The organism is Nocardioides jishulii (assembly GCF_006007965.1).
Classification (GTDB): domain Bacteria; phylum Actinomycetota; class Actinomycetes; order Propionibacteriales; family Nocardioidaceae; genus Nocardioides; species Nocardioides jishulii.
In genome coordinates, this window is sequence record NZ_CP040748.1 from 2,610,401 (window position 1) to 2,835,579 (window position 225,179).

Here is a 225,179-nt window from a genome sequence, read left to right on the forward strand (position 1 = left end):
CGCAGGATCGGGCGGGTGAGCCACATGAAGGCACGCATCGGCAGGGCCAGCACGGTCGCCGACGTCTCCGGGTGGGCGATGGCCCACGACTTCGGAGCCATCTCGCCGACCACCAGGTGGAGGAAGGTGACGATGAGGAGCGCCAGGACGAAGCCCGCCGCGTCGGCGGCCCAGGCGACGACGCCCCAGGCCTCGAAGAGCGGCGTGAGCCAGTGGTGCACGGCCGGCTTGGTGATCGCACCCAGCGCCAGGGTGCAGATCGTGATGCCGAGCTGCGAGCCGGCCAGCAGGAGGGTCAGCTCACCCGAGCTGCGCAGGGCGGCCCGCGCGGATCGGCTGGTTGCTGCCTGCTCCTCGAGCCGGTTGCGGCGCGCGGAGATGAGGGCGAACTCGACGGCCACGAAGAAGGCGGACAGCCCGATGATCAGCACGGTGACGACTGCCACCATCCAGGGGTTCTCCATCAGGCCCCTCCTTCCTTGTCGTCGGCCGTGACCAGGGCGGCCTCGACCTGCCCGTCGATCGGCTGAGTCATGGACTGCTCGATCTCCTCCACCCGTGCGGAGGAGCGCTGGTAGGGGTCGCCGTCCTCGTCCAGGAGGGTGAGGCGGATGCGTCCGGGGACGTGGCCGTCGAGCTCGACGACCTCCATCTCGACCTGGCGCACGCTCGGGTCCTCACCGGGGAGGCGTCCCAGGTCCTCACCCAGGTCCAGGGCGACGGTGGTGCCGACCTCGGGCAGGCGCCCGTGGGTGGCGATGAAGAGCCCGGCGAGGGTCTCGTAGTCGCCCTCGGGGAGGTCACGGTCCATCGCGCGCTCGACCTCGTCGACGGGCGTCGAGCCGGAGACGATCCAGGTGCCGTCGGCGGCAGCGATCGCCTGCAGCTCGGCGGCGTCGCTGTCGTGCTCGTCGGTGATCTCACCCACGAGCTCCTCGGCCAGGTCCTCGATGGTGATGACGCCCGCGAAGCCGCCGTACTCGTCGAGCACGCAGGCCATCTGCTGCTTGGTGAGGGCGAACTCCTGCACGGCCTCCGGCAGCATCATCAGGGTCGGCATCAGGAGCGCCGGGCGTACGAGGTCGGCAGCGGTGAGCCGTTCGTCGCGCGCCGTCATCACGTCGATGAGGTCGACGACGCCCATCACCTGGTCCTCGTCGTCGATGACCGGGTAGCGCGAGTGTCCACCGCTCATCTCGATCCGGATCTCGGCCAGGGTCGCGTCGGGCGGAAGGTGGTCGACGTGGACGCGCGGGATCATCGCGTGCTCCACGGCCTCGTCGGGGAAGTCGAGGATCCGGTCGAGCAGCAGCGACAGCGCCGGGCTCAGGTCACCGGAGTCGCGCGAGCGCTCGACGATCGCCTCGAGGTCACGCGGCGTCGCCGAGTGCTCGACGTCGTGGACGGGCTCGATGCCCAACGCCTTGAGCAGCAGGTTGGAGGACTGGTCGAAGATCCAGATCAGCCAGCCGAAGAGCTTGAGGTAGAGCGTCGTCGACGTCGCGAGCCAGCGGGCCACCGGTTCGGGGCGGGCGATCGCGAGGTTCTTCGGGAAGAGCTCCCCGAAGACCATCTGCACGCCGGTGGAGAGCGCCAGCGCCAGGACGGTGCCGACACCGACGCCGACCGTGGTGGGTACGCCCACCCCGCCGAGCATCGTGCCGAGCGCCTGGCCGACGAGCGGCTCGGCGACGTAGCCGACGAGAAGGCCGGTCACGGTGATGCCGAGCTGGGCGCCCGACAACATGAAGGACGTACGCTGCGTGACCGCGAGCGCGCGCTTGGCGGCAGGGTCACCGGCGGCCGCTGCCGCGCCGAGGCGCGAGCGGTCGACCGCCATGTAGGCGAACTCCTGCGCGACGAAGTACGCCGTGAGGGCGGTGATCGCGACGATCACCAGAATTCCGAGGAGCAGGGAGAGGACTGTCATTGGCCCTCACCCGCTGCGAGCACGCCCGTGCCCGTCGTCAGGACATGTACATGTGCTGCCGCGGGCTCGGGCCCGGGACTATGGGGAGGTTCCATCTCTCATCTCTGTCAGAGGGGCGTCTGGTGACGCAACGCGCCAAGAATACGGGGAGTTCCCGACAGTCGGGAAATGTGGCACACGTCCTGTGGAGAGCCGGCTGGGACCAGCCCGGAGAGTGAAGGCCGCCCTCCGACCTCGTACCGCCGGCGGGGGTCCTCACCACGTGGGCCGGTCGGAGGTCTTCCCCTGGGTGGGCGCCGAGCTGTCCTGCTCGGACGACCGCCGTCGTGCTGCCCCGGACGTCCTCTCGGCCAGCTCGGAGGCCTTGTCCTCGGGAGAGTCCGCCTCCTGCGGCTGACCGTCGCGTGTCGGGGTCCCGTCCAGCTTCTGCTCCAACCGTCGGGCGGCCTCCTCGAGCTGGTCGGCCTGGGAGCCAGGCCCCTCGGCGGCGTCTCCCTGGCCCTCGCCCTCGCCGTCGCCCTCACTGCCTTCGCTGTCGCTGCCCTCCCCCTCCCCCGGTTCGCCATCCTCAGAGCCGTCGCCGTCCTCGCCGTCCTCCGCATCGGCGTCCGAGTCAGCGTCGGAGCCGGACTCGGAGTCCGAGTCGGAGTCGGAGGCGGAGTCGGACTCCTCCGCCTCGCCGTTTCCGGACTCCCCCTGTTCGGCGGAGCAGCCCTCGGCCTCGGCCAGCACCTGCTGGGCCTGCGACCAGCGGCTCCGGGCGCCGGCCTGGTCGTCGGCCTCCGCGAGCTCGTCCCCCAGGGTCTCCAGGGCCAACGACTCGTTGAGGGCCACCCGGCACAACGCGTACGCGGGCACCGTGCGGCGCGCCCGGGCGAAGAGATCCGCGGCCTCGAGCCAGCGACCCTGCGCCATCACCGCGACGCCCACGTCGTAGGGGGCCTTCCAGCGCTCCAGCACGTCGATGCGGTCGCTCACCCGGAACCACGACTCGGCCGCGGCGTGGTCGCCCTCGCGCCAGTGGCGTTCGCCGACGAAGGCGCTGCCCGTGAGGGCGGCGAGGTGGCCCAGCACGACGGTGGCAGCGGCGACGGTCGCGACCGCACCGCGTACGACGCGTCGACGTGTCCTGGCGCGCACCGGGTCGTCGAGCCGACGCGGTGTCCTGTCGGGTACGTCCGGACTCATCGTTCCTCCTCCATCTCACGCCAGCGCCGCACGGTCACCCAGAGGTGGATCCCCAGCAGCGGGGTCAGGCCCAGGGCCACGATCCAGTAGTACTCAGCACCGGGCACCACCTCACGGCCCCCGGTGGCGCTCGGTCCGACCAGGTCCGGCAGGTCGCCGGCACCGCTGCGGTGGACGTACGTGCCCTCGACCTCGCCCGCGATGGCCCGCAGCGCCTGCTCGTCGAGGACGGAGCGCTGCACGCTGCCGCGCAGCTTCACCCGCTCGGACGATCCCGGGGCCACCGGCATCTCACCGCCCGCCTGGGTGCCGTACCCGAGCACCCAGGCCTCGTCGACGAGTTCCGCGAGCGGTGCGAAGGAGGTGCGAGGGGTGCTCTGGGTCTGCTCGCCGTCCCCGGCGTACACCAGCACCCGCGTGTTCCGGGGCCGTTGGGACGCCACCTTCGCCAGGGTCTCGCGCGCCAGCTCGACGCCGACCGAGACGTCGGACCCCGTCGCCTTCGCCGACGGACGCCAGCCCACGGTGCCCAAGGTGGTCACGACGCTGCCCACGTCGGTCGTGGCAGGCACCAGCACGCGGGCCGAGTCGTCGAAGGCGATCACCGTGACGTGGGCCCCGGCGGCAGCCGCCACGCCCTGGATCAGGTCGGCGCTGGCTCCGTCCATCCGTGACCCGCCCAGGTGGTCCAGCGCCCCCATCGAGGCGGTCCTGTCGAGCATGATCACCACGTCCGTCGCGGCGACCACGGGGACGTCGCGCTCCTGCTCACCCGAGGGGCGCAACGCCACCACGACCAGCCCCAGCGCCGCCACGACCCGCACGACGTCGAGCGCACGCGACGTGGTGGACGCGGTGCTCCAGCGTCGAGATGCGGCCACGGCCAGCGCTGCTGCCACCGCACCGGCGAGGACGACGAGCCACCACTGCGGTTGCCAGGTCATGGACGCCTCCTCTCCACGGCCACGCCGAGCCCCAGGCCCAGCAGCGCCAGGAGGACTCCGGGGGCAGTGACGTCGAAGCTGCGTTCCTGGGCGGTGGCCAACAGCGCGACCCTCTCCTGCTTGGCCACGGCGCGGGAGATGACGGCCGTGTTGGTCGACGCCGACGGGTCGAGCGTGAGGACGTCACCGTGCGTCCGGGCAGTCTGCCCGCGCAGCTCGGCGACAGCACCCGCAGGCGTTCCTCGCGGCGTGACGGCGAAGACCATCACGTCACCGCCGACCGCCAGCTCGGTCGCCTCGGTGAGGCTGTAGATCGAGTTGCCGGAGACGAGGTTGTCGGTGGCCAGGACCAGGGTGCGGGCACGCTCCTCGTCCGGGCGGTCGAAGTGCTGGACGCAGCTCGCCAGGCCGTCACCCACCAAGGACGACCCCGAGGCGGGCGCCGTCGTCCCGGCGACCGGCTCCTCGGCCAGGAGCTCGTCACGAGCCGCCGCGAGTCGATTCGCCACCTCGTCGTGGTCGTCGGTCAGGGCGAACCCGGTGACGGCGTTGGCGTCGAACATCACGAACCCGATCCGCTCCTCGGTCAGCTCCCCCACCAGCGCCAGGTAGGTGTCGAGGACGTCCTCGACGACAGGAACCATCGAGCCCGAGACATCCATGCACAGCACCACGTCGCGCTGGCGCAGTGCCTCGGAGTCGTCGCTCACCATCACGAAGCGCGACGCCAGGATCGCCAGGCCAGTCAGGACCATCGCGACGGCAGCCACCCCGACGCGCCGCCGTCGTGCCTCCTCCCTCACGACCCGTTGCCACGAGGGCAGACGCCGCAGGCGCTGCGACGCTGCGACCGGGACCCCGGACGGACGGCCGCGACGCCGCCCGGGCAGCCACCAGGCAGCGGCCGCGAGGACGAGGCCGCAGGCAAGGACGAGGGCGCCCACCCACCACTGGATCAGCGCCACGACGACACCACCTCGACGGCGCGGCGGCCGAACCCAGCCACGTCGGCGTCCCCGCCGGCACGGAAGACAACGTCGGAGATCTCGAGGAGCAGGTCGACAGCCGCCCCCAGACGGGGGTCGCGGTCGGCGGCCACGAGCCACTGCATCCGCGTCGTGTAGTCGAGGTCGCTGCCGGTGGCCACCCCGAGGAAGGAGCGGACCTCCGCGCCCAGCCGTCCGACGAGGGCGCGCCGGGTGACGGCGTCTCCCCCGGAGGAGGCGGCGATGTCGCCCAGCCTCCGGAGGGTGGCGGCACGCAGCGCCTCGAGATCGTCTTCTGCAGGCTCGTCACGGGCCGCGAGCGCCCGACGGCACATCCAGGTCGCCAGGGCGGCGGCGACCACGGCCACCAGGGCAGGGACCCACCACCACGGGGAGTAGAGGACGGGTGGCTGGATGCGGTCGAGGTCGAGGTCGACCGTCAGGAGAGCCATCGCGGGTTCACCGGACACGACGCCTCCGTTCCATCAGGGTGAGCAGGTCGGGCACGGCCGTCTCGAGACGCTCCAGGTGCACGTGCGCGACCCCGATGCGGTCGAGGCCCGCGTCACGGCGTACGCGCCGGTCGCGGTCCGCGGCGGCCAACTCCTCCGCGAGGGCGGGGTTCGTGCGGAGGAAGTCGGGGACCTGGTGCCCGGAGACGACGTCGAGGGCCCGCGCGCCGTGCCGTACCGGCACCGTCGGGTCGACGTCGGCCACAGTGAGCACGATGAGCTCGTGCTGCGCGGCCAGTCGGAGCAGGCGCCGTTCCAGGAGGGCGTCCCACTCGGGATCGCCCAGAACGACGACCATCAGGGTGCGCCGACGTACGGCGTGGCTGGCGTGGTCGAGCAGGTCGAGCGTGCGCTGGGCCGGGGAATCGGGAGTGCACGCGTCCACGAGGGCCTCCAGCATCCGCTCCAGGTCGACCTCACGGGTGCTGGGCCGGGTCGCCACGGGGCCGTTCGGTCCTGAGTGGACGAGACCCACATGGTCGCCGGCCCGCGACGCGACCCACCCGAGCAGACCCGCGGCCGTCACGGCCACGTCGCGCTTGAGGTCGGTGCCGGTCGGCTCCCAGTGCGCGGCCGCGGAGAGCTCACGCCCCGTGTCCACGACCAGCAGGACCAGCGCACGCCGTTCCGCGACGTGCCGCTTGACCAGCAGGTCCCCGTGGCGCGCGGAGGCCTTCCAGTCGACGTCCGACACGTCGTCGCCGGCGACGTACGCCCTCAGGTCGGAGAAGTCGAGACTGCGCGCGTGGGTGGTGGACGCGTGGCGTCCGTCGAGCAGGGTCCGGACCCTGCGGTGCGCGACGAGCTCCGCCCTGGTGCGGATGCGGGTGAGCAGTGCCATCGCTCAGGGGGTGGGGACGGCGGCGAAGACGGCGTCCACCACGTCGTCGGGGCTGACCCGTGCGGCCATGGCCTCGAAGGTGAGGAGGATCCGGTGCCGCAGCACCTGGTGCCGCAGCTCGACGACGTCGTCGGGCAGGACGTGGTCACGACCCGCCAGCACGGCCAGGCCTCGGGCAGCCTGGAGAAAGGCGATGGCGCCACGAGGGCTGGCGCCGTGCTCGACGTAGCGCGCCACGTCGGCCGGCAGGTGGGCGTCGGGATAGCGGGTGACGTTGACGATCTCGACGATGTAGCGCAGCACCGACTCGTCCACGTGCACCCGGTCGGCCACCGACTGGAGGAACATGACGTCGTCGAGGGTGGCGACCGCATCGACGCTGGTGCCGCGCAGGCTGCCGTCGGCGACCCGCCGTAGCATCTCGGCCTCCTCGAAGGGGCTGGGGTGGCGCAGCACCTCCTTGAGGAGGAAGCGGTCCATCTGCGCCTGGGGGAGGACGTAGGTGCCCTCCTCGTCGATGGGGTTCTGCGTGGCGAGCACGAGGAAGGGGTCGGGGAGCCGGTGCGTCTCGCCACCGATGGTCGTCTGGCGCTCCTGCATCGCCTCCAACATCGCCGACTGGGTCTTGGCCGAGGAACGGTTGATCTCGTCGAGCAGCACGAAGTGCGCGTGGACCGGACCCAGCTGGGTCGAGAAGGTGGCGCTGCGAGGGTCGTAGACCTGGGTGCCGACGATGTCGGAGGGCAGCAGGTCAGGCGTGCACTGGACCCGCGAGAAGCTCGCCGCCACGGAGGAGGCGAGGACCGAGGCCGACAACGTCTTGGCCAGGCCCGGCACCGACTCCATCAGGACGTGGCCACGCGCCATCAACGTCACGAGCAGGCTGCGCAGCAGGGTCCGTTGCCCCACCACCTTGCTCGCGAAGGCGGTCTCCACGGCGGTGACGACCTCCGTGGCACGCGCGATCTCGTGGTTGGTCAACTGCGTCATTTCTTCTCCTGCTCCACGGGCTGGACGGCCCAGAGTCGTGCGATGGCGGAACTGTCCTCGCGGCGGCGGATCGCGGCCGCGAGGTCGTGGTCGGCGCGCGTGGGACGGTGTCCCGACGCCGTGTGGGAGGGGCCCCGGAGCATCCGGAGGACCGGCAGCCCCAGGACCGCGACCACGAGTGCCGTGGTGAGTCCACGGACGGTGTCGTAGGCGAGTGAGGTCTCCGCCGTGTAGGCCCACAGCCGAGCGAGGACCTCGGTGGGCGGAAGCCCGGGGACGAAGTGGGTGGTGGTGCCGCCGGTCTCCTGGCCCCATCCGATGAGGTTCAACCCCACGCCCGAGGCGATGCCCACGGCCACGGACGCGAGCACGGCCGCCAGCCAGGCCACGACTGTCGGGAGTCGGCGCAACAGCGCCCCCGACGCCCCGACGAGCGCCCACACCAGGCACTGGGCCGGCAGGGTCTCGGCCGGGGTGGCCACGAGGACCGTGGAGGCGATCGCCGCACCGGCACCGGTCAGCACTCCTGCGGCGAGCCCCAGGCCAGCACCGGCCAGCAGGGGCAGGGCGTGGACGACCTCGACGCCCGCGGTTCCCGGCGTCAGCACGGCGCGCAGCACGCAGTCGGCGACCACGAGGGAGGCGACCGCGGCCAGGGGTTCGATCCGTCGGCCCGCCTCGCGCCTCATGGTGACGGCGAGGAGGACCAGCCCCGAGATCTGGGCGGTCAACACCCACGGGGCCTCGAGACGCACCTGCTCGCGGTCGGGCACCCCGAGGGAGTCCCAGACCGGCCACGCTGCCCACAGGGCACTCCCGACCAGCCATGCCACGGCCACGGCCACCGAGCGGTGGCCGGTGGCGGCGATGCTCGACCATCCCTTCATCGGCGTACCTCCTCGAGGACGTCTCGGACCCGGAGTGCACGCGAGCCTGCACGGCGCAGCACCGGCGGGTGCGGCAGGTGGGCGGCGACCAGGGCAGGGTTGCCCAGCAGCGCGGGCGCCTCGGGGTCCGTCGGATCGGGCAGCACGAGGAGCCGGTGGCACGCCCGCACGAGGAACTCCGGGTCGTGGGAGACCACGATCGTGGCGGTGTCTCCCCCGGCACGCAGCGCGGCGGCCATCAGGCGTCGCGCGTGCGCGTCCAGCCCGGCCTCAGGACGGTCCAGCACCTCGGTGCGACCCGAGTGGACGCCCAGGGCCCAGACGAGGGCACGCTGCTCACCGGTGCTGTGCCGCGCCAGGCCGCGGGCGCCGTCCACGACGGCGAGCCGCGCCGCGGACCGGAGAGCTGCGTCGGCGTCACCGCCCCGCGCCCTCGTCCATGCCTGCGTCAGGCGCTGCACCGGCACGTGGCCGGGCCACTCGAGGGGTGGACGGGGGCGCGGCTCCTGGTCGACGCTCGCGGCGATGCGGCGGGCGATCCGCAGCGCCGGGCGGTGGTCCCGGCTGCCGGGCACGACGCCGAGCGTCTCCCCCACGGTCACGTCGACCCCGGCCAGCGCTCCCAGGTCGACCCCCGCACGCTCGGCCGGCACCGGGACGACCGCAAGGGTAGAGGAGCCGACCAGTCCGCTGGCCGTCGGCACCGCCGCCTGCACGAGAGGCACGGCGGCCAGGGCGTCGAGGTCCCACCACGACGACTCCGGCAAGCCAAGCGCCCGCGCCAGGGACGCCTGGGGAGGCAGGGGGAGCCTGCGCGGACGCCAGGCGGCGGCCGGGCGGACGACGACGTCGCCCTGGTCCACCAGCTCGACGACCCGGTCGGCCAGCGGCACACCGGTGCCGAGGTCGTGCTCGACCCAGCAGACGTCGATCCCGGCGTCCGCGGTGTCACGCAGGACCTGCCCTACCACCTCCCGAAGGTCGGGGGTGAGCAGCCTCAGCGGCTGGTCGACGACGAGGAGCACCGAAGGGTGGTCACGCCGAGAGGCCAGGGCCGCGAGGACGCCGCGCAGCACCGGAACGGCTGCGTACGTGGCCGGGTCGAGGTCGCGCAACGACCGTCCCCGATCGGCGTCGCTCCCGAGGCGCCCCCACAGGGCGGCGGCCTCCGGTCCGGGCTGGCCCAGCGCCCGGGACACCGGGACGTCCAACGGAGGGTCGAGACGGTCTGACCCGACGTGGTGGACCGACACCTCGGAGCCACCGGGCCGTCGGGCGAGACCGCCACGGACGAGGGCACCGCGCGGCAGGTCGCCACCCAGCGCAGCGGCCAGGGCGGTCGCGCCTGACCCGCTACGTCCGGTCAGGAGGGTGAGGCCCGAGATCTCGAAGGAGACCGGGCCCACCGCGATGCCGCGACCGGGCAGCCACACGGCCAGCGACTCCACGACCGCGCTCATCGGGTCTCCGCCGATTCGTGCGAGGCGACTCGGTCGCCTTCGGGCAGGGTGGCGCAGAGGACCGGCAGCACCAGGAGGCTGAGCGCGGCGAGCGTCCCGTCGACACCGGTGGTGAGGAGGACGCCGGTCAGCAGCGCGGACCCGGCAGGAGCCAGGTCGCTAGGGCTCCTCACGACGCAGCGCGCACGCGAGAGCAGGAGACCGCCGACCGCGCCGAGGGCGAGGGCACCCACGCTGGCGTGGGCCCCGCTGACCACGCGCGTCATGGCCAGCACGCTGGCGGCCACCGCCACGCCGGTCAGGACCACCAGACGGATCCGGGCCCGCACCCCCGAGTCGTCGAGGGTGGTCGTCGTACGCCAGTGGCGAGCCCGTTCGCCGGCGGAGGCAGCCGCGTGGCGCCAGCGAGGTGCGAGCCGCCCGAGGCCATGGGCCTCGAGGTCGGTGCGCGACCGTTCAGCGCGAGCCAGCGCGTCGGCAACGAAGCAGAGCGGGTGGACGAGCGGGGCCATCCGTCCCAGGACGGCGTCCGCCCCCTCGGCCAGACGCTCGGCCGGTACGCAGCGCAGCACGAGCGCGAGCAGCGCCAGGTGCGCCAGCGCCCGAGCGCCCAGGGCCAGACCACCGAGGAGGCGTCCGGTGGTGACCGGCCCTCCGACGGGTGTGCCCGACTCAGCGGACCACTCCGGCAGCACCCAGACCACGTCGCCCCCACTGCCCGGACCGACCGCCAGCGTCACCACGACCCACACCGCCACGATCGCCGCGGCGACGGTGAGCACGGGCGTCCCCCAGCCCTTGAGGGCCGAGCCCCGGGTCCACCACACCAGGAGGACGGCCACAAGGACGCAGACGGGTGCCCACCACGACGCGTGGGTGTTCAGGAGCACGTAGGCGCCAGCTGCCCAGAGGATCCAGCCTGCGTCGACGAGCCGCAGGGTCGGGCGTGGTCGGGTGGTCATCGTCGGCTCCCCGTACTGCTGGGACGCAGCCGCCCGGGACACAGCGCGAGCGCGAGCGCGGCCACGGTCGCCGCGACCGCCGCCCAGCGCACGGCGGCGACGGAGTGGGCGGTGTCGACCGAGGTCGCGCTGCTCCCGCCCGTCGGCAGCGGCACGTCGAGGTTGCGGCTGCGAGGCCTGACGACGGCGGCGGAGTCGACGCCCACGCCAGCAGCCACCGCCCCCTCCACGTCCTGTCCGAGAGGCTCGAAGACCTCGGCCCGCACGGCCTGGGCCTTCTGCCCCTCGGCCCCCGGGCGCACCTTCCAGGTGGCCACCGGCGCCCCCCGACGCACGTCCACCAGCCGGAAGGTGTGCACGCCCGCGTCCAAGCCGCGGGGTACGACGTACGTCAGGGTGCAGGTGGGGTGCTCGCACGTGGCCCGGGCCTCCGGCGCCCGGGCGCCGTCGTTGGACGCGACGGTGACCCACCCGGTCCCGTCCTGACGCTGGACTGCGTAGACGGTGCCGGGACTCACGTGGTCGAGTGCGAGTGTCAGGGGTACGCCCGCCGGCTTGCTCTCGGTCCAGCCGTCGCCCAGGACCTCGGGGGTCGCCGAGACGAGCGCACTCCACGCCCCCAGCACCTCACCCAACGGCTGGCCCTCGGACTCGGCCGGAGCCACCACGAGCGGCCCGCCGTGCCTCCCCGCAGCCAGCGCGGGCAGCGTGATCTCGACGCTTCCCCACCCCTGGTCGTCGGTGGTCACGTCGACCGCAGCCCCCACGGGTTCCCAGTCGACCTTCGTGCCGCGGGGGCTGGAGACCCGGAAGACCTGGAGCTCGACGGTGGAGTCCGGACGACCGGTGATCCCGACCTGGGCGGCGGTGCCGTCGACCCATCGGGGCGGGGCCTGCACGGAGCAGCGCACCCGGTCGTCACTGCACAGTTGGCCGGTCTGTGCCCCGGCAGCGTTCGCGGGGGACGCCACGCACAGGCAGGCCAGGGTGGCGGCGGCGAGGGCGGCGGGAGTCGCGAACGGTCGGCGGCGGTGTGGCCTCACCACGAGTCCCCTCCACGGGGCGAGAACCGGCGACGGGCCCACACCCACGCGGCGGGCGAGGCCAGGAGGGCCAGCAGGAGCGCGGCCAGCGCCCATCGCGTGGTCTCGTGCGTCTCCCCGATCCGCGGTGGGGGCACGGCACGAGCCTCCTCACCCCAGATCGGGTCGCTCGACGACGCCGGAGCGGACCCGCCGGGCGTGGAGGTGGGCGCGTCGGGCGCCGTGGTCGCGGACGGACTGGCTGAGGACGAGGGGCGGGGTGAGGACGACGGTCGGGGCGACCCGGCCGCCGTGGTCGGCTGCGGCGGCGGTGCGGCCGCAGGGGCCTGAGGATCTGCGTCGTCAGCCTCCGGCGCCGGGGGCGACGAGGGCTTGGGCGGGACTGTGCCACCGGGATCCCCGGGACTGCCGGGACCGGGCGGGCCCGAAGGCGCAGGGGCAGGGGCAGGGGAACCGTTCCCGCCGCCACCGGTGTCCCCCGGCCCCTGCGGGTCGGGCGTTCCTGGGCCCTTGGAGGGGTCGAGCTGCTCGCCACGCGCCCCCGCCTCGCCGTGCTCGGACGGGATCACGGTCCACTCGGCGTAGGCGGGCGCGGCGATCGGTCGGTCCTCGGCGCCGCCGTAGTTGAGGTGGTGGTTGATCCGGAAGCGGTACGCCTGGCCGGGGACGAGGTCGGTCGGCACCGTGTAGCTGAGGTGGGAGACCTCTCCCGGGCTGCTCAGGAGGCGCTGGGCGGCGCCGTAGCCCTGGCCCTCCACGGCCGTCCACGTCCCGTCGGCAGCGAGGTACTCCACCCAGTAGCCGACGCCCGGGACGTTGCCGATGACGTGCAGGTCGAGCGGGACCCCGACCGGCTTCTGGTCGGCGTAGCCGTCACCGAGGAGCTTGAGGGTGCGGCCGCCGAACTCGACGACGGCGCCCAGCCTGGACCTCAGGTCCAGCGACGTGTCGTCGGCCAGACCCACGAACCCCCATCCTCCTGGGACGTCCGGCACGGTCCGAGGCACCAGGCGAGCTTCGTCGAGCGTTCCACGTCCGCCAGAGAGGCTCCGCGTGACGCCCTCGACCGGGTCGCCACTGGGGACCAGCCCGGTGATCTGGCCGCGGGAGTTGAACTCGATCACGTAGAACTGGAGGGTCAGCGAGACGCCGGGATGCCCGACGGCCTGGACGCGCAGCAGCTGGTCCTGTGCGGCCACGCGGGAGTCGGTGGTGATGGCGCAGGTCCCGACGGTGTAGCCGTCGCAGAGCGCGGACTGGGGGGCGCCTGCAGCATGCGCGGACCCGGCGGCGAACGGCGCGGCCGCCACGAGGACCGTCGCCAGAAGGGAAGCGGCTGCGTGGCGCCGAGGACTGACGGCCTGCATCGGGAACCTCCGGGAAATGCGCAGGCAAGGCAACCCAGAGGTTTCCGAGCCCGCGCTTGTGCGACGACGGGTGACGGCTGCATCTCCGGAGTTCCCGACTCGCTGGAGGACCAGCTCACGGTTGCGCAACAGCGCCGGATTCTCACCGGCTTCCTCTGGTGGAGATGCGTCACGAGGTGACTCACGCATCGTGGCACATCACCGGACCCGGACCCGGAACGGGGTGTGTGTGACGACGAGCACGCAGCAACGGATTCGTCCGTCACATCAGCGGCGGGCGTACCCTCACCCACGAACGTCGAGGGGGAAGCCGGTGAGAGTCCGGCACTGACCCGCAGCCGTGACGACGAGCCCCGTGCCCGTCGGAGTCGGAATGCCCTCCCGTTCGTAGACCGTCCCCACTGTCGAGGAATGCAGTCGGTCGCCGACCCAGCCGTCGGCCTCCCCTGCTCCGGAATCGGAGTTCACGTGAAGCTCACGTCCACCGCGTTGGCGGCTGCCAGCGCACTCATCGTCGGTCCCCTGGTCGGCACCGCCCCAGCCCAGGCCGACTCGGACTCAGACTGGCGTACCGGATGGTGCACCCAGGGCGAGGGTCTCAGCGTCGTCGTCGACTTCGGCGCCCACGAGGACCCGTCGATCCCGGCCGAAGGATTCACCGTGCGCTGCCTCGTCGGCGGCGTGGTGGAGACGGGTGGCCGAGAGCCCCGCGTCGCCGCGTTGGAGGCCGTGGGACTGGAGGTCCGCGCCAGCGGCTCCTACATCGAGTCCATCGCCGGGGTCGAGGAGGAGCACACCGACGACGGCATGTCCTGGTGGTTCTTCTCAGGGGCGGCAGTGCCTGGCCCGTGGGACACCGCCAACTACGGCATCGTGACCGACGGCCCGAACATCGACCGGGCGTTCGGTGCCCGCTACGTGGGAACCGACGGGGTGAGCGTGCCGCGTCCGACGCCCCAGTTCTCCGACCCCGAGCCCGAGCCCGTCCCCGTGGTGACGGGAGCGGTGCCGACGGTGTTCGGGACGGCTCGTGTCGGCGCCACCCTCCGGGCCCTCCCGGGTTCCTGGAGCGACGGGGTCACCCTGACCTACCAGTGGGAGCGCAACGGTGCCCCCATCGCCGGTGCGCGCAGCGCCACCTACCGCGTGGCCCCCGCGGATCGTGGCGCCCGCCTCACCGTGACCGTCACCGGCTCCAAGCCCGGGCACACCCCCACGTCCCTGGAGTCGGCCCGGACGGGAACCGTGGCCCCCGGGCTCCTGACGGCCCGCAAGCCCGCAGTCACCGGCACGACCAAGGTCGGCAAGCGGCTGACCGCGCGCCCGGGCGCATGGAAGCCGGCGCAGGTCCGGTTGACGTACCAGTGGCTGCGCAACGGCAAGGTGATCAAGGGCGCGAAGGCGAAGAAGAAGACGTACGTCGTGACGAAGCGTGACCGCCGCGCTCGCCTCTCGGTGCGCGTCACCGGGACCGCCCCCGGCTACACCAAGGTCACGCGCACCTCGGCGCGGACCGCTCGCGTGACTCGCTGAGGGCACTGACGACAGAGCGGCCGACGACCGTGTGAGGACCCGGCCAGCTCCGCCCAAGGGTCGCCGTCGGTCGTGGCCGCCATCGCGGTCAAGGCCGTCGCGGTACCGCAGGACGAAGGCGACTTCGAGAACTGCCCGGACTACGTGGTCGGCGAAGGCTGACCCGCACGCGTCCCGCATTCGGACGCGACAGCGCCCCGACCCGCGGAAGGGTCGGGGCGCTGTGTCCGTCCGGGGTCAGGCGAAGGTCAGATCTCCGACTGCACGCCCGCCAGCAGCTGGCGCGCCATCACGATGCGCTGCACCTGGTTGGTGCCCTCGTAGATCTGGGTGATCTTGGCGTCGCGCATCATCCGCTCGACCGGGTAGTCGCGGGTGAAGCCGTAGCCACCGAGCACCTGCACGGCGTTGGTGGTGACCTCCATGGCGACGTCGGAGGCGAAGCACTTGGCCGCCGCACCGAAGAAGGTGAGGTCGGAGTCGCCGCGCTCGGAGCGACCGGCGGCGGCGTACGTCATCTGACGTGCGGCCTCCACCTTCATGCCCATGTCGGCGAGCATGAACTGCAGGCCCTGGAACTCGGCGATCGACTTGTTGAACTGCTTGCGCTCCTTGGCGTACTCGAGCGCGTAGTCGAGCGCGCCCTGCGCGACGCCGACGGCCTGGGCCGCGATCGTGACGCGGGTGTGGTCGAGGGTCTTCATCGCGGTGGCGAAGCCGGTGCCCTCGGCGCCGATCATGCGGTCGGCGGGGATGCGGACGTTGTCGAGGTAGACCTCGCGGGTCGGGGAGCCCTTGATGCCGAGCTTCTTCTCCGGGGCGCCGAAGGAGACACCGGCGTCGGACTTCTCGACGACGAACGCGGAGATGCCGCCGCGGGTCTTCTTCTCGGGGTCGGTGACGGCCAGGACCGTGTAGTACTCGGACTCACCGGCGTTGGTGATCCAGCGCTTCACGCCGTTGAGCACCCAGTGGTCGCCGTCGCGCACGGCGCGGGTCTTCATGCCACCCGCGTCGGAGCCGGCGTCGGGCTCGGAGAGACAGTAGGAGAAGCCGCCCTCGCCCTTGGCGAGCTTGCCGAGGTACTTGGCCTTGAGCTCCTCGGACCCGGCGATCTGCACCGGCAGCGAACCGAGCTTGTTCACCGCGGGGATGAGCGAGGAGGAGACGCAGGCGCGGGCGATCTCCTCGATGACGATGACGGTGGCGAGCGCGTCGGCGCCGGCGCCGCCGTAGACCTCGGGCACGTGCGGCGCGTGGAAGTCCGCGGCCAGCAGCGCCTCAGCTGCCTCGTGGGGGTAGCGCGCCTGCTCGTCGACGTCAGCAGCGTGGGGGGCGATCTTGGCGTCAGTGAGGCCGCGGATGGCCTCGCGGATCGCGCGGTGCTCCTCGGAGAGCTGGTACAGGTCGAAGTCAGGGTTGCTCATGCGCATCTCTCAGGGTCGAGGTTCAGGGGGGAGCGGAACTCAATACCGCATCTTACGGTACTCAGTACCGCTCGCCTCACCGAATGCCTCTCCCTGCTCCCTCGCCCCGATAGGTTGGCCACATGACCGCCACGTGGCTGGACCAGTCCGACGTCGACTTCATGCTCGACGACTGTGAGACGTGGGCCGTCGTCGGCCTCTCCGACAACGTCTCGCGCACGGCGTACTCGATCGCCGCCCTGCTGCAGCAGCGCGGCAAGCGCATCGTCCCCGTGCACCCCTCGGCCGCGACCGTCCACGGCGAGCAGGGCTACGCGACGTTGGCCGACATCCCCTTCCCGGTCGACGTCGTCGACGTCTTCGTACGCTCCGAGCTCGCCGGCGACGTCGCCGACCAGGCCGTGGAGATCGGCGCGAAGGCCGTCTGGTTCCAGCTCGGCGTGATCGACCGGGACGCCCACGAGCGGACGACCGCCGCGGGCCTGCGCATGGTCATGGACGCCTGCCCCGCCATCGAGTGGGGCCGGCGCTGAGCGCCGGGCGGCGTGGCCCTGCCCCCGTCGTGGCACTGCTCGCCGTCGCCCTCACGGCCTGGGCGCTGGATGCCTGAGAGGGGCCGAAGCCCTGGGACAGGGTCCTGGGTGACCGCGAGACCGCGGCCGACGCACCACTCGACGACCCGTGCTCCGACGTCCCGGCCTCGGCCTCACGCTGACCGGTCAGGACGGCCGTCAACCGGGCGGCGCCGGCGTCGGCAGCAAGGCCGTCGCCTCCTGCACGTGAGACCCTCCCCAGTCGGAGGGGATGGTCAACACACTCAACGGGCACTAGATTCGAACACATGTTCGAAGACGTGACGACTCCCGGCGACCTGGTCGCGTTGGCCCGAGCCAACGCCGCTGCGGTGCGTCGCGCGGAAGCGGACACGCTGCTCATTGCCTACGAGTGGGCGGTGACGCACCCCGCCTTGCCTGACGGGTCCGACGCGGCGGTCTTCCATTCGCCGTTCGGGACCGAGCCGATCTCCGGCGAGGGGACACCGGAGGTCGACGAGTACGCGGTCGCGGAGCTCGGCGGTGCGCTCGGGCTCACGACCGACGCAGCGAAGAAGCTGATCGGACACGCCCTCGAGCTGGCCCACCGGCTGCCCCGGCTGTGGGCGAGGGTGACCGCCGGGGGGGTGCCGGTGTGGCGGGCCCGGCTGGTCGCGGAAGCCACGATCCACGCCTGCCCCGCGCTGCCAGCGGAGGGTGTCGCCTGGATCGACACCCAGGTCGCGCCGTTCATCGAGAAGACCGGCCGGGCCCAGATCGACCGACTCGTCGAACGAGCGATGAAGCTCTACGGGCTCGCCACCGAGGACGACGACACCGAGCAGCCCGACCCCCGCCACGTGCGCATCGACACCGAGGCCGGGGCGTTCACGCAGACCATGCGCGTCGAGGCCGAGCTGGACATCGCCGATGCGTTGGACCTCGAACAGGCCGTCGCTGCCGGTGCCGCCGGACTCAAGGCTGGCGGCTCCGAGGAATCCCTTGACGTACGCCGCTCCCTCGCCCTGGGCGAGCTCGCGCGGCACCAGACCGCCCTCGACCTCGCAGGGGCTGGCGCATCGGACGAAGAGACCGAGCGGACCACCGCCCGCCGCGTGGACCTCCACCTGCACTTCACCGCTTCGGTCGAACCCGACGACTCCATCTCCTTCTCCGCGACCGGGCTCATGGAGAACCGGCAGCGACTGATCCTGCTCGACCAGGTCCGCCGCTGGGTCAACACCACCCACACCGACGTCCGGATCCTCCCGGTCGTCGATCTCAACCAGTCCCTGTCGACCGAGCGCTACGAGCCGACCGACCGACTCCGCCGTCAGGTACAACTGCGCGACGAGACCTGCGTCTTCCCCCACTGCACCCGACCGAGTCGCCGCTGCGACGTCGACCACGTGGTCCCCTTCGACCACGACGCTGCGACAGACGGCCGACCGCAACCAGGCCCGACGACCACAGCCAACCTCGCCACTCTTTGCCGCAGCCACCACCGGCTCAAGACCCACACCGGCTGGCAGCTCCACTCCCCCAGCAACGGCATCTTCGAATGGACCTCACCGCACGGGCAACGGTTCCGACGAGACCGACACGGCACCACGGATCTGTCGGCCGGTCTGGCCGGCGACCCCGCACCCGCCTGATCGCTGGTCGTACGAGTCTGAGTTCGCTCAGAAGCCGAGCTTCGGCCGCGGGTTCGCCGCGGCCTCACGCACCGAGGCGCCCTTGGCGTGCGCCGCGTCGCGCAGCGACACCTGGAAGTCGAGCATCTTCTGGGTCAGCTCGGCGTCACCCGTGGCGAGGATGCGCGCCGCCAGCAGCCCGGCGTTACGGGCGTTGCCGATCGACACCGTTGCCACCGGCACACCGGCGGGCATCTGCACGATCGAGAGCAGCGAGTCCATGCCGTCGAGGTACTTCAGCGACACGGGGACGCCGATGACCGGCAGCGGCGTGAGCGAGGCCAGCATGCCGGGCAGGTGGGCGGCGCCACCGGCTCCGGCGATGATCACCTCGAGGCCGCGGCCGTGGGCCTCACGCCCGTAGGCCACCATCTCCTCCGGCATCCGGTGGGCCGAGACCACGTCGGCCTCGTAGGCGATGCCGAACTCCTTGAGGGCCTCGGCGGCGGCCATCATGGTGGGCCAGTCGGAGTCCGACCCCATGACGATGCCGACGCGGGGCTGGCCGCCGGGCGTGCTGACGGGCGTGGCGTTCTCACTCACAACGGGCTCACTCACTGTGGTCTCCCAGGTCTCCGCGGAACCACGCCGCCGCGTGGCGGGCTCGTTCCAGCGTCTCGTCGAGGTCGTCGCCGAAGGCGTTGACGTGGCCGACCTTGCGGCCGGGCCTCCACTCCTTGCCGTAGAGGTGCACCTTGAGGTGCGGGTCGCGCGCCATGACGTGCGGGAAGCCGTCGTACAACCGTCCGGCGTCGTGGGGGCCACCGAGGATGTTGACCATCACGCTCCACCTTGCCCGCGGGGCGGGGGAACCCAGCGGCAGGTCCATCACGGCCCGCAGGTGGTTCTCGAACTGCGAGGTCACCGCCCCGTCCTGGGTCCAGTGGCCGGTGTTGTGCGGACGCATGGCCAGCTCGTTGACCAGCACGCGCCCGTCGGTGGTCTCGAAGAGCTCCACCGCGAGGATGCCGGTGACGCCGAGGGCACCCGCGACCGTGAGGGCGATCTGCTGCGCGCGCCCGGCGAGCTCGGGGTCGAGGTCGGGAGCCGGGGCGACCACTTCGGCGCAGACGCCGTCGACCTGCAGCGTGGCGACGACGGGGTACGCCGCAGCCTGGCCGCTGGGCGAACGCGCCACGATCGCCGACAGCTCACGTCGGAAGTCGACGAGCTCCTCGGCCAGCACCTCGACGCCACTCTCGGCGGCGACGGTGAAGGCCTCGGCGGCGTCGTCGGCGCTGCGTACGACCCAGACGCCCTTGCCGTCGTAGCCACCGCGCGTCGTCTTCAGCACGCACGGGAAGCCGAACGCCTCCACGTCGGCGACGTCAGCCACCAGCGCGTTGCGGGGGCAGGGGACGCCGAGCTCGGCGAGCCTGGCTCGCATGACGCCCTTGTCCTGGGCATGCACGAGAGCCTCGGGGCCAGGGCGTACGGCCACGCCCTCGGCCTCCAACGCGTGCAGGTGCGCGGTGGGCACGTGCTCGTGGTCGAAAGTCACGACCGCACAGCCCTCGGTGATCCGGCGCAGCACCTCGAGGTCGCGGTAGTCGCCCACCTCGTGGTCGACGATCACCTGGGCGGCGGAGACGCCTTCGCCCTCGGCGAGCAGGCGGAGCGGCAGACCCAGCGCGATGGCCGGCTGGGCCATCATCCGGGCCAGCTGGCCGCCACCGATGACGGCGAGGGTGGGAGCGAGCGGTTCGGGCACGGGAGAACCCTAGCCGCCCACCTCGAAGCGCAGGCCGCGACCACGGACGGTGCTGATCAGGCTGGGATTGCGGCTGTCGTCGCCGAGCTTGCGGCGCACCCAGCCGAGGTGGACGTCGATGGTCTTCGACGACGTGTAGAAGGTGGCGCCCCAGACCCCGCGCATCAACTCGTCGCGGGTGACGACCTGACCCGGGTTCTTGATGAGGGCGTGGAGGAGGTCGAACTCCATACGGGACAGCTGCACTTCTTCGCCCCGCCGCCACACCTTGCGGGCAACCGGGTCAACCGCTACGTCCTGTACCTCGATCACCCCCAGAAGGTAGGCAACCGTCGACGCGCACGGAGCGGAATGCCTCAACCGTGCCACGTGGTCCAGACCGCGTCAGCGGCGACTGACCGCCAGCGGCTCGATGACGCCGAAGCCGCGCACCGGGCGGGCAGGCAGGCGGCGGGTGATGAAGTTGTCCGGGAGCAGCTCGGCCGTCGGGGCGTCGACGATGATCCGGTTGCGACGAGCGACCGACGTCAGACGGGCCGCCATGTTGACCGGCGGGCCGAAGACGTCGCCCATGCGCGTGACGACCGAGCCCGAGGAGATCCCGACGCGTACGTCCGGCATCCGGGGGTCACGTCCGATCACGCGGATGATGCCCTCACCGATCTCGATCGCCGCGGCTGCGGTGGGCACCACGAAGAGCACGGCGTCACCGATGGACTTGATCACCCGGCCTCCAGCCGTGGAGACCACGTCGTGGCAGCGGGCCTCGAAGACCTCCACGAGGTCGCCGATCCCCTCGTCGTCCAGGGTGTTGCTCAGCGCGGTGAAGCTCACGATGTCGGCGAAGCCGACGCTCACGTGCGTGGTGTGCAGGTCCTCCTCGTTGGCCCCCAGCGCCTCCATCCGCGACACGGCTGCGGAGAGGTGGCGCCGCCACGCGTAGATGAGCAGCTCCTCGAAGGCGGGGTTGACCTCCTCGACCATGCGGTGGGCGGTGGTCATGCGCGAGCCCCCGTCCTCCTCGGCGGCCAGCTGCTCCACGCGGTTGACCAGGATCGCGACCTCCCAGTCGGCGAGCTTCGACATGGTCTGCCCCAGCGCCCGGGTCACGGCCACCGCCATGTCGAAGTCCAGCGTCCCGGAGTCGACCGTCGAGAAGATCTTGAGCACGGCGTCGATGTCACCACGGGTGAAGGCGTTCTCGCTGCCCACCTCGGGGAAGCCGAGCGCGCGCCACAGACGGCGGACCTGGGCGACGGTGACGCCGGCCTCGGAGGCGACCTCGAGGGCGGAGAGGTCCTGGTGTCCCCCGAGGATCGACTCAGCCAGCTCGTCGCGGCTCGGGCGACGATCAGGCACCGTCGCCGCCCTGGTGCAGCCGGTGCAGCTCGTCGGCGACCTTCAGCTGGACTCCCTCGACGTCGGGGATGTCGTGGACCCGGACGCTCCCGTCGGCACTGGCGTCACTGACGACCAGGGTGCCGCAGCCGAAGAGCCGGTCGATCACGCCGATCTCGAAGTCGACGCCGCTGATCCGGTTGAGCGGGATCGTGCGGCCCTCCTTCGCCACGAAGCCGGAGCGCGAGATGAACCGGCGGTTGGTGAAGGTGTAGGTGGTCGTCAGCCAGTCGATGAACGGCCGCACCACCCACCACACGACGATCACGGCGGCCACGACGCCCACGAGGATGCCGAGCACGGTGCCCGGGGTCCCGGTGGGAGCGATGAACCCGACCCCGATCACGGCGGCCACCACGACCACGAGCAGGAGCACCGGCCCGATCAGCGCCTTGGCGTGCGAGCGGGTGTGGACGACGACGTACTCGCCCTCGTTGAGGAGCTTTGCAGGGATGGCCACGGGGTGAATCCTCTCACTCTCCCCCCGTGCGACACGCGCTCACGTCGCTGGTCGGACGTGCACCACGTCACCCGCGTGCACGGTGAAGGTGCCTTCCCCGGTGCTGAGCACCAGCGCACCGTGCTGGTCGAGGTCGAGGACCTCCCCACGCACGGTCTCGCCACCGGGCAGGTGGACGTCGACCGTGCGGCCGACGGTGGAGCAGACGTCGACGTACGCAGCGCGCAGGACGTCCGGCTGGTCGAGCAGCGGCAGCAGCGCCCGGAAGGAGCCGAGGAACTGCACGAGCAGGTCACTGCGGTCGAAGGTCTCCCCCAGCTCCACGCGCAGCGACGTGGCGGTCTCGGTCGGGAGGTCGTCGACGCCCTGGTTGACGTTGAGGCCCACACCGATGACCGCGGCCGGCCCCTGCGGCGTCTCGATGCGCTCGACCAGGATGCCGGAGATCTTGTGCTCGCCCACGAGCACGTCGTTGGGCCACTTGAGCATCACCTCGGGGATGCGGTCGGCCAGGGCGGCGTGCAGGGCGTAGCCCGTGAGCAGCGGGATCCAGGTCCACGCGGCGACCGGCAGGTCGGGCCGGAGCACGATCGAGAAGGTGAGCCCCAGGCCGCGCTGTGTCTCCCAGGCCCGGTCGAGGCGGCCCCGGCCGGCGGTCTGGTGCTCGGCCACCACCACCAGCCCGTCCCGCGCCCCGGCCCGCGCGCGCTCGGCGGCCAGGGCGTTGGTGGACTCGGTCTCGTCGACGATCTCGACGTGCAGGGGCGCGGGCAGCGTGACGAACTGTTCAGGATCGAGGGCTGGGCGCGATGACGATGCGTCAGACATGGGCATTAGATTGTCCTAGTTGCGCGTCGGACACACCTCCGACCCGCGGCACGAGCGTCCGGGACATCCCGGAGCCCGTGCAGACCGCCCAGCACAGCCGAGGAGACCTGACCGGTGAGCGCCGAGAAGACCGAACAGCCCGAGATCGACATCCACACCACCGCGGGCAAGCTCGCGGACCTTGAGCGCCGCATCGACGAGGCCGTCCACGCGGGTTCGGCCAAGGCCGTGGAGAAGCAGCACGCCAAGGGGCGCAAGACCGCTCGCGAGCGCATCGAGATGCTCTTCGACGAGGGCTCCTTCGTCGAGATCGACGAGCTGGCCCGCCACCGCTCGACTGCCTTCGGCCTGGAGAAGACCCGCCCCTACGGCGACGGCGTCGTCACCGGCTACGGCACCGTCAACGGCCGCCAGGTCTGCGTCTTCTCCCAGGACTTCACCGTCTTCGGTGGCTCCCTGGGCGAGGTCTACGGCGAGAAGATCACCAAGATCATGGACCTGGCCACGAAGACCGGCTCCCCGATCATCGGCATCAACGAGGGTGCCGGCGCGCGCATCCAGGAGGGTGTCGTCTCGCTCGGTCTCTACGGTGAGATCTTCAAGCGCAACGTGCACAACTCCGGCGTCATCCCGCAGATCAGCCTGATCATGGGCAACTGCGCCGGTGGCCACGTCTACTCGCCGGCCGTCACCGACTTCACGATCATGGTCGACCAGACCTCCGCGATGTTCATCACCGGTCCCGACGTCATCAAGACCGTCACCGGCGAGGACGTCTCGATGGAGGACCTCGGCGGTGCACGTACGCACAACACCAAGTCGGGCAACGCCCACTACATGGCCTCCGACGAGGAGGACGCGATCGAGTACGTCAAGGCGCTGCTGAGCTACCTGCCGCAGAACAACCTCGACGAGCTGCCGGCGTACGACGAGGTCGCCGACCTGGAGTTCAGCGACCTCGACCGCTCGCTCGACACGATCATCCCGGACTCGCCGAACCAGCCCTACGACATGCACGAGGTCATCAGGGCCATCGTCGACGACGAGGACTTCCTCGAGGTCCAGGAGCTCTTCGCGCCCAACATCATCATCGGCTTCGGCCGGGTGGAGGGCTCCCCGGTCGGCGTCGTCGCCAACCAGCCGATGCAGTTCGCCGGCACGCTCGACATCGACGCCTCCGAGAAGGCCGCCCGCTTCGTGCGGTTCTGCGACGCCTTCAACATCCCCGTGCTGACCTTCGTCGACGTCCCCGGCTTCCTTCCCGGCACCGACCAGGAGTGGACCGGCATCATCCGCCGCGGGGCCAAGCTGATCTACGCCTACGCCGAGGCCACCGTGCCGCTGATCACCACGATCACCCGCAAGGCCTACGGCGGCGCCTACGACGTCATGGGCTCCAAGCACCTCGGTGCCGACATGAACATCGCCTGGCCCACCGCACAGATCGCCGTCATGGGCGCCCAGGGCGCGGCCAACATCGTCCACCGCAAGACGCTCGCGGCCGTGGAGGCCGAGGGCGGCGACGTGGAGGCGAAGCGCGCCGAGCTGATCGACGAGTACGAGACCACGCTGGCCAACCCGTACGTCGCCGCCGAGCGTGGCTACGTCGACGTCGTGATCCCGCCGCACGAGACCCGCTCGGAGATCGTCCGCGCGCTGCGCCTGCTCAAGTCGAAGCGGGAGTCCCTGCCGGCCAAGAAGCACGGAAACATCCCGCTCTGATGGCTGACGAGACGACCAACGACACCCCCGTCGCCGAGGCGCCCGCCGCCCCGGTGCTGCGGGTCGTCAACCCCGACGCCACGCCGGAGGAGATCGCCGCCCTGGTGGCCGTCTTCTCCGCCATGGGCGGTGGCCAGGCGCCCGCGCCGAAGCGCCCCCGCTCCCAGTGGTCCGCGCCCGAGCGCGGCGCCCGCCGCACCCTGCCCCACGGGCTGGGTGGGTGGCGCTCCAGCGGGATGCCCCGCTGAGGCACACGCCCACGCAAGCCCACTCCGGGCCCACTCCGACGTCGCCGGCCCGCTCCCCGCGGGCCGGCGACGCGGCATTTCACGGCTCCACGTCTCGCACTAGGCTCCCTCGGGTGACTGAGCAGACCTCGCGTCCGGTCGACGCCCTCGCCGACGCCTACGTGGACGACTACGCCGCCCTGGACCCCGTCGCCGCGACGTACTTCGGCGTCGAGGGCCACGACCATTCCCTGACGGACCTCTCCCCCGACGGGTTCGCTGCCCGCGAGGAGCTCGCCGACCGTGCCTTCGCCGCCGTCGAGTCCGCCACACCGTCGGACGCTCGCGAGGCCGTCGCCCGCGACGCCTTCCTCGAGCGCCTCGGCCTGCAGCGCGCGCTGAGCGCGGCCGGCTACGAGCGCAGCGACTTCTCGGTGATCAGCAGCGGCCTGCACAGCATCCGCGAGGTCTTCGACCTGATGCCGACCGAGGGCGAGGAGGCGTGGTCGACCATCGCCTCGCGTCTGGAGGCGATCCCGTCGACGCTGACCGGCTACCGCGTCACCCTGGCCGACGAGGCCGCCCGGGGCCGGGTCGCGGCGGCGCGTCAGTACACCGAGGTCGCGGCCCAGGTCGAGCGCTGGACGGGGCAGGTCGGCGCCGGCGGCGACTTCTTCGCCGGTCTCGTCGCCCGCAGCGACGCGTCGGGCACGCTGCGTACGCGCCTGGACGCGGCCGCGAGCCGGGCCTCACGCGCCTTCGCCGACTTCGGGCTCTTCCTCGACGACGAGATGGCCCCCCAGGGGCGGCGCAACGAGGCCGTCGGCCGGGAGCACTACGCGCTGGCCTCCCAGGCGTTCCTCGGCGCGACGATCGACCTCGAGGAGACGTACGCCTGGGGCTGGACGGAGCTGAAGCGGATCAGCGACGACATGGCGGCCACCGCCGACCGCATCCAGCCGGGCGCGACCCTGGCCGAGGCGGTCGCTGCGCTCGACGCCAACCCGGCCCGCCGCATCGAGGGACGCGAGCCGTTCCGCCAGTGGATGCAGGAGCTGGCCGACCGCACGGTGGCAGAGCTCGCCGACGTGCACTTCGACATCCCTGACCCGATCCGCCGCATCGAGTGCCGTCTGGCACCGACCAACGACGGCGGCATCTACTACACCGGCCCGTCGGAGGACTTCAGCCGACCGGGACGGATGTGGTGGTCGGTGCCCGACGGCATCGACTCCTTCACGCCGTGGCGCGAGGTCACGACGGTCTTCCACGAGGGCGTGCCGGGACACCACCTCCAGGTGGGTCAGGCCGCCTACCGCGCCGACAAGCTCAACCGCTGGCAGCGCACCATGTGCTGGGTCTCGGGCCACGGCGAGGGCTGGGCGCTGTACGCCGAGCGGCTGATGGACGACCTCGGCTACCTGGCCGACCCCGCCGACCGACTCGGGATGCTCGACGGCCAGGCGCTGCGTGCCGCACGCGTCATCGTCGACATCGGCATGCACCTGGAGCTGGAGATCCCCCGCGACAACCCCTTCGGCTTTCACCCGGGCGAGCGCTGGACGCCGGCGCTGGGCCTGGAGTTCATGCGCCAGCACTCCCAGATGGACGACCCGACGCTGGTCTTCGAGGTCAACCGCTACCTCGGCTGGCCCGGCCAGGCTCCCTCCTACAAGGTGGGCGAGCGCATCTGGCTGGAGGCGCGCGACGAGGCCCGCTCCCGTCGGGGCGACGCGTTCGACCTCAAGCAGTTCCACCGCGACGCCCTCGACCTGGGTTCGCTCGGCCTGGACCCGCTGCGTACGGCGCTGGGTGCCCTGTGACCGCGCCGACGCCTGCTCCGTTCGTCCTCGCGTCGGCGTCGGAGTCGCGCCTGAAGACACTGCGTACGGCCGGCATCGAGCCGATCGTCGTGGTGTCGGGCGTCGACGAGGACCAGCTGGTCGGGCTCCCGCCCGCCGCGTTGGCCCTGGCGCTGGCAGAGCTGAAGTGTCGCGCGGTCGCCGACCACCCCGACGTGCCGCGCGGCGCCCTGGTGCTGGGCTGCGACTCGGTGCTCGAGCTCGACGGCGAGGCGCTCGGCAAACCGGGTTCGCCCGAGGTCGCCCGTGAGCGGTGGCACGCGATGCGCGGACGCTCCGGCGTGCTGCACACCGGCCACGCGCTGGCCGACGCCGCCACCGGACGGGTGATCACCCGGGTCGCGAGCACGACCGTGCACTTCGCCGACGTCACGGACGCGGAGATCGACGCCTACGTCGCCACGGGCGAACCGATCTGGGTGGCCGGCGCCTTCACGCTGGAGGGCTACGGCGCAGCGTTCATCACCGGCATCGAGGGCGACCCGCACAACGTGGTCGGGGTGAGCGTCCCGGTGCTGCGCGAGATGGCCGCGGAGCTGGGGCACCGCTGGACCGACCTGTGGAGACGCGCCTGAGCGACGCCGGGAGGCGGCCGTACTGACGGATCAGTTCGCCGCAGACCCGCGCGACTCGGCGGGGTCGCTGGCCGGCTCGTCGGCCGCGGTGGCGGCGACCGTCGCCAACCGCGGGAAGACGTACTGCCTCAGGAGCAGGAACCGCACCGCGGTGCCCACCCCCAGGCCGAGCACGTTGGCGGCGATGTTGTCCGAGAGCGGGTCGTCGAGGTGGAAGACGTTGCGGCTGATCCACAGGAACGCCATCGGGATCACCATCGTGACGAGGTTGATGACGATGAAGGCCGTACGCCCCCCGTCCGGGTGCCGTACGCCCCGCGCCCCGAACGCCCAGTCGCGGGTGCCGCGGAAGCTGACCAGCATGCCCACGACGTTGGCCACCACGTAGGCGAGCTGCGGGCGGTCGTTCATCGGGGGGTCCACGTCGGGCCACAACCCGTGGACCAGGGCGTTGAAGAGCAGGAACGCCACCGCAGTGGCGACAGCGCCCACGGTCAGGAACTTGCTCAGCTCTGCCGCGAGGCGTCGACTGCGCATGGATCCAATCCTAGCCGGACCTACCGAGCCTTGCCGATTCGCCTATCGACCGTTAGGACGGTCACTCCACCGGAAGGCCGAGGCCGCGCGCGATGAGCATGCGCTGCACCTCGGAGGTGCCCTCGCCGATCTCGAGCACCTTCGCGTCGCGGTAGAAGCGCGCCACCGGGTACTCCTCCATGAAGCCGTAGCCGCCGAAGACCTGGGTGGCGATGCGCGTCGCGGTCACGGCGGACTCGGTCGCGTAGAGCTTGGCCACGGCCGCGGCCTGCTTGAACTCGGCGACCATGGCGTTGGAGAGCGAGCCCCCGCCGACGACGACGGCGTCCATCCGGTCCTTCAGCGAAGCCGCGCGGTAGGTCAGCAGGCGCGAGGCGTCGAGCATGACCTGGAGGTCGGAGATCTGGAAGGCGACGCCCTGCTTGCGACCGATCGGACCACCGAAGGTCTGTCGCTCACCGGCATAGGTGAGCGACAGGTCGAGGCAGGCCTGGATGCAGCCGACGGCCAGCGCGGCGATCGCCACCCGTCCGTCGTCGAGGGTGGCCAGGAACTGCGCGTAGCCGCGACCGCGCTCCCCGAGCAGGTGCGACTCCGGAACGCGCGCGTCCACGAACGTCAGCGGGTGGGTGTCGGAGGCGTGCCAGCCGAGCTTCTCGTAGCCCTTCTCCGCAGTGAAGCCGGGAGTACCGGACGGCAGCATGATCGTGGAGATCTCCGGGCGCCCGTCAGGCCGCTGCCCGGTGCGGGCGGTCACGGTGACCACGGAGGTGATCGCGGAGCCGGAGTTGGTGATGAACTGCTTCGCTCCGTTGACGACCCACTCGCCGTCGACCAGCTCGGCCTTCGTACGCGTGGCACCGGCGTCCGAGCCGGCCCCCGGCTCAGTGAGGCCGAAGCCCGCCAGCCGCTGACCGGCGACCAGGTCGGGCAGCCACGTCTTCTTCTGCTCGTCGGTGCCGTAGGTGAGGATCGGGTTGATGCCCAGGCCCACCGCCGCCTCGAGCGTGATGCCCATGGCCTGGTCGACGCGACCGATCTCCTCGATCGCCAGGCAGAGGCTGGTGAAGCCGCCGTCCTCGCCGGCCAGCCCGGCACCGCCGAACTCCTCAGGGGCAGTGAGACCCATCAGCCCGAGGGCGCCCATCTTCTGCACGACGTCCGTCGGGAAGTGGTGCTCGCGGTCCCACTGGGCGATGTGGGGAGCGATCTCGGCCTCGGCGAAGTCGCGGACGGTGCGGCGGAACTCTTCGTGCTCACGGGACAGCTCGTAGGTCATGGATCACACTGTAGCCGTTTGGTTAACGCTCGTTAACCCCCTTGGAGGAAGTTGCCGCAGCCGGCCGCGAAGACCGCGCCCGGAGCGCGCATCACCCGCTCACGTGTGCGCCCAGTGGCCGGTGGCGCACGACGAGCGGAGGGCGGTGAGTCATGTCACCGCCCACACCGCGAACCCGTATCACTCCTTGGGCTCGCGCAGTCCTAGACTCGCTCGGTGGCGGCTTACGCGCGCCATGCCCCAGATCGCAGTCGAGGAGAGTTCGTGCCCGAGATCAAGCCCTTGCAGAAGGTCCTCATCGCCAACCGTGGCGAGATTGCCGTCCGCGTCATCCGCGCGGCGAAGGACGCCGGGATCGCCTCCGTCGCGGTCTACGCCGAGCCGGACCGCGACGCGCTCTTCGTGCGCCTGGCCGACGAGGCCCACGCCCTCGGTGGCTCCACCCCCGCCGAGTCCTACCTCGACATCGAGAAGATCGTCGCGGTCGCCAAGAAGTCGGGCGCCGACTCGGTGCACCCCGGCTACGGCTTCCTCGCCGAGAACGCCCAGTTCGCCCAGGCAGTGCTCGACGCCGGGCTGATCTGGATCGGCCCCTCCCCCGAGGCCATCGACGCCCTGGGCGACAAGGCCAAGGCCAAGCACATCGCGCAGAAGGCGAACGCCCCGCTGGCCCCCGGCACCAAGGACCCCGTCAAGGACGCCGACGAGGTCGTCGCGCTCGCGAAGGAGTTCGGCCTCCCGATCGCCATCAAGGCCGTCTACGGCGGCGGCGGCCGCGGCCTCAAGGTCGCCCGCACCCTGGAGGAGATCCCCGAGCTCTTCGAGTCCGCCACCCGTGAGGCCGTCGGCGCCTTCGGTCGCGGCGAGTGCCTGGTCGAGAAGTTCCTCGACCGCCCCCGCCACGTCGAGACCCAGTGCCTGGCCGACCAGCACGGCAACGTGGTCGTCGTCTCCACCCGTGACTGCTCGCTGCAGCGCCGCCACCAGAAGGTCGTCGAGGAGGCCCCCGCGCCGTTCCTGACCGAGGAGCAGGTCGCTCGCCTCTACGAGTCGTCGAAGGCCATCCTCAAGGAGGCCGGCTACGTCGGCGCCGGCACCTGCGAGTTCCTCGTGGCTGCCGACGGCACCATCTCGTTCCTCGAGGTCAACACCCGCCTCCAGGTCGAGCACTGCGTCTCCGAGGAGGTCACCGGCATCGACCTCGTGCAGGAGATGTTCCGCATCGCCGCCGGCGAGGAGCTGGGCTACGACGACCCGGAGATCAAGGGTCACTCGATCGAGTTCCGCATCAACGCCGAGGACGCTGGCCGCAACTTCATGCCGGCCCCGGGCACCCTCACCGAGTGGGCCCCGCCGAGCGGCCCCGGCGTCCGCCTGGACTCCGGCTACGAGAAGGGCGAGACCATCCCGGGCGCCTTCGACTCGCTGGTCGCCAAGCTGATCGTCTCCGGCAAGGACCGCACCCAGGCGATCGCCCGCTCCAAGCGCGCCCTGAGCGAGTTCAAGGTCGACGGCATGCCGACGATCATTCCCTTCTTCGAGAAGGTCCTCGAGGAGCCGGCCTACGTCGGCGCTTCGAACAAGTCCGGTGAGGGCTCGTTCGACGTCTACACCACGTGGATCGAGACCGACTTCGTCAACGACATCGAGCCCTACGGTGGCGAGGCCGGCGAGGCCGAGGAGGCGGGCGAGCGCCAGAAGGTCACCGTCGAGGTCGACGGCCGTCGCCTCGAGGTCGTCCTCCCGGCCGGCCTGGGTGGCCTCGGGGGCGGTGCCACCTCCGGTGGCGCCAAGAAGCCGAAGCGTGCAGCGAAGAAGGCCGGCTCGGCCGCCACCGGCGATTCGGTGGCCTCCCCGATGCAGGGCACCATCGTGAAGATCGCCGTGGAGGAGGGCCAGGAGGTCGCCGAGGGCGAGGTCGTGGTCGTGCTCGAGGCGATGAAGATGGAGCAGCCCCTCAAGGCCCACAAGGCCGGCACCGTGCTCGGCCTCACGGCCGTGGTCGGCGCCACCGTCGGCAACGGCGAGGTCATCTGCGAGCTCAAGGACTGACGTACGCCAGTTTCCGCCAGGGCCGCCTCCTCATGGAGGCGGCCCTGTGCCGTTGGTGGGCCACGTGCGTGGGCCACGTGCCCCCTGCCCGCCCCGCGAGCAACATAGTGAGCACTCACTTTTTATGTTAGGTTCTCAGGCGTGCCAGCAACGCCCGCCCCGCGTCGTACGCAGGCCCAGCGACGCACGCAGGCAGAGCGCCGCGACGCCACGATCGGCCGGCTGCTCGCCGCGACCGTCGACTGCCTGAACGATCGCGGCTACGCGGGCACGACCACGGCGGCGATCTGTGCCGAGGCAGGCGTGAGCCAAGGTGCCCTCTTCCGCTACTTCCCCACCCGTCTCGCGCTCCTGGTCGCCACCGCCGAGCACGTCGCCGAGGCCAACGTCGAGGCCTTCCGCGACCTCGTCGACTCCCCGGTCGCCGACGTCGACCAGCTCACCCGACTTCTCGGCCACCTGCGCGAGATCGTCCTGTCGCGCTCGAACCAGACGTGGCGCGAGCTGCTGGTCGCGGCGCGGTCCGACGAGGCCCTGCGGGAGGCCATGCTGCCCGCCCGGCAGGCGTTCCAGACGCAGATGCTGACCACGGCGGCCGACCTGTGGGGCGACCTCCTGCCGGAGTCGGAGCGCGCTCCCCTGCTCAGCCTCGTCGTCAACTTCCTCGACGGCCTGGCCTTCTCCACGCTCGACCCCACCTCCGAGCCCGGGGCCCCCGGCCGCACCGTCGACGCGGCGCTAGCCCTGCTCGCCCAGATGATCGTCCACCGCTACGTGCCTGAGCGCCCGACCCCACAGGAGAACTGATGAGCACTCCCGACCACAGCGACTTCACCCCCGACGTCATCGTCGTCGGAGCCGGCCTGGCGGGACTCGTCACCACCCACGAGCTGGCGAAGGCTGGCAAGAAGGTGCTCGTCCTCGACCAGGAGAACCGCAAGAACCTCGGCGGCCAGGCCCACTGGTCGCTCGGCGGCCTCCTCTTCGTCGACTCCCCCGAGCAGCGCCGGATGGGCATCAAGGACTCCGTCGAGCTGGCGACGCAGGACTGGAACGGCAGCGCCGCCTTCGACCGCTTCGGCGACGGCACCGATGGCCCCGGCCGCGGCGAGGACCACTGGCCGCAGCAGTGGGCGAAGGCGTACGTCAGGTTCGCCCACGAGACCAAGCGCGACTACCTCCATGACCTCGGGCTCAAGTCGCTCCCCTTCGTCGGCTGGGCCGAGCGCGGCGACGGCCGTGCCGACGGCCACGGCAACTCGGTCCCGCGCTTCCACCTCACCTGGGGCACCGGACCCGAGGTGGTCCGCATCTTCCTCGAGCCCGTCGAGGCGGCCGAGCAGCGTGGCCTCGTCCGCTTCGCCTTCCGCCACCGGGCCGACGAGCTCGTCACCGCGGACGGCGCGGTCGTGGGCGTACGCGGCACCCTGCTCGCCCCCGACGACTCCGAGCGCGGCGTGAAGTCCAACCGTGACGAGGTCGGCGACTTCGACCTGCGCGCCGACGCCGTGGTCGTGACCTCCGGCGGCATCGGCCACAACCACGAGCTGATGCGCAAGCACTGGCCGACCGAGCGGGTGGGACCGGCCCCGCGCCACATGATCAGCGGCGTCCCCGCCCACGTCGACGGTCGGATGCTGGCCATCACCGAGTCGGCGGGCGCCACCATCGTCAACCGCGACCGGATGTGGGCCTACGTCGAGGGCATCCACAACTGGGACCCGGTCTGGCCCGACCACGCCATCCGGATCCTCCCCGGTCCGTCGTCGATGTGGTTCGACGCCAATGGCGACCGCCTCACGGGCATGTCGGGCGTGCCCGGCGCCGACTCGATCGGCTCGATGAAGCAGATCCTCGCCACCGGCCACGACTACTCGTGGTTCATCCTCACCCAGTCGATCATCGAGAAGGAGTTCGCGTTGTCGGGCTCCGAGCAGAACCCCGACATCACCGGCAAGGACGTCAAGTTCCTGCTCCAGTCCCGCCTCGCCAAGGGTGCTCCCGGTCCCGTCGAGGACTTCAAGCAGCACGGGGAGGACTTCGTCGTCGCCGACAACCTCGCCGACCTGGTCGCCGGGATGAACACGATCACCCGCGGTCCTGCGCTCGACCTCGACAAGGTCGAGCGCCAGATCGTGGCGCGTGACCGCGAGCTGGCCAACGAGTTCGGCAAGGACGTCCAGCTCATGGTGATGGCCAACGCGCGCCGCTCGCGCACCGACAAGCTCATCCGCGTCGCCAAGCCCCACCGGATCCTCGACCCGGCGCACGGGCCTCTCGTCGCGGTGCGCCTCAACATCTTGTCGCGCAAGAGCCTGGGTGGGTTGGAGACCAACCTCGACAGCCAGTGCCTCGCGGCCGACGGCTCCCCGATCCCCGGCCTGTACGCCGCCGGCGAGGTCGCCGGCTTCGGCGGGGGCGGCGTGCACGGCTACAACGCGCTGGAGGGCACGTTCCTGGGAGGGTGCATCTTCTCCGGGCGCGCGGCTGGGCTGGCCCTGGCCCGCCGCTGAGCGGAGCTGATGCTCCCGGGCTACTTCTTGCGGGCCTTCTTGTCGAGGCTGAAGTCGAACCAGTTCGACCGCAGCCCCAGGGCGGTGCGCAGGGCGTCACCGCTGAGGCGGACCTTGGACTTGCTGCCCACGAGCGTCAGCGTCACCACGCGGCCGCCGAAGTCGCCGTGGCCGTTGCGCTCGTTGACGGTGATCCGGGTCAGCCGGCCCAGCGCCGGCCACTTCTTCTCGATCTGGGTGTCGGTGAGCTTCACCTGCCACTGGTGGACGGGATTGCCGTCCCAGCCGTCGTAGGGATCCTCCTTGGCGACCTGGTAGGGCATGGTGCCCGAGGCCGCCCACCCGCCGTTGCTGGAGCCGAACTGCGTGAAGGCGGGCTTGCCCTTGTAGGTGAGGATCTTGGCCTTCGTGGCCTTGATCGCGGCGTCGGCCAGCGGGTGCTCCGCCGAGGCGCCGCCGTAGACCTGGCACTGCGTGGTGTCGCAGATCTGGTAGTGCCGTGCCAGCGGGTGCGAGCGCTCGTACGTCGCGTACGTACGCGCCGCGACGGCCTGGGCACGCACGGCCTCGGGGTGCCAGGACGCCGGGATCTCCAGCGGCACGACGCCGCGGAGGTAGTTCTCCATCGAGACCAGGTTGACTGTCTCGCGCGTGCGGCTGCCGGGCGCTGGCGCAGCGGCACGCAGCCGTCCGCGGTAGGCGACGTCACCCTGGGGGGTGACCAGGGTGATCGGACGCCCGGCGGCGGCGAACTGCGCCTCTCCGCCGAAGGCCTTCCACCGCTTCCACGGCGCCTTGCCCTTGCGCTTGAACTGCACGACGGCGCGGTTCTTGGCGTCGGTGGTGAGACGCCACTGCTGCGCACCGTTGCTGGGCAGCATCCACGTCCTGCCGGCCTTGAGGTCGCGCACCCGCAGGAAGCTGCGCGCCCGGACCGTCAGCGTGGAGCTCGTGTTGCGGGTGATCCGCACCTTGACGGCGCCTCCGACGCGTCCCCACGAGGTGCCGGGGTAGTAGAACTCGACGATCTTCGTGTGCTTCACGCCGTCGCGAGCGGCGCCTTGGGCGCCGTACTGCGACATCCCCCGACCGTGACCGTAGCCGCGACCGTCGATCACCACCGTGGAACCGTCGGGGACGTCGACCTTGTCGGCGGCCTGGGCGGGCGTCGGCAGGAGCGGGAGGGCGGCGGCCGCGAGGGTGGACCCCACGACACGGACCGGGCGGGAGGAGAAGAGGGACATCCTGGCTCTCTGTGGGTCTGGTGGGTCAGGTGTGACGAAGCAGAACCTCGAGCGAAACACACTTGCGGAGGAAACTCACCCCCTATCGGTGAACTACAGATCTGTAGTTCTCCGGGCGCGCAGGAGCGCCTCCCAGCGCCTCGGCCGAGGCCCGGCGACTACGCTGGGCGCATGCCAGCCACCGCCCCCGAGCCAGCCGGAACGACCACGGTCTCCGCGCCCTTCCAGGGGCTGGTGACGGTGCTCGTCGACACCGGCGCGCGCGTCGAGTCGGGCGAGGTCCTGGCCGTGCTCGAGGCGATGAAGATGGAAGCCCCCATCACTGCCCCACGCGCCGGGACCGTCACCGCCGTGGCCTTCGCGGGCACCCAGGCGGTGGCAGGCGGCGACGTCCTGGTCCACCTGGCCTGAGGCCGGCTCAGAAGAAGCGCGAGGCCTCGACCTTGTGCAGGCGACGAGCGGCCTCGGCGACCGAGCCACTCATCGACGGGTAGACGGTGAAGGCCTGCGCCAAGGCGTCGGCCGTCAACGACTCCGCGACGGCGACCGAGAGCGGGTGGATCAGCTCGCTGGCCTTCGGGCCCACCACGACGCCGCCGATCACGATGCCGGTGCCACGGCGGCAGAAGAGCTTCACGAAGCCGTCCTGGACGCCCTGCATCTTGGCGCGCGCGTTGCCGGCCAGCGGCAGCATCACGACCTCGGCGTCGATCTCCCCGGCGTCGACGGCCTGCTGCGACCAGCCGACCGTGGCGATCTCGGGGGCGGTGAAGACGTTCGACGACACCTTCTTCAGGTTCAGCGGGGCCACGGCGTCACCGAGCGAGTGCCACATCGCGATGCGGCCCTGCATGGCGGCGACCGAGGCCAGCATCAGGACACCGGTGCAGTCACCGGCGGCGTACACGCCGCGAGCGCTCGTGCGCGAGACCCGGTCGACCTTGACGAAGCCGCCCTCGTCGAGGGTGACGCCGGCCTCCTCGAGTCCGAGGCCCTGGGTCTTGGGGACCGAGCCGAGGGCGAGGATGACGTGGGAGGCCTCGACGGTCCGGCCGTCCGTCAGCGTGACGGTGACGCGGTCGCCGTGCCGGGTGACCGACTCCATGCGGGAGCGCGAGAGCACGTTCATGCCGCGCCGCTTCGCGACCTCCTCCAGCACCAGCGAGGCGTCGGCGTCCTCGCCGGGCAGCACGCGGTCACGCGAGGAGACCAGCGTGACCGGGATGCCGAGCGCCAGGTAGGCGGAGGCGAACTCCGCACCGGTCACGCCGGAGCCCACCACGACCAACGACTCCGGGACCTCGTCGAGGTCGTAGACCTGCTCCCAGGTCAGGATGCGCTCACCGTCGGGCTGCGCCGTGGGGAGCGTACGCGGCGCCGCGCCGGTGGCGACCAGGATCGTCCCGCCCTCGAACGTCTCGGTGCCACCGTCGTTGAGGTCGACCACGACGCGCGAGGGCCCGTCGAGGCGACCGCGACCGCGGACGATGCGCACGCCGGCGCTCTCCAGGCTGGCGGCGATGTCGGCCGACTGCTCGGCGGCGAGCGACTTCACCCGTGTGTTGATCCGGTGCAGGTCGACCCGCATGTGGGCGAGCGCAGCCTCGTCGTCCTCGTGGTAGGTGATGCCGAGGTCGACGGCGTGAGCGACGTCGCTCATCACCTCCGCGGCGGCGATCAGGGTCTTGGAGGGCACGCAGTCCGTGAGGACCGCGGACCCTCCCATCCCGTCACTGTCGACGACCACCACGTCGGCGCCCAGCTGGGCGGCGACGTGGGCGGCCTCGTACCCGCCGGGGCCTCCACCGATGATCACGACCCGATTCATGTCGGTGCTTCCCCTCAGATGCTGTTGATCGACGGAGCCGATCAGAAGTTGATCATGTGGCCGGCGATGCCCTCGACGGCTTCCTTGACCGCCTCGGAGAGCGTCGGGTGCGCGAAGACGTTGCGACCCACCTCGTCGGCGGTCAGGTCGAAGCGCTGGGCCATGGTCAGCACCGGGAGGAGCTCGGTGACGTTGGGACCGATCATGTGGGCGCCGAGGATCTCGTTGTACTTCGCGTCGGCCACCACCTTCACGAAGCCAGTGGGGTCACCCAGACCGGCAGCCTTGCCGTTGGCGGAGAAGGGGAACGTCGCAGTCTTGACGTCGTAGCCCTTGTCCTTGGCCTGCTGCTCGGAGTAGCCGAACGAGCCGATCTGCGGGTGGCAGTAGGTGGCGCGCGGGATCATGTCGAAGTCGATCTCCATGGTCTCGACGTCGGCGATCGTCTCGGCGGCCACGATGCCCATGGCCTCCGCGACGTGGGCCAGCATCATCTTGCCGGTGACGTCACCGATGGCGTAGACGCCGGGGACGTTCGTACGACCGCGGGCGTCGACCTTGATCGCGCCGCGCTCGGTCTCGATGCCGAGCGCGTCCAGGCCATAGCCCTCCAGGCGCGGGGCGAAGCCGAAGGCAGCCAGCATCTTGTCGGCCTCGAGGACCTGGGCGTCGCCGCCGGCAGCCGGGGAGACGGTGACCTTGACGCCGGAGCCGGTGTCCTCGACCTTCTCGACCTTCGTCGAGAGGAGGACCTTCACGCCCAGCTTCTTGTAGTGCTTGAGGAGCTCCTTGGAGACGTCCGCGTCCTCGGCCGGCACCATGCGGTCGGCGAACTCGACGATCGTGACGTCGACGCCGAAGTTCTTCATGACGTAGGCGAACTCGACGCCGATGGCGCCGGAACCGCCGATGACGATCGACTTCGGGAGCTCGGCGTCGAGGATCTGCTCCTCGTAGGTGACGACGTTCTCGGAGATCTCGATGCCCGGCAGCAGACGCACGGTCGCGCCGGCAGCGATGATCAGGTTGTCGAAGGACAGCTCGCTGGTGGAGCCGTCGTTGAGCGCGACCGACATCGAGGTCGGCGACGTCAGGGTGCCCCAGCCGTCGATCTCGGTGATCTTGTTCTTCTTCATGAGGAAGTGGACGCCCTTGACGATGCCGGCGCTCACCTGGCGCGAACGCTTGTGCGTCGGGCCGTAGGACATCGTCGCGTCACCCTCGATGCCGTACTTGGCCTTGTCGTGGGTGAGCGTGTGGGCGAGCTCGGCGTTCGCCAGCAGCGCCTTGGAGGGGATGCAGCCGACGTTGAGGCAGACACCACCCCAGTACTGCTTCTCCACCACGGCCACCTTCAGGCCGAGCTGGGAGGCACGGATCGCGGCGACGTAGCCACCGGGGCCAGCACCGAGGACGACAAGGTCGAAGTGAGTCGCGGAGTCAGTCACGCCCCCGAGTTTAGGCCCTCGCGAGCGCAACTTCTCATCCGGAGTGGTTACCCTTCGGTTCGTGACGCTCTACGCCGCCTACGGGACGAACCTCGACCCCCGCCGCATGAGTGAGCGGTGCCCGCACTCCCCCTTGCGGAGCACGGGCTGGCTCACCGGCTGGCGCCTCACCTTCGGCGGCGAGGAGCTCGGCTGGGACGGCGCCCTGGTCACGCTGGTCGAGGACCCGATCGAACAGGTCTTCGTCGCCCTGTACGACGTCACTCCCGAGGACGAGGTGGTCCTCGACGAGTGGGAGATGGCCAGCACCGGGCTCTACCGCAAGACCCGCGTCCGGGTCGCGGGCATGACGGGCGAGGTGCTCGCATGGACCTACGTGCTCGACGCGTACGAGGGTGGCCTGCCGAGCGCGCTCTACCTCGGAACCCTCGCCGAGGCGGCCGAGGCCGCTGACGCGCCCGCCGACTACGTCACCGGCCTGCGCAACCGCCCCTGCCGCTCCATCGGCCCCTGAGCGACTCCGGCCCCTGAGCGACGCCGGGTCACGCGGGGTCAGAACCTCAGGCGTACGTCCAGCTCGTCACGCGTCATCCCACCCGCGTAGAGCATGTCGGCCGCCAGCGAGCGGATCTGCGCGGCGACGGCGGCGCGGTTGAGCGTCATCTCCTCCGTCAGCGCGGCCATGGCAATGCGCACCGCCTCGACCAGCTGGTTCTCCGCCCGTGCCCTCTCCCCGGGGTTGGCCAGGTTGTCCTGGAAGACCGCGACTCCCTTCGCCAGCCCTTCGACCGCGGCGGCGAGCTGGTCCCCCGGCTGCTCCCCCAGCCGGATCATCGTGGAGGCCCGACGGGCGAGCACCCGGGCGTCCCGGATGGCGTTGTCCACGTCGGTGAGCACGCTCGAGTAACGCTCGACCTCGCCCCGCTGCCGCCAGCGCATCGGTGAGATCGCCGCCACCTCGCGCACGCTCGCTGCCGTGGTCAGCGCGGTGTTGACCTTGTCCTGGAGACCCCGCGCCCGGGTGAGGGCGTCGTGGGCGCCGGGGGCGTCAGCGGCACGCATCGCCTGGGCCAGGGACTCCAGGATCGCCCTCAGGTCGGAGAGCAGGGGTCGCACCTGGAGGTCCAGGTCGCGGGTGGGATGACGCGGCAGCAGCACGAGCATCACCAGGGCGCAGCAGCCACCCGTGAGGGCGTCCAGGAAGCGCGTCGCTGCCGGGTTGGCCGCCCCGGCAGCCGGCACGACCGCTGCGAGCAGAACCGCGGAGTTGGTGGCCTGGGTGAGCGCGACCCCCTTGAAGCCGGCGAAGGTGGCGACGATGACCGTGATCACCACGACGAGCGCGAGCTGCCACACGCCGCGCCCGATCACCAGGATCAGGAGCTCCCCCACGAGTACGCCCAGCGCGACGCCCAGGATGAGCTCGATCATCAGTCGCTGCCGCAGGCCGACCCCTGCCAGGAGCACGATGACGGCTGCCACGGGCGCGAAGAAGGCTTGCTCGTGGTGCAGCACCATCGTGGAGAAGGCGTAGGCACCCGAGGTGGCCGCCCCCAGGCGGAGCAGCATCCGCCACCGCTTGCGGAGGCTCTCCCACCGCTGCGCCATGGTCATGTCTTGACCCAGCGACACCAGGCTGAGAAGGGACTGGTCGGCACTCACTCCGCCATTTTGGCGCACGGGTCAGGTGGCGACGGAACAGCATGCCTCGACGTTGTTGCCGTCGGGGTCGCGGACGAAGGCGCCGTAGTAGCCCTCGTGGTACTCGGGCCACAGCCGCGGTTCGTGCAGCACCTCGGCCCCACAGGCCACCGCCTCGGCGAACCAGGCGTCGACCGTGCTCGCGTCGGGCGCGTCGAAGGCGACGTGCACCTCGCGGTTGGGACCCATGCCTTCGAAGCTGCCGATCCAGAACGCGGGCGCCGTCGTGCCGTAGCCGATCGCGACGCCGTGGTCGAGCAGACGCCGGTGGCCCAGCACGGCCAGGGTCCGGTCGTAGAACGCGCCGGACAGCTCCAGGTCGCTGCAGTTGATTCCCAGGTGGCTGATCATGCCTCCGATCGTGCACCCGACCACCCACAAAACCTAGGATCGAGCAATGACCGACCACGATCCCTTCGTCCTGGCCGACCAGGCCGCCGCCACGCTCCGCGACCTCACGGGTGTGGAGTCGCACGACATCGCACTGGTGCTCGGCTCCGGGTGGCTGCCCGCCGTCGACGCCCTCGGTCCGGCCACCGCCGAGATCGCCACCACCGACCTGCCCGGTTTCCACGCTGCCGGGGTCGCGGGCCACGCCGGCAAGATCCGCTCGCTGAAGGTGGGCGAGCGCAACGTGCTGGTCTTCCTCTCCCGCACCCACTTCTACGAGGGCAAGGGAGTGCGCGCCGTCGTGCACCCGATCCGCACCGCTGCGGCGGCCGGCTGCCGGGCGATCGTGCTGACCAACGGGTGCGGTGGCCTCAAGGAGACCTGGACTCCCGGCACCCCGGTGCTGATCAGCGACCACATCAACCTGACCGCGACGTCGCCGATCGAGGGCGCGAACTTCGTCGACCTGACCGACCTGTACAGCCCCCGCCTGCGCGAGCTCTGCCGCGAGGTCGACCCGTCCCTCGACGAGGGCGTCTACGTGCAGTTCCCCGGCCCCCACTACGAGACGCCTGCCGAGGTGCGGATGGCCGGCGTCCTCGGTGGCCACCTGGTCGGGATGAGCACGACGCTGGAAGCCATCGCCGCCCGCCAGGCCGGCATGGAGGTCCTCGGCATCAGCCTCGTCACCAACCTGGCCGCGGGGATCAGCGGCTCCCCGCTCAACCACGAGGAGGTCCTCGAGGCCGGGCGCTCAGCGGCCACCCGCATGGGCGGGCTCCTGGGCCAGATCGTCCCGAGGATCTGACGTGCGCGTCCTCGTCACCGGCGCTGCCGGGTCCATCGGTCGGGTCGTCGTCGGCGCGCTGCTCACGGACGGGGTCGACGTGGTCGGCTTCGACCTCGTGCCCGCGCCCGACGGCGTGGACGCCGAGTGGCACACCGGCGACTGCACCGACCCGGGCGCGGTGGCCGAGGTCTTCGGCGCGCACTCGTTCTCGGCGGTCGTGCACCTCGCCGGACACCCCGACGAGCTCGACCTGGCCGGGTCGTTGCACTCCCACGTGACCACGACCGCGACCCTGCTCGACGCCATGGTCGAGCACGACGTCACCCGCATCGTCCACGCCTCCAGCAACCATGCCGTGGGGCGTACGCCGCGCACCGACCTCGTGGGCATCGAGGCGCGTCCCCGGCCCGACACCTTCTACGGCGTCGGCAAGGTCGCGGCCGAGGCGCTGCTGAGCCTGTACGCCGACCGCTACGGCATCGACGCCGTCGCCTGCCGGATCGGGTCGTTCCTCCCCGAGCCGACCACGCGCCGCCACCTCGCGACCTGGCTGTCGCCGGCCGACTGCGTACGCATGGTGAGGGCAGCCCTGGAGGCGCCCGCCCCGGGCTTCGCCGTGCTCTACGGGATCTCCGCCAACCGTGATGCCTGGTGGGACCTCGAGCCCGGCCGGGCCCTGGGCTACCACCCGCAGGACGACGCGGCTGCATACGCCGGTCACCTCCCTGAGCGCGAGGAGGACGCGGTCGAGGCGGCCACCGTCGGCGGCCCCTTCGCGACCGAGGAGTTCTACCGCCCGGCGGTCCCCTCTCCCTGATCCACCACGCACACGAGGCCGGATCCCCGCCGGGATCCGGCCTCGTGCTGTCTCAGGTGCGGTGCCGGCCGGGGCCGGCTCCGGTCACTTCTTGACCCGGAACTTCGCGACCTTCTTGGAGGCCTTCCAGTTCTTGTCCCCCGTGTACTGCGCGGTGACGCGGTACTGGCCCTTCTTCTTGGCCTTGACCAGCTTGACGGTGGCCTTGCCCTGCTTGTTGAGCTTGACCGTGACGGTGCGGGCCTTCTTCTGGCCGGGGATCTTCAGGGTGACCTTCACCTTGCCGGTCGCCTTCGGCTTGCCCGGGACGGTGATGGTGGCCTTGCCGGCCTTCTTGCGGGTCGCCTTCTTGGTGACCTTCAGGTTGACCTTCGAGGCCTTCTTGAGCTTCGACCAGTCGATGTTCACCAAGGTCTTGGTGTCCTGGCTGGCGTTGTCACCACGGACGTGGGCAGCCCAGGTGAAGACCGCGTAGCGCTGGCCGGAGACCAGGTCGCTGGTCTTGGCGTCCAGGCGGACGTCGAACGCGCCGTCCACGATGTCGCCATGGGGAGCACCGTCACCGGGACCACCGATCCAGGCGGCGGCCGCCATCGTCTCGACGCTGTCCCAGTTGGCGTAGTCGATCACGCTGTCAGCCGGGGCCAGGACCGCGTAGACGCCCATGGCGCCTTCGTGGCTGCGGGGGTCGAAGTTGCGGCCCTGCACCCGGACCGTGACGCCCTTCGCCGGGCTCGCCGCGACGACCGAGGCGGTCACGGACGGGGCGGCCTTGACCGCGTTGAAGCTCAGGTCACCGGGGCGCTTGTGGTCGCCGCCGGTGCTGAAGTAGAAGTGGGCCCGGACGCCGCTGGTCAGCTGGCCGAGGAAGTCGGGGTGGAAGGACTTGCCGTCCACCGGACGCGCGGTGTTGGTGATGCCCAGGGCGAGCGCCTGCTCGGAGCCCGCAGCCAGCACACCCTCCCACTTGGGGGTGATGGTGGTGGTGCCACCGGAGACGGTGGAGGCGTCGAACTCGGCCACGGTCACCTCAGCCGGCTCGGTCTGCCCGGCCGGGTTGCCCATCGCGGCAGCGTTGCGCGCCGACACGGTGGCGCGCACCTCGCCGCTGCCGTCTGCGTCGACCTCGACCACGGGGTTCGCCACGGTGACGGCGTAGTACTCGGTGCCACCCATCGCGAACGCACCCTCGACCGACCCTCGGAAGCTGGTGGTGACCACGCCGTCGGCCGCGGTGACGGCCTTGGCCGGGAAGGTGAACCTCTCGGCCGTCTGGTCGAAGGTGGCTCCGCCGGAGAGGGTCCGGTTCGAAAGGTGGCTGACGAACTGCTCGGAGATGTTCCACGTCAGGGCTCCGGTGGCAGGCGCTGCCTGCGCCGGAGCTGCGGCCAGCCCGGCGAACGCGCCGGCGACGAGGGCACCGGCGAGGCCGGCAGCCACGCCGCGGCGCGGGGTGCGCGTGAGCGACTTCATGGTGTTCCTTTCGGTGTGTTGCTGACGGGTGTCAGCGGGGGGTGCGCCCGCGAACGGGCACGAGGAGCAGGAGGGCGGCGGCCAGGAGCAGGGCTCCCCCCACCACCCACGGGGTGTGCGACTGGGTCGCGGAGACGAGGCGTACGTCCTCGGCCTGCGCCGAGGCCACCTGCGGCACCGCGCTGGTGCTGAAGAAGCCCTGCCACGGCGTCTCGCCGGTCAGTGGCGCGGCCACCGGCAAGGTGGCCGGGCCGGAGGAGAGCATGGGGGTGGGCGAGGGCTGCTGCGGAGCCGGCACGACCGGAGGCGCCGGGGTCACCGGGTTGCTGGGCTCGGGCTTCGGCGGGGCCGGCTTCGCCGGGGCGCTGCCCTCGGGCTCGGCGCCCTCCCAGGCGACCTCGATCGGCGTAGGGACCTTGGTCCAGTCCGACTGAAGGCCGGTGGAGTACCAGAACTGGTCGGTACCCATCGGCTCGAGGAAGGTGACGAACTCTTGGGGGAATGAACCCCAGTCGTCGCCCGTGCGCTTCTGCGGGATCGAGCCCTCGACCTGGACGCCGGCGTAGTCGGGCTTCACGACGAGGCCGGCCTCGGTGACGTCGACGCCGCTGAAGGTCACGACCGGCACCTGCTTGCGCGGGACCGGCTTCCACTTGTCGGTGTCGGCGCGGTCGGCGGCCCAGCCGCCCCCGGTGGCGCGGAGCGCGCCCTTGCCGCCCTTGACCTCGAGCACGGGGTCGGTCAGCGTGAAGACGGTGTTGCCGGAGTAGTAGACGACCGTCCAGGTGCCCTTCCAGGCGAGCGTGGCGTTGTCGGCCTCGGCGTCGAGCGTCCCGGTGCCGTCAGTCAGCCGCACACGATGTCCGCTGAACGGGCCGTAGAGGCCGATGCGCTTCTTGTTGGTGGCGTCGGTCCCGAGGCCAGCCCAGGTGGCGGTGCGCCACTGGCCGGAGGCGGTGCGCTTCTGGATGGTGACGTTGCCCTGCGCGGCCTTCCACTTGCCCTTCGGCAGGTGGATGCCGCCGGCGCCGGGGTTGGCCTCTCCCGCCGACATGAAGTTGATCGCCAGCGGGTTGTGCGAGCGGGCGTTGGTCTGCTCACTCATCGACCAGGCGAAGACGGCGTCGTCCACCTCGACCTCGCTCGACTCCTCCGGCTCCTCACTGGGCGTCGGCGTGGGCGTCGGGGTCGGCGTCGGGGTCGGCTCGTCGGTGGGGTCCGCCGTGGGGTCGTCGGTGGGCTCCGGTGCCTCGGTGGGCGTCGGCGTGACGGTCGGCTCCACCGCCGCCACGTCACTCGTGGCGGCCGGAGCGTCGGCCTCGGTGGCCGAGGCCCCCAGCGGCAGCGTCAGCACTCCCGCCGCGGTCAGGAGCCCGGCGGCGGCGAAGGAGGCCAGGTCACGCCTGCGCACGACGACCTCCGGCGCGACGCAGGGCGAAGGCGAGCGCGGCGAGGAAGACCACACCGGCGACGCCGGCGAAGACCCATCCGGCGACCGGCTGCTCCTCGGAGGTCTCCGCGCTGACCGTCTCGAGCGCGGGGTCGGTCTGGACCCCGAACTTCACGCTGAGGTCGCGGCTCGCGCCGAAGGCTCGCAGCTCGTGGGTGCCCGCCTTGGTGGAGGCCGGCAGCTGGATCACGCCGCTGACGCGTCCGTCGGCGCCGACCGTGAAGGGACCGGCAGCCGCCAGCCCGTCGTCGAGGACGACGGTGAACTGCTCGCCGGGGGTCAGCCCCTGGGCGGTGAACGACATCGCCCGGCCGCTGACGGCTGCGGCGTGGTCGACGCCCATCTTGAGGGGGCCACGGCGCTGGGGATTCGTGGTGGTCGGCGCGGAGGCAGGCCCGGCCTCACCGCTGGTGGCCGGCGTCCCGGAAGGGGTGGTGCCCTGCTCGCCCGAGGCGGCCGGCGCCTCCTGGTCTGTGGCGCCGGTGCCGCCCAGGTCGCCGAGGCGGACCGGCGTGAACGTCTCGTTGTTGCCGTTCTGCACGCCATGGGCGCCGACGGTGATCACGCCGCAGGTGACCTTGCGGCAGTCGACCTGGGTGATCTTGCCGTTGCGACCGACGGCCTCGAAGGTCGGGCCGGGGACGACGAGCTTCACCGACCACGCACCGTCGGCCGACATGGTGCCGCCGTTGGCCGACGACGCCGTCGACGACCCCGGGAAGGCGACGTAGCGCTGGAACCCGGCGTTGTTCTTGCTCTCGCTGTCGGGCACGTAGACGTAGTTGACGCCCGACTTCCCGCCCTGGCTGGGCCGCCACTTGCCGTTGACGGTGCCGAACCAGACGTAGATGCCGCCGTGGCCCCCCTTGATCGACTGGAAGCCCTTGCCCCGCACGCTCAGCTCCGTCGAGTAGGTGCGGTCGATGACGGCACCCTTCCCGTCGGCGTCGACGGTGACGTCACCCGCGGCGTGGGCCGGGGCGAGGGTCGCGCCGGTGACGGCCGCGCTCGCGACGAGGGTGGCCAGGACTCCGCGGGCTCCCGCACGACGGACGTACGAACGGATCAACGGACGACGGGACACGACGACTCCTTCGACTCACGGGCGCGCACGGGGACCACGAGCAGGTGCCCGGCGTGGTTGAACACCTCGACGGGGTGCTCGTAGACGCTGCTGAGCAGGTCACTGGTGAGGACTTCGGACGGGGTGCCGCAGGCGCGGACGCGGCCCTTCGCGAGCACGCAGATGCGGTCGGCGTACGCGGCGGCGAGGCTGAGGTCGTGCAGGACGACCACGACGGCCGCGCCACGGGCGGCGCTGCCGCGCGCCTGCTCGAGCACGGACTCCTGGTGCTTGATGTCGAGGGCTGCGGTCGGCTCGTCGAGCAGGTGCACCTCGACGTCCTGGGCCAGCAGCCTCGCGAACGAGACCCGGGCCTGCTCGCCGCCCGACAGCGTCGGCACGACGCGCGAGGTCAGGTGGGTGACGTCGGCGACCTCCATGGCCCAGTCGACGACCTCGTCGTCGCGCTCGGCCCGCTCCGTACGCCGCCACACCGAACGCCCCATCTCCACGACCTCGCGGGCCCGGAAGCCGAACGCGAGGTTGTGGCGCTGGAGCAGGACGGCGCGCTGGCGGGCCAGGGCACTGGCGTGCTGACCCGCGATGGGGACGCCGTTGAGCTCGACCGTGCCCTCGTCGGGGTCGACGTCGCCGGAGAGCAGCGAGAGCAGCGTCGACTTGCCCGCTCCGTTGGGTCCGACCAGGGCAACCACCTCGCCGTGGCGCACCTCGAGGTCGACGCCGTCGAGGATCGCGGCCTCACCGAACGAGAGGCTCACAGAGGCGGCGCGAAGCGCGACGGGGCCGGTCATCAGGCCCACCCCCCTGCTGTCCGACGGGCACGACGCAGCAGCCAGAAGAAGACCGGGCCGCCGATGAGCGAGGTGACCATGCCGATGGGCAGGTCGGCGAAGGCGATCGCGGTGCGGGCCCACAGGTCGGCGAACACCAGCAGCACCGCGCCGCCCAAGGCGCTGGCGGGCACGAGGGCCCGGTGGCCCGGTCCGACGACCATGCGCATGAGGTGGGGAATGATCAGGCCCACGAAGGCGATGATCCCGGCGAACGAGACAGCCGCGGCGGTGAGCACCGCGACCACCACGATCGCGAGGATGCGCAGCTTCTCGACGTCGATCCCGACGTGGCGCGCGGCCTTGTCGCCGAGGGCGAGGAGGTCGAGCTTGCGGGCGATCAGGATCGAGGCGACGATCCCCAGCAGGGCGATCGGCAGGACGATCGCGACCTGCTCGTTGCGGGCACCGTTGAGGCTGCCCATCTGCCAGAAGATGATCTCCTCGCGGGCGGACGTGTCCCCGAGGAACATCAGGAACGCGAGCGCAGCGCCGGCCATGGCGTTGATCGCCACCCCGGTGAGCACCAGCGTGACGACCTCCGTACGCCCGTTGTCACGCGCCAGCAGGTAGACCGCGAACGTGGTCACCAGACCACCGATGAAGGCGGCCAGCGCCACTGTCCACGCACCGAAGGTGGCGAGGTCGAAGACGATCACGGCAGCGGCCGCGACGGCGGCACCGGAGGAGACGCCGACGACGCCGGGCTCGGCGAGCGGGTTGCCGAAGACCCCTTGCATGACCGCACCGGCACAGGCCAGGGCAGCACCGACGAGCGCCGCCATCACCAGACGCGGGAAGCGCACCTGCCAGAGCGTGGCCTCGCCCTGGGGGTGGCTCGGCAGCGCGCCCCAGTCCAGGCCGACCTTGTGCAGCAGCGAGCCGATGACCTCGTTGGCCGGGATCTGGAGCTGCCCGGTGCCTGCGGCGACGACGAGCGCCAGCAGCAGCATGAGGGTCAGCACCCCGAGCACGAGTCGGCGACTCGTCTTCGTCGGGGGAAGGGGCAGGCTCACACTCACGTGAGCGCCTCCGGGGCGATCACGGCGACCGCGAGCGCGTTGAGGACGTCGGCGGTGTTGGGGCCGTACCCCAGGATCAGTGAGTCGTCGATGGTGACGATCCGCTTGTTGCGCCCGGCCGAGGTCTGGGCCAGCGCAGGCAGCTTCTCGAGCAGGCCGTCGACGCCGCCGGTGGACTCCAGCCCACCGGTCATCATGACGACGAGCTCAGGGGCTGCGGCGACCAGTCCCTCGGCGGTGACCGGGCGCATGCCCTTCCACTTGATCTCCTCGGCGACGTCGTAGGCACCGACCGCGTCGATCAGGTCGTCGGCACCCGAGCCCTGGCCGAACATGTAGTAGACGCCGGCGGTGCCGCGGACGTAGAGGAAGACGGTCCGCAGGCGGTCGGTGGGGTCGGCGGGAGCCTTGGCGGCGATCTTCGCGGTGACCTCCTTGACCTCGGCCTCGATCCGGTCAGCCAGGAGCGTGCCGGCCTCGGGCACCCCGAGGGCAGCCGCGGTCATCCGCGTCAGCTCACCGACGTTGCCGAGGTTGCGGTCGGACTCGACCCACACGACCGGGATGCCCGCCTCCTCCATCTGGTGGAGCACGTCGACCGGACCGAGCGTGGTGTCGCTGATGATCACGGTCGGGTCGAGGTCGAGGATCGCCTCGGCGCTCAGGTCGTGCCCCTTCGGGGTGACCAGCGGAAGGTCGGCCGCCTGCTCGAAGCGGGTCGAGGTGTCACGCCCGACGAGACGGTCGCCAAGACCGAGCTCGAAGACGGTGCGCGAGAGGGTGCCGTAGAGGTCGAGGGCCAGCACGCGCGAGGTGTCGGTGACGGTGACCTTGTTTCCCTGGGCGTCGGTCACGACGGCGGGCAGCTCGGGCTCGGGGTCCTCCACGACGGGATCGATGTCCGTCTCGTCGACGAGAGGGCTCACCACGCCCTGGAACTCTCGCGGGTCGGCGGGTGGCTCGACCGACGAGATGTCGGGAGCCACGGACGACCCGGCGGTGCTGCCACCGGCGGAACCGCCGGAGGTGTCGATGCCGCAGGCACTCAGCAGGAGTGCGACAGCGACGAGCGGCACTGCGGCCGACAGGCGACGGGAGGCTGACATCGACTCTCCAAGCGGACGTGAATGGATATAGCATCTATCCCGAGAAGATTACTTAGGGCAGGCTAACAGGACTTAGGCTGACCTAATAAATCGTCAGCACCCCCTACCAAGCCGCTAGTCGAGAGCGATCATGAGCATCACTGAAGCCGCACCCCTCCCGTTGTCCGCCGCCTTCAAGCAGGGCTCCAAGGAGCTGCACGACCAGGCCGAGGCGGCCACCTTCATCGACGACCTGATGAACGGCAAGGTGAACCTCGCCGGCTACGTCAACTACCTCAAGTCGCTGCGCATCGTCTACGCCGCCCTCGAGGAGGTGGCCCGCGACAACGCCAGCGACCCGATCGTGGCCGTCATGCACGACCCTGCGCTCGAGCGCCTCGCCTCCATCGAGGCCGACATCGAGGCCCTGAGCACCGGCGCCCCCGAGGAGAGCCTGTGCCAGCACGAGGCTGCCCAGGCGTACGCCGCGGCCATCCACGCCGCGTCGGGCCACGCGCCCCGCGTCATCGCGCACCACTACACCCGCTACCTGGGTGACCTCTCCGGCGGCCTGGCGATCGGCCGGATCCTCGGCCGGACGTTCGACCTCGAGGACCGAGGCCTGGCGATGTACCACTTCGAGGACATCAAGGCGAAGGTCTACAAGGACGACTACCGCGAGCGCCTCGACAACCTCCCGTTCGACGACGCCCAGCGCGCCGAGGCCGTCACCGAGGTCCAGGCTGCGTTCCGCCACAACCAGGCCGTCTTCGCCGAGCTCGGCAAGAACCTCGCGTCGTACCAGCGCTGAGGGGTGACCCCGTGCCCCCGGGGATGAAAGGATGACGAGCATGGCTACCACCGCATTCAAGGCCAACCCCGTCCACACCGTCGGCGACCTGCCGGCCGTCGGCTCGAAGGCTCCGAACTTCGAGCTCGTCGGCGAAGGTCTCTCGGAGGTGACCAACGACCAGGGCGGCAAGCGTCTCGTGCTCAACATCTTCCCGAGCATCGACACCGGCATCTGCGCCGCGAGCGTCCGGAAGTTCAACGAGATCGCCGCCGACCTCGACGACACCGTCGTGCTCAACGTCTCCGCCGACCTGCCGTTCGCCCAGGCCCGCTTCTGCGGCGCCGAGGGCATCGACAACGTCCTCGTGGGCTCGGCCTTCCGTTCCTCCTTCGGGCAGGACTACGGCGTCACGATGGCCGACGGCCCGATGGCCGGCCTGCTGGCCCGCGCCGTGGTCGTCGTCGAGGCCGACGGCACGGTCAGCTACACGCAGGTGGTCGACGAGATCACCACCGAGCCCGACTACGACGCGGTCCTCGCCGCTCTCTGAATCAGCTCGGCTGCACCACCCGGATTCACCACCTCGTCAGCAGGGCCGGTCCGCACCGCGGACCGGCCCTGTCTGCTTCTCCGGACGCTGGCGTTCACGACCCACAGGGCGCGCGTTAACGTGCCTGCATGAGCCTCGAGACCACCGCGGACCTGCACCAGCTCGCCACCGACTGGATGGCTGACGACCCGGACGAGGCCACCAGGACCGAGCTCGCCACGGTGCTCGCGGCGGCGAAGTCCGGGGACCCCGCCGCCGCAGCCGACCTGGCCGACCGCTTCCGCGGGCCGCTCGAGTTCGGCACCGCTGGCCTGCGCGGCGCCCTGGGCGCCGGCCCCCACCGCATGAACCGGGTCGTCGTGTCACGGGCCGCTGCCGGCCTCGTCGCCCACCTGAAGGCCAACGGGGCCGGGCCGGGCGACTCCGTCGTGATCGGCTACGACGCCCGCCACAACTCCGACGTCTTCGCCCGCGACACCGCCGAGGTCGTCACCGGCGCCGGGTTGCGCGCCCTGCTCCTCCCCCGCCCGCTGCCGACCCCGGTCCTGGCCTTCGCGATCCGTGACCTCGGCAGCGTGGCGGGCGTGATGGTGACGGCCAGCCACAACCCGCCCCAGGACAACGGCTACAAGGTCTACCTCGGCGACGGCAGCCAGATCGTGCCGCCCTCCGACAGCGAGATCGCTGCCCAGATCGCGGCGGTGGGCGCGGTCTCGACCGTCCCCCGCGGTGACGGCGGCGAGGTCGTCGGCGACGACCTCCTGGAGCGCTACCTGCGCTCGGTGGTCGACCTCGTCGGCGACGGCCCGCGCGACCTCTCGATCGTCTACACCCCGCTGCACGGCGTGGGCGGGTCGGCGGTCACTCGTGTGCTCGCCCAGGCCGGCTTCCCCGCCCCGCACGTGGTCGAGGCGCAGGCCGCGCCCGACCCCGACTTCCCGACAGTCGCCTTCCCGAACCCCGAGGAGCCGGGCGCCATGGACCTGGCGATGGCCCTGGCACAGGAGTGCGGCGCCGACCTGGTGGTGGCCAACGACCCCGACGCCGATCGCTGCGCCGCGGCGGTCCCCGGACCCCACGGCTGGCAGATGCTGCGGGGTGACGAGGTCGGGGCACTGCTCGCCCACCACCTGCTCTCACGCGGACGCACCGGCACCTACGCCGCCTCGATCGTGTCGTCCTCCCTGCTGGGCAAGATGGCGGCGACCGCCGGACAGCCGAGCGTGGAGACCCTCACCGGCTTCAAGTGGATCGGGCGCCTGGAGGGTCTCGCCTTCGGGTACGAGGAAGCGCTGGGCTACTGCGTCGACCCGGAACACGTGAAGGACAAGGACGGCGTCTCCGCCCTGCTGATGCTCTGCGAGCTCGCCGCGCACTCAAAGGCCCAGGGACGGAGCCTGGTCGACATCCTCGACGACATCGCCCTCGAGCACGGTCTCCACGCGACCGACCAGCTCTCCGTGCGGTTCTCCGACCTCGCAGGCATCGGAGCCGCCATGGAGCGTCTCCGCTCCACTCCCCCGACCGAGCTCGGGGGCCTCGCCGTCGAGCGCGTCGAGGACCTCTCCCTGGGCAGCGAGGCACTGCCGCCCACCGACGGCCTGCGCTACACCCTGGCCGAAGGAGCCCGCGTGATCGTGCGCCCGAGCGGCACCGAGCCCAAGGTGAAGTGCTACCTCGAGGTCGTCATCCCCGTGGACCCGGAGGACGGTGTGGACGCTGCTCGCATCGCCGCCGCCGGCCGACTCGACGCCATCAAGGGTGACGTACGCCGGGCTGCCGGCCTCTGAGCCCCCAGGCGCTCAGCGGAGGAACGCGCCCACGACGACCAGGAGGGTGACGCCGAGCGCCACGGCCGGCACCACGTCGATGCGTCGCTCGACGGCGCCTTCCTGCCCCGTGCCGCGCGCCCGGGCATCGAGGGCCGCGCGACGCAGTCGTGACTCGACGTGGTCGGCCCAGTGCACCTCTCCCACTCGCGGGGCGCTCCCCTCCTGCTCGCGGCGGCCGGCTCCGGCGGCCTCCCGCACGATCCGGCGACGCGGGTGGCCGATGGCCGCCGTGGCGTAGCGCTTGCCGCCCGCGCTGATCTCCAGGACGTGACGCACCGACACGTCCTCGACAGCGGCGAGCGGGATGCGCGTGGTGCTCAGGCTCTGCCGCAGCACGACGGCATCGCCCTGAAGGAGGACGCGCGGGCGCAGCAGCGTCAGCCAGGCGAAGACCGACGCGACGAGCGCGGCCACCAGCGCCGCCGGCCCGAAGCCGTCGGTGCCGTCCAGCACCCCGAGGACCGCGACGACGACCGCCACCGCGATGACGAACCACCCCACGAACGTGCCGCTGGTCGGAGCGAACGACTCATCGCCCGAAGCGTCGTGGTCCACCGGTCTTCTCGCACTCACGTCTGGTCTCATTCCTTGGATTGCTGCCCCGTGCACGCCCAACCTTATGCTGGTGGGGTGACAGCCATTTCTGCCTCGACGGCGGGCGCAGGTGACGGCACGAGGGACATCTCCGCCGAGTTCGCGGAGACCACCCGGTCCAACGCCTCGCTGACCCGCTTCCTCCACGGACTCCCGGGAGTCGACCAGGTCGGCAACGAGGCCCGCGCCGCAGCGCTGGGCACTCGGTCGATCAAGACCACGGCGAAGGCGCAGGCGATCGACCTCGCCATCCGCATGGTCGACCTCACGACGCTGGAGGGCATGGACACCGCCGGCAAGGTGCGCGCACTGGCCTTCAAGGCGATGCGCCCCGAGCCCGGTGACCCGACCTGTCCGCCCACCGCGGCCGTCTGCGTCTACCCCGACATGGTCGCCACCGCGAAGGAGACCCTGGGCGACAGCGGGGTCAACGTGGCCGCCGTGGCCACGGCCTTCCCCAGTGGTCGCGCCGCACTCGACGTGAAGCTCGCCGACACCGCCGACGCGGTCGAGGCCGGGGCCGACGAGATCGACATGGTCATCGACCGTGGTGCGTTCCTCGAGGGCCGCTACCTCGACGTCCACGACGAGATCGTCGCCGTGCGCGAGGCCTGCCGACGTCCCGACGGCACCGAGGCGCACCTGAAGGTGATCTTCGAGACCGGCGAGCTGCAGACCTACGACAACGTCCGCCGGGCCTCCTGGCTCGCCATGATGGCCGGCGCCCACTTCATCAAGACCTCGACCGGCAAGGTCTCCCCCGCGGCCACCCTGCCCGTCACCCTGGTCATGCTGGAGGCCGTGCGCGACTTCCGAGCTACCACCGGCCACATGGTCGGCGTGAAGCCGGCCGGCGGCATCCGCACCACCAAGGACGCCATCAAGTACCTCGTCATGGTCAACGAGACCTGCGGGCCCGACTGGCTCGATCCGGACTGGTTCCGCTTCGGCGCCTCGTCGTTGCTCAACGACCTCCTGATGCAGCGTACGAAGATGCTCACCGGCCGGTACTCCGGCCCCGACTACGTCACTCTGGACTGAGGGAGCACAGCATGGTCAAGGTTCCCGACAAGGCGTCACCCGGGACGCTCTTCGAGTACGCCCCCGCCCCCGAGTCGCGCGCGATCGTCGACATCGCGCCCTCCTACGGCCACTTCATCGACGGCGCGTTCGTGAGCGGCAGCGGCACGGCGTTCAAGACGATCAACCCGGCGACCGAGGAGGTGCTCGCGGAGGTCTCCGCGGCCACCGACGAGGAGGTCGACACGGCTGTCCGCGCCGCCCGTCGTGCCTACGAGACGGTCTGGTCGCGCATGCCCGGCCGCGAGCGCGCGAAGTACCTCTTCCGCATCGCACGCATCATTCAGGAGCGCGGCCGCGAGCTCGCCGTCCTGGAGACGCTGGACAACGGCAAGCCGATCAAGGAGACCCGCGACTTCGACGTCCCGACGGTCGCCGCGCACTTCTTCTACTACGCGGGCTGGGCCGACAAGCTGGAGTACGCCGTCCCCGGCAGGCCGAACCCGCAGGCCCTCGGCGTCGCGGCCCAGATCATCCCGTGGAACTTCCCCCTGCTGATGCTGGCGTGGAAGATCGCCCCGGCCCTTGCGGCCGGCAACACCGTCGTGCTCAAGCCGGCCGAGACCACTCCGTTGAGCGCCATGCTCTTCGCAGAGATCTGCCAGCAGGCCGACCTGCCCCCGGGCGTCGTCAACATCGTCAACGGAGCTGGCGACACCGGTCGGGCGCTCGTGGCACACCCTGACGTCAACAAGGTCGCCTTCACCGGGTCGACCGAGGTCGGCCGCGCGATCGCGCGCCAGATCGCCGGGACGGACAAGAAGGCGACCCTGGAGCTGGGTGGCAAGGCCGCAAACATCGTCTTCGACGACGCACCTGTCGACCAGGCGGTCGAGGGCATCGTCAACGGCATCTTCTTCAACCAGGGCCACGTCTGCTGCGCCGGCTCGCGCCTGCTGGTGCAGGAGTCGGTCGCCGACGAGGTGCTGGAGCGGCTCAAGCGCCGCATGTCGACGCTGCGCCTGGGCGACCCGCTCGACAAGAACACCGACATCGGCGCGGTGAACTCGGCCGAGCAGCTGGCCAGGATCACCGAGCTGGCGGGAGCCGGCGAGCAGGAGGGGGCCACGCGGTGGGCACCGGCCTGCGACCTGCCGAGCACCGGTTTCTGGTTCCCGCCGACCGTCTTCAGCAACGTGACCCAGGCCCACCGGATCGCCCGTGAGGAGATCTTCGGACCCGTCCTGTCGGTGCTGACCTTCCGCACGCCGACCGAGGCGGTCGAGAAGGCCAACAACACCCCCTACGGCCTCTCCGCCGGCGTCTGGACGGAGAAGGGCTCGCGCATCCTGTGGATGGCCAACCAGCTCCGCGCCGGAGTCGTGTGGGCCAACACCTTCAACAAGTTCGACCCCACGTCGCCGTTCGGTGGCTACAAGGAGTCCGGCTACGGTCGCGAAGGCGGTCGTCACGGCCTGGAGGGATACCTCAAGTGAAGTCCGCAGACACCCCTCGCGCGGGAGTGCGCAAGACCTACAAGCTCTACGTGGGTGGGGCCTTCCCCCGCTCGGAGTCGGGCTACTCCTACGTCGTCAACGACTCGAAGGGCAACTTCGTGGCCAACGCTGCGCTCGCCTCCCGCAAGGATGCCCGTGACGCCGTGGTCGCGGCCCGCAAGGCCTTCGGTGGCTGGTCCTCGCGTACGGCCTACAACCGGGCGCAGATCGTCTACCGCATCGCCGAGGTCCTGGAGGACCGTCGCGCCCAGTTCATCGACCTGGTCCAGCAGGGAGAGGGCCTCACGGCCGCTCGCGCCGGCGCGGTCGTGGACGAGAGCGTCGACCGGCTCGTCTGGTACGCCGGGTGGGCCGACAAGATCACCCAGGTGACCGGCTCCGCGAACCCGGTCGCGGGCCCCTTCTTCAACATCTCCTCCCCCGAGCCCACCGGCGTCGTGGCCATCGCCGCTCCCCAGGAGTCGTCGCTGCTCGGACTGGTCTCGGTGCTCGCCCCGGTCATCGTCACCGGCAACACCGCGGTGCTGCTGAGCTCGTATGCCCGGCCCCTCCCCGCGGTGAACCTGGCCGAGGTCCTGGCCACGAGCGACGTACCGGGGGGAGTCGTCAACATCCTCACCGGTGACTGGCGTGGCCCCCTCCCCTGGCTGGCCTCCCACATGGACGTCAACGCCCTGGACCTCACCGGCGTCGCCGGCGAGCCAGACGCAGCAGCCGACCTCGGGGCCACGGCAGCGGAGAACCTCAAGCGCGTCCTGCGTGCCCCGGCCGCCGAGGAGGACTGGTTCACCGCTCCCGGTATCGAGCGCATGACCACCTTCCTCGAGACGAAGACGGTCTGGCACCCCGGTCGGGATCTGACCCAAGCACGACCAACGCAGAAGGCCCCACCGGATCACCGGTGGGGCCTTTCGTGTCTCCACCCGGTCAGGGGCCGCTCAGCGCAAGATCGATCCACTCCACGTCGTCGGCGTCGTTCAGGTAGAGGGTCACTGCGAAGTCACTGAAGCAGTCCCGGTCGTCGTCGGGGGGACGAATGACCGTCGTTGACAGCGCGGACGACACCTCGGGGGTGACGAAGGTGTTGCACCCGACGCGACGGGGCGGGTGACCCTCGACTGACGGGGTGCCGCTCTCGGCCACTGTGATGAGTGGTGACACCGGACAGTCCCTCTCCCCTCGACCTGCTTCGTGCCTGGCAGACATCCCTCCAATGCCTCGGCCACCCCTGCCCCAGGTGTGAAGGTTCGGATCTTGACACCGCTGATGGAGTAGGTGACTCGGTCTGCCCACGGCACGTCGTCCGGCTCCCCTGACGCGAAGGCGATGAAAGCACCCGATGCCACTTCTTCCGGCCCAGGCGTGGGCGACGGCTGGGCCGTGACGCCGGTGTCACGAACGTCGTGCGCGCATCCCGCGACCGCGAGTGCCACCACCGACATGAGCGTCGCCATCCGCCTCACCCTCATGGCAGCTGACCGTAGGGCGCCAGGGCCATCGCAGACGCGGCGTCCCACCGATGCTCTTTCCACGCCGTCACCATAGACCGCCATTCCGCGCGCGTCCTGCGCTCAGCAACCGTCGGGATCGCCAGCATGGTCACCCACTGAACCGGAAATGACGAGAGCCCCACCGGACAACCGGTGGGGCTCTCGTCATCAACACTGCGACTGATCCACACTGGGGACTCACGTCTCCGACGTCGCGAGGAAATGCAGAAGAGGGAGCACTCTCACGTGGGGTGCTCCCTCTTCTGTCAAAGAATGTCCGGCGGCGTCCTACTCTCCCACGACCTCTCGGTCGCAGTACCATCGGCGCTGAAAGGCTTAACTTCCGGGTTCGGGATGGGACCGGGTGTTTCCCTTTCGCTATGGCCGCCGTAACTCTTGCGATACACCCACCCCGATCAAACGGGGCCTGTGGTGTACCAAGCCATATGTGTATCCAGTTGTGGAACTTGTCCAGGCCAACACGGGTGTGTTGTCTGGGAACTGGTTAGTGGACGCGTGCGGTCTTCGCAACATGTGTTGCGTTGAGTGGTTTTGTACGGTGTTGGGACAAGCCCTCGGCCTATTAGTACCGGTCGGCTAGGCATTACTGCTGTACACCTCCGGCCTATCAACCCAGTGTTCTGCTGGGGGCCTTAACCACTCAAGGTGGTGGGAAACCTCATCTTGAAACATGCTTCCCGCTTAGATGCATTCAGCGGTTATCACTTCCGAACGTAGCCAACCAGCCGTGCCCCTGGCGGGACAACTGGCACACCAGAGGTTCGTCCACCCCGGTCCTCTCGTACTAGGGGCAGCCTTTCTCAAGTTTCCAACGCGCGCGGCGGATAGGGACCGAACTGTCTCACGACGTTCTAAACCCAGCTCGCGTGCCGCTTTAATGGGCGAACAGCCCAACCCTTGGGACCTACTCCAGCCCCAGGATGCGACGAGCCGACATCGAGGTGCCAAACCATCCCGTCGATATGGACTCTTGGGGAAGATCAGCCTGTTATCCCCGGGGTACCTTTTATCCGTTGAGCGACGCCGCTTCCACATGCCGACGCCGGATCACTAGTTCCGACTTTCGTCCCTGCTCGACATGTCTGTCTCACAGTCAAGCTCCCTTGTGCACTTACACTCGCCACCTGATTGCCAACCAGGCTGAGGGAACCTTTGAGCGCCTCCGTTACATTTTAGGAGGCAACCGCCCCAGTTAAACTACCCATCAGGCACTGTCCCTGATCCGGATTACGGACCTAGGTTAGACATCTAGTACGACCAGAGTGGTATTTCAACGTTGACTCCACAAACACTGGCGTGAATGCTTCACAGTCTCCCACCTATCCTACACAAGCCGAACCAAACACCAATACCAAACTATAGTAAAGGTCCCGGGGTCTTTCCGTCCTGCCGCGCGTAACGAGCATCTTTACTCGTAGTGCAATTTCGCCGAGTCCATGGTTGAGACAGCGCCCAAGTCGTTACTCCATTCGTGCAGGTCGGAACTTACCCGACAAGGAATTTCGCTACCTTAGGATGGTTATAGTTACCACCGCCGTTTACTGGGGCTTAAGTTCTCAGCTTCGACTTGCGTCTAACCGGTCCCCTTAACCTTCCAGCACCGGGCAGGAGTCAGTCCGTATACATCGTCTTACAACTTCGCACGGACCTGTGTTTTTAGTAAACAGTCGCTTGGGCCTGGTCTCTGCGGCCATCACCGCTGCCACTCGAAAAGAGTTTGACGGATCCGGCCCCCCTTCTCCCGAAGTTACGGGGGCATTTTGCCGAGTTCCTTAACCATGGTTCACTCGATCGCCTTAGTATTCTCTACCTGATCACCTGAGTCGGTTTGGGGTACGGGCGGCTCATAGCTCGCTAGAGGTTTTTCTCGACAGCATAGGATCATCCACTTCACCACTAATGGCTCCCCATCAGGTCTCAGACATACAGACGGCGGATTTGCCTACCGTCAGTCCTACACCCTTAGCCGTGGTCTACCATCGCCACGGTTGGACTACCTTCCTGCGTCACCCCATCGCTTGACTACTACTGGATCGGTTCCCGCGCTCCACACACACGTCCTCACCCCGAAGGGATCAGATCACGGCGCTTCGGACGGTTAGCATCACCAGCCTCGTCATGGGCGCTACTTCGCCGGTACGGGAATATCAACCCGTTGTCCATCGACTACGCCTGTCGGCCTCGCCTTAGGTCCCGACTTACCCAGGGCAGATTAGCTTGACCCTGGAACCCTTGATCATTCGGCGGAAATGTTTCTCGCATTTCATTCGCTACTCATGCCTGCATTCTCACTCGTGTGGCCTCCACGGCTAGATCACTCTGCCGCTTCACTGCCCACACGACGCTCCCCTACCCATCCACACACCTGGACCACGAAGGCCTAGCTTAATATGTGAATGCCATAGCTTCGGCGGATGACTTGAGCCCCGCTACATTGTCGGCGCGGAATCACTTGACCAGTGAGCTATTACGCACTCTTTCAAGGGTGGCTGCTTCCAAGCCAACCTCCTGGTTGTCAATGCGACTCCACATCCTTTTCCACTTAGTCACCGCTTAGGGGCCTTAGCTGATGGTCTGGGCTGTTTCCCTCTCGACTACGGAGCTTATCCCCCGCAGTCTCACTGCCACGCTCTCACTTACCGGCATTCGGAGTTTGGCTAACGTCAGTAACCTTGTAGGGCCCATCGGCTATCCAGTGCTCTACCTCCGGCAAGAAACACGTGACGCTGCACCTAAATGCATTTCGGGGAGAACCAGCTATCACGAAGTTTGATTGGCCTTTCACCCCTATCCACAGGTCATCCCCTCAGTTTTCAACCTAAGTGGGTTCGGTCCTCCACGCGGTCTTACCCGCGCTTCAACCTGCCCATGGATAGATCACTTCGCTTCGGGTCTAGAGCGTGCAACTGAATCGCCCTATTCGGACTCGCTTTCGCTACGGCTTCCCCACACGGGTTAACCTCGCTACACACCGCTAACTCGCAGGCTCATTCTTCAAAAGGCACGCCGTCACAAGAACAAGTTCTCGCTCCGACGGATTGTAGGCACACGGTTTCAGGTACTATTTCACTCCCCGTCAGGGGTACTTTTCACCTTTCCCTCACGGTACTTGTCCGCTATCGGTCACCAAGGAGTATTTAGGCTTAACGGGTGGTCCCGCCAGATTCACACGGAATTTCAGGGGTTCCGTGTTACTTGGGGTGACGCTCCAGAGACACACACTTACACGTACGGGGCTATCACCCTCTACGGCCAGGCTTTCCAACCTGCTTCGGCTTCGCGTGTGTTTTCTTACTCTGTACCACGCCGGCAGACGTGATCGAGCGGCCCCACAACCCCATGACTGCAACCCCTGCCGGGTATCACACAGCCATGGTTTGGCCTCTTCCGATTTCGCTCGCCACTACTCTCGGAATCACTGTTGTTTTCTCTTCCTGTGGGTACTGAGATGTTTCACTTCCCCACGTTCCCTCCACTCACCCTATGTGTTCAGGTGAGGGTAACTGGACATGACTCCAGCTGGGTTTCCCCATTCGGACACCCCCGGATCACAGCTCGGTTGCCAACTCCCCGGGGCTTATCGCAGGCTCCTACGTCCTTCATCGGCTCTTGGTGCCAAGGCATCCACCGTGTGCCCTTAGTAGCTTGTCTCAACAACGTCAGAACAACTCAACGCGTCAACACATACATTTACTGCTACAAAGACCAACCACCACACCACAATCAGGTGCGATGGCTCATTTGCTTATTGCACATCCATGCTCCACCACCAGCCACACCCAACCCCTCCAACGAGGAACCAGGCGAACCAATCGTGAGCATGGGATGCTCGCGTCCACTATCCAGATCTCAAACAACAACCCCACCAACCCCATCCACCAGGCAACAACCCGGCATCAGGCGAAGGAGGCCAGAAGAACCAACCACCACACCCTCAGGTGCGATCGTTCGATCCTTCAGGACCCAACAGCGTGTCACGACCCTCCCCCTACCCACCAACTGCTCACTTTCCACACACACCCCCCGAAGGAGACATGCCGTACTGAGAACAACTGGTCGACCAGGTTCAAGCCATTCATCGACGATTCCACTAGTGAGACACCACCATGCGCACCCATACATTCGATGGGCGTCGGGGTGTGTGCTCCTTAGAAAGGAGGTGATCCAGCCGCACCTTCCGGTACGGCTACCTTGTTACGACTTCGTCCCAATCGCCAGCCCCACCTTCGACGGCTCCCTCCACAAGGGTTGGGCCACCGGCTTCGGGTGTTGCCGACTTTCGTGACGTGACGGGCGGTGTGTACAAGGCCCGGGAACGTATTCACCGCAGCGTTGCTGATCTGCGATTACTAGCGACTCCGACTTCATGGGGTCGAGTTGCAGACCCCAATCCGAACTGAGACCGGCTTTTTGGGATTCGCTCCCCCTCACGGGATCGCAGCCCTTTGTACCGGCCATTGTAGCATGCGTGAAGCCCTGGACATAAGGGGCATGATGACTTGACGTCATCCCCACCTTCCTCCGAGTTGACCCCGGCAGTCTCCTATGAGTCCCCACCATTACGTGCTGGCAACATAGGACGAGGGTTGCGCTCGTTGCGGGACTTAACCCAACATCTCACGACACGAGCTGACGACAGCCATGCACCACCTGTACACCGACTAAAAGGGGCTCTATCTCTAGAGCTTTCCGGCGTATGTCAAACCCAGGTAAGGTTCTTCGCGTTGCATCGAATTAATCCGCATGCTCCGCCGCTTGTGCGGGCCCCCGTCAATTCCTTTGAGTTTTAGCCTTGCGGCCGTACTCCCCAGGCGGGGCGCTTAATGCGTTAGCTGCGGCACGGAACCCATGGAATAGGCCCCACACCTAGCGCCCAACGTTTACGGTGTGGACTACCAGGGTATCTAATCCTGTTCGCTCCCCACACTTTCGCTCCTCAGCGTCAGGTAATGCCCAGAGAACCGCCTTCGCCACCGGTGTTCCTCCTGATATCTGCGCATTTCACCGCTACACCAGGAATTCCGTTCTCCCCTGCATACCTCTAGTCTGCCCGTATCGGAAGCAAGCTCAGAGTTAAGCCCTGAGTTTTCACTCCCGACGCGACAAACCGCCTACGAGCCCTTTACGCCCAATAATTCCGGACAACGCTCGCACCCTACGTATTACCGCGGCTGCTGGCACGTAGTTGGCCGGTGCTTCTTCTGTAGGTACCGTCACTTGCGCTTCGTCCCTACTGAAAGAGGTTTACAACCCGAAGGCAGTCATCCCTCACGCGGCGTTGCTGGATCAGGCTTTCGCCCATTGTCCAATATTCCCCACTGCTGCCTCCCGTAGGAGTCTGGGCCGTGTCTCAGTCCCAGTGTGGCCGGTCACCCTCTCAGGCCGGCTACCCGTCGAAGCCTTGGTGAGCCATTACCTCACCAACAAGCTGATAGGCCGCGAGCACATCCTCCACCGCCGGAACTTTCCACCCCCAACCATGCGGAAGGGAGTCATATCCGGTATTAGCCACCGTTTCCGGTAGTTATCCCGAAGTGAAGGGCAGATTACTCACGTGTTACTCACCCGTTCGCCGCTCGTGTACCCCGAAGGGCCTTACCGCTCGACTTGCATGTGTTAAGCACGCCGCCAGCGTTCGTCCTGAGCCAGGATCAAACTCTCCATTGAAAAACAAACCCCACCAGCAGAACTGGTGAGAAAAAGAGAGCCACATCCATGACAGAACAAACCCCGACAATTTACGTTGTCAGAATTCATTGTCAAAGAAACCATCAACACACTCCCGAAGAAGTAGTGCCGACGGGGCATTCAAACTAATTCGTCGACTATGACACACTGTTGAGTTCTCAAGGATCAAACGCACCCAGCTTCCACCCCCGAAACCTCGGGACCTTCTTGCTGAGACAACCCGACCAAACTTACTTGGTCTGACCGACTCCGTCAAACTGACCGGACCCGCTCGTTCGGCCACCACACCAGGCTCCCTCAGATCCGGACCTTCTGGCCCGGGAGGGCGTCCCTTGCGGCGACAAGAAGAACATTAGCCCAGCCCCGACCACCACGCAAAACCGGGGGGTACCCCCCACACAAAACCGCAGGTCAGAGGCGGTTGACCCCCTGAGTTGCCCCGAGTGCCGGTCCCTGAAACGCACGAGGGCCCCGGACGACGAGCGTCGTACGGGGCCCTGCGAAGGAGTGCGTCAGCGGGCGGAGATGGACTTCGACAGCGCGGTCAGGATGTCCTCGGGGGTGTTCGTCTGGAACCAGCTGCCGCCGGTCGTCTTGGCGATCGCCTCCAGGGCCGCCATGTCGGCGTCGTCGGAGATGCCCAGGGCCACGACCCGGACCGGCTTGTCCGGGTCCTTGAGGGAGTCGAGCTCAGCGAGGAGCTTCGTCAGCGAGATCGATCCGGGGTCGTCGTTGGCGCCGTCGGAGAAGATGACGAGGGCGTTGTAGTAGCCCCGGTCGTAGTTCTTCACGGCTTGCTTGTAGGCAGCCAGGGTCGTGTCGTACAGACCCGTCCCCCCCTGGGTGAGGTCCTTGAGGGTCGTGACCTGCTTGCGCAGGAAGGCCTCGTGCTTCATCCCCTTGGTGGTGTCCTGGAGTCGACGCATCGGAGCGAGCTCACGCCAGTCCTGCCCCGGGCCACCCTGCTCGATGGAGAAGGCCCACAGGCCCAGGCGGGTGGTGTCCGGCAGGACGTCCAGAGCCGTGAGGGCCGCGTTGCCGGCCAGGTCCATGCGAGTGCCGCCGGCGGCCGGGAAGTCCATCGAGCCGGAGGCGTCGAAGACGACCAGCATGGACGAAGGCACGCTCAGCATCCCGAACTGGCCGAGCACCTGGTTGAACTGCACGGCCGGAACCTCGGCAAGGACCTTGTCCTGCTCCAGGCCGCGACCGACCAGCGGCGAGCCGTCGCTGGGGCGCAGACCGGCGTCAGCCAGGGCGATGCGGCCGTCCTGGGACGCGAACCAGTCACGCAGGGCGGTCGCCACCAGGTCGGTGTCAGGCGCTCCACCGTTGGCCTTGACCAACGGGAAGGTCAGGGCCGGTGCGCCCGTGCCGGGCGTGAGGTCGACGAGGGTCTTGTTGCCCTCCCCCTTGGTGATCATCTCCTGCTCGGTCACCGGGACCAGCTTGGAGTAGGAGCCTCCCACCTCGTCGAGGACCGGCTTCTCCACATTGCCCTCGACGGCGCGGCCGCCGTAGGCCTGCGCCACCGTGGTGACCACGGCCTGGGCCCGTTCGCCGGCGACACCGCCCTCCATGACCGGTGCGATGAGCGCCATCGCGCTGGCGCTGTCGACCTGGGGGTCGCCCAGCATGACCGCACCGGACTCGAGCGCCTCGACCCACGAGGGGTGCTGCGTACCGGCCTTGGTGCCGACCAGGCCGATCGGGCTCACCGCCAGTGACGGGGTGAGGGTGGTCGTGTTGACGCCGATGGAGGCCAGGCCGTCGACGCGGGCAGGCGTGTCAGCCACCCAGAGGTCGGGACGGCCGCCGTTGAAGAACGAGTCCTCGACAGCCGCGGGCGACTCGGCCCGGATCTCGGCCGGGAAGCAGGCGTCGCCCTTCTTCAGGTCCTCGAGCGCCTTCTCCATGGCCAGCTCCATGGCGGGCACGACGCTGATGACCACCGGGCGGTCGACGTCGCAGTCGTCCGCGCTGGTGGCGCCGTCGGGCCCGAAGGCGAGCCATCCGACGCCCGCCACCGCAGCCACCAGTGCCACCACGAGGGCAACTGAGGTGAGGCCGCGCCTGTTTGCTTCTGAGTGGCGTCCAGTGCTCATGCCACATCCCCCTAAAAATGTTTCCGCCAAGTTTCGGCGAGGATACGTCCCAGCAGGGCCACTGGCCGGTCCTTTGCTGAAACCCGTGAGGCACAATATCCGCGTGTCCGCGCGCGTGATAGTCCTTGCCGGTCCGTCCGGCTCCGGCAAGTCCCGTCTGGCGGCGCGGCTCGGTCTTCCGGTGCTGCGGCTGGACGACTACTACAAGGCCCAGGACGCCCCCGACCTGCCGCTCCTGACCAAGGGCGCCAACGCGGGGATGGTCGACTGGGACGACCCCCGGACGTGGCGTCTCGATGACGCCGTCGCCGGTATCGCCGAGCTCTGCACCGTGGGCCGCACCGACGTCCCCGTCTACTCCATCCCCGAGAGCCGGCCCGTCGGTAGGCAGCACCTCGACATCGGCGAGCACCCCTACTTCGTGGCCGAGGGCATCTTTGCGGCCGAGGTGGTCGAGCAGTGTGAGCGACGAGGGCTGCTGGCCCGGGCGTACTGCGTGCGCCAGCACCCGTTGGTCACCTTCTGGCGCCGCCTCACCCGCGACCTGCAGGAGCACCGCAAGCCCCCGTTGGTGCTGGTCCGCCGAGGACTCGCCCTGCTGCGCGACCAGCGTCGCGTCGTCGAGGACGCCACGTCGAAGGGCTGCCTGCCCATCCACCCCGACGAGGCGTACCGGGAGATCCGTGACCTCGTGGAGGCAGGGGTCCAGGAGCGGTGACACGGGTGCGGTGGTCCACGGCGTTGGAGACCGCTCCCCTGCGCCAGCCCGACCAGCGTTCCTGCGGAGCCTCGGTGGCGGTGGCCGCCGCAGCGCTGCACCACGACGGTCGTCCCCCGGTGGCCGGTCCCGAGCTCGACCGCCAGGTGCTGCTCACCCATCGCCGACTCACCGCCCGCACCGATCTCCTCGGCGAGGCGCAGTGGCCATGGCCGCGCTTCTGGGGCACTCCCCCATGGGCGCTGGCCCGCCACCTCACGGCCACCTCGGGCGTGCGCCACCGGGTGCAGGTCGTGCGCCGGAGCCCGGCACGCGGCGTGGAACCCGTGCGCGCCGCCTTGGCGGCCGGGCTCCCCGCGGCGCTCTACCTGGGCAGTGCGACCATGCCGCGCCACGTCGTCCTGGCCCTCCCGCCGCAGGTCGGCGACTCCACGCCGGACCGGTGGGCGGTCTACGACCCGGCCCCGGGCCGCGTACGACACCTGGGTGTCGACCGCTGGACCAGCGGCACCGTCGACGAGTGCGCGTGGCCGGTGCCCTGGGCCGTGGTGGCCCCCGAGGTCACGACCCGCTGATGAGCTCCTCGTACGCAGGCTTGATGACCTCGTCGATGATCGCGAGACGCTCGTCGAAGGGCAGGAACGCCGACTTCATCGCGTTGATCGTGAACCAGCGCAGGTCTTCCCAGCCGTAGTCGAAAGCCTCCACCAGCGCCACCATCTCGTCGGTCATCGACGTGCTGCTCATCAGCCGGTTGTCGGTGTTGACGGTGACCCGGAAGCGCAGCTGGGTCAGCAGCCCGATCGGGTGCGTCGCCATCGACTCCGCCGCACCCGTCTGGATGTTGGAGGAGGGACACATCTCCAGCGGGATGCGCTGGTCGCGCACGTACGCGGCCAGGCGCCCCAGGGTGACCTGGCCGTCGTCGGCGACGGTGATGTCGTCGATGATGCGGACGCCGTGACCCAGGCGGTCGGCACCGCACCACTGGATGGCCTGCCAGATGGACGGCAGGCCGAACGCCTCACCGGCATGGATGGTGAAGTGGCTGTTCTCGCGCTGGAGGTACTCGAAGGCGTCGAGGTGGCGGGTGGGCGGGTAACCCGCCTCGGCGCCCGCGATGTCGAAGCCCGCGACCCCGCGGTCGCGCCAGGAGATCGCCAGCTCGGCGATCTCCATGGAGCGCGCGGCGTGGCGCATGGCGGTGAGCAGCTGCCGTACGACGATGCGGCCCCCGGCAGCGGCGACCGCGGCGTCGAAGCCCTCCTGCACGGCGGCGACGACCTCGTCGAGGGTCAGCCCGGACTCCACGTGCTGCTCGGGGGCGTAGCGGACCTCGGCGTAGACGACGCCGTCGGCGACCAGGTCCTCCACGAACTCCCGGGCCACCCGGACCAGCGCGTCATGGGTCTGCATCACCGCGACGGTGTGGTCGAAGGTCTCCAGGTAGCGCTCGAGGCTCCCGGAGTCCGCGGCCTCGGCGAACCAGCGTCCCAGCGACTCGGCATCGTCCGCCGGGAGCTGGTGGCCGATCTCGCGGGCCAGCTCGACGATCGTCGCGGGGCGCAGACCTCCGTCGAGGTGGTCGTGCAGGACCACCTTGGGCGCGCGGCGTACTTCTTCCAGCGTGGGTCTGGTCACAGTCCCTATCCTTCCATCCATGCGACGGTTCATGAGTGTTGACGAGCTCCGTGCGGCCATCGGCGAGGACCTCGGTCCTGGCGACTGGCTCCTGGTCGATCAGGAGCGGGTCGACCTCTTCGCCAGGGCGACGGGGGACGAGCAGTGGATCCACCTCGACGTGGAACGAGCGAGGTCGGGGCCGTTCGGCGCGACGATCGCCCACGGCTACCTGACCCTGTCGCTCCTGCCGGTCCTGGGCGCCTCGGTCTTCTCCCTCGACACCCCCGGCGCCAAGCTCAACTACGGCGTCAACAAGGTCCGTTTCCCGCAGCCGTTGCTGGTCGGGAAGCGGGTCCGCGCCCGCGCCAGCGTGGTCGACGTCGCCGAGCTCGGCAGCGGGGTGCAGGTCATCCTGCGTACGACCGTGGAGATCGAGGGCGAGGCCAAGCCGGCCTGCGTCGCCGAGAGCGTCGTGCTGCTGCTCAGCTGATCCGGTCGTGGACCAGCGGCGTGGCGACGAAGTCGGCGGCGGCGCCGATCTCCCAGCCGCCTTCCAACGACGCCAGGGCGCGGTCGAAGCGCTCCGGGGTGTCGGTCAGCAGGGTGAACAAGGGCTGACCGGCGGTGACTTCGTCACCCGGCCGGGCGTGCCACACGACACCGGCTCCCGCCTGGACGGCCTCGCCCTGCTTGGCGCGGCCGGCGCCCAGGCGCCAGGCGGCCATGCCGACGGCCATCGCGTCGAGGCGCGTCAGGGTGCCCGAGGTCGGGGCGGTGACGACGTGTGACTCCTTCGCCACCGGCAGGGGTGCGTCGGGGTCACCGTCCTGGGCACGGACCATGCGGCGCCAGACGTCCATCGCCGAGCCGTCGGCCAGCTTGTCGGCCGGATCGACGTCAGTGACACCGGCGCCGGCGAGCATCTCGCGGGCCAGGGCCAACGTCAGCTCCACCACGTCGGCGGGACCGCCACCGGCCAGTACGTCGACGGACTCGGCCACCTCGATCGCGTTGCCGGCGGTCAGCCCGAGCGGCGTGGACATGTCGGTGAGCAGGGCGACGGTGCGGACCCCGGCGTCCTTGCCGAGCTCGACCATCGTCGTGGCCAGCTCGCGAGCCCGGTCGAGGTCCTTCATGAAGGCGCCCGTGCCGACCTTCACGTCGAGGACGAGCGCCCCGGTGCCCTCGGCGATCTTCTTGCTCATGATGGAGGAGGCGATGAGCGGGATCGCCTCGACGGTGCCGGTGACGTCGCGCAGGGCGTAGAGCTTCTTGTCGGCCGGGGCGAGCCCGTCGCCCGCTGCACAGATCACCGCGCCGAGCTCCTCGAGCTGGTCGAGGATCTCGCGGTTGGAGAGCGTGGCGCGCCATCCCGGGATCGACTCGAGCTTGTCGAGCGTGCCGCCGGTGTGGCCCAGGCCGCGACCGGACAGCTGCGGGACGGCCACGCCGCAGGCCGCGACGAGCGGCGCCAGGGGCAGCGTGATCTTGTCGCCGACGCCGCCGGTGGAGTGCTTGTCGGCGGTCGGGCGCGAGAGGGTGGAGAAGTCCATGCGCTCGCCCGAGGCGATCATCGCCGCGGTCCAGCGGGCGATCTCGCGGCGGTCCATTCCGTTGAGGAGGATCGCCATCGCCAGGGCGGACATCTGCTCGTGGGCGACGTCGCCGCGGGTGTAGGCGTCGATCACCCAGTCGATCTGGGAGTCGGAGAGCTGGTGCCCGTCTCGCTTGGCGGTGATGACCTCGACTGCGTCGTGCGGCTGACTCATGGGCGCCAGCGTACGTTCCTGCTGCCCCACCGTGGCGAATCGAGAGGCCCTGCGGCGGCGCGCCGTCAGCGCGCCAGATCCTCCGGCCCGAAGGCGTCCGGCAGCACCTCGGTCATCGGGCGTACGCCCGCCACCGTCCACACCAGCAGGTCCTTGCCGCCGGCTTCCCACAGCAGCTGGCGGCACCGGCCGCACGGCATGATCACCTCTCCGCCGCCGTTCACGCAGACGAAGTGCGTCAGCCGCCCTCCCCCGGTGGCGTGCAGCTGGGAGACCAGGCCGCACTCGGCACACAGGGTCACCCCGTAGCCGGCGTTCTCGACGTTGCAGCCGACCACCACGCGGCCGTCGTCGACCAGGGCAGCGGCACCGACCGGGTAGCCGGAGTAGGGGGCGTACGCGCGCTTCGCCACGTCCCTGGCGGCCTCACGCAGGGCGGGCCACGGGCCCTCGTGCAGGTCTCCCACGGCGACTCCTCATCTCGTCTTCTTCGGTGTGGCGAAAACCACCGGCCCCAGCATGCGGCAAGGTCAACCACGCCTCAACACCGCGATTTGTCCACCCCTTGTCCACTCCTTGGGACCGACCGCGGGGGGTTCCGACTCGGTAACTATCACGCGCCCGCGCATTACCGCCACGTGAGGGCGCGTATCCTCCACTGCGATGACACGTGTCCCCGTTGACGGGGCCAACCCCTGGAGGAAGTAAGTGAAGATCAAGCGATCAGCCGCATTCGGTGGCCTCGTTGCGCTCAGCGCGTCCCTGCTCGTCGCGTGCGGCGACGCCCCGGACGACGACGCCAACAACGAGGCCAACTCGGACTACCTCCCGTGCATGGTCTCCGACTTCGGCGGCTTCAACGACAAGTCCTTCAACGAGATCAGCCACGACGGCCTGCTGGACGGCGCCAAGAAGCTCGGCGGCGAGTACAAGGACGTCGAGTCCAACACCGCTGACGACTACGCGCCCAACATCCAGGGTCTGGTCGACGAGGGCTGCGACATGGTCATCGGCGTCGGCTTCGAGCTCTCCGCCCCCGTCGTCGCGGCCGCCAAGGCCAACTCGGACCTCGACTTCGTCCTCATCGACGACGCGGCCGACGCCGACTTCGACGGCAAGACCGACGTGGACAACGTCAAGCCCCTCCTCTACAACACCGCTGAGGCCGCCTTCCTGGCCGGCTACGCGGCGGCCGACTACACCAAGACCGGCAAGGTCGGCACCTACGGTGGTCGTGGCTTCCCGACCGTGACCGTCTTCATGGACGGCTTCGCCCAGGGCGTGGAGTACTACAACAAGGAGAAGGGCAAGGACGTCAAGGTCGTCGGCTGGGACCGCAAGAAGCAGGACGGCTCCTTCACCGACGGCTTCGAGGCCGGCACCAAGGCGACCAACACCGCCCGCCAGATCCTCGAGCAGGACGTCGACGTGATCCTTCCGGTCGGCGGACCGATCTACGAGGGCGCCGTCACCGCCATCAACGAGGGCGACTACGACGCCGTGATCATCGGCACCGACTCCGACCTGTACAACAAGGACAAGAAGGCCGCCCCGCTGGTCTTCACCTCCATCCTGAAGGGCATGGACCTCTCCACCTCGCAGGCCATCGTGGCCGCCGGTGAGGGCGAGTTCGACGCGACGCCGTACATCGGAACGCTGGAGAACGAGGGCGTCGGCATCGCTGACTTCCACGACTACAGCGACAAGATCTCCGACACCCTGCAGAAGGAGCTGGACGACCTGGAGGCCGCGATCATCGCCGGCGACATCAAGGTCGAGTCCTACCTCAACCAGTGACACCGCGGCGACGACGTCCGCGTCGTCGCCTCCGTGCCGTGCCGGTGGGTCCTGCGACCCACCGGCACGGTGACCGGCCGCCTCGGGCGGCACTTCCCGCGTCCCTGAGGAACCTGTTCCATGCACTTGGCACTGCGCAACGTGACGAAGCGCTTCGGCTCGCTCGTGGCCAACGACCGGATCTCCTTCACCGTCGAACCCGGTGAGATCCACTGCCTGCTCGGCGAGAACGGAGCCGGCAAGTCCACGTTGATGAACGTGCTGTACGGCCTGTACGCCGCCGACGAGGGCGAGATCCTCATCGACGACGAGGTCCAGAACTTCTCCGGTCCCGGCGACGCGATCGCCGCCGGCATCGGCATGGTGCACCAGCACTTCATGCTCGTGCCCACCTTCACCGTCGCCGAGAACGTCGTCCTCGGCAACGAGTCCACCGGTTTCGCCGGCTCCCTCGACCTCGAGCAGGCACGCCAGCGCGTCCGCGAGATCTCCGCACGCTTCGGCTTCCACGTCGACCCTGACTCCGTCGTCGAGGACCTGCCGGTCGGCGTGCAGCAGCGCGTCGAGATCATCAAGGTGCTCTCCCGTGACGCGAAGGTGCTCGTCTTCGACGAGCCCACCGCGGTGCTGACCCCGCAGGAGACCGACGAGCTGATGGCGATCATGCGCCAGCTGCGCGACGAGGGCACCGGCATCGTCTTCATCACCCACAAGCTCCGGGAGGTCCGCGCCGTCGCGGACCGGATCACCGTCATCCGCCGCGGCAAGGTGGTCGGCGAGGCCTCCCCCAGGGCCGAGAGCGCCGAGCTGGCCGCACTGATGGTCGGTCGTCCCGTCGAGCTCACCGTGCACAAGGACGCTCCCCGACTGGGCGAGGACGCCCTCGTGGTGAGTGACCTCGTCGTCTCCGACGAGAGCGGCCTGGTGCACGTCGACAACGTCAGCTTCACCATCCGCGGCGGGGAGGTCCTCTGCGTCGCCGGTGTCCAGGGCAACGGCCAGACCGAGCTCGCCGAGGCCATCCTGGGCCTGCAGAAGCGGGTCTCGGGATCCATTCGCCTCGACGGCCAGGAGCTCGTCGGTCGCACCGTGCGCAAGACGCTCGAGGCCGGGGTCGGCTTCATCCCCGAGGACCGTCAGACCGACGGGTTGGTCGGTGAGTTCAGCATCGCCGAGAACCTCATGCTCGACCGCAGCCACGGGCTGCCCTTCGTGCGTCGCGGCACCGTCCAGCGCGCCACCCTGCGCGACTTCGCCGAGAAGAAGCTGCGCGAGTACGACGTACGCGCCCCCGGCATCGCCTCCCACGCCGCCACGCTGAGCGGTGGCAACCAGCAGAAGGTGGTCGTCGCCCGCGAGCTCTCCCGGGACCTCCGCGTGCTCGTGGCCGCACAGCCGACCCGCGGCGTCGACGTGGGGTCCATCGAGTTCATCCACCAGCAGATCGTGGCGGCGCGTGACACCGGGATCCCGGTGATGGTCATCTCCGCCGAGCTCGACGAGGTGGTCGCACTCGCCGACCGGATCATGGTCCTCTACCGCGGCCAGGTGGTCGGCATCGTCCCGGCCGACACCCCCCGTGACGTCCTCGGCCTGATGATGGCCGGCGAACGACCTGCAGGAGTTGAAGCATGACCAGCGACGAGCGCCCTCCCTCCGGTTCGGAGTCCGAGCCGGTAGTGGCCCCCGACGTGAGCTACGGAGAGCCGACCGGGCCCAGCACGGCGGAGAACCCGTCGGGCGCCCCGGCGGAGCTCACCCCCGGCCGTTGGCGAGGGGTGGCCCGCGACGTCACCCAGGGCAACGGTCTCGTGGCCGTCCTGTCCGTCCTGGTGGCCCTGTTCATCGGCTCGTTGCTGATCATCGCCAGCGACCCCGACGTGCACGAGACCTTCGGCTACCTCGCCGCCCGTCCCGGTGACTTCTTCGTCGCCTCCTGGGAGTCGGTGCGTGACGCCTACTCCGCGCTCTTCCGCGGTGCGGTCTGGAACTCGCGGGCCCCCGAGTTCGAGGGGCAGATCCGCCCGCTGACCGCCACGCTGAAGTTCGCGGCTCCCCTGATCCTCGGTGGGCTCGGGGTCGGCCTCGCCTTCCGCACCGGCCTCTTCAACATCGGTGGTCGCGGCCAGATGCTGCTCGGTGGTGCGGCGGCAGGCTGGGTCGTCCTCGCCTGGACTCCCCCGCAGTGGTCTCTCCCGTCGTTCCTCTTCTGGGTGCCTGCGTGGCTGGACCCCACCGAGTGGATCCACCCGGGCGCCGGCGTCCTGGCGGCGATCGTCGTCGGTGGCCTCTGGGGCGCCCTGGCCGGACTTCTCAAGGCCCGGACCGGTGCCCATGAGGTGATCGTGACGATCATGCTCAACTACGTGGCGCTCTACCTGGTCGCCTACGCCCTCAGCAAGCAGGAGCTCCTCCAGGCGCCGGGGGGCGGGCAGCCGAAGTCCTCACCCATGCCTGAGTCCGCGCTGCTGCCCCAGATGCTGGGCGACAAGCACACGCTCCACTCAGGATTCGTGATTGCGCTCCTGGCCGTCGTCGCCGTCTGGTGGCTGCTCAACCGCTCCGCGATCGGCTACCGCTTCCGGGCGGTCGGGGAGAACCCCAGCGCCGCCCAGACCGCCGGCATCAGCGTGGCCCGCGTCTACGTGGGGGTCATGTTCATCTCCGGCGCCCTGCTCGGGCTCGCAGGCGTCAACCAGGTCCTCGGCACCACCACCACCGGTGTCACCGAGGGGTTGGACGCCGGCATCGGCTTCGACGCCATCACCGTCGCGCTCCTGGGCCGCTCGAGCCCGGTGGGCATCCTCTTCGCCGGACTCCTCTTCGGCGGTCTGCGGGCAGGCAGCTTCACCATGCAGACCTCGGAGGGCATCCCCACCGACATCATCCTGGTGATCCAGTCCCTCATCGTCCTCTTCATCGCCGCTCCTCCCCTGGTGCGCGCCCTCTTCCGCCTGCCCTCCAAGGAGGCCAAGTGAGCACCGCGACCGCCCCCACCGCGGACGACACCCCCAAGGTCATCGACGTCGTCAGTCCGAAGACGCTCGTCGTCTTCGCCCTGGCAGTCGTGGCCCTGACCGCCATGCAGCTCTTCGGCACCCAGGAGGGCAGCTCGACCTTCCGGTTCGCCACCTCCACCGACTTCTTCGCGATCCCGAACCTCACCGTGCCGACCACGGCGACGGTCTGGGTCCTGGTCGCGGTCCTCGCGGTGATCACCGCTGAGTCCCTCCGTCGGCTCCTGGCGCACCGGCGTACGCCGGGATGGCTGATCGCCGTCTTCGCCGTGGTGGCCATGACTGCCTTCCTCACGTGGTCAGGCGCCGGTGCCACCCTCCCGGTCGTGGGGCTCTTCTCCGGCACCATCCTGCTGGCGGTGCCGCTGGTCTTCGGCGCCATGGGCGGCGTCCTCGGCGAGCGCGTCGGCGTGGTCAACATCGCGATCGAGGGCCAGCTGCTGGCCGGCGCCTTCACCGCCGCGGTGGTGGCCTCGATGTTCGGGTCCGCGTGGGCGGGCGTCCTCGGCGCCATGGTCGCCGGCGCCCTGGTCGGTCTGGTCCTGGCCGTCTTCGCGATCACCTACTGGGTGGAGCAGGTGATCGTCGGTGTCGTGCTCAACGTCCTGGTCATCGGCTTCACCAACTTCATGTTCGGCCAGGTCCTCACCGAGAACGCCGACACCCTCAACTCCCCGGAGCGCCTCACCCCGTGGGCCGTGCCGCTGCTGAGCGACATCCCCCTGGTGGGCCCTGTCCTCTTCAAGCAGTCGCCGCTCGTCTACCTGCTGTACGTGGTGGTGGCGGTCCTCGCGTGGTCGCTCTACAAGACCAAGTGGGGTCTGCGGGTCCGCGCCGTGGGTGAGCACCCGAAGGCTGCCGACACGGTCGGCATCAAGGTCATCGCCACCCGCTACCGCACCGTGATCCTGGCCGGCGCCATCGCCGGGGTCGGCGGCGCGTTCTACTCGCTCGTCGCTGTCCAGGGCTTCAACCGCGAGATGACCGGTGGAGCCGGCTACATCGCGCTGGCCGCCGTCATCTTCGGCAAGTGGGACCCCATCAAGGCGACCTTGGCTGCGCTGCTGTTCGGCTTCGCCAGCAACCTGCAGGGCACCCTGAGCGTCATCGGCGCGCCGGTGCCGAGCGAGTTCATGCTGATGCTGCCCTACCTCGTCACCCTCCTGGCCGTGGCGGGCTTCGTCGGCAAGTCCCGTGCGCCAGCAGCCACGGGCATCCCCTACCGCAAGTCCTGACGCCACCCGGCGCCGGTCCCGCACCGGCGCCGGGGGCTCCAGCGCGTGCGGGTGGCCTGTCTACGCGTCCGACTCGAGGGACGCTTCCAGTGCCGCTTCGGCGAGCACCCTGGCGCCAATGGCGACGGCACGCTCGTCCACACGCAGGTCGCCCTGGTGCAGGTCGTACGTCGGGCCACCCGGCGTACGCGTGCCAAGGCGGCCCATGGCACCCGGCACCCGGTCGAGGAACCAACCGAAGTCCTCGCCACCGAGGCTCTGGACCGTGGGCACCGCGCCCTCCTGGCCCAGCGCGGTCTCGACGGCGCGGGTCAGGACGAGCGTGGAGAAGTGCTGGTTGACCACGGGCGGAACGCCGCGCTGGTAGGCCACCTCGGCCACGACCCCGTAAGGGCTCACGATCTGGTGGACGATCTCGGAGACGGTGTGCTCGGCCTCGGCCCAGGCCAGGGCGTCGAGCATGCGCACCGTACCGGCGATCACGCCGGTCGCGGGGATCACGTTGGGGGCAGACCCCGCCTCGACCTTGCCCCAGACGACACTGACGCCAGCCCGCGGGTCGAGCCTGCGCGACAGCACGGCGGGCAGTTCGGTGATGAGCTTGCCCAGCGCGAAGGTCAGGTCCTGGGTCAGGTGCGGACGCGAGGTGTGACCGCCCTTGCCGCGCAGCGTCACCTTCAGCATGTCGGCGGCACCCGTCAGCGGTCCTTCGCGCAGGCCCACCTGACCCACGTCCAGGCTGGGGTCGCAGTGCAGGCCGAAGACCTGGGACACGTCGTCGAGCACGCCCTGGGCGATGAGGTCGAGGGCACCGCCCGGCATGACCTCCTCGGCAGGCTGGAACAACAGGCGTACACGGCCGCGCAGCAGCCCGGCGTCCCGCACCGCCGCGAGGGCGTGGCCCGCGCCGAGCAGTGCCGTGGTGTGCACGTCGTGCCCGCAGGCGTGGCTGACGCCGGGCACCGTCGAGCTCCACTCGTCCGTGGTCAGGTCCGTGACCGGAAGGGCATCGAGGTCACCCCTCAGCGCGATGACCGGACCGCTCTCCCCCACCTCCGCGACGAGGCCGCTGCGCGGGAGGCGGCGCACCCTGAGACCAGCCGCCTCGAGACGCTGGGCCACGAGCTCCGTGGTCCTGGTCTCGCGCCAGGACAGCTCCGGGCGTCGGTGGAGGTCGCGTCGGAACTCCAGCAGGTCGGACTCGATCGTTCGGATCACGCCCGCGACGACGGAGCTCGCGTCGAGCGGGGAGGGGTGCAGGGCAGAGGAAGACATCAGCTCCACTCTAGTTGTCACCAGGTCTCCGGGTGCGGGATCGAACCGGGGACCGCGGTGGCACGGTCAATTGGGCAGCCGTCAGTTGACCTCGGTCACGAGGGCCTGCGAGCTGGACACCGGGATGTTGGTGACTGCGCCCAGGGCGCGACCCGGCAGGTCACCGGACTCGCCGGTGTTCGACGTCCACTCGGCCCGCCACTCGCTCCGCGTCCTCACCGGGATCCCCTCGGCACCGGACGTCCTGGTGAACTCCACGGTGCAGGCCTGCGACTCCGGCACGCCGGGGCCCCACGCCTGCGTGGCCATGGCCGACGAGCAGTTCTTGGCGCCGTCGGGCCACGTGACGTGGATGCCGTCGGTCCGCGCCACGACGGTCACGGTCACGTCGCCAGCCGTCGCCTCGACCGTGCGTACGCCCACGGCTTCGGTGTCGTCGACCCAGACCCAGGTGGGGAGGTTGACCATCGCAGCCCCTGCGCGGTGGCGGATCTTCGGGTTCCACTCCAAGGTCGGCTCCTCGAGCCGCATCACGCGGTAGGCGTACTCGGCGAGGACCTCGGGGTCGACCTTGGGCTCTGGCGGGTTTCCGGCAGGGAACCACCGGAGTGTGACCATGACCGGATCGCCGTTGTAGAGCGTGGGGTTCTGGTGGGTGCAGTTGGCCTTCGTCAGGACTTCGGCGCGACCGGCAAGGTCCGTCGGAGCGCCATTCGTCCTCATCGAGTACCACGTGACGTCGTCCCCACGCGTCTCAGCGTCGATGGCCCTGTCGAACTCATCCTCGCCGTCGACCGAGAGCAGGCCCGCGTAGGCGTGCCCGGTGGGGCGGCCGCCGCGTTCGAACCAGTAGTCCTTGACGTCTTCGGGGTCAGTGGCGTCACCGTACGGCGTCCCCGGCCACTCCTCCCACCAGCACAAGGCGGGCGGTCTGGGGAGGGAGAGCGCCAGACCCGGGTCGTAGTCGTACCTGAGGTCCACCGCCACGGCTCGGTAGCCGTCTGACGTGGTCTCGCCCGCGCTGGCGCCCTTCGGGGTGGCCAGGTCAGCGTGGGCCGCTCCGGGGGTGGCCAACGTCAGCGCCAGACCAGCAACCCCAGCGCCGGCACCCAGCCGCCCCAGCCACTGCTTCATGAGTCCCATTCAGTTGACCTCCGTCACGAGGGCCTGGGAGCTGGACACCGGGACGTAGGTGGTCTCGGAGACCGTGCGATCCGGGAACGTGTCCCCCTCGCCGCCTCCGGTCCACGAGGCCGTCCAGGGCACGGTGGCGGTCACCGCGAAGCCGCCCCTCACCTTGTAGGACTCCTTGGAGAAGCTCACCGTGCAGGCCGACGACTCCTCGCGCCCGGGCGAGTACGTCGTGGTGGCTCGGTCGGGGCTGCACACCGCCGACCCCGCCTCGGAACGCACCCGCATCGTGCCGGGCTGGGCAGTGACCGTCACGCTGACGTCCCCGACGCTGGCGGTGACGCTGCGGGTGTCCACCGACTCGGGGTCACGGACCCACATCCAGGTCGGGAGGTTCACCAGGGCCGCGTTGCCCTGGGCGCTGATCTTCGGGTTCCAGTCGAGCTCGGGCCGCACCAGGTTCATGACGGAGTACGCGTACTCCGCCAGCATGCGCACGTCGATCACCGGCTCGGCCGGCGGTGTCTGGAACGGGCCGAAGCGATAGCTCAGCGGGACGTTCCCGACCATCGGTCCACCGGTCATCGTGGTGCAGCCGGAGGCCACGACCTCGTCAGCGGGCATGTTCTGCGGGTTCGTCACCAGCTTGTACCAGGTGACGCCGTCGCCGACTTCGTCCTGCTCGATCGCGTCGTCGAAGGCATCCGGGTAGCGGCTGGCTGCCATGTAGTAGGGCCCTCCGCCTGCGCTGGAGGGACCGTGGGACGCCATGAACCGGAAGAACCAGTCCTTCACCTCGACGGCGTTGTGCGGGTCCGGAGCTTCGAGCTCGGTCCACCAGCACTTGGGCGCCGGGCGTGGGACCCGGGCAGCCAGGCCGACCGAGTAGTCACCGGTGAGCTTGATCGCGTAGGCGTAGTACCCGTCATCCGTCTCGCCCCCACCCGCTGCTCCCTTGGGGGTGGCGAGGTCCGCGTGCGCCGCTCCTGGCGTGGCCAACGTCCACGCCAGGGCTGCGGCTCCCAGCAGTCCGATCCACGTCCTCATGCGTCCCCTCCCACTCACGGCCATCCCACCCGCTCTGCTGACGATCGGTGGCCAGTCTGCCCCGACCGCTCGGATTGCACACCCCTCGGTCGCACGAGTTCAGGAGTCCTTCCCACGGTCAGTTCACTCCGGTCACGATCGACTGCGTGCTGACCACTCGGATCGTGTCCTGGGCAGTGATGGTCCTCGGGTCGAACGTCCCGCCCTCCCCTGTGCTGGCCGTCCACGTGGCACGCCACGTGGTGGAGGCCCGGAGATCGAAGCCATCCCGCAGCCCATGGGACTCGCGGTGGAACCTGACCACGCACGCGTTCTTCTCGTCCCGCCCCGCGGACCACAGGTACCGGCCCCGGTCAGCGGTGCACCGCGCGCCTCCCGCCGGCGACGCGACCTCGAGGCTGTCGGTCGTCGCGCTGACCTCCACCCACAGGTCCGTCCCCCGCACCCTTGCCCGGACGGTGCGCTCCTGGAGTGCCGCAGGCTGCTCGACCCAGACCCACGTCGGAAAATTGACCAGCGTCGCATCGTCGTTGCCCGTCATCCGAGGGTTCCAGTCGAGGGTCGGCAGGACGAGGTCGAGGGCCACGTAGGCGTGACGCGCCAAGGCCTCCATGTCGACGAGCGGCGCCGGGACCTCGTTGACGGGGCGGTAGCGGTAGGCGATCGGGATGGTGGGGAAGCCCGGAGTGTTGGGCGCCGCCTCGGTGCAGCCCTTCGCCAGCAGGTCGCCGACGTAGTCGTCGTCGTCCAGCTGCGCCTGGTCGTACCGGAGCCACCACCAGCGGATGCCCGGCTCGGTCTGGTCCGCGTCGTACGCGCGGTCCAGGGCGTCCAACCCACCGGGCAGCTCGAGCTCCCTGACCATCCGCTGGTCCCACACTGCGTTCGCCTGGTACTCCCGGTACGCGTCGCGCCAGGCTCCGGCATCCGTCGGGTCGGCCGCCAGGTGGGGTCGCGTCCACCAGCACACCGGTGGCGGCTGCGGGACGGCACTGACGCGGGCGGAGTCGTAGTGGCCCTCCCAGTCGATGACGTAGGCGCTGAAACCGCCAGGCGTCTCCTCGCCCCCGGAGTCACCCTCGCCGATGTCGGCGCCCGCCGGGGCCACCGTCGCCAGCAGCGAGGCAGCAAGGAGCGCTGCTGCTGCGCGCGACCTCCGACGCCGCCTCGTCAGTCGCGACGCCATGACTGTCCTCACCTGCCGCCTCACAGGTCACACCGTCCGCTCTCGTAGATCCGGAAGGAGCTGACCCGCCAGCCGGACCCGACCTTCACCAGGACGTCACTGCTCGTACGCCACGGCGCCACCTTCTCCACGGGCACCCCCTCGCCGTCGACCTCGGTGAGCGTGGTGCGGACGCAGCCGGTGACGACGGCCTCGTCGCCCTTCACCTCGACCTCGGTCGCGGCGACGATGAGACCGCCCTGGTGGCGGTGCCCCTGGGAGACCTGCTTCTCGGCGTACTGCAGGGGCCCGTCGTAGGCCTGCTCGACGGCCACCGCACTCCACCGGTCGCGGTCGATCGTCGGGCCGGCGTACATCCGGACCATCTCTTCGTAGAAGCCGAACCACACTTCCACGGCCGCCTCCTCGTCCGGCGAGGAGGCGGCGCTGGATCCGCGCAGCGCCGCGCCGTCCACCGGCTTGTCGCCCTTGGCCGCCACGGGGGTGGGCTCTGCCGTCGGCGTCGACCTCGCGTCGAGGTCGACCTCCTTCTTCGATGAGTCCTCCGCGCAGCCCGCCAGCCCGAGCGTCGCCGCCGCGAGCACCGCTGCGAGTCGGAGTCGCGCCCTGGTCATCGGTTTCCCCATGGTTCCCCGTGCATCAGGCGGTCGCCTCACCGTGCGGGTGGGCCGACGCCCCGGACGGAAGCAGCTCCTCCACCAGCGCCTCGGTCTCCGCGTCGAGAGCCGCCCCGTAGCGCCCGAGCTCCTGACGCATCTCCGCCACGACGGCCGGAGCCCCAGGACCACCCGGGTTCTGCGACTCGGCGACCACGAGGTCGCGCCACAGCACCTGGGAGGCCGGTGCGAGCCTCAGCCCGGCGCGGCACGCGGTGGCGGCACCGGCGGGATCACGCGGCAACGAGAGCTCGACGACCCGGTGCGCGCTGTCGACGACCAGGTCGACGCTCTGACGCTCCAGCCGCGTACGAGGCAGCCAGGCGTAGCGCTGCGACGGGCGACCGGAGAGGAACTCACCGCGGACCAGCTGCAGGGCACGACGCAGGAGCTCGAGCTCCTCGGCGGGCGGAGCGGTCCGGGCTCGCAGCGCCAGGGCGCAGAAGGCGTGCCAGTCGACGGCGACGTCGTCGGCCAGGAGGAGCCGTCCGTCGGCGTCCTCACGCAGCAGGTGGTTGCCGGACGGGTCGGTGCCCAGCCAGTCCCGTACGCGCGCGATCGTGGCGTCGCGCACCTCGGGGGTGACACCCCCCGGCCACACGGAGGCAGCCACCACGCTCGGGTGCACCGGTGCCTGCTGCAGTGCCAGGAAGACGACGACCTCGCTGGCGAGCTGCACGCGAGCCGGGTCCAGCTGGCCAGTGGTACGCGTCGCCAGGTCGCCCAGGACTCCGACGCGCACCGCAGCGGTGGCCCAGTGGTCGTCCTCCCCCGCCCGCGGCGGGCGCGGGACGGCCACCCGGTCACCCGCGTGGACCGGAGCGCTCTCACGAGCCTTGGCGAAGAGCGCGGCGACCTCGTCCTCGGTGTCCGCGGTGATCCGGACCGCCTGGACCTCCAGGTCCAGCAACGGCACCCGCAGCCGTCCGGCGTCGTCGACTTCGAGCGTCCAGCGTGCCCCCTGGACGGGGACGGCGGAGACGACCGCGACACCGCGGTCGTTCTCGCCGGTCAGGTCGGAGAGCAGCTCGACGCTCGCGGCGGTCGGAGCCTCGCCGAGGACCAGGTAGTGGGCGGTCTCGCCGTCGGAGCGGCGCAGTCGTCCGCTCAGCACGTCGTGGGCAGGACGGTGGCGACGCCGGCCCGACCAGCTCGCCAGGAGGCCGTCGACGTCGTCGACCACCCGCATCTGCTCCCCGGCAATCTGTGCCGCGGCGGGCGAGAGGCGGTAGCCGTGGGCCACCTGGTCGTCCGACCACGGGGAGAAGGCGAGCTGCACCGCCAGTGCCGAGGCGACCTCACGGGCCACCGCGTCGGAGCCCGAGAGGCTCACCAGACCACCGAGGGCCTCGAGGTCGAGCAGCACGTCGCGGCCCTCGTCGTCACGGCCCAGGCAGACCAGGGCCGGGTAGGGCGCCGGGCCGTCCTCGACCGGGAGGTCGACGTCGGCCGCCAGCGTCCAACGGGCACCGTCGTCCTGCACGGTCCACGGGAGCGGCGCGGTCTCGACACGGGGAGCGAGATGCAGCTCGACCGCCTCGGAGGACACGGTGACCGCGTAGACCTGTGGCAGCTGGACGCGCTCGGTGCGGCAGAGCTCAGCCAGACCGCGCAGGGCCAGGTCGAGGCGGCGGGCACGCTCCTCGTCGGCGCCGATGCGCAGCTGCACCTCGGCCTCGAGCTCCTCCGTGGTGTTCGCCAGCCCGCGACGGCGGCGGCGTTCGGCCAGCAGCGCTCCGAGCAGGGCGGCAGCGAGCAGTCCTCCCGTGGCCAGGGAGGTCATCGGAGCCTCCTGGAGGGGGCCGCCCTCGTCGGCCGGCGGAGCAGGCGCCTCCTCCGTCGGCGGAGCAGGAGTCGCCGGCGCGGGGGTGTCGGCGGCGGCCTGGACGCGGGTCACGTTGCGCGCGTCCTCGGGCATGATCAGCACCCATCCCGGTTGGATGAGCCGACCGAGGACGAGCTGCTTGCCGTCGGGCTGGACCCGGCCCTTGTTGAGCTCGTAGATCTCCTTCCAGCGGCGACCGTCGCCCATGGTCCGCTCGGCGATGTCCCACAGGTTGTCGTGGTACGCGCCGTCAGGCGGCTGCACGATGGCGACCTTGCGGCCGATGACGTCCGTCATCTCGCTGGGCACACCCGGCACGTGGACCATGCGCAGCGTCGGCCCGTCGTTCCCCTGCCCGCCGTCTGCCTCGGCGTCGGCGTCGGCGTCGGCCTTGTTCCCCGACTCGACGACGTCCTGCACGGACGCCTCGTCCACGCTGCCGGCCTCGACGGTCTGCACCACCGGGGCGGTGCGCTCGGGCGCCGGCGCTGCGACCGCGCTGGCCGCCCCCGAGGAGGCGAGGAAGGACGTACCGACCAGGAAGGTGCCGACGAGCGCACGTGCCAGGGCCTGGCTGCGACCCGACAGCGGGACCGGCTGCGGCAGCCCGCGGTCGGAAACGAAGCTGTTGACCTCGATGACCGTGCAGACGACGAACTGCAGCCAGGCCAGCCACAGGACCGCGAGGAGCACCGAGAAGAGGGCGTCGAGGCTGATCGGTTCCGTGAGCTGCTCACGGGTGGGGAGCCCGGTCGGGATCGGTGGCCTCGCGCCGAGGAACCACAGCGCGGCCGGGACCCCCACCACGAGGGCGAGGAGTGCCAGGCCGGCCGCCAGGGCCTTGCCCATGGAGGGCCGCTCGGGCGGCGCCGTGGCCAGGGCGAAACGCTCGGGACCGCGGGTTCGGGAATCAGTGGGAGTCATCGTGTCACTGCCTGGGAGGTTGCGGAGGCGCCGATGTCGAAGGTGTCGACACCGATCAGGTTCAACATCTGTGCGTCGACCGTGTCACGGGCCTCGACGGTGATCTGGCCGCCGTCCACGTCGACGCGCACGGAGGGGTAGCCGAAGGAGCTGATGAAGTCCTGGGCACGCGCTTCGGCGGCGGGTCCGTCCAGCCGCACCTCGCCGGTGGCCCGCAGGTGCGCGACGTCGATCTGCTGGGCACCCGCACGGGCCGCCTGCTCGACGTTGTCGGCGACGCGCATGCGGGCGTTCATCGCTCGTCCGCCGTCCAGGACCAGCCCCGCGCAGACCAGGAGGGTGATCGCCATGCCGAGCACGAAGACGGTGGCGTTGCCTCGCTCGTCGCGGCGCCGCGACGGGCGCCAGCGGTGCAGGCGCTGTGAGGGCTTCATCGGTAGCTCCTGTAGGGGTCGAGCGGGACTGCGCTCTCGGCCTCGATGACCTTGTGACCACTGACGCCGAGCAACCCCAGGCCCTGGTAGGAGACCTTGCAGCGCAGGCGTACGACGAGCGTCGCCCCGGCCTGGAAGGTCGGTGACATCGACGGGGGGTCACAGGTGGTCTGCGCGTCGAGGGACTTGTCGACGACATCCTTGGCCGCCACCACCGCCTCGGCACGCGACGGCTGGAGCGAGGCCGCTCGGGCAGCGTCGCGGGCGGCGCCGTCGATGTCGCCCTGGACCGTCACGAAGCGTCCGAAGAGGACGATGAGCATCACGAACATCATCAGGATCGGGGCGAGGATCACCAGCTCCACGGCCATGGACCCGCGCTCGTCGTGGCTCCCTCGTGCGGCCGGGGTGCTGACTGATGACCTCACGACGCCTCCACGAAACGCTCCACCGGCGCCTCGACCTTCTGCGTGATCTCCGGGACCCAGGGCAGGATCTTCAGGGACTGACCCGTGACCACGACCTGCACCCGGTCCTCGTCGACGGCACGGACCACGATCCTGTGGTCGTCGAGCACGCCCTTGCCGACCTGGTCGACGTAGACCTGACCTCGGGCCTTCGCCGCGTTGACGTCCCCCGTCACGCGCATGACTCGCGCCGTCTCCCGGGCCACCGAGCTCGCGGCCTGACGCCCGAGGTGGTACATGGAGAACTGCACGGCGAGGAGGATCATCAGCATCAGGAGCGGCATGTAGATCACCAGCTCCACCGAGGAGACTCCCCGCTCGTCACGGGCACGACGGAGGCGATCCATCACGGGTCGAGCTGCAGGTTGTTGGCCTTGCCCTCCAGACGGCTGCGCAGGATCCCGTAGATGGAGAAGGCGATCAGGGCCACGAGACCCGAGATCACGACCCACTCCACGGCGCTCACGCCGCGCTCGTCCTTGCGCGCTGCCGCCAGCCGGCCGTTCAGCATGATGACCAAGAACTGGATGTGCTGACTCGTCATTGCAGTTTCCTCCGTTGGGTGACACTTGCTGGGCCTTCGACATGGCGGCTCACACGAGCACCATGGCGAGGGCTGGATAGATCAGGAAGAGCAGGAACCCGACGCACATCAGCAGCTGCGCCACGAGCATCGACTGGGACTTGGCGGCCGCCCGGCCCTCCGCGTCGGCCAGCTCCTTGGAGCGCATCGAGGCCGCGCGCGCGGCGAGCGACTCGCGCACCTTGGCGCCGTCCTCGGCGACCAGCGCCAGGGAGGCCGCGAGGTCGCGCAGCTCGTCGAGGTCGATCTCGTCGCCGAGCTCGCCGAGCGCCGCCCAGGGCGTGACGCCCTGGAGCTTGGCTGCCTCGAGGGTGTCGCGGATGCGGACCATGGCCTCGCTGTCCGAGATCGACGCCGCCGCCTGGAGCGCCTCGGGGACCCCGCGGCCACCGGCCAGGTTCATCGCCACGAGGTCGAGGAAGGCACTGAGCATGTGCCGGAAGGCGCGGAGCCGCTCGGCGGCCTGCGTACGCAGCTGCGAGGACGGCACCATCGCGCCCACGACCGCGCCGAGCACCATGCCCCACAGCGGGACGATCGGTGCGACCACGCCCAGGAAGGCCATCGGCACCACGACGAAGACCGGCCACAGGAACCCCAGCAGCGCCCCGCCCACCGTGCGGGCCAGGAACATCTCCCGCGACATGCCGACCAGTCCCAGCTGGACGGTCAACGACTTGGGCAGACGGATCCCCCGGCTGTCGAGCGCCTCGGCGAGGTCCGAACCGATCTTGCGCATCCGCGCCGACTCGCCCTGGTGGCGACGGTCCGCGGTGAGGGTGGCCGTACGCCTGCCCCGGCGCAGCTGCTCGTCGAAGCGCGCCAGGCCCACGGGGCCAGTGGTCGGCGGCTGGGCGACCAGCACGGCCGCCAGCATGACGCCGCCCCCGGCGACGGCCCCGGCGAGCATCACCCACATCTCGAGCATCATCAGGCGGCCCTCCGGCTCTCGAGGGTGCGCAGGAAGCGCTCGGGCGCCTCGAACTGGGAGAGTCGGCGGAGCCAGAAGATGCCGGCGCCGAAGAAGAAGAGGATGACCACGAGCATGACCTGACCGAACGGGGTGCCGTAGGGCTCGACGTACGAGGGGTTGAGCAGCCGCAGACCGAGGACGAACGCGACCGTCACACCGACGACGATCTGGACGCTGCGCTGTGTCGCGCGGCGGCCGGCGTTGACACGCTGGCGCATCTCGAGCTCTTCACGCGCCGCGTGCGCCAGCGAGGTGAGCACCTGCCGCAGGCCCGGCCCGCGCAGCCGCGAGTTGAGGATCAGGGCAGCGATGATGAGGTCGGCGCCGGCGTCGTCCATGTCGTCGGCGAAGCGCTGGAGCGCCTCCGGCAGGGGCACCCGCACGCGCAGACGGTCGGAGAGCGCCAGGAGCTGGGGGCGGATCGAGTCGGCGGCTGCGTGGGCCGTGGCCGGGATCGCCTGCTCGAGACCGATGGCTCCGGCCACCGTGTCACGCAACGACTCGGTCCAGGTGGCGAGGCCCTCCAGGCGCGCCAGCCCTGCCCGCTCCGTCCGCGAGCTGCCGAAGAGCTTGTTCCAGAAGACGACGAGGGCGGCGACCGCGACGGCGGCGACCACCCAGCGCGTCAGCACCAGGATCAGCACCCCTGCACCGATCCCCAACGGCAGCCGACGCCCCAGGGCCGCCAGCCGCTCGGTCAGGCTCGGGCCGCCCCCCTTGACGGAACGCTGCACCGGCGCCGGAGACATGGACTGCACCAGCAGGAGAAGTCCCACGCCCACGACCGCCCCGAGCAGGACGACCATCAGGAGGGTCGGGCTGGTGGTCATCCTGCGTGCTCCACCCAGCTGGGGGCCGCACCCGGCACGTAACCGACGGCCTCGAGGTCGGCCATGCACGAGATCTGGGCTGCAGATTCGGCGTATCCGTGCGGTCCCATCGCGAAGACCTCGCTCGAGAGAACGCGGCCGTCGACCCCGTTGACCTCGCGCACCGAGGTGACCATGCGACGCAGGGAACCACCGGTGGCGAAGTTGTTGACGCGCTCGACGAAGATGACGAAGTCGATCGCACCGCCGATGAGCATGTTCGTCGCCTCGGCCGGGAGACGCTCCTTGCTCTGGATGGCGTAGGTGCCGATGCGGTTGAAGACCTCGGCCGACGAGTTCGCGTGGATGGTCGAGAGCGAGCCGTCGTTGCCCTGGCTCATGGCGTTGAGCATCGTGACGATCTCGTCACCCAGCACCTCACCCACGATCACCCGGCTCGGGTTCATGCGCAGGGAACGACGCACCAGCTCGGCCATCGGGATGGCGCCAGCGCCCTCGGTGTTGGGCAGCCGCTCCTCGAAGGCCACGACGTTGGGGTGGAGCTCGGGGAACTCCCCCAGACCGAGCTCCAGGGCGCGTTCGACGGTGATGAGTCGCTCGTCGGGCTCGATCTCGTTGGCCATGGCCCGCAGCAGGGTGGTCTTTCCGGCGTTCGTGGCACCGGCGATCATCATGTTCTTGCGCGCTCGCACGGCCGCCGACAGGAAGGCCGCCAGCTCGGGCGACATCGTGCCGTAGCCCACGAGGTCCTCCAGGTGCACCTTCGAGAGGCGCGCCCGTCGGATCGACAGCGACGGCCGCGGGCAGACGCCCATGACCGCGGAGAGGCGGGACCCGTCCGGGAGACGCAGGTCGAGCTGCGGGTTGGAGGTGTCGAAGGGCCGGCTCGTCAGGCCGCTGTAGGCACCCAGGGTCTGGACCAGCTCGACCAGCTCCTCGTCGGTGTCGGCCACCGGCTCGCCGCGGACCTCACGGCCGTCGGAGTAGCCGATGAAGACGTTGTCGCACCCGTTGATGTCGATGTTCTCGACCTCCGGGTCGTCGAGCAGGGGCTGCAGACGGCCGACGCCGAAGAGGGCCGCGTGCACGCCCTCGGCGAGCTGGAACTCCTCCTCCGCCGTCATCGGGGAGCGGCCGCTGCTCACCTCCTCGCGGGCATAGCGGTCGAGGACGCGGTTGACGACCGCGCGCGCGAACTGGCGCTCGTCCTCGGCCGACATGGGGGCGAGGCCGTTGGCGGCGTCCTCCCGGCGCTGGCGGGCCAGCAGGTCGGCGACCTCCTCACGGAGGCGGCGTACGAGTGACTGGTCCATCAGACGCTCCCGGCACGATCAGGCGTGGACACCGAGGCGACGCGCTGGGCGACGACCTTGGCCGACCGGGCGAGCAGCGACTTGGCCGGATTGCCCACGCGGGTCGAGGAGAAGACCTGGGCAGCCTTCGGGTCGTGGGCGACGATGCCGACGACCTCGCCACCGATGCCCTCCGCCTCGAGGAGCTGCTGCAGGTGGGGTGCCGAGTCACGGTCGCGGTACGACGTCGCGACGGCGATGAGCACCGGGGTGCCGTCACCGTCGCCGGGGCGCAGCGACGAACGCAGCTGGAGCAGACGGCTGCGCAGGTGGGCGACGCCCTCGATGTCGGGGCGTACGACGAAGAGCATCGCGTCAGCCCTCAGGGCGACGGGGAGTGACGCGGAGCCGGCCGTCACGCGACCGCAGTCGATGAGGACGTCTGTGTCGTGCGCTGCCAGCAGGCTCGGCAGCTGGGTCCACACCGAACCGATGCCGGTCAACTGGTCCTGCGAGGTGATGCCCACCAGCACGGGGGTGCCGACCGCGGTCTCCTGGAGGTGCTCCCCCAGCGTCGTCTCATCGGCGTCACGCCGGGCCGCGGCCGCCAGCGACAGCAGGCCACGGTCGGGGTCGAGCGGTTCTCCGTCCACGCCACGGCAGCGCCAGAGCAGGTCGCCACCGGCCGGATCGGCATCGACGAGGGCCACCGGGCGCGGCCACACCGCGGCCAGGGCCTGCGCCGCCATGGTGGTCCCGGGCGCACCCTTGGCCGAGCAGACGGCGACGACGCTCATCGGCCGACCTGCAGCTCGACGTTGGTGCCGAGTCCACGCTGGAGCAGGGCGACACCCGCCGAGTCGGAGCCAGCGGCGTTGACCACGTCGGCTGCCGCCTCCCTCGGCACGAGCAGGCTCAGCGAACCACCGCCGCCGCCGAGGTCCTCGTCGGAGCCCCGGTGGACGTCGAGGACCAACGCCTCGGTGATCGCGATGCTCGGCCCTCCTGTGTCGCCGCGCGCGACGCTGAACACCTTGATCAGGTCGCCACTGCGCAGGTCCTCCCGCGGCGTCAGGTCGGCCGTCAGCGGCACGGACACGATGGCCCTGGCCGCCCCGATCGGCTCCTCCTTCGTCAGCACGTTCTCGTCGAAGAGCGAGTCCTCGCGGATCTGCACACGCGCGTACGTGTCGCCGTCGAGGATCTGCGACGCCAGGTCCGACGGGATGAGGCGCAACCCCTCGCTCGCCACGTTGACCTCGCGCACGTGCGCCGCGGTGATGAGCGTGCCGGGCGCGATGTCGACGGATGCTGCCAGCACCGGCTGGCGGGCATCCATGCGCACGGCGAGCAGGCCGGCGGCCAGCGCACCCCCCACGATCAGCGCCACGGCCAGCGCGGCCAGGCCGGTCCGGCGCTGGCGCGGTGGCTCGACCGTCTTGGTCGCGACCTTCGACGACTCCCGTCGGTCATTGCGTGCCCGCTGGCGATCCGCCACGCTGGCACCGTTCATCGAACTCACAGTCAATCCCCCTCAGGAGTCAGGGGCCCCCCGGCCCCTGACCACAGATTCCCAAAAGTAGCGACACCAAACCTGCCAAAACTTACCGTCCGAAGAGCAAGACGATGTTTGAGATGCGTCACAACGCGGCAAGGTGGAGGCTGGTTGCACCCGACGCAAGGGGTACCACGCGCGCCGATCGGCGGGCGAGGAGCGTCCGGCGCGGTTGGGACCGTCACTGACACTCTGACGAAGGAGCCACCAATGGCCACTGGAGACCACCGGATCGATCCGCAGGAGATCCGAACCACCGCCAGCACCATCCGCAAGATGGTCAGCGACCTCGAGTCCAGCAAGAAGACCCTGGACAAGGCCGCCACTGACCTCACCGGCGCCGGCGCCGGCGGATGGAGCACCCCGAAGGCGTCGAAGAAGTTCGACACCCAGTGGAACGAGTGGAGCGACGGTCTCCGGAAGCTGCTCGAGGTCGGCCCCGACTTCGCGAAGTGGCTGGACAACTACGCCAGCGACGCCGAGAACTTCGACCAGCACTACTCCTGAGCGAGAGTTCCTCAGCAGCTGAACGCCACAGGGCGGTGTCCTCCGAGAGGACACCGCCCTGTGGCGCTTTTCTTGATTCCCGTGATCCGGGATTCCCGTGAACGCCCCTCAGCCGCGGATCGGCACCTGGGCCACGGTCACGTCGCCCGAGGACTCGACCACGAGGCCGCGCCCCGGATGGATCTTGGAGAGCATGAGGCTGCGCGACAACCTGGTGTCGAAGAGGTCGCCGTCGGAAGGGCTGGAGGGCGACAGCAGCAGGCCCTGCCGGGACTTGCGGGCGTCCGCGACCCAGCCGCTGTAGCCGGACCCCAGGTTGTGGACGTCGCCGGCCGCGACGACCCGCCACCCGTTCGCCCGGGCGCGACCCACGACCTCGTCGAGGGCGTCGTCGACGTCGCCACTGCGCAGCAGGTCGCTGTCGTCGATGACCAGCACTCCCCCGGGCGGCAGGGTCGAGACCCAGTCGATGATCTCGTCCTCGCTCTGCGACCCGTCGATGACGAGGGCGGCGTCGCCCATCTCGTGGGCGAGCGCGTTGCGCGTGCCACAGACGGCCTTGACCTCCAGGCCGGCTGACCTGCTGGCGGCCGCCACGAAGCGCAGCGACGTGGTCTTGCCCGACCTCGGCGGCCCGGCGACCAGGGCGGTCGCTGCACCGCTGAGGTCCACCCCGACGAGGCCGAGGTCGTCACCTCCGATGCCGAGCGGGATCCAGCCGGCGGCGATGCGGTCGGCGGCGCGAGCCACCAGGTCGTCGATCTCGGCGTCCCAGTCTGCGGTGCTGGGCATCTCCTTGAGTGAGAACGGGCGCTGCACAGGACTGGCGTCGCTGTCACGCTCGCGGTGGCGCTCCGCGATCTCCCGCAGTGCGGTGTTCTGACCCGCACCCGAGACGTCGTCGCAGAGCAGCGCGACCTGACGCTCGAGCACCGGGTCCGGGGTCAGCGCCCGGCCGTCCGGCATCTCGTCCGGGACGTACTTGGTCTGGATGCCGACGCTGCTGTACTCGCCACGGTCCGGCATCCGCAGCACCAGCTTGTCCTCGACCAGTGACGACATACGGCCGGAGGTGAGGGTGCGGTCGCCCGACACCGCTGCGTAGACACCCACGGCGGGACCGTCGCGCAGCAGGTTCTGCACCTGCTCGGCCATCCGTCCGCCGTCGACCTCACCCAAAGTGGCCATGAAGCCGTCCCAACGGTCCAGCAGGAGCAGCACGTAGGGCGGGCGCTCGTGCGCAGGGAGGCTGGCGCGCAGCTCGGCGAGGTCGGAGACTCCGGCGCGACCCATCGTGGTCTGCCGTTCCTCCACGACCTCGGTGATCTTGTCGAGCAGGCGGCTCGCCCGGCTCGTCTGCGAGCGGGTGACCACGGCACCGGTGTGGGCGAGGGCCTGCAGGCCCAACAGGGCTCCGTTGCCGCAGTCCAGCCCGTAGATGTTGAGGTCCGAGACGGGCACCTTGTCGGCCAGGGCTCCGGCCAGCGTCCGCAGCGCCGTCGACCGCCCACTGCGCGGTCCGCCGATGACGTAGAGCGAGCCGCTGCGCCCGAGCTGGAAGGTGTCGGGACGCTGCGCCTGCTCGGCCGGCACGTCGACCAGTCCCCACGCGGCCGGCGGCGGGAGGTGGCCCTGGAGGTGCGGCACGTCGGGCAGGTCCGCCAGCGTGATGGCAGTGGGCAGCGCGTCGAGCCAGGGTCGGTGCGACGGCGGGATGCCGAGTGAGTCGTTGAGCGCGTTGACCGCCTCCACGAGCGCGGACAGGTCGGTGTCCGCCTCATCGGTCTCCTCGCCCTTCACCTTGGGACGTTGGGGCATCGGAAGCCCCAGCTGGTCCCAGGTGATCGGCCAGGCGAGTGCCTCGACCGCGATCTTCTCCACCGCTCCCCGGGCGGGGCTGCGGCCACCCACCCGGCCCGACTGGAACGGCATCAGCGTCGAGGCGCCCGTGCGTACGAAGGCGCGGCCGGGCTGGTTCTTGCCGATCAGCGCCGCGTCGGGCGCGTCGATGATGTCGCTGGAGTCGTTCTGGTCGGTGACGCGGAGCGAGATGCGCAGGTTGGTGTTGGCCTTGATGTCCGGTGTCACCACGCCGCTGGGACGTTGGGTCGCGAGCACGAGGTGGATGCCCAGCGAGCGTCCTCGCTGGGCGATGGAGACCAGGCCCGTGATGAAGTCGGGCAGCTCGGCCACCATCGAGGCGAACTCGTCGATGACGAGGACCAGGCGTGGGATCGAGGGCAGCTCGGGCTGCTTGCGGCGCAGGGCCCAGTAGTCCTCGAGGTCCTTGGCGCCGGGCCCCGCGAGCAGGTGCTCACGTCGGTGCAGCTCGGCGGCCAGCGAGACCAGCGCGCGCCCGACGAGGTGGGTGTCGAGGTCGGTGACCATGCCGACCGTGTGCGGCAGCTTCGCGCAGTCCTTGAAGGCCGACCCGCCCTTGTAGTCGACCAGCACGAACGTCATGTCGTCCGGACGGTTGGCCACGGCGAGGGAGGCGACGAGCGTCTGCAGCAGTTCCGACTTTCCGGAACCGGTCGTTCCGGCCACCAGGGCGTGCGGACCGTCGCGGCGCAGGTCGAGCCGGAACGGGCCGTCGTACCCGGCCCCGAGGATGACGTCGGTGGTCGGGCTGCCCCGCCACCGCTGGGCGATCCCCTCGGGGGTCGGCGGGTCCAGGTCGATCTCCTCCAGCAGGCGGGAGGAGGAGGGAAGACCGGCCGACTCCTCGCTGGGCGTGGTGTCACGCAGCGGCGCCAGGCAGCGGGCCACGGTCTCGCACCACCCGGGCTCGACGAGGTCGGGGACGACGTCGGTGGTGTCCTCGGCCGAGGTCTCGTGGATGGTGAGGCGCCCCATGTGCAGCGACAGGATCGCCTTGCACTCGGCGGGCAGCTGACGGACCTGCTCGTCGAGGCAGATCACCCGTACCCCCACCTTGGGGCCGCGACGCAGGAGCTCGACGACGGCGGGCAGCGTACGCAGACGACGTGCCCCGTCGAGCAGGACGACGTGGTCCTGCCCCAAGCGGCTCTCGCCGCGGGCGGCCTCACGGGCCTCGATCACCTGGAGCAGCTCGTTGAGCCGGCGTCCGACCGACTCCTGCCGTGCCCCGATCGAGATGCCGACCCCGTCGGCCTCGTCTCGCAGGTGCGGGAGCCAGCGCAGCCACTCCCAGTCGGTGTGCCCCTCGGGGTCGCTCAGCGCCACGATGCGTACGTCCTTGGGGCTGTGCAGGAGCGCCACCTGACCCAGGAGCCACTGCGCCATCGGCACGGCGCTCTCGGGCTCGCCGGCGACTCCGATGACCCCGAGCTGGGCCAGGCCCAGCCACGTCGGCACGCCGATGAGCGGATCGACCTCGGGGGGCTCGAGCGACTTGTCGCGCCGCTCCTCCTCGATGGTCACCTCGGGCTCCATGTCGGTGAGCCCGACCCGCAGGCGCAGGTGGTCGGCGTCCTCCGGACGCCGCTCCCACAGGCGCTCGCCGGGGCCGATGGCCTGGGCGAGCAGGGTCGCCGGGTCGGGAAGGGCGACGCGTCGCTCCTCCCGCTCGAGCAGACGCGCCTTCTCGACACGGGCGAGGAGGTTCTCCTTCTTCTCCTCGTACTCCCGGACGTTCTCCTCGTACTCCTTGCGGTTGGTGATCTTGTCGCTGATGTAGTTGGCCATGGCCAGCAGCGGAGACATCAGGCCGAAGAGCAGGTAGCGCATGTTGTCGAGGATCAGCGCCATCGGGACCGCCATCACCGCGGGCGCCAGCACCATCACCCACGGGAAGGGACGGCCGCGGTGCTGAGTCGGTTCGGGAGGCATGTGGAAGGTGCGCTCACGCGGCGGCGGGGCGATGCGCGGCGGACGGTTGTAGTCGACGACGGCCTCGGAGGGGTTCACGGTGACTTCGGCGAGCCCCTCCCCCAGCTCGGTGCGGGCCAGCACCGTGTCGCCGACGAAGAGGTAGGCCCCGACCGGCCACTCGCGGGTCTCGGTGGCCTCGACCTCCTCGTCCTCCAGCTTCGCCGCGACGCCGTCCGCAGCCCGGACGGTGACGCCACCGTCGGGGGTCACCTCGAGCGTGAGCGCGTCCGGTGGAAGCCGCAGGTCAGGCAGCGACCAGTCCGGTCCACCGCACCCGATGGTGCTGCTGCCCAGGGGCAGGCGGTGGACGCGTCCGGCTCCGGGTCCGGAGACGACGCGCAGCTCGGCCACGCCCTGCGGCACGGAGCGCGCGATGCGGTCGGTGGCCTCGTAGAGCGCGACGACGGCGCCCGGTCGTACGCCCGCCTCACCTGCCGGGGTGGCGGAGTCGACGCGACGACCGTCGACCCACACCGCGACCCGAGCGGCGAACTCGGGGTGCATCTTCTCGCCGAGGAGCGCCAGCAGCGCAGGGACCAGGTCGGCCACCGGCGCAGCGAGGTCACCGTCGACGAGTGCGTCGACCGACCGGTCGTTCCTGCCGTCGACGAGCGTCAGACTCAGCCTCACGTGCCACTCCCCTCCCGTGGTGGTCGTGGCAAGTATGCCTGTGCGGGGACCGCGGATCGTCCGCAGAGGGTCGTCTCATCAGGCGCACTCGACCCGTCGCCTGCTTCAATGCACGGCAAGGTGGGCGCCTGACCCAGGCGGCCGCTCGGGTGGGAAGCATGGACGAGCACCGAAGGAGAACATCGTGGGACGCCTCCTCCGTACGTCTGCGCTCGTCCTCGCTCTCACGGCGGTGACGGCGTGTGCGTCCCAGAACGACCCCCGGACCGAGAAGGAGAGCGACGTGAAGCCGGAGCAGGCACTGAACCGGATGGCCGAGGCCTTCGCCGAGATCCTGGCCGTGGCCGCCCCCGACGCCGACGCGGGTCTGGCGGAACCTGACCTCATCCCGTGCGGCGGGCTGGGCGGCAACGAACGCACCAAGGTCAAGTACCGGCTCGAGAGCGCCGACGGCGTCACGGTCGCCGACCCCGCCGCAGCCCTCGCCGCGGCGGAGGAACGGGCGCGCGAGCTCGGCCTGGAGACCGAGGTGCAGGGCGACACGCTCAACTTCCACGACGAGACCTTCTCGGCCACCCTGGTCTCACGCCCCGACCAGGTCCTCGCCTTCGGCGAGACGCCCTGCGTGGACAACCCCGACCGCTGACGCCCCGTCTCATCAGGCGCACGCTCTTCCCCCACTGGGTCGAGTCACGAGAAGGTGGACCCGCACCACCGGCGAACCCTGCCGGTGGCGGGTCGTGAGGGGGACACGGGGGTGACAGGCATGTCGGACGACCACTTCACGCTCGACGTCCACCCCGACCAGGTGAACGCGGCGCGGCGGCGCGTCGAACGGGTCCTGCACATGCTCGCCGACCGCACTCCGCCGGTCCTGCGTACGCCCGACGAGGTGGACGCCCAGTGGAACGGTGGGGCCGCCGACCGCGTCAAGTCCGAGATGCGCGCCCTGGGCGAGGAGCTGGACGCTGCGGACCAGCGGCTCAAGAAGGTGAGCCGCGAGCTGCGCCGGTTGGCCGACTCCTACCGTGACGCCCTCGACGAGCTCCCGTCGCTGAACCGCCGCTGGGAGGCGGCGCTCGACGCCCACGGCGCTGCCGTCGCCAGCGCCAACCAGTGGCACACCCAGCGCCTGCACGACATCGCCTCGTCGAAGAAGGACGAGGCCGCCGCGCAGGACGCGAACACGCAGGCCGATGGCCGGCGTGACCGGGCGATCGACGACGCGCAGGGCGCGCTGAGCGCGACCAAGCGCCAGCTCAACCGAGAGTTCGAGGAGCTGCGGGAGACGCTGCGGGCGGACACGCGGTCCGCCGCGCGAGCGATGACCGAGGCCATGCCCTTCACGCCGTCGGGCCTCCGGCGGCTCACGGCTCTCGGCGGCTTCCGGAACAGGTTCCGTCGTCGTCACTGGACCGACCTGGTGCGTGAGAAGCTCGCGTCGCGGTTGCCGCTCGCCGCCGGGCACCACGAGGTGGTCACCACGCTGGAGGCCTACGGACTCGCGGTGCCGGCCGAGGGCGACGCGGCCCGCGGCGAGGAGCTCGTGGCACGCCTCGACGCCGAGCTGGACGCGCTGGCGGGACTCGATGCGGCCACCCGCAGCGAGCGGATCCAGGCCTGGACCAGCACGCTCTCCTCCGAGGACCTCTCCCTCCTGGTCCTCGTCGACCCGGTGCGGGTGGGCAACCTCGACGGGATCCCCAACAAGGCCCGCTACGCAGCCAACCGGGCCAACCTGGCCGCGGGCATCGCCTCGGAGCAGGCCCAGCTGGAGCGGTACTGGACACCACCGCCGGGCACCGACCATCCCCGGTGGGCCGAGTACACCCGCCTGGTCGACCGCATCGCGATGCTCGAGGACCTGCACAAGCTGCCGGTCAACAAGCTGCCGCACCAGGTCCTGGCGTTCGAGCCCCCGACGTACGACGGCAACGAGGTCGTGGACGACGGCCGGCTCGCGGTGGTCAAGGGCGACCTCGACCGGGCGACGTTCGTCGGGACCGTGGTGCCGGGCATCACGAACCGGATCGACAACTTCGACGCCACCCTGGAGAAGGCTTCCAACATCCAGGCCCTGACCGCCGGCAGCGCGACGATCGCCTGGCTGGGCTACGACACCCCGGAGTTCGCGGACGCCTCCTCCGCCCAGAAGTCCGAGGTGGGCGGGCAGGCACTCAAGGACTTCACCGACGGCCTGGTCCGCGGCGAGAACTCCGAGCTGACGATCATCGCCCACTCCTACGGGACCCTGGTCACCTCGAAGGCGATCCAGCTGGGGATGACGCCGGACCGCGTGGTGCTCTTCGGGTCACCCGGGCTCGGCGAGAACATCGAGCACAAGGACGACCTCGGGTTGCCGCCCGACGTGCCGGTCTACGCACTGCGTGCCTTCGGCGACCCGGTCTCGGTCACGGCCGGTCACGGTACGGACCCCGTCGACATGCCGGGCGTCATCCGGCTGGACACGGACTGGAGCGGACCCGAGGGCGTCACCGGCCACTCGCAGTACACCCAGACGGGCACGGACTCGCTGCGCAACATCGCAGGGGTGCTCGCCGGGCAGCAGGTCCGCCCGCCCGGCGTCCAGGGTCCCGGTTACCTCGAGGCCGGGGGCAACGCGCTGGACAAGGACGGGTTCGCCGGGGCGTACAACGACAACCTGCGCGACCTCGTCGACCGGCTGCAGAAGGAGGTGCCGCCGGACGTCCTGGAGTCCTTCGTCCTGCACCTCGAGCCGACCCTCCAGAACGTCATGGAGGGCGGCGCCCAACCGGGGATGAAGGACGTGGGTGAGGTCGCCGCCATGGTGCGGCGCGCCATGGACGAGTCGGGGATCGCCGACCACCTCACCCGCGCAGAGCTCCTCGCCGTGCTCGAGGAGACCGAGATGCCGGAGCTGGTCGGCGAGCTCGCGGGCGACGCGGCCGGGGACTGGCTGAGCGGCAAGATCGGCGACCTCGACCAGCTGGACGACCTCACCATCCGGGTGCGCGGCCTGGAGATCAAGGTGCCCGACCACGCCAACGAGGTCCTCGGCCGTGGGCTGGGCAACGTGCTGGACGCCGGCGTCGGCTCCACCGCCGAGTGGGCGACGCGCAACATGCCGGGCCTGGACGCCGTGCTCGACACCGCCGAGATGTTCGACGGCGCCGTGAAGACCGGGACGACGGTCATCGCCGTCACGAAGGCCATCCCGGACATCGTCCGGAACCTGCCGCGACCGTCCTCGCCGATCCTGGTGACCCCCCTGCCGAAGCTGCTGCGATGACCCTGGGAAGGAGCCGACCATGACACGAGCAATCCGGATGACCGACGAGGTCGCACGGAAGGTGACCCGCCTCTTCCGCCGGACCAGCGAGTCACTCCAGGGCGCCCGCGGCGACCTGCGTGGCATGCGGGGCGATCTCGTGGAGGGCGCCGGAGAGTTCGCGAGCCTCATCGACGGCAGCGCACGTGAGTTCCAGGGGTGCTGGCGGGCCACGCTCGACGTCTACGGCGACAGTGCGGCCGTCATCGCCGGCAACACCAACGCCCAGCACGTCGACCTCCTGAAGATCGACGGAGCGAGTGGGGACTGACGTGCCGCAACGACACCTGCGACGGCCCCTGGCGAGCCTGGCCGTCGTCCTCCTGCTGGCCGCGGCCGGCGCCTGTGCCGAGCACGACGATCCCAGCACCGGGTCGCCCGTCGGGACCGCCCCCGGGGCGAAGGAGACCGAGTCCGGACCGGACGTGCCGTTGTCCGGGACCGTGCGCACCTTGGGCGGCAGCCCCTCGTGGACGCTCCCGGAGCCGAAGGGGTGGTCGGCTCCTTCCGAGAGGCAGGACGGGATCGTCGAGATCTCCGAGAAGGGTGGGGACAGCAGTCTCACGCTCTTCCGGTGGAAGCAGCGCCGCGTCGACGACGCCGAAGGAGCCGGACGCAGGTGGCTCTCCAAGTACCACTACTCCCTCGTGCACAACCTGGACACCACGAAGGTCAGCGACCCGGTCTACGGGACCACCATCGTCGCGTCGAGCGCCGGGACGCTGGAGTTCGTCTCCCTCGACGTCACGTTCACGAGCTGGAACGGGCGCCGCTACCGGTCCTACTACGTGGCCCGTCACATCGGTGACCACGTCTTCGCGTTGATGTACACCGCTCCGAGGACCGACTGGTCACAGGAGACGTGGGACGGATTCGCCGAGGCCGGACTCGAGCTGCAGGTCTGACGGCTCAGCTGCCGTCGTACGCCGCGAGGATCTGGTCCGCCGCGGCCGGGGCGCTGAGACGTCCCGCCAGCACCTCGCCGGCGACCTCGTCACGGATCGCAGCCACGGACTCGTTGTGACGCAGCCGCTCGATCAACGTCTCGCGCACCAGTGACCAGGTGAAGTCGAGCTGCTGCTGGGCCCGCTTGGTCAGCAGTCCCTCGGCACCGAGGTGCTCACGGTGGGCCAGGACCCGAGCCCAGACGTCGTCCACACCGACGCCCGTCAGGCCCGAGCAGGTCACCACCGGGGGCGCCCACTCCTTGGGGCCACGCACCATGCGCATCGCACCGGCCAGCTCACGGGCGGCCGCACGCGCCTCACCGGCGCGGTCCACTCCCCCGGCGCCATCAGCGTCAGCCTTGTTGACCGCGATCACGTCGGCGATCTCGAGGATGCCCTTCTTGATGCCCTGCAGCTGGTCACCGGTGCGCGCCAGCGTGAGGAAGAGGAAGGTGTCGACCATGCCGGCGACGGTGATCTCCGACTGCCCCACCCCGACGGTCTCGACCAGGACGACGTCGTAGCCGGCGCCCTCCAGCACGCTCATCGCCTGTGAGGTCGCGGCCGCCACCCCGCCGAGCGTGCCCGCCGACGGGGAGGGCCGGATGAACGCGTGCGGGTCGACGGAGAGCCGCGGCATCCGGGTCTTGTCCCCCAGCACCGATCCCCCGGTGCGCACGCTGGAGGGGTCCACCGCCAGCACCCCCACCGAGAGTCCCTGCCCGGTCAGGTGGGTGCCGAGGCTCTCGATGAAGGTCGACTTGCCCACGCCCGGGACACCGGAGATCCCGACCCGCACGGCCGGCTCGCCGGAGGCGTTCGCGGCGAGCCGGGCCAGCAGGTCCCGCGCCATCGCCCGGTGGTCGGGGCGCCGGGACTCCACGAGCGTGATTGCTCGGGAGACCTGGCCCCGCACACCGGCGGTGACGCCGTCGTACAGCGTGTCGAGGTCGAGTGCCATGGAGGCGTCAGCTCAGGTACGGACGGCTCAGGCCGTACGCAGCTTGGCGAGCAGGTCGAGGGCGGAGTCGGCGATGACCGTGCCGGGCAGGAAGACCGCCGCAGCACCCATCTCCTTCAGGGTCGGCACGTCATCGGGCGGGATGACGCCGCCGATGACCACCATGATGTCCTCGCGGCCCTGGTCGGCCAGCGCCTTCTTGAGCGCAGGCAGCAGGGTCAGGTGACCGGCTGCCAGGGAGGAGACACCGACGATGTGCACGTCGGCGTCGATCGCCTGCTGGGCGACCTCCTCGGGCGTGGAGAAGAGCGGGCCGACGTCGACGGTGAAGCCCATGTCGGCAAAGGCGGAGACGACGACCTTCTGGCCGCGGTCGTGACCGTCCTGGCCCATCTTGGCCACCAGGATGCGCGGACGGCGCCCCTCGGCCTCCTCGAACTCGGCGGTCGCGGCAAGGACCTCGGAGAGCTTGGCGTCGCCGGCGTCGGCTGCGGTGTCGCGGTACACACCGGAGATCGTACGGATGACCGCCTGGTGGCGACCGTAGACCTTCTCCAGTGCGTCCGAGATCTCCCCGACGGTGGCCTTGGCGCGGGCGGCGTCCACGGCCAGGGCCAGCAGGTTGCCGTCCAGGGAACCGCCCCCGGCAGCCCCCTGCGCGGCGGAGTTGGTCAGGGCCTCGAGCGCTGCGTCGACGTCGGCCTGGTTGCGCTCGGCGCGCAGCCGCTCGAGCTTGGCGACCTGGGCGCGGTAGACCTCGTCGTTGTCGACCTTGAGCACGTCGAGCGGGTCCTCGTCGGCCAGGCGGTAGGTGTTGACGCCGATGACCTGCTGGGCGCCGGAGTCGATGCGCGCCTGGGTGCGGGCGGCCGCCTCCTCGATGCGCATCTTGGGGATGCCCTGCTCGATGGCCTTCGCCATGCCGCCGGCCTTCTCGGCCTCCACGATGTGGGCCCAGGCCTTGGTGGCCAGGTCGTGGGTGAGCTTCTCGACGTAGTAGGAACCCGCCCACGGGTCGATGATCTCGGTGGTGCGCGACTCCTGCTGGAGCAGCAGCTGGGTGTTGCGGGCGATGCGCGCGGAGAAGTCGGTCGGCAGTGCGATGGCCTCGTCGAGGGCGTTGGTGTGCAGCGACTGGGTGTGGCCCTGCGTCGCGGCCATCGCCTCGATCGCCGTGCGCCCCACGTTGTTGAAGACGTCCTGGGCGGTGAGCGACCACCCGGAGGTCTGCGAGTGCGTACGCAGCGACAGCGACTTCGGGTTCTTCGGGTCGAACTCGCGGACCAGGCGCGCCCAGAGGGCACGGGCCGCACGCATCTTGGCGACCTCCATGAAGAAGTTCATGCCGATGGCCCAGAAGAAGCTGAGGCGCGGGGCGAACTTGTCGATGTCGAGACCCGCGTCGAGGCCGGCGCGGATGTACTCGACGCCGTCGGCGAGCGTGTAGGCCAGCTCGAGGTCGGCGGTCGCTCCGGCCTCCTGCATGTGGTAACCGGAGATCGAGATCGAGTTGAACCGCGGCATCTTCTGCGACGTGAACGCGAAGATGTCGGAGATGATCCGCATCGAGTGCTGCGGCGGGTAGATGTAGGTGTTGCGGACCATGAACTCCTTGAGGATGTCGTTCTGGATGGTCCCGGCGAGCTGCTCGGGCTTGACGCCCTGCTCCTCGGCCGCAGCGATGTAGAGGGCCAGCACCGGCAGGACGGCGCCGTTCATCGTCATCGAGACCGACATCTGGTCCAGCGGGATGCCGTCGAAGAGTGTGCGGGTGTCGTAGATCGAGTCGATCGCGACACCGGCCATGCCGACGTCGCCGCGCACGCGCGGGTGGTCGGAGTCGTAGCCGCGGTGCGTGGCCAGGTCGAAGGCGACCGAGAGGCCCTTCTGGCCGGCGGCCAGGTTGCGGCGGTAGAACGCGTTGGACTCCTCGGCGGTCGAGAAGCCGGCGTACTGACGGATCGTCCACGGCTGCGTCGTGTACATCGTCGGGTAGGGGCCACGCAGGAAGGGGCTCAGGCCCGGCCAGGTGTCGAGCCCGTCGAGACCCTCGAGGTGCTCGGGGCCGTAGACACCCAGCACGTCGATGCCCTCGGGGCTGGTCCACGCCTCGCGGTCCGTCGACGGAGCGGCGGCAGCCGCACCGCCGATGAGCGGGAGGCCGGAGAAGTTGGACGGAATGCTCATGCGAGCGCCTCCCGGGTGCGGTTGAGGAACGCGAGGGCGTCGAGGCCCACCGCGCAGGAGTCGTCGACGGCCAGGTCGCCCGGCTTGCCGGCGAGGATGACGTGCTGCACGCCAGCGGCACGCAGCGCCTCGACGGCGGCAGCGCCCCACTCCGCGTACGCGGCGTCGGTGCCGGCCAGGCAGGCGACGGTCTCGCCGTCGAGGGCGGCGACCAGGTCCTCGACGCCGGAGGTCGGTCCGGCCACCGTGACGCCGATCCCGCCGGCGGCGAAGAGGTTGCTGGCGAAGGTGGCCCGCGCGGTGTGGTGGGCGATCGGGCCCAGGGTCGCGAGGAAGACCGGCTTCGTTGCGGGCTCGTCGCGCAGGGCCTCGTACGAGGCGCCGTAGCGGCGGACCGCGTCGGCGCTCGGGTGGGCGGGGCGCGCCGGCAGGGTCTCGGCGAGGTTCGGGAACTCGCTGACGCCGGTGATCGGCTGCTTGCGGCGCGCGATGCGCTCCTCGCGGGCGGCGACGACGGCGTCCACGCGGGACTGGATCGAGCCGTCGGCGAGCGCCGCGGAGGCGCCACCGGCCTCCTCGATGCGGCCGAGCTCCTCCCACGCTGCGGCGGCGAGGTCGTCGGTGAGCTTCTCCACCGCGTACGAGCCACCGGCAGGGTCGGTGACCTTCCCCAGGTGGGACTCAGCGATGAGCAGGCTGGAGGTGTTGCGGGCGATCCGGCGACCGAACGCGTCGGGCAGTCCGAGTGTCGCGTCGAACGGCACCACGGTGACCGCCTCGGCGCCACCGACACCGGCGGCGAAGGCGGCGACGGTGCCGCGCAGCATGTTCACGTAGGGGTCGTACTTGCTCATCATCGGACGGCTGGTCACGACGTGCTGGCGCTGCTCGACCGGCTCGGTCGCGCCGCTCAGCTCGGCCACGCGCGCCCAGAGGCGGCGGGCGGCGCGGAGCTTGGCGATGGTGGGGAACTGCTCGTCGGTCGCGGCGAAGCGGAACTCGACCACGCCGAGCGCCTCGGCGAGCGAGAGTCCGGCGTCGGTGAGCGTACGCAGCACCTCGACCCCGACGGCCACGGCGTAGCCGAGCTCCTGGGTGTCGGAGGCGCCGAGGTCATGCAGCGCGGAGGCGTCCACGACGACGCCGTAGGTGCCCTTCGCCAGGGCGAGGCGGGCGACGGCGACGACCTCGTCGGCCGACGAACCGCCCAGCGCCGGGCTGGCGCCGAGGTTGGTGCCGGGGGCGGGGGTGACGCCGTCGAGGAGGTCGACCAGCTGGGTCGCAGCCGCGAGGCGGGCGCCCGGGGCGTCGAGGACGACCGGGGCGAGGTCGGTGTGGATGCCCTTGAGGACGTCCTCGAGGTCCGCGACCTCGAGGCCCTGCCCGAGCTCGATCCAGACCGAGGTCGCGCCGTTCTCGAGGTCGACCAGCAGCGCCTCGTTGGCTGCCTTCGCGTCGGGGCCGACGACGTGCACGCGGATGTCCCAGTCACCGGCACGCGTGGGCCGGCCCGTGGTGCTCAGGCCCTCGAGGTCGGTGACGGTGCCGATCGGCGCGACGGAGATCCCGTCGAGTGTGGTGCGGGCCAGCTTCTCCCACACGTCGGCGTCAGCGTCGGTCTCGCTCATCCGACGGGACTTGCGCAGCACGGCGGCCGTCGCACGCTCCCAGTCGGCGGCAGTCGCGGAGTCCTCGGGAGAGGTCAGCGCGATCTGGTCGATCGGTTTGGTCATGCCTTGCAGAATAGGCGCCACCTCCGCGGCCCCCTCGCCGTGGTCGGATGACAGACCCGAGGAGCCCGAGCAGCAGAGCGTCCGCAGCGCCGCCGTGATCCCGCCGAAACCACCTCTGACCTGCATCGACAGCGCGGACCTGTGTGGAGGAGCATCCGGCAACACGGCTGTGACTCGCCGGTAACAAGGGATATGTCACACCCCAAGTCAAGGGCTCCGCTGCGACAAGCCAGACCTCCGAGCGATACGGTGGACCTCGTGGCAACCCAACTTTCCAACCGGACTCTCGTCAAGGGATCCAGGTCGACCCGGTCGACGATCGCCTTGAAAATCACGATGGCAGTCAGCGGCCTGGTCTTCATCGGCTACCTGCTCGCCCACATGTACGGCAACCTGAAGGTCTTCGCAGGCCACGACGCGTTCAACGCGTACGCGCACCACCTGCGTGAGATCGGCTACCCGTTGCTGCCCCACGAGGGCCTGCTGTGGATCATGCGCGTGGTCCTCATCGTCGCCCTCGTTGCCCACGTGTGGTCGGCCGTGGTCCTCACCGGCCGTGCCCGCAAGGCGCGTTCGGCGAAGTACACGGTGAAGAAGAACCTTGCGTCGTCGCTCTCCTCGCGCACCATGCGCTGGGGCGGCCTGACGATCCTCGTCTTCCTCATCTGGCACCTGCTCAACTTCACGATCGTCAAGGTCAACCCCAGCGGCGGACCCACGAACGACCCGTACAACCTCCTCGTCGAGTCCTTCGAGCTGTGGTGGATGACCCTCATCTACCTGCTGGCGATGGTCGCGCTGGGCATGCACCTGCACCACGGCACCTGGAGCGCGATGCAGACGCTGGGCTTCACCAACAGCGCCCGCTCGCGCACCAACGCCAAGCGCGCCGGATGGATCGTCGCGATCGTCATCGCCGGCGGCTTCTCGCTCGTCCCGCTCTCCGTGCTCTTCGGCATCGTCACCAAGTAAGGACCGAGACTTCCTCATGGCTCTCCTGGACGGAACCACCCAGACCAACCAGCCGCCGGTTCAGGTCTCTGACGACGCGGCCGGCTACTACACGCTCGGCGCTCCGCTGGTCGACCCGGTCGCCCCGACCGGCCCCATCAAGGACCGCTGGACCAACCGCAAGTTCGAGAACCGCCTGGTCAACCCGGCCAACCGCCGCAAGCTCGACATCATCATCGTGGGCACCGGCCTCGCCGGTGGCGCCGCCGCCGCCACGCTCGGCGAGGCCGGCTACAACGTGAAGTCCTTCTGCTACCAGGACTCCCCCCGTCGCGCGCACTCGATCGCTGCCCAGGGCGGCATCAACGCGGCCAAGAACTACAAGGAGGACGGCGACTCCGTCCACCGTCTCTTCTACGACACGGTCAAGGGCGGCGACTACCGCGCCCGCGAGAACAACGTGTACCGCCTGGCCGAGGTCAGCGCGAACATCATCGACCAGTGCGTGGCCCAGGGCGTCCCCTTCGCCCGCGAGTACGGCGGCCTGCTCGACAACCGCTCCTTCGGTGGCGTCCAGGTCTCGCGTACGTTCTACGCCCGCGGCCAGACGGGCCAGCAGCTCCTCATCGGCGCCTACCAGGCCATGGAGCGCCAGGTGGCCGCCGGCACCGTGGAGCAGTTCACCCGCCACGAGATGCTCGAGCTGATCGTGGCCGACGGCAAGGCTCGCGGCATCATCGCCCGCGACCTGGTCACCGGTGAGGTCTCCACCCACCTGGCCGACGTCGTCGTCCTCGCCTCGGGTGGCTACGGCAACGTCTTCTACCTGTCGACCAACGCGATGGGCTCGAACGTCACCGCCGCATGGCGCGCGCACCGCAAGGGCGCCTACATGGCCAACCCCTGCTACACGCAGATCCACCCGACCTGCATCCCGGTCTCCGGCGACCACCAGTCGAAGCTGACCCTGATGTCGGAGTCGCTGCGCAACGACGGCCGCATCTGGGTCCCGAAGAACCCCGAGGACGCCGAGAAGGACCCGCGCGACATCCCCGAGGAGGACCGCGACTACTACCTGGAGCGGATCTACCCCGCCTTCGGCAACCTGGTCCCCCGCGACATCGCCTCGCGTGCCGCGAAGTACCAGTGCGACGCCGGCAAGGGCGTCGGGCCGGCCGTGCGTGAGGTCGACGAGGAGGGCAACGAGAAGTTCGTCCGCCGCGGCGTCTACCTCGACTTCGCCGAGGCCATCGAGCGCTTCGGCCTCGACGGCGTCAAGGAGAAGTACGACAACCTCTTCGACATGTACGCCCGCATCACCGGCGAGAACCCGTACGAGACGCCGATGCGCATCTACCCGGCCGTGCACTACGTGATGGGCGGCCTCTGGGTCGACTACCACCTCCAGTCGAACGTCGAGGGTCTCTTCGTCACCGGCGAGGCCAACTTCTCCGACCACGGCGCCAACCGCCTCGGCGCCTCGGCCCTGATGCAGGGTCTGGCCGACGGCTACTTCGTGCTCCCGAACACCATCCGCGACTACCTCGCGGACGGCCCGTTCGAGAAGATCGACGAGTCGCACCCCGACGTGGTCGCGGCCCGCACCGAGACCGAGGAGCGCATCAACAAGTTCCTCTCCATCGGCGGCACCCGCTCGGCCGACTCCTTCCACAAGGAGCTCGGTCGGATCATGTGGGAGTACTGCGGCATGGAGCGCACCGAGACCGGCCTCAAGAAGGCCATCGGTCTCATCCAGGACCTCAAGAAGGAGTTCTGGAGCAACCTGAAGGTGCTCGGCACCGCCGACACGCTCAACCAGTCCCTCGAGAAGGCCGGCCGCGTGGCCGACTTCATCGAGCTGGGCGAGCTCATGTGCATCGACGCGCTCAACCGTCGCGAGTCCTGCGGTGGTCACTTCCGTGCCGAGTCGCAGACCGAGGACGGCGAGGCCCTGCGTCACGACGACGAGTTCGCCTACGTCGCCGCGTGGGAGTTCGGCGGCGAGGACGGCCAGCCGGTCCTGCACAAGGAAGACCTGATCTACACGGCCATCGAGATGAAGCAGCGGAGCTACAAGTGAGCATGAATCTGACTCTGAAGATCTGGCGCCAGAAGGACGCCACGTCCGCTGGAGCACTCGCGACCTACCAGGTCAAGGACATCTCGCCCGACATGAGCTTCCTCGAGATGCTCGACGAGCTCAACGAGCAGCTCAACGAGCAGGGCGAGGACCCGGTCGCGTTCGACTCCGACTGTCGTGAGGGCATCTGCGGCACGTGCTCGCTGATGATCAACGGCCAGGCGCACGGGCCCGAGGTCACCACCACCTGCCAGCTGCACATGCGCAGCTTCAAGGACGGCGACACGATCACCATCGAGCCGTGGCGCGCGGACCCCTTCCCGGTCCTCAAGGACCTGGTCGTGGACCGCTCGGCCCTGGACCGCATGATCCAGGCCGGCGGCTTCATCTCCGTCAACACCGGCTCCGCCCCCGAGGCCAACTCGGTGCCGGCCCCGCGCGACAAGGCCATGCGTGCCTTCAACGTGGCGACCTGCATCGGCTGCGGCGCCTGCGTCGCCGCCTGCCCCAACGGGTCGGCCTCGCTCTTCCTCGGCGCGAAGATCACCGCCCTGGGTGAGCTGCCGCAGGGACAGCCGGAGCGCTGGACCCGCGTGGTCGACATGGTCGGCCAGCACGACCACGAGGGCTTCGGCGGCTGCACCAACATCGGTGAGTGCACCGCCGCCTGCCCGAAGGAGATCCCGCTCGACGTGATCTCGCAGCTCAACAAGGACCTGCGCACGGCGATGAAGCACGGCCTCTGAGCCACGTCGCTGCAGACACCACGAAGGCCCGGCCCCCGCGAGGGAGCCGGGCCTTCGGCGTTGTGGTCAGCGCCCAGTCGTTCGATACAGGTCGCTCGATGCAGGTCACTCGATGCAGGTCACTCGATGAGGCCAGGCTCCACGATTGCGGCGATGTCGACCTTCTCCGGGATCTCGCCCGAGTCGGTGAACTTGTCCGCGAGCGTCTGGATCAGCTCGACGTGCTCGCCACGCACCGGGCCCACGTCGGTCAGCTTCTTGTTGGCCACCTCGACGAGCACCTCCTCCGGGAGGCCGGACTCCTTGGCCCAGCCCTTGCCGAACTCCTCCGGGTGGTCCTGGGCCCACAGGAAGGCCTCACGCACGCGCTCGAGGAAGTCGGAGATCTGGTCGCGGGTCTCGTCGTCCTCCAACGCCGCGCCCGAGGCGATCTCGAACTGCAGGTAGGGGTCGGTCTCGGGCTGGTCCACGGTCAGGTCGACCGCGTCGTTCTCCATCACGGCCTGGGTGACGAAGGGGTCCCAGATCGCCCAGGCGTCGACGGCACCGGACTGGAAAGCAGCCTGGCCGTCGGCGGGAGCGAGGTACTGGGGCTCGATGTCGTCGAGCGAGAGCCCGTTGGCCTCCAGCGCCATCAGCAGGTGGCCGTGGCCGCTCGTCCCCTTCGCGACCGCGACCTTCTTGCCCTTCAGCTCCTTGACGGAACTGACGTCGGAACCCTTCGGCACCAGGATCGAGTCCTGCTTCTTGTCCTGCTCGCTCACGGCGGCGACGATCTTGAAGTCCGCACCCGAGGCGGCGCCGAAGATCGGCGGGGCGGCGCCGACCCAGGCCACGTCGATCTGGTCGGCAGCAGCCGCCTCGATGATCGGCGGACCCGCGGCGAACTCGGACCACTCGATCTCGTAGGGGAGGTCATCGAGCTGGCCCGAGGCCGTCAGGACGGACCGGATGCCGTCCTTCTGGACGCCGACGCGCAGGACGGGACCGTCGTCGTCGCCCTCGGCGGAGCACGCCACCAGCGCGCTGGTGGCGAGCAGGGTGGCCAGGACCGCGGCGGCGGCGCGCCTACTGGATCGGCGGGTGGATCGGCGGGCGTGGAGTCGCATGGTTCATCTCTCTGTGGCGGGACTGACGGCCGTGCGGTGGTCCGCACGGTTCGGTGACGGGCGTGGACGTACGCGGCGGACGTGGGCGGGGACCCCTCGGCGGTGCCAGCACGTCCGTCCGATGCAGGGCTCAGGCGATCCGTTCGGTGGGACGGGTGAGCGGCTCGTCCTGGGAGACCCCCAGCAGGTCGAGCAGGTGGGCCCGGCGGCGGACGATCTCGGGGTCGTCGCGGCGGCGCGGGTGGGGCAGGTCGAGACGTTCGTCGTGCACGAACCCTCCGTCGGCCATGACCAGGACGCGGTCGGCCAGGAGGAGCGCCTCCTCGACGTCGTGCGTGACCATCAGCACGGCCGGACGGTGGGCGGCGACCAGCCGGCGTACGAGGTCCTGGGCGGTGAGGCGGGTCAGGGCGTCGAGGGCGCTGAACGGCTCGTCGAGCAGCAGGAGCTCGGGCTCGCGGGCCAGGGCCCTGGCCAGCGCGACGCGCTGACGCTGACCGCCGGAGAGCTCCCGGGGCCAGGCCCCGCCCCGGTCCCCCAGGCCCACCTCCGCGAGGATGGCCCGGCCCTTGGCCCGGGCGTCGGGCACCCGCAGGCCGAGCGTCACGTTGTCGAGCACCGTGCGCCACGGGAGCAGCCGAGGGTCCTGGAAGGCGATCGCCGTGTTGTCGGTCGTGTCGACGTCTCCCTCGGCCTCGCGGTCGAGGCCACCGACGATGCGCAGCAGCGTGGACTTGCCGCACCCCGAGTGGCCCAGGAGGGCAATGAACTCCCCCCGTCGGACGGTCAGGTCGACGCCGTCGATCACGACGGTGCCGCTGGTCCTGTCACCACCCCTCCCCCCGAACCGTCGGGAGACTGCGGTGAGTTGGCTGACGACGTCGCTCATGCGGCGTCCCCCCTCCAGCGAAGGGCCCTGCGCTCCAGGAGACGCACGGCGGAGTCGGTCACCAGTCCGAGGACGGCGTAGCAGAGCAGGCCCACGACGATGACGTCCGTGCGCAGGAAGTCGCGGGCGTTGTTGATGAGGTAGCCGAGGCCCGCACCGGCGTTGACCTGCTCGGCGACGATCAGCGCGATCCACGCCATGCCCAAGGCCTGGCGTACGCCCACCAGCACGCCGGGCGTCACCGCCGGCACGTAGAGGTGGCGCCAGCGCTCGACCGTGTTCAGCCGGAGCGAGTCCGCCACCTCCCGCAGGTCCTTGTCGACTCCGCGCAGCGCGGCCACCAGGTTGAGGTAGAGCGGAACCACGACGAAGAGGGCGACCAGGTAGATCTTGGGCTCCTCCTTGATGCCGAACCAGATGATGAAGAGGGGCACCAGGCCGAAGAGCGGGAGCATCCGCAGCATCTGGAAGAGCGGGTCGATGAGGGCGTCGCCCAGTCGGCTGAGCCCTACGATCCCGCCCAGCACCACGGCGAAGGCAGCGCCGAGGAGAAAACCGACCGTGGCGCGCCGCAGCGAGACGAGCACGGCCTCCTGCAGCTCCCCGGACTCGGTCAGGGTGCGCGTGGTCTCGAGGAGGGCAGCGGGTGAGGCGAGGATGCGCTCGGGCAGCAGGCCGGTGCTGGAGGCCACCTGCCACAGCGCGACGGCCATGAGCGGGCTGAGCACGCGGATCACCCGGTAGACCTGCGCAGGGACGCGGTACGAGCCACCCCGGGACGGCGCTGAGGGCGGCGCTGTGGGCGTGCGCCGGTCGGCGACGACCGGGGTGGGGGCGAGTGTCTGGGTCATGGACCCTATATAACCAACTGAATTACTAGAGTTACAACACATCTCACGGAGCGTGTCGCCACCCGGACGTGACGTGGGTCACTCGACGTACGTCCGGGGTCGCCCCTGGCGGAGCCTCACGGCTCCCGTGCCAGCTCGCAGCGAGGATCAGCCGAGGTGGAAGCCCCTCGTGGGCACCCAGCCACTGCCCTCGTCGTGGAGGTAGAGGTGGAACTCCGTGGCCTCGAACGAGCAGTCGAAGGAGGCGAGCTCGGCGTAGGCGCGGTCGAGCGTCGCCTCGTCGAGGTGGTGCGCGACCGTGACGTGCGGGTGGAACGGGAACTCGAGCTCGACCTGGAGCGGTCCGGTGCGGACGCTGGCGGCGAGCTGCTCGCATCCAGCGATGCCGTCGGCCACGGCGACGAAGACCACCGGCGAGACCGGGCGGAACGTCCCGGTGCCGCGCAGGTGGATGCGGAAGGACTTCTGCGACGCGGCGACCTGCTCCAGGTGAGCGACGACGTCGGTGAGGTCGTCCCCGACCTCGGTGGGCGGGATCAGCGTGATGTGGGTCGGGATGCTGTACGCCGTCTCGTCGCCGAGGTCGACCCGGTACTCCTGCAGGTCGCTCGCCCAGGGCTCGGGGAGGGCGATGGCCACGCCGATGGTCTGCACGCGGTGAATCGTACCTTCCAGACCCCTGCCGCCGGGCCCGGACGCCCGTACCGCCCCACCCCTCCGCCGCGGCCTAGAATGGCCCGGTGACCGACTCCTACCGCGCCTCCGCCGCTCGCAGCGCCGAGGTCGAGGCCCAGATCGCTGCCCACCCGGAGAAGTTCCGGATGCTCACCGGGGACCGCCCGACCGGCGCCCTCCACATCGGGCACTACTTCGGGTCGATCAAGAACCGGCTCAAGCTGCAGGAGCTCGGCGCCGAGATCTGGCAGATCATCGCGGACTACCAGGTGATCACCGACCGCGAGGTCGCCGGCGACATCGTGGGCAACGTCCGCAACCTGCTGCTCGACTCCCTGGCTGCCGGAGTCGACCCCGAGAAGGCCACCTTCTTCACGCACTCCTCGGTGCCGGCGCTCAACCAGCTGCTCCTGCCGTTCCTCAGCCTGGTCAGCGTCGCCGAGCTCCAGCGCAACCCCACCGTCAAGGACGAGGCCGCCACGGCCGGGATCAAGGCGATCAGCGGCCTGATGCTCACCTACCCGGTGCACCAGGCCGCCGACATCCTCTTCTGCAAGGGCAACGTCGTGCCCGTCGGCAAGGACCAGCTCCCCCACATCGAGCAGACCCGCGTGGTGGCGCGACGCTTCAACGAGCGGTACGGCGCCATCTTCCCCGAGCCGGACGCGCTGCTCTCGGAGGTGCCGATGATCCTGGGCACCGACGGCACCAAGATGAGCAAGTCGAAGGGCAACGTCGTCGAGCTGCGGATGACCGCCGACGAGACCGCCAAGAAGATCAAGGGTGCGAAGACCGACAGCGAGCGGTTCATCACCTACGACCCCGAGAACCGTCCCGAGGTCGCCAACCTGCTCGAGCTGATCGGCCTCTGCGAAGGCGTGGCGCCGGCGACGGTGGCCGAGGAGATCGGCAACGGCGGCGGCGGCGAGCTGAAGAAGCGGCTCACCGAGGCGATCAACACCGAGCTCGCGCCGCTGCGGGTGCGTCGCGCCGAGCTCGCGGCCGACCCCGGCTACGTCGAGGGCGTGCTGCGGCGCGGCAACGAGCGGGCCAACGAGGTCGCCGAGGCCACCCTCGCCGAGGTGCGCACCGCGATGGGCATGTCGTACGCCTGACGTCCTACGCCTGACCTGACCCGCCGCGGGCCCGACCTCCGGGCGCCGCGAGGGCTCAGGCGTGCCGGGTGACGCCGCGGCGCTCCAGCAGGTAGGAGACCAGGATCGTCCCCAGGCCGAGCGTGGCGAGCCCGAAACCGACCACACCCGGAGCGCGGTAGCCGAGACCCGCCGCGATCACGAGACCACCCAGCCAGGCCCCGAGCGCGTTGGCGACGTTGAGGGCGGCGTGGTTCATCGCCGCGCCGAGGGTCCGTGCGTCGCCGGCCACCGCCATCAGGCGCATCTGCAGGCCCACGACCAGCACCGAACCGGTGACGGTGATGCCGAAGACGATCGGGAGCACCCACCAGCCCGGTGTGGGCGAGCAGGGCGAAGGCGAGCAGCAGGAGCCCCTGACCGCCTCCGCCGATGAAGAGGGAGCCGAAGAGCGACCAGCTGGCCAGCTCCCCGGCCAGCCACGTGCCCACGACCATCCCGAGGCCGAACGCGAAGAGGAAGACCGGGGCCGCGCCCTCACTCAGGCCCCCGAGCTTGTCGATCGTCGGCACGACGTAGGTGTAGACGGCGAACATGCCGCCGAAGCCCAGCGATCCGGCCCCCAGCGTGAGCAGCACCTGCGGGTTGCGGAAGGCCCGCATCTCGCGGCGCCACGACGAGGTGTGGTCCCCGGGCACGGACGGCACGAAGGCGAGCACCAGGAGCAGGGTCAGCAGCCCCAGGGCGGCGACCACCCAGAAGGCGGCGCGCCACCCCATGGTCTGCCCCAGCCAGGTGGCGGCCGGCACCCCGATGAGGTTGGCGACCGAGAGCCCGAGCATGACCGTCGCGACCGCCTTGGCCTGACGCCCGGGTCGGGCCAGTCCGGCCGCGACGAGCGAGGCCACACCGAAGAACGCCCCGTGCGGGAGGCCGGAGACGAACCGTGCAACCAGGAGCGACTCGTACGACGACACCCACGCCGTGGCGATGTTGCCGACGGCGAAGAGCGCCATCAGCGCGACCAGCGTCGCCCGGCGGGGCCAGTGCGAGCCGAAGAAGGCGATGAGCGGGGCTCCGACCACGACACCGAGCGCGTAGCTGGAGATCGCGTGGCCGGCGGAGGGCTCGGAGACCCCGACGCCGCGTGCCAGCTGCGGCAGCAGCCCCATGGAGACGAACTCCGTGGTGCCGATCGCGAAGCCACCCATCGCCAGGGCCAGCATCGCCACCGTGATCCGCTGGCGACTGGGGCCACCGGCGTCGACCGGGCCGCCTGCTTCGGCGGCCTTCGAGGGATCAGGGACGGTGTCGGTGGCAGTCATCGCAGGTGAGAACCACCAGGACGTACGGCTCATTCCCCCCTCGCGGGGCCACTGCAGTGCTCCACGTCACCCGGCGAGGTGGGACCAACGAGCCGACAGCTCCGACCACGGCCCGACCTCGGCGATCCGACCGTCGACCAGGACGACGACCCGGTCGGCGACCTCGAGCGCCGAGCGCTTGGCGGTGGAACCGATCACGGTGGTGCCCCGCTCCCGCAGAGCACGCCACAGCTCCACCTCGGTGCGGGCGTCGAGCGCGCTGGAGACGTCGTCGGCCAGCAGCAGCTCCGCGTCGGCCGCCAGCGCACGGGCCAGCGCCAGGCGCTGCACCTGCCCACCCGACAGGCGTACGCCGCGGTGCCCGACCAGGGCGTCGCGTCCACCGGCCTCGGCGACGTCGGGGCCGAGGCGGGCCGCAGCCACCGGGTCGTCGAAGCGGCGCTCGTGCCCGAGTCGTACGTTGTCGGCGAAGGTGCCCGACAGCACCCTCGGCACCTGCGCCACGTAGGCGACCTGACCGGGCCGCAGGAACACCTCGGCGTCTCCGACCTCGACGCCGTTCCAGGTGATCGATCCGCCGTGGGCGACGAGGCCGGCGAGCGCGGCCAGCAGGCTCGACTTGCCCGAGCCGACCTGGCCCAGCAGCAGCACCTGCTCCCCCGTCCGCACCGTCAGGTCGACGCCCTGGACGCCGATCGTCCCGTCGTCGTGCACGGCGGAGAAGCCACGCAGGGTGAGCTCCTCCAACGGGACCCGCTCGACGACGGGCGGCTCAGGGGCGGTGCCATGGACCAGGTCGATGCCCGGCGGGAGGTCCATCAGGTCCGCTCCCCCGGCGAACCGGCTGGTCTCCTGCTGCCAGGCGCGGGTGCCCGGCGCCTCGGTGACGACCATGCCGGCCACCCGGCCGAACCAGTCGAAGCCGGAGACGGCGTTGGCGACGAGCAGCGTCGTGCCCAGGCTCCAGCCGCCGCTCACGTGCCCCATCCAGGCGGCGACGACGCCGCACTGCACCATCACCATCGGCACGCCGTCGAGGACGCCCTGCACCCGGTGCTCCCGGACCGCGGCGGAGACGCGACCGGAGTCGACGTGGAGCAGGTGCCCGCGCGCCGCACCGGTGGCGGCGGCCAGCTTGACCGTGCGCGCGGACTCCAGCACGGAGACCAGCGCACGCCCGAAGCGGGCGCGCGCCGCGGAGGCCGCGGCAGCCGAACGACCGGCGATCGGACGACCGACGGCGGAGGCCAGGGCCGAGGCGACCAGGACGGCGACGAGGACGGCCCCGGCCACCCAGGTGCCGGCCAGCCCTGCGGTGACGGCAGCGATCAGGATCCCGTTGACGAAGTCGACCCACCGGTCGGAGTAGCGGACGAAGCGGTCGGCGTCCATGGCGCGGGCCACGACCTCACCCGGCGGCGTACGCGGCAGCCGGTGCTGCGCGGTCTGGCCGTGCAGCACGCGCATCCGCACCCGCAGGAGCACCTCGACCCACCACCGCGGGTAGCGGTAGAAGGCGTCGGCGAGCATCAGGGGCGCGACCATGAGCGACGCCACCAGGCAGACCACCAGCCACGTCGGCACCCCGGTGTCGACGTCCTCGACCAGGTGTCCCCAGACGAGCCCGGTGACGGCGCCCTGGGCTCCGGTGAGGGAGGCCCCCAGGAAGCCGGCCGCCCCCAGCAGGCCCCAGAGCGGACGTACGCGCAGGGCGTGGGCCACCCCGGCGGCCAGCGACGGGCCGGTCCCGACCTCGGCGGCCTCCGGAGGCGGACCGGAACGACGCCGCCCTCCCACTCCCGGCGCGGCGGGGTGGTCGTCGGGCTGCGCCCCGAAGTCAGGCTCAGCACCAAGTTCCGAACCGGGCTCCCGATCGGGCTCCCTGTCACGCACAGCGTCGGCAGTGGCGTCGACCGTGGTGCCAGCGCCGTCGATCCGACTGGCGGTGAGCAGGTCGTGGAAGGGGCCGGGAGACACGGCCAGGGCGCTGCGCTCGCCGGCCTGGACGACATGGCCGTGGTCGAGCACCGCCACCCACGGAGCGCGCTCGATGGTGGAGAGGCGGTGCGCGATCAGCACACCGGTGCGCCCGACCAGGAGCCGGTCGGCGGCGGCCACCACGCGGCGCTCGGTGAGCGGGTCCATGCGGGCGGTGGCCTCGTCGAGCACCACGACCTTGACGTCACGGACCAGCAGGCGCGCGAAGGCGACCAGCTGCTCCTCGCCGGACGAGAGGGTGGTGCCACCCGGGCCGAGCAGGGTGTCGACACCGTCGGGGAGCCCGGCCACCCAGTCGGTGAGGCCGAGCTGAGCCAGCGCGTCCTCGACGTCGGCCGTGGGGCGGGGGTCGAAGAGGGTGACGTTCTCGGCCAGCGTCCCCGCGAGGATCTCGGTGCGTTGGGTGACCACGCCGACCGCTGCCCGCAGGTGCTGCAGGTCGAGGTCGCGTACGTCGACCCCGCCCACGTGGACCGTGCCGCGGGGCGGCTCGACCGCCCGGGAGAGCAACGAGGCGAGGGTGGACTTGCCCGATCCGGTACGCCCGACCAGGGCGATCGTCTGGCCGGCCGGGACGTGGAGGGTGACGCCCTGGAGCGCGAACGAACCTTCGGCGTAGGAGAAGTCCAGGTCGGTCACGTCGATGGCGACCGCGCCGGGTGCCTCCAGGGCCGTGCCGCCGGTGGGCTCCGGCTCGGAGGCGAGCATCTGGCGCAGTCGGATCACCGCGCCGAGTCCCGCCTGGAGGTCGGGCAGGTGGTTGGCCAGCATCGCGACCTGGCCGACGAAGAGGGAGGAGACGAGGAAGAGGGTGACCAGCCCGGCGACCGAGAGGTCTCCGGCCACGGCCACGGCGATCCCCGCCACGCCGATGCCGGCCAGGAGGCCGTGCAGCAGCACGCCCGCCCGCAGGCAGACCTGGGCCTCCACCCGCACCACGTCGCGGAACTTCGCGTGGACCAGCGCGGAGAGACGGGCCAGGCGGGCCACCACGTGGGCCTGTCCGAGGCTGGTACGAAGGTCGTCGCGCCCGGCGATGCCCTCCTCGAGGGCGGCGGCGTGGTCGGTCCACGCCATCTCCTCGATCACCTTGCGCCGGGAGATCTCCCCCAGGAGGCGGCGGACCGCGACGAAGGTCAGTCCGCCCAGGGCCGGGAACAGCAGCCAGGACGGCCACCACGTCAGGCCGGCGACGATCCACATCGGCAGGACCCCGAAGACCGTGCGCGCGACCATCCACAGCTGCCAGCGGACGAGGTTGCCCACCTCGTGGGTGTCGTCGTCGACCCGGTCGAGGATCTCGCCCACCGCCTGCTCGCCGAGCGTGGCCAGGGGTTGGGCGAGGGCAGCGTCGAGCAGGTCCTCGCGCAGGCGGCCCTCCGCGATGTCGGAGACCCCGACCCAGACCACCTTGCCGGCGGTGTCGATGAGCGAGGCGCCCACCACGCAGAGGGCCAGCAGGCCGACGAGCGATCCGGCCGGGTCCTGGGCGAGGCGTCCGGCCACCACGGTCCCCAGGGTGGCGCCGACAGAGGCGATGGCGGCGCAGACGAGGGCCGCCACGGCTGCCGGGGTGTGCAGCCTCCTCCAGTCGACCCGGCGACGCGGGTCGTCAGGGGTCGAGGAGGGCGGAACCTCGGGCGTGACCTCGTCGATGGTGGGGAGCGTCTGCGTCATCGTCCTCGACCCTACGCCCGGCGTCCGGGCTCCTGCCTCTCATTATTTCGTGCGGCTCGGGGAGCCCTTCGGCCCCGGAGAACGGGAGGGGGCCCGGTCGACCTGTCGGTCGACCGGGCCCCCTCCGTGATCACCCTGCGGTGGTCACGGCCTCATGTCACAGAGTCGCCAGTGCGGAGTTGAACGTCTCCGACGGGCGCATGACCTTCTCGGTCTTCTCGGCGTCCGGGCGGAAGTAGCCACCGATGTCGGCGGGCTTGCCCTGGACCGCCAGGAGCTCGGCGACGATCGTCTCCTCCTCGGCGGCGAGCTTCTCGGCAAGGGGCTTGAAGGCCGCGGCCAGCTCGGCGTCGTCGGTCTGGTTCGCCAGCTCCTGGGCCCAGTAGAGCGCCAGGTAGAAGTGCGAGCCGCGGTTGTCGATCGTGCCGAGCTTGCGACCCGGGGAGCGGTCGTTGTTGAGGAACGCCTCGGTCGCCTTGTCGAGGGTCGCGGCCAGCACCTTGGCGCCGTCCTTGCCGGACTGCTCGGCGTAGAGCTCGAACGAGGGCACCAGGGCGAAGAACTCACCGAGCGAGTCCCAACGCAGGTAGTTCTCGGCGACGAGCTGCTGCACGTGCTTGGGGGCCGACCCACCGGCGCCGGTCTCGAAGAGGCCACCACCGTTCATCAGCGGGACGACGGAGAGCATCTTGGCCGACGTACCGAGCTCGAGGATCGGGAAGAGGTCGGTGTTGTAGTCACGCAGCACGTTGCCGGTCACCGAGATGGTGTCCTCGCCCTTGCGCAGGCGCTCCATCGTGTAGGCGGTGGCGAGCTCCGGGGAGAGGATCTTGATCTCGAGGCCGTCGGTGTCGTGGTCGGCCAGGTAGGTGGTGACCTTGGCGATCAGCTGGGCGTCGTGCGCACGCGCCTCGTCCAGCCAGAAGACGGCCGGGGTGGCGGAGGCACGGGCACGCGTGACGGCGAGCTTGACCCAGTCACGGATCGAGGCGTCCTTGGTCTGGCAGGCGCGCCAGATGTCGCCGGCGGCGACGTCGTGGGAGAGCAGCACCTCACCGGCGGAGTTGATGACCTCGACCGTGCCGGCCGTGGGGATCTCGAAGGTCTTGTCGTGCGAGCCGTACTCCTCGGCCGCCTTCGCCATCAGGCCCACGTTGGGGACGGTGCCCATGGTCGAGGGGTCGAGCGCACCGTTGCGACGGCAGTCGTCGATGACGACCTGGTAGACGCCGGCGTAGGAGGAGTCGGGGATGACCGCGAGGGTGTCCTGCTCCTTGCCCTCGGAGTTCCACATGATGCCGCCGCTGCGGATCATCGCGGGCATGGAGGCGTCGATGATGACGTCGGAGGGCACGTGCAGGTTGGTGATGCCCTTGTCGGAGTCGACCATCGCCAGGGCGGGGCCCTCGGCCAGCGCCTTCTCGAAGGCCGCCTTGATCTCGGCGCCGTTGGGCAGCTTGTCGAGGCCCGGGAGGATCGTGCCGAGGCCGTCGTTGGCCGACAGGCCGGCCGCGGCGAGGTCGTCGCCGTACTTCTCGAAGACGTCGGCGAAGTAGGCCTTCACGACGTGGCCGAAGATGATCGGGTCGGAGACCTTCATCATCGTGGCCTTGAGGTGCGCGGAGAACAGCACGCCCTCGGCCTTGGCCTTGGCGATGGCGTTGCGCAGGAAGACGTTGAGCGCGGCGACCTCGAGCACGGAGGCGTCGATGACCTCGCCCTCGAGGACCTTCAGGCCCTCCTTGAGGACCTTCTTCTCGCCGCCCTCGGAGGTGTGGACGATCTGGAGGGTGTCGTCGGCGGGCAGCGTCACGGACTTCTCGTTGGCCTTGAAGTCGTGCTCGCCCATGGTCGCGACGTTGGTCTTCGAGTCCGACTTCCAGGCGCCCATGCGGTGCGGGTGGGCCTTGGCGTAGTTCTTGACCGAGGCGGGGGCGCGGCGGTCGGAGTTGCCCTCGCGCAGGACCGGGTTGACCGCGGAGCCCTTGATCTTGTCGTACTTCGCGCGGATCTCGGCGGCCTCGGGGGTGTCGGCGTTCTCCGGGTAGTCCGGGATGTCGAAGCCCTGCGCCTGGAGCTCGGCGATGGCCGCCTTGAGCTGCGGGATCGAGGCCGAGATGTTCGGCAGCTTGATGATGTTGGCCTCAGGGGTGGTGGCCAGCTCGCCGAGCTCGGCGAGCGCGTCGTCAGCCAGACCGAACTGCGCCAGGATGCGGGCGGCCACGGAGATGTCGCGGGTCTCGACCTCGACCCCGGCCTTGGCGGCGTACGCCGAGACGATGGGGAGGAAGGAGTACGTCGCGAGCAGCGGCGCCTCGTCGGTGTGGGTGTAGATGATCTTGGCCATGGTGCCAGCGACTCCTTGTCGGATGGGTCCAGACGGATTGCTTGATATCAAGATACCTGACCGGAAATGGGTCTGGCCCCTCGCCCGTCACCGTGGGAAGGTGAAACATGGCGAGCAAATCCCAGACTGGCTCCATCAACGCACAGCCCACGACCGGGCACAAGATTGCGGCCGAGTTCATCGGCACCTTCGCCCTGGTCCTGTTCGGTGTCGGCGCTGCCCTCATGAGCGGCGGCAACTACGTCGCGACCGGTTTCTCCTTCGGCCTGGTCGTGATGGTCATGGCCGCCGCGATGTCCCACATCTCCGGTGGCCACTTCAACCCGGCGGTCTCCTTCGGCGCCGCCGTCGGCGGACGCCTGCCCTGGCCGCAGGTGCCGATCTACTGGGCCTCGCAGCTCCTCGGAGGAATCCTCGCGGGCGCGACGCTCTACTTCCTGATGCAGGGCTTCCCGGGCTACGACGTGGCCAGGGGCGGCCTCGGCCAGAACGGCTACGGCGACCAGTCGGTCAACGGCTACGAGGTCGGCCAGGCCTTCGTGCTCGAGACCCTCATGACGCTGATGTTCCTGTGGGTCATCCTCGCGGTCACCGACCGCCGCGCCCGAGCCACCGGCCTCTTCGCCCCCACGGCCATCGGCATGGCCCTGACCATCATCCACTTCGCCTCCATGGGCGCCACGGGCACCTCGGTCAACCCGGCGCGCTCGATCGGCCCGGCGCTCTTCGTCGGGGTCGACGCGATCGAACAGCTCTGGCTGTTCGTCTGCGCCCCGCTCCTGGGGGCCGCGATCGCCGGCGTCACCTACGCCCTGCTCTTCGGCAGGGAGCCGCTGGACGAGGCCGACGAGCCAGAGGAGGTCGACGAGGTGGTCGAGGTCTACGAGGTCGAGGACCGCGACCAGTGAGGCTCACCGCCCCGGCTGCCACTCCTCCAGCTCGAGGCGGACGTCCGGTCCGACCGCGCGGACCACACCCACATCCCGGACCACCGTGACCTCGGTGACGCGCTCCTCCCCACGGCTGGCCCCGTTGCGCAGCAGGAGCCGCACCCCGTCGTCGTAGCGTCCGGCCGGCACGGCGACGTCGTCGACCGACTCCCCCACCTCGACCACCCAGCGCTCTTCACCGGCGAGGGGCTGCACGAGGTGGGCGTCGCCGCGGCGGGGAGCCGCGGCCAGGACCAGTCCGGCGGGCGTGCCGTCGGAGACGTCCCAGAGTCCTTCACGCCCCAGCAGCCAGAGGTTGCCGACCACGTCCTGGGCGACCCAGTGCTCCACGGTCGAGGCCTCACCCTCGCGCTCCACGACGGTGCGCACGGCGGTCGCCCCGATGCCGTCGACGTCGACCGGGTCGCCCAGCACCGTGACCCTCACGGTCGCTGCCTCCCCGTCGACCTCACCGGCGTACGCCCAGCTCGCGCCGGGCGCCAGCGGGAGCCACGGATGGTCGACCTCGGCCACGAACTCGGTCGGCGGGCCGGTGATCTCGTCGACGCCGGTGGGCGCGATGCGGCGCGGGGAGCCGATCTCGACCGCGACCACGACAGCCACCAGCAGCGCCAGCGCGAGCACCCAGAGCAGCGTGCGACGTACGCCGCCCCGTCGGCGCAGGGACGGACGTGTGGGGTCGACGTCGTGGCGGGGGGCACGAGCAGACTCCATGGCTCCAGCATGCCAGCGCCTCAAGAGGAGGCGCCCGAGGCCTCCAGATGGCTAGAGTCGGTGCGAACTCGCTTTGTTCACCCATCTTTGAGGAGCCCTTGTGTCAACCTCTGCCCCACTCAAGGTGGCCGTGACCGGTGCCGCCGGTCAGATCGGCTACAGCCTGCTCTTCCGTCTTGCGTCCGGCGCCCTCGCCGCGGATCGCCAGATCCAGCTCCAGCTCCTGGAGATCGAGCCCGCGCTGAAGGCCCTCGAAGGTGTCGTCATGGAGCTCGACGACTGCGCCTTCCCGAACCTGGCCGGTGTCGAGATCGGTTCGGACCCCGAGAAGATCTTCGACGGCGTCAACCTCGCGCTGCTGGTCGGCGCACGGCCGCGCGGTCCGGGCATGGAGCGCAGTGACCTGCTCTCGGCCAACGGCGCGATCTTCACGGCTCAGGGCAAGGCCCTCAACAAGGTGGCGGCCGACGACGTGCGCATCGGGGTGACCGGCAACCCTGCCAACACCAACGCCCTCATCGCCATGACCAACGCGCCCGACATCCCTGACGAGCGCTTCTCGGCACTGACCCGCCTGGACCACAACCGGGCGATCTCCCAGCTCGCCGCCAAGACCGGCGCCGCCGTCACCGACATCACCCACATGACCATCTGGGGCAACCACTCGGCCACCCAGTACCCCGACCTGTTCAACGCCCAGGTCAAGGGGCAGAACGCCGCCGAGCTGGTCAACGACCAGGAGTGGCTCGAGTCGACCTTCATCCCGACCGTCGCCAAGCGTGGCGCAGCCATCATCGAGGCGCGGGGCTCCTCCTCGGCCGCCTCCGCCGCCTCGGCGACCATCGACGCCGCCCGTGACTGGCTCTTCGGCACCCCCGAGGGCGACTGGGTCTCGATGGCCGTGAAGTCCAGCGGCGAGTACGGCGTGGCCGAGGGCCTGATCTCCTCGTTCCCCGTCACCACCTCGGGTGGCGACTGGACGATCGTCGAGGGCCTTGAGGTCAGTGACTTCTCGCGCGGCAAGATCGACGCCACGGTCGCCGAGCTCGCCGACGAGCGCAAGGCCGTCACGGAGCTGGGCCTCATCTGAGCCCTGACCAGGTCAGCGCTGGGGCGAGCACCGCCCAGCGCTGACCTGTCAGTCGAGCGCGTTCAGACGGGTTGGTCCGGGATCACGCTGGCCAGCGTGGCGAGCGATGCCGCGACCACCAGGTAGAGACCCACGTCGACCGGCTTGGAGCGTACGGCCAGCATCCCGGCGTCCTGCTCCTTGAGCGCCAGCCGCAGGGCGGCACCGGCGACCAGGGCGCCCGCGAAGATGCGGATGCCGACGCGCCACGACCCGAAGACCACCACGAGGATGCCGACGAGGACCACGGCGAGCATGGCCAGGTAGAGGGCGCCGCCGATTGTCGAGGGGTAGCGGCGCTCGACCGGCCCGTCCTCGACCTCGTAGGGGGGCTCAGGGGGTCGCTCCCCCTGAGGGACCACGCCGTCCTCCACCGTCACCCTCAGGCCTTCGCGTCGCGCCGGGCCGCCTGGGCCTCGGCGATCGTGACGACGTTGGCGAGCAGCATCGCGCGGGTCATCGGCCCCACGCCACCGGGGTTGGGCGAGACCCACCCGGCGACGTCCCAGACGTCGGGGGCGAGGTCGCCGGCGATCTTGCCGTCGACGCGGGAGACGCCCACGTCGAGCAGGGCCGCACCGGGCTTCACCATGTCGGCGGTGATGATCCCGGGGACGCCTGCGGCCGCCACCACGATGTCGGCCTGGCGCACGTGCGAGGCCAGGTCGACGGTGCCGGTGTGGCACAGCGTCACGGTGGCGTTCTCCGAGCGACGGGTCAGCAGCAGACCCAGAGGGCGGCCGACCGTCACACCGCGTCCGACGACGACCACCTCGGCGCCGTTGATCTGCACGTCGTGGCGACGCAGCAGCTCGACGATGCCGAACGGCGTGCACGGCAGGGGCGCCTCGGTCCCGAGCACCAGCCACCCGAGGTTGGTGGGGTGCAGGCCGTCGGCGTCCTTGGCCGGGTCGATCAACCCGAGGACCCTGTTCTCGTCGCGGCCCCGCGGCAACGGGAGCTGGACGATGTAGCCGGTGCAGGCCGGGTCGTCGTTGAGCTGGCGGACGGCGTCCTCGATCTCCTCCTGGGAGGCGGTCTCGGGGAGGTCGATGCGGATCGAGGCGATGCCCACCTCGGCGCAGTCCTTGTGCTTGCCACCGACGTACCAGCGCGACCCGGGGTCGTCGCCGACCAGGATCGTGCCGAGACCGGGGGTGATGCCCTGCTCCGCGAGCGCGGCGACCCGGCCCCGGAGCTCCTCCTTGATCGCCGCAGCGGTGGCGGAGCCGTCGAGCTTGCGTGCAGTCATTCGCGTGTGGTCCCTCTCGCGGATCAGTGGAAGAAGTGGCGGGTGCCGGTGAAGTACATCGTCACGCCGGCCGCCTGGCAGGCCTCGATGGTCAGCGCGTCACGCACCGAGCCACCGGGCTGGACGATCGCCTTGACGCCGGCCTCGATGAGGATCTGCGGGCCGTCCTCGAAGGGGAAGAAGGCGTCGGAGGCTGCGACGGCACCGCGAGCGCGCTCCTGGCCCTCGACGAGCGTGTTGGCGCGCTCGACGGCGAGGCGGCAGGAGTCGACGCGGTTGACCTGGCCCATGCCGATGCCGACCGAGCCGCCGTCCTTGGCCAGCAGGATCGCGTTGGACTTGGCCGAGCGGCAGGCCTTCCAGGCGAACGCGAGGTCGGCCAGGGTCGCCTCGTCGGCTGCCTCGCCCGTCGCCAGGGTCCAGCTGGTCGGGTCGTCGCCGCCACCCTCGACCACTGCGTCGACGTGGTCGACCGTCTGCACCAGCAGGCCGCCCGAGATCGGACGGGTCTCGACCGGGGCACCACCGTCGACCGGAGCCACGAGGATGCGGATGTTCTTCTTGCGGGCGAGGATCTCCACGGCACCGTCCTCGTAGCCCGGAGCCACGATGACCTCGGTGAAGACCTCGGCGACCTGCTCGGCCATCTCGACCGAGACGGGGCGGTTGGAGGCGATCACGCCACCGAAGGCGGAGACCGGGTCGCACTCGTGGGCCCGGCGGTGCGCCTGGGCGATGTCGGAGCCGACGGCCACGCCGCACGGGTTGGCGTGCTTGATGATCGCGACGGCAGGCTCTGCGAAGTCGCCTGCCGCTCGGCGCGCGGCATCGGTGTCCACGTAGTTGTTGTAGGACATCTCCTTGCCGTGCAGCTGCTCCGCCTGCGCGAGACCGGTCGCACCGGAGCCGTTGACGTAGAGCGCCGCCTTCTGGTGCGGGTTCTCGCCGTAGCGGAGCACGGTGGACTTCTCGTAGGTGGCGCCGATCCACGCCGGGAAGCCGGTCGAGGTGCCCTCCTCGTCGACCGAGGAGTCGGTGAGCACCGACCCCATCCAGCTCGCGACCGCGACGTCGTAGGAGGCGGTGTGGACGAAGGCCGCGGCGGCGAGCTTCTTGCGCTCCGCGTAGGTGAAGCCACCGGCGGCCACGGCGGCCAGCACGGCGTCGTAGGCGGTCACGTCGGTGACGACGGCGACCGAGGGGTGGTTCTTGGCGGCGGCACGCACCATCGAGGGGCCGCCGATGTCGATCTGCTCGACGCACTCGTCCGGGGTGGCGCCGGAGGCCACCGTCTGGGTGAACGGGTAGAGGTTGACCACGACGAGGTCGAAGGGAGCGACGCCGAGCTCGTCGAGCTGGTCGACGTGGTCCTGGAGGCGGCGGTCGGCGAGGATGCCGGCGTGCACGCGGGGGTGCAGGGTCTTGACGCGGCCGTCGAGGCACTCGGGGAAGCCGGTGAGCTCCTCGACCTTCGTGACGGGCAGGCCGAGCTTCTCGATCAGGGCGGCGGAGCCACCGGTGGAGACGAGCTCGACACCGGCGTCGTGCAAGCCACGGACGAGGCCCTCGAGACCGGTCTTGTCGTAGACCGAGACCAGCGCCCGACGGATCGGGACCTGTCGGTCGGCGCTGTGCTGATGGGCGCCGGAGGCGTGGGGCTGGTGGGCGGTGGGCACGGAAGACACTGCTTCTCCTCGGTTTGTTGTCTCGTGGAGAGAGCACCCAGGCGGTCGATGCTCGTCAGTTCCCCTGCTGGGGCCACTCCCCGGTGGTTGCCCACCTTCGCCAGTCGTGTGCGCCCAGCGTAGTCGACTCAGCCGATGCGGACACGCCTGCCCTCGACGCTCCACCCCTCACGGCACATCCGTCCCACCGCGTCGACCAGCATCGCCCGCTCGGCCACCTTGATCCGCTCGTGGAGCGACTCGACGGTGTCGTCGTCGAGCACCTCGACGACGCTCTGCGCGATGATCTGGCCGGTGTCGACGCCGGCGTCGACGACGAAGAGCGTGCACCCGGTGACCTTGACGCCGTACTCCAGGGCGTCGGCGGGGCCGCGTACGCCCGGGAAGGACGGCGACAGGGCGGGGTGCGTGTTGACCACCCGGTGCTCGAAAGCCTCGAGGAAGTCGGCGCTGACCAGCTTCATGAAGCCGGCGAGCACCACCAGGTCGGGCTCGAAGCCGGCGACCGCGCGGCGCAGCGCGAGGTCCCACGCGTCGCGGGAGTCGTGCTGGGAGAGCTGCTTGACGAAGGTGGGGATGCCGGCACGCTCGGCCCGAGCCAGTCCTTCGACGTCGAAGCGGTCGGCGCCCACGGCGACCACCTTCGCGCCGAACGCAGGGTCCTCGCACGCGTCGAGCAGCGCCTGCAGGTTGGTGCCCGATCCGGACACGAGGACGACGAGGCGAGCGGGGGTGTGGTCAACGGTGGGCACGCGGGGAGTCTAGGACTCCGGCTCGCCGACCGGCGTCGGCGGTTCCTCGACCACGACGTCCTCGAGGGGCACCGACGTACGCCGCTGCCACCACGTGATCGCCAGGCCTCCGGCCAACGCGCCCAGGCCGAGCCAGACCACGGCGTGCAGCCCGACCTCGCCGGCCTGCGCCCCGACCTCGCGGAGGCGACCGGGTCCGGCCGCTCCCCCGGCGACGGCCGTCAGCAGGGTCAGCAGGGCCGCCGCGACGAGGCCCGCGCCACAGCCGCGCAGCGCGCCCTCGTCCCAGCGCAGGGTCGGTCGCTCCCCCTGGTGGCGCCACGCGGCCCAGGCAGCGACGGCGACGGCCACGACAGCGCTGGCGCCCCACCAGGCCGACGGGGTGCCGGCCTCGGGCAGGGCAGCGAGCAACGGCAGCAGGGGCAGCGGTCCCAAGGTCACGACGGTCGGCGACACGACGGTCCCGACCCCGACCGCGAAGCCGGGTCCGAGCAGGAACGCACTCGTCATCAGGACGGCGTTGGGGGCGAAGCCGACGTTGAGCAGGACGAGCTGGAGCGCCTCGGCGCCGGAGAGGCCCAGGCTGTCGACCATCTCCAGGGCCTGCCCCAGGCCCAGTCCGAGCGCAGCGACCAGCACCACCAGGCAGACCACCAGCCACCACACCAGCACCCGGCGGGCGGCGACCACCGCGTGGCGCACCACGGGCGGCAGCTGCGAGACCCATCCCGCGGCGCGGCCCGACCCGGTGGCCACGCCAGGGGCGCCGACGCCCAGGACGAGGACGAGCGTCCAGAGCAGGACGCGACCGAGCAAGGGGTCGAAGGTGGGCCCGGAGGCCAGGTTGACCACGACCAGGAGGCTGGCGAGGTAGGCGACCCCGAAGCCGAGGAGGGCCGCGGGCACGGTCCAGTCGCGCTCACCGTCGGAGAGGCGGTGGACGTCAGGGCCGTGCGCCCACACCCGCTCCCCCAGGCCCAGCGCGCAGCGCCACACCCACCACGCCAGGCCGGCGGTCAGGAGCAGCGGCACGACGGTCACGGCGACGCCGTCGACCATGAAGCCGGAGCCGTGGCCGACCAGCCAGGCCATCGCCCCGTGGCGTACGCCGTCGGAGGCGCTGCCGTGCGCGCCGGCGTCGCTGAGGAACCAGGAGGCGACTCCCAGCACGCCCGCCAGCACCAGGGGGCCGGCGACCGCGAGGAGCCCGTGCACGATCCCCCACAGCAGGGCGGGACGAGGGCGGCCGGAGGTGGACGCCTCCTGCTCCTGGGGAGTGGGCGTCGAGACGGTCGAGGTGGGAGGAAGTGCGGGAGCCATGACCCGGCCATCATCGCGCGTCGACCCGGTCCAGTCCGGACAGCCACGCCGCCCGCCCACCCGGTACGTCGAAGTGCACGGCGCGGGTGTGCCGCGTACCGTGGTGTACGTCATGGATCAGCCCGAAGAGTTCGACGCCCTCTACAAGGACGTCCGCGACCAACTCCTCGTCGAGGCCTACGCACTCACCGGAGACCTCGCCGTCTCGCGGACGGCTGTTCGCGACGCCTTCGCCGTGGCCTGGCACCACTGGAACAAGGTGCAGCGGCAGGAGGACAAGATCGGGTGGTTGCGCCCCCACGTGTGGCGTCGGGCCCGCAACCGGCACACCGCCCGTCCGTGGCACCGCGAGCGCAACCTGCCCGACGACGTCGCCGAGACGCTCGAGGCACTCAACGGGCTCTCCCTCCAGCAGCGCAAGGCGCTGGTGCTGACCCACCTCTCCCCCGTGCCGATGGGTCAGCTGGCCCGCGAGATCGGGGTGACCGCCTCTGCCGCCGAGACCCTGGTGGCGAGTGCTGACACCGACTTCGCCCGGGCCCGCGGATGCACCACCGACGAGGTCGGCCTCCGGCTCGAGGGCCTGCGTGGCGTCGCGACAGGACGCTGGCCCCGCTCCACGATCGTGCGCCGCGCCGGAACGACCCGGCGTCGTACGCACGCCATCGCCGGCGTGCTCGCCACCACGGCGCTCGTCGTGGCCAGCGGCACGGTGGTCGCGCAGGGCAGCGACGACGCCGCCGCCCTCTCCGACCAGGGGTTCAGCCGACGACCGCTGAAGGTCGACACCGTGGCCGAGGTCCCGACCCTGTCGGAGAGCTCCCTGCTCCAGGCCGGCCAGCTGGCGCGCGTCAACCGGTCGCTCACGTGGTCGGCCGGCGAGACCCACGACAACACCACCGGCGACGGCCTCGTCCTGCCGTGCCAGAACGCCAGCTTCGCCGACCCTGACGGGCTCGGCGCCTACGTGCGGACGTTCTCGGGCAAGCCCAAGCCCAAGGCCAAGCGCAAGCCCGGCGCCTCCGCCGTGCAGATGGTCGAGCTCTCCCGGACCACGGAGGAGGCCGAGGAGACCTACCGCACGGCGCTCGGCTGGTTCACCGCCTGCTCGACGCCCTGGACCCAGCTCGTCGCCGTGCACGCCCTGCCCGGCGTGGGTGACGAGGCCAGCATCGTGACGCTGCGCCGGTGGCGCGGCGCCACCCGCATCGCCCAGGTGGGCGTGGCGCGCACCGGTCAGGTCGTCACCACGACCATGACCGAGGTGCGCGACGGGACGACCAACCCCGACAAGTCCGCCTCGGTCCTGGGAGCCTCCGTCAACGCCCTGTGCGGCAGGCCCGGCACCGGTGACTGCTCCGCTCCGCCCAAGCCGCGACGCGAGGTCGTCCCTGCGGCTGGCGAGGTCCCGGGGATGCTGGGCGAGTGGGACATGCCGCCCATCCGGGGGGCCGGCGAGCCGTGGGTGGGGACCACCCCCAAGGAAGTGAGCAAGAACGAGGCCGCGACGCGGTGCGACAACACCCAGTTCACGGGCAAGGCGATCAGCGTCCACCTCTCGCGCACCTTCCTCTTCCCCGAGGCTGCGAAGAAGAACCCGACCTTCGGCCTCACGCAGACGGCCGGGGTGGCACGCAACGCTGCGCAGACGCGTCGCTTCGTCGACCGCGTACGCACGAAGATGGCCCGCTGCTCCGACGAGGTCAGCACCGAGGTCACCCAGATCTTCAACCAGCGTGGCCGCAAGAGCGAGCTGACGGCGTGGCGCGTGGAGTCCGAACTGCCGGGCAACCGGTCGCTGGAGGTCTACATGGCGATCATGCGCCACGGCAACACCGTCTCCCAGGTCGGCTTCGTGCCGGCCGGCAAGCTCCAGATCACCCGGGACGAGTTCATCACCCTGTCCAAGCGGGCCCTGGAACGCCTGCCGCGACTGCGCCTCGAGAAGAAGTGAGCGCGGGCGGCCTGGCCGCCCAGAAATGCAGAACGCCCCGACCGATGGCCGGGGCGTTCGTACTCTGTGGATCAGAGGTTCTGCATGATCTCGCGCATCAGGTCGGCGGTCTCGGACGGCGTCTTGCCGACCTTCACGCCAGCGGCCTCGAGGGCCTCCTTCTTCGCCTGCGCGGTGCCCGAGGAGCCGGAGACGATGGCGCCGGCGTGGCCCATGGTCTTGCCCTCCGGGGCGGTGAAGCCCGCGACGTAGCCGACGACCGGCTTGGTCACGTGCTCCTTGATGTAGGCCGCGGCGCGCTCCTCGGCGTCTCCACCGATCTCGCCGATCATCACGATCGCCTTGGTCTCCGGGTCGTTCTCGAAGGCCTCGAGGGCGTCGATGTGGGTCGTGCCGATGATCGGGTCTCCACCGATGCCGATGGCGGTGGTGAAGCCGAAGTCACGCAGCTCGTACATCATCTGGTAGGTCAGGGTGCCCGACTTGGAGACCAGGCCGATGGGGCCCTTGCCCGCGATGGTGTGCGGGGTGATGCCGGCGAGCGACTCTCCGGGCGAGATGATGCCCGGGCAGTTGGGGCCGATCATGCGGGTCTTCTTGCCCTGCAGGTACGCGAACACCTCGGCGGAGTCCTGGACCGGCACACCCTCGGTGATCACGACGAGCAGCGGCATCTCGGCGTCGATGGCCTCGATGCAGGCGGCCTTGGTGAAGGCCGGCGGCACGAAGGCGACCGAGACGTTGGCGCCGGTCTCCTTCATGGCCTCCTCGACGGTGCCGAAGACCGGGAGGGTCTCACCGTTGAGCTCGACCGTGGTGCCAGCCTTGCGGGCGTTGACACCACCGACGATGTTGGCGCCCGACTGGAGCATCAGGTCGGTGTGCTTGGAGCCCATCCCACCCGTGATGCCCTGGACGATGATCTTGGAGTCCTTGTTCAGGTAGATCGTCATTTCAAGTTCTCCTTGTCTCAGGCGTTCGCCAGCTCGGCGGCCTTGTCGGCCGCGCCATCCATCGTGTCGACCAGCGTCACCAGCGGGTGGTTCGCCTCGTTGAGGATGCGACGACCCTCCTCGACGTTGTTGCCGTCGAGACGCACGACCAGCGGCTTGGTGGCCTCGTCGCCGAGGATGTCGAGCGCGCCGACGATGCCGCTGGCGACCTCGTCACAGGCGGTGATGCCACCGAAGACGTTGACGAAGACGCTCTTGACCTGCGGGTCGTGGAGGATCACGTCGAGGCCGTCGGCCATGACCTGGGCGTTGGCGCCGCCACCGATGTCGAGGAAGTTGGCGGGCTTGACGCCGCCGTGGGCCTCGCCGGCGTAGGCGACGACGTCGAGGGTCGACATGACCAGACCCGCGCCGTTGCCGATGATGCCGACCTGGCCGTCGAGCTTGACGTAGTTGAGGCCCTTGTCCTTGGCCTTCGCCTCGAGCGGGTCAGCCTCCTCGCGGATCTCGAAGGCCGCGTGGTCGGGGTGACGGAACTCCGAGGCGTTGTCGTCCAGCGACACCTTGCCGTCCAGGGCCTCCAGCTTGTCGCCCTCGAGGCGAGCCAGCGGGTTGACCTCGACGAGGGTGGCGTCCTCCTCGACGTACACCTTCCACAGCGCCTGGACCATCTCGATGGCCTGGTCGCGCAGCTCGGCCGGGAACTTGGCCTCGTCGACGATCGCAGCGGCCTTCTCGGGGGTCACACCTTCGAGCGCGTCGATGCGGATCTGGCGCACGGCCTCGGGGTTGGTCTTGGCGACCTCCTCGATCTCCACACCACCCTCGACGGACGCGATGCACAGGTGGCCGCGGTTGGCACGGTCGAGCAGGAAGGAGAAGTAGTACTCCTCCACCGGCGGGGTGGCGGGCGTGACGAGCACGCGGTTGACCGTGAGGCCCTTGATCTCCATGCCGAGGATCGCCTTGGCGTACTCGTACGCCTCGTCCGCGGTCTTGGCGATCTTGACGCCTCCGGCCTTGCCTCGGCCACCGGCCTTGACCTGCGCCTTGATCACGGTGACACCACCGATCTCCTCGGCTGCAGCCTTGGCGTCCTCGGCGGTCTCGACGACCTTTCCGAGAGTGGTGGCCACTCCATGCTTGGCGAAGAGCTCCTTCGCCTGGTACTCCATCAGGTCCACGATCCACTCAATCCTTTAAGTTCGCGTGCGCGCGGGCCGCCCCGAACGAAGTCCAGGGGAGCGCGTTCCAACTTATGCACACTAAACCGCGCTCGCCCCGCGGCGCGATTCTGAGACACCGCGGCGGCCTTCGTGTGACCGGCCTCACCCGTTGTCAGGCGCTCCGAATACCCGAATCGGCATACCTAAATCGTGAGATGAACCACCGGTTGACGCCTGAGAACCCTTGGGGGTCGGGCGATTTGACCAGTTCACCTGCGGACGCGTCGATCTCTGTCCCAAAATCGGAGACCTGAGGATTACATCCGGGTCAACCGTTCCACTACAGTCGCTCCGGTCGCCCTTACCCGGGCAACAGTCCATCGTCCCCGACCCACAAGGTGCTAAACATGGGAAACCATCGAGCTGAACGCGGCTCCGGCCGTACAGCCTCGGCGGAACGTGCCCGCAAGCCCCTCCTGACCCGGAACGCCCCCCAGGGCGGCGCCCGCAAGGCGCCCGCCGCGGCGAGCCGGGTCTCTCGCGTTTCCGGAGATCCTCTCGTCGAGGCCACCGAGTCCACCACCCGCGTCGAGTCCCCTGCGGTCGAGCCGACCGCGGCCGACGTGGCCGTGCCCGCCCGACTTCCCGCGATCTCCTCCGTCGACCTTCCTTCCACGCCGAGCGCCTCCGGCGCCGGCCGGCGCCGCGCGGCCACCCGTGCCGGCAGCCGTGGCCCGCTCTTCAAGGGCCTCCCGTCCCTCCCGGTGCTCGCGGGTGCCGCGGCACTGGCCGTCTCCATCGGTGGCGCCGCGCTCGGCCCCAACGACGGCTCCGACCGCGTGACCTCCGCCGAGGTCAGCGCCAGCAACGCCCTGACCAGCGCGGCCTCCGCTGCCCTCGCCGACCGAGACGGCGTGGTCAGTCGCGACTCTCGTCGCGAGGCCAAGGTCGAGGAGTCCGAGGCCAAGCTGCTCGCGGCCGCCGAAGCAGCCGCTGACGCGCGCAGCAAGACGCTGCAGACCCTCCACGCCCAGGCCAACAAGCAGGCGGCGATCGTCGAGGCCAACCTGTGGCACATGCCGGTCAGCGGCTACCGCCTCACGGCCACGTTCGGTCTCTCCAGCCACCTGTGGTCCACGGTCCACACGGGCCTCGACTTCGCCGGCGCCAGCGGCACCCCGCTCAAGGCGGTCGCCAACGGCACCATCACCGAGGTCGGCAGCGCTGGCTCGTACGGCTACCGCACCATCCTCACCCTCGAGGACGGCACGGAGGTCTGGTACTGCCACCAGTCGTCCTACAACGTGAGCGTCGGCGACAAGGTCTCGGGCGGCGACGTCATCGGCGCCCTCGGCAGCACGGGCAACTCCACCGGCCCCCACCTCCACCTGGAGATCCGTCCCGGCGGCGGCGACCCGGTCGACCCCTACAGCACCCTGCTGGCCCACGGCCTCCAGCCGTGACCTGAGGTCACACCTCCTGCAGAACTGACGAGAGCCCCGGCCACCGGCCGGGGCTCTCGTGCGTTCGTCGGGTGGAAGTCAGAGCTTCTCGAGCGGCGCGTAGCGCAGCAGCAGCCGCTTGACCCCGGCCGAGCCGAAGTCGACCGAGGCGACGGCCTTCTCGGCCATCCCTTCGAGCGCCACGACGGTCCCCATCCCGAAGGAGTCGTGCACGACCCGGTCACCGGGCGCCAGGGACGGGATGTCACGAGCTGACTTGGCCTTGGAGGCGGCGTCCATCCGCGCGGCCGCCGAGGAGAAGTTGCGGCGACCTGCGTCCGTGGGGGCACCCGTGCGCGTACTCGTGTTGGCGAAGGCGTCGGAGCGTCCCCACCGCGGCGCCTGGTCAGCGGTGCGCTTCCAGTCGACGAGGTCGACGGGGAACTCGTCGATGAAGCGCGAGGCGGGATTGTGCGACGGCGCACCCCAGGCCGAGCGGACGACCGCACGGGAGACGTACAGCCGCTCACGGGCGCGGGTGATGCCCACGTAGGCGAGGCGTCGCTCCTCCTCCAGCTCGGTGGGGTCTCCGAGGGCGCGCTGGTGCGGGAAGATCCCGTCCTCGAGGCCGGTGAGGAAGACGACGGGGAACTCCAGCCCCTTGGCCGTGTGCAGGGTCATCAGGGTCACCACGCCCGCGTCGCCGTCGTCGTCGGGGATCTGGTCGCTGTCGGCCACCAGGGCGACCCGCTCCAGGAAGTCCGCGAGACCGGGGGCGACCGTGCCCGCCTCGACGTCGGCAGGGTCGGCCGAGGGACCGGCCTGCGGGTCCTCGGAGAACTCCCGGGCCACCGCCACGAGCTCGGCGAGGTTCTCCACGCGCGTCCCGTCCTGCGGGTCGTCGGAGGCCTCGAGCTCGGCCAGGTAGCCGGACCGGTCGAGGATCGACTCCAGCACGACGTCGGGGCGCTCGTCGGCCTCCACCATCTGCTGGACCTCGGTCATCACCTCCACGAAGCCCTGGATGTTCTTCAACGACCGGGTCGCGATGCCGGGCGCCTGGTCGGCCTGGGTGAGTGCCTCGAAGAACGTGATCCGCTCGCGCTCGGCGTAGGCCGCGACGCACGCCTCGGCCCGGTCGCCGATCCCGCGCTTGGGGGTGTTGAGGATGCGCCGCAGCGAGATCTCGTCGGCCGGGTTGACCAGCACGCGCAGGTAGGCCAGCGCGTCACGGACCTCCTTGCGCTCGTAGAACCGGACGCCGCCCACGACCTTGTAGGGCTGGCCGGTGCGCATGAAGATCTCCTCGAAGACCCGCGACTGGGCGTTGGTGCGGTAGAAGACCGCCATGTCGCCCGGGCGGTGGCCGGCGTCGACCAACCGGTCGATCTCGTCCGAGACGAAGCGCGCCTCGGCGTGCTCGTCGTCGGCCACCCACCCGACGATCTTCTCGCCGTCACCGGAGTCGGTCCACAGTCGCTTGGGCTTGCGGCCCTTGTTGTGGGAGATGACCTGGTTGGCGGTGGCCAGGATCGTCTGCGTGGAGCGGTAGTTCTGCTCCAGCAGGATCGAGGTGGCGTCGGCAAAGTCCTTCTCGAAGTCGAGGATGTTGCGGATGTTGGCGCCGCGGAAGGCGTAGATCGACTGGTCGGCGTCACCGACCACCATCAGCTCGGCCGGGGGGACGCGCTCGGCGCGCCCGTCGGTGGCGCCAGCCTCGGGGGCGTCGGCGCAGAGCTGGTGGATCAACGCGTACTGCGCGTGGTTGGTGTCCTGGTACTCGTCGACGAGCACGTGGCGGAAGCGACGGCGGTAGGTCTCGCGGACGTCCGGGAAGGCCATGAAGAGGTGGACGGTCGACATGATCAGGTCGTCGAAGTCCATGGCGTTGGCCTCGGCCAGGCGCCGCTGGTAGGCGCGGTAGGCCGACACGTACGCCTCCTCGAAGGCGTTCTTGGCGTCCTTGGCCGCGGTGTCGACGTCGACGAGCTCGTTCTTGCGGTCGGAGATCCAGTTGAGCACGGCCTTGGGCTGGTACTTCTTCGGGTCGAGCTCGAGGTCCTTCAGCACGAGGCCCATCAGCCGCTTGGAGTCGGCGCTGTCGTAGATCGAGAAGCTGGACTTGTAGCCCAGCTTGTCGGCCTCCTTGCGCAGGATGCGCACGCAGGCCGAGTGGAAGGTGGAGACCCACATCAACCGCGCCCGCTTGCCCACCAGCTCCTCCACGCGCTCCTTCATCTCGGCCGCGGCCTTGTTGGTGAAGGTGATCGCGAGGATCGAGCCGGGGTGGGCACCGCGCTCGGCCACCAGCCAGGCGATCCGGCGGGTGAGCACCCGGGTCTTGCCGGAGCCGGCGCCAGCGACCACCAGCAGCGGCGTCCCCTGGTGGACGACGGCCGCGCGCTGCGGGTCGTTGAGTCCCTCGAGCAACGCCTCACGCGACGGACCACGGCGGGCCGGGGCCCCCGTACCGGCCCCAGCGGCGGAGGGCCCGGAGGACCGCTCGCGGCCGGCCCGGGAGGTCTGCAGGTGCTCGAGTCCGGGGAGGGTGAAGGGGCTTTCCATGGTGTCCCCAACCCTACGGCCCCACGCCGACCGTCCTGGTCTCTCCTCGCCCGGGCCCCTCAGCCCTGTTGCGCGGCCCACTCCTCCCCGCCGGACGCGGCGCACGGATAGGCTGCCCGTGTGACGTCAGACCATCCCGAGCACCCTCCCGAGGCCCCCGTCATCACCACGACGGGGCTGTCCATGGACTTCGGTCGCGTGATGGCCCTGCACGAGCTGACGTTGTCGATCGGCCCGGGCGTGACCGGCCTGGTCGGCGCCAACGGCGCCGGCAAGTCGACGCTCATCAAGATCCTGCTGGGCCTGCAGACCCCCACGGCGGGCACCGCGACGGTGCTCGGCCACGACGTCGCCCGTGAGGCGGACCGGATCCGCGCCCTGGTCGGCTACATGCCCGAGCACGACTGCCTCCCGCCCGACGTGACGGCCAGCGAGTTCGTCGTCCACCTGGCACGGATGTCCGGCCTGCCCGCTGCTCCCGCTCGGGAGCGCGCCGCCGACACCCTGCGCATCGTCGGCCTCGACGAGGAGCGCTACCGGCTTCTCGGCGGCTACTCGACCGGCATGAAGCAGCGGGCCAAGCTGGCCCAGGCGCTGGTGCACCACCCGAGCCTGGTCTTCCTCGACGAGCCCACCAACGGCCTCGACCCGGCGTCGCGCCTCGACATGCTCCGGCTCGTACGCCGGATCAGCACGGACTTCAAGATTCCGGTGCTCGTCACCTCCCACCTGCTCGGCGAGCTGGAGCGCGTCAGCGACCACGTCGTCGTGCTCGACGCGGGGGTGCTGCTGCGCTCCTCGGCCACGAGCCAGTTCCTGGAGGGCACCGGCGCCACCATCGTCGAGGTGCTGGGCGGCACGGTCGAGCGCGACCAGCTCGGCAACGCCCTGGCCGCCACGGGTCTGAGGTGCCATCCGCGCGGCACCAAGGTGCGGATCGACACGCCCCCTCCCGGCGTCGACGTGCACCGCCTCGTACGCGACACGGTCACCGACCTCGACCTGGCGCTGGTCAGGATCGAGCCCGACCACGGCCACCTCGAGGACGTCTTCACGCAAGGAGCGCACCGTGTCTGACCCGGCCACTCCCGCGGCTCCTCCCGGCGGCGTCATCCACGACATCGGCTACCGGGCCTACGACGGTCCCCGGGAGTCCAACGGGCGCATCGCCCTCTCCCTCTTCGTCACCTCGCTGCGCCACGCGTACGGCCTGGGTCGCTCCGGGCGCTCGAAGGTGCTGCCCGTGCTGCTCGGGGTGCTGACGCTGCTGCCGGCCGCGATCATGGTCGGCGTGGTCGCCATCGTCGGCTTCGACTCCCAGGTGATGAGCTACACCGCCTACACCTCGACGCTGCAGGTGCCGATCAGCGTCTTCGCCGCGGCGCAGGCCCCGGTGATCTTCTCCCGCGACCTGCGCTCCCGCTCGATCGTGCTCTACCTGGCCCGCCCGTTGAGTGCAGCGGCCTTCACCCTGACCCGCTGGGCCGCCTGGGTGACGGCGCTGCTGATCTTCATCCTGGCGCCGCACGTGGTGCTCTTCGGCGGGGCCCTGCTCAACGGCCTGGACGTCAGCGACGAGCTCGAGCTGCTCGGCAAGTCGCTGCCCCTGTCGCTGCTGCTCGCGCTGCTGCTGGGCTCGATCAGCGCCCTGGTCTCCAGCATCGCCCTGCGCCGCGGCTTCGGGGTCGTCGGCACGATCCTGGTCGTCCTGGTCAGCAACCTGGCCGTGCAGATGGTGCAGGGCGTCGCCTACACCACCGACCACCCACGGGTCGGGGAGCTCGCGGCGATGTTCTCGCCGTGGTCGCTGGTCAACGGGCTGGGTGCCTACATGGACGCCGGCAACAACGTGATCACACCGCCCGACGGCGCCGGCACGGTCACCCTGCTCGTCGTCGTGGCCCTCGTGGTCGTCGCACTGCTGGTCCTCGGTCTGGTCCGGCGCTTCAGGAAGGCAGGCCGCTGATGACCGAGCTCGTTCTGGACAAGGTCTCGCGGTGGTTCGGCAACGTGGTGGCGGTCAACGACGTCACCATGCGGATCGGCCCCGGCGTGACCGGCCTGCTCGGCCCCAACGGCGCGGGCAAGACCACGCTGATGGCGATGATGTCCGGCTTCCTCGCTCCCTCCGCCGGGACGGTGACCCTCGACGGCGAGCCGGTGTGGCGGAACACCGACGCCTACCGCCTCCTGGGCCTGGTCCCCGAACGCGAGATCAGCTTCGGCTACCTCACCGGCCGCCAGTTCGTCCGGGCCAACGCCGACCTGCACTCGATGCCCGACGCGGCCGCGGCCACGGAGCGCGCGCTCGAACGGGTCGCGATGGTGGAGCCCGCCGGCCGCAAGATCGACACCTACTCCAAGGGCATGCGCCAGCGGGTCAAGATCGCGGCGGCGCTGGTGCACGACCCGGCCGTGCTGATGCTCGACGAGCCGTTCAACGGCGTCGACCCGCGCCAGCGCATGGAGCTGATGGAGCTGCTGCGCCAGATGGGCGAGGACGGGCACACCATCCTCTTCAGCTCCCACATCCTCGAGGAGGTCGAGCGGCTCGCCCGCCACATCGAGGTCGTGGTCTCCGGGCGGCACGCCGCCTCCGGCGACTTCGGGGCGATCCGCCGGCTGATGACCGACCGCCCGGTCCAGTACTTCCTCCGCTCCGACGACGACCGGGCCCTGGCGACCCTGATGGTGGCCCAGCCCTCGGTGCGGGCCGTCCGCTTCACCGAGGCCGGCATCGACGTCGAGGTCTCCGACCTCGGTCGGTTCGCCCACGGACTCCCCCGCTGGGCGCGTGAACGCGACATCGCGCTGCTGGAGGTCTCGCCCAGCGACGAGTCCCTCGAGAGCGTCTTCTCCTACCTGGTGGCCCGATGAATCCGACGATCCTGCGACTCGCCCTGGCCGCCCTGGCCGGCCGCAAGCGCTTCATCATTCTCCTGCTCTTCCCGGCGGCCCTGGTCGGACTGACCATCCTGGTGCGGATGCTCACCGACGAGCCGGCTGCCGCCACGGACACGTTGTTCGGGCTCGGGCTCTCGGTGGTCCTGCCGTTGCTCGCACTCGTCGGCGCCAGCGCGGTGATGGGGCCGGAGGTCGACGACGGGTCGATCGTCTACCTGCTCGCCAAGCCGATCAGCCGCCACTCCGTGGCGACCAGCAAGTACGCGGTCGCGCTCGGTGCCGTCCTGCTCCTGGGACCCGTGCTGATGCTGGTCACCGGACTCGCCGTCAACCCGGACGACTCCTCGACCCTCGTGGCGCGCACGGTGGGTGCGGCGCTGAGCGCGGCGGCGTACGCAGCGTTCTTCCTGACGCTGAGCACGGTCTGGAAGCACGCCGTGGTGGCAGGGCTGCTCTTCGTGCTGCTGTGGGAGGGCACGCTGGCCAACGTCTTCTCCGGAGTGGCGTGGCTCAGCATCTACCAGTGGGGCAACCGCGTGGCCGCGGCGCTCAGCGACGACGTGTCAGGACCCGACATCGCCCTGTGGTGGGCGGTGGCGGCGCTGCTGGTGGTGATCGTGGGCGGGGTCTGGTTCACCGGCGACCGGCTGCGGTCCTTCTCCCTCAAGGGCGACGACTGACCAACCACGGGGCGCACGACGAAGGCCCGACATGGCGTACCCCCCGACATGGCGAACGGCCGCCGCCCCGAGGGGCGGCGGCCGTCTGCGTGAGGACGTGGGTGGAGCCAGGGATCAGTAGCCGTGCTTGGCGTTCCAGAAGAGCGCCAGCACGATGTTGAGGACGGTCATGGCCAGCAGGGCCCAGTAGAGACCGTTGGGGATGCGCGGCTTGCGCAGGTTCATCATGATCAGCACCAGCAGCACGAGCGTGATGGCGAACTTCACGCCGATCTTGTCGTGGGCAACGGCGCTGTCGCCGGCCTCGAGGACGCCGACCAGGCCGATGCCGGCGACGAAGGCCGTGCCGACGCCGTCACGCATGAGCGCGTTGACCTTCTTCTCGGGATCACGCACCTGGACCAGGAGGCCACCGAGGAGCGCGGAGAAGCCGAGGACGTGCACGAGCAGCAGGACGAGACCCAGGGTGTTCATGGGCGTCAGGGTACCCAGTACCGACAAGGTGTCGGAAAAGGCCGCCGCCCCCTTGGGTGCGCTCAGAGCAGGCGGCGGTCCGAGGCCCACTTGGTGAGCTCGTGACGCGAGCTCAGCTGGAGCTTGCGCAGCACCGACGACATGTGGGTCTCCACGGTCTTGGTCGAGATGAAGAGCTCCTTGGCCACCTCCTTGTAGGCGTAGCCGCGGGCGATCAGGCGCATCACCTCCCGCTCACGCTCGGTGAGGCGGTCGAGGTCCTCGTCGACGGCAGCCACCTGGATGGAGCCGGCGAAGGCGTCGAGCACGAATCCGGCGAGGCGCGGAGAGAAGACGGCGTCGCCGTCGGCCACCCGCCTGATCGCGTCGACCAGCTCAGGGCCCGTGATCGTCTTGGTCACGTAGCCCCGGGCACCACCGCGGATGGTGCCGATGACGTCCTCGGCCGCATCGCTCACGCTGAGCGCCAGGAACCGGGGTGCGCCGCCGGGCATGGCGGCGTGGACGCGGCGCATCACCTCGACGCCCCCGCCCCCGGGCAGGTGCACGTCGAGCAGGACCACGTCGGGTGCCGTCTCCGCGATGCGTGCCACCGCCTCGTCGACGTCGGCCGCCTCAGCGACCACGTCCACGACGGCTCCGGCCGCCGCCGACTGCAGCTCCGCCTTGACACCCACCCGGAACATCGCGTGGTCGTCGACCACCAGCACCTTCACCGGATCACCCATGCGTCCTCATGCCTCCTCGCCGACCGGCATGCTCAGCCGGACCTCCGTGCCTTCGCCGGGGGCCGAGCGCACCTGCGCCGTGCCACCGTGTCGGGTCATCCTGTTGATGATGCTGTGCCGCACACCGTGGCGATCCTCCCCCACGCTCCCGGGGTCGAAGCCGACGCCCCGGTCACGCACGAAGACCTCGACGCCGTGCTCCGTGGTCTCGGCGAAGACGTCGACCCTGGCGGTCCCGGCATGCTTGGCCGAGTTGACCATCGCCTCACGGGTCGCCTGGACGAGGGGACGCATCGACTCGTCCATGGCGCGGTCGCCGACGGTCACGAGGTCCACGACGACGGCGTGCTCGTCCTCCACGCGACCGGCGACCTCCCGCAGTGCACCCGCCACGGTCGCCGCGTCGGCGGCCTCGCCGGTGTAGAGCCAGGCGCGCAGCTCACGCTCCTGCCCGCGCGCCAGACGAGCGACGAGCGTGGGGTCGGAGGCGTTGCGTTGGATCAGCGCCAACGTCTGCAGCACCGAGTCGTGCAGGTGCGCGGCCATGTCGGCACGCTCCTGGGTGCGGATGCGTTCAGCACGCTCGGCCCCGAGGTCGGACGCGAGCCGGACCACCCACGGCCCCACCACCACCGCCAGCCCGGCGATGCCGAGCAGCGTGGCCAGCCAGACGTCGCGCGCCACCTCGACCCGGCCCCCGGTGACGGCGAAGAGAGCAGTGGCGACGACCACGAGGCCGGCGCCCGCGGCGAGACGGACGTACGACGCCGTCGTGCCAGCACCGAAGATGGCCCGGAAGGGGTCGACGCGGCCACTGGAGTCGAGCCACCGCTCTCGCTGCGCCTCGTCAGCCTGTCGCCAGAGCAGGGCCACGCCGACCCCGGCGATCAGCACCGGGAAGACGATGGCACCGCGCCCCAGCACCGTCTCCACCATGAGCACCAGACCGATGCCCAGGACGCCCAGCGCGAGGGCCTGGCCCATGTCGCCGAGGCGGTGGCCGAGGCCGGGACGCTTGCCGGTGCGGGTGGCGCTCTCCAGGCCGGGCGCCGACTCCTCGAACCGGGCGTCGGTGGGGAGGAAGAGCCACAGCGCGGCGTAGAGCACGGTGCCGAGACCACTCAGCGCGGTGGCCGCGAGGAAGCCCAGCCGGATCCACAGCACCGGGAGGCCGAGGTGCTCGGCCAGGCCTGAGGCGACGCCGCCGACCAACGGGTCGGTGGAGTTGCGCGTGGCACGGCGCCACTGCGGTGCAGCCAGAGGCTGCTCCGTGGCGTGCGCGTGTGCCGTCGGTGCGGCGGGATCGGGGGCGTTCATCGTGGCTCCATCGTGTCAGGCGGAGCGGTGCGCGACCATGAGGGCTGACCCCGAGCCGACCCTGAGGTGCCCCGGCATGCCCCGGTGCACGTTCAGGGTTCTTCCCGATGGCGCGCAGCGGAGTCGACGACGAGGCTTGGAGACATGGACCAGACGACAGACCCGACTCCCGGGCAGCCCGGCGCCGCCGGAGCCGACGCAGCACCCGGTGGCCCCATGCCGCAGGACGGCCCCCACGTGGACTGGGAGCACGTCAAGGACGTGAACCGCATGCACCGACCGGCCGACCGCATGGTCGCCGGTGTGGCCTCAGGCCTGGCTCGTCACTTCAACCTCGATCCGCTCGTGCTGCGGGTGGCCTTCGGCGTGCTGGCGCTCTTCGGCGGCGCCGGGATCCTGCTCTACGCGGCGTTGTGGCTGCTCCTGCCCGAGGACGGAAGGACGGACGCCACCATCCCCCTCGACGAGCGGAACCGCAGCGTCGCCCTGGCCGTCGTCGCCGCCCTGGCCTGCCTGGCGCTCGTGGGTGACTCGTGGGGCCTCTACTGGTTCCCGTGGCCGCTCGCGGTGGTCGCGGTCGTCGGCTGGTTCCTCTACTCGCGCCGCGCACCGCACCAACGAGCCGCCACCCCACCGCCCGGCACGCCGGGAGGCATGGCGTACGCCGCTGGGGCCCCGGCGGACCCGACTCCGGCACCGGCTCAGGCCGCACCGGCGCGGGCACCGGTCGCAGCATCGCCAGGTGCACCGGGAGCGCCCCCGACGGGGCCGGGCCCCACAACGTACGCGTGGACTCCCACGCCCCCACCCGCCCCGCGGCCCCCGCTGGCCCGTCCGCGCGACCCACGACGGCGTGGTCCGGTGCTCTTCTGGTTCACGCTCGCCCTGGTCGCGCTGGCGATGGGCGTGCTAGGCACCGTCGACCTGGCTGGCGTGGCCGTGCCCGCCAGCGCCTACCCGGCGTTGGCGATGACGATCTGCGCGGCGATGCTCGTCCTCGGCGCCTTCTGGGGCCGGGCCGGGGGCATCATCGCCCTCGGGCTGGTCGCTGCGGTCGCCACCGCGGGCGCCCTGACCGCGGAGCGCTGGGACGACCAGGCCGGTCGCGAGGTCAACGCGCCCACGGCGGCCAGCGAGGTCCGTGACCACTACGACTTCCGTCGCGGCGAGCTGAGGCTCGACCTCACCGACGTCACCGACCTCGAGGCCCTGGACGGTCGCGACGTCCTCGTCGAGGCGGGGGCGGGCCGCATCGTGCTCGTGCTGCCCGAGGAGCTGCGCGTCGACCTGCGCGCCGAGGTCGGCGGTCCGGGCGCCATCATGCTCCCGGACGGGCAGGAGCGCGGCGGCATCGCCGTCAGCACCCAGACCTCGGTCGGCCCCGACGAGGGCCCACGCATGGAGATCACCGCCGAGCTCGGCGTGGGCGAGATCGAGGTGGTGCAGCGATGAGCACCGACGGACCCGGCGCACAGGAGGAGTGGACGATGGAGACGAACGACGTGACCGTCCCGGTCGAGGTCGGCACGACGAGCCGTGGGGGCCGCCACCCCGTCAACCTCACCCACCTGATCATGGGCGTGGCCTTCGCCGCCTTCGCGCTGATCTGGGTCGCGGTCACCGCGGAGTGGTTGCCTGTCGACGACCTGCGGTGGGTGCTGCCGCTCCCGTGGCTGCTCGCCGGTTCCGCGGGTCTGCTCGCCGCGACCTTGGGCGGCCGGCGCAGCGAACGCGGCCCGGAGCTCGGGGGCGACGCCGGGGTGGTCGGGGACCACCGCGTCGACCCGCGCCCGTAGGAAGGCCCCGCCCCGGACGAGGTCGCCCGGTGGCGACTTGTGCAACAAGTTGCACACACCTGCTCGAAACCCTTGCCATCGTGACAGTGGCTCTGTCAGAGTCCGGGGTGGGCGCCTGTCCGTCGGGCCGCCCACGACCGCAGACGCAGCCAGAATGAGGTGCCCGTGAAGCTCGCCACCATGCTCATGTACGACGGCAATCCCCGCAGCGCGGCGGACACCGTCAGCTCCTACGAGAAGGCCGGTCTCGACACGGTCTGGGTGGCCGAGGCCTACGGCTTCGACTCCCCCACCCTGATGGGCTACCTGGCCGCGAAGACCGAGACCATCGAGATCGGCTCGGCCATCCTCAACATCTACTCGCGTACGCCCGGTGCCCTGCTGCAGACCGCCGCCGGCCTCGACAACGTCTCCGGGGGTCGTGCGATCCTGGGCCTCGGCGCCTCCGGCCCGCAGGTCATCGAGGGCTTCCACGGCGTGCCCTACCGCAAGCCGCTGGCCCGCACGGCCGAGATCATCGACCTCGTCCGCCGCGGACTCAAGCGCGAGGTGCTCACCAACGACGGCGAGTTCCAGCTGCCGCTGACCAAGGAGCGCGGCGCCGTCACCGGGCTGGGCAAGCCACTGAAGCTGCTCACCCGCCCCGAGCGCGACACCATCCCGATCTACATCGCTGCCCTCGGCGCCAAGAGCGTCGAGCAGGCCGCCACCATTGCCGACGGCTGGATCCCCCACCTCTTCCACCCCGGCAAGGCCGATCTCGTCTGGGGCGACGCCCTGGCCGCCGGCGCGGCGAAGCGCCAGGAGGGTCTGGCGCCGCTGGAGATCGTCGCCAACGTGATGGTCGCCATCGGCGACGGCCCGGAGACGAAGCAGATGCTCGACTTCGCGCGTCCGCTCTTCGCCCTCTACGTCGGCGGCATGGGCGCCAAGGGCAAGAACTTCTACAACGACATCGCCAAGGCCTACGGCTACGAGAAGGAGGCCGAGGAGATCCAGGAGCTCTACCTCTCGGGCAAGAAGCGCGAGGCCGAGGCCGCCGTGCCGCTGGAGTGGCTCGAGGCCGCCAACCTCGTCGGCCCGGAGTCCTACGTCAAGGAGCGCATCGCCGCCTTCCGGGAGGCCGGCGTGACCAACCTGTCGGTCACCCCCGCCACCGCCGACCCGGTGGCCACGATCGAGCAGATGAAGGGGCTCGTCTCCTGACGTCAGCCAGCACGACAGCCCGCGCGGCCCGGACCGACCGGTCCGGGCCGCCGTGCTTTTCTCGGGCTTCCCCTCGAAATTGTCGCCCGCTTCAGTGAGACTCACCTGACACCGTCTCGTGACGCAGGTCACAGGCTGATATCCATGGAGGGAAATCTGATGACGGACGTACTCACCGAGAGAGCGCGTGTCGAACGAATCCTGGGCGGACACACCCTGGTCGACCACCTGGCCTCCACCGCCTCGCAGTTCCCCGACGAACCCGCCTACTCCGACCGGCACGAGGTCAGCGAGGGCTGGCGGACGCTCTCGTGGACCCAGACCCGCGAAGCTGCCCTCGACGTGGCCGCCGGTCTCATCGCACTGGGGGTCGAGCCCGGCCAGCCCGTGGCGATCATGGCGACCAACCGCATCGAGCACGTGCTCGCCGACATGGGCGCGGTGCACGCCGCCGCCATCCCGATGTCGATCTACAACACCCTCTCCCCCGACCAGGTGGCCTACATCGCCGACCACTCGGGCACCCGTCACGTCATCGTCGAGAGCGCCGACCACCTCGCCCGCTGGTCCGGGGCGCTGGTCGACGCACCCGACACCACCGTGGTGGTCATCGACGAGGCGGCCATGCCCGAGGGCGACCACTTCCTCTCGTGGTCCCAGCTCGTGGCGGCCGGCGCCGCACTCCGCCGCGACCGCGCCGGAGCACTCGAGGCACGCGCCGAGGCCGTCACGCCCAGCACACCGGCCACGATCCTCTACACGTCGGGCACCACCGGAAACCCCAAGGGCGTGGTGCTGACCCACCACAACGTGCTGTGCGAGGCACAGACCACCATCGAGGCCGCCGGACTCATGGGGCAGCGCCAGGTCCAGATCAGCTACCTGCCGCTCGCCCACATCGCCGAACGCGTCCTGGGCGTCTACGGCCCCACTCTCCAGGGGAGCCACCAGTACTGCATCGGTGATCCGGCCCAGCTCGTCGCGACCCTGGGCGAGGTGCATCCCACGGCCTTCTTCGGCGTCCCGCGCGTGTGGGAGAAGATCCAGACCGGAATCTCGGCCAAGCTCGCCGCCGACCCCAACCCCGACAACGTCACGCTGGTGCAGGAGTCGATGGCAGCCGGCCTCGCCTGGGTGCAGGCGCAGGAGACCGGCGGCACCATGACGCCGGAGATCGAGGAGAACTACCGCAAGGCGGACGAGGCGATCCTGGGCTTCCTCAAGCTCCTCCTGGGGCTCGACCAGGCCCGCTGGTGCGCGTCGGCCTCCGCGCCGATGCCCGTCGAGACCACGAAGTTCATGGCAGGACTCGGCCTGCGGGTGTACGACGTCTACGGCATGACCGAGACCTGCGGGGCGGTGACGGTCAACGGTCCTGACCACTTCCGCATCGGCAGCGTCGGCGTCCCGACACCGGGCATGGAGGTCATGCTGGCCGACGACGGCGAGATCCTGGTCCGCGGCCCGGTCAACACGCCGGGCTACTACCGCCAGGACGAGGCGACACGGCAGCTGATCGACTCCCAGGGGTGGCTGCACACCGGCGACATCGGCACCCAGGACGAGGACGGCTTCTTCTACGTCGTCGACCGCAAGAAGGAGCTGATCATCACCTCGGCGGGCAAGAACATCGCGCCCTCCAACATCGAGAACCATCTCAAGGAGTCGCCGTTGATCGGCCACGCCATGGCGATCGGGGACAACCGCCCCTACGTGGTGGCCGTGCTGACGCTCGACGGCGAGGTCGCCCCGGTCGTCGCGGAGCGGATGGGCCTGGAGTTCACCTCCCTGGCCGACCTGTCGGCCAAGGCCGAGATCCGTGCCCTCGTCCAGGCCGCTGTCGACAAGGCCAACGAACGCCTCTCGCGCCCCGAGCAGGTCAAGGCCTTCGCCCTCCTGGCCCACGAGTGGACCGCCGAGTCCGAGGAGCTCACCCCTTCGCTCAAGCTGAAGCGCCGGGTCGTGCACCGCAAGTACGCGGACGTGGTGGACGAGCTCTACGCCGAGGGCGATCGAGGCGGCACCGGCAAGGAGAGCGTCCCCGACGCCGCAGTCGAGTCCTCGATAAGCGAGTAATTCACTTTACTTACTCATTTCAAGGTAGGTTCCCGCGAGATGCGCACCCCGTCGACGACGGGGTGCGCATCGCCGCCCGAGGCGGCCACGTCGTGGCAGCCACTCACGCCCACAGGAGGACAGGTGCCCAGGACAAGCCCTGGCAGGGACCGCCCGGTGGCGGTGATCACCGGAGGCTCCGGCGCCATCGGCACCGCTCTGGCCCACCGCCTCGACGAGGCCGGTTGGAGCGTCGTCTGCATCGACCTCGGTGCCGACCAAGGCCCTGACGACCCCACCTTCCTGGCGTGCGACATCACCGACGACGCGGCCGTACGCAGCACCTTCGCCGCCGTCGAACAGCGCTACGGCCGGCTCGACCTGCTGGTCAACAACGCCGGCATCTCTGCCATCGGGCGTTTCACCGACCACGACGTCACCACCCACGCGAAGGTGATGGCGGTCAACTACCTGGGCGCCGTCTCCTGCACCCAGGCGGCGCTGCCGGCCCTGACACGCAGTCACGGCAGGGTTGTCGTCACCAGCTCGGTCACCGGGTTCGCCCCGGTGCTCGGCAGGCCGGCGTACGTCGCCGCGAAGCACGCAGTGACCGGCCTCTTCACGGCCCTGCGGCCCGAGCTCGCCGCCTCGGGCGTCGGCGTGACGCTCGTGCACCCGACGTTCGTCACCGGCGGGATGTCCGAGGCCGCCGGGCGTGCCGACGGGACCGAGCGCAGCACCACCGGGGGCGAGATCACGCCCGACGACGTCGCCCGCGCGATCGTCGACGCCGTCACCCGCGGGACCGACCAGGTGTTCGTCGGGCGCTCTGCCCGCGCCGCGTGGCACCTGTGGCGGCTCGCACCCCGCACCTACGTCCGCACCATGACCAGGAGGTTGTCCCAGTGAGCCCCACCGACCAGTTGACCTGGGCCGTCATCGGCGCCGGTCCCACCGGCCTCGCCGCGGCCCGTGCCCTCCAACGGCACGAGCTGCCGTGGGCAGGCTACGAGGCCGCCAGCGGCGTCGGAGGGCTCTGGGACATCTCCTCCCCACGCAGCACGGTCTACGAGTCGGCCCACCTGATCTCGTCGCGCACGACCACGGAGTTCGCCGAGTTCCCGATGGAGACCTCGGTCGCGGACTACCCCGACCACCGCGCCCTCAAGCGCTACTTCGACGCCTACGCCGACCACTTCGGCCTGCGTACGGGCTTCGCCTTCGACACCGAGGTGACACGGGTCGAGCCCTCGGGCACCGAGTGGCTGGTCACCAGCACCGGGCCGGAGGGCACGACCACCCGCCGCCATGCCGGCGTGCTGATCGCCAACGGCACGCTCGCCGAGCCCGCCGTGCCGACCTTCGAGGGCAGCTTCGACGGCGAGGTGCTGCACACGAGCCGCTACAAGAGTGCGCGCACCTTCGCCGACCAGCGGGTCCTGATCATCGGGGCCGGCAACTCCGGCTGCGACATCGCGGTCGACGCCGTGCACCACGCCGCCTCGGTCGACCTGAGCGTGCGGCGCGGCTACTACTTCGTGCCCAAGTACATGCTCGGCAAGCCGTCCGACACCCTCAACCAGGGCAAGCCGATGCCCCGGCGCATCAAGCAGGCCCTCGACAGCCGGTTGCTCCGACTCTTCACCGGCGACCCGGTGAAGTTCGGCTTCCCGAAGCCGGACTACAAGATCTACGAGTCGCACCCGGTGGTGAACTCCCTCGTCCTGCACCACGTCGGCCACGGCGACATCGACGTACGCGGTGACGTGGCGCGCTTCGAGGGCCACGACGTGCTCTTCAAGGACGGCACCCGCGGCACCTACGACACCGTGGTGCTGGCCACCGGCTACCACCTGCACTACCCGTTCGTGGACCCCGCGCACCTCAACTGGACCGGTCCCGGGAGCGGCACCTCCCCCGACCTGCACCTCAACATCTTCCCGGGCGTACGAGGCCACGAGGCCACCCGCAACCTCTTCGTCCTCGGCATGGTCGAGGCCTCGGGCCTCGGCTGGCAGGGGCGCTACGAACAGGCCGAGCTGGTCGCCGGCTACCTCGCCGCCCGCGGTGAGGCACCCGAGCGGGCCGAGGCCCTCGACGCCGCCATCGCAGGGCCACGTCCCGACCTGACGGCCGGCTACCGCTACCTGGGGCTCGAGCGGATGAGCTACTACGTCAACAAGGACGCCTACCGCACCGCCGTGCGCGAGGCGTCCGCAGCGCTGCGGACGGAGGTCACCGCATGATGCTCCTGGCAGCCGACGACGTCGACGGCATCCGGATCGCCTTCGAGGAGGGGTCGCTGACGACCCTCAAGATCGTGATCGGCGCGATCCTCTTCGGCATCGCGCTCGACACCAAGGTCGAGGACTTCAAGCTCGCGCTCAGGCGCCCCGGCACGATCGCCATCGGCGTGGTGGCGCAGTTCCTGCTGCTCCCGGCGCTGACGTTCCTGCTGACGCTGCTGCTCGACGTCCGGGGCTCCGTGGCGCTCGGCATGATCCTGGTGGCGTGCTGCCCGCCCGGCAACGTCTCCAACATCCTCACGCACCGCGCCCGCGGCGACGTGGCACTGTCAGTCTCGATGACGGCCGTCGGCAACGTGCTGGCGATCTTCCTGATGCCCCTCAACGTGGCCTTCTGGGGCGCACTGCACCCGACCGGGCGCAAGGTGCTCGAGGACATCGAGCTCTCCGCCTTCGACATGCTCGTCGAGGTCGGGCTGGTCATCGGCGTCCCCTTCGTCGCCGGCATCACGATCGCCCACTTCTGGCCGCGCTTCGCGCAGCGGGCCGGCCGCCTCGTGGGTCCGGTCGCCTTCCTCGGCCTGGGAGCGGTGATCGTCGTGGGCGTCGCCAACAACTGGTCGATCTTCGTCGACCACATCGGGGTCGTCCTGGTCGCCGTTTTCCTCCACGACGCACTGGCGCTGGCGCTCGGGTGGGCCATTGCCCGAATGACGCGCCTGCCCGAGGCGAGCACCAAGGCGATGACGTTCGAGGTCGGCATCCGCAACGCCGGCCTCGGTCTGCTGCTCGTCTTCACCTACTTCGACGGCCTCGGCGGCATGGCGCTCGTGGCGGCCTGGTGGGGCATCTGGGACATCATCGCGGGACTCGCGCTCGCCCAGTGGTGGGGCGTCCGCAGCCGCACGAAGGTCGAGGTCGTCGCATGAGCCTCACGGTGCTGGTGACCGGCGGCAGCGGCTTCCTCGGCACCTCCGTGGTCCGCGGTCTCGCCAGGCGCGGCCACGCCGTGCTCTCGGCGGACCTGCGCCACCGCGGCGAGGCGCCGGCCGGTGTCGAGCAGCTGACGATGGACGTCACGGACGCGGACGCCGTCGAGGCGGCGTTCGCCCACCACGACGTCGACGTCGTCGTCCACCTGGCCTCCATCGTGACGCCGGGCCAGGACTCGGACGTCGACCTGGAGTACGCGGTCGACGTCACCGGCACCCGCCACGTGCTCGACGCCTGCCTGCGCCACGGCGTACGCCGCGTGGTCGTCTCGTCGTCGGGTGCGGCGTACGGCTACCACCCCGACAACGGCGCCGCCCACGGCGGCTGGCTCACCGAGGACGACCCGGTCCGGGGCAACCACGAGTTCGTCTACAGCCGCCACAAGCGGCTCGTCGAGGAGATGCTGGCCGAGCTGCGCACCACCCACCCCGAGCTGGAGCAGGTCGTCCTGCGCATCGGCACGATCCTCGGCGAGTCGGTCGACAACCAGATCACCGCGCTCTTCGAGAAGCAGCGGTTGCTCAAGATCCGCGGGGCCGAGTCACCCTTCGTCTTCATCTGGGACACCGACGTGGTCGGCGCGATCGAGCGGGCCGTCACGGGCGAGGTGACCGGCATCTTCAACGTGGCCGGCGACGGAGCCCTGACGATCGACGAGATCGCCGCCCGTCTGGGCCGCGGCACGATCGCCGTTCCCGAGCCGCTCATGAAGGTCGTGCTGGGCGTCGGTCGGCGCCTCGGGGTGAGCCGCTACGGCCCGGAGCAGACCGTCTTCCTGGCCCACCGTCCGGTGCTCGACAACACCCGCCTCCGCACGGTCCTGGGCTACGTGCCGGAGAAGTCCAGCGCCGAGGCGTTCGACGCCTGGCGAGTGGCGCGGGGCCTCTGAGGTCTCCTGGCGGCAGGACCTCGCGTGACCCTCAGCGGAGGGCGAGCTCCTCGCAGGACTTCAGGAGATTCTTCGGGCAGAGCTGGTCGAGGGTGTAGACGCCGTCACGCAGGACCGTCTGGGCTACGGTGTCGCGGGTGACGACGACCGGCTCCACCAGCAGCGCGGGGACGCCGTCGTACTCGGTGGTGTCCTCGGGCTCCTCGTCGAGCATCAGGTCGATCGCGAGGTCGGCCGCTCGCTGGGCCATCGTCTTGATCTGCTTGTAGACCGTGAGCCCCTGGGTCCCGGCGATCACGCGCTCCACCGCCGACAGCTCGGCGTCCTGTCCGGTGACGAAGGGATAGTTCTTGCCCCGGACCTTCAGCTCGGAAAGGGCCTCGACCACGCCTGCGGCCTGGGTGTCGTTGCCCGCGAGGATCCCGTCGACCCGGCCGATGCGACCCTTCTGGTCCAGCACGAACTTCTTGGCGGCGTCCGCGCTCCAGGTGTCGGGCGAGGCCTGGGCCAGGACCTTCACGCGGTGGCGCTTGAAGACCCCGAGGGCGGCCTCCCTGATCGCCGCGGCGTTGGCGTCACCGGCAGCGCCGTTGACCATGAGCACGCGGGAGCGGCGACCCTTCGCGTCGACGATGCCCTGCGCCATCATGCGACCGATGACCGCCGGGTCGGCGGAGACGAAGTAGTCGGCGCCCGGCAGGAACCGGTCGTAGGCGACCACCGGCACGTCACCGGCCTCCTCGACCAGCTGGCCTGCCGCCTCACTGTCGACCGCGTTGAGCACGATCACGTCCGCGCCGTCGTCCAGCGCCTCACGGAACTGCTCCGCCTGTCGGTCGGCGTCACGATCCGCGTAGGAGACGTAGTCGCACCCCTGGCAGGCGTCCCTCGACGTGCTGGGAGAAGACGGGCTCGTCGATCTCGGTCCACCGGCTCGCCTGCGACGAGGCGAGCAGCAGAGCCACCACGGCCTTGTCGGGCTTGACGCAGCCAGTCAGGCCGACCGCGCACATCGCGCACGCGGCGGCGAGAAGGAAACGCAACCACAACTTGTTGCCCATGACCCACCATCTTGTCAGAGAGGGGAAGAAGTGGCCCTGCCCCCGGGGTCAGCTCACCCCGAGCCCGACCCGCACCACGTGCACCGCGTCGGCCATGATGCGCCGTACGGCCTTGAACTCGGCCGGAGTCCACTGCAGCTTGTAGGTGTCAAGCCCGTAGACGCTCGGGATCGTGGCCTTGGTGAGCTTCTCGTAGCACTCGTCGGCCAGGCGCCCCTTGTCGTGGAAGGGGATGTCGAGGGTGTGGGAGACGTCGGTGGCGAAGTTCCACAGGAACATCGCCGACTCGGGGGCGACGGGCGCACGCTCGCTCTCCAGTCGCCGCTGGGCGCCGCTGAAGTCCATGAGGGTGGACTGGTCGGAGGTGATGCCGGCATCCCAGTCGATCTCCCACCCGGCCTCCTCGGCGTGGGCGACGGCCGCCTCGACGGACTCCCAGGTCATGAGCCGCCCGTCATGCGCTGCGAGCACCTCCCTGTCGCCCTCTCCCTTGCCCCACCAGAGCACGACGTCGCGGCCGTCGAAACGGATCACGACCGCCTGACCCGGGTCGGGGACGACGAGGGTGGGGCTCTTCACTCCCACTCGATCGTGCCCGGGGGCTTCGAGGTGATGTCGATGGTGACGCGGTTGATCTCCGCGACCTCGTTGGTGATCCGGGTGGAGATCTTCTCCATGACCTCGTAGGGGAGGCGCGCCCAGTCGGCGGTCATGGCGTCCTCGGAGGTGACCGGGCGCAGCACGACAGGGTGGCCGTAGGTACGTCCGTCGCCCTGGACGCCGACCGAGCGGACCTCGGCCAGCAGCACGACCGGCATCTGCCAGATCTCACGGTCGAGGCCGGCCTTGGTCAGCTCCTCGCGTGCGATGGCGTCGGCCTGACGGAGCGTGTCGAGACGGTCCTTGGTGACCTCGCCGATGATCCGGATGCCCAGGCCGGGGCCGGGGAACGGCTGGCGCCACACCATGCGCTCGGGCAGGCCCAGCTGCTCACCGACCGCACGTACCTCGTCCTTGAAGAGGGCACGCAGCGGCTCGACGAGCGCGAAGTTGAGGTCGTCGGGGAGTCCGCCGACGTTGTGGTGCGACTTGATCGTGGAGGTGCCGGCGCCACCACCGGACTCGACGACGTCGGGGTAGAGGGTGCCCTGCACCAGGTAGGCAGTGGCCTCGCCCTCCCCCTCCGTCACAGCGTCGCCGAAGACACGCACCTGGGCGGCCTCGAAGGTCCGGATGAACTCGTGGCCGATGATCTTGCGCTTGGTCTCCGGCTCGGTGACCCCCGCCAGTGCGGTGAGGAACTGCTCCTCGGCGTCGACCACGTCGAGGGAGTCGAAGACCTCCTCGAAGTCGCGGCGGACCTGCTCGGTCTCGCCCTGGCGCATCATCCCGTGGTCGACGTAGACGCAGGTGAGGCGGTCACCGATCGCGCGCTGCACCAGGGCCGCGGCCACCGCGGAGTCCACGCCGCCCGAGAGCGCGCAGATGGCGCGGCCCTCACCGACCTGCTCGCGGATCTTCTCGACCTGCTCCTCGACGACGTTGAGCATCGTCCAGGTCTGGCGACAGCCCGCGATGTCGTGGAGGAAGTGCTCCAGCACGCGCTGGCCGTGCTCGGAGTGCAGGACCTCGGGGTGCCACTGCACGCCTGCCATGCGGCGCTCGAGGTCTTCGAAGGCGGCCACCGGGGTGACCTCCGTCGACGCCAGGACGGAGAAGCCGGTGGGCGCCTGGGTGACGGTGTCACCGTGGCTCATCCACACGTTGTGCTGGACGGGCAGCTCGGCGAGCAGGGTGCCGGGCTGGCTGATCGTCACGGGCGTACGTCCGTACTCGCGCGTCCCGGTCGAGGCGACCTCGCCGCCGAGGCCCTGGGCCATGAGCTGGAAGCCGTAGCACATGCCGAAGACCGGCACGCCCGAGGCGAAGAGGGCCGGGTCGAGGGCCGGGGCACCCGCTGCGTAGACGCTGGAGGGACCACCCGACAGGATGATCGCGGCGGGGTTGCGAGCCAGCATGTCCTCGACGGTCGTGCCGTGCGGCACGATCTCGGAGTAGACCCTGGCCTCGCGGACGCGACGGGCGATCAGCTGGGCGTACTGCGCCCCGAAGTCGACCACCAGGACAAGATCGTGTTCAGGCGCAGTCATACCCCCGATCCTATCCGGCCGACGTAGCTCACGAGCCGCTGAGGTCGCCACGGCGACCTTCCCGGAAATGCACCAGGGCCCGACCGGGAGGGAGGGTGGCCGGGCCCTGACTGCCCACCAGGTCAAGGACCGGCTGGGCACGACCCGCGCATCAAAGGGAGGGAGAGATGTAGCGGGCCTGCAGGGCAATCATGACCCAGACCCCGTGTCGTCAGGCCAAATTCAGCAAAACCTCAACTTTTTTCTTGACATGTAGGACACCCGTCAGGTGATGGACACCACAGGCAGTCGCAGCGCAGCCGGGGCCGCTTCCGGCACCGCGGGTCGCCGCGGAGCGACGGGACGGATCGGCCGGTAGGCCTCCCCCAACGCCGGCCGCGCGTCAGGCTCTCCCTTGTTGGGCCAGTACGCCATCGCGCGCTCCGCCTGGGCCGTGATCGTGAGCGACGGGTTGACCCCCAGGTTGGCGGAGATCGCCGAGCCGTCGACGACGTGGATCCCGGGGTGCCCGAAGGCCCGCTGGTAGGGATCCACCACACCGTTGTCCGGACTGTCGCCGATGGTGCAACCACCGATGAAGTGGGCGGTGAGGGGTCGGTTGAAGGGCTCACCGATGGAACCGCCGGGCGTCCCGCCGAGAAGGTCGGACATCCGCCGCGTCGCCTCGTACGCCACCTTGATGTAGGTGGGGTTCGGCTCGCCGTGACCCTGGACGCTCGACATGCGCCAGCCGAACGGCGTCTTCGCCGGCACGGTGGTGATCGAGTTGTCCTTGGTCTGCATCACGAGCGCGATGATCGCCCGCTCCGACCAGTGCTTGAGGTCGTAGAGGTCGAAGACCTCCGCGCGCTTCGCCCACATCTCCTTGACCCAGTTGAGCGCCCGGTTCTGGCCCGGGACGTCGTCGACGAGCACGGTCTGGAGCAGCGACATCACGTTGCTGCCGTGGCCGTAGCGGACCGGCTCGATGTGGGTCTCCGCGTCGGGGTGGATCGAGGAGGAGATGGCCACGCCGTAGCTGTAGTCGACGCTGCGGTCGGGAGCGATCGCCCCGAGGATGGCCTCGGAGTTGGTGCGGGTGAGCACGCCGAGACGGTCGGAGATGTGCGGCAGGTCGCCGCTGCTCTTGAGCCGGTGCAGCAGCTTCTGGGTGCCCAGCGCGGCGGCCGAGAAGATCACCTGGTCACACGTGAAGCTCTTCACCGCCGTACGCCGCGAGAGCTTCGCCTTCGTCCAGCGCGCGGTCACCTCGTACCCACCCTCGGCGCGGGGTCGCACCCGGGTGACGGTGGTGAGCGGGTGCACGACGGCGCCCATCTGCTCGGCCAGGTGGAGGTAGTTCTTGACCAGCGTGTTCTTGGCGTTGTGACGACACCCCGTCATGCACTCGCCGCAGTTGAGGCACGTCCGCCGGGACGGGCCGACGCCGCCGAAGAACGGGTCCGCGACCTCGCTGCCCTCGTCCTGTCCGGGACCACCGAAGAAGACCCCGACCGGGGTGGGGTGGAAGGAGTCCGCCACGCCCATCTCCTCGGCAACCTTCTCCATCACGTCGTCCGAGGGCGTACGCACGGGGTTGGTCACCACGCCGAGCATCCGCTTGGCCTGGTCGTAGTAGGGCGCCAGCTCCGACTTCCAGTCGGTGATGTGGGCCCATGACGGGTCGGAGTAGAAGGGGTCGAGCGGTTCGTAGAGCGTGTTGGCGTAGACGAGCGAGCCGCCGCCGACGCCGGCTCCTGCCAGGATCATGCAGTCACGCACCATGTCGATGCGCTGGATCCCGTAGAGGCCGGCCGCCGGCGCGAAGAGGTAGCGCTTCAGGTCGAACGACGTGCGCGGGAAGTCCTCGTCGGAGAAGCGGGCGCCCGCCTCCAGGACGGCGACGGAGTAGCCCTTCTCGCTCAGGCGCAGCGCGCTGACCGAGCCGCCGAACCCTGAGCCGATGATGACGACGTCGTAGTGCGGCACGACCATCAGGCGCGGCCGAGCTTCTTCAGCACCTTGAGGCTGCTGGTCATGATGGCCGCGTACCTCTCCTCGGAGATGCCGAACGGCGGCGCGATCGCCGGGCCGCGCTGCGTGCCGACCGACTGGGTCTCGGTGTAGCGCAGGATGCCCTCGGCACCCTGGCGACGACCCAGGCCCGACTCGCGCATGCCACCCATCGGGGCGGCCAGCGAGCCGAACGCGGCACCGTAGGGCTCGTTGACGTTGACCGTGCCCGCCTTGACCCGGCGAGCGGTGGCCCGGGCACGCTGGTGGTCACGGCTGTAGATCGAGGCGTTGAGGCCGTACGTCCCGTCGTTGGCCCGTTCGACGGCCTCGGACTCGTCGTGGAAGCGGTAGAGCGAGACGAGGGGACCGAAGGTCTCGGTGCCGAAGCAGGTCATGTCGGGCGTGACGCCCTCCAGGACCGTGGGCTCGTAGTAGTAGGGGCCGAGGTCGGGCCGGGCCTTGCCGCCGGTGAGCACGGTCGCTCCCTTGGCGACGGCGTCGGCCACGTGGGCCTCGACGGTGTCGAGCTGGGCCTGACTGATCAGCGTGCCCACGTCGACCTCCCAGCTGGTCGACGCGCCCAGGGTCATCGCCTCGGTGCGCGCCACGAACCGCTCCACGAACCGGTCGTAGACCTGGTCGGCCACGAAGATCCGCTCCATCGAGATGCAGAGCTGGCCCGAGTTGGAGAATGCTCCTCGCACTGCGCCTTCGGCGGCCCGTTCCACCGACGCGTCGCGCAGGACGAGCATCGGGTTCTTCCCACCCAGCTCCAGCGAGCAGCCGATGAGGCGCTCGGCGCACTGGCTCGCGATCAGCTTGCCGGTGCGGGTGGACCCGGTGAAGCAGATGTAGTCGGCCGCGGCGATCATCGGCGTACCGACGTCGGCGCCCGCGCCGGAGACCACCTGCCACAGGTCGGCGGGGAAGCCCGCCTGGTCCATCAGCTCGGCGCCCAGCAGGCCGGTGAGGATGGTCTGCTGGTCAGGCTTCGCGACCACCGCGTTGCCGGCGGCCAGCGCCGGGATGCCGTCGCACAGCGCCAGGGTGAACGGGTAGTTCCACGGCGAGATGATGCCGACGACGCCCTTGGGGATGCGGTTGACCTCGACGTGGGTCAGCACCGGGAACATGCCCGGGACCCGCGTGGTGGCCAGGTGCTGGGCGGCCGTACGCCCGTAGTAGCGCGCCGTCATCGCCAGGTGGGCGACCTCGAGGAAGGCGTCCTTGCGGGCCTTGCCCGACTCCAGGCAGATGAGCTCGCAGATCTCCTCGCGGCGCTCCAGGACGACGTCGTGCAGGCGCAGCAGGATCTCCTGACGCTCCGCCACGGGCACCAGCTCCCACGCACGCTGCGCAGCCCGGGCCCGGGCGAAGGCGCGCTCGACGTCGACGACCTCGCTCTGCGGGATCGCGCCGAGCGGCTGGCCCCCCAACGGCGAGACGTGCTCGACCGTGCGTCCGGACGAGCTCGGAATGCGTGCGGTCAGTCGTGCGACGTACGCCAGGTCCAGCGCGTAGGTCGCGTCAGTGTGGAGCTCGGGGTCGCGCGGGCCGTCGGTCACGGGGCCGCGGGAGGAGGGCGTGGCACTCATGTCCCGAGAGTATGTGACCTGCGCCTCGCAAGGCTACCCCCGGGTACGGGTTGCCTGACGCCGGCAATCAGAGGATCTCGGGCGCGGCCACCCGCGCCTCGTCGGCCTCGGTGTCGGTGGCCATCTGCTGGCTCTGGCGCTCCGCCTCCACCCGACGCAACCAGTGGTCCACCTCGCGGTCGACCGTGCCCTTGTCCCAGCCCAGCTCGGGTGCCATCAGCTCAGCCACCTCGCGGGCCGCCTTCACGCCGCGGTCGAAGGTCTCGATCGAGATCCTCGTGCGGCGCGCCAGCACGTCGTCGAGGTGGCGCGCACCCTCGTGGGTGACGGCGTAGACCACCTCGACGGCGAGGTACTCGTCGGCGTGCGCCAACGGCTTCGCCAGCTCGGGCCGCTCGTCCACCAGCGTCAGGACCTCGTCGACGAGCCCGCCGAAGCGCCCCAGCAGGTGGTCGATCCGCCCGATGCCGATCCCCGCGTCGCGCGAGAGCGCGACCCGCTGGTTGGTGCGGGTCTCGAACCCGTACGCCCCCACCAGCGGCACCCGGTCGGTGATCGAGGGGAGCACGTCGTCGAGCTCGGCCACCGCCAGGTCCACGGCGTCGCGCGCCATCACCCGGTAGGTGGTCAGCTTGCCGCCGGCGATGAGCACGAGGCCGGGGATCGGGCTGATGGTGGTGTGCTCCCGCGACAGCTTCGTCGTCTCCGCCTCGACGCCCGCCTTGCGCAACGGCTTGAGCAGCGGGCGGAGGCCGGCGTACACGCCCTCGACGTCGTCGTGGTCGAGCGGGACCTTGAGCAGCGCGTTGACCTGCTCGAGGAGGTAGTCGATGTCGGTGCGGCTGGCGGCGGGGTGGGCGAGGTCCAGGTCCCACGGGGTGTCCGTCGTGCCGATGATCCAGTGACGACCCCACGGAATCACGAAGAGGACCGAGTGGGGCGTCTTGGTGATGAAGCCGCACTCCGAACGGATGCGGTCGCGGGGCACCACCAGGTGGATCCCCTTGGAGGCGTCGACGTCGAGGGCGCCCTGGCCGCCAATCATCTCCTGGATCTGGTCGGTCCAGACACCGGCGGCGTTGATGACGGTGCGCGCCCGCACGGTGAAGTCGACGCCGTTCTCCAGGTCGCGGGCCTCCACGCCGACGATCCGCTCGCCCTCGCGCAGGAAGCCGACGACCTTCGTGCGGGTCGCGACATGGGCCCCGTTGTTGGCAGCCGTGCGGGCGATCGTCATGACCAGGCGCGCGTCGTCGACCTGGGCGTCGTAGTAGCGGATGGCTCCGTGCAGGGAGTCGGTGCGGATGTCGGGGGCCAGACGCGCCAGCTCCTTGCGGAACACGTGCTTGTGGCGAGGCACACCGGTCTCGTACTTGCCGGCCATCGCCATGGCGTCGTACAGCGCGACGCCCGCGCCGACGTAGGGGCGCTCGTACGTGTGCTCGAGCGGGTAGAGGAACGGCACCGGCCGCACCAGGTGCGGCGCGAGGCGGGTGAGCAGCAGCCCACGCTCCTCCAGCGCCTCCTTCACCAGGGCGAAGTCGAACATCTCCAGGTAGCGCAGGCCGCCGTGGACCAGCTTGGAGGAGCGTGACGACGTGCCGCTGGCGAGGTCGCGCTGCTCGATGAGGCCGACGCTCAGGCCCCGGGTCACGGCATCGAGCGCCGCGCCGACCCCGACCACTCCCCCGCCGACGACCAGCACGTCGAGGTCACCCGCAGCCATGGCTTCCAGTGCGGCGGCGCGGGAGTCAGGGTTCAGCGCGATGGGTCGGCTCACCCGTCCAGTGTGTCAGGTGGGTGTGACCCGTCGGAGTCCGAGGACACCGGCACGAACCGTCGAGGCCTCTCTGGACGTCCGAGCATGCGGCCTTCGACTTCTGCGGTGCTCCACACGTCCGCCGTCCACCGGGAGAGCACCGCCCCGCCGCGCCGAGCAACGGGCGTGACGGGGCGGCATGCAGAATCACTTCCGGACGGAGACCTTCTTAGTGGCTCGCGCCGCGGAGTGGTCGACGCCAGCAGGGGTCACCGCGACGGTGACGGCGGCCTTGCCCTTGCCCTTCCTGGGCAGCGTGCCCAGTCGGACGACGACCGTCTTGCCGGCCTTGACCTTCACCATCTTGGTCAGGGTCTTGGCGCCGCGCTTGACATTCACCTCGGCCACGCCGTCGACGGAGCTACGCAGCGTCACGACGGCCTTCTTGCCCTGTCGGGCTCTCACCTTGGTGATCGCGACCGTCGCCGCCCGCTTGGTCACGACGACCGAGCTGGTCGCCGAGGTCGTGGTGTGCACACCGGCGCTCGCGACCACGCGGTAGTCCGCGTTGGTCCGCACCGACTCCAGGACGAGGGTCTCGCCCGTACGACCGCGCAGGTCGAGCCACTCGCCGTTGACACGGCGCTGCCACTGCAGTCGCGCCGGCGTCGCGGCGTCCAGCTCCACCTGGAGGGTGACGTCGCTTCCGGAGGTGACCTTCACCTGCTCGGTCAGGTCGGAGACGAGCACCGGAGCGGCGGAACCGTCGGCCAGGACGGTCTCGGTCGAGGTGACGGCCCTGGTCCGGGTGGTGGCGACGACACGGTAGGCGGTGCCCAGGTCGTCGGAGGCCACACGGCCCAGCTTCAGCGTCGTGGAGGTCGCGCCCTCCACGTCGGTCCACTCGCCGTCGACCGGCTTGACCTGCCACTGGAGGCGCTCGGCACCCTCGACCTCGACGCTCAGCACGACGCGCTCACCCGGGAGGACCGGGGTCTCTGCGGCCAGGTCGCTGCGCACCACCGGGGCGGGGGTGAGGTCCTCGAACGCGGGAGCGTCCATCCCGGCCTCGACGACCGCCTTGCGGCCGTCGTCGGTCTTGTGGACGGTGAACTCGTCCCACAGGTCGCCGACCTTGAACTGCGACTTGTCCAGCTTCACGCCGTCGCGGAAGAGCTTCAGGTAGGAGTCGTTGATCTCGGCGATGTAGGACTTCACCGTGAGGGTGTCCTCGTCGACGTCGACGACCTGGTAGGTCGAGATGCCCTGGGCCTTCTGCACCTGGGTGGCGCCGTTGAGCGTCCAGACGTTCTTGGCGTCGGTCTCGAGGTTGTAGTGCTTGGCACCGGAGTTCGACACCATGTAGACCGGGCCGTCGGTCAGGCCGGGGGTCGCGGTGACGTCGTCGTTGTTGAAACCACGCGCGTACGTGTGGTCGTGGCCCATCTGCACCAGGTCGATGTCGTGCTTCTGGAAGACCGGCACCCAGTGCTCGCGCAGGACGGGCTCGTTGCGGCCCGACGACGTCGAGTAGACCGGCTGGTGGAAGGTCACGACCTTCCACTTGGACTCGGAGGTGGCCAGCACGTGGTCGAGCCACGCGGCCTGGTAGCGGGTCCACAGGTCGGCGACGTCGCCCACGCAGTCCGCGCCCGAGCAGGACGGGATCACGTCGGGACGCAGGAACGTGCTGTCGCGGGTGGCGTTGACGGTGATGAACCGCACGCCCTGGTAGTCGGCGTAGTACACCGTCTCCTGGGCGAAGTCGGACCAGTGGTCGAAGTAGGCGCGGTGGTGCTTCGCGGCGTCCGAGTCACCCTCGGCCAGCCGGGCGAGCTCACCGATGGTCGAGTCGTTCGGGTTGTTCAGCGGGTATTCGAAGTGCGCCTTCCACGCCGTCATGAGCTTGTCGCCGGAGTACTCGTGGTTGCCCGGCGCAGCCATCACGTTCGTGGAGGCGGCGGAGTCCTTCATGCCGCTGAACCAGTTGCTCCACTGGGTGTCGTTCGACGAGGTGTCGATGAGGTCACCCGCGTGCACCGAGCCGATCGAGTCGGGGACACGCGCCTCGGCCTGCGCGACGACGGAGGGCCAGGTCGAGTCCAGCCCGACCTGCGCGTCACCGTAGTAGAGGTAGGAGAACTCCTTCTCGTCACGATCGGCGGTCTCGAACTCGTGCCAGCCGCTCCAGACGTTGTTCGACGAGACGCGGTAGGTGTACTTCGTGGCCGGCTTCAGCCCGGTGATCGTGGCGGAGAAGTGTCCGAAGTCGTTGCTGACCGACATCGGCTGGAGCAGCGCCCGGACCGACTTGAGGTCTCCACCGGCACTGGGGCGGATCTCCACCCGGCCGGTGGTGTGGGTCTTGACGGCGCCCTGGAAGGTGACGTTCTGGCTGGTGCAGGGGTCGTCCGTGGGGGTGAGGATGACCCGGGTCGGCTTGGGCCGCAGCTCCTCGGCGGTGAGCGGGAGCAGGTCAGTCATCGCGAACCAGATGTCGGACGAGGACGCGCGGTCGTTGTGCACCTCGACCGCGACCACGTTGCGTCCGACCTTCAGGTCGTCCTTGAGCAGCGTGACGGGCAGCGACTCGAAGCCGGTGCCACCCACGTTGGCGTAGCTGAGGCCCTCCATGCCGGGGTCGACGTCCTGGCGGGCCACCTCCTTGCCGTTGAGGTAGACGATCGCGCCGTCGTCGAGGTTGACGGTGCCGCGCAGGGCGCCGAGGTCCTTGAGCTGCTCCACGGTCAGGTCGAAGGCGGTGCGGAAGAAGTAGGTACGCACCCGCTCACCCGTGGCGCCGTTCATCTCCAGCTGCACCGAGGCGGTGTGGGTGCTGCTGTAGGCAGGGCTCTGGGTGCCGCTGGAGATCTTGCCGCCGAAGGTGCCGGCACCGGTCTTCCAGGTGGCGTCGTCAAAGCCGTCCTTGGTCCATGACAGGGGGTCGGTGTGGCCCTCGGAGGGGAACGTGTCGTTCTCGAGGTAACGCCAGGTGGCGTTCTTGCTGACCACCGGCGTCGACGCGACGGAAGCCGCGGAGACGACCTGGGGCAGAGTCTGGGGGGAAGCGGCGGCCGGACCGACCAGGGTGGTGGTCAGACCGGCGAACAGGGCGGCAGCAGCCAGGCCGGCCGTGGCGCGGCGGCGACCTGTGGTCGTCGAGTGGGGTGACATGAGGCTCCTCGGGAGTCTGGTTCGTCTGGTTGAGCCCCCACCACACCCCGGCCGCGTGAACCCGTCGGGGCCGTCCGGCGACACGGACGCGACTCGACGGAGAACAGTGAACGGGCCGGGTGAACACCACGTGACGTCCATTCACCGCCCAGCCCTCGGATCGATCAGCTCACCGCCGGCGGCGCCGGATCCGCACGGCCCCACCCTGTCCGCGGCCGTTGTCGCCGCGCTCGACGTCGAAGTCCTCGGTCGCCTTGACCAGACCGATCAGCTTGGCGTAGCCCCAGTTGCGCGCGTCGAACTCCGGCGCCCGCTTGGCGATCGTCGACCCGACGTTGCCCAGGTTGGCCCACCCGTCGTCGTCGGAGCAGGCCGACACCGCATTGCGGAGCAGCTGCATCAGGTGGGCGTCACCCCTGAGCCGCTTCGTGGGCACCCGGTTGGCAGCCGCCTGCACCGAGGCTGCCGGGCCCGGGTCCTCGGTGGACTCCCGGTCGTCGTCGGACTCGTCCACCTCGTCCTCCACCCCGAGCACGTCGGCGTAGATGAACCGGTCGCACGCAGCGCGGAAGGCCTCCGGGGTCTTACGCTCACCGATGCCGTAGACGGTCTTGCCGGACTCGCGCAGCCGGGCGGCCAACCGGGTGAAGTCGGAGTCGGAGGACACCAGCACGAACCCGTCCAGGCGGTCGCCGTAGAGCAGGTCCATCGCGTCGATGATCAGTGCGCTGTCGGTCGCGTTCTTGCCGGTCGTGTAGGCGAACTGCTGGATCGGCTGGATGGCGTGCCGGTTGGAGGCGTTCTTCCAACCCGTCAGCTGAGGCGTGGTCCAGTCGCCGTAGACCCGCTTGACCGTCGCCACGCCGAAGGTGGCGATCTCGGCCATCAGGGCGTCGCAGAGCGCGGGCTGGGCGTTGTCGGCATCGATCAGGACCGCGAGGCGGTCGTCAGGGCGTCCGGGCATGCCGCGACCCTACTGACGGCCTGGCGCCGAGCGCGCACGGACGCCCCACGTCGTGAGGCAGCCCGGGGGGCGGTTCAGCGCGACCGGGACGACCCGGCCGTCATTCGGGCCGGCCGAGCGGGCCGATGTCCACCGACTGCACCACGTGGTCCGCGAGGATGTCCACGAGCATGAGGGTGACCATGAAGGCGCCCTCCGGCGTGTCGGCGAGAGTCGCGAGCAGCGCGTCGCCCATCGTGATGTGCAGTCCGTCGTTGAGCGGAAGGAGGCACTCCAGCACCACCGGGCCCGTGACGGTGTCACCGGGCATCACCCCGCCGAGCCACTGCCAGGACTCGAACTCCTGGACTTCTGTCGGCGCCGGAGCGCCGGGGGTGGTCGGCACGAACTCGACGCGCGCACGCAGTCGGTACTGGGTGGCCCAGTCCACGTTTCCCCTGAGGGAGACATCGGTGCCGTTGCCGACGAGGTAGAGGGTGCCACCGTCGTCCACCACCTCGAACCTGTCCGTGTGGGCGAAGGAGGCCGTGGAGACGACCGGGACCACGAAGAGCTCCGTGACCGACGTGAAGCCGTCCGCCATGAACTCCAGCTTCAGCGGGTAGCCCTGGTGGGGCTCATGGGCGCTGCGAACGAGGTAGCCGTCGAGCCGCGCCTGGTCCTCCGGGGAGAACGGCGTGCGGAAGGTGTACGTCCCCTGGAAGTCGGACGTGACCTGCACGCCCCGCAACCAGCCCACGGGTGCCCCGGGCTCGAAGACCATCTCCTGGTCCGCCGTGGGGCCGGGCATCGTGACGCGCATGGTGAGCTCGGCAGCCTCGACGTTGCCACGCTCCGACGTGACGTAGGCGTTCTTCAGGTCGAGGCGGAAGAACCCGTCACTCGGGTTCGCTCGGGCGAAGCCGGAGTCGCCCTTCTCGAACACGAGCTGAGGCCTGGCCAAGGAGGCCGCGAATGCCGGCGTGGCCGAGGCCACCGTGACGGCAGGAACTGACCACACAGCAGTCCCGAGGACGGCACGACGCGAAGGAACCATAGATCCAGACACTCCACCCAAGACAAGTTGGACGAGGACCCGGACCTCGACAGACGCTCAGAGGCTAGGTCGAACGACTCCCGGTCCGCTGGCGAACGAGCTGCTCTTTACCTTGCGGTCCACGATCTGGAACGACGAGTCTGCTGGCCGGGCCGCGGGCGGTGTCCTGCTCTCAGGAGCGGACCCGGGACCCCAACGACGTACGCCGCTCCGCGTGCATCGGGTGCGCGGCGCGGGTGGCGGCCATCAGGGCGGGGTCGAGGTCTGCGACGGCCAGACCGGCCTCGCGACCGAGCCGGGCGAGCGGACGTCCTTCAGGGTCGTAGACCGCGGAACCGCCCGCGAAGACCGTCCCGTCGTGGCTGCACTCCCCCGTCAGCCCGGAGAAGAGGGAGAAGATCCCGTTGTCGAGGGCACGCGCCGGGTAGTAGAGGTCGCGGCGGTGCTCACCCCCGACGAAGAAGGCGCCACTGTTGACGTAGAGGCGGGCACCGTCGACAGCGGCCGCGCAGGCATGCTCGGGGAAGGAACCGTCGTAGCAGACGGAGAGTGCCACCTCCCACCCGTCGACCTCGATCGACGTGCCGTGCTGACCGGCCACGAACTGGCTCTGGTCCAGGTCGTCGGAGAGGTGCTGCTTGTCGTAGGGGGCGGTGACCGAGCCGTCAGGCTTCACCACGATGCTCGAGAGCGTCTTCGCCCCGCCACGGTCCAGGGGCGCTGAGAGCACCACCGTCACCCCGGAGCTCCGGGTCGTCTCCCGCAGAGGTGCGAGGAGCTCGGGCAGCCCCTCGACCGAGGGTGGGCGCGAGAAGGCCGCTGAGCAGTAGTTGGTCAGGAACGTCTCCGGCAGCACCAACAGGCGTACGTCCTGTGCCGCGGCTTCACGGGTCAGGTCGACCGCCGCCGAGACGTTGGCCTCCGCAGAGAGGCACGCTGCGGGCGCCTGCCCAGCAGCGACCCGTAGCGTCCTCATGCGCCCAGCCTGCCGGAGCGTCAGCCGACGACGACCTCGACGCGCTGGAACTCCTTGAGCTCGGTGTAGCCGGTGGTGGCCATCGAGCGCTTCAGGGCGCCGATCAGGTTCATGGTGCCGTCAGCGACGCGGGAGGGACCGAAGAGGATCTCCTCGAGCGTGCCGACCGGCTCGAACTCGACGCGCTGGCCACGCGGCAGCGCACCGTGGGTGGCCTCCGAGCCCCAGTGGAACCCGTGGCCCGGTGCGTTCGTGGCACGCGCCAGCGGGGAGCCGACCATCACGGCGTCGGCGCCGCAGGCGATCGCCTTGGGGATGTCACCCGACCGGCCGATCGAGCCGTCGGCGATGACGTGGACGTAGCGGCCACCCGACTCGTCGAGGTAGTCGCGGCGGGCCGCGGCGACGTCGGAGACGGCCGAGGCCATCGGGACGGCAATGCCCAGCACCGAGCGGGTGGTGTGCGCGGCACCGCCACCGAAGCCGACGAGGACGCCGGCGGCACCGGTGCGCATCAGGTGCAGCGCAGCCTGGTAGGTCGCGCAGCCACCGACGATGACCGGCACGTCGAGCTCGTAGATGAACTCCTTGAGGTTCAGCGGCTCGGCCTGGCTGGAGACGTGCTCGGCGGAGACGGTGGTGCCGCGGATGACGAACATGTCGACGCCGGCGTCGACGACCGTCTTCGCGAACTCCTTGGTGTGCTGGGGCGACAACGAACCGGCCACGGTCACGCCCGCCTCACGCATCTGCTTGAGGCGCTCGGTGATCAGCTCGGCCTTGATCGGCTCGGTGTAGATCTCCTGCAGCCGACGCGTCGCGTCGACGCCGCGGAGGGCAGCGACCTCCTCCAGCAGGGGCATGGGGTCGGCGTACCGGGTCCAGAGCCCCTCGAGGTTGAGGACGCCCAGGCCGCCGAGGCGACCGAACTCGATCGCCGTGGCCGGGGACATCACCGAGTCCATCGGGGCGGCCAGCACGGGGAGGTCGAAGCGGTAGGCATCGATCTGCCACGCGACGCTGACCTCCTCGGGGTCACGCGTACGACGTGACGGCACGATGGCCACGTCGTCGAAGGCGTAGGCCCGGCGGGCCCGCTTGTTCTTGCCGATCTCGATCTCGGTCACGTGGTCACTCTCCCAGAACGTCTGCCCCGGAGCGATCCCGCTCCAGATGAAGGCTTCCCGCTGCGTCGAGCGGGAGGTGTGGATCTGTCGTCCAGACGCCCGGAGTCCCGGGTGCGCTGGACGCCCGGCACGTCAGATGCCCGAGTAGTTGGGCGCCTCGACGGTCATCTGCACGCCGTGCGGGTGGCTCTCCTTCAGCGAGGCCGAGGTGATACGCACGAAGCGGCCCTTCTCCTGGAGCTCGGGCACCGTGCGGGCACCGACGTAGAACATCGACTGGTTGAGCCCGCCGATGAGCTGGTGGGCCACCGCGGAGAGCGGGCCACGGTAGGCGACCTGGCCCTCGATGCCCTCGGGCACGATCTGGTCGTCGCTGGCGACCTCGGCCTGGAAGTAGCGGTCCTTGGAGTAGGACTTCTTGCCGCGGCTCGACATCGCAGCCAGCGAGCCCATGCCCCGGTAGGACTTGAACTGCTTGCCGTTGACGAAGACCAGCTCGCCGGGCGACTCCTCGCAGCCAGCCAGGAGCGAGCCGAGCATCACCGAGTCGGCGCCGGCGACGAGCGCCTTGGCGATCTCACCGGAGTGCTTCATGCCGCCGTCGGCGATCACCGGGACGCCGGCAGCCTTGGCGGCGAGCGAGGCCTCGTAGACCGCGGTGACCTGCGGGACGCCCACGCCGGTGACGACGCGGGTCGTGCAGATGGAGCCCGGTCCGACGCCGACCTTGATCGCGTCGGCCCCGGCGTCGACGAACGCCTGCGCACCGGCCTTGGTGGCCACGTTGCCGCCGATGACCTGGACGTGCTTGGTGGCCGGGTCGGACTTGAGGCGCTTGACCATGTCGAGCAGCAGGTGCACGTGGCCGTGGGCGGTGTCGGCGACCAGGACGTCGACCCCGGCCTCGATCAGGCGGGTCGCACGCTCCCAGGCGTCGCCGAAGTAGCCGATGGCCGCCCCGACGAGCAGGCGTCCGTCGGCGTCGTACGACGCGTTGGGGAACTGCTCGCCCTTGACGAAGTCCTTGACGGTGATGAGGCCGGTGAGGGTGCCGTCGGGGTCGATGAGGGGAAGGCGCTCACGCTTGTGGGCACGCAGCAGGGCCGTGGCCTCGTCGCGGTCGATGCCGGTGGGTCCGGTGACCAGGGGCATCGGGGTCATCACCTCGTCGACCTTGGTGGTCGCCCACTCCGCGACGGGCGTGAAGCGCAGGTCGCGGTTGGTGATGATGCCGATGAGCTTGTTGGCGCCGTCGACGACCGGCAGGCCGGAGACCCGGTACTCCCCGCAGATGCGGTCGAGGTCCTCGAGTGTCGCCTCGGGGCCGATGGTCACGGGGTTCGAGATGACGCCGGTCTGGGTCCGCTTGACGAGGTCGACCTGGTAGGCCTGGTCGTCGATGGAGAGGTTGCGGTGGAGCACGCCGATGCCGCCCTGGCGCGCCATCGCGATCGCCATCCGGGACTCGGTGACGGTGTCCATCGCCGCGCTCAGCAGCGGGACCCGGATCGAGATCTCACGGGTCAGCCGCGTGGTGGTGTCGATCTCGTCCGGGGCGAGGTCCGACTCACCGGGGAGCAGCAGGACGTCGTCGTAGGTCAGGCCGAGGGTTGCGAACTTCTCCGGGGTCTCCACCCCGCAGATTCTAGCCCGCCCCACGGCGGGAACGAGAACGCGGACCGCTCGCCCCCGGGTGCGATCGGGCCTCGCTGGGTAAAGGGGCCAGCGTGGACGTCACGAGCAGGAGGACCTCGGTGGTCGTGGGGGCGGCAGCCGTCGTGGCCGTGGCGGGTCGGGCGGGCGGGTTCCTGTGGCCGCTGCGCCCGGACGAGGCCGGCTACCTGCTGGCGGCACGCGCCTGGTCCCCCCTCCCCGACTCCCTCTTCCACCCCTACTTCGTCGACCGGCCACCGTCGCTCCTGCTGCTCATCAAGGCCACCGACGCGATCGGCGGGCCGTACTTCCTGCGCTTCGTCGCGGCACTGGGATGCGGGCTCGCCGTCCTGCTCGCCGCCGCGTTCACCCGGGAGGCGGCGCGCAGCCTCCCCCGACCGTGCCCACCGACCGAGCTCGGCAGGGCTGTCGCCGGGGCGGCCGTGCTGACGGCCGCCCTGCTCCTCACCGGGCAGATCGACCCGGTCGGCGCGAAGGGCGAGCTTCTCGGGGTGCCGTTGGTGCTCGGCAGCGCCGTGCTGGCGCTCAGGGCCCTGCGGACCCGCTCGACGTGGCTGGCGGGCTGCGCAGGACTGGTGGCGATGTCGGCGGTCGGGCTCAAGCAGAGCCTGCTGGGCGGACTCGTCTTCGGTGCCGTGCTCCTGCTCGCGGCCGTCGCGACCCGGCGCGTCGACGTCCGCGCGGGCGTGGTGCTGGGCGCAGCCGCGACCGCCGGAGCGGCCGTCCCTGTCCTGGCCACCGTGGCGGGGACGCTGGCTGTCGGTGCCGACCTCGCGAGCCTCGAGTACGCCGTGCTGGGCTTCCGCAACGACGCAGCTCGGGTGCTCCTCGACGAGCCGACGTCGTCGTCGCGGCACCGGATGGTGGAGCTGACGATCATCTTCGCCACGTCCGGCATGGCACTGGTGGTGCTCTGGTGCCTGGCCAGGGCGCGGGTGTCGCTGCGGCGCCTGCCGGCACCCGTCGCTGCCTCGCTCGCCACCCTGGCCGCCGACCTCGTCGCCATCGGCGTCAGCGGGAGCTTCTGGAAGCCCTACCTCTTCGCCCTGGCGCCCTCCCTGGTGATGGCCTGGGCCTGCACGCAGCTGACGGTGGCGAGCCCGACGGCGACGGCGCGCGACACCACGCCCACCCAGCGGTGGCGGCCACGCCTCGGGGCGCTCGTGGTCGCGTTCTGCGTGGCGAGCACCCTGTTCTCCCTGGCCGGGGCCTGGGCCGCCTGGGCGAGGGGGGAGCCCCCGCGCCAGTACATCCTCGGCAAGGAGATCGGACGGGTGTCGGGGCCGGACGACACCCTCGTCGTCTACGGAGGGCGGGCCGACATCCAGTGGGCGAGCGGCCTGGGCTCGCCCTACGAGCACCTGTGGTCGTTGCCCATGCGCACCCTCGACCCCGACCTCTCCGAGCTGGACGCACTGCTCGCCGGCCCCGACGCCCCGACCTGGCTGGTGGCCGCCGTCAGCCTGGATGCGTGGGGCGGGCTGGGAGCCCGCCACCTGCGCGAGACGATCAACCAGAGGTACGCCGTCGTGGGGACCTACTGCGGCATGACCGTGTGGCGACGCGTCGACGCGCCCCCGGTGCCTGCGCTGGACCCGGACTGCGAGACACCGTGGGGCCGTCGATGAACCTCAGGCGCCGAGCTGCGCCTTCTCGGCGCCCAGGGTCGTGTCCTGGCCGTGGCCGGTGTGCACCACCGTCTCGTCGGGCAGGGCGAAGAGCACCCGCCTGATCGAGTCGACGATGACGTCGGCGTCGCTGTAGGAACGGCCAGTGGCCCCCGGACCACCGTGGAACAACGTGTCGCCGGTGAAGACGACGCCGAGCTCGGGGACGTACAGGCAGACCGCGCCGGGGGCGTGCCCCGGCGTGTGCAGCACCCGTACCGTCACTCCGGCGACCGCGATCTCCTGGCCGTCGCGGAGGTCGACGTCCCACAGGTGGTCGGGGTGGACGAGCTCCCACAGCGGCTTGTCGTCGGGGTGCAGCAGGATCGGGGCGACCGTACGCTCGCGCAGCGCCGGCGCCACCCGCACGTGGTCGTCGTGGGCGTGGGTGCAGACGATGGCCCGGACGGTGCGGTCCCCCACCACCTCCATGATGGCGTCCACGGAGTGGGGGGCATCGATGACGATGACCTCGGTGTCGTCGCCGACCACCCAGATGTTGTTGTCGACCTCGAAGGTCTCGCCGTCGAGCGAGAAGGTCCCGGAGACGACGGCGTGGTCGATGCGTGCGCTCATGGCGCTCATCCTTCCAGCACGACGACGGAGCGCAGGACGTCACCGTGGTGCATCTTGTCGAAGGCGGCCTCGACGTCGTCGATCCCGATCTCCTCACTGACGAACGCGTCGAGGTCGAGTCGACCCTGCAGGTAGAGGTCGGTCAGCATCGGGAAGTCCCGGCTGGGCAGGCAGTCGCCGTACCAGGACGACTTCAGCGACCCACCGCGTCCGAAGACGTCGATCAGCGGCAGGTCGGGGACCTTCATGTCCGGCGTCGGGACGCCGACGAGGACGACCGTGCCGGCCAGGTCGCGGGCGTAGAAGGCCTGCTTCCAGGTCTCGGGCCGCCCCACCGCCTCGATCACGACGTCAGCACCCTCGGCCCCGTGGTCGGAGCAGATCGCCTTGATGCCCTCGACCGCGTCGACCTCGGCGGAGTTGACGGTGTGCGTGGCACCCATCGCGAGCGCCTGCTCGAGCTTGCGGGGGTCGATGTCGACCGCGACGACCTTGGACGCGCCCGCCAGGGCCGAGCCGGCGATGGCCGCCATGCCGACACCACCACAGCCGATGACGGCGACGGTCCTGCCGCGGGTCACGTTGCCGGTGTTGATGGCGGCGCCCAGTCCGGCCATCACGCCGCACCCGAGCAGACCGACGGCTGCCGGACGGGCCGCGGGGTCGACCTTGGTGCACTGACCTGCCGCGACCAGGGTCTTCTCCGCGAAGGCACCGATGCCCAGGGCGGGCGTGAGCTCCGTGCCCGCGTGCTCGCCCTCGGCAAGGGTCATCTTCTGGGTGGCGTTGTGGGTGGCGAAGCAGTACTGCGGCTCCCCCCGCTCGCACGCCCGGCACTCGCCGCAGACCGCACGCCAGTTGAGCACCACGAAGTCGCCCGGCGCGACCTGGGTGACGCCCTCGCCGACCGCTTCGACGACGCCGGCCGCCTCGTGGCCGAGCAGGAACGGGAACTCGTCGTTGATCCCACCCTGGCGGTAGTGCAGGTCGGTGTGGCAGACCCCGCAGGCCTGCACCTTGACCACGGCCTCACCCGGACCGGGGTCGGGGACGTTGATCGTGACCACCTCGACCGGGGCGTCCTTGCTCATCGCCACCACTGCCTTGACCTGTTGCACTGGGCCACCTCCGCGTACGTCGTCCATCCGGTGCGGCGAGCCGGTCCGGCCCGCCGACGCTTTGCAGCAAACGTACGTGTCCCTCCCCCGGTACGGCCAACGGCCCGCCACCCCGAGGGGTGGCGGGCCGTGGAGCCGTGTGGCTGGGGGCGATCAGTGACCGTGGCCGTGGCCGTGGCCACCCGCAGCGGTGCCCTCGTCCTCGTCCTCGGGCTTGTCGACCACGAGCGTCTCGGTGGTCAGCAGCATCGCAGCGATCGAGGTTGCGTTGACCAGCGCGGAGCGCGTCACCTTCACCGGGTCGAGCACGCCCTGGGTGACCAGGTTGCCGTACTCACCGGTGGCGGCGTTGTAGCCGTACTCCTTGCCCTCGGCCTTGCCGCCCTCGCGCACCTTGGTGGTGACGACGTAGCCGTTCTCGCCACCGTTCTCGGCGATCCAGCGCAGCGGCTCGTCGACGGAGCGACGAACGACGCGGACGCCGGCAGCCTCGTCACCGACGAGGCCCAGGTCGCCCTCGAGCACCTCGACGGCGTGGATGAGCGCGGAGCCACCGCCAGCGACGATGCCCTCCTCGATCGCGGCACGCGTGGAGGAGACAGCGTCCTCGATGCGGTGCTTCTTCTCCTTGAGCTCCACCTCGGTGTGGGCACCGACCTTGATCACGCAGACACCGCCGGCCAGCTTCGCGAGGCGCTCGGAGAGCTTCTCGCGGTCCCAGTCGGAGTCGGTGTTCTCGATCTCGGCCTTGATCTGGTTGACCCGGGCCTCGACCTCGGCGGCCTCACCGGCGCCGTCGACGATGGTGGTGTTGTCCTTGGTGACCACGACGCGGCGGGCCTGGCCCAGCACCTCGAGGCCGGCCTGGTCGAGCTTGAGCCCGACCTCGGGGGCGATGACCTGGCCACCGGTGAGGACCGCGATGTCCTGCATCATGGCCTTGCGGCGGTCACCGAAGGCCGGCGACTTCACCGCGACGGCGTTGAAGGTGCCGCGGATCTTGTTGACGACCAGGGTCGAGAGCGCCTCACCGTCGACGTCCTCGGCGAGGATGAAGAGCGGCTTGCCGGTCGCCATGACCTTCTCCAGGAGCGGCACCAGCTCGGCGACCGAGGAGACCTTGCCCTGGACGAGCAGCACGTAGGGGTCGTCGAGGACGGCCTCCATGCGCTCGGGGTCGCTGACGAAGTAGGCCGAGATGTAGCCCTTGTCGAACTGCATGCCCTCGGTGAACTCGAGCTCGGTGCCCATGGTGTTGGACTCGTCGACGGTGATGACGCCGTCCTTGCCGACCTTGTCGAAGGCCTCGGCGAGCAGCTCGCCGATGTGCGCGTCGCGCGACGAGATCGTCGCGACCGACGCCATGTCCTCCTTGGAGTCGACCTCACGGGCCGCCTCGCGGAGCGCGTCGCTGAGGGCCTCGGCCGCGGCGTCCATGCCGCGCTTGAGGCTCATCGGGTTGGCGCCGGCGGTCACGGCCTTGAGGCCCTCGTGGACCATGGCCTGGGCCAGCACGGTGGCGGTGGTGGTGCCGTCACCGGCGACGTCGTTGGTCTTGGTGGCAACTTCCTTGCAGAGCTGCGCACCGAGGTTCTCGAAGGGGTCGTCCAGCTCGATCTCACGGGCGACGGAGACACCGTCGTTCGTGATGGTCGGAGCGCCCCACTTCTTGTCCAGGACGACGTAGCGGCCCTTGGGGCCGAGCGTCACCTTGACGGTGTTGGCGAGCGCGTCGACTCCGCGCTCGAGCGCACGACGAGCGTTCTCGTCGAACTCAAGGATCTTGGGCATTGCTGCTCCTCTTGGTGGTTCTCAGGGCCGGGGTGCCGGCGAGTTCTCAGGGCCGGGGTGCCGGCGAAATGGCGTCCGCCCGACGGGCGGGTGCGCCGACGTGCTTCGAACGAAGCGGTGTCAGGCACACCCAACGCCGCCGGGCGGGATGCCAGTTCGTCAGGAAACGATGGCGAGGACGTCGCGCGCCGAGAGGATCAGGAACTCGTCACCCGCGTACTTGACCTCGGTGCCGCCGTACTTGGAGTAGATGACCTTGTCGCCGACGGCGACGTCGACCGGGACGCGGTCGGTGCCGTTCTCGGCGAAGCGGCCGGGGCCCACGGCCACGACCTCACCCTCCTGGGGCTTCTCCTTGGCGGTGTCCGGGATGACCAGGCCGGAAGCCGTGGTCTGCTCGGCCTCGAGGGGCTTGACGACGATGCGGTCCTCGAGGGGCTTGATGTTGACCGACACGATGTCGACCTCCACTTTCTGCACGTGAGTCTGTGTGTCTGGACGGGGGTGCGGGGTGGTCCGGCCAGCCGGAGACCCGCGGGGTGCCGCCGTTCTCGACCGCGCCGTCGCGGGGGTCGTGGTCGTTCACGGCTGCTGGCATTCTCGACATGAGAGTGCCAAGCCAGACGTTAGCACTCCCCGTCTGTGAGTGCCAGCACAGGAGGAGCGGAGTCCGGCGGCTGGAACATGGGGGAGGATGCACGGGTGGACCTCGACACCTTCACCTGGCTGCTCACCCCCGACGGCCAGCGGCTGCTGGAGCAGGCGGCGCACCTGTACGCCGACCACGAAGGCAACCCCTTGGCCGCCGCCGCGGCGGTACGCAGGGTCGAGCCCGACCCCGAGCGGGCGGCCGCCGCGCTCACGCAGGTGCAGCTGCGAGTCAAGGGCGTCGCCAAGTTCGGCGAGGACGCGTTGCGCATGTACTTCACCCCTGACGGCCTGGAGCAGGCCACCCGCAGCCGCGTCGCGGCCCACCGGGCGGCTCGACTGGCGGCCGCGCGACCGAGCTCGGTGGTCGACCTCGGCTGCGGCATCGGCGGCGACCTGGTCGCCTTCGCCCGCGCCGGACTGACGGCTGCCGGCGTCGACCTTGACCCGGTCCGCGCCCGCGTCGCCCAGGCCAACCTCGACGCGCTCGGACTGCCCGGCGCCACGATGGTGGCCGACTCCACCTCCCTGGACCTCGACGGCTTCGGTGCCGCCTTCGCCGACCCCGCGCGCCGGGGAGCTCGCGGCCGCGTCTTCGACGAGACCGGCTGGACCCCTCCGTGGTCGTTCGTGCTGGAGCTGCTGCGGCGTACGTCCGTGGTCAAGGTCGCGCCCGGCGTCGGCCACGACCTGGTGCCCGAGGGCGTCGAGGCCGAATGGGTGAGCGACCAGGGCGAGGTGAAGGAGGCCGCGCTATGGTCGCCCGGCCTGGCGACCGTACGCCGTCGCGCGACCGTCATCTCGGGCGACGGCCTGGTCAGCCTGACCGACGAGGACGATCCCTACCAGGGCCAGGACCGCCCCGTGGTCGACCTCGCCGAGCACCTCTACGAGCCCGACGGCGCGGTGATCCGGGCAGGACTCGTGACCGCCGTGGCGGCGGGCGTCGGCGGTGGCCTGCTCGACCCCCACATCGCCTACGTCACGAGCGACCAGTCGTTCCGCTCCCCCTTCATGAAGTCGTACTACGTCATCGAGGAGCTCCCCTACCGGGAGAAGCAGCTCAAGGCGGCGCTGGTGGAGCGCAACATCGGTCCCCTCACCATCAAGAAGCGTGGCGTCGACATCGTTCCCGAGCAGCTGCGCAAGCGTCTGGGGCTCACCGGCGACGTCGAGGCGACCATCGTGCTGACCCGCGTCGGCGGGGTCGGCCGCGTGCTTCACGTACGCCCGTTCTGACCCTCCCGCCCTCCCGACGTCTCGTACGTCCGGCCGCGCCGGCGCCACTGACCGGCGCCGACGCGCACTGACGAGCACACTGACCGGCCGCCCAACATTATTTACTGGACATTAGTGTGCGACGCACACTAATGTCGCCGCCATGAACGATGACGTCCTCGCCAGCCACCTCCAGGAGCTGCGCCGCGGCACCGTGGTGATGGCGGCGCTGGCCACCCTCACGCGCCCCACCTACGGCTACGCACTGCTGGAGGAGCTCGCCGCAGCCGGCTTCGCCGTCGACGGCAACACCCTCTACCCCCTGCTGCGGCGCCTGGAGAAGCAGGGCCTGCTGACCAGCGAGTGGAACACCGAGGAGTCCAGGCCCCGCAAGTTCTACCGCTGCACCCCCGAGGGCGAAGCCCTCCTGACGGCCCTGCTCGACGAGTGGCAGAGCCTGCACACGTCCATCGAGAGACTCAGGTGACGAGATGACTGCCACGAAGCCCACCCTGACCGACCGCTACGTGCACGCCGCGACCCGGCGACTGGGCGAGGACCAGCGCGACGACGTCGCCCTGGAGCTGCGAGCCGGGATCGCCGACCGCGTCGAGGCACTGCGCGCGGAGAACCCGATCCTCGACGAGGAGTCCGCGGAGCACGCAGCGCTCGTTGAGCTCGGCGACCCCGACGCGCTCTCCGCCTCGTACGCCGGCACTCCCCAGCAACTCATCGGCCCGGAGCTCTTCCCCGCGTGGTCCCGCGTGATGCGCGCCGTCCTGGTGACCGTGGTCCCGATCGTCACCGTCATCCTGATGGCGATCGACGCCTTCGCCGGCGAGAGCATCGGCAGCATCGCCGGGCACGGCGCGTGGATGGCGGTGGCCCTGGTGGTCCACATCAGCTTCTGGATCACCCTGAGCTTCGTGGTCGTCGAGCGGAGCAGCGAGGGCGGCCTCACCCAGGAGAGCCTGGGGATCACACCCTGGAAGCCTGAGTCACTGCCCGAGCCTCCACTGGGGCCGCGCGGCTCACTCGGCGAGACCCTCACCAACATCGCCTGGCTGGCGATCCTCGGCATCTTGCTCATCTGGCAGCAGGTCGCGCCCACGGTCCGCATCGACGGCGAGCGCCTCCCCGTCATCGATCCCGACCTGTGGTCGTTCTGGATGCCGCTGGTGCTGGTGACCCTGGCGTGCGAGATCGCGTTCGAGGCAGCGAAGTACCGGGCGGGTGCCGGGTGGACGCCCGGCTTCGCCGCGCTCAACACCGTGACCGGTCTGCTCTTTGCCGCCCCGATCGCATGGTTGGCGAGCCAGGACCGCCTGCTCAACCCGGCGCTCGTGCAGGCACTGACCGAGGAGGGAGTCACGTTCGACGCCTCGATCGTGCATGCGGCGATCCTCGCGGCCGCCCTCGGGATCTGGATCTGGGACACGATCGACGGCTGGCGCAAGGTCGGGCGCGCCGGAGGCTTGCCGGCCTGACGCGCGAACGCCCCGGGCGTACGCAGCACGAGACCCCCACGGTGTGACCGTGGGGGTCTCGTCGTCTGCGAGCCTGCTCCCGGGGTGGTCGGCCCGTCTTCACGGGCCGACCATTCCCGGGTGCGTCAGGCCTCCGCGCGAGCGACCTTGCGCGAGTGGGCGAGACCGAGGACGCCCAGGATCAGGAAGAGCGCAGCTCCGACGAAGGCGCCGATGGCAGCGAAGCCGGCGATGGTGCCCATCGTGGCGAAGGCGTATCCGTAGAGGAGCAGGCCTCGCAGGGTGTTGCCCATGAAGAGCGACTCACGCTGACCCATCCAGGCCTCGGCGGCCGCAATCTGCTCCGGGGTGGCCTTGGCGCCAGCCTCGGCGACCTCGGCGCTCAGCGCGCGACCGTAGCCGCTGGCCTCCTCGTAGGTGACCGGACCGGTCGCCGTACGCTCCACCGGGTGCTGCTCAAGGGTCTGCTCGCCCCCGGAGATCATGTGGGCCTTGATGTAGTGGTCGGCGTAGGCACGAGCCTTGGGGCCGTTGTCGAGCTTCTCGCCGGCGAAGGGCTCGAGGGCCTTGCGGTCAGCCTCGGGGAGACTCTCCAACGCGGGCCCCTCCGGCATCACGATGGCCTGGTCGGTGAACTGCTGGTCGACCTGGTCGGCGATGAAGACCGAGCCCCAGGTGAGGAGTCCTCCGGCGACAGCCAGGACGCCGGCCAGGATGAGGCCGGTCCAGGAGATGAGCTTGTCGAGTGTTGAACGCATGTCGGGCTCCTTTGCCCTTGTGATGGTCGAGCCACTTCCGACCATCTGAACTACTACGGACAGTAGTAGATATCTACGACACTTCGTAGTAGTTCGCGGATAGATGCAGTGCGACGTGCATCACGTTGCACAACGACATGCAAGCACACGCATACGTCCGTTATGAGACTCGGGTTCGCCATGTGGACCAGTCCCTTCGACATCACCTGCAACCCGAGGCGGGGTGACGACGTCTGGGGGGAGAAGGCCCGCCCCGGGCCCCGGAGGAGACAGAATGCAGACCACAGTGAGCACCACGGGGGTGACGATGACCAGCACGCCCGCGGTGACCCGCGACGCCGAGTTCGAGGCGTGGCTGCAGGTGCGCCAGCCCGCGCTCCACCGCACCGCCTGGGCGCTGACCGGCAATCCCCACGACGCCGCCGACCTCCTGCAGACGGCCCTGGCCAAGGTCTACCTGAGCTGGGAGCGCGTCCGCGAGGCCAGCTCCGTCGACGCCTACGCCCGACGCATCCTCATCAACGAGCACACGTCGTTGTGGCGTCGCGCCTTCAAGCGGCGCGAGCACGCGACGTACGCCGTCCCGGAGACGCCGGTCAGCGACACCTACGACGACGGCCGCAACCAGGCGCTGTGGACCTTCGTCCAGACCCTCTCCCCCAAGCAGCGCGCCGTCGTGGTGCTCCGCTACTACGAGGAGCTCAGCGAGGCCGAGACCGCCGCGGCGCTCGGCGTCTCCGTCGGGACGGTCAAGTCCCAGTGCAGCCGGGCCCTGGCCAGCCTGCGTGAGCGTGCCCCCCGTTCCCTCTCACCCGAGGAGTACCGATGAATGACGATCTGACCGGACAGCGTGTGGGCTCCGCCCTGCGCGACCACGTGCCCTCGACCCCGCAGGCACCCTTCGGGCTCGACGACGTGAAGGGGCGGGCCGACAGCATCCGTCGTCGCCGTCGCGCGGGCGGGGCGGCACTGGCGGCGTTCGCGCTCATGGCCACCGGCCCCGTGGTCGTGACGACCCTGACCGGCGCCCCGGAGGACCTGCCAGCGACCACCTCCCCGAGCCTCGCCCCGGCACTCACCCTGCCGAACAAGGTCGTCCTGGCCACCGACGCGCCGCTGGACGAGGGCACGGAGGGGGACTGGCTGATCGGCGACGGCGAGCTCAGCGGGGCGTTCCCGTTCCCGGCCGGCGCCCAGGACGGCCTCACGCGTGTCGGTGAGCGGTGGCTGGTGGAGTACGCGGTCGACGGCGAGCGGAAGGTGTACTCGATCGACCTCGCCGACGGTTCCGGCCGGTCGGTCGACATCCCCACAGCGGTCGCCGAGGCAACGACCCACGACCTCCACGACGTGGTCGCGGTCTCCGACGACTCCACCCTGGCGGTCTTCTCCACGCCCTCGGGCGAGCTCACCCTGATCGGCGCGGACGGGCGAACCAGGGTCGTGGCCACCCTTCCCTCCCCCGCCACCCCGGTCGACCTGGTCGGCGACGGCGCCTGCCTGGACGGCGGCGACTGCGAGGTCGTGGTCTCGTACGGCGACGGCAGCGCCCCCGAGCTCGTCGCCGGCGACGGCACCCGGACGGTGATCGACGCCGACGCAGTGGCGGTGACGGCCGCCAACGACGACCTCGTCGTCACCCGTGACGCCGAGGCGTCACCCGGCGAGGACCCCTGCAGCACGGTGCGCGACCGGTCCACCCTCCAGGAGGTCTGGCGCAGCTGCGAGGTCGGCGTGGAGTCGTTCTCCCCGGACGGCACCCACGCCGTCGTGGTCGACGCCTACCAGTCCGGTTCGGGCGCCACCCGGATGGGACTGGCGGACGCCCGGACCGGCACGCAGGTCACGTGGTTCCTCCCGGACGACGACCAAGGGATCGTCAAGGACCTCGCGTGGACCCCGCAGGGCGACATCGAGCTCACCAGCTTCACCTACGGCGACCAGACCTGGCACCTGCACCACGTGACCGTCGACGGCACGGTGTCCCGCCTCGTCGAAGGGCGCAGGGGTGAGGACGTGGAGCCAGCCTTCATCCTCGCCACACGCCCCTGACCCGCTCGCTCCGTCAGGCGACGACGGTGGTGATCGGCTGGCTGGAGTCGGCGGGCAGGTCCAGCGCCGAGGGCGTACGTCCCCGCGCGACGAGCTCGGCGCCCAGGGCGGCGACCATCGCGCCGTTGTCGGTGCACAGGCCCGGCCGGGGTACGCGGACCCGGATGCCCTTGGCGGCGGCCCGCTCGGTCGCCATGGCGCGCAGACGCGAGTTCGCTGCCACCCCGCCGCCGATCAGGATGTCCTCGATGCCGTGGGTCACCGCGGCATCGAGGGCCTTGCGGGTCAGCACGTCGCAGACGGCCTCCTGGAAGGAGGCGGCGACGTCGGCCACGTCGATGCTCGCCCCCGCCCGCTGCTGCGCCTCGACCCAGCGAGCCACGGCCGTCTTCAGGCCGGAGAACGAGAAGTCGTAGCGGTGGCGCTCCAGGTCGCGCCGTGCGGTGAGACCCCGCGGGAAGGTGATGGCGACGCTGTTGCCGGAGGCGGCGGCGCGGTCGATGTGGGGCCCGCCCGGGAAGCCCAGGCCGAGCAGTCGGGCCACCTTGTCGAAGGCCTCCCCCGCGGCGTCGTCGATGGTCGCACCGAGGGGGTCCACGCCGACCGTCACGTCCTCCACCTTGAGCAGGCTGGAGTGGCCGCCCGAGACGAGCATGGCCAGGCAGGGCTCAGGCAGGGCGCCGTGCTCGAGCTGGTCGACGGCCACGTGCGCGGCGAGGTGGTTGACGCCGTAGATCGGCTTGCCCAGCCCCCAGGCGAGCGCCTTGGCGGCGCCGACGCCCACGAGCAGCGCGCCGGCCAGTCCGGGGCCGCTGGTCACGGCCACGGCGTCGATGTCGGAGAGCTTGACGCCGGCGGTCTCGCAGGCCCGCTCGATCGTGGGGACCATCGCCTCCAGGTGGGCGCGGCTGGCGACCTCGGGCACCACGCCGCCGAAGCGGGCGTGCTCCTCGACGCTGCTCGCGACCGCGTCGGCCAGCAGGGTGTGGCCGCGCACGATGCCGACGCCCGTCTCGTCGCACGAGGTCTCGATGCCGAGCACCAGGGGGCCGTCGTCCTGCGTCACTGCGTCAGTCGTCACTGCGTCGTTCACGGGTCCATCCTCTCCGGGGCGGGCAACTCGCGCAGCATCACCAGTGCTGCGGAGCCGTCGCGGTAGTAGCCGGGGCGTCGGTCGATCTCGGTGAAGCCCCGGCGTCGGTAGAACGCCTGGGCCCCGGCATTGGCCTCGCTCACCTCGAGCAGCATCCGGTCGGCGCCGTCCGCGGCCGCGGCGAGCACAGCAGCGTCGACGAGCATCGAGGCGACGCCCTCGCGCCGGGCGCTGGCCGCTACCGCGATCCGGAGCAGGTCGGCGAAGTCGCCGGCCAGCGCGGTCAGCACGTAGCCGACGACCTCCCCGTCACGTTCTGCCACCAGCAGCCTGCGTCCCGCGGCCGAGACGAGCTCGCCCAGCGTCGCCGCGCTCCAGGCGTCGGCGCCGAACGCCTCCTCCTCCAGCGCGGCGAGGGCCGGCAGGTCCTCGTCGTGCCCCGGCCGCAGCGTCACGAGACCGGCTTGGGCGCGGCGTTGGCCACCGCGTCCGGGCGGCGCAGGTAGAGCGGCTCCGGGTCCAGCAGCTCGGCGCGCTCCTCGGCGACCACACGCGCCAGCCAGCCGGCCGAGGGGCGTGAGGGCCCGACGGGACGCGGGAAGTCGTCGGGGTAGAGCAACGCGCCCTCACCGACGACGGGACCCGAGGTCGCCGCCACGGCGGGCTTCAGGACCGCGGGCCCGTCCACGCGTACGCCGTCGAGGTAGGACGCGACGTAGACCTCCTTGCGGCGCGCGTCGGTGGCGACGAGGAACGCGCCGTCGACCGCACCGCTGTCGTAGGCCTCGACCGCCAGGACGTCGAGGGTGCAGACCGCGTAGACCGGGATCTCCAGCGCCAACGCCAGGGTGCGCGCCGTCACCAGCCCCACCCGCAGGCCGGTGAAGGGGCCGGGCCCGGCGCCGACGGCGATCGCGGTGAGGTCCTGACGGACGATCCCGGCGCTCCGGGTCACTGCGTCGATCAGCGGGGCCAGCTGCTCCCCGTGCTTCATCGGCCGCTCGGAGACCTGCTCGGCGACGACGTCGTTCCCGTCGTGCAGGGCGACCGTCACCAGCGGGGTCGCGGTGTCGAAGGCGAGGAGCATTGTTCGAGGTTACTGCTCGCGCACCCAGCGCAGCTCGACCACCCGGGGGTCGTGGTCCTCCAGGGAGACCGGGGCCTCACCGCCTCCCAACGCACGGGTGACCCGCACCTCGAGGCGCCGGGTCGCCAGGCCCTCGGCCACGCCCGCGCCCCACTCGACGACCGTCACGGCCTCGTCCAGCGAGGTGTCGAGGTCGAGGTCGTCGAGCTCCTCGATGCCACCGAGGCGGTAGGCGTCGACGTGGACCAGGTCGGGGCCGTCGACCAGGGAGGGATGCACCCGGGCGATGACGAAGGTGGGCGAGGTGACGCCGCCCCGCACGCCGAGCCCCTCGCCGAGGCCCTGGGTGAAGGTGGTCTTGCCCGCGCCGAGCTCGCCGGAGAGGACGAGGACGTCGCCGGCCTCCAACAACCGGCCCACGCGTCGACCGAGCTCCTGCATCGCCGGACCGTCCTTCACCACGTGCTCGGTGGGCAGGTCGAGGAAGAGCTGGAGGTAGGGGCCGACGGTGACCTCGCGGCAGAAGCCCTTGGACCGCCAGAAGTCGACCGTGCGGGGCATCTCCGGGCGCGCGAGCACCGTCATCGTCTGCTGGGCCGGCGCGTGGGCGACTGCCGCTTCGAGCAGGGCCGAGGCAACACCCTTGCCCTGCGCCTCGGGGTGCACCCCGAAGCGGCGCAGGAAGACGGTGTCGTCGTGGGGGTCGAGCAGCACGGCGCCCACGGGCTGGCCACCGAGCCGCGCGAGCAGCCCCCGGCCACGCCCCAGCGCGGCAGCGATCGAGTCGGGTGTCTCCGCGAGGGCGTCCGCGGGCGGGTCGAGCGGCGGGCGGGCGCCGAAGGCGGCGCGCACGACGGCATGCACCTCGGCGGCAGCCTCGGCGCCGACGCTCGTCACCGTCAGGCCAGGTCGGTCATTCATCCAGCGTGCTCCTGGGCCCAGGCGAGTGCTCGTTCGAAGAGGTGGTCCAATTCGGCGTTGACCTCGTCGTGGCGCTCCATCAGCACCATGTGGCCGGCACCGTCGACCTCCAGCAGCTCCGACCCCGGGATGCGGGAGTGGAGCTTGCGGCTGTGGCCGACCCCGGTCATCTTGTCGAGGGTGCCGGCGATGACGGTGCAGGGCACCCGACCGAGGGCGCTGAGGTTGTCGTAGTGGTCGAGCGAGGCGAAGGACGGATAGAAGTCGGCGACCACCTCGAAGGGCGTGTCGTCGATCATGTCGAAGACGAACTCGGAGTAGTTGATCGGCACGTCCTCACCGAAGGCGAAGCGGCCGACGACGATCTCCGCCAGCCGGAAGCCGGTCGCCCGGGCCCGGTCGACGAGGGAGTGACCGCGGTCGAGGACCCTCACCATCCGGCCGACCGCGCGTCCGCCGAGCGATCCCAGCGGCAGCATCGGGAAGAGGATGCGGCCCGCGTCGAGGCCACCCGCCGTCGTGCCGATCAGCGCCGTGCCCACGACCTTGTCGCCGAAGAGCTCGGGGAACTGGGCAGCGAGCGAGATCACGCTCATCCCACCCATCGAGTGTCCGACCAGGACCACCGGCCCCGGGGCGGTGGTCTCGATGACCCGTTTGAGGTCGCGGCCGAGCTGGTCGATGGTGCAGTTGTCGCCGTCCGACCGGGCCGACTCGCCGTGCGAACGCTGGTCGTAGAAGACCGTGCGCACCAGTCCCCGGTAGGCGGCGCGCTGGAAGTGCCAGCACTGGAGGCTCAGCGTGAAGCCGTGGACGAAGATGATCGTCAGCCCGTTGTCGTGGCCCTCGTCGGGCTCGTCGACCTCCACGTGCAGGTCGATGCCGTCGTCGGTGACCACCTTCAACGAGGGGGAGCGCAACGACCCGAACGGGGTGTCGTCACCTGCGCCGGGACGGGCCTTGACCTGCTGGACGGCCCGGGCGGTGGCCCCGGCTGCTGCCACGCCCACCAGTCCCGCGGCGACCCCCAGCGCCTTGCCGGAGCGACTCATGGGCGCTCCTCCCCGACGTACCGACGAGGCATCCGTCCGCCGATCCGGGTCACGATCTCGTAGTTGATGGTGCCGACCGCCTCGGCCCAGTCCTGCACGGTCGGCTCGCCGTCGCGCCCGGGCCCGAAGAGCACGAACGCGCTCCCCGGCTCAGGGAGGTCGCCCCCGAGGTCGACGACCAGCTGGTCCATGCAGACCTTGCCGCGCACCGGACGTCGCGCTCCGGCCACCCACACCTCGGCACCCGGGCTGGCCGCCCGGGGAATGCCCTCGGCGTAGCCCACCGGCACGAGACCCAGCGTGGTGGGAGCCGGTGCCACCCAGGCGTGGCCGTAGGAGACGCCGGCTCCGGCCGGGACCTCCTTGACCAGCGCCAGTCGGCCGCGCACGGTCATCGCCGGCACCAGGCCGATGTCGGGCGTGACGCCGGGAGCCGGGTCGAGCCCGTAGAGGGCGATGCCGCAGCGCACCAGCTCGTGACGCAGGTCCGGGCGCATGATGGCGGCGGCGGAGTTGGCCAGGTGGCGCACCTCCAGGTGCAGGCCCGCCTCCTCGGCGACCGCGACCGCCCAGTCGAAGACCTTCGCCTGCTCGGAGTTGGCGGGGTGCTCGGGCTCGTCGCTGGCGACCAGGTGCGACCAGACGGCGACGACGCGCACCGCTCCGGACTCCTCGAGCTCGCGGGCATGGGCGCAGAGGTCGGCCCACTGCCCGGGGGTGGCGCCCCCGCGCGACAGGCCGGTGTCGATCTTGAGGTGGACGCGGGCCGGGACGCCCGCAGCTGCCGCAGCCGCGATCTCGTCGAGCTGAGCAGGCGTGTAGGCCGCGACGTCGACGTCGGCGGCCAGCACGTCGCCGTACGCGTCACCGGGGGCGGCGAGCCAGCACAGGAGCCGCCCCTCGTCCCCCGAGGCGCGCAGCGCGAGCGCCTCCTCCGGCGTCGCCACGCCGAGCCACTCGGCGCCTGCGGCGCGGGCGACGCGGGCGACCTCGACCATCCCGTGGCCGTAGCCGTCTGCCTTCACGACCGCCATCAGGCCGGCGGGAGCGACGACGTCCCGGAGGGTGGCGACGTTGTGGGCGATGGCCTCGAGGTCGACGACGATCTCGGCACGAGCCGGGTGCCCCCCTGAAGTCATGAGGTCAATTGTCACACCCGGGCGGTGACGGCGCGGATGATCCCCGGCAGGTGGCCCGCGATCGTGGTGGCGACCACAGTTCCGCAGGCCGCCGCCCGCTCGCCGGCCTCCCCGTGCAGCCACGCTCCCACCGAGGCGGCGTCGAAGGGGTCCAGGCCGCTGGCGAGCAGCGAGGCGACGAGGCCGGTGAGCACGTCACCGGCGCCCGCGGTCGCCAGCCAGGGCGTCCCGGTCGTGTTGACCCGGACCCGTCCGTCGGGGTGCACGACGAGCGTGCGGGCCCCCTTGAGCAGCACCACCGCCTGCCAGTGCTGGGCGACCTCGCGGGCGTGACGCAACGGTGCCGCCTCCACGTCGGCGCGTGGCTCCCCCACCAGGGCCGCGAGCTCGCCGGCGTGCGGGGTCAGCACCAGTCCGGGACGCGGCGACGAGCCGCGGCGGGGCAGGTGGGCCAGGGCATCGGCGTCGACGACCACGGGCACGTCGTCGGCCAACGCCTCCCGCAGCATGGTGACCGCGTCGGTGTCAGAGCCCGAGCCGACGGCCCAGGCCTGCACGCGTCCGGGGCCGACGACCTCGGGGAAGCGGGTCCGCACCTGCGTCTCCACGCTCTGCGGGCCGACGTAGCGGACCATTCCGGCGATCCCGGAGGCAGCACCGGCGACGCAGAGCAGCGCCGCACCGGGGTAGGTCGACGAGCCGGCCCTCACGCCGACGACCCCACGGGTGTACTTGTGCGCGGTGGCCGACGGGACAGGCAGCAGCCGGGCCACGTCGTCGGCCTCGAGAGCCTCCACCGCAGGGGCAGGCAGGTCGAGTCCGATGTCGACGAGCCGGACCCGTCCGCACGCCCGTGCGGCGGGGTCGACGAGGGTGGCGACCTTGTGGGTGCCGAAGGTGACCGTGAGCGCGGCCCGGACGTGGGACCGGGGCGTCTCCCCGAGGTCCACGTCGACTCCGGAGGGCAGGTCCACGGCGACCACCGGGACGTCCGCCAGCGCCTCCAGCGCGGCCTCCGCATCGGGGCGCAGGCCCGGGGACCCGCCGATCCCGACGATGCCGTCGAGCACCAGGTCAGGACCGAACCGTACGGCCTCGTCCAGGCCAACCACCCGTCCCCCGGCCGTCAGGAAGGCGGCCAGTCCCTCGGGGTGCAGCACCTCTCCCAGGGCAACGGCACGCACCGCGACGCCACGTCGGGCCAGGCGCGCCGCGGCGTGGAGTGCGTCGCCACCGTTGTTGCCGGGTCCGGCAAGGACCACCACGCGGGTGCCGTACGTCCTTCCGCGACGCCGTCGCAGCTCCTCGACGACGGCGACCGCCAGGCCCGTCGCGGCCCGCGCCATCAGGGCGCCCGAGGGCTGGGTGTCGAGCAGCGGCTGCTCGGCGGCTCGGACCTGCTCGACGGTGTGGGCACGGCGCATCTCGCCAGCGTAGCGATCGGCGAGCATCCGCTACGTTTCCCGCATGGACCCTCACCTGGACGTCCCCACGGCCTACCGCCAGTTCGCCGTCGAGGCCAGCGACTCCCCCGCCTTCTCGGCCTGGGCCGCCGCGGCGGCCGAGGACGAGGAGCTCGTGGCCTGGTTGGAGACGCTGCCGGGGATCAAGCAGCAGCCCAACCTGGTCTTCGCCGCGGCGCGCTGGCACGGCGTGGCGGCGCCCGGTCCCTACTCCGGCCTGCGCGAGGCGCTGCTGCTCGACGACGGGCCCATCCGCGCCACGATCATGGCGCGCTCCACGCAGACCAACGAGGTGGGGCGACTGGCCACGCTGCTCCCGGCCTTCGCCGGCTTCGAGGAGCCGCTGGCGCTGCTCGAGGTCGGGGCGGCGGCAGGGCTCAACCTCTTCCCGGACCGCTGGGGGTACGCCTGGGACACCTCCGACGGAACCGTCGAGCTGGGCCAGGCGCCCCGGCTCCCCTGCCGGGTCGCCGGACCGGCGCCCCTCCCCACGCGGGGACCCGAGGTGGCCTGGCGGGGCGGCATCGACGTGAACCCGCTCGACGTCACCGACCCCGACGACATGGCATGGCTGGCGCAGCTGGTCTGGCCGGAGCAGGACGAGAGGCGGCGCCGGTTGGCGCAGGCGGTCCGGGTCGCCCAGGCGGACCCGCCGTCGCTGGTGCGCGGCGACCTGCTGGAGGAGCTGCCCGACCTGGTGGCGCAGGCGGGTCGCCATGGCACGGTGGTGGTCTTCCACTCGGCCGTCATCGCCTACCTGGAGCCCTCCGACCGGCTGGCCTTCGACGCGATGATGCGCGACCTGGTCGCCTCCGGCGCCTGCCACTGGGTGAGCAACGAGTCCGGCGGCGTGCTGCCGTCGGTGACCGCGACGGGGCCGGAGCCGCAGCTGCACTTCGTGCTCGGCGTCGACGGCCGCACGGTCGCCCACACCCACGGCCACGGGCGCGAGCTGCTCTGGTTCGGCTGAGCCGGGCTGGTTCAGCCCTCCAGCACCACCATCGCCGAGGCGATCCCGGCGTCGTGCGAGAGCGAGACGTGCACCCGGTCGACCCCCAGCTCGGCTGCCCGCTGGGCCACGGTCCCACGGATCTCGAAGCGGGGGCGCCCGGTCTCCTCGGAGACGATCTCGGCGTCGTGCCACGCCATCCCGACCGGCGCGCCCAGGGCCTTGGCCAGCGCCTCCTTGGCGGCGAAGCGCGCGGCCAGCGAGGCCAGCGGGCGCCCCGCCTCGTCGGGAGTGAAGAGCCGGGCCCGCAGGCCGGGCGTACGCTCCAGCGACTCACCGAAGCGGGCGACGTCGGCGACGTCGATGCCCACCCCGATCACGGCCACGGTTGCTCCGTCACTCGACGGTGACGGACTTGGCCAGGTTGCGCGGCTGGTCCACGTCGTGCCCCATGACCGTCGCCAGCTCGCAGGCGAAGAGCTGCAGCGGGATGACCGCGACGAGCGGCTGGAGCAGCACCGGCACCTTCGGCAGCCCGATCAGGGTGTCGGCGTAGGGCGCGATCGTCTCGTCGTCGAGCTCGGCCAGGCAGATGGTGCGGGCGCCACGGGTCCGCACCTCCTGGATGCCCGACAGCATCTTGTCGTGCAGGTGGTCACGGCCGCGGGGCGGGACGATGCAGAAGACCGGGAGCCCGGGCTCGATCAGCGCGATCGGGCCGTGCTTGATCTCGCCGGCGGCGAACCCCTCGGCGTGGATGTAGGCGAGCTCCTTGAGCTTCAGCGCCCCCTCGAGGGCGACCGGGTAGCCGGCGTGGCGCCCGAGGAAGAGCACCGAGGTGGCGTCGACGTGCTCGCGGGCGATCTTGTAGATCTGGTCGGCCTCGGCGAGCACGCTCTCGATGTGCTGGGGGATCTCGTCGAGCTGGTCCATGACGTGGTGGATCTCGTCACCGAAGAAGGTCCCCTTGACCTGCGCCAGGTAGAGCGCGAGCAGGTAGCAGGCCACCAGCTGGGTCACGTAGCCCTTGGTCGAGGCGACGCCGATCTCCGGGCCCGCGTAGGTGTAGATCACGCCGTCGGACTCGCGCGGGATCGTCGATCCGTTGGTGTTGCAGATGGACAGGACCTTGGAGCGCTGCGTCCGCGCGTGACGGATGGCCTGGAGGGTGTCGGCGGTCTCCCCCGACTGGCTGATCGCCACGACCAACGTGGAGCGGGTCAGGATCGGGTCGCGGTAGCGGAACTCGCTGGCGAGCTCGACCTCGACGCTGACCCGGGTCCAGTGCTCGATGGCGTACTTGGCGACCATGCCGGCGTAGTACGAGGTGCCGGCGGCGATGATGATGATGCGGTCGATGTCGCGCAGCTCGGAGTCGTCGAGACGCATCTCGTCGAGCTCAAGGAGGCCGCTGGCGTTGCGTCGACCGAGCAGGGAGTCGGCGACCGCGCGCGGCTGCTCGAAGATCTCCTTGCGCATGAACCAGTCGTGGCCGTCCTTCTCGGCGGCCGTGATGTCCCAGTCGACGTGGTACTGCTTGCCCATCGCCGGCGTGCCGTCGAATCCGATGATCTGGACGTCGTCGGCCGTGATCGTGACGATCTGGTCCTGACCGAGCTCGAGCGCCTCGCGGGTGTGGTCGATGAAGGCCGCGACGTCGGAGCCGAGGAAGTTCTCACCCTCGCCCAGACCGACGACCAGCGGCGAGTTGCGACGGGCGGCGACCACCCGCGACGGGTCCTTCCCGTCCAGGGCGACGAGGGTGAAGGCACCCTTCAGACGCTGGCACACCCGCTGCATGGCGTCGGTCAGGTCGTGACCGGCCACGACCTCGAGCTCGAGCAGGTGGGCGGCGACCTCGGTGTCGGTCTCGGACTTCAGCGCGTGGCCGGCCGCCTCGAGCTCGGTGCGCAGCTGCGCGAAGTTCTCGATGATGCCGTTGTGCACGACGGCCAGGCGGCCTTCGGCGCCCAGGTGCGGGTGGGCGTTGACGTCGTTGGGGGCTCCGTGGGTCGCCCAGCGGGTGTGTCCGATGCCGGTGGTCGAGGCGGGAAGAGGATGCTCGGCGATGGCCCGCTCGAGGTTGGCCAGCTTGCCGGCCCGCTTCTCCGAGGCGATCGAACCCTCGTGAGCCAGTGCCACTCCAGCGGAGTCGTAGCCCCGGTACTCCAGCCTCCGCAGCCCTTCGACGACGACGTCCTGCGCCTGCTTCGACCCCACGTACCCCACGATTCCGCACATGGCCGATGAGTCTATATCCCCGCACGCCCTGTAAGAATGCAGCGTGCCCGCGCCGGAAGAGTCCTCACCGTACGTCGAGCTCGACCGTGCGGCCTGGGCCTCGTTGGCCGGCCAGACCGGCTCGCCACTGAGCGCGGAGGAGATCCACCGGCTTCGCGGACTGGGCGACTCCCTCAACCTCGACGAGGTCGAGCAGGTCTACCTGCCGTTGTCGCGCCTGCTGTCGATGTACGTCGAGAGCGCCGGCCAGCTGCACCGCAAGCAGGAGGAGTTCCTCCACCACAGCTACCCGCCGCGCACGCCCTTCGTCATCGGCATCGCCGGCTCGGTGGCCGTCGGCAAGTCCACCACCGCCCGGGTGCTCCAGCAGATGCTCGCCCACTGGCCCGAGCACCCCAACGTCGCGCTGGTGACCACCGACGGCTTCCTCTTCCCCAACGCCGAGCTCGAGCGCCGCGGCCTGCTGCAGCGCAAGGGCTTTCCCGAGTCGTACGACCGTCGCGCGCTGCTCAAGTTCGTCGTCGACATCAAGTCTGGCAAGGACGAGGTCGAGGCCCCGACCTACTCGCACCTGGTCTACGACGTGGTGCCCGACGAGAAGGTCGTCGTCAAGCGGCCCGACATCGTGATCGTCGAAGGGTTGAACGTCCTCCAGCCGGCGCGCGTGCGCGACGACGGACGGACCGGCCTGGCGGTCAGCGACTTCTTCGACTTCTCCGTCTACGTCGACGCCGCGGTCTCCGACATCCGCGAGTGGTACGTCGACCGCTTCCTGCACCTGCGCGAGACCGCCTTCCGCGACCCGGCGTCCTACTTCTCCAAGTACGCGCAGCTGAGCCACGACGCCTCGGTCGACGAGGCGCGCCGGATCTGGGACACCATCAACGGACCCAACCTCGAGCAGAACGTGCTCCCCACCCGCAGCCGGGCCACGCTCGTCCTGCGCAAGGACCGGGACCACTCGGTGCGCTACGTGCGCCTGCGCAAGCTCTGAGGCGCCTCAGTCCACGGGTCAGCGCTCGGCCAGGGCGTCCCAGGCAGCCCAGGCCGGAGCCAGGAGGACGACGGCCACCACCAGGGTGAGGACGGCGAAGGCCACCTCCCCCTCGGCCGGGTCGGAGAAGGTCACCCCCAGCGCCAGCACCGCCATCACGAACCCCGTCACTGCACTCACGCCGGCGCCTGCCATGACCGCGCGGCGCGCCGCGTTCGGCGCCGAGGTCGCGACGCCCGCGGTGAGCAGCGCGAGCAGGAGGATCGGTACCCCCACGAAGGCGCTGTAGATCGCCGTCACGAAGGAGACGCCCCACGAGTCGATCCCTTGACCGAGCGAGGACGCATCGATCAGGTACGCACCGGTGTTCCACACCACGACCGCCACCACGACGGCCCCCGGGCTGGCCCAGGACAGGAGCGCGAGGCGGCGTCGCCCAGAGGGGGCAGCGGGGGCGACGGACGCAGAATCAGGGCCAGTGGCTGTCATGGGGACATCCTCCCGGCGCCGGCACACTGGCGGGGAGGGTCCTCGTACTCAGATCTCGACGGGTCCGTCGGCAGCGCCGAGGTACCACGTGGCACCAGAGTCAGAGCGCCAGCTGCTGCTTGACGACGGACGCCAGGCGACCCGCCACGGCCTCGGCCTCGGCCTCGGACGGGGCCTCGACCATCACGCGTACGAGCGGCTCGGTGCCCGAGGGGCGCAGCAGGACGCGCCCACGGTCCCCCAGGAGCGCCTCCTCCTCAGCGACCGCGGCAGCGACCACGGCGTCCTCGTCGGCCCGCGCCTTGTCGACCTCGGGGACGTTGATCAGGACCTGGGGCAGCTTCTCCATCACCGACGCCAGCTCCTTGAGCGAGAGGCCGGTGGTGACCATCCGCTCCACGAGGTGCAGGGCGGTCAGGGTGCCGTCGCCGGTGGTGGCGTGGTCGCTCAGGATGACGTGGCCGGACTGCTCGCCGCCGAGGTTGTAGCCGGAGATGTTCATGGCCTCGAGGACGTAGCGGTCACCGACCTTGGTCTGACGCACACCGACGCCGTGCGACTTCATCGCCTGGACGAAGCCGAGGTTGCTCATGACGGTCGCCACGACCGTGTTCTTGGCGAGCCTGCCCTGGTCCTTGAGGGCCAGCGCCAGGATCGCGAGGATCTGGTCGCCGTCGACCACGGTGCCCTCGGCGTCCACGGCCAGGCACCGGTCGGCGTCACCGTCGAGGCCGAAGCCCACGTCGGCGCCGTGCTCCAGGACCGCGGCCCGGAGGTCGCTGAGGTGGGTCGAGCCGCAGTTCTCGTTGATGTTGGTGCCGTCGGGGTCGGCGTGGATGGCGATGACCGTGGCGCCGGCGTCGGTCAGCGCCTTCGGTGCGGAGGCGTGGGCCGCGCCCTCGGCGCAGTCGACCACGATGGTCGTTCCGGCGAGCGGGTGCTCGATGGTGCGGACCAGGTGCGCGACGTACTCCTCGACCGCGGTGGGGTGGGTCGTGACCCGACCCACGGTGGCGCCGAGCGGCCGCTCCCAGTCCTGGCCGAGGCGTGCCTCGATCGCGATCTCGATGGCGTCGTCCAGCTTCTTGCCACCGCGTGCCAGGAACTTGATCCCGTTGTCGGGCATCGCGTTGTGGGAGGCGGAGAGGACCACGCCGAGGTCGGCGTTGAGGCTGGCGGCCAGGTGGGCCACTCCGGGCGTGGGGAGCACGCCGAGCAGGATCACGTCGACGCCGGCCGAGGCGAGGCCCGCGACGACGGCCGCCTCGAGGAACTGTCCGGAGATGCGGGTGTCGCGGCCGACCACGGCCAGTGGCCGGTGCCCCTCGAACTCGCCACGTGCGGCGAGCACGTGGGCTGCCGCCACGGAGACCTCGAGAGCAAGCTCCGCGGTCAGCTTGCCGTTGGCCAGGCCGCGTACGCCGTCAGTGCCGAAGAGTCGTGCCATGTCGACTGAGGCTAGTCGACCCCGACGACGGGTGCGGCACCGCCCGGCCGCGGCGGACCGGGCACGAACGCGCACACCCCGCCGCGGCCGAGGCCGCGACGGGGTGTGCGTGAAGCTGGATCAGCGCTTGCTGAACTGCGAGGCCTTGCGGGCCTTCTTGAGTCCGGCCTTCTTGCGCTCGACGACGCGGGCGTCGCGGGTGAGCAGTCCGGCCTTCTTCAGGGCCGGGCGGTTCGCCTCGAGGTCGACGTCGTTGAGCGAGCGGGCCACGCCGAGGCGCAGGGCGCCGGCCTGGCCGGCGATGCCGCCGCCGTGGATGCGGGCGATGACGTCGAAGCGACCCTCGAGCTCCAGGGCCACGAACGGCTCGTTCGCGATCTGCTGGTGGAGCTTGTTGGGGAAGTAGTCGTCCATCGTGCGGCCGTTGATGGTCCACACGCCGGTGCCGGGGACGATGCGCACGCGGGCGACGGCCTCCTTGCGGCGGCCGGTGGCCGCAGCGGGGGCGATGGTCGCTGCACGCAGCGGCGCGTCGGCCGACGGGGCGGACTCGGAGCTGTAGGCAACGCCTTCGGCGTTGGTCTCGAAGGTCTCCTCGACCTCGGTCTGGGTGTTCTCGGTGGTCTCAGCCACGGTAAATCCTCACTCGTCCTTGGAAGTTACTGGGAGACCTGGGAGATCTCGAACGGCTTGGCCTGCTGGGCCTGGTGCGGGTGCTCGGGGCCTGCGTAGACCTTGAGCTTCTTGAGCATCTGGCGGCCAAGGCGGTTCTTGGGGAGCATGCCCCACACAGCCTTCTCAATGGCCTTGCGGGCGTCCTTCTCCAGCAGCTCGCCGAACGGCGTGGCGGTCAGACCACCCGGGTAGCCGGAGTGACGGTAGGCCAGCTTGGTGACCTTCTTGTTACCGGAAAGAGCGACCTTGTCCGCGTTGACGATGATGACGAAGTCACCCATGTCCATGTGCGGAGCAAACGTGGGCTTGTGCTTGCCACGCAGGAGGTTGGCGGTCTGGACGGCGAGGCGTCCGAGAACGACGTCGGTGGCGTCGATGACGAGCCACTGACGGTCGACGTCAGCGGGCTTCGGGCTGTACGTGCGCACGGCGAGAACCTTCTCGTTCGTAGGTTCCGACCGGAGGTGTCCGGCCGGGGGGTGGAGCTGCGACTTCTGACGAACACGGCCCGGCTTACCCGACCTGCCGGCGGACCGGTGGGCGGGACGTCCGGATCTGCATCCCCCGTCGGGCCGGTGAACGGCACGGCAGAGAACGCGGCAGGAGTCGCGACTTGCAAGGGTACGCGGGCAGGAGCGCGTGGGTCAAAAGCGCACGACGTGGCCGCGACGTACGTCCACAGCCCGCAGCGAGGACGTGGTCACGGAGCCCGTCAGCCGGGACTAGTGTGGTGCGTGCTGGCACCCGCGCCAGGACCATGGCACGACCGCAGCCGCCCACCGGGCGCGCCACGAGCAGGCGTTTTCGGAACCCCGCCTGCGACGTGCGAGCGGGGCGCCGATAAATTGGTGACGACAAACACACATGCGCTGAACTGCGAGCAAGGAGCCGACGTGACAGACGTAGCGGCCAAGCCGACCGACTCCCTCACCGTCCGTGACAACCGGACCGGCCAGGAGTACGAGATCGCGATCACGGACAACACGATCGCCGCCAAGGACCTGGGCCAGATCCGGGCCAACGAGGACGACCCCGGCCTCGCGACGTACGACCCGGGGTTCGTGAACACCGCCTCGTGCCGCTCCGCGGTCACCTACATCGACGGTGACAAGGGGATCCTCGAGTACCGGGGCTACCCCATCGAGCAGCTGGCCGAGAAGTCGACCTTCCTCGAGGTCGCCTACCTGCTGATCCACGGTGACCTGCCCACCAAGGAGCAGTACGAGAACTGGGTGCACGAGATCACCTACCACACGTTCGTGCACGAGAACGTGAAGGAGTTCGTCCAGGGCTTCCGCTACGACGCGCACCCCATGGGGATGCTCATGGCGTCGGTGGGGGCCCTTTCGACGTTCTACCCCGAGGCCGTCAACATCCACGACGCCGACAACCGCCACATGCAGATGGTCCGCATGATCGCGAAGATGCCGACCCTCGGCGCGTGGTCGTTCCGCCACGCCCAGGGCAAGCCGTTCGTCTACCCCGACAACGACCTGAGCTACACCGAGAACTTCCTCTCGATGCTCTTCAAGATGTCGGAGTCGAAGTACGTGGCCGACCCCCGCATCGCCAAGGCGCTCGACGTGCTGCTCATCCTGCACGCCGACCACGAGCAGAACTGCTCGACCAACGCCGTGCGCTCCGTCGGTTCGTCGCAGGTCGACCCCTACTCGGCCGTCGCGGCCGGCGTGGGCGCCCTCTTCGGCCCGCTGCACGGTGGCGCCAACGAGGCCGTCCTGCGGATGCTCCGTCGCATCGGCTCGAAGGAGAACATCCCCGCCTTCATCGAGGGCGTGAAGAACGGCGACGAGCGCCTGATGGGCTTCGGCCACCGGGTCTACAAGAACTACGACCCGCGCGCCAAGCTGATCAAGAAGGCCTGTGACGACGTCTTCGAGGTGGTCGGCGTCAACCCGCTCCTCGAGATCGCCCAGGAGCTCGAGAAGATCGCGCTGGAGGACGAGTACTTCGTCAAGCGTCGCCTCTACCCCAACGTCGACTTCTACTCCGGCCTCATCTACGAGGCGCTGCAGTTCCCGCCGGAGATGTTCACCGTCCTCTTCGCGATCGGCCGCACCCCCGGCTGGCTCGCCCAGTGGAACGAGCTCATCACCGACAAGGAGCAGAAGATCGCTCGCCCGAAGCAGATCTACACCGGCGACCGCGGACTCGAGTTCGTGGCGGCCGAGGAGCGCTGGGCCTGAGTCCAGTCCCGACGTCACAGCTCCGAGCTCACCGAGGCCCGGTTCCCTTTCTGGGAGCCGGGCCTCGGCGCTTTCTGACTGCGGCGACGGGGCCCGCACCAGGCACCCATCGGCCGAATGTCTTGAAATTCCCCCATGCTCGTTTCAGCCACTTCCCAGAGATGCGGTGCACAGTGGTGGGTATGAGCAACGAGCCGAACTCTCCGAACGACCCGTCCGACCCGCGCGACCCCTCGGGCCGCCCCGTCCCGCCGGCCACGTTCTACGGCCAGGGTGGGTCCTCTGACCCGAGCTCTCCGCCGGGTTCGGCCTCTGCTCAGGGCGGGGGCCCCAGCTCCCCGCCGCCCCCGCCCCCGACCGCGCCGGAGAAGAAGGCGCGCCAGGCGGGTGCCGGCATCGCAGTCGCCTCGCTCGTGCTGGGCCTCCTCGGCGGCGTCGGCGGCGCGGCGGCGTACGACCGCTGGGGCGACGACGACTCCACCTCCTCCTCGAGGAACACCTCGAAGGTGGTCGACCAAGGCAGGTCCTCGGCCGACGACGGAACCGTGGAAGGCGTCGCCGCTCGCGTCCTGCCGTCCGTGGTGCGGATCGACGTCGCCTCCGAGCAGGCGGCGGGCTCCGGGTCGGGCATCATCCTCAGCTCCGACGGGCAGATCCTCACCAACGAGCACGTGGTCGCGGGCGCCGGCGAGGGCGCCAGCCTGCGCGTCTCCTTCGACGACGGCACCCGTGCCGACGCCAAGGTGCTCGGCACCGACCCCCTGACCGACACCGCGCTGATCCAGGCCGAGGGCGTCACCGACCTGACCCCGGCCACGATCGGCAAGTCCAGCAACCTGCAGGTGGGCCAGCAGGTCGTGGCCATCGGCTCCCCGTTCGGCCTGGACGCCACGGTCACCAGCGGCATCATCAGCGCGCTCAACCGCCCGGTCAACGTCGGCACCGCCGACAACCAGGGCAACTCCACGACCTACCCCGCGATCCAGACCGACGCGGCGATCAACCCCGGCAACAGCGGCGGACCGCTGGTCGACATGACCGGCAGCGTGGTCGGCATCAACTCCTCGATCCGCACGGCATCGTCGGGCTCGGGCCAGGAGAGCGGCTCCATCGGACTCGGCTTCGCGATCCCGATCGACGAGATCCTGCCGATCATCGACCAGATGAAGGAGGGCGAGAAGCCCACCCACGCACGCCTCGGCATCCGCGTGAGCGACACCGAAGGCACGGACTCCGACACGGTCGGCGCCCTGGTCCGCGAGGTCAACCAGGACGCTGCCGCCGAGGCCGCCGGGCTCAAGCCCGGAGACGTGATCACCAAGATCGACGACAAGCCCATCGACGGTGCCGACGCACTCGTGGCGACCGTGCGCAGCTTCCGGCCCGGCGACGAGGTGAAGGTGACCTTCGTGCGCGACGGCAAGGAGCGGACCGTCGACCTCAAGCTGGGCTCCGACGCTGACGAGTGACCTCTGAGGGGGCCTCCGACCGCGACTCGGACTGACCCGACCCCCGTCGCCCGAGCTCCGCCAGCCACCCTGCTGGCGGAGCTCGGGCGTCACTGGTCCACACCACCTCCATGGGTGCAGCGCCGCCGCGCTATCTCATATATCTTGTGGCGCACATCACTCCACGGAGGTCTGCATGCCCCACCGTCCCGTACGGCCCACCGCTGCGCTGGTCGCACTCGCCCTGCTCGCCTCGGGCACCGCGGCCCTGGTCGCGCCTGCCGCGTCCACCCCCTCCTCGGGTGCGGCGCCTGACTCGTTCACCAGAGTCGACGTCGACACCGCCGTGAGCGGCGCGGCGTTCACCGTGGTCGGCGAGGTCTTCCCGGGCGAGCAGAACATCATCACCTCGGGTTACGGCGCCCTTGCGGGCGGTGCCCCCGTCGGCGGCGGGACGGTCCAGGTCTACCGTCCCGGTCGCGACCTGTGGACGTGGTCCCGCACGACCGTGGTGGATGCCGACGACCAGCTCGTCTTCCCCAACCGGGTCACCGTCGCCGACGTCAACGGCGACGGGCTCAACGACCTGATCGTGCCGTCGGGGTGGTTCTTCGAGCCGGACGGCCCCGCCAAGCGTCCCCAGGGGGCACTCACCTGGTGGGAGAACCGCGGGTTGGACACCAAGGGTGCGCCCCGCGCCTTCGTCCGCCACGACGTGGCGCCGAGCCAGCAGGCCTCCTTCCACGGGGTCGACCTCGTCGACCTGGACGGCGACGGCATCCGCGACCTCGTCACCACGAGCGAGGCCGGACGCGCGGCCCACATGCAGGACGACGACACCGTGACGCTGCAGTACCTGCGCGGTCGCGCCGACCACAGCTTCGAGTCGCCCCGCACCCTGGCCACCGGTTCCGGAGGGAGCCACCCCGTGGTCCACGACGTCGACGGTGACGGACGCCAGGACATCGTCTCCGCGCAGTATTTCGGCATCGCGAACGACGAGCTCGACAAGGCGTCGTTCATGTGGTTCGAGCGGGTGGGCGACTCAACGGGGCCGCTCTCCGAGGCCGACTTCGAGAAGCACACGATCGCCACGATGGGCAAGGCCGGCCACGGCTTCGGGATCATGCCCGTGCCCGACCTCCGCGCACCCGGCACCACCTCATGGGTCGGCGTCAACCACCAGAACCGCTGCTTCATGGAGATGATCGGCCGCCCGGGTCAGTTCCCGGCCGAGGCCGTCATGGAGTTCACCCCTGGCGACGACGTCCGGGAGCCGTGGGCGATCAGCGTGCTGTCGGTGCCGGAGAATCCGTCCGCCGACCCGATGGACTGCGACGACGCCTTCCGCGACGGCGCGGGGACCATCCACCCCTCCGACGAGATCACCTCCCGACCCTCCCCCGGCCAAGCGGGACCTGGCGTCTTCGGCCACGGTGACGTCGACGGTGACGGAGACACCGACCTGCTGGTCTCGGGCGACGGCGACCGCCGCCTCTTCTGGATCGAGAGGGTGGACGCCTCGACGACGCGGCTCCACACGCTCACCGCCCCGGGCGAGGAGTTCGGCCAGTCGGGTGGGGCCGTGGTCGCGGACCTCAACGGCGACGGCACCAACGAGCTCGTCTTCAGCTCGTTCGACAAGAACACCCTCGCCCTGTGGACGTCCCGCCCCGGCACCCCCGTCACCGATCCGCCCGCACCGCGACCCAAGGCCGCCACCAAGACCCGCGCCACCGTGAAGTTCGCCCCACGCAAGCGCGTCGCCACCGTCCGGGTGAAGGTCACCTCCCGACGCGCCGACGCCTCGCGCGTCGACGGCCGGGTCCGGGTCCGGGTCATGCACGGGAAGAAGACCGTACGCACGGTGCTGGTGAAGGTCAGTCCCCGCGGCGTCGCCGTGGTGAAGGTGCCGCGCAAGGCGCTGCGGAGGAAGGGCGTCTACCGGGTCGTCGTGCGCTACACCGGGAGCGTCACCCACAAGGCGAGCCGCGACACCGCACGGTTCCGCGTGAAGCGGAGGGCGTGACCCGCCTCCACCCGCGCTCGACGGTCGGTCGCCGGTGTCATCCGGCGACCGGCCGCTGGTCGGCACCCACCATGCGCAGCGCCAGGACCCGGTAGTGCTCGGCGACGTCGTCCGGGGTCCATCCCCCCTCCGGGTCGTACCAACGAGCGATGTCGATGCCGAGCGACAGGATGGCCGCGGCCGTCATCGTCGGTGACGTCGCGTCGAAGAACCCTTCCGCGACACCTCGCGCGACGACCTCGCGCACGACCACGTCCATCGCGTGGCGCATCGCCATCACCTCGGCGTGGTGCGCCGGCGCCAGGGAGGCGAGCTCGTAGTTGACGATGCGGGCCACGGTCGGGTTGAGGGCGTGGAACCTGGCGAAGTCGACCACGAGCCGCTCCAGCTGCTCGGTCGGCGTGCCGGGCATGGCCACCGCCTGCTCGCAGACGCTCAGCGCCTCAGCGTGCCCACGAGTGGAGATGAGGTGGAGCAGCTCCTCCTTGGAGCGGTGGTGCACGTAGAGAGCCGCGGGGCTCATCCCCGCCGCAGCGGCGATGTCGCGGGTCGTGGTGCCGTGGAAGCCCTTCGTCGCGAACGACGCCACGGCAGCCTCGAAGAGCCGCAGGCGGGCGCCGGTCAGTCCGGGTCCGTTGACGTCGTCGTCCATGCCTGTCAGTCTAAGCAAGCGCTCACTCATGTGGCCAGCGCCACAGCGTCGCCCCACCCCCGAACCTCTGGAGGAACTCGTGCGCGGACTCGCAGGCAAGGTCGCGATCGTCACCGGAGCCAGTCGTGGCATCGGCCTGGGCATCGCCGAGCGGCTCGTGGCCGAGGGGGCGAAGGTGGTCGTCACCGCCCGCAAGCCCGACGCGCTGGCCGAGGCGGTGGAGAGGCTCGGCGGCCCCGCGCACGCGCTCGGCGTGGCTGGCAACGCGGGAGACGCGGCCCACCGCGACGAGGTGGTCGCCCGCGCCCTGGAGACCTTCGGCAGCATCGACCTGCTGGTCAACAACACCGGCATCAACCCGACGTACGGGCCACTCGTCGAGGTCGACCTCGACGTCGCCCGCAAGATCCTCGACACCAACACCGTGGCCGCCCTCGGCTGGGTGCAGGCCGTGCACGCCGCCTGGATGGCCGAGCACGGGGGCGCAGTCGTCAACGTCTCCTCCGTCGCCGGGCTCAAGCCCGCCCCCGGGATCTCGATGTACGGCGCCAGCAAGGCCACGCTGATCAGCCTCACCGAGTCGCTCGCCGTCGAGCTGGGGCCGCGGGTCCGGGTCAACGGCGTGGCCCCTGCCGTCGTCAAGACCCGCTTCGCCAGTGCCCTGTACGAAGGACGCGAGGAGGAGGTCGCGGCTGCCTACCCGCTCAAGCGGCTCGGTGAGCCGGAGGACATCGGAGCCGTCGTGGCCTTCCTGCTCTCCGAGGACGCCGGGTGGCTGACCGGCCAGACGCTCACCGTCGACGGCGGACTGACGTTGACCGGCGGCGTCTGATGGCCGACGCCCAAGCCAGCTCCCTGCGTGGCGTGGGTGCCGTCGTCACGGGTGGAGGACACGGGATCGGCGCCGCGCTGGCCCGGCGTCTGGCGCACGAGGGCGCGCGCGTCGTGATCAACGACCTGGACCCCGAGGCGGCGTGGCGAGTCGCCCACGAGGTCGGAGGCACCGCCGTGCCGGGCAACTGCGCGAGCGAGTCGGGCGTACGCAGCCTGCTCACGCAGGCGACGCAGGCACTGGGCCGCGTCGACCTCTTCATGGCCAACGCCGGCCTCGACCACGTCAGCGGCGAGCCGGTCGACTGGCTGGAGACCAGCGACGCCGCCTGGGCGACCATCCACGAGGTCAACGTGATGGCCCACGTGCGCGCCGCGCGAGCACTGGTGCCCGAGTGGCTGGAGACCGGCGGGGGACGGTTCGTCGTGACAGCCTCAGCCGCAGGGTTGCTGACGATGCTGGGAGCAGCGCCCTACTCCGTGAGCAAGCACGCGGCCGTGGGCTTCGCGGAGTGGCTCTCCGCCACCTACGGGCACCGCGGCATCACCGTCCAGGCGATCTGCCCCCAGGGCGTGCAGACCCGGATGCTCCAGGAGGCCGGACCACTCAAGGACCTGCTCTCCGCCGACTCCGCGCTCACCCCCGACGAGGTCGCCCAGGCCTGGGTCGACTCCCTGGCCGACGACCGCTTCCTCGTCCTCCCCCACCCCGAGGTGGCCGACTACTACCGCGCCCGGGCCGGCGACACCGATCGGTGGCTGGCCGGCATGAGGCGCCTCCAGGCCGGTCTCGACGCGCTGGGTGGAGCGCCCGCCCGGACCCCCGCCGAGGAGGCACGATGAGCGACTCCCTGCCCGGGTTGGACCTCGACGCCTTCGCGTCCTGGTTCGGCCCCCACCGCCCCGACGCCGGGCCCGACTGGTCAGCCGAGCTGATCGCCGGCGGCAAGTCCAACCTGACCTACCGCGTCGGCGACGGTCGCGACACCTGGATCGTGCGGCGACCCCCGCTGGGCCACGTGCAGGCGACGGCCCATGACATGGCGCGCGAGTTCACGGTCATGTCGGCACTGGCGGGCACCGCGGTGCCGGTGCCCGGCACGATCGCGCTCTGCGAGGACGAGTCCGTGCTCGGCGCGCGCTTCTACGTGATGGAGCTGGTCGAGGGCACGCCCTTCCGCGACGCAGAGCAGCTCTCCACCCTCGGCGAGGAGACGACGGCGCGGCTGGCCGATTCGATGATCGACGTGCTGGCGGCCCTGCACGCCGTCGACCCCGACGAGGTCGGGCTCGCCGACTTCGGCCGGCCCCAGGGGTTCCTCACCCGTCAGGTCCGCCGTTGGGGCATGCAGATGGCGGGGTCACGCACCCGCGACCTGCCCGACGCCGACCGGCTCCTGGCGCACCTGAGCGACCACGTGCCCGACGACGGCGGCACCCCCGCCATCGTGCACGGCGACTACCGTCTCGACAACCTGCTCGTCGTGCCCTCGGACGCGGACCCCGTCAAGGCCGTCGTCGACTGGGAGATGTCGACGCTCGGCGACCCGCTCACCGACCTCGCGCTGCTGCTCGTCTACGACCGGGTGGCGGCGCTGGTGCCAGGGCTGGGCGTGAGCGACGCCAGCGGCGCTCCCGGCTACCCCACCTCCGAGGAGCTGCTCACCCGGTACGCCGCCGCGCGAGGCCTCGACGTGGGTGCCCTCTCCGGCGCGATGGAGTTCCACCTCGGCCTCGCGCACTACAAGCTCGCCGCCATCCTCGAGGGCATCCACCACCGCTTCGTCGCCGGCCAGACGGTCGGCGGCGGGTTCGACCACATCGGCGACGCCGTCGAGCCGCTGCTGGCGGCTGGCCTGCGCGCCGCCACCGGAAGGGACTGACATGGACTTCTCCTTCGACGCACGGACCACCGAGCTGGTCGAGGTGCTCAACGACTTCATGGACGACCACGTCCTGCCTGCGGAGGAGGTCTTCGACTCCCAGCTCGCGGCGCTCGACGACCGCTTCGCGTGGACGCGTACGCCCGTGGTCGCCGACCTGCAGGCCGAGGCGCGACGCCGCGGGTTGTGGAACCTCTTCCTGCCCGTGGGCGTCGACCCCGACGGGATCGGCGGCGGGCTGACCAACCTGCAGTACGCGCCCCTGGCCGAGATCAGCGGACGCAGCGGCAACCTCGGCCCGGCGGCGATGAACTGCGCCGCTCCCGACACCGGCAACATGGAGGTGCTGCACCACTTCGGCTCCCCCGAGCAGAAGGAGAAGTGGCTCACTCCCCTCCTCGAGGGCCGGATCCGCTCCGGCTTCGCGATGACCGAGCCGGCCGTGGCCTCCTCCGACGCCACCAACGTCGAGACCTCGATCGTCCGCGACGGCGACCACTACGTGGTCAACGGCCACAAGTGGTGGACCACCGGGGCGATGAACCCCGACTGCGCGATCTTCATCGTCATGGGCAAGACCGATCCCGAGGCCTCCCGTCACCGCCAGCAGTCGATGATCCTCGTCCCGCGGGACACCCCCGGGGTCGAGGTCGTGCGGCCGCTGCACGTCTTCGGCTACGACGACCACGAGCACGGCGGCCACGCCGAGCTGCGCTTCACCGACGTACGCGTCCCGGTCGACCACCTCGTCGGCGAGGAGGGCACCGGCTTCGCGATCGCCCAGGCGCGCCTGGGCCCGGGACGCATCCACCACTGCATGCGCTCGATCGGCGTGGCCGAGCGGGCCGTCGAGCTGATGTGCCGGCGCGTCAGCAGCCGCGTCGCCTTCGGCCGGCCGCTGTCGCAGCAGGGCGTGATCAGGGAGTGGATCGCGGAGTCGCGCGTCGAGATCGAGCAGCTGCGCCTGCTCGTGCTCAAGACCGCGTGGCTCATGGACACGGTCGGCAACCGCGGCGCCCACACCGAGATCCAGGCGATCAAGATCGCCACCCCACGGGTCGTCCAGCGCATCCTCGACCGTGCCATCCAGGCCCACGGTGCCGGCGGTGTCTCGCAGGACTTCCCGTTGGCCATGATGTCGGCCGGCATCAGGACGCTGCGGCTGGCCGACGGTCCCGACGAGGTGCACAAGAACTCCCTCGCCAAGGCCGAGCTGGCCCGGCACGCCTGAACCGGGGCTCCCAGCGTCAGGCCCGCGCCGCGCGGTCGATCCGTTCGGCCACCCGGCGCGCGGCGATCTGGAGGACCTCCCACGCGGTGGCGACGGGTGGGGCGTAGGAGAGGTCCATCCAGGCGAGGTCGTCGACGGTGCCGTCGTACCAGAGCACGGCGGCGGCCGTGTCCACCCGCTTGCCTGCGCCCGGGCCGCCGACGATCTCGACCGAGAGCAACCGGCGCGTGGTCCGGTCGGCGCTGACCCGCAGCGTGATCGGGGCCGCCTCGGGCATGTAGCCACTCGCCGTGGTCCCGTCGGTGACGACGACCACCGGGTCGAGGGACGGGTCGGCGGCGGCCTGGGCGTCCAGGATCCCGGTGCGCGCGATCTCCAGGTGCACCGTCCCCGGGGCGAAGCGCGTGATGGCGCTGCCGACCATGCCTGCGAAGCGCAGGTCCCCGCCGGCCACGTTCTCCCCCACCACGCGTCCTGCCTTGGCGGCGTGCGTGCCGAGCGGGGCGTAGGTCCAGAAGCCTGTGCGGCTGCGCACCTCGCAGCAGTCACCCGCCGCCCACACGCCGGGCACCACCTGGCCCCGCTCGTCGGGGCGCAGCCCGCCGCCCGGGCTCAGCAGACCGGTGTGGGCCAGCAGGTCGGTCGCCGGGGTGACGCCGAGCGCCACGACGACGTGGTCGGCAGCGACGGTCCCCTCACCCAGGCGCAGCGCGCGCACGGCTCCGTCCTCGACCTCCAGCCCTTCGACCGTCGAGTGCTCGAGGACCTCGACCCCGGCCGCACGCAGCCCCTCGACCACGACGGCGCTGATCTCGGGGGCGAAGGTGCTCAGCACGCGGGAACGGGTGACCAGGGTGACGTGGAGCCCACGCCGGACCGCGGCCTCGGCCATCTCCACCCCGATGTAGCCGCCACCCACGACCGCCACCCGGCCCCCGGAGGCGAAACGTCGTGACCAGGTGTCGGCGTCGCGCAGGGTCTTGGCATGGTGGACGCCCTCGACCGCCACCCCGTCGACGTGCGCCCACGGCGGCACCACGGGGTTGGCCCCGGTCGCCACCACGACCTCGTCGAACTCGACGGCGCTGCCGCCGGCGACCTGTGCCAGTCGTCGCTCCAGGTCCAGGTGGGTCACCCGCGCGCCGAACCGGAGGTCGATCCCGGCGGCGCGGTGCTCCACGGCCGTGCGGACGACCAGCGCTTCGGTGTCCGCCACCTCACCGGAGGCGACGTAGGGGATCCCGCACGCCGAGTACGAGGTGTCCTCCCCCGCCTCGAGGACCGCCACCTCGATGCGGCGACCGGTGCGCCGCGCGGTCCGCAGCGCCTGGTGGGCGGCCGACATGCCGGCGGCGTCGGCTCCGACGACCAGGACGCGCAGGGGGGCACCGTCAGGAGGAGCGGTAGGCATGGCCACACCTTGCCACGCCGCCCGCAGCGCGGTTGCGGTGGCGACCTACCGTGGTGGCATGGCACCGCGACGCAGCGTCGCAGGCCTTCTCGGCCTGCTCCTGGTGGCGGCCTGCGGCAGCACGCCGAAGGGTCGCCCCTCGAGCGAGCCGACGCCCACGCCCCGAGCACGCGCGTCGGCCGGTCCGTCGGCCACGGCCGGTCCTGCTCCGCCCAGCGCCACTGCCTCGGCCCCTGAGCCACGGCGGTCCCGCGTCACCATCGCGGCTCTCGGCCTGCGCGACTTCCCCGTGGTGCGCTACCGCGGCTCTCCCGACGACGCCCGCGGCACCGCCCTGCAGGACGCCGGCGAGATGGCCTCACCGCGCGGACCCCGCGGCGGTGTGGGGCCCGGCGAGCTCGGCAACTTCATCGTGACGGGCCACCGGCTCACCGGCGTTGCTCCGCTGCGCGACTCCCCGTCCCTGCGCCGGGGCGACCGCATCCGGGTGCGCAGCGGCGACCTCGTGCACGTCTACGAGGTGGTGGGCACGCGGCGTACGTCGTTCCGCTCGCCGGACTCGCTCGCCGCCCAACGGGCACCGGTGCCCGGCCGTCCCGGCCGCGACGCCACCCGCGCGATGTTGACCCTCTCGACCTGCGCGACGCCCGAGGACCACGCCGTGGGCAACTACTGGTCCGACGAGTTCGGCAACCCCGAGCACCGCATCGACAAGATCGCCGTGCTGGTCGCGACGCACCCCGCCTGAGTCAGGCGCGACGGGTCTCCAGCACCCGGAAGCCCTTGGCGCTGCCGATCCGGGTGGTCGGCCACCCCTGCTCCCCCAGCCAGCGGGTCAGCGAGTCGGCGCCGAGGTTCTTCCCGACGACGCTCACCATCCGGCCGCCGGGGGCGAGACGGGGCAGCCACGTCAGCAGCAGCTCGTGCAACCCCTCCTTGCCGATCCGGATGGGTGGGTTGGACCAGATCTCGTCGAAGACGTAGTCGCTGGGCACGTTGTCCGGGGTCACCGCGACGAAGGTGCCCGAGACGCCGAGAGCCTGGGCGTTCTCGTTGGCCAGCAGCACCGCGCGCTCGTTGACGTCGACGCCGATCACGCGGGCCAGCGGGACGGTCTTCGCAATGGCCAGGCCGATCACCCCGTAGCCGCACCCGAGGTCGAGGAACTGCCCCATCGGCGGCGGCTCGACCTCACGGAAGAGCACGGCGGTGGCGTGGTCGAGGTGGCCACGGCTGAAGACTCCCGGGCCGCTCACCAGCTCGAGCTCCTGGCCCCACACCTCGCAGGTGAAGCGTTCGCGCTTGAACGGCACGTTCGGGTCGGCGCTGAAGTAGTGGTCGGTCTCGTTCTCGGTGCTCTCGTTCTCGGTGCTCTCGTTCTCGGTGCTCTCGTTCTCGGTGCTCACAGGGTCCTCCTTGCTCGTGCACGTTCGGCCTGGGCGAGGAGCTCGGCGCCCTCGGGATAACCGACTTCCTCCAACGTGAGTCCGTGCGCCTGGACGACCACCACGCCGGGGTCGCGTCGCCCGGCGGTCATCACCTCGCCGGCCCAGGCGGCGGGGCGGCGCCCCTCCCCCACGGCCAGCAGGCAGCCGACCAGCGAGCGCACCATGTTGTGGCAGAAGGCGTCGGCGACCACGCGAGCGGTCGCCAGCCCCAGCTCGTCGCGGTGCCACTCCAGCTCGAGCAGCGTACGCACGGTCGTGGCGCCCTCGCGCCTCTTGCAGAAGGCGGCGAAGTCGCGCAGGCCCACCAGCGTCGCTGCCGCCTCGTTCATGGCGTCCAGGTCGAGGGGGCGGGGCCAGGACAGGACGTGGTGGCGGGTGAGCGGGTCGACGAGCTCGGGGGCGTCAGCGACGCGGTAGGCGTACCGCCGCCAGATCGCCGAGAAGCGGGCGTCGAAGCCCTCAGGAGCCTCCGTGGCGGCGTGCACCCGTACGTCGGGTGGGAGGAGGCCGTTGAGACGCCTGCGCAGGGTAGCGAGGGGTGGCTCCGTCGACCGACCGGCCGAGGCAGCCAGCTCGTCGGGGTCGACGTCGACGTGCACGACCTGGCCCCGGGCGTGCACGCCGGTGTCCGTACGTCCGGCGACGACCACGCGGACCGCCGGCAGCCGCAGGACCGTGGCGAGCGCCGTCTCCAGGGTGCCTTGCACGGTGCGGAGCCCCGGCTGGGTGGCCCATCCCGAGAAGTCGGTGCCGTCGTAGGCGAGGTCGATCCGGATGCGCACCGAACCATCCTCCCAGACGAGGTAGTTCAACCAAACGGTTGACAACACTTCGGCGTCGGCCTACCTTCGAACTCAACCCAACGGTTGACCACGAGATCCGGAGCACATGTATGAGCGATCCGCTCTCCCAGGCCTTCGCCGCGCTGGCCGACCCGACGCGGCGCGACATGGTCGCCCGTCTCGCCGAGGCCGACGCCACCCTCAGCGAGCTCGCCGAGCCCTACGACGTGAGCCTCCAGGCCGTCGCCAAGCACCTCAAGGTGCTCGAGGCCGCGGGGCTCGTGACCCGCACCAAGGAGGCGCAACGACGCCCGGTCCACCTGGAGGGGGAGGTGTTCGACCTCATGACGAAGTGGATCGAGCGCTACCGCCGTCAGGCCCAGGAGCGCTTCACCCGTCTTGACGCCGTCCTGGCCGAGATGCAGGCAGCCGGGCCAGAGCCCGATGCCGATGCAGAGCCCCATTCCAACAACGAGCAGGGAGCAGCATCATGACCACCACCAACGACCAGTCCACGACCCAGCCGCCGGTGCAGGGAGCCCCCGCGCCGGACGAGCACCTCGCCGTCGCCGTCGTCCGGACCGACGACCACGTCCCTGCCGTGCACATCTGGCGCGACTTCCACGCCAGCGTCGAGCAGGTGATGAGGGCCCACACCGACCCCGACCTGTTCGCCCGGTGGATCGGCCCCCACGACCTCAGCACCGAGGTCGACGTGTGGGACTGCCGCACGCTCGGCTCCTACCGCTACGTGCAGCGCCGGGGCGAGGAGGCGTACGCCTTCCGCGGCACCTTCCCCGAGATCAGCGAGACCCGCATCGTGCAGACCTTCTGCTTCGAGGACTGGCCCGAGGCCATCGCCCTGGAGACCGCCACCTTCACCGACCTCGGCGACGGCCGCACCCGCCTCCACGCCTTCTCGCTGTGCGACTCCTTCGAGAGCCGCGACGGGTTCGTCGCCTCGGGCATGGAGACTGGTGTCCAGGAGGGCTACGAGAAGCTCGACCACCTGCTGTCCGACGGAGGACCTGCCTGATGCTGCCCACCGACATTGCCGAGCGCCACCGCGAGGTGGCTGCCGTCTTCACGACCCTGGTGGAGAGCACCACCGACTGGGAGGCACCGAGCCCGGTGGCCGGGTGGTCGGCCCGCGACGTCGTCGACCACCTCACCACGTGGCTCCCGGCGTTCGTCCACGCCGGATCGCCCTACGGCTGGACCAGGAGGCACCAGGCCAGCGCCGACCCCCTCGCGGCATGGCGCGAGCAGTGCGGGGCCGTGCAGCTCCTGCTCGACGACCCTGCCCAGGCAGAGTCGCCCTTCATGCACCCCCAGGCACCGGCAGCCCGCCTCGACGAGGCGATCGACAGGTTCTACGTCTCCGACGTCTTCATGCACGCCTGGGACCTGGCGCGCGCCACCGGGCAGAGGGCAGAGCTGGACGCCGACTTCGCCGCTGCTCTCCTGGCCGGGATGCGTCCCCTCGAGGAGATGCTCCGTGCCTCCGGCCAGTACGGCCCGGCCCACCCGGTGTCCGACGACGCCCCGGCGATCGACCAGCTCATGGCCTTCGTCGGACGCGACCCCGAGTGGCGTCCCTGACCGCCGCTCCAGAACTGTCGCCGGCCGCTGGCAGGCTCCTCACCACCACCGAACGCGCGAGGAGTCCCCATGAGTGACACGTCCACAGCCGTGCTGGCCAAGGTCCGCAAGCTGCTGGCCAAGGCCGAGGACGCTGCCGCCACGCCTGCCGAGGCGGAGATCTACACCGCCAAGGCGGCCCAGCTGATCGCCGACCACGGCATCGACGCTGCCCTCCTGGCCGCCGACTCCCCGGGCAGCGACCGGGTGGCTGACCGGGTCGTGCACCTCGACGCCCCCTACGCCCAGGAGAAGGCCCAGCTGCTCAGCGCAGTGGCGATCGGCCTGCGGTGCCGCGCAGTCCTCCGTACGCGTACTCCGTGGGGCGGCCCGAAGGAGCACTCCGTGCACCTCTTCGGGCACGAGTCCGACCTCGATCGCGCCGACCTGCTCTTCACGAGCCTGCTGCTGCAGTCGACGGGCCAGCTGAGCCGCACGGCTGTCCCGACGGACGAGCACGTTGCGGCCTTCCGTCGCTCGTGGCTGGCGGGATACCGCATCTCGATCGCGGAGCGCCTACGGCACAGCGAGGAGGAGGCCGTGGCCCGAGCGACGGCCCAGGACGCCTCGCGCGGTCGCTCCACCGCCCTGGTGCTGGCCGATCGCAGCCACGAGGTGCAGCAGGCCGTGGCGGAGCAGTATCCCGAGCTGCGCGCGGCCCGTCCGCGCACCCTCTCCGGCTCCGGCATGCAGGCCGGCTACGACGCGGGCTCCCGTGCCGACCTGGGTGGTACGCGGCTGCGGGGCACTCCCCCGCAGCTGGCGCACGAGTGAGCCTGGCCCGCGGCGAAATGGCACAGGACCCGCCACCCTTGCGGGTGACGGGTCCTGCGTGACGACGTACGTCAGGCCTTCTCGGCGTCCTCGGCGGGAGCCTCGGTGGCCTCCTCGGCCGGAGCCTCGGTGGTCTCCTCGGCAGCAGCCTCCTCGGCCGGAGCCTCGGTGGTCTCCTCCGCGGGAGCCTCCTCGACCGGAGCCGGGGCAGCAGCCTCGGTCTTCTTGGTCGACGGCGCCTTGGGGGCGTAGGCCTCGGTGACGAGCTCGATCACGGCCATCGGCGCGTTGTCGCCCTTGCGGGGACCGATCTTCGTGATGCGGGTGTAGCCACCCGGGCGCTCGGCGAAGGAGGGGCCGATCTCCGTGAAGAGAACGTGCACGACGCCCTTGTCACGGATGACCTTGAGGACCTCGCGACGGTTGTGCAGGTCGCCCTTCTTGGCCTTGGTGATGAGCTTCTCCGCGTAGGGGCGGAGGGTGCGGGCCTTGGCCTCGGTCGTGGTGATGCGACCGTGCTCGAAGAGCTGGGTGGCCAGGTTGGCGAGGATGAGGCGCTGGTGCGCCGGGCTGCCGCCGAGGCGGGCGCCCTTCTTGGGGGTAGGCATCGCTGCTACTCCGTCTTCTCCCAGGCCGGATCAGGTACCTGGGTAGTTGGTCCCCACCGCGGTCGCGGTGGGGGCGGGGTGGTCATGTGACCGGGACGGACCCGGTGCGCGAACGCGCCGGGTCCGGTGCCGATCAATCAGTACTGCTCGTCCTCGACGTACGACGCGTCGTCGTCGTCCGAGTACGCAGCCAGGGCCGCGTGCGGGTCGAACCCGGGCGCGCTGTCCTTGAGGGACAGACCCATCTCGACCAGCTTGGCCTTGACCTCGTCGATCGACTTCGCACCGAAGTTGCGGATGTCGAGCAGGTCCTGCTCCGAGCGACCGATGAGCTCACCCACGGTGTGGATGCCCTCGCGCTTGAGGCAGTTGTAGGAACGGACCGTCAGCTGCAGGTCCTCGACCGGGAGGGCGAGGTCGGCAGCCAGCTGCTCGTCGACGGGCGACGGGCCGATGTCGATGCCCTCGGCCTCGACGTTCAGCTCGCGAGCCAGGCCGAAGAGCTCGACCAGGGTCTTGCCGGCCGAGGCGATGGCGTCACGGGGACGGATCGACGGCTTGGTCTCGACGTCGATGACCAGCTTGTCGAAGTCGGTGCGCTGCTCGACTCGGGTGGCCTCGACCTTGTAGGTGACCTTGAGGACCGGGCTGTAGATCGAGTCGACCGGAATGCGGCCGATCTCGTTGTCGCCGCCCTTGTTCTGCACCGCGGAGACGTAGCCACGGCCACGCTCCACGACGAGCTCCATCTCCAGCTTGCCGGAGTCGGAGAGGGTGGCGATCTTGAGGTCCGGGTTGTGCACCTCGACGCCGGCCGGCGGCGTGATGTCGGCGGCGGTGACGTCACCAGCACCCGACTTGCGCAGGTACATCGTGACGGGCTCGTCGTGCTCCGAGGAGACGACGAGGCCCTTGAGGTTGAGGATGATCTCGGTGACGTCCTCGGTGACGCCCTCGACGGTGGAGAACTCGTGGAGAACGCTGTCGATCTTGATGCTGGTGACCGAGGCTCCCGGGATGGAGGAGAGCAGGGTACGACGCAGCGAGTTGCCGAGCGTGTAACCGAAGCCAGGCTCCAGGGGCTCGATCACGAACCGGGAGCGGAACTCGTCAACGGTCTCTTCCGACAGGGTCGGGCGCTGAGCGATAAGCACTGGTGATTTCCTTTCCGGACCCACCCACCATTTGACGGGTCCGAACTGCAGTGACGAGGAGGGATTGCGCGGTGGTGCTCCCGGTGGCCACCGCGGACGGTGGCCACCGGGTCAAGATCACTTCTTCGAGTAGAACTCGACGATGAGCTGCTCCTGGACCGGGAGGTCGATCTGGGCCCGGGTCGGGAGCTGGTGCACGAGGATGCGCATCCGCGACGGAATCGCCTCGAGCCACGCAGGAACGACGCGCTCGCCGTGGGTCTCACGAGCCACGATGAAGGGCGTCATCTCCAGGGACTTCTCGCGAACGTCGATGACGTCGTACTGCGACACCTGGTAGGACGGGATGTTGACCTTCTTGCCGTTCACCAGGAAGTGGCCGTGCACGACCAGCTGGCGGGCGTGACGACGGGTCCGGGCGAAGCCCGCGCGGTAGACGACGTTGTCGAGACGGGTCTCGAGCAGCTGCAGCAGGTTGTCGCCGGTCTTGCCCTGGCGACGCGAGGCCTCGACGTAGTAGCGGTAGAACTGCTTCTCGAGGATGCCGTAGGAGAAGCGAGCCTTCTGCTTCTCACGGAGCTGGAGCAGGTACTCCGACTCCTTGATGCGGCCCTTGCCGTGCTGGCCGGGCGGGTAGGGGCGACGCTCGAAAGCTGCGTCGCCACCGACGAGGTCGACGCCGAGACGGCGCGACTTCTTGGACATGGGGCCGGTGTAACGGGCCATTGTTCAAAGTCTCCTTGGAAGTCTCGTGTGGGTCCGGGCCGTGAGGCTCAGACGCGACGGCGCTTGGGCGGGCGGCAGCCGTTGTGCGGGGCGGGCGTGACGTCCTGGATGGTGCCGACCTCGAGGCCGATGGCACCAAGCGAACGGATCGCCGTCTCGCGACCCGAACCCGGGCCCTTGACGAAGACGTCGATCTTCTTCATGCCGTGCTCCATCGCACGACGACCAGCGGCCTCGGCGGCCATCTGAGCGGCGTACGGGGTGGACTTCCGGGACCCCTTGAAACCGACGGTGCCGGCAGAGGCCCAGGAGATCACCGCACCGGTGGGGTCGGTGATCGTGACGATCGTGTTGTTGAACGTGCTCTTGATGTGGGCTTCGCCCTGAGCGACGTTCTTCTTCTCCTTGCGGCGGACCTTGGTCGCGCGGCTCTTGGGAGGCATTCAGTAACTCCTGTTGAGGTTCTGGTCGAAAAGCTTCGGGAAGACGGTCAGCGCTGCGCCACTGGCGCAGGCGTCACTTCTTCTTCTTGCCGGCGACAGTCCGCTTCGGGCCCTTGCGGGTACGAGCGTTGGTCTTGGTGCGCTGGCCGCGGACCGGAAGGCCCATGCGGTGGCGGCGACCCTGGTAGCTGCCGATCTCGATCTTGCGGCGGATGTCAGCCTGGACTTCACGACGGAGGTCACCCTCGATCTTGAAGTTGGCCTCGATCTCGTCGCGAAGCTTGACCAGCTCCTCGTCTCCGAGCGTGTGCACGCGGGCGTTCGGGTCAACCCCGGTGGCCTCGAGCAGCTGCTTGGAGCGGGTACGGCCGATGCCGTAGATGTAGGTGAGTGCGATCTCGATGCGCTTGTCGCGCGGGAGGTCCACACCAACGAGGCGAGCCATGGTTCTGGCATTTCCCTTCGATAGTTCTCAGCGGTGTCTGTCATGTCGCGCCCCGGACCTGATGTGGAGTTGCCTCCACGGTCCGAGCTCCGGCCGCTGCGCCGGAGGTGGTTCGCCACCGGAGTCCGGTGGCTAGCGATCACGATTGGGGTGGTGCGGTTGCGAGGCGGTGGCAGTTGCCACCGGCCATCAGCCCTGGCGCTGCTTGTGGCGCGGGTTCTCGCAGATGACCATGACGCGGCCGTGACGACGAATGACCTTGCACTTGTCGCAGATCGCCTTGACGCTGGGCTTGACCTTCACTGGGGAGGCCTTTCTGGATCGTTCGGCTGGTTACTTGTAGCGGTAGACGATCCGACCTCGCGTGAGGTCGTACGGCGAGAGCTCAACCACGACCCGGTCCTCAGGAAGGATCCGGATGTAGTGCTGTCGCATCTTGCCGCTGATGTGGGCGAGTACCTTGTGGCCGTTGCTCAGCTCTACGCGGAACATGGCATTGGGCAGGGCCTCAGTGATGGTGCCCTCGAGCTCGATCACGCCTTCTTTCTTCGGCATGTCCTCCACAATCTGTTGATCTTTTGTCTACCGTGGTCCGGGAACCTCCCCGCGGAAGACCCGCGCAGGTGGACCTCGTAGAGCCGGTGGTTGAACCACTTCCCGTACCTCCTGGCGGAGGTCCGGGCAGCCGTTCAGGCACAACCACACATGCCCACGTTGGACCGACTCGCCAGCCTACTGGCTGCCGGCAAGAAATCCCAATCCGGAGCTGAGCTCGACGGATCGGACCCGGTGGATCGTCGGGTCGGGGTCCTACGCCCCGCCGAAGGGGACGCCGAGCTCGGCGAGCTTGGCCTCTCCCCCATCGAGGGCGGTGAGGACCCAGGCACCCGTGGGGGTGAGGGTGAAGGTGTGCTCGTAGTGCGCGGCCCAACGACCGTCCGCCATCGAGACGGTCCAGTCGTCGTCCTCGACCCAGGTGTCGGCCGAGCCCAGCGCGATCATCGGCTCCACCGCCAGCGCCATGCCACGCACCAGCTTGGGCCCACGGCCGGCCCGACCGTAGTTGGGCACGTTGGGGGGCATGTGCATCTGCGAACCGATGCCGTGGCCGGTGTAGTCCTCGAGGATGCCGTAGGAGCCCTGCTCACGGACGTACGACTCGATGGCGAAGCTGATGTCGGTGACCCGGCCGCCGAGCCGGGCCGCGGCGATGCCGCGCCACATCGACTCCTCGGTGACCGCCATCAGGCGGGTCACCTCCTCGGGCACCTCCCCCACCGCGACGGTGAGAGCAGCGTCGCCGTGCCAGCCGTCCACGATCGCTCCGCAGTCGATGGAGATGATGTCGCCCTCGACGAGCGCCCGGTCACCGGGGATGCCGTGCACCACCTGGTCGTTGACCGACGCGCAGATGGAGGCGGGGAACGGCGGCACCCCGTATCCCTTGAAGGAGGGGATGCCGCCGTTCGACCGGATGTTGTCCTCCGCGATCGCGTCGAGCTCGCCGGTCGTGATGCCCGGGCGCACCGAGGTGCGCAGGAGCTCCAGCGTCTCGCCGACCAGGAGGCCTGCGCGCCGCATCACGGCGATCTGCTCAGGCGTCTTGATCTCGACGCCGCGGTCGCGGAAACCCATCGTGGCTCAGGCCTTCGTCGCGCCGTCGATCGCGGCGAGGACGCGCCGGGTGACGTCGCCGACCTCACCGAGGCCGTCAACCTCGACCAGCAGGCCGCGCTCGCGGTAGAGGTCGATCAGCGGGGCGGTCTGCTCCGCGTACACCTCCTGACGACGACGGATGACTTCCTCCGTGTCGTCGGGACGCCCCTCGGTCTTCGCGCGCTCGAGGAGGCGCTGCACGATCTCCTCGCCGTCGACGGTCAGCACGACGGCCGCGTCGAGGGTGAGGCCGGAGGTGGCGAGCATGTCGTCGAGCTCGGCGACCTGGGCGACCGTGCGCGGGTAGCCGTCGAGCAGGAAGCCCGTCGCGGCGTCGTCCTCGGCGATCCGGTTGCGGACCATCGAGTTGGTGACCTCGTCGGGGACGTACTCCCCTGCGTCCATGTAGCGCTGGGCCTCGACGCCCAGGGGCGTGCCGGCGGAGACGTTGGCGCGGAAGATGTCGCCGGTCGAGATCGCCGGAATGCCGTACTTGTCCGAGATGAAGGCCGCCTGCGTGCCCTTGCCGGCACCGGGCGGGCCCATGATGATGAGACGCATTTAGCTGAGGAACCCTTCGTAGTTGCGCTGCTGGAGCTGGCTCTCGATCTGCTTCACCGTGTCCAGGGCGACGCCCACCATGATGAGGATGGACGTACCACCGAACGGGAAGTTCTGGTTGGCGTTGATCGCCGCGAAGGCGATCAGGGGGATCAGCGAGATGAGGCCGAGGTACAGAGCTCCGGGGAAGGTGATCCGCGAGAGCACGTACGACAGGTAGTCCTGCGTCGGCTTCCCCGCCCGGATCCCGGGGATGAAGCCGCCGTACTTCTTCATGTTGTCCGAGACCTCTTCAGGATTGAAGGTGATCGAGACGTAGAAGTACGTGAAGAAGATGATGAGGGCGAAGTACGTCGCCATGTAGATCGGGTGGTCTCCCCCGATGAAGTACTCGTTGATGAACTCGAGGACCGGGTTGCCCTTGCTGTTCTGGCTGAACGAGGCAGCCATCGTCGGCAGGTAGAGCAGCGACGAGGCGAAGATGACCGGGATGATTCCGGCCTGGTTGACCTTCAACGGGATGTACGTCGAGGACCCACCGAACATCTTGCGGCCCACCATGCGGCGCGCGTACTGCACCGGGATGCGACGTTGCGCCTGCTCGATGAAGATGACGCCCGCGACGATCATCAGTCCGATCACCAGGACGATGCCGAAGGTGGTCCAGCCCTGGGTGAGGCGCACCTGCCACAGCGAGCTGGGGAAGGTCGCGACGACCTGGCAGAAGATGAGGATCGACATGCCGTTGCCGACGCCGCGGTCGGTGATCAGCTCACCGAACCACATGATCACGGCCGTACCCGCGGTCATCGTGACCACCAGGATCAGGAAGGTCGCCGTGCTGTCGTTGTTGTGCAGAAGGTCGAGCGTGCACGGCTGCAGCAGCGTCTTGCTGCGCGCCAGCGCCACGATGCCCGTGGCCTGGAGGACCGCAAGGCCCAGCGTCAGGTAACGGGTGTACTGCGTGATCTTGGCCTGTCCGGCCTGCCCCTCCTTCTTGAGGGTCTCCAGGCGCGGGATGACCACGACGAGGAGCTGCAGGATGATGCTGGCGGTGATGTACGGCATGATCCCGAGCGCGAAGATCGTCAGCTGGAGCAGCGCGCCCCCGGAGAACATGTTGATCAGCGCGTAGATGCCCGAGTCCGACTGGGCGTTGAGGCAGGACCTCACGTTGGCCACGTTGACGCCCGGTGCGGGGATCTGTGAGCCGAGTCGGAAGATCGTGATGATCAGCAACACGAACAGCAGCTTGCGCCGCAGGTCCGGGGTGCGGAATGCGTTGGCGAAGGCGCCCAGCACTGGCTTCCTCTTTCTCAGCAGGGACTCATCCACGGAGGACCGTGGCGTCGTGGTCGAAGGTCTCGAAGGGCAGGCTCGATGAACCAGCCCGACAGACCCGGGGAAGCGTAACAGGAGGGCCCCCGCCCCACGAAGGCCGCACGGGGCCACGGAGGGGAGCGCGTACGTCAGGCACGCGTGTGGCCGACGCAACAGGGCCCGCCCCCACCGAGGTGGGGACGGGCCCTGATGACGACACGTCAGTCAGACGCTCAGGAGAGGGTGAGGCTGCCGCCGGCGGCCTCGATCTTCCCCTTGGCCGAGGCGGACGCCGCGTCGACGGTGACCTGCACCGGGACGGAGATCTCACCCTGGCCGAGCACCTTGACCGGCAGGTTCTTGCGAACCGCGCCCTTGGCGACGAGCGACTCGACGGTGACAGCGCCACCCTCGGGGAACAGCTCGTTGATGCGGTCCAGGTTCACGACCTGGAACTCCACCTTGAAGGGGTTCTTGAAGCCCTTCAGCTTGGGGAGACGCATGTGGATCGGCATCTGGCCACCCTCGAAGGCGACCGGAACCTGGTAGCGAGCCTTCGTACCCTTGGTACCGCGACCAGCGGTCTTACCCTTCGACGCCTCACCACGACCGACACGGGTCTTGGCGGTCTTGGCACCGGGGGCGGGACGAAGGTGGTGCAGCTTGAGTGCGCTCACGTCACTCCACCTCCTCTACCGTCACCAGGTGACGGACAGTGTTGACCATGCCGCGGATCTCCGGGCGGTCTTCCTTGACGACGACGTCGCCGATCCGCTTGAGACCGAGCGTACGCAGGGTCTCGCGCTGGTTCTGCTTCAGACCGACGAGGCCACGCTTCTGCTGGACCTTGAGCTGTGCCATCAGGAAGCCACCTCCGCACGAGCCCGAAGGATCGCGGCCGGGGTGACCTGCTCGACCGTGAGACCACGGCGAGCAGCGACCTGCTCCGGCTCCTCAAGCATCTTGAGAGCCTCCACCGTCGCGTGGACGATGTTGATCTGGTTGGACGAACCGAGCGACTTGCTCAGCACGTCGTGGATGCCGGCGCACTCGAGGACCGCGCGGACCGGACCACCGGCGATGACACCGGTACCGGGGGCCGCGGGACGCAGGAGGACGACGCCAGCCGCCTTCTCGCCCTGGACCGGGTGCGGGATGGTGCCCTGGATGCGGGGAACCTTGAAGAATGCCTTCTTGGCCTCCTCGACACCCTTGGCGATCGCCGCAGGAACTTCCTTCGCCTTGCCGTAGCCGACGCCGACGAGACCCTCGCCGTCACCCACGATCACGAGGGCGGTGAAGCTGAAGCGACGACCACCCTTCACGACCTTGGCGACGCGGTTGATCGCGACGACACGCTCGATGTAGGCGTTCTTCTCGGCGCTCTGGTCGCGGCGACCGTCACGGTTACGGCCGCCGGACTGGCGCTCGCCACCGCGCTGTCCGCGCTGGGCTCCGCTCATGAGATTTCCTCTTCCTTCTCTGGTCCGGCGATCAGAACGCCAGGCCGCCCTCGCGGGCGGCGTCGGCCAGGGCCGCGATGCGACCGTGGTACTTGTTGCCGGCGCGGTCGAAGACGACCTGCTCGACACCGGCGGCCTTGGCGCGCTCGGCGACGAGCTGCCCGACCTTCTTGGACTTCTCAGTCTTGTCACCGGCGACCGAGCGAACGTCGGCCTCCATGGTGGAGGCGTACGCCAGGGTCTTGCCGACCTGGTCGTCGACCACCTGCACGGAGATGTGCTTGGCGGAACGAGTCACGACCAGACGGGGACGCTCAGCGGTGCCCGCAATCTTCTTGCGACCACGCATCTGACGGCGCAGACGCGAGCGAACGCGGTTAGCGGTGTGCTTGTTGTTCGACAGCGAGATAGCCATGGATCACTTACCAGCCTTTCCGACCTTGCGGCGGACCTGCTCGCCGGCGTAACGCACGCCCTTGCCCTTGTACGGCTCGGGCTTGCGGAGCTTGCGGATCTTCGCGGCCGTCTCACCGACGACCTGCTTGTCGATGCCCTGGACGCCGAGCTTGGTCGGACCGTCCGTGGTGAAGGTGATGCCTTCGGGGGCGTCGAAGATGATCGGGTGCGAGTAGCCGAGCTGGAACTCGAGCTGCGTCGGGCCCTTGGGGAGCACGCGGTAACCCACGCCGACGATCTCGAGCTTCTTCTCGTAGCCATCGGTCACGCCGACCACCATGTTGTTGACCAGGGTGCGGGTCAGGCCGTGCAGCGAGCGAGCGGTGCGCTCGTCGTTGGGACGCTGGATCTCCAGCACGCCGTCCTCACCCTTCACGATGGTGATGGGTGCGGGGATGGTGTGGTTCAGGGTGCCCTTGGGGCCCTTGACCGTCACCAGGTCGCCGTCGATCTGCACGTCCACGCCGGACGGAACCGTGATCGGGAGCTTGCCAATACGCGACATTGCTTTTTCCTCTCTCGGTCTCTCGTCACCAGACGTAGGCGAGGACTTCCCCACCCACGCCCTTCTGGTTTGCCTGGCGGTCGGTCAGCAGGCCCTGCGACGTCGAGATGATCGCGACGCCGAGTCCACCGAGCACCTTCGGCAGAGCCGAGGACTTGGCGTAGACACGGAGGCCGGGCTTGCTGATGCGGCGCACGCCAGCGATGGAACGCTCGCGGTTGCGGCCGTACTTCAGAGTGATGTGCAGGGTCTTGCCCACCTCGCCCTCACCGGGCTCGGTGACGTCGAAGGAGGTGATGTAACCCTCCTGCTTCAGGATCTCGGCAACGCCGGCCTTCAGCTTGCTGTAGGGCATCGACACCGCGTCGTGGTACGCCTGGTTGGCGTTGCGCAGACGAGTAAGCATGTCTGCGATCGGGTCAGTCATGGTCATGGCCGTTCAGGCCCTTTCTCTCTGTGGTTTCGACCCCTACCCGGTGGGTGGAGCCGACCTTCAGCGGTTGTTGGTCTAGAGGGTGGTCACCAGGAGGACTTGGTCACGCCGGGCAGCTCGCCGCGGTGTGCCATCTCACGCAGGCAGATGCGGCAGAGGCCGAACTTGCGGTAGACCGCCTTCGGTCGACCACAACGCTGGCACCGGGTGTACCCACGCACAGCGAACTTCGGCTTGCGAGCCGCCTTCACCTTCAGAGCAGTCTTCGCCATGTCAGTTCTCCTTGAACGGGAAGCCGAGCTGCTTGAGCAGGGCGCGACCCTCGGCGTCGGTGGTGGCCGTGGTCACGACAGTGATGTCCATGCCACGGACGCGGTCGATGCGGTCCTGGTCGATCTCGTGGAACATGACCTGCTCGGTCAGACCGAAGGTGTAGTTGCCACGGCCGTCGAACTGGTTGCCGTTGAGGCCGCGGAAGTCGCGGATTCGGGGCAGGGCCAGGGACAGCAGGCGGTCCAGGAACTCCCACATGCGGTCGCCACGCAGCGTGACGTGCGCACCGATCGGCATGCCCTCGCGGAGCTTGAACTGCGCGATGGACTTGCGAGCCTTGGTGACCATGGGCTTCTGACCGGTGATGGCGGTCAGGTCCTTGATGGCACCCTCGATCAGCTTGGAGTCACGAGCAGCCTCGCCGACACCCATGTTGACCACGATCTTCGTCAGACCGGGGACCTGCATGATGTTGGCGATGTCGAACTCGGACTTCAGTGCGGGGATGATCTCCTCGCGGTAACGAGTCTTCAGACGGGGGGACTCAGCCATCTCAGATCTCCTTCCCGGTCTTGCGCGAGATGCGGACGCTGCGCTCAGCGGTGTACTCGACACCGGTGCCGCTGCGCTTGGTGACCGCGTCGCGGCGGAAGCCGACCCGGGTCACGCCGTCACCCTCGACGAGCATGACGTTGGAGACGTGGATCGGCGCCTCGGCGGTGATGATGCCGCCGGTGCTGCCCGAACCGTCGTTGACGACCTTGGTGTGACGCTTGATGCGGTTCACACCCTCGACGATCACCCGCTGCTCCTCGCGGAGCACCTGGATGACCTTGCCGGTGGCGCCCTTGTCCTTGCCAGCGATCACCTTGACGGTGTCGCCCTTCTTGATGTTCACGCTGGGTGCCTTCTTAGCCATCACAGCACCTCCGGCGCGAGCGAGATGATCTTCATGAACTTCTTGTCGCGCAGTTCGCGGCCCACGGGGCCGAAGATGCGGGTACCACGGGGCTCACCGTCGTTCTTGAGGATGACGGCGGCGTTCTCGTCGAAGCGGATGTAGGAACCGTCCGGACGCCGGCGCTCCTTCTTGGTGCGCACGACAACGGCCTTGACGACGTCGCCCTTCTTGACGTTGCCACCCGGGTTGGCGTCCTTGACGGTGGCGACGATCACGTCGCCGATACCGGCGTAGCGACGACCCGAGCCACCGAGAACACGGATGCAAAGGATCTCCTTCGCACCGGTGTTGTCGGCGACACTGAGTCGCGACTCCTGCTGGATCATTGGTTTCTCCTGGATGTCGAGCCGGTTCTCGCCGCCCTCTCAGGCGACGAGCCTTGCCGAACTAGTGGTTGGAAATCGTGGTTCGCCGGAGGCGAAAGGTCACTTGGCCTTCTCGAGGACCTCGACCAGGCGCCAGCGCTTGGTCGCGGACAGCGGGCGGGTCTCCATGATCAGGACACGGTCGCCGATGCCGCACTCGTTGTTCTCGTCGTGGGCCTTCAGCTTCGAGGTCCGACGCATGACCTTGCCGTAGAGCGCGTGCTTCACACGGTCCTCGACGGCGACGGTGACGGTCTTGTCCATCTTGTCGCTGACGACCAGGCCCTCGCGGACCTTGCGGGCGTTGCGGTCACTCATGCGGTGGCCTCTTCCTTCTTCTCGGCACCCGGGGCGGTACGAATCCCGAGCTCGCGCTCGCGCACCACGGTGTAGATCCGGGCAATGTCCTTCTTGACCGTGCGCAGGCGGGAGTTGTTCTCCAGCTGCCCGGTGGCCGCCTGGAACCGGAGGTTGAACAGCTCCTCCTTGGCCTCACGCAGCTTGGCCTCGAGGTCACCAGCGTTCAGGTCGTCCAGCGCGGTTGCGCTCAACTTGTCGCTCATCAGAATTCACCAGCCTCGCGGGAGATGAACCGGCACTTCATGGGGAGCTTGTGCATCGCGCGGCGCATGGCCTCGCGAGCAACGTCCTCGGAAACACCGGACAGTTCGAACATGACGCGGCCGGGCTTGACGTTCGCCACCCACCACTCGGGGGAGCCCTTACCGGAACCCATGCGGGTCTCGGCAGGCTTCTTGGTCAGCGGGCGGTCCGGGTAGATGTTGATCCAGACCTTTCCACCACGCTTGATGTGACGGGTCATCGCGATACGCGCCGACTCGATCTGACGGTTGGTGACGTAGTGGCCCTCGACCGCCTGGATGCCGAAGTCGCCGAAAGCGAGCTTCGTGCCACCCTTGGCCACACCAGTCCGCTTGGGGTGGTGCTGCTTGCGGTGCTTGACACGACGGGGCATCAACATGGAACTCAGCCCTCCTGTCCGGAAGAAGCAGCCTCAGCAGCCGGAGCCTCGGCAGCCGGAGCAGCCTCAGCGGCCGCGGGGGCCTCGTTGCGGGGTGCGCGGTCGCCGCGCGAGCCGCGGTTCGGGCGGTCGCCGCCACGGGTCGGACGTCCGCCGCGACCCGGGGCACCGGCGCGAGCGGCCTGCTGGGCCTGGCGCTCGGCACGGGAGCCGGACACCTCACCCTTGTAGATCCAGACCTTGACGCCGATGCGACCGAAGGTCGTACGGGCCTCGTAGAAGCCGTAGTCGATGTCCGCACGCAGGGTGTGCAGCGGCACGCGACCCTCGCGGTAGAACTCGGTACGCGACATCTCGGCGCCGTTGAGGCGGCCCGAGCACTGGATCCGGATGCCCTTGGCACCGGAACGCATCGCGGTCTGCATGGCCTTGCGCATGGCACGGCGGAACTGCACACGACCGGAGAGCTGCTCGGCAACGCCCTGGGCAACCAGCTGCGCGTCGATCTCGGGGTTCTTGACCTCGAGGATGTTCAGCTGGACCTGCTTGCCGGTCAGCTTCTCGAGCTCGGTGCGGATGCGGTCGGCCTCGGCGCCACGACGACCGATGACGATGCCGGGACGCGCGGTGTGGATGTCCACACGAACGCGGTCACGGGTGCGCTCGATCTCGACCTTGGAGATGCCGGCCCGCTCCATGCCCTTGGAGAGCAGCTTGCGGATCGCGACGTCCTCGCCGACGTACGACTTGTACAGCTTGTCTGCGTACCAGCGCGACTTGTGGTCGGTGCTGATGCCGAGACGGAAACCGTTCGGGTTGATCTTCTGGCCCATCAGGCACCCTTTCCGTTCGTGGCGACATCAGCCGGCTGGACGACCAGGGTGATGTGGCTGGTGCGCTTGTTGATGCGGGTCGCTCGACCCTGCGCACGCGGACGCCAGCGCTTCATGGTGGGGCCCTCGTCAACCATGGCCACCGTGAGCACCAGGTCAGCCTTCTTCAGGCCTTCCACGGTCTCGGCGTTGGCGATGGCGCTCTCGAGCACCTTGTAGACAGTCTCCGAGGCGGCCTGCGGCGCGAACTGCAGCAGGGCCAGGGCCTCGTCGACGGGAAGACCGCGGACCATGTCGACGACACGGCGGGCCTTCATCGGGGTGATTCGCACGAATCGCGCGCTCGCGAAGGCGCCCGGCTGGTCGCCGAGCAGCGACTCGCGGCGGGCGCTGGTGCGCACGCGCTCAGTAACGCTCATTGCTCGTTATCTCCAGTTCCTGGTTCGCGCCGCGTCAGCGGCGGCGACCCTTCCGGTCTTCCTTCACGTGCCCGCGGTAGGTGCGGGTCGGGGCGAACTCGCCCAGCTTGTGGCCGACCATCGAGTCGGTCACGAACACGGGGACGTGCTTGCGACCGTCGTGCACGGCGATCGTGTGACCGATCATGTTCGGCAGGATCATCGAACGGCGCGACCAGGTCTTGATGACGTTCTGGGTGCCCTTCTCGTTCTCGGCTTCCACCTTCTTGAGGAGGTGGCCGTCGATGAAGGGGCCCTTCTTCAGGCTACGAGGCATCTCAGTTACTTCCTACCCTTGCCGGACTTGCGGCGACGGATGATCTGGGAGTCGCTGGCCTTGCGCTTGCGGGTGCGACCCTCGGGCTTGCCCCACGGGGAGACGGGGTGACGTCCACCGGACGTCTTGCCCTCACCACCACCGTGCGGGTGGTCGACCGGGTTCATCACGACACCGCGGACGGTCGGGCGCTTGCCCTTCCACCGCATACGGCCGGCCTTGCCCCAGTTGATGTTCGACTGCTCGGCGTTGCCCACCTCGCCGACGGTGGCGCGGCAGCGCACGTCGACGAAGCGCATCTCGCCCGAAGGCAGACGCAGCGTGGCCTTGGTGCCCTCACGGGCGACCAGCTGAGCCGAGTTTCCGGCGGAACGAGCCATCTTGGCGCCACCGCCGGGGCGGAGCTCCACGCAGTGGATCGTGGTACCGACCGGGATGTTGCGCAGCGGCAGGTTGTTGCCGGGCTTGATGTCAGCGTTCGGGCCGCTCTCGATGACGGTGCCCTGGCCGAGGTCCTTCGGCGCCACGATGTAGCGCTTCTCGCCGTCGGCGTAGTGCAGCAGCGCGATGCGCGCCGTGCGGTTGGGGTCGTACTCGATGTGAGCGACCTTCGCCGGCACGCCGTCCTTGTCGTAACGACGGAAGTCGATGATGCGGTAGGCCCGCTTGTGGCCGCCACCCTGGTGACGCGTGGTGATGCGTCCCTGGTTGTTGCGGCCGCCCTTCTTGGGAAGGGGACGGGTCAGCGACTTCTCCGGCGTGGTCCGGGTGATCTCGACGAAGTCGGCCACCGAGGAGCCACGACGGCCCGGGGTGGTCGGCTTGTACTTACGGATAGCCATTGTCTATGTCCTATTTCTTCGCCTTCGTCGACCCGGTCAGCTGACCGGACCTCCGAAGATGTCGATCCGGTGACCCTCAGCGAGGCTGACGATGGCGCGCTTGGTGTCCTTGCGCTTGCCCAGACCGGCGCGGGTGCGACGGGTCTTGCCCTGACGGTTCAGCGTGTTCACCGAGGTGACCTTGACGCCGAAGATCTTCTCGACCGCGATCTTGATCTCGGTCTTGTTCGCGTCCGGGTGCACGACGAACGTGTACTTGTTCGCGTCGAGGAGGCTGTAGCTCTTCTCGGACACGACCGGCGCGAGCAGGATGTCGCGGTGGTCCTTGTGCAGCGTGCTCACTTGGTGGCCTCCTCAGCGGTCTTCGTCTTGCTGGCGACGAACACGTCGTACGCGCCCTGGGTGAAGACCACGTCGTCGGAAGCCAGCACGTCGTACGTGTTGAGCTGGTCGACGGCCACGATGTGCACCTGCGGGGCGTTGCGGAGCGAGAGCCACGTGACGGAGTCGCTGCGCTCGAGCACGACCAGGTAGCGGGTGCGATCGCTCAGGGCAGCCAGTGCGGTGATCGCAGCCTTGGTGGAGGGCTTGTCGCCCGACACCAGGGAGTCGACCACGTGGATGCGGCCGTTGCGCGCCCGGTCGGAGAGGGCACCGCGCAGGGCGGCAGCCTTCATCTTCTTGGGGGTGCGCTGCGAGTAGTCACGCGGCTGCGGGCCGTGGACGATGCCACCGCCGGCGAACTGCGGTGCGCGGGTCGAACCCTGACGGGCGCGGCCGGTGCCCTTCTGCTTGTAGGGCTTGCGACCACCACCGCGCACGTCGGCGCGGGTCTTGGTGGCGTGCGTGCCCTGGCGGGCAGCGGCCTGCTGGGCCACGACCACCTGGTGGATCAGCGGGACGTTGACCTCGACGTCGAAGATCTCGGCGGGAAGGTCAACCTTCACGGTCTTGGTAGCCATGTGGATCAGGCCTCCTGGGTCTTCTTGGCGGCGGAACGCAGCACCACGAGACCACCCTTGTTGCCCGGGACGGCGCCCTTGAGCAGGATCAGGCCCTTCTCGACATCCACTGCGTGCACGGTGACGTTCTGGGTGGTGACGGTGTCGTTACCCATACGGCCGGACATGCGGGTGCCCTTGAAGACACGACCCGGGGTGGCGCAGGCGCCGATGGAGCCCGGCTTGCGGTGGTTGCGGTGAGCACCGTGGGAAGCGCCGACACCGGAGAAGCCGTGACGCTTCATGGTTCCGGCGAAGCCCTTGCCCTTGCTGGTGCCGGTGACGTCGATCTCCTCGCCAGCGGCGAAGGTGTCGACGGCCAGCTCCTGGCCCACCGAGTAGGTGGCGGCGTCAGCGGTGCGGATCTCCACGACGTGGCGGCGCGGCGTCACGCCGGCCTTGGCGAAGTGGCCGGCCTCGGGCTTGTTGACCTTGCGGGCCTCGATCTCGCCGAAGCCGATCTGGATGGCGTTGTAGCCGTCCGACTCGGGCTGGCGGACCTGCGTCACGACGTTGGTCGACGCGGCCACGACGGTCACGGGGACGATCTTGTTGTTCTCGTCCCAGAGCTGGGTCATGCCGAGCTTGGTGCCCAGCAGCCCCTTCACGTTTCGTTCGAAAGTCATCTCAGGGGACCTCAGAGCTTGATCTCGATGTCGACACCGGCAGGCAGGTCGAGGCGCATGAGCGAGTCGACAGTCTTCGGCGTGGGGTCGATGATGTCGATGAGGCGCTTGTGCGTGCGCATCTCGAAGTGCTCGCGCGAGTCCTTGTACTTGTGGGGCGAGCGAATGACGCAGTACACGTTCTTCTCGGTCGGCAGCGGCACGGGGCCGGCGACCTTTGCACCCGTACGGGTGACGGTGTCCACGATCTTGCGCGCCGAGGTGTCGATCACCTCGTGGTCATAGGCCTTGAGCCTGATGCGGATCTTCTGTCCCGCCATAGGTCTCTCTCGTCCTTACTCTCGCACCCCGGGAGGTGCCGCGTCCTGGTCTGTTCTCTCGACACGGTCTCGGGTGAGGCCGTACCGCCTGTCTCTCACCACTCCACCTCTCGACCCCCGCGGTCGGGCGTGTCGCTCTATTGAGGACA

The 225,179-nt window shown here is 70.2% G+C and carries 213 protein-coding genes, 3 rRNA genes, 1 pseudogene and 2 riboswitches (1 of these 219 cut by a window edge); of the genes and pseudogenes, 72 read left to right on the forward strand and 145 right to left on the reverse strand.

Translation table 11 applies throughout. The annotated features are described in order from the left end of the window. The 13 genes from FCL41_RS12390 to FCL41_RS12450 all read right to left on the reverse strand — a co-directional run. Nucleotides 1–464 carry the 5' portion of a hemolysin family protein gene (locus FCL41_RS12390; RefSeq protein ID WP_137067199.1) on the reverse strand. Its footprint begins 556 nt before the window's first position, so 464 of the gene's 1,020 nt are visible here — the first part of the coding sequence; it begins with the start codon at nucleotides 462–464; its stop codon lies off the left edge, out of view. After that, nucleotides 464–1,930 carry a hemolysin family protein gene (locus tag FCL41_RS12395; protein WP_137067200.1) on the reverse strand — a complete coding sequence of 489 codons (1,467 nt, stop codon included), beginning with the start codon at nucleotides 1,928–1,930 and terminating at the stop codon, nucleotides 464–466. Before FCL41_RS12395 ends, FCL41_RS12390 begins: the two co-directional genes overlap by 1 nt. A 255-nt stretch (nucleotides 1,931–2,185) precedes the next feature. After that, a complete protein-coding gene (locus FCL41_RS12400) occupies nucleotides 2,186–3,118 on the reverse strand; it encodes a hypothetical protein (RefSeq protein WP_137067201.1) in 933 nt (310 codons plus the stop codon). Further along, nucleotides 3,115–4,062: a vWA domain-containing protein gene (locus FCL41_RS12405; protein ID WP_137067202.1), complete on the reverse strand. Its 948-nt coding sequence runs from the start codon at nucleotides 4,060–4,062 to the stop codon at nucleotides 3,115–3,117. Before FCL41_RS12405 ends, FCL41_RS12400 begins: the two co-directional genes overlap by 4 nt. Further along, nucleotides 4,059–5,027 (reverse strand): VWA domain-containing protein, encoded by a 969-nt coding sequence (locus FCL41_RS12410; protein WP_137067203.1) that lies wholly within the window; start codon nucleotides 5,025–5,027, stop codon nucleotides 4,059–4,061. The genes FCL41_RS12405 and FCL41_RS12410 overlap by 4 nt, the downstream gene beginning before the upstream one ends. Further along, the gene (locus FCL41_RS12415; protein WP_137067204.1) at nucleotides 5,018–5,518 is read right to left on the reverse strand and encodes a hypothetical protein; all 501 of its coding nucleotides are present in this window, start codon (nucleotides 5,516–5,518) and stop codon (nucleotides 5,018–5,020) included. Before FCL41_RS12415 ends, FCL41_RS12410 begins: the two co-directional genes overlap by 10 nt. Beyond that, nucleotides 5,508–6,401, reverse strand: coding sequence for a DUF58 domain-containing protein (locus tag FCL41_RS12420; protein WP_137067205.1), 894 nt, complete (start codon nucleotides 6,399–6,401; stop codon nucleotides 5,508–5,510). The genes FCL41_RS12415 and FCL41_RS12420 overlap by 11 nt, the downstream gene beginning before the upstream one ends. A 3-nt stretch (nucleotides 6,402–6,404) precedes the next feature. Beyond that, nucleotides 6,405–7,391, reverse strand: a complete 987-nt coding sequence (locus tag FCL41_RS12425) for an AAA family ATPase (protein WP_137067206.1) — start codon at nucleotides 7,389–7,391, stop codon at nucleotides 6,405–6,407. Continuing rightward, nucleotides 7,388–8,278, reverse strand: a complete 891-nt coding sequence (locus tag FCL41_RS12430; RefSeq protein ID WP_137067207.1) for a hypothetical protein — start codon at nucleotides 8,276–8,278, stop codon at nucleotides 7,388–7,390. The genes FCL41_RS12425 and FCL41_RS12430 overlap by 4 nt, the downstream gene beginning before the upstream one ends. Beyond that, the gene (locus tag FCL41_RS12435) at nucleotides 8,275–9,738 is read right to left on the reverse strand and encodes a P-loop NTPase family protein (RefSeq protein ID WP_137067208.1); all 1,464 of its coding nucleotides are present in this window, start codon (nucleotides 9,736–9,738) and stop codon (nucleotides 8,275–8,277) included. The genes FCL41_RS12430 and FCL41_RS12435 overlap by 4 nt, the downstream gene beginning before the upstream one ends. After that, entirely contained in the window at nucleotides 9,735–10,700 is a 966-nt protein-coding gene (locus FCL41_RS12440; protein ID WP_170970351.1) for a hypothetical protein, read from the reverse strand. The genes FCL41_RS12435 and FCL41_RS12440 overlap by 4 nt, the downstream gene beginning before the upstream one ends. After that, nucleotides 10,697–11,743 carry a hypothetical protein gene (locus FCL41_RS12445; RefSeq protein ID WP_137067210.1) on the reverse strand — a complete coding sequence of 349 codons (1,047 nt, stop codon included), beginning with the start codon at nucleotides 11,741–11,743 and terminating at the stop codon, nucleotides 10,697–10,699. The genes FCL41_RS12440 and FCL41_RS12445 overlap by 4 nt, the downstream gene beginning before the upstream one ends. Beyond that, nucleotides 11,740–13,110: a hypothetical protein gene (locus tag FCL41_RS12450; protein WP_137067211.1), complete on the reverse strand. Its 1,371-nt coding sequence runs from the start codon at nucleotides 13,108–13,110 to the stop codon at nucleotides 11,740–11,742. Before FCL41_RS12450 ends, FCL41_RS12445 begins: the two co-directional genes overlap by 4 nt. 258 nt (nucleotides 13,111–13,368) lie before the next feature. Beyond that, nucleotides 13,369–13,509: riboswitch (cobalamin riboswitch) on the forward strand. A 69-nt stretch (nucleotides 13,510–13,578) separates the two neighbouring features. Between FCL41_RS12450 and FCL41_RS12455 the strand changes: the two genes are divergently transcribed. Further along, entirely contained in the window at nucleotides 13,579–14,643 is a 1,065-nt protein-coding gene (locus FCL41_RS12455; protein WP_137067212.1) for a hypothetical protein, read from the forward strand. 248 nt (nucleotides 14,644–14,891) lie between these two features. Here FCL41_RS12455 and FCL41_RS12460 read toward each other — a convergent pair whose 3' ends face one another. After that, nucleotides 14,892–16,070: an acyl-CoA dehydrogenase family protein gene (locus FCL41_RS12460; RefSeq protein ID WP_137067213.1), complete on the reverse strand. Its 1,179-nt coding sequence runs from the start codon at nucleotides 16,068–16,070 to the stop codon at nucleotides 14,892–14,894. A 122-nt stretch (nucleotides 16,071–16,192) separates the two neighbouring features. Here FCL41_RS12460 and FCL41_RS12465 point away from each other — a divergent pair, with 122 nt between their 5' ends. Further along, complete coding sequence (locus tag FCL41_RS12465) at nucleotides 16,193–16,603, forward strand: CoA-binding protein (RefSeq protein ID WP_137067214.1); 411 nt, start codon at nucleotides 16,193–16,195, stop codon at nucleotides 16,601–16,603. Between the two features lie 308 nt (nucleotides 16,604–16,911). Further along, on the forward strand, nucleotides 16,912–18,258 hold the full coding sequence (locus FCL41_RS12470; RefSeq protein ID WP_137067215.1) for an HNH endonuclease signature motif containing protein: 1,347 nt from the start codon (nucleotides 16,912–16,914) through the stop codon (nucleotides 18,256–18,258). A gap of 27 nt (nucleotides 18,259–18,285) precedes the next feature. Here the strand turns inward: FCL41_RS12470 and purE are convergent, their stop codons facing one another. The 6 genes from purE to FCL41_RS12500 form a co-directional block, all read right to left on the reverse strand. Next, nucleotides 18,286–18,855: a 5-(carboxyamino)imidazole ribonucleotide mutase gene (gene purE / locus FCL41_RS12475; protein WP_275403740.1), complete on the reverse strand. Its 570-nt coding sequence runs from the start codon at nucleotides 18,853–18,855 to the stop codon at nucleotides 18,286–18,288. Beyond that, the gene (locus FCL41_RS12480; RefSeq protein ID WP_137067216.1) at nucleotides 18,848–20,008 is read right to left on the reverse strand and encodes a 5-(carboxyamino)imidazole ribonucleotide synthase; all 1,161 of its coding nucleotides are present in this window, start codon (nucleotides 20,006–20,008) and stop codon (nucleotides 18,848–18,850) included. Before FCL41_RS12480 ends, purE begins: the two co-directional genes overlap by 8 nt. 9 nt (nucleotides 20,009–20,017) lie before the next feature. Next, nucleotides 20,018–20,320 (reverse strand): winged helix-turn-helix domain-containing protein, encoded by a 303-nt coding sequence (locus FCL41_RS12485; RefSeq protein ID WP_137067217.1) that lies wholly within the window; start codon nucleotides 20,318–20,320, stop codon nucleotides 20,018–20,020. Nucleotides 20,321–20,392: 72 nt separating this feature from the next. Further along, nucleotides 20,393–21,367: an adenylate/guanylate cyclase domain-containing protein gene (locus tag FCL41_RS12490; protein WP_137067218.1), complete on the reverse strand. Its 975-nt coding sequence runs from the start codon at nucleotides 21,365–21,367 to the stop codon at nucleotides 20,393–20,395. Beyond that, nucleotides 21,360–21,866: a PH domain-containing protein gene (locus FCL41_RS12495; RefSeq protein ID WP_137067219.1), complete on the reverse strand. Its 507-nt coding sequence runs from the start codon at nucleotides 21,864–21,866 to the stop codon at nucleotides 21,360–21,362. Before FCL41_RS12495 ends, FCL41_RS12490 begins: the two co-directional genes overlap by 8 nt. Nucleotides 21,867–21,905: 39 nt before the next feature. Further along, nucleotides 21,906–22,694 (reverse strand): biotin--[acetyl-CoA-carboxylase] ligase, encoded by a 789-nt coding sequence (locus FCL41_RS12500; protein WP_137067220.1) that lies wholly within the window; start codon nucleotides 22,692–22,694, stop codon nucleotides 21,906–21,908. 114 nt (nucleotides 22,695–22,808) lie between these two features. On the opposite strand from FCL41_RS12500, the gene FCL41_RS12505 reads away from it, so the two are divergent. The 4 genes from FCL41_RS12505 to FCL41_RS12520 all read left to right on the forward strand — a co-directional run bounded on the left by FCL41_RS12505 (nucleotide 22,809) and on the right by FCL41_RS12520 (nucleotide 27,080). Continuing rightward, nucleotides 22,809–24,416, forward strand: coding sequence for an acyl-CoA carboxylase subunit beta (locus FCL41_RS12505; RefSeq protein ID WP_137067221.1), 1,608 nt, complete (start codon nucleotides 22,809–22,811; stop codon nucleotides 24,414–24,416). Further along, nucleotides 24,416–24,664, forward strand: coding sequence for an acyl-CoA carboxylase subunit epsilon (locus FCL41_RS12510; RefSeq protein WP_137067222.1), 249 nt, complete (start codon nucleotides 24,416–24,418; stop codon nucleotides 24,662–24,664). Before FCL41_RS12505 ends, FCL41_RS12510 begins: the two co-directional genes overlap by 1 nt. 113 nt (nucleotides 24,665–24,777) lie before the next feature. Continuing rightward, nucleotides 24,778–26,466: a DUF885 domain-containing protein gene (locus tag FCL41_RS12515; protein ID WP_137067223.1), complete on the forward strand. Its 1,689-nt coding sequence runs from the start codon at nucleotides 24,778–24,780 to the stop codon at nucleotides 26,464–26,466. Further along, nucleotides 26,463–27,080: a Maf family protein gene (locus tag FCL41_RS12520; protein ID WP_137067224.1), complete on the forward strand. Its 618-nt coding sequence runs from the start codon at nucleotides 26,463–26,465 to the stop codon at nucleotides 27,078–27,080. Before FCL41_RS12515 ends, FCL41_RS12520 begins: the two co-directional genes overlap by 4 nt. 30 nt (nucleotides 27,081–27,110) lie before the next feature. Here the strand turns inward: FCL41_RS12520 and FCL41_RS12525 are convergent, their stop codons facing one another. Beyond that, entirely contained in the window at nucleotides 27,111–27,617 is a 507-nt protein-coding gene (locus FCL41_RS12525) for a GtrA family protein (RefSeq protein ID WP_137067225.1), read from the reverse strand. Nucleotides 27,618–27,678: 61 nt separating this feature from the next. Further along, a complete protein-coding gene (locus FCL41_RS12530) occupies nucleotides 27,679–28,896 on the reverse strand; it encodes an acyl-CoA dehydrogenase family protein (protein WP_137067226.1) in 1,218 nt (405 codons plus the stop codon). Between the two features lie 264 nt (nucleotides 28,897–29,160). Between FCL41_RS12530 and FCL41_RS12535 the strand changes: the two genes are divergently transcribed. The 3 genes from FCL41_RS12535 (at nucleotide 29,161) to FCL41_RS12545 (ending at nucleotide 33,461) form a co-directional block, all read left to right on the forward strand. Further along, nucleotides 29,161–30,948 (forward strand): acetyl/propionyl/methylcrotonyl-CoA carboxylase subunit alpha, encoded by a 1,788-nt coding sequence (locus FCL41_RS12535; protein ID WP_137067227.1) that lies wholly within the window; start codon nucleotides 29,161–29,163, stop codon nucleotides 30,946–30,948. 141 nt (nucleotides 30,949–31,089) lie between these two features. Further along, a complete protein-coding gene (locus tag FCL41_RS12540) occupies nucleotides 31,090–31,755 on the forward strand; it encodes a TetR/AcrR family transcriptional regulator (protein ID WP_137067228.1) in 666 nt (221 codons plus the stop codon). Continuing rightward, nucleotides 31,755–33,461 carry an FAD-binding dehydrogenase gene (locus FCL41_RS12545; protein WP_137067229.1) on the forward strand — a complete coding sequence of 569 codons (1,707 nt, stop codon included), beginning with the start codon at nucleotides 31,755–31,757 and terminating at the stop codon, nucleotides 33,459–33,461. The genes FCL41_RS12540 and FCL41_RS12545 overlap by 1 nt, the downstream gene beginning before the upstream one ends. Before the next feature lie 20 nt (nucleotides 33,462–33,481). On the opposite strand, the gene FCL41_RS12550 is transcribed toward FCL41_RS12545, so the two are convergent. Continuing rightward, nucleotides 33,482–34,705, reverse strand: coding sequence for a SpoIID/LytB domain-containing protein (locus FCL41_RS12550; RefSeq protein WP_137067230.1), 1,224 nt, complete (start codon nucleotides 34,703–34,705; stop codon nucleotides 33,482–33,484). A gap of 171 nt (nucleotides 34,706–34,876) precedes the next feature. Between FCL41_RS12550 and FCL41_RS17280 the strand changes: the two genes are divergently transcribed. Beyond that, complete coding sequence (locus FCL41_RS17280; protein WP_212723202.1) at nucleotides 34,877–35,116, forward strand: biotin/lipoyl-containing protein; 240 nt, start codon at nucleotides 34,877–34,879, stop codon at nucleotides 35,114–35,116. A gap of 7 nt (nucleotides 35,117–35,123) precedes the next feature. On the opposite strand, the gene FCL41_RS12560 is transcribed toward FCL41_RS17280, so the two are convergent. Continuing rightward, nucleotides 35,124–36,533, reverse strand: a complete 1,410-nt coding sequence (locus FCL41_RS12560) for an NAD(P)H-quinone dehydrogenase (protein ID WP_137067231.1) — start codon at nucleotides 36,531–36,533, stop codon at nucleotides 35,124–35,126. A 41-nt stretch (nucleotides 36,534–36,574) separates the two neighbouring features. Next, on the reverse strand, nucleotides 36,575–37,981 hold the full coding sequence (lpdA, locus tag FCL41_RS12565; RefSeq protein WP_137067232.1) for a dihydrolipoyl dehydrogenase: 1,407 nt from the start codon (nucleotides 37,979–37,981) through the stop codon (nucleotides 36,575–36,577). A gap of 61 nt (nucleotides 37,982–38,042) precedes the next feature. On the opposite strand from lpdA, the gene FCL41_RS12570 reads away from it, so the two are divergent. Next, nucleotides 38,043–38,495 carry a gamma-glutamylcyclotransferase family protein gene (locus FCL41_RS12570; protein WP_137067233.1) on the forward strand — a complete coding sequence of 151 codons (453 nt, stop codon included), beginning with the start codon at nucleotides 38,043–38,045 and terminating at the stop codon, nucleotides 38,493–38,495. 38 nt (nucleotides 38,496–38,533) lie between these two features. On the opposite strand, the gene FCL41_RS12575 is transcribed toward FCL41_RS12570, so the two are convergent. Then, a complete protein-coding gene (locus tag FCL41_RS12575) occupies nucleotides 38,534–39,643 on the reverse strand; it encodes an FUSC family protein (protein ID WP_137067234.1) in 1,110 nt (369 codons plus the stop codon). A gap of 21 nt (nucleotides 39,644–39,664) precedes the next feature. Continuing rightward, on the reverse strand, nucleotides 39,665–40,033 hold the full coding sequence (locus FCL41_RS12580; protein WP_137067235.1) for a VOC family protein: 369 nt from the start codon (nucleotides 40,031–40,033) through the stop codon (nucleotides 39,665–39,667). A 46-nt stretch (nucleotides 40,034–40,079) separates the two neighbouring features. Here FCL41_RS12580 and FCL41_RS12585 point away from each other — a divergent pair, with 46 nt between their 5' ends. Together FCL41_RS12585 and FCL41_RS12590 are read left to right on the forward strand one after the other, a co-directional pair. Next, on the forward strand, nucleotides 40,080–40,880 hold the full coding sequence (locus FCL41_RS12585; protein WP_137067236.1) for a purine-nucleoside phosphorylase: 801 nt from the start codon (nucleotides 40,080–40,082) through the stop codon (nucleotides 40,878–40,880). Between the two features lies 1 nt (nucleotide 40,881). Further along, entirely contained in the window at nucleotides 40,882–41,679 is a 798-nt protein-coding gene (locus FCL41_RS12590) for an NAD-dependent epimerase/dehydratase family protein (protein WP_137067237.1), read from the forward strand. A gap of 84 nt (nucleotides 41,680–41,763) precedes the next feature. Here FCL41_RS12590 and FCL41_RS12595 read toward each other — a convergent pair whose 3' ends face one another. Genes FCL41_RS12595 through FCL41_RS12620 form a run of 6 tightly spaced genes read right to left on the reverse strand, consistent with a single transcriptional unit; the run spans nucleotide 41,764 to nucleotide 48,644 of the window. After that, nucleotides 41,764–43,152, reverse strand: coding sequence for an Ig-like domain repeat protein (locus FCL41_RS12595; protein ID WP_137067238.1), 1,389 nt, complete (start codon nucleotides 43,150–43,152; stop codon nucleotides 41,764–41,766). Between the two features lie 31 nt (nucleotides 43,153–43,183). Beyond that, on the reverse strand, nucleotides 43,184–44,563 hold the full coding sequence (locus FCL41_RS12600) for a hypothetical protein (protein ID WP_137067239.1): 1,380 nt from the start codon (nucleotides 44,561–44,563) through the stop codon (nucleotides 43,184–43,186). Continuing rightward, complete coding sequence (locus FCL41_RS12605) at nucleotides 44,550–45,686, reverse strand: hypothetical protein (protein ID WP_137067240.1); 1,137 nt, start codon at nucleotides 45,684–45,686, stop codon at nucleotides 44,550–44,552. Before FCL41_RS12605 ends, FCL41_RS12600 begins: the two co-directional genes overlap by 14 nt. Continuing rightward, complete coding sequence (locus FCL41_RS12610; protein ID WP_137067241.1) at nucleotides 45,668–46,477, reverse strand: heme ABC transporter ATP-binding protein; 810 nt, start codon at nucleotides 46,475–46,477, stop codon at nucleotides 45,668–45,670. Before FCL41_RS12610 ends, FCL41_RS12605 begins: the two co-directional genes overlap by 19 nt. After that, the gene (locus FCL41_RS12615; RefSeq protein ID WP_239021635.1) at nucleotides 46,477–47,538 is read right to left on the reverse strand and encodes a FecCD family ABC transporter permease; all 1,062 of its coding nucleotides are present in this window, start codon (nucleotides 47,536–47,538) and stop codon (nucleotides 46,477–46,479) included. Before FCL41_RS12615 ends, FCL41_RS12610 begins: the two co-directional genes overlap by 1 nt. After that, entirely contained in the window at nucleotides 47,535–48,644 is a 1,110-nt protein-coding gene (locus FCL41_RS12620; RefSeq protein ID WP_137067242.1) for a heme/hemin ABC transporter substrate-binding protein, read from the reverse strand. Before FCL41_RS12620 ends, FCL41_RS12615 begins: the two co-directional genes overlap by 4 nt. Nucleotides 48,645–48,774: 130 nt before the next feature. Here FCL41_RS12620 and FCL41_RS12625 point away from each other — a divergent pair, with 130 nt between their 5' ends. The 3 genes from FCL41_RS12625 to FCL41_RS12635 all read left to right on the forward strand — a co-directional run bounded on the left by FCL41_RS12625 (nucleotide 48,775) and on the right by FCL41_RS12635 (nucleotide 51,756). Further along, a complete protein-coding gene (locus tag FCL41_RS12625; protein ID WP_137067243.1) occupies nucleotides 48,775–49,434 on the forward strand; it encodes a biliverdin-producing heme oxygenase in 660 nt (219 codons plus the stop codon). 40 nt (nucleotides 49,435–49,474) lie between these two features. Further along, nucleotides 49,475–49,966 (forward strand): thiol peroxidase, encoded by a 492-nt coding sequence (gene tpx, locus FCL41_RS12630; protein WP_137067244.1) that lies wholly within the window; start codon nucleotides 49,475–49,477, stop codon nucleotides 49,964–49,966. Nucleotides 49,967–50,094: 128 nt separating this feature from the next. Then, nucleotides 50,095–51,756: a phospho-sugar mutase gene (locus FCL41_RS12635; RefSeq protein ID WP_137067245.1), complete on the forward strand. Its 1,662-nt coding sequence runs from the start codon at nucleotides 50,095–50,097 to the stop codon at nucleotides 51,754–51,756. 12 nt (nucleotides 51,757–51,768) lie between these two features. Here FCL41_RS12635 and FCL41_RS12640 read toward each other — a convergent pair whose 3' ends face one another. Beyond that, nucleotides 51,769–52,353: a hypothetical protein gene (locus FCL41_RS12640; RefSeq protein ID WP_137067246.1), complete on the reverse strand. Its 585-nt coding sequence runs from the start codon at nucleotides 52,351–52,353 to the stop codon at nucleotides 51,769–51,771. Nucleotides 52,354–52,428: 75 nt separating this feature from the next. Between FCL41_RS12640 and deoC the strand changes: the two genes are divergently transcribed. Genes deoC through FCL41_RS12655 form a run of 3 tightly spaced genes read left to right on the forward strand, consistent with a single transcriptional unit; the run spans nucleotide 52,429 to nucleotide 55,936 of the window. Beyond that, nucleotides 52,429–53,433 (forward strand): deoxyribose-phosphate aldolase, encoded by a 1,005-nt coding sequence (deoC, locus tag FCL41_RS12645; RefSeq protein ID WP_170970352.1) that lies wholly within the window; start codon nucleotides 52,429–52,431, stop codon nucleotides 53,431–53,433. Between the two features lie 11 nt (nucleotides 53,434–53,444). Beyond that, the gene (locus tag FCL41_RS12650) at nucleotides 53,445–54,908 is read left to right on the forward strand and encodes an aldehyde dehydrogenase family protein (protein WP_137067247.1); all 1,464 of its coding nucleotides are present in this window, start codon (nucleotides 53,445–53,447) and stop codon (nucleotides 54,906–54,908) included. Beyond that, complete coding sequence (locus FCL41_RS12655; RefSeq protein WP_138868066.1) at nucleotides 54,905–55,936, forward strand: aldehyde dehydrogenase family protein; 1,032 nt, start codon at nucleotides 54,905–54,907, stop codon at nucleotides 55,934–55,936. Before FCL41_RS12650 ends, FCL41_RS12655 begins: the two co-directional genes overlap by 4 nt. Before the next feature lie 758 nt (nucleotides 55,937–56,694). Here the strand turns inward: FCL41_RS12655 and rrf are convergent. The 4 genes from rrf to FCL41_RS12675 form a co-directional block, all read right to left on the reverse strand. Continuing rightward, nucleotides 56,695–56,811, reverse strand: a 5S ribosomal RNA gene (gene rrf / locus FCL41_RS12660). A 171-nt stretch (nucleotides 56,812–56,982) separates the two neighbouring features. Further along, nucleotides 56,983–60,091: ribosomal RNA gene (locus tag FCL41_RS12665) — 23S ribosomal RNA — on the reverse strand. 501 nt (nucleotides 60,092–60,592) lie between these two features. Further along, nucleotides 60,593–62,107 (reverse strand): 16S ribosomal RNA (locus FCL41_RS12670). The 16S, 23S and 5S rRNA genes sit together here, the layout of an rRNA operon. Nucleotides 62,108–62,640: 533 nt before the next feature. Continuing rightward, nucleotides 62,641–64,233 (reverse strand): substrate-binding domain-containing protein, encoded by a 1,593-nt coding sequence (locus FCL41_RS12675; protein WP_137065282.1) that lies wholly within the window; start codon nucleotides 64,231–64,233, stop codon nucleotides 62,641–62,643. Nucleotides 64,234–64,336: 103 nt separating this feature from the next. Here FCL41_RS12675 and FCL41_RS12680 point away from each other — a divergent pair, with 103 nt between their 5' ends. Further along, nucleotides 64,337–64,951 carry an ATP-binding protein gene (locus FCL41_RS12680; RefSeq protein WP_137065281.1) on the forward strand — a complete coding sequence of 205 codons (615 nt, stop codon included), beginning with the start codon at nucleotides 64,337–64,339 and terminating at the stop codon, nucleotides 64,949–64,951. Between the two features lie 5 nt (nucleotides 64,952–64,956). Then, nucleotides 64,957–65,526, forward strand: coding sequence for a hypothetical protein (locus FCL41_RS12685; RefSeq protein WP_137065280.1), 570 nt, complete (start codon nucleotides 64,957–64,959; stop codon nucleotides 65,524–65,526). Here FCL41_RS12685 and FCL41_RS12690 read toward each other — a convergent pair. Beyond that, nucleotides 65,513–66,592 (reverse strand): adenosine deaminase, encoded by a 1,080-nt coding sequence (locus tag FCL41_RS12690; RefSeq protein WP_239021636.1) that lies wholly within the window; start codon nucleotides 66,590–66,592, stop codon nucleotides 65,513–65,515. The two genes, FCL41_RS12685 and FCL41_RS12690, sit on opposite strands and share 14 nt — an antisense overlap. Before the next feature lie 19 nt (nucleotides 66,593–66,611). Between FCL41_RS12690 and FCL41_RS12695 the strand changes: the two genes are divergently transcribed. Next, nucleotides 66,612–67,064 carry a MaoC family dehydratase gene (locus FCL41_RS12695; protein ID WP_170970201.1) on the forward strand — a complete coding sequence of 151 codons (453 nt, stop codon included), beginning with the start codon at nucleotides 66,612–66,614 and terminating at the stop codon, nucleotides 67,062–67,064. Here the strand turns inward: FCL41_RS12695 and FCL41_RS12700 are convergent. After that, the gene (locus FCL41_RS12700; RefSeq protein WP_137065278.1) at nucleotides 67,057–68,343 is read right to left on the reverse strand and encodes a thymidine phosphorylase; all 1,287 of its coding nucleotides are present in this window, start codon (nucleotides 68,341–68,343) and stop codon (nucleotides 67,057–67,059) included. The genes FCL41_RS12695 and FCL41_RS12700 overlap by 8 nt on opposite strands. 65 nt (nucleotides 68,344–68,408) lie before the next feature. Continuing rightward, nucleotides 68,409–68,801: a cytidine deaminase gene (locus FCL41_RS12705; protein WP_137065412.1), complete on the reverse strand. Its 393-nt coding sequence runs from the start codon at nucleotides 68,799–68,801 to the stop codon at nucleotides 68,409–68,411. A gap of 250 nt (nucleotides 68,802–69,051) precedes the next feature. Here FCL41_RS12705 and FCL41_RS12710 point away from each other — a divergent pair, with 250 nt between their 5' ends. The 4 genes from FCL41_RS12710 (at nucleotide 69,052) to FCL41_RS12725 (ending at nucleotide 74,392) form a co-directional block, all read left to right on the forward strand. Beyond that, the gene (locus FCL41_RS12710) at nucleotides 69,052–70,140 is read left to right on the forward strand and encodes a BMP family lipoprotein (RefSeq protein ID WP_137065277.1); all 1,089 of its coding nucleotides are present in this window, start codon (nucleotides 69,052–69,054) and stop codon (nucleotides 70,138–70,140) included. A gap of 120 nt (nucleotides 70,141–70,260) precedes the next feature. Beyond that, complete coding sequence (locus FCL41_RS12715; RefSeq protein ID WP_137065276.1) at nucleotides 70,261–71,775, forward strand: ABC transporter ATP-binding protein; 1,515 nt, start codon at nucleotides 70,261–70,263, stop codon at nucleotides 71,773–71,775. Next, nucleotides 71,772–73,118, forward strand: a complete 1,347-nt coding sequence (locus FCL41_RS12720; protein WP_137065275.1) for an ABC transporter permease — start codon at nucleotides 71,772–71,774, stop codon at nucleotides 73,116–73,118. Before FCL41_RS12715 ends, FCL41_RS12720 begins: the two co-directional genes overlap by 4 nt. Continuing rightward, nucleotides 73,115–74,392: an ABC transporter permease gene (locus tag FCL41_RS12725; protein ID WP_239021637.1), complete on the forward strand. Its 1,278-nt coding sequence runs from the start codon at nucleotides 73,115–73,117 to the stop codon at nucleotides 74,390–74,392. Before FCL41_RS12720 ends, FCL41_RS12725 begins: the two co-directional genes overlap by 4 nt. 60 nt (nucleotides 74,393–74,452) lie before the next feature. On the opposite strand, the gene FCL41_RS12730 is transcribed toward FCL41_RS12725, so the two are convergent. The 15 genes from FCL41_RS12730 to FCL41_RS12800 all read right to left on the reverse strand — a co-directional run bounded on the left by FCL41_RS12730 (nucleotide 74,453) and on the right by FCL41_RS12800 (nucleotide 88,537). Continuing rightward, the gene (locus FCL41_RS12730; protein ID WP_137065274.1) at nucleotides 74,453–75,667 is read right to left on the reverse strand and encodes an amidohydrolase; all 1,215 of its coding nucleotides are present in this window, start codon (nucleotides 75,665–75,667) and stop codon (nucleotides 74,453–74,455) included. Between the two features lie 81 nt (nucleotides 75,668–75,748). Then, complete coding sequence (locus FCL41_RS12735) at nucleotides 75,749–76,810, reverse strand: hypothetical protein (RefSeq protein WP_137065273.1); 1,062 nt, start codon at nucleotides 76,808–76,810, stop codon at nucleotides 75,749–75,751. Beyond that, nucleotides 76,811–77,845, reverse strand: a complete 1,035-nt coding sequence (locus FCL41_RS12740; protein ID WP_137065272.1) for a hypothetical protein — start codon at nucleotides 77,843–77,845, stop codon at nucleotides 76,811–76,813. It abuts the gene before it with no gap. Nucleotides 77,846–77,963: 118 nt separating this feature from the next. Continuing rightward, entirely contained in the window at nucleotides 77,964–79,031 is a 1,068-nt protein-coding gene (locus FCL41_RS12745; RefSeq protein ID WP_137065271.1) for a hypothetical protein, read from the reverse strand. 20 nt (nucleotides 79,032–79,051) lie between these two features. Then, complete coding sequence (locus FCL41_RS12750) at nucleotides 79,052–79,645, reverse strand: hypothetical protein (protein WP_137065270.1); 594 nt, start codon at nucleotides 79,643–79,645, stop codon at nucleotides 79,052–79,054. A gap of 25 nt (nucleotides 79,646–79,670) precedes the next feature. Next, nucleotides 79,671–82,436: a bacterial transcriptional activator domain-containing protein gene (locus tag FCL41_RS12755; protein ID WP_137065269.1), complete on the reverse strand. Its 2,766-nt coding sequence runs from the start codon at nucleotides 82,434–82,436 to the stop codon at nucleotides 79,671–79,673. Next, complete coding sequence (locus FCL41_RS12760; protein ID WP_137065268.1) at nucleotides 82,433–82,870, reverse strand: TadE/TadG family type IV pilus assembly protein; 438 nt, start codon at nucleotides 82,868–82,870, stop codon at nucleotides 82,433–82,435. Before FCL41_RS12760 ends, FCL41_RS12755 begins: the two co-directional genes overlap by 4 nt. After that, nucleotides 82,867–83,298, reverse strand: a complete 432-nt coding sequence (locus FCL41_RS12765; protein ID WP_137065267.1) for a TadE/TadG family type IV pilus assembly protein — start codon at nucleotides 83,296–83,298, stop codon at nucleotides 82,867–82,869. The genes FCL41_RS12760 and FCL41_RS12765 overlap by 4 nt, the downstream gene beginning before the upstream one ends. Next, nucleotides 83,295–83,684: a TadE/TadG family type IV pilus assembly protein gene (locus FCL41_RS12770; RefSeq protein WP_137065410.1), complete on the reverse strand. Its 390-nt coding sequence runs from the start codon at nucleotides 83,682–83,684 to the stop codon at nucleotides 83,295–83,297. The genes FCL41_RS12765 and FCL41_RS12770 overlap by 4 nt, the downstream gene beginning before the upstream one ends. After that, a complete protein-coding gene (locus FCL41_RS12775) occupies nucleotides 83,684–83,881 on the reverse strand; it encodes a Flp family type IVb pilin (RefSeq protein ID WP_137065266.1) in 198 nt (65 codons plus the stop codon). The genes FCL41_RS12770 and FCL41_RS12775 overlap by 1 nt, the downstream gene beginning before the upstream one ends. A gap of 49 nt (nucleotides 83,882–83,930) precedes the next feature. After that, the gene (locus FCL41_RS12780) at nucleotides 83,931–84,851 is read right to left on the reverse strand and encodes a type II secretion system F family protein (protein ID WP_239021638.1); all 921 of its coding nucleotides are present in this window, start codon (nucleotides 84,849–84,851) and stop codon (nucleotides 83,931–83,933) included. Beyond that, nucleotides 84,851–85,723: a type II secretion system F family protein gene (locus FCL41_RS12785; RefSeq protein ID WP_137065265.1), complete on the reverse strand. Its 873-nt coding sequence runs from the start codon at nucleotides 85,721–85,723 to the stop codon at nucleotides 84,851–84,853. Before FCL41_RS12785 ends, FCL41_RS12780 begins: the two co-directional genes overlap by 1 nt. Continuing rightward, nucleotides 85,720–87,036 carry a TadA family conjugal transfer-associated ATPase gene (locus FCL41_RS12790; protein WP_137065264.1) on the reverse strand — a complete coding sequence of 439 codons (1,317 nt, stop codon included), beginning with the start codon at nucleotides 87,034–87,036 and terminating at the stop codon, nucleotides 85,720–85,722. Before FCL41_RS12790 ends, FCL41_RS12785 begins: the two co-directional genes overlap by 4 nt. After that, nucleotides 87,036–87,812 carry a CpaE/TadZ family protein gene (locus FCL41_RS12795; RefSeq protein WP_137065263.1) on the reverse strand — a complete coding sequence of 259 codons (777 nt, stop codon included), beginning with the start codon at nucleotides 87,810–87,812 and terminating at the stop codon, nucleotides 87,036–87,038. The genes FCL41_RS12790 and FCL41_RS12795 overlap by 1 nt, the downstream gene beginning before the upstream one ends. Further along, the gene (locus FCL41_RS12800; protein WP_170970200.1) at nucleotides 87,809–88,537 is read right to left on the reverse strand and encodes a CpaB family protein; all 729 of its coding nucleotides are present in this window, start codon (nucleotides 88,535–88,537) and stop codon (nucleotides 87,809–87,811) included. Before FCL41_RS12800 ends, FCL41_RS12795 begins: the two co-directional genes overlap by 4 nt. 243 nt (nucleotides 88,538–88,780) lie before the next feature. Here FCL41_RS12800 and FCL41_RS12810 point away from each other — a divergent pair, with 243 nt between their 5' ends. Beyond that, the gene (locus FCL41_RS12810) at nucleotides 88,781–89,077 is read left to right on the forward strand and encodes a WXG100 family type VII secretion target (protein ID WP_137065261.1); all 297 of its coding nucleotides are present in this window, start codon (nucleotides 88,781–88,783) and stop codon (nucleotides 89,075–89,077) included. Nucleotides 89,078–89,185: 108 nt separating this feature from the next. Here FCL41_RS12810 and FCL41_RS12815 read toward each other — a convergent pair whose 3' ends face one another. Next, entirely contained in the window at nucleotides 89,186–93,562 is a 4,377-nt protein-coding gene (locus FCL41_RS12815; RefSeq protein ID WP_137065260.1) for an FtsK/SpoIIIE domain-containing protein, read from the reverse strand. Nucleotides 93,563–93,746: 184 nt separating this feature from the next. On the opposite strand from FCL41_RS12815, the gene FCL41_RS12820 reads away from it, so the two are divergent. From FCL41_RS12820 to FCL41_RS12835, 4 genes are all read left to right on the forward strand, one after another. Beyond that, a complete protein-coding gene (locus FCL41_RS12820; protein WP_137065259.1) occupies nucleotides 93,747–94,208 on the forward strand; it encodes a hypothetical protein in 462 nt (153 codons plus the stop codon). Between the two features lie 120 nt (nucleotides 94,209–94,328). Beyond that, the gene (locus FCL41_RS12825) at nucleotides 94,329–96,833 is read left to right on the forward strand and encodes an alpha/beta hydrolase (RefSeq protein WP_137065258.1); all 2,505 of its coding nucleotides are present in this window, start codon (nucleotides 94,329–94,331) and stop codon (nucleotides 96,831–96,833) included. Between the two features lie 19 nt (nucleotides 96,834–96,852). Continuing rightward, nucleotides 96,853–97,143, forward strand: a complete 291-nt coding sequence (locus FCL41_RS12830; RefSeq protein WP_137065257.1) for a hypothetical protein — start codon at nucleotides 96,853–96,855, stop codon at nucleotides 97,141–97,143. 1 nt (nucleotide 97,144) lies between these two features. Beyond that, nucleotides 97,145–97,777, forward strand: coding sequence for a hypothetical protein (locus FCL41_RS12835; RefSeq protein WP_137065256.1), 633 nt, complete (start codon nucleotides 97,145–97,147; stop codon nucleotides 97,775–97,777). A gap of 4 nt (nucleotides 97,778–97,781) precedes the next feature. On the opposite strand, the gene meaB is transcribed toward FCL41_RS12835, so the two are convergent. From meaB to FCL41_RS12850, 3 genes are read right to left on the reverse strand one after another with little or no spacing between them, the layout of a single operon-like run. Next, nucleotides 97,782–98,780 (reverse strand): methylmalonyl Co-A mutase-associated GTPase MeaB, encoded by a 999-nt coding sequence (gene meaB / locus FCL41_RS12840; protein ID WP_137065255.1) that lies wholly within the window; start codon nucleotides 98,778–98,780, stop codon nucleotides 97,782–97,784. Nucleotides 98,781–98,807: 27 nt separating this feature from the next. Further along, a complete protein-coding gene (gene scpA, locus FCL41_RS12845) occupies nucleotides 98,808–100,967 on the reverse strand; it encodes a methylmalonyl-CoA mutase (RefSeq protein WP_137065254.1) in 2,160 nt (719 codons plus the stop codon). Then, nucleotides 100,964–102,700 (reverse strand): methylmalonyl-CoA mutase family protein, encoded by a 1,737-nt coding sequence (locus FCL41_RS12850; protein ID WP_137065253.1) that lies wholly within the window; start codon nucleotides 102,698–102,700, stop codon nucleotides 100,964–100,966. Before FCL41_RS12850 ends, scpA begins: the two co-directional genes overlap by 4 nt. A 336-nt stretch (nucleotides 102,701–103,036) precedes the next feature. Between FCL41_RS12850 and FCL41_RS12855 the strand changes: the two genes are divergently transcribed. Genes FCL41_RS12855 through FCL41_RS12865 form a run of 3 tightly spaced genes read left to right on the forward strand, consistent with a single transcriptional unit; the run spans nucleotide 103,037 to nucleotide 106,477 of the window. Beyond that, a complete protein-coding gene (locus FCL41_RS12855) occupies nucleotides 103,037–103,672 on the forward strand; it encodes a succinate dehydrogenase cytochrome b subunit (RefSeq protein ID WP_239021639.1) in 636 nt (211 codons plus the stop codon). A gap of 16 nt (nucleotides 103,673–103,688) precedes the next feature. Continuing rightward, nucleotides 103,689–105,731 carry a fumarate reductase/succinate dehydrogenase flavoprotein subunit gene (locus FCL41_RS12860; protein ID WP_137065251.1) on the forward strand — a complete coding sequence of 681 codons (2,043 nt, stop codon included), beginning with the start codon at nucleotides 103,689–103,691 and terminating at the stop codon, nucleotides 105,729–105,731. Between the two features lie 2 nt (nucleotides 105,732–105,733). Next, nucleotides 105,734–106,477: a succinate dehydrogenase/fumarate reductase iron-sulfur subunit gene (locus FCL41_RS12865; RefSeq protein WP_137065250.1), complete on the forward strand. Its 744-nt coding sequence runs from the start codon at nucleotides 105,734–105,736 to the stop codon at nucleotides 106,475–106,477. 119 nt (nucleotides 106,478–106,596) lie between these two features. On the opposite strand, the gene FCL41_RS12870 is transcribed toward FCL41_RS12865, so the two are convergent. From FCL41_RS12870 to FCL41_RS12885, 4 genes are all read right to left on the reverse strand, one after another. Continuing rightward, entirely contained in the window at nucleotides 106,597–107,586 is a 990-nt protein-coding gene (locus tag FCL41_RS12870; protein WP_137065249.1) for an ABC transporter substrate-binding protein, read from the reverse strand. A gap of 130 nt (nucleotides 107,587–107,716) precedes the next feature. Beyond that, on the reverse strand, nucleotides 107,717–108,475 hold the full coding sequence (locus tag FCL41_RS12875; RefSeq protein ID WP_137065248.1) for an ABC transporter ATP-binding protein: 759 nt from the start codon (nucleotides 108,473–108,475) through the stop codon (nucleotides 107,717–107,719). Further along, a complete protein-coding gene (locus FCL41_RS12880; RefSeq protein ID WP_137065247.1) occupies nucleotides 108,472–109,326 on the reverse strand; it encodes an ABC transporter permease in 855 nt (284 codons plus the stop codon). Before FCL41_RS12880 ends, FCL41_RS12875 begins: the two co-directional genes overlap by 4 nt. A gap of 147 nt (nucleotides 109,327–109,473) precedes the next feature. After that, nucleotides 109,474–109,980, reverse strand: coding sequence for a 2'-5' RNA ligase family protein (locus tag FCL41_RS12885; protein WP_137065246.1), 507 nt, complete (start codon nucleotides 109,978–109,980; stop codon nucleotides 109,474–109,476). A gap of 86 nt (nucleotides 109,981–110,066) precedes the next feature. On the opposite strand from FCL41_RS12885, the gene trpS reads away from it, so the two are divergent. Then, complete coding sequence (gene trpS, locus FCL41_RS12890; RefSeq protein ID WP_239021640.1) at nucleotides 110,067–111,116, forward strand: tryptophan--tRNA ligase; 1,050 nt, start codon at nucleotides 110,067–110,069, stop codon at nucleotides 111,114–111,116. Here trpS and FCL41_RS12895 read toward each other — a convergent pair. The 3 genes from FCL41_RS12895 to FCL41_RS12905 all read right to left on the reverse strand — a co-directional run bounded on the left by FCL41_RS12895 (nucleotide 111,014) and on the right by FCL41_RS12905 (nucleotide 118,442). Then, nucleotides 111,014–112,420 carry an MFS transporter gene (locus FCL41_RS12895; RefSeq protein WP_239021641.1) on the reverse strand — a complete coding sequence of 469 codons (1,407 nt, stop codon included), beginning with the start codon at nucleotides 112,418–112,420 and terminating at the stop codon, nucleotides 111,014–111,016. The two genes, trpS and FCL41_RS12895, sit on opposite strands and share 103 nt — an antisense overlap. A gap of 66 nt (nucleotides 112,421–112,486) precedes the next feature. Further along, complete coding sequence (locus tag FCL41_RS12900; protein WP_137065244.1) at nucleotides 112,487–116,095, reverse strand: ATP-binding cassette domain-containing protein; 3,609 nt, start codon at nucleotides 116,093–116,095, stop codon at nucleotides 112,487–112,489. A gap of 157 nt (nucleotides 116,096–116,252) precedes the next feature. Further along, nucleotides 116,253–118,442 carry an NADP-dependent isocitrate dehydrogenase gene (locus FCL41_RS12905; protein ID WP_137065243.1) on the reverse strand — a complete coding sequence of 730 codons (2,190 nt, stop codon included), beginning with the start codon at nucleotides 118,440–118,442 and terminating at the stop codon, nucleotides 116,253–116,255. A 107-nt stretch (nucleotides 118,443–118,549) separates the two neighbouring features. On the opposite strand from FCL41_RS12905, the gene FCL41_RS12910 reads away from it, so the two are divergent. After that, a complete protein-coding gene (locus tag FCL41_RS12910) occupies nucleotides 118,550–119,350 on the forward strand; it encodes an MIP family channel protein (RefSeq protein ID WP_137065242.1) in 801 nt (266 codons plus the stop codon). A gap of 3 nt (nucleotides 119,351–119,353) precedes the next feature. Here FCL41_RS12910 and FCL41_RS17140 read toward each other — a convergent pair whose 3' ends face one another. Beyond that, nucleotides 119,354–120,106, reverse strand: a complete 753-nt coding sequence (locus tag FCL41_RS17140; protein ID WP_170970199.1) for a hypothetical protein — start codon at nucleotides 120,104–120,106, stop codon at nucleotides 119,354–119,356. A 100-nt stretch (nucleotides 120,107–120,206) separates the two neighbouring features. Here FCL41_RS17140 and FCL41_RS12925 point away from each other — a divergent pair, with 100 nt between their 5' ends. Further along, the gene (locus FCL41_RS12925) at nucleotides 120,207–121,196 is read left to right on the forward strand and encodes a malate dehydrogenase (RefSeq protein WP_137065240.1); all 990 of its coding nucleotides are present in this window, start codon (nucleotides 120,207–120,209) and stop codon (nucleotides 121,194–121,196) included. Nucleotides 121,197–121,258: 62 nt separating this feature from the next. Here the strand turns inward: FCL41_RS12925 and FCL41_RS12930 are convergent, their stop codons facing one another. From FCL41_RS12930 to FCL41_RS12950, 5 genes are all read right to left on the reverse strand, one after another. Then, entirely contained in the window at nucleotides 121,259–121,597 is a 339-nt protein-coding gene (locus FCL41_RS12930; protein WP_137065239.1) for a DUF3017 domain-containing protein, read from the reverse strand. 20 nt (nucleotides 121,598–121,617) lie between these two features. Then, complete coding sequence (locus FCL41_RS12935; protein ID WP_137065238.1) at nucleotides 121,618–122,487, reverse strand: bifunctional methylenetetrahydrofolate dehydrogenase/methenyltetrahydrofolate cyclohydrolase; 870 nt, start codon at nucleotides 122,485–122,487, stop codon at nucleotides 121,618–121,620. Nucleotides 122,488–122,510: 23 nt separating this feature from the next. After that, nucleotides 122,511–124,163, reverse strand: coding sequence for a bifunctional phosphoribosylaminoimidazolecarboxamide formyltransferase/IMP cyclohydrolase (purH, locus tag FCL41_RS12940; RefSeq protein WP_170970213.1), 1,653 nt, complete (start codon nucleotides 124,161–124,163; stop codon nucleotides 122,511–122,513). 37 nt (nucleotides 124,164–124,200) lie between these two features. Then, nucleotides 124,201–124,290, reverse strand: a riboswitch (ZMP/ZTP riboswitch). A gap of 10 nt (nucleotides 124,291–124,300) precedes the next feature. Beyond that, nucleotides 124,301–124,924: a phosphoribosylglycinamide formyltransferase gene (gene purN, locus FCL41_RS12945; protein WP_137065237.1), complete on the reverse strand. Its 624-nt coding sequence runs from the start codon at nucleotides 124,922–124,924 to the stop codon at nucleotides 124,301–124,303. A gap of 9 nt (nucleotides 124,925–124,933) precedes the next feature. After that, the gene (locus FCL41_RS12950; RefSeq protein ID WP_137065236.1) at nucleotides 124,934–126,244 is read right to left on the reverse strand and encodes a cell division protein PerM; all 1,311 of its coding nucleotides are present in this window, start codon (nucleotides 126,242–126,244) and stop codon (nucleotides 124,934–124,936) included. Nucleotides 126,245–126,356: 112 nt separating this feature from the next. On the opposite strand from FCL41_RS12950, the gene FCL41_RS12955 reads away from it, so the two are divergent. Next, nucleotides 126,357–128,198 carry a SigE family RNA polymerase sigma factor gene (locus tag FCL41_RS12955; protein WP_137065235.1) on the forward strand — a complete coding sequence of 614 codons (1,842 nt, stop codon included), beginning with the start codon at nucleotides 126,357–126,359 and terminating at the stop codon, nucleotides 128,196–128,198. 71 nt (nucleotides 128,199–128,269) lie between these two features. Here FCL41_RS12955 and sucD read toward each other — a convergent pair whose 3' ends face one another. Beyond that, on the reverse strand, nucleotides 128,270–129,151 hold the full coding sequence (gene sucD / locus FCL41_RS12960; RefSeq protein WP_137065234.1) for a succinate--CoA ligase subunit alpha: 882 nt from the start codon (nucleotides 129,149–129,151) through the stop codon (nucleotides 128,270–128,272). Nucleotides 129,152–129,168: 17 nt separating this feature from the next. After that, nucleotides 129,169–130,335, reverse strand: coding sequence for an ADP-forming succinate--CoA ligase subunit beta (gene sucC, locus FCL41_RS12965; RefSeq protein WP_137065233.1), 1,167 nt, complete (start codon nucleotides 130,333–130,335; stop codon nucleotides 129,169–129,171). 389 nt (nucleotides 130,336–130,724) lie between these two features. Here sucC and FCL41_RS12970 point away from each other — a divergent pair, with 389 nt between their 5' ends. Beyond that, complete coding sequence (locus FCL41_RS12970; protein ID WP_137065232.1) at nucleotides 130,725–131,780, forward strand: M23 family metallopeptidase; 1,056 nt, start codon at nucleotides 130,725–130,727, stop codon at nucleotides 131,778–131,780. A gap of 78 nt (nucleotides 131,781–131,858) precedes the next feature. On the opposite strand, the gene pcrA is transcribed toward FCL41_RS12970, so the two are convergent. Next, complete coding sequence (gene pcrA / locus FCL41_RS12975; RefSeq protein WP_137065231.1) at nucleotides 131,859–134,324, reverse strand: DNA helicase PcrA; 2,466 nt, start codon at nucleotides 134,322–134,324, stop codon at nucleotides 131,859–131,861. A gap of 120 nt (nucleotides 134,325–134,444) precedes the next feature. On the opposite strand from pcrA, the gene FCL41_RS12980 reads away from it, so the two are divergent. From FCL41_RS12980 to FCL41_RS12995, 4 genes are read left to right on the forward strand one after another with little or no spacing between them, the layout of a single operon-like run. Further along, entirely contained in the window at nucleotides 134,445–135,401 is a 957-nt protein-coding gene (locus FCL41_RS12980) for an ABC transporter ATP-binding protein (RefSeq protein WP_239021642.1), read from the forward strand. Further along, nucleotides 135,394–136,290, forward strand: coding sequence for an ABC transporter permease (locus FCL41_RS12985; RefSeq protein ID WP_137065230.1), 897 nt, complete (start codon nucleotides 135,394–135,396; stop codon nucleotides 136,288–136,290). Before FCL41_RS12980 ends, FCL41_RS12985 begins: the two co-directional genes overlap by 8 nt. Next, entirely contained in the window at nucleotides 136,290–137,201 is a 912-nt protein-coding gene (locus FCL41_RS12990; RefSeq protein WP_137065229.1) for an ABC transporter ATP-binding protein, read from the forward strand. The genes FCL41_RS12985 and FCL41_RS12990 overlap by 1 nt, the downstream gene beginning before the upstream one ends. Then, nucleotides 137,198–137,908, forward strand: coding sequence for an ABC transporter permease (locus FCL41_RS12995; protein ID WP_137065228.1), 711 nt, complete (start codon nucleotides 137,198–137,200; stop codon nucleotides 137,906–137,908). Before FCL41_RS12990 ends, FCL41_RS12995 begins: the two co-directional genes overlap by 4 nt. A 114-nt stretch (nucleotides 137,909–138,022) precedes the next feature. Here FCL41_RS12995 and FCL41_RS13000 read toward each other — a convergent pair whose 3' ends face one another. The 3 genes from FCL41_RS13000 to FCL41_RS13010 all read right to left on the reverse strand — a co-directional run bounded on the left by FCL41_RS13000 (nucleotide 138,023) and on the right by FCL41_RS13010 (nucleotide 140,427). Then, the gene (locus FCL41_RS13000) at nucleotides 138,023–138,382 is read right to left on the reverse strand and encodes a hypothetical protein (protein WP_137065227.1); all 360 of its coding nucleotides are present in this window, start codon (nucleotides 138,380–138,382) and stop codon (nucleotides 138,023–138,025) included. 62 nt (nucleotides 138,383–138,444) lie between these two features. Beyond that, a complete protein-coding gene (locus FCL41_RS13005) occupies nucleotides 138,445–139,110 on the reverse strand; it encodes a LuxR C-terminal-related transcriptional regulator (protein ID WP_137065226.1) in 666 nt (221 codons plus the stop codon). A 6-nt stretch (nucleotides 139,111–139,116) separates the two neighbouring features. After that, entirely contained in the window at nucleotides 139,117–140,427 is a 1,311-nt protein-coding gene (locus FCL41_RS13010; RefSeq protein WP_137065225.1) for an ATP-binding protein, read from the reverse strand. 144 nt (nucleotides 140,428–140,571) lie between these two features. On the opposite strand from FCL41_RS13010, the gene FCL41_RS13015 reads away from it, so the two are divergent. From FCL41_RS13015 to FCL41_RS13050, 8 genes are all read left to right on the forward strand, one after another. Beyond that, nucleotides 140,572–141,879, forward strand: coding sequence for a PspC domain-containing protein (locus FCL41_RS13015; protein WP_137065224.1), 1,308 nt, complete (start codon nucleotides 140,572–140,574; stop codon nucleotides 141,877–141,879). After that, nucleotides 141,876–142,223 carry a hypothetical protein gene (locus tag FCL41_RS13020; RefSeq protein WP_137065223.1) on the forward strand — a complete coding sequence of 116 codons (348 nt, stop codon included), beginning with the start codon at nucleotides 141,876–141,878 and terminating at the stop codon, nucleotides 142,221–142,223. The genes FCL41_RS13015 and FCL41_RS13020 overlap by 4 nt, the downstream gene beginning before the upstream one ends. Nucleotides 142,224–142,388: 165 nt before the next feature. Continuing rightward, on the forward strand, nucleotides 142,389–143,429 hold the full coding sequence (locus FCL41_RS13025) for an LLM class F420-dependent oxidoreductase (protein WP_137065222.1): 1,041 nt from the start codon (nucleotides 142,389–142,391) through the stop codon (nucleotides 143,427–143,429). A 159-nt stretch (nucleotides 143,430–143,588) separates the two neighbouring features. Next, nucleotides 143,589–145,505 (forward strand): AMP-dependent synthetase/ligase, encoded by a 1,917-nt coding sequence (locus tag FCL41_RS13030; RefSeq protein ID WP_137065221.1) that lies wholly within the window; start codon nucleotides 143,589–143,591, stop codon nucleotides 145,503–145,505. 123 nt (nucleotides 145,506–145,628) lie between these two features. Next, entirely contained in the window at nucleotides 145,629–146,393 is a 765-nt protein-coding gene (locus FCL41_RS13035) for an SDR family NAD(P)-dependent oxidoreductase (protein ID WP_175422351.1), read from the forward strand. Beyond that, complete coding sequence (locus tag FCL41_RS13040; protein WP_137065219.1) at nucleotides 146,390–147,730, forward strand: flavin-containing monooxygenase; 1,341 nt, start codon at nucleotides 146,390–146,392, stop codon at nucleotides 147,728–147,730. Before FCL41_RS13035 ends, FCL41_RS13040 begins: the two co-directional genes overlap by 4 nt. After that, nucleotides 147,727–148,659, forward strand: coding sequence for a bile acid:sodium symporter family protein (locus FCL41_RS13045; RefSeq protein ID WP_212723072.1), 933 nt, complete (start codon nucleotides 147,727–147,729; stop codon nucleotides 148,657–148,659). Before FCL41_RS13040 ends, FCL41_RS13045 begins: the two co-directional genes overlap by 4 nt. Then, nucleotides 148,656–149,612 carry an SDR family oxidoreductase gene (locus FCL41_RS13050; protein ID WP_137065218.1) on the forward strand — a complete coding sequence of 319 codons (957 nt, stop codon included), beginning with the start codon at nucleotides 148,656–148,658 and terminating at the stop codon, nucleotides 149,610–149,612. The genes FCL41_RS13045 and FCL41_RS13050 overlap by 4 nt, the downstream gene beginning before the upstream one ends. A 31-nt stretch (nucleotides 149,613–149,643) precedes the next feature. Here the strand turns inward: FCL41_RS13050 and FCL41_RS13055 are convergent. From FCL41_RS13055 to guaB, 13 genes and pseudogenes are all read right to left on the reverse strand, one after another. Next, a pseudogene (locus FCL41_RS13055) lies at nucleotides 149,644–150,423 on the reverse strand (substrate-binding domain-containing protein); the annotation flags it as partial. 31 nt (nucleotides 150,424–150,454) lie between these two features. Continuing rightward, entirely contained in the window at nucleotides 150,455–150,673 is a 219-nt protein-coding gene (locus tag FCL41_RS17515) for a hypothetical protein (protein ID WP_239021643.1), read from the reverse strand. A 48-nt stretch (nucleotides 150,674–150,721) separates the two neighbouring features. Beyond that, the gene (locus FCL41_RS13060; protein WP_137065216.1) at nucleotides 150,722–151,252 is read right to left on the reverse strand and encodes a hypothetical protein; all 531 of its coding nucleotides are present in this window, start codon (nucleotides 151,250–151,252) and stop codon (nucleotides 150,722–150,724) included. Beyond that, a complete protein-coding gene (gene guaA, locus FCL41_RS13065) occupies nucleotides 151,249–152,823 on the reverse strand; it encodes a glutamine-hydrolyzing GMP synthase (protein ID WP_137065215.1) in 1,575 nt (524 codons plus the stop codon). The genes FCL41_RS13060 and guaA overlap by 4 nt, the downstream gene beginning before the upstream one ends. A gap of 264 nt (nucleotides 152,824–153,087) precedes the next feature. After that, nucleotides 153,088–154,797, reverse strand: a complete 1,710-nt coding sequence (locus FCL41_RS13070) for a GMC oxidoreductase (protein ID WP_137065214.1) — start codon at nucleotides 154,795–154,797, stop codon at nucleotides 153,088–153,090. Continuing rightward, complete coding sequence (locus FCL41_RS13075) at nucleotides 154,797–156,413, reverse strand: succinic semialdehyde dehydrogenase (RefSeq protein ID WP_137065213.1); 1,617 nt, start codon at nucleotides 156,411–156,413, stop codon at nucleotides 154,797–154,799. Before FCL41_RS13075 ends, FCL41_RS13070 begins: the two co-directional genes overlap by 1 nt. Before the next feature lie 67 nt (nucleotides 156,414–156,480). Next, nucleotides 156,481–158,193, reverse strand: a complete 1,713-nt coding sequence (locus tag FCL41_RS13080; protein ID WP_212723071.1) for a glycerol-3-phosphate dehydrogenase/oxidase — start codon at nucleotides 158,191–158,193, stop codon at nucleotides 156,481–156,483. A 186-nt stretch (nucleotides 158,194–158,379) separates the two neighbouring features. Continuing rightward, nucleotides 158,380–161,346 (reverse strand): purple acid phosphatase family protein, encoded by a 2,967-nt coding sequence (locus FCL41_RS13085; RefSeq protein ID WP_137065212.1) that lies wholly within the window; start codon nucleotides 161,344–161,346, stop codon nucleotides 158,380–158,382. Nucleotides 161,347–161,515: 169 nt separating this feature from the next. Continuing rightward, complete coding sequence (locus FCL41_RS13090) at nucleotides 161,516–162,310, reverse strand: NYN domain-containing protein (protein WP_137065211.1); 795 nt, start codon at nucleotides 162,308–162,310, stop codon at nucleotides 161,516–161,518. Nucleotides 162,311–162,410: 100 nt separating this feature from the next. Beyond that, nucleotides 162,411–163,235 carry a hypothetical protein gene (locus FCL41_RS13095; protein ID WP_137065210.1) on the reverse strand — a complete coding sequence of 275 codons (825 nt, stop codon included), beginning with the start codon at nucleotides 163,233–163,235 and terminating at the stop codon, nucleotides 162,411–162,413. A gap of 283 nt (nucleotides 163,236–163,518) precedes the next feature. Further along, nucleotides 163,519–164,322 (reverse strand): carbon-nitrogen hydrolase family protein, encoded by an 804-nt coding sequence (locus FCL41_RS13100; RefSeq protein WP_137065209.1) that lies wholly within the window; start codon nucleotides 164,320–164,322, stop codon nucleotides 163,519–163,521. A gap of 20 nt (nucleotides 164,323–164,342) precedes the next feature. After that, complete coding sequence (locus FCL41_RS13105; RefSeq protein WP_137065208.1) at nucleotides 164,343–165,449, reverse strand: GuaB3 family IMP dehydrogenase-related protein; 1,107 nt, start codon at nucleotides 165,447–165,449, stop codon at nucleotides 164,343–164,345. Nucleotides 165,450–165,581: 132 nt separating this feature from the next. Then, nucleotides 165,582–167,084, reverse strand: coding sequence for an IMP dehydrogenase (guaB, locus tag FCL41_RS13110; protein ID WP_137065207.1), 1,503 nt, complete (start codon nucleotides 167,082–167,084; stop codon nucleotides 165,582–165,584). A gap of 92 nt (nucleotides 167,085–167,176) precedes the next feature. Between guaB and FCL41_RS13115 the strand changes: the two genes are divergently transcribed. Beyond that, nucleotides 167,177–168,751 (forward strand): hypothetical protein, encoded by a 1,575-nt coding sequence (locus FCL41_RS13115; RefSeq protein ID WP_137065206.1) that lies wholly within the window; start codon nucleotides 167,177–167,179, stop codon nucleotides 168,749–168,751. 3 nt (nucleotides 168,752–168,754) lie between these two features. Here FCL41_RS13115 and FCL41_RS13120 read toward each other — a convergent pair whose 3' ends face one another. From FCL41_RS13120 to groES, 4 genes are all read right to left on the reverse strand, one after another. Further along, the gene (locus FCL41_RS13120; protein WP_137065205.1) at nucleotides 168,755–169,366 is read right to left on the reverse strand and encodes an MBL fold metallo-hydrolase; all 612 of its coding nucleotides are present in this window, start codon (nucleotides 169,364–169,366) and stop codon (nucleotides 168,755–168,757) included. Between the two features lie 5 nt (nucleotides 169,367–169,371). Then, nucleotides 169,372–170,484 carry an S-(hydroxymethyl)mycothiol dehydrogenase gene (locus tag FCL41_RS13125; RefSeq protein WP_137065204.1) on the reverse strand — a complete coding sequence of 371 codons (1,113 nt, stop codon included), beginning with the start codon at nucleotides 170,482–170,484 and terminating at the stop codon, nucleotides 169,372–169,374. A 153-nt stretch (nucleotides 170,485–170,637) separates the two neighbouring features. Further along, a complete protein-coding gene (gene groL, locus FCL41_RS13130; protein ID WP_137065203.1) occupies nucleotides 170,638–172,275 on the reverse strand; it encodes a chaperonin GroEL in 1,638 nt (545 codons plus the stop codon). Between the two features lie 159 nt (nucleotides 172,276–172,434). Further along, nucleotides 172,435–172,731 carry a co-chaperone GroES gene (gene groES / locus FCL41_RS13135; protein WP_137065403.1) on the reverse strand — a complete coding sequence of 99 codons (297 nt, stop codon included), beginning with the start codon at nucleotides 172,729–172,731 and terminating at the stop codon, nucleotides 172,435–172,437. 246 nt (nucleotides 172,732–172,977) lie between these two features. On the opposite strand from groES, the gene FCL41_RS13140 reads away from it, so the two are divergent. The 3 genes from FCL41_RS13140 (at nucleotide 172,978) to FCL41_RS13150 (ending at nucleotide 175,628) form a co-directional block, all read left to right on the forward strand. Further along, a complete protein-coding gene (locus FCL41_RS13140) occupies nucleotides 172,978–174,162 on the forward strand; it encodes a class I SAM-dependent methyltransferase (RefSeq protein WP_137065202.1) in 1,185 nt (394 codons plus the stop codon). 142 nt (nucleotides 174,163–174,304) lie between these two features. Beyond that, nucleotides 174,305–174,628, forward strand: coding sequence for a PadR family transcriptional regulator (locus FCL41_RS13145; RefSeq protein ID WP_137065201.1), 324 nt, complete (start codon nucleotides 174,305–174,307; stop codon nucleotides 174,626–174,628). Between the two features lie 4 nt (nucleotides 174,629–174,632). After that, entirely contained in the window at nucleotides 174,633–175,628 is a 996-nt protein-coding gene (locus FCL41_RS13150) for a hypothetical protein (protein WP_137065200.1), read from the forward strand. A gap of 125 nt (nucleotides 175,629–175,753) precedes the next feature. Here the strand turns inward: FCL41_RS13150 and FCL41_RS13155 are convergent, their stop codons facing one another. Beyond that, nucleotides 175,754–176,386, reverse strand: coding sequence for a hypothetical protein (locus FCL41_RS13155; RefSeq protein ID WP_137065199.1), 633 nt, complete (start codon nucleotides 176,384–176,386; stop codon nucleotides 175,754–175,756). A gap of 274 nt (nucleotides 176,387–176,660) precedes the next feature. Between FCL41_RS13155 and FCL41_RS13160 the strand changes: the two genes are divergently transcribed. Continuing rightward, entirely contained in the window at nucleotides 176,661–177,215 is a 555-nt protein-coding gene (locus FCL41_RS13160) for a SigE family RNA polymerase sigma factor (RefSeq protein ID WP_239021644.1), read from the forward strand. Next, nucleotides 177,212–178,438 carry a hypothetical protein gene (locus FCL41_RS13165; protein ID WP_137065198.1) on the forward strand — a complete coding sequence of 409 codons (1,227 nt, stop codon included), beginning with the start codon at nucleotides 177,212–177,214 and terminating at the stop codon, nucleotides 178,436–178,438. The genes FCL41_RS13160 and FCL41_RS13165 overlap by 4 nt, the downstream gene beginning before the upstream one ends. 13 nt (nucleotides 178,439–178,451) lie before the next feature. Here FCL41_RS13165 and tsaD read toward each other — a convergent pair whose 3' ends face one another. The 7 genes from tsaD to FCL41_RS13200 are packed head-to-tail and all read right to left on the reverse strand — an operon-like array spanning nucleotide 178,452 to nucleotide 185,154. Beyond that, nucleotides 178,452–179,504 (reverse strand): tRNA (adenosine(37)-N6)-threonylcarbamoyltransferase complex transferase subunit TsaD, encoded by a 1,053-nt coding sequence (gene tsaD / locus FCL41_RS13170; RefSeq protein WP_137065401.1) that lies wholly within the window; start codon nucleotides 179,502–179,504, stop codon nucleotides 178,452–178,454. A gap of 23 nt (nucleotides 179,505–179,527) precedes the next feature. Further along, on the reverse strand, nucleotides 179,528–179,986 hold the full coding sequence (gene rimI / locus FCL41_RS13175; RefSeq protein WP_137065197.1) for a ribosomal protein S18-alanine N-acetyltransferase: 459 nt from the start codon (nucleotides 179,984–179,986) through the stop codon (nucleotides 179,528–179,530). Beyond that, the gene (gene tsaB, locus FCL41_RS13180) at nucleotides 179,983–180,618 is read right to left on the reverse strand and encodes a tRNA (adenosine(37)-N6)-threonylcarbamoyltransferase complex dimerization subunit type 1 TsaB (RefSeq protein ID WP_137065196.1); all 636 of its coding nucleotides are present in this window, start codon (nucleotides 180,616–180,618) and stop codon (nucleotides 179,983–179,985) included. Before tsaB ends, rimI begins: the two co-directional genes overlap by 4 nt. 9 nt (nucleotides 180,619–180,627) lie before the next feature. Next, entirely contained in the window at nucleotides 180,628–181,539 is a 912-nt protein-coding gene (gene tsaE, locus FCL41_RS13185) for a tRNA (adenosine(37)-N6)-threonylcarbamoyltransferase complex ATPase subunit type 1 TsaE (protein ID WP_137065195.1), read from the reverse strand. Further along, complete coding sequence (locus tag FCL41_RS13190; protein ID WP_137065194.1) at nucleotides 181,536–182,591, reverse strand: alpha/beta fold hydrolase; 1,056 nt, start codon at nucleotides 182,589–182,591, stop codon at nucleotides 181,536–181,538. The genes tsaE and FCL41_RS13190 overlap by 4 nt, the downstream gene beginning before the upstream one ends. After that, entirely contained in the window at nucleotides 182,588–183,730 is a 1,143-nt protein-coding gene (gene alr / locus FCL41_RS13195) for an alanine racemase (protein ID WP_137065193.1), read from the reverse strand. Before alr ends, FCL41_RS13190 begins: the two co-directional genes overlap by 4 nt. 11 nt (nucleotides 183,731–183,741) lie before the next feature. Beyond that, the gene (locus FCL41_RS13200) at nucleotides 183,742–185,154 is read right to left on the reverse strand and encodes an NAD(P)H-hydrate dehydratase (RefSeq protein ID WP_137065192.1); all 1,413 of its coding nucleotides are present in this window, start codon (nucleotides 185,152–185,154) and stop codon (nucleotides 183,742–183,744) included. A 43-nt stretch (nucleotides 185,155–185,197) separates the two neighbouring features. Here FCL41_RS13200 and FCL41_RS13205 point away from each other — a divergent pair, with 43 nt between their 5' ends. Beyond that, nucleotides 185,198–186,163, forward strand: coding sequence for a DUF2332 domain-containing protein (locus FCL41_RS13205; RefSeq protein ID WP_137065191.1), 966 nt, complete (start codon nucleotides 185,198–185,200; stop codon nucleotides 186,161–186,163). Between the two features lie 11 nt (nucleotides 186,164–186,174). Here the strand turns inward: FCL41_RS13205 and FCL41_RS13210 are convergent, their stop codons facing one another. After that, nucleotides 186,175–186,528 (reverse strand): holo-ACP synthase, encoded by a 354-nt coding sequence (locus FCL41_RS13210; RefSeq protein WP_137065190.1) that lies wholly within the window; start codon nucleotides 186,526–186,528, stop codon nucleotides 186,175–186,177. A 10-nt stretch (nucleotides 186,529–186,538) separates the two neighbouring features. Then, nucleotides 186,539–188,383 carry a glutamine--fructose-6-phosphate transaminase (isomerizing) gene (gene glmS / locus FCL41_RS13215; RefSeq protein ID WP_137065189.1) on the reverse strand — a complete coding sequence of 615 codons (1,845 nt, stop codon included), beginning with the start codon at nucleotides 188,381–188,383 and terminating at the stop codon, nucleotides 186,539–186,541. A 43-nt stretch (nucleotides 188,384–188,426) separates the two neighbouring features. Between glmS and coaA the strand changes: the two genes are divergently transcribed. Continuing rightward, entirely contained in the window at nucleotides 188,427–189,377 is a 951-nt protein-coding gene (gene coaA, locus FCL41_RS13220) for a type I pantothenate kinase (protein WP_137065188.1), read from the forward strand. A gap of 18 nt (nucleotides 189,378–189,395) precedes the next feature. Here the strand turns inward: coaA and FCL41_RS13225 are convergent, their stop codons facing one another. The 4 genes from FCL41_RS13225 to rplM all read right to left on the reverse strand — a co-directional run bounded on the left by FCL41_RS13225 (nucleotide 189,396) and on the right by rplM (nucleotide 192,416). Continuing rightward, on the reverse strand, nucleotides 189,396–189,866 hold the full coding sequence (locus FCL41_RS13225) for a hypothetical protein (protein ID WP_137065187.1): 471 nt from the start codon (nucleotides 189,864–189,866) through the stop codon (nucleotides 189,396–189,398). Nucleotides 189,867–189,966: 100 nt separating this feature from the next. After that, nucleotides 189,967–191,313 carry a phosphoglucosamine mutase gene (glmM, locus tag FCL41_RS13230; RefSeq protein WP_137065186.1) on the reverse strand — a complete coding sequence of 449 codons (1,347 nt, stop codon included), beginning with the start codon at nucleotides 191,311–191,313 and terminating at the stop codon, nucleotides 189,967–189,969. 120 nt (nucleotides 191,314–191,433) lie between these two features. Continuing rightward, complete coding sequence (gene rpsI, locus FCL41_RS13235) at nucleotides 191,434–191,946, reverse strand: 30S ribosomal protein S9 (RefSeq protein WP_137065185.1); 513 nt, start codon at nucleotides 191,944–191,946, stop codon at nucleotides 191,434–191,436. A gap of 26 nt (nucleotides 191,947–191,972) precedes the next feature. Then, entirely contained in the window at nucleotides 191,973–192,416 is a 444-nt protein-coding gene (gene rplM / locus FCL41_RS13240) for a 50S ribosomal protein L13 (protein WP_137065184.1), read from the reverse strand. A gap of 465 nt (nucleotides 192,417–192,881) precedes the next feature. Between rplM and FCL41_RS13245 the strand changes: the two genes are divergently transcribed. The 3 genes from FCL41_RS13245 (at nucleotide 192,882) to FCL41_RS13255 (ending at nucleotide 197,669) form a co-directional block, all read left to right on the forward strand. Continuing rightward, nucleotides 192,882–194,192 (forward strand): citrate synthase, encoded by a 1,311-nt coding sequence (locus FCL41_RS13245; protein ID WP_137065183.1) that lies wholly within the window; start codon nucleotides 192,882–192,884, stop codon nucleotides 194,190–194,192. A gap of 182 nt (nucleotides 194,193–194,374) precedes the next feature. After that, nucleotides 194,375–195,661: a S1C family serine protease gene (locus FCL41_RS13250; protein WP_137065182.1), complete on the forward strand. Its 1,287-nt coding sequence runs from the start codon at nucleotides 194,375–194,377 to the stop codon at nucleotides 195,659–195,661. 175 nt (nucleotides 195,662–195,836) lie between these two features. Continuing rightward, the gene (locus FCL41_RS13255) at nucleotides 195,837–197,669 is read left to right on the forward strand and encodes an FG-GAP repeat domain-containing protein (RefSeq protein WP_137065181.1); all 1,833 of its coding nucleotides are present in this window, start codon (nucleotides 195,837–195,839) and stop codon (nucleotides 197,667–197,669) included. Nucleotides 197,670–197,706: 37 nt separating this feature from the next. Here FCL41_RS13255 and FCL41_RS13260 read toward each other — a convergent pair whose 3' ends face one another. Continuing rightward, nucleotides 197,707–198,321 (reverse strand): TetR-type transcription factor C-terminal domain-containing protein, encoded by a 615-nt coding sequence (locus FCL41_RS13260; protein WP_137065180.1) that lies wholly within the window; start codon nucleotides 198,319–198,321, stop codon nucleotides 197,707–197,709. 79 nt (nucleotides 198,322–198,400) lie between these two features. On the opposite strand from FCL41_RS13260, the gene FCL41_RS13265 reads away from it, so the two are divergent. The 4 genes from FCL41_RS13265 to FCL41_RS13280 are packed head-to-tail and all read left to right on the forward strand — an operon-like array spanning nucleotide 198,401 to nucleotide 202,266. After that, nucleotides 198,401–199,153, forward strand: a complete 753-nt coding sequence (locus FCL41_RS13265; protein ID WP_239021645.1) for an SDR family oxidoreductase — start codon at nucleotides 198,401–198,403, stop codon at nucleotides 199,151–199,153. Next, nucleotides 199,153–199,995: an SDR family NAD(P)-dependent oxidoreductase gene (locus tag FCL41_RS13270; RefSeq protein ID WP_137065178.1), complete on the forward strand. Its 843-nt coding sequence runs from the start codon at nucleotides 199,153–199,155 to the stop codon at nucleotides 199,993–199,995. The genes FCL41_RS13265 and FCL41_RS13270 overlap by 1 nt, the downstream gene beginning before the upstream one ends. Continuing rightward, entirely contained in the window at nucleotides 199,992–201,035 is a 1,044-nt protein-coding gene (locus FCL41_RS13275) for a phosphotransferase family protein (RefSeq protein ID WP_137065177.1), read from the forward strand. Before FCL41_RS13270 ends, FCL41_RS13275 begins: the two co-directional genes overlap by 4 nt. A 1-nt stretch (nucleotide 201,036) precedes the next feature. Continuing rightward, on the forward strand, nucleotides 201,037–202,266 hold the full coding sequence (locus FCL41_RS13280; protein WP_137065176.1) for an acyl-CoA dehydrogenase family protein: 1,230 nt from the start codon (nucleotides 201,037–201,039) through the stop codon (nucleotides 202,264–202,266). 16 nt (nucleotides 202,267–202,282) lie between these two features. Here FCL41_RS13280 and FCL41_RS13285 read toward each other — a convergent pair whose 3' ends face one another. Beyond that, nucleotides 202,283–203,677: an FAD-dependent oxidoreductase gene (locus FCL41_RS13285; protein WP_137065175.1), complete on the reverse strand. Its 1,395-nt coding sequence runs from the start codon at nucleotides 203,675–203,677 to the stop codon at nucleotides 202,283–202,285. Nucleotides 203,678–203,735: 58 nt separating this feature from the next. Here FCL41_RS13285 and FCL41_RS13290 point away from each other — a divergent pair, with 58 nt between their 5' ends. Further along, nucleotides 203,736–204,425, forward strand: a complete 690-nt coding sequence (locus FCL41_RS13290) for a class E sortase (protein WP_137065174.1) — start codon at nucleotides 203,736–203,738, stop codon at nucleotides 204,423–204,425. A 1-nt stretch (nucleotide 204,426) separates the two neighbouring features. On the opposite strand, the gene FCL41_RS13295 is transcribed toward FCL41_RS13290, so the two are convergent. Together FCL41_RS13295 and truA are read right to left on the reverse strand one after the other, a co-directional pair. After that, nucleotides 204,427–205,083 carry a class I SAM-dependent methyltransferase gene (locus FCL41_RS13295; RefSeq protein WP_137065173.1) on the reverse strand — a complete coding sequence of 219 codons (657 nt, stop codon included), beginning with the start codon at nucleotides 205,081–205,083 and terminating at the stop codon, nucleotides 204,427–204,429. After that, nucleotides 205,080–205,907 (reverse strand): tRNA pseudouridine(38-40) synthase TruA, encoded by an 828-nt coding sequence (gene truA / locus FCL41_RS13300; protein WP_137065172.1) that lies wholly within the window; start codon nucleotides 205,905–205,907, stop codon nucleotides 205,080–205,082. The genes FCL41_RS13295 and truA overlap by 4 nt, the downstream gene beginning before the upstream one ends. Nucleotides 205,908–206,017: 110 nt before the next feature. Between truA and FCL41_RS13305 the strand changes: the two genes are divergently transcribed. The 4 genes from FCL41_RS13305 (at nucleotide 206,018) to FCL41_RS13320 (ending at nucleotide 208,322) form a co-directional block, all read left to right on the forward strand. Further along, nucleotides 206,018–206,401 carry an ArsR/SmtB family transcription factor gene (locus tag FCL41_RS13305; RefSeq protein ID WP_137065171.1) on the forward strand — a complete coding sequence of 128 codons (384 nt, stop codon included), beginning with the start codon at nucleotides 206,018–206,020 and terminating at the stop codon, nucleotides 206,399–206,401. Further along, nucleotides 206,398–206,943 carry an SRPBCC domain-containing protein gene (locus tag FCL41_RS13310; protein WP_137065170.1) on the forward strand — a complete coding sequence of 182 codons (546 nt, stop codon included), beginning with the start codon at nucleotides 206,398–206,400 and terminating at the stop codon, nucleotides 206,941–206,943. The genes FCL41_RS13305 and FCL41_RS13310 overlap by 4 nt, the downstream gene beginning before the upstream one ends. Next, the gene (locus FCL41_RS13315; protein ID WP_137065169.1) at nucleotides 206,943–207,509 is read left to right on the forward strand and encodes a TIGR03086 family metal-binding protein; all 567 of its coding nucleotides are present in this window, start codon (nucleotides 206,943–206,945) and stop codon (nucleotides 207,507–207,509) included. Before FCL41_RS13310 ends, FCL41_RS13315 begins: the two co-directional genes overlap by 1 nt. Before the next feature lie 69 nt (nucleotides 207,510–207,578). After that, nucleotides 207,579–208,322: a DUF2786 domain-containing protein gene (locus FCL41_RS13320; protein ID WP_137065168.1), complete on the forward strand. Its 744-nt coding sequence runs from the start codon at nucleotides 207,579–207,581 to the stop codon at nucleotides 208,320–208,322. Nucleotides 208,323–208,393: 71 nt separating this feature from the next. Here the strand turns inward: FCL41_RS13320 and rplQ are convergent, their stop codons facing one another. The 31 genes from rplQ to rpsJ all read right to left on the reverse strand — a co-directional run bounded on the left by rplQ (nucleotide 208,394) and on the right by rpsJ (nucleotide 225,030). Continuing rightward, nucleotides 208,394–208,930 carry a 50S ribosomal protein L17 gene (gene rplQ, locus FCL41_RS13325; RefSeq protein ID WP_137065167.1) on the reverse strand — a complete coding sequence of 179 codons (537 nt, stop codon included), beginning with the start codon at nucleotides 208,928–208,930 and terminating at the stop codon, nucleotides 208,394–208,396. A gap of 137 nt (nucleotides 208,931–209,067) precedes the next feature. Continuing rightward, nucleotides 209,068–210,084, reverse strand: coding sequence for a DNA-directed RNA polymerase subunit alpha (locus FCL41_RS13330; protein ID WP_137065166.1), 1,017 nt, complete (start codon nucleotides 210,082–210,084; stop codon nucleotides 209,068–209,070). Between the two features lie 117 nt (nucleotides 210,085–210,201). Continuing rightward, nucleotides 210,202–210,810 carry a 30S ribosomal protein S4 gene (gene rpsD, locus FCL41_RS13335; protein WP_137065164.1) on the reverse strand — a complete coding sequence of 203 codons (609 nt, stop codon included), beginning with the start codon at nucleotides 210,808–210,810 and terminating at the stop codon, nucleotides 210,202–210,204. A 47-nt stretch (nucleotides 210,811–210,857) separates the two neighbouring features. Then, entirely contained in the window at nucleotides 210,858–211,253 is a 396-nt protein-coding gene (gene rpsK, locus FCL41_RS13340; RefSeq protein ID WP_137065162.1) for a 30S ribosomal protein S11, read from the reverse strand. 73 nt (nucleotides 211,254–211,326) lie between these two features. Next, a complete protein-coding gene (gene rpsM, locus FCL41_RS13345) occupies nucleotides 211,327–211,698 on the reverse strand; it encodes a 30S ribosomal protein S13 (protein ID WP_137065161.1) in 372 nt (123 codons plus the stop codon). A 189-nt stretch (nucleotides 211,699–211,887) separates the two neighbouring features. Further along, on the reverse strand, nucleotides 211,888–212,001 hold the full coding sequence (gene rpmJ / locus FCL41_RS13350) for a 50S ribosomal protein L36 (protein ID WP_028644817.1): 114 nt from the start codon (nucleotides 211,999–212,001) through the stop codon (nucleotides 211,888–211,890). A gap of 30 nt (nucleotides 212,002–212,031) precedes the next feature. After that, nucleotides 212,032–212,253, reverse strand: coding sequence for a translation initiation factor IF-1 (infA, locus tag FCL41_RS13355; protein ID WP_026145687.1), 222 nt, complete (start codon nucleotides 212,251–212,253; stop codon nucleotides 212,032–212,034). A gap of 255 nt (nucleotides 212,254–212,508) precedes the next feature. Continuing rightward, a complete protein-coding gene (gene map, locus FCL41_RS13360; RefSeq protein WP_137065159.1) occupies nucleotides 212,509–213,333 on the reverse strand; it encodes a type I methionyl aminopeptidase in 825 nt (274 codons plus the stop codon). A 6-nt stretch (nucleotides 213,334–213,339) separates the two neighbouring features. Further along, nucleotides 213,340–213,915: an adenylate kinase gene (locus FCL41_RS13365; RefSeq protein ID WP_137065158.1), complete on the reverse strand. Its 576-nt coding sequence runs from the start codon at nucleotides 213,913–213,915 to the stop codon at nucleotides 213,340–213,342. Next, the gene (gene secY / locus FCL41_RS13370) at nucleotides 213,916–215,217 is read right to left on the reverse strand and encodes a preprotein translocase subunit SecY (RefSeq protein WP_137065156.1); all 1,302 of its coding nucleotides are present in this window, start codon (nucleotides 215,215–215,217) and stop codon (nucleotides 213,916–213,918) included. 251 nt (nucleotides 215,218–215,468) lie between these two features. Beyond that, nucleotides 215,469–215,912: a 50S ribosomal protein L15 gene (gene rplO / locus FCL41_RS13375; RefSeq protein WP_137065155.1), complete on the reverse strand. Its 444-nt coding sequence runs from the start codon at nucleotides 215,910–215,912 to the stop codon at nucleotides 215,469–215,471. A 1-nt stretch (nucleotide 215,913) separates the two neighbouring features. After that, nucleotides 215,914–216,096, reverse strand: coding sequence for a 50S ribosomal protein L30 (gene rpmD / locus FCL41_RS13380; RefSeq protein ID WP_137065153.1), 183 nt, complete (start codon nucleotides 216,094–216,096; stop codon nucleotides 215,914–215,916). Next, nucleotides 216,096–216,698, reverse strand: coding sequence for a 30S ribosomal protein S5 (gene rpsE / locus FCL41_RS13385; protein WP_137065152.1), 603 nt, complete (start codon nucleotides 216,696–216,698; stop codon nucleotides 216,096–216,098). The genes rpmD and rpsE overlap by 1 nt, the downstream gene beginning before the upstream one ends. A 31-nt stretch (nucleotides 216,699–216,729) precedes the next feature. Further along, nucleotides 216,730–217,113, reverse strand: coding sequence for a 50S ribosomal protein L18 (gene rplR, locus FCL41_RS13390; RefSeq protein ID WP_135833041.1), 384 nt, complete (start codon nucleotides 217,111–217,113; stop codon nucleotides 216,730–216,732). Nucleotides 217,114–217,116: 3 nt separating this feature from the next. Next, the gene (gene rplF, locus FCL41_RS13395; RefSeq protein WP_137065151.1) at nucleotides 217,117–217,659 is read right to left on the reverse strand and encodes a 50S ribosomal protein L6; all 543 of its coding nucleotides are present in this window, start codon (nucleotides 217,657–217,659) and stop codon (nucleotides 217,117–217,119) included. Nucleotides 217,660–217,684: 25 nt separating this feature from the next. Beyond that, the gene (gene rpsH, locus FCL41_RS13400) at nucleotides 217,685–218,092 is read right to left on the reverse strand and encodes a 30S ribosomal protein S8 (protein WP_135833043.1); all 408 of its coding nucleotides are present in this window, start codon (nucleotides 218,090–218,092) and stop codon (nucleotides 217,685–217,687) included. Nucleotides 218,093–218,178: 86 nt separating this feature from the next. Further along, entirely contained in the window at nucleotides 218,179–218,364 is a 186-nt protein-coding gene (locus tag FCL41_RS13405) for a type Z 30S ribosomal protein S14 (RefSeq protein ID WP_011757321.1), read from the reverse strand. Nucleotide 218,365: 1 nt separating this feature from the next. Further along, the gene (gene rplE / locus FCL41_RS13410; protein WP_137065150.1) at nucleotides 218,366–218,917 is read right to left on the reverse strand and encodes a 50S ribosomal protein L5; all 552 of its coding nucleotides are present in this window, start codon (nucleotides 218,915–218,917) and stop codon (nucleotides 218,366–218,368) included. Between the two features lies 1 nt (nucleotide 218,918). Next, entirely contained in the window at nucleotides 218,919–219,284 is a 366-nt protein-coding gene (gene rplX, locus FCL41_RS13415; RefSeq protein WP_212723069.1) for a 50S ribosomal protein L24, read from the reverse strand. Then, nucleotides 219,284–219,652: a 50S ribosomal protein L14 gene (gene rplN / locus FCL41_RS13420; RefSeq protein ID WP_137065149.1), complete on the reverse strand. Its 369-nt coding sequence runs from the start codon at nucleotides 219,650–219,652 to the stop codon at nucleotides 219,284–219,286. The genes rplX and rplN overlap by 1 nt, the downstream gene beginning before the upstream one ends. A 99-nt stretch (nucleotides 219,653–219,751) precedes the next feature. Continuing rightward, nucleotides 219,752–220,009, reverse strand: a complete 258-nt coding sequence (rpsQ, locus tag FCL41_RS13425) for a 30S ribosomal protein S17 (RefSeq protein WP_137065148.1) — start codon at nucleotides 220,007–220,009, stop codon at nucleotides 219,752–219,754. Next, nucleotides 220,006–220,254: a 50S ribosomal protein L29 gene (gene rpmC, locus FCL41_RS13430; protein ID WP_135833047.1), complete on the reverse strand. Its 249-nt coding sequence runs from the start codon at nucleotides 220,252–220,254 to the stop codon at nucleotides 220,006–220,008. Before rpmC ends, rpsQ begins: the two co-directional genes overlap by 4 nt. Beyond that, a complete protein-coding gene (gene rplP, locus FCL41_RS13435; protein WP_137065147.1) occupies nucleotides 220,254–220,673 on the reverse strand; it encodes a 50S ribosomal protein L16 in 420 nt (139 codons plus the stop codon). Before rplP ends, rpmC begins: the two co-directional genes overlap by 1 nt. A gap of 5 nt (nucleotides 220,674–220,678) precedes the next feature. After that, nucleotides 220,679–221,506, reverse strand: coding sequence for a 30S ribosomal protein S3 (gene rpsC, locus FCL41_RS13440; RefSeq protein ID WP_137065146.1), 828 nt, complete (start codon nucleotides 221,504–221,506; stop codon nucleotides 220,679–220,681). Next, nucleotides 221,506–221,925, reverse strand: coding sequence for a 50S ribosomal protein L22 (gene rplV, locus FCL41_RS13445; RefSeq protein WP_137065145.1), 420 nt, complete (start codon nucleotides 221,923–221,925; stop codon nucleotides 221,506–221,508). The genes rpsC and rplV overlap by 1 nt, the downstream gene beginning before the upstream one ends. A 34-nt stretch (nucleotides 221,926–221,959) precedes the next feature. Further along, nucleotides 221,960–222,241 (reverse strand): 30S ribosomal protein S19, encoded by a 282-nt coding sequence (gene rpsS, locus FCL41_RS13450; RefSeq protein ID WP_135833051.1) that lies wholly within the window; start codon nucleotides 222,239–222,241, stop codon nucleotides 221,960–221,962. A gap of 5 nt (nucleotides 222,242–222,246) precedes the next feature. Continuing rightward, entirely contained in the window at nucleotides 222,247–223,083 is an 837-nt protein-coding gene (gene rplB, locus FCL41_RS13455; protein WP_137065144.1) for a 50S ribosomal protein L2, read from the reverse strand. Between the two features lie 36 nt (nucleotides 223,084–223,119). Beyond that, nucleotides 223,120–223,425, reverse strand: coding sequence for a 50S ribosomal protein L23 (gene rplW / locus FCL41_RS13460; RefSeq protein WP_137065143.1), 306 nt, complete (start codon nucleotides 223,423–223,425; stop codon nucleotides 223,120–223,122). Further along, nucleotides 223,422–224,045: a 50S ribosomal protein L4, sunset domain variant gene (rplD, locus tag FCL41_RS13465; protein ID WP_137065142.1), complete on the reverse strand. Its 624-nt coding sequence runs from the start codon at nucleotides 224,043–224,045 to the stop codon at nucleotides 223,422–223,424. The genes rplW and rplD overlap by 4 nt, the downstream gene beginning before the upstream one ends. 5 nt (nucleotides 224,046–224,050) lie before the next feature. Beyond that, complete coding sequence (gene rplC, locus FCL41_RS13470) at nucleotides 224,051–224,710, reverse strand: 50S ribosomal protein L3 (protein ID WP_137065141.1); 660 nt, start codon at nucleotides 224,708–224,710, stop codon at nucleotides 224,051–224,053. Between the two features lie 11 nt (nucleotides 224,711–224,721). Continuing rightward, the gene (gene rpsJ, locus FCL41_RS13475; protein WP_008360994.1) at nucleotides 224,722–225,030 is read right to left on the reverse strand and encodes a 30S ribosomal protein S10; all 309 of its coding nucleotides are present in this window, start codon (nucleotides 225,028–225,030) and stop codon (nucleotides 224,722–224,724) included. Nucleotides 225,031–225,179: the final 149 nt, after the last annotated feature.

What these genes read in the sequence shown, in the direction of transcription:
- rpsC (WP_137065146.1), bottom strand. Translation starts at nt 221,506, where the DNA reads ATGGGCCAGAAGATCAACCCGAACGGTTTCCGTCTCGGCATCAGCACC.
- FCL41_RS12500 (WP_137067220.1), bottom strand. Translation starts at nt 22,694, where the DNA reads ATGTCTGACGCATCGTCATCGCGCCCAGCCCTCGATCCTGAACAGTTC.
- FCL41_RS13010 (WP_137065225.1), bottom strand. Translation starts at nt 140,427, where the DNA reads ATGAACGCCCCCGATCCCGCCGCACCGACGGCACACGCGCACGCCACG.
- FCL41_RS12735 (WP_137065273.1), bottom strand. Translation starts at nt 76,810, where the DNA reads ATGGGACTCATGAAGCAGTGGCTGGGGCGGCTGGGTGCCGGCGCTGGG.
- rpsS (WP_135833051.1), bottom strand. Translation starts at nt 222,241, where the DNA reads ATGCCTCGTAGCCTGAAGAAGGGCCCCTTCATCGACGGCCACCTCCTC.
- FCL41_RS12810 (WP_137065261.1), top strand. Translation starts at nt 88,781, where the DNA reads ATGGCCACTGGAGACCACCGGATCGATCCGCAGGAGATCCGAACCACC.
- FCL41_RS12875 (WP_137065248.1), bottom strand. Translation starts at nt 108,475, where the DNA reads ATGAGCGACGTCGTCAGCCAACTCACCGCAGTCTCCCGACGGTTCGGG.
- FCL41_RS13190 (WP_137065194.1), bottom strand. Translation starts at nt 182,591, where the DNA reads ATGAGTCGCTCCGGCAAGGCGCTGGGGGTCGCCGCGGGACTGGTGGGC.
- sucD (WP_137065234.1), bottom strand. Translation starts at nt 129,151, where the DNA reads ATGACGATCTACCTGAACAAGGACTCCAAGATCATCGTCCAGGGCATC.
- FCL41_RS12990 (WP_137065229.1), top strand. Translation starts at nt 136,290, where the DNA reads ATGACCGAGCTCGTTCTGGACAAGGTCTCGCGGTGGTTCGGCAACGTG.
- FCL41_RS12745 (WP_137065271.1), bottom strand. Translation starts at nt 79,031, where the DNA reads ATGGCGTCGCGACTGACGAGGCGGCGTCGGAGGTCGCGCGCAGCAGCA.
- FCL41_RS12780 (WP_239021638.1), bottom strand. Translation starts at nt 84,851, where the DNA reads ATGATGCTCGAGATGTGGGTGATGCTCGCCGGGGCCGTCGCCGGGGGC.
- FCL41_RS17280 (WP_212723202.1), top strand. Translation starts at nt 34,877, where the DNA reads ATGCCAGCCACCGCCCCCGAGCCAGCCGGAACGACCACGGTCTCCGCG.
- FCL41_RS17515 (WP_239021643.1), bottom strand. Translation starts at nt 150,673, where the DNA reads ATGGGCAACAAGTTGTGGTTGCGTTTCCTTCTCGCCGCCGCGTGCGCG.
- FCL41_RS13205 (WP_137065191.1), top strand. Translation starts at nt 185,198, where the DNA reads ATGGACCCTCACCTGGACGTCCCCACGGCCTACCGCCAGTTCGCCGTC.
- FCL41_RS13250 (WP_137065182.1), top strand. Translation starts at nt 194,375, where the DNA reads ATGAGCAACGAGCCGAACTCTCCGAACGACCCGTCCGACCCGCGCGAC.
- FCL41_RS12545 (WP_137067229.1), top strand. Translation starts at nt 31,755, where the DNA reads ATGAGCACTCCCGACCACAGCGACTTCACCCCCGACGTCATCGTCGTC.
- FCL41_RS12955 (WP_137065235.1), top strand. Translation starts at nt 126,357, where the DNA reads ATGGATCAGCCCGAAGAGTTCGACGCCCTCTACAAGGACGTCCGCGAC.
- alr (WP_137065193.1), bottom strand. Translation starts at nt 183,730, where the DNA reads ATGACTTCAGGGGGGCACCCGGCTCGTGCCGAGATCGTCGTCGACCTC.
- FCL41_RS13260 (WP_137065180.1), bottom strand. Translation starts at nt 198,321, where the DNA reads ATGGACGACGACGTCAACGGACCCGGACTGACCGGCGCCCGCCTGCGG.
- FCL41_RS13045 (WP_212723072.1), top strand. Translation starts at nt 147,727, where the DNA reads ATGATGCTCCTGGCAGCCGACGACGTCGACGGCATCCGGATCGCCTTC.
- FCL41_RS13145 (WP_137065201.1), top strand. Translation starts at nt 174,305, where the DNA reads ATGAACGATGACGTCCTCGCCAGCCACCTCCAGGAGCTGCGCCGCGGC.
- FCL41_RS13100 (WP_137065209.1), bottom strand. Translation starts at nt 164,322, where the DNA reads ATGAGGACGCTACGGGTCGCTGCTGGGCAGGCGCCCGCAGCGTGCCTC.
- rplC (WP_137065141.1), bottom strand. Translation starts at nt 224,710, where the DNA reads ATGACTTTCGAACGAAACGTGAAGGGGCTGCTGGGCACCAAGCTCGGC.
- FCL41_RS12935 (WP_137065238.1), bottom strand. Translation starts at nt 122,487, where the DNA reads ATGACTGCACGCAAGCTCGACGGCTCCGCCACCGCTGCGGCGATCAAG.
- rpsE (WP_137065152.1), bottom strand. Translation starts at nt 216,698, where the DNA reads ATGAGCGGAGCCCAGCGCGGACAGCGCGGTGGCGAGCGCCAGTCCGGC.
- FCL41_RS13365 (WP_137065158.1), bottom strand. Translation starts at nt 213,915, where the DNA reads ATGCGTCTCATCATCATGGGCCCGCCCGGTGCCGGCAAGGGCACGCAG.
- FCL41_RS12855 (WP_239021639.1), top strand. Translation starts at nt 103,037, where the DNA reads ATGGCAGTCAGCGGCCTGGTCTTCATCGGCTACCTGCTCGCCCACATG.
- glmS (WP_137065189.1), bottom strand. Translation starts at nt 188,383, where the DNA reads ATGTGCGGAATCGTGGGGTACGTGGGGTCGAAGCAGGCGCAGGACGTC.
- FCL41_RS13085 (WP_137065212.1), bottom strand. Translation starts at nt 161,346, where the DNA reads ATGTCACCCCACTCGACGACCACAGGTCGCCGCCGCGCCACGGCCGGC.
- FCL41_RS12460 (WP_137067213.1), bottom strand. Translation starts at nt 16,070, where the DNA reads ATGAGCAACCCTGACTTCGACCTGTACCAGCTCTCCGAGGAGCACCGC.
- meaB (WP_137065255.1), bottom strand. Translation starts at nt 98,780, where the DNA reads ATGGCACTCGACCTCGACACGCTGTACGACGGCGTCACCGCCGGTGTG.
- rpmC (WP_135833047.1), bottom strand. Translation starts at nt 220,254, where the DNA reads ATGAGCGACAAGTTGAGCGCAACCGCGCTGGACGACCTGAACGCTGGT.
- rpsQ (WP_137065148.1), bottom strand. Translation starts at nt 220,009, where the DNA reads ATGAGTGACCGCAACGCCCGCAAGGTCCGCGAGGGCCTGGTCGTCAGC.
- FCL41_RS13225 (WP_137065187.1), bottom strand. Translation starts at nt 189,866, where the DNA reads ATGACAGCCACTGGCCCTGATTCTGCGTCCGTCGCCCCCGCTGCCCCC.
- FCL41_RS12550 (WP_137067230.1), bottom strand. Translation starts at nt 34,705, where the DNA reads ATGTCCCTCTTCTCCTCCCGCCCGGTCCGTGTCGTGGGGTCCACCCTC.
- infA (WP_026145687.1), bottom strand. Translation starts at nt 212,253, where the DNA reads ATGCCGAAGAAAGAAGGCGTGATCGAGCTCGAGGGCACCATCACTGAG.
- FCL41_RS12625 (WP_137067243.1), top strand. Translation starts at nt 48,775, where the DNA reads ATGAGCATCACTGAAGCCGCACCCCTCCCGTTGTCCGCCGCCTTCAAG.
- FCL41_RS12695 (WP_170970201.1), top strand. Translation starts at nt 66,612, where the DNA reads ATGCGACGGTTCATGAGTGTTGACGAGCTCCGTGCGGCCATCGGCGAG.
- FCL41_RS12995 (WP_137065228.1), top strand. Translation starts at nt 137,198, where the DNA reads ATGAATCCGACGATCCTGCGACTCGCCCTGGCCGCCCTGGCCGGCCGC.
- rpsJ (WP_008360994.1), bottom strand. Translation starts at nt 225,030, where the DNA reads ATGGCGGGACAGAAGATCCGCATCAGGCTCAAGGCCTATGACCACGAG.
- FCL41_RS12895 (WP_239021641.1), bottom strand. Translation starts at nt 112,420, where the DNA reads ATGACTGCCACCGACACCGTCCCTGATCCCTCGAAGGCCGCCGAAGCA.
- FCL41_RS13290 (WP_137065174.1), top strand. Translation starts at nt 203,736, where the DNA reads ATGGCACCGCGACGCAGCGTCGCAGGCCTTCTCGGCCTGCTCCTGGTG.
- groL (WP_137065203.1), bottom strand. Translation starts at nt 172,275, where the DNA reads ATGCCCAAGATCCTTGAGTTCGACGAGAACGCTCGTCGTGCGCTCGAG.
- rplQ (WP_137065167.1), bottom strand. Translation starts at nt 208,930, where the DNA reads ATGCCTACCCCCAAGAAGGGCGCCCGCCTCGGCGGCAGCCCGGCGCAC.
- rplE (WP_137065150.1), bottom strand. Translation starts at nt 218,917, where the DNA reads ATGGCTGAGTCCCCCCGTCTGAAGACTCGTTACCGCGAGGAGATCATC.
- FCL41_RS12715 (WP_137065276.1), top strand. Translation starts at nt 70,261, where the DNA reads ATGCACTTGGCACTGCGCAACGTGACGAAGCGCTTCGGCTCGCTCGTG.
- rplN (WP_137065149.1), bottom strand. Translation starts at nt 219,652, where the DNA reads ATGATCCAGCAGGAGTCGCGACTCAGTGTCGCCGACAACACCGGTGCG.
- FCL41_RS12910 (WP_137065242.1), top strand. Translation starts at nt 118,550, where the DNA reads ATGGCGAGCAAATCCCAGACTGGCTCCATCAACGCACAGCCCACGACC.
- FCL41_RS12755 (WP_137065269.1), bottom strand. Translation starts at nt 82,436, where the DNA reads ATGACTCCCACTGATTCCCGAACCCGCGGTCCCGAGCGTTTCGCCCTG.
- rpsK (WP_137065162.1), bottom strand. Translation starts at nt 211,253, where the DNA reads ATGCCTCCCAAGAGCCGCGCGACCAAGGTCCGCCGCAAGGAGAAGAAG.
- FCL41_RS12900 (WP_137065244.1), bottom strand. Translation starts at nt 116,095, where the DNA reads ATGACGCAGACGCTCCCCACCATCGACGAGGTCACGCCCGAGGTTCCG.
- rplP (WP_137065147.1), bottom strand. Translation starts at nt 220,673, where the DNA reads ATGTTGATGCCCCGTCGTGTCAAGCACCGCAAGCAGCACCACCCCAAG.
- FCL41_RS12950 (WP_137065236.1), bottom strand. Translation starts at nt 126,244, where the DNA reads ATGGCTCCCGCACTTCCTCCCACCTCGACCGTCTCGACGCCCACTCCC.
- FCL41_RS12510 (WP_137067222.1), top strand. Translation starts at nt 24,416, where the DNA reads ATGGCTGACGAGACGACCAACGACACCCCCGTCGCCGAGGCGCCCGCC.
- FCL41_RS13275 (WP_137065177.1), top strand. Translation starts at nt 199,992, where the DNA reads ATGAGCGACTCCCTGCCCGGGTTGGACCTCGACGCCTTCGCGTCCTGG.
- rplF (WP_137065151.1), bottom strand. Translation starts at nt 217,659, where the DNA reads ATGTCGCGTATTGGCAAGCTCCCGATCACGGTTCCGTCCGGCGTGGAC.
- FCL41_RS12595 (WP_137067238.1), bottom strand. Translation starts at nt 43,152, where the DNA reads ATGAAGTCGCTCACGCGCACCCCGCGCCGCGGCGTGGCTGCCGGCCTC.
- FCL41_RS12700 (WP_137065278.1), bottom strand. Translation starts at nt 68,343, where the DNA reads ATGAGTCAGCCGCACGACGCAGTCGAGGTCATCACCGCCAAGCGAGAC.
- FCL41_RS12435 (WP_137067208.1), bottom strand. Translation starts at nt 9,738, where the DNA reads ATGAGCGCGGTCGTGGAGTCGCTGGCCGTGTGGCTGCCCGGTCGCGGC.
- rplR (WP_135833041.1), bottom strand. Translation starts at nt 217,113, where the DNA reads ATGGCTATCTCGCTGTCGAACAACAAGCACACCGCTAACCGCGTTCGC.
- FCL41_RS12620 (WP_137067242.1), bottom strand. Translation starts at nt 48,644, where the DNA reads ATGTCAGCCTCCCGTCGCCTGTCGGCCGCAGTGCCGCTCGTCGCTGTC.
- FCL41_RS12585 (WP_137067236.1), top strand. Translation starts at nt 40,080, where the DNA reads ATGACCGACCACGATCCCTTCGTCCTGGCCGACCAGGCCGCCGCCACG.
- rpmD (WP_137065153.1), bottom strand. Translation starts at nt 216,096, where the DNA reads ATGGCACAGCTCAAGGTCCAGCAGAAGCGTGGCCTCGTCGGTCTGAAG.
- FCL41_RS12425 (WP_137067206.1), bottom strand. Translation starts at nt 7,391, where the DNA reads ATGACGCAGTTGACCAACCACGAGATCGCGCGTGCCACGGAGGTCGTC.
- FCL41_RS12750 (WP_137065270.1), bottom strand. Translation starts at nt 79,645, where the DNA reads ATGACCAGGGCGCGACTCCGACTCGCAGCGGTGCTCGCGGCGGCGACG.
- FCL41_RS13005 (WP_137065226.1), bottom strand. Translation starts at nt 139,110, where the DNA reads ATGGGTGATCCGGTGAAGGTGCTGGTGGTCGACGACCACGCGATGTTC.
- FCL41_RS13310 (WP_137065170.1), top strand. Translation starts at nt 206,398, where the DNA reads ATGACCACCACCAACGACCAGTCCACGACCCAGCCGCCGGTGCAGGGA.
- FCL41_RS12580 (WP_137067235.1), bottom strand. Translation starts at nt 40,033, where the DNA reads ATGATCAGCCACCTGGGAATCAACTGCAGCGACCTGGAGCTGTCCGGC.
- FCL41_RS12430 (WP_137067207.1), bottom strand. Translation starts at nt 8,278, where the DNA reads ATGAAGGGATGGTCGAGCATCGCCGCCACCGGCCACCGCTCGGTGGCC.
- FCL41_RS12770 (WP_137065410.1), bottom strand. Translation starts at nt 83,684, where the DNA reads ATGGATCGCCTCCGTCGTGCCCGTGACGAGCGGGGAGTCTCCTCGGTG.
- FCL41_RS12720 (WP_137065275.1), top strand. Translation starts at nt 71,772, where the DNA reads ATGACCAGCGACGAGCGCCCTCCCTCCGGTTCGGAGTCCGAGCCGGTA.
- rplD (WP_137065142.1), bottom strand. Translation starts at nt 224,045, where the DNA reads ATGGCTACCAAGACCGTGAAGGTTGACCTTCCCGCCGAGATCTTCGAC.
- FCL41_RS12650 (WP_137067247.1), top strand. Translation starts at nt 53,445, where the DNA reads ATGGTCAAGGTTCCCGACAAGGCGTCACCCGGGACGCTCTTCGAGTAC.
- FCL41_RS13030 (WP_137065221.1), top strand. Translation starts at nt 143,589, where the DNA reads ATGACGGACGTACTCACCGAGAGAGCGCGTGTCGAACGAATCCTGGGC.
- FCL41_RS12775 (WP_137065266.1), bottom strand. Translation starts at nt 83,881, where the DNA reads ATGACGAGTCAGCACATCCAGTTCTTGGTCATCATGCTGAACGGCCGG.
- FCL41_RS13090 (WP_137065211.1), bottom strand. Translation starts at nt 162,310, where the DNA reads ATGCCCGGACGCCCTGACGACCGCCTCGCGGTCCTGATCGATGCCGAC.
- scpA (WP_137065254.1), bottom strand. Translation starts at nt 100,967, where the DNA reads ATGAGCATTCCGTCCAACTTCTCCGGCCTCCCGCTCATCGGCGGTGCG.
- FCL41_RS12850 (WP_137065253.1), bottom strand. Translation starts at nt 102,700, where the DNA reads ATGACCAAACCGATCGACCAGATCGCGCTGACCTCTCCCGAGGACTCC.
- FCL41_RS13075 (WP_137065213.1), bottom strand. Translation starts at nt 156,413, where the DNA reads ATGAGTGCCACGCCCTCCTCCCGCGGCCCCGTGACCGACGGCCCGCGC.
- FCL41_RS13305 (WP_137065171.1), top strand. Translation starts at nt 206,018, where the DNA reads ATGAGCGATCCGCTCTCCCAGGCCTTCGCCGCGCTGGCCGACCCGACG.
- FCL41_RS12635 (WP_137067245.1), top strand. Translation starts at nt 50,095, where the DNA reads ATGAGCCTCGAGACCACCGCGGACCTGCACCAGCTCGCCACCGACTGG.
- FCL41_RS12740 (WP_137065272.1), bottom strand. Translation starts at nt 77,845, where the DNA reads ATGAGGACGTGGATCGGACTGCTGGGAGCCGCAGCCCTGGCGTGGACG.
- rplB (WP_137065144.1), bottom strand. Translation starts at nt 223,083, where the DNA reads ATGGCTATCCGTAAGTACAAGCCGACCACCCCGGGCCGTCGTGGCTCC.
- FCL41_RS12450 (WP_137067211.1), bottom strand. Translation starts at nt 13,110, where the DNA reads ATGCAGGCCGTCAGTCCTCGGCGCCACGCAGCCGCTTCCCTTCTGGCG.
- FCL41_RS13405 (WP_011757321.1), bottom strand. Translation starts at nt 218,364, where the DNA reads ATGGCGAAGACTGCTCTGAAGGTGAAGGCGGCTCGCAAGCCGAAGTTC.
- FCL41_RS13200 (WP_137065192.1), bottom strand. Translation starts at nt 185,154, where the DNA reads ATGCGCCGTGCCCACACCGTCGAGCAGGTCCGAGCCGCCGAGCAGCCG.
- FCL41_RS13315 (WP_137065169.1), top strand. Translation starts at nt 206,943, where the DNA reads ATGCTGCCCACCGACATTGCCGAGCGCCACCGCGAGGTGGCTGCCGTC.
- FCL41_RS12830 (WP_137065257.1), top strand. Translation starts at nt 96,853, where the DNA reads ATGACACGAGCAATCCGGATGACCGACGAGGTCGCACGGAAGGTGACC.
- FCL41_RS12675 (WP_137065282.1), bottom strand. Translation starts at nt 64,233, where the DNA reads ATGAGCACTGGACGCCACTCAGAAGCAAACAGGCGCGGCCTCACCTCA.
- rpsH (WP_135833043.1), bottom strand. Translation starts at nt 218,092, where the DNA reads ATGACCATGACTGACCCGATCGCAGACATGCTTACTCGTCTGCGCAAC.
- FCL41_RS12860 (WP_137065251.1), top strand. Translation starts at nt 103,689, where the DNA reads ATGGCTCTCCTGGACGGAACCACCCAGACCAACCAGCCGCCGGTTCAG.
- FCL41_RS13020 (WP_137065223.1), top strand. Translation starts at nt 141,876, where the DNA reads ATGAGCACCGACGGACCCGGCGCACAGGAGGAGTGGACGATGGAGACG.
- FCL41_RS12560 (WP_137067231.1), bottom strand. Translation starts at nt 36,533, where the DNA reads ATGAATCGGGTCGTGATCATCGGTGGAGGCCCCGGCGGGTACGAGGCC.
- FCL41_RS12470 (WP_137067215.1), top strand. Translation starts at nt 16,912, where the DNA reads ATGTTCGAAGACGTGACGACTCCCGGCGACCTGGTCGCGTTGGCCCGA.
- FCL41_RS12865 (WP_137065250.1), top strand. Translation starts at nt 105,734, where the DNA reads ATGAATCTGACTCTGAAGATCTGGCGCCAGAAGGACGCCACGTCCGCT.
- glmM (WP_137065186.1), bottom strand. Translation starts at nt 191,313, where the DNA reads ATGGCACGACTCTTCGGCACTGACGGCGTACGCGGCCTGGCCAACGGC.
- guaA (WP_137065215.1), bottom strand. Translation starts at nt 152,823, where the DNA reads ATGACTGCGCCTGAACACGATCTTGTCCTGGTGGTCGACTTCGGGGCG.
- FCL41_RS13015 (WP_137065224.1), top strand. Translation starts at nt 140,572, where the DNA reads ATGGACCAGACGACAGACCCGACTCCCGGGCAGCCCGGCGCCGCCGGA.
- FCL41_RS12465 (WP_137067214.1), top strand. Translation starts at nt 16,193, where the DNA reads ATGACCGCCACGTGGCTGGACCAGTCCGACGTCGACTTCATGCTCGAC.
- map (WP_137065159.1), bottom strand. Translation starts at nt 213,333, where the DNA reads ATGGGTTTCCGCGACCGCGGCGTCGAGATCAAGACGCCTGAGCAGATC.
- FCL41_RS12420 (WP_137067205.1), bottom strand. Translation starts at nt 6,401, where the DNA reads ATGGCACTGCTCACCCGCATCCGCACCAGGGCGGAGCTCGTCGCGCAC.
- FCL41_RS12440 (WP_170970351.1), bottom strand. Translation starts at nt 10,700, where the DNA reads ATGACCACCCGACCACGCCCGACCCTGCGGCTCGTCGACGCAGGCTGG.
- rpsD (WP_137065164.1), bottom strand. Translation starts at nt 210,810, where the DNA reads ATGGCCCGTTACACCGGCCCCATGTCCAAGAAGTCGCGCCGTCTCGGC.
- FCL41_RS13320 (WP_137065168.1), top strand. Translation starts at nt 207,579, where the DNA reads ATGAGTGACACGTCCACAGCCGTGCTGGCCAAGGTCCGCAAGCTGCTG.
- FCL41_RS12785 (WP_137065265.1), bottom strand. Translation starts at nt 85,723, where the DNA reads ATGACCACCAGCCCGACCCTCCTGATGGTCGTCCTGCTCGGGGCGGTC.
- FCL41_RS12530 (WP_137067226.1), bottom strand. Translation starts at nt 28,896, where the DNA reads ATGACCTACGAGCTGTCCCGTGAGCACGAAGAGTTCCGCCGCACCGTC.
- FCL41_RS12400 (WP_137067201.1), bottom strand. Translation starts at nt 3,118, where the DNA reads ATGAGTCCGGACGTACCCGACAGGACACCGCGTCGGCTCGACGACCCG.
- FCL41_RS12730 (WP_137065274.1), bottom strand. Translation starts at nt 75,667, where the DNA reads ATGTCTTCCTCTGCCCTGCACCCCTCCCCGCTCGACGCGAGCTCCGTC.
- FCL41_RS13070 (WP_137065214.1), bottom strand. Translation starts at nt 154,797, where the DNA reads ATGGTCGTGCCGCACTACGACGTCGTCATCATCGGCTCAGGGTTCGGC.
- FCL41_RS12870 (WP_137065249.1), bottom strand. Translation starts at nt 107,586, where the DNA reads ATGCGACTCCACGCCCGCCGATCCACCCGCCGATCCAGTAGGCGCGCC.
- FCL41_RS12760 (WP_137065268.1), bottom strand. Translation starts at nt 82,870, where the DNA reads ATGAAGCCCTCACAGCGCCTGCACCGCTGGCGCCCGTCGCGGCGCCGC.
- FCL41_RS12970 (WP_137065232.1), top strand. Translation starts at nt 130,725, where the DNA reads ATGGGAAACCATCGAGCTGAACGCGGCTCCGGCCGTACAGCCTCGGCG.
- tpx (WP_137067244.1), top strand. Translation starts at nt 49,475, where the DNA reads ATGGCTACCACCGCATTCAAGGCCAACCCCGTCCACACCGTCGGCGAC.
- FCL41_RS12825 (WP_137065258.1), top strand. Translation starts at nt 94,329, where the DNA reads ATGTCGGACGACCACTTCACGCTCGACGTCCACCCCGACCAGGTGAAC.
- FCL41_RS13255 (WP_137065181.1), top strand. Translation starts at nt 195,837, where the DNA reads ATGCCCCACCGTCCCGTACGGCCCACCGCTGCGCTGGTCGCACTCGCC.
- FCL41_RS12790 (WP_137065264.1), bottom strand. Translation starts at nt 87,036, where the DNA reads ATGGACCAGTCACTCGTACGCCGCCTCCGTGAGGAGGTCGCCGACCTG.
- FCL41_RS12525 (WP_137067225.1), bottom strand. Translation starts at nt 27,617, where the DNA reads ATGCGCAGTCGACGCCTCGCGGCAGAGCTGAGCAAGTTCCTGACCGTG.
- FCL41_RS12905 (WP_137065243.1), bottom strand. Translation starts at nt 118,442, where the DNA reads ATGGCCAAGATCATCTACACCCACACCGACGAGGCGCCGCTGCTCGCG.
- rplV (WP_137065145.1), bottom strand. Translation starts at nt 221,925, where the DNA reads ATGAGCGTTACTGAGCGCGTGCGCACCAGCGCCCGCCGCGAGTCGCTG.
- FCL41_RS12880 (WP_137065247.1), bottom strand. Translation starts at nt 109,326, where the DNA reads ATGACCCAGACACTCGCCCCCACCCCGGTCGTCGCCGACCGGCGCACG.
- FCL41_RS13050 (WP_137065218.1), top strand. Translation starts at nt 148,656, where the DNA reads ATGAGCCTCACGGTGCTGGTGACCGGCGGCAGCGGCTTCCTCGGCACC.
- pcrA (WP_137065231.1), bottom strand. Translation starts at nt 134,324, where the DNA reads ATGGAAAGCCCCTTCACCCTCCCCGGACTCGAGCACCTGCAGACCTCC.
- FCL41_RS13000 (WP_137065227.1), bottom strand. Translation starts at nt 138,382, where the DNA reads ATGAACACCCTGGGTCTCGTCCTGCTGCTCGTGCACGTCCTCGGCTTC.
- FCL41_RS12610 (WP_137067241.1), bottom strand. Translation starts at nt 46,477, where the DNA reads ATGACCGGCCCCGTCGCGCTTCGCGCCGCCTCTGTGAGCCTCTCGTTC.
- FCL41_RS13120 (WP_137065205.1), bottom strand. Translation starts at nt 169,366, where the DNA reads ATGAGCGCACGCATCGACCACGCCGTCGTCTCCGGGACCTTCTCGCTC.
- FCL41_RS12395 (WP_137067200.1), bottom strand. Translation starts at nt 1,930, where the DNA reads ATGACAGTCCTCTCCCTGCTCCTCGGAATTCTGGTGATCGTCGCGATC.
- FCL41_RS13270 (WP_137065178.1), top strand. Translation starts at nt 199,153, where the DNA reads ATGGCCGACGCCCAAGCCAGCTCCCTGCGTGGCGTGGGTGCCGTCGTC.
- FCL41_RS13285 (WP_137065175.1), bottom strand. Translation starts at nt 203,677, where the DNA reads ATGCCTACCGCTCCTCCTGACGGTGCCCCCCTGCGCGTCCTGGTCGTC.
- rplX (WP_212723069.1), bottom strand. Translation starts at nt 219,284, where the DNA reads ATGGCTAAGAAGGCACCCAGCGTGAACATCAAGAAGGGCGACACCGTC.
- FCL41_RS12795 (WP_137065263.1), bottom strand. Translation starts at nt 87,812, where the DNA reads ATGAGCGTCGTCGCCGTCTGCTCGGCCAAGGGTGCGCCCGGGACCACC.
- rpsM (WP_137065161.1), bottom strand. Translation starts at nt 211,698, where the DNA reads ATGGCTCGCCTCGTTGGTGTGGACCTCCCGCGCGACAAGCGCATCGAG.
- tsaB (WP_137065196.1), bottom strand. Translation starts at nt 180,618, where the DNA reads ATGCTCCTCGCCTTCGACACCGCGACCCCGCTGGTGACGGTCGCCCTG.
- FCL41_RS13155 (WP_137065199.1), bottom strand. Translation starts at nt 176,386, where the DNA reads ATGCGTTCAACACTCGACAAGCTCATCTCCTGGACCGGCCTCATCCTG.
- FCL41_RS12405 (WP_137067202.1), bottom strand. Translation starts at nt 4,062, where the DNA reads ATGACCTGGCAACCGCAGTGGTGGCTCGTCGTCCTCGCCGGTGCGGTG.
- tsaE (WP_137065195.1), bottom strand. Translation starts at nt 181,539, where the DNA reads ATGAATGACCGACCTGGCCTGACGGTGACGAGCGTCGGCGCCGAGGCT.
- FCL41_RS13160 (WP_239021644.1), top strand. Translation starts at nt 176,661, where the DNA reads ATGCAGACCACAGTGAGCACCACGGGGGTGACGATGACCAGCACGCCC.
- FCL41_RS17140 (WP_170970199.1), bottom strand. Translation starts at nt 120,106, where the DNA reads ATGGAGTCTGCTCGTGCCCCCCGCCACGACGTCGACCCCACACGTCCG.
- FCL41_RS13165 (WP_137065198.1), top strand. Translation starts at nt 177,212, where the DNA reads ATGAATGACGATCTGACCGGACAGCGTGTGGGCTCCGCCCTGCGCGAC.
- FCL41_RS13280 (WP_137065176.1), top strand. Translation starts at nt 201,037, where the DNA reads ATGGACTTCTCCTTCGACGCACGGACCACCGAGCTGGTCGAGGTGCTC.
- FCL41_RS13150 (WP_137065200.1), top strand. Translation starts at nt 174,633, where the DNA reads ATGACTGCCACGAAGCCCACCCTGACCGACCGCTACGTGCACGCCGCG.